A 228,779-nucleotide genomic window follows, 5' to 3' on the forward strand; every position below is an offset into this window, starting at 1 on the left:
CCTGATCAGCGAACTGCTGACCGGCATGCGGCTGCATGGCGTTCAATACCGGCGCATTCAGACCGGGCCGACCTTCGGGCTTGGCTTTCCCCGGAAGCCAGGCCATGCCTACTTCCATTACCTGGCAGTGGGCACGGCGATTCTTCGTGGCGCAGACGGCAGCCAACACCGTCTATCCGCCGGGGATGTCGTGCTTCTTCCCCGCGGAGACGAACACGCGTTGCTGTCGGGCGAGGACCATCCCGTCCAGTGCCTGGAAACGATCGACGCAGCCCCGTTGGGCGACGCGGTGAGCGGAATAGACACGTGCCCGAGCACACATGCCGTGCCCAGCGCCGTGCTCTTCCACGGCTGCATGGTGTTCGATCTGGGCGGCATGCAAGGGTTGAGCAAGGTGATGCCGGCGGCGATGTTGTGCGATGGCAACGCCACGCAGTTCCCGGGGCTGTTGCCGATGGTCGACGCGATGAAGCGCGAGGTGTGTTCCGGACGCATTGGCTATGCAGGAATCCTCGCCCGGCTTGCGGATGCAGTGGCCGCCATGATTGTCCGTGACTGGGTCGAGCGCGGTTGCGACGGCGCCTCCGGCCTGGTCATGGCCCTGCGCGACCCGCGTCTGTCACTGTCGTTGCTTGCCCTGCACAAAGACCCTGGGCGTGACTGGACGGTCGAAGCGCTGGCTGCGGAATCCAACATCTCACGGTCTGTCTTTGCGGAACGGTTCCAGACTGTCATGGGAACCGCGCCGCTGCGATATGTGACCGAGCTGCGTATGCACTTGGCCAGTCAATGGCTGAGCCACCAGAACCTCTCCATCGAGGTGGTGGCAGAGCGTCTTGGGTACGCGTCGCAGGCGGCTTTCAGCCGGGCTTACAAGCGTGTTATGGGGTACTCGCCTGGTGCGACTCGGCGGGGGCGTGGGTTGGCCTCTGTGTAGGAGCGCGGCTAGCCTTGGGTCTGCAAATTGGTCATTGGCGGAGACAGTGGGACTAAACAACCCCAACACTAACCCATTGCTCTTAATGAAGAACTCTAGCCAGAATGTGTCCTGGTGAGTGTCCTTCCAGTCTATTGCCAAAGTGCATTTACTCAAGCACAGCGATGTCGGCTGGCGTTGGTTAGGGCGTCAATTTAATCGGCCGCCGCTGCCTCCACACCTGAATTGACGTCAAAGCTCCATCCGCACCCAGAGCAGACAATCAAATTTTGCTCGTAAAGCTTGAACAAGGACTCGTTGTCCGACGTCCCCCCGGAAATTGCCCGCTCCACTTCGATGGCAACAGCCTCGTGGGTGGCGTCGTCGACGATGGTCAGGCACTTGATCACCCGGCCTTCCGCGGTGCGGTCGAACACGAAGTCCATCGACCACACCTCATTGGCAGCGGACGGCCGCAGGAGGGGCTGGCGCTCGCCTACCGGCACCTTCTTACGCTTTCTGCGACGCACCTGCAGGCCCGCTTCCTGATACAAGCGCTCCACTCGCTTGTAGTTCACGACCAGCCCTTTCTGTCGCAGTTTCAAATGGATCATGCCCACCCCGTAGCGTCTGTGCCGATGCGCCAGCGCGGCGATCTGCTCGCGCAGCTCAACGTTGTGGTCGGCCCGAGGCTCATAGCGCAGCGCGCTAGCGCTCATCCGCACCACCTTCAGCGCCCGCCGCTCGCTCAACCCCTTCTCGACCATGCTCCGCACCAGCAGCCTGCGCGCCGGTGCGGTCACCACTTTTTTCGCAACGCATCCTTGATGACGTCGTTCTCGAAGACCTGTTCTGCCAGTAGCTTCTTCAGGCGTGTGTTCTCCGCCTCCAGGTCCTTGAGCCGCTTGGCGTCGGGCACGCTCATGCCGCCGAACTTGCTGCGCCACAGGTAGTACGAGGCCTCGCTGAAGCCGTGCTGGCGGCAGAGGTCCTTAATGGGCATGCCGGCCTCAGCTTCGCGTAGGAAGCCGATGATCTGCTCTTCGGGATTTTCAACAGACGAAGGTCTGGTCAAAGCGCTTCTTCACGTCCAATCTCCTTGTCATTGAGGATTGGACTCCAAACCGCTTCGCTACTCAATCTCGGGGGGACGTCGCCGCTGGGACGAACTGCAAAACCGGTGAGAAAAACGCACACGGCAGCCAAACGCTGTTTGCCGAGTTCGGTCGATATTTGAAGAACTCAGGGTTTGGAAGAGGCGTCAGGTTCCATGCGTTTCCGCACACGCTGGTAACCAATCTGAGCGCTGGCGGAGCTTCTCATAGCGACATCGCCTTACTTACAGGTGACGCTCCACGACAAATCGACGTAGTGCCTGTTCTCGAAAAGTTCTACGAGCACCGCGAAGCGATCGCCCATCTGCGCGGGAAGGACAGCACACTCGCTCACTACCAGCCTCCGGTGCAACTGCCCGTGTATCAGCGCGGCCAGTTCGCCGAGTGCTGGCTGACTCAAGCCGGTTTCAAACATGAGCGTAGACGCTTGTCCGTTGAATCGACCTTATTGAGTCCGCTCCACCGAGCCAGGTTGACGTTGTGTGTAGATCTGCCGAGAAATCCGACAATGTTCTTAACCGTTCATACGGCTGCATGTGGTGACGGAAGAAGGCGCTGGGATGTGGTCCACTCTGCGGCACATCATATTCCTCCGAGCACGGAGGTCACATCCCAAACGTGCAAGCATCACGGAACGAGAAATGTGCTCCGTCATCCATACTGGAAATCACCCGCTTGATGGATTAAGTCACGACTCCATCACCTGCTCAACCACCAGTATCCAGGTTCCTGAGCAGGGATAAGCCACTCTGAAGTGGTCTGTATCCGTGCAACCCCGAACAGCCTTGGCGGAGGAGTGGAGCGCATGGATCTCGCGGTCTTTGAGGACCCCTGCTGTGGGGGTCGAAGTGTCGTGCTGGCGGATGACCACATCCTGGTGGCCCAAGGGATCGAGCGGCTGCTGATGAATTCGTTCGAGTCAATCGTGTTGGTGGCCGACGGCGAAAGACTGATCGAGACGGTCGAGCGCGACCCGCCCGACGTGGTGGTCGCGGACATTAGCATGCCTGGCATGAGCGGAATCGATGCAATGAAAGTGATGATGGAACAAGGCTGCAACGTTCCTTTCGTATTTTTGACAATGCACGATGAGCCATCACTGGCCGCCGATGCCATCCGCGCAGGCGCGCGCGGCTTCGTTCTTAAGAGCGCTGCCGGGGAGGAACTGATCTGTGCGATTACAGCGGTTCTGGATGGAAACACATATGTATCTTCAAGCATCGCCGCGCAGGCCATCGTTCATGGCGCAACCCCGCAATACACCCCGACCGACAAGCAACTGCGCGTGCTCGAATTTCTCGCACGGGGCCTGCGCGCCAAGCAGATCGCGCATGAACTGGGGCTCTCCGTCCGAACGGTTGAATCACACAAATACGCGATGATGCAGGAATTGGGTGTCCACGGGACTGTTGAACTCGTGCGTAAGGCTGAGGCGCTTGGGGTGATCTCTCCTCGAATCGACAGAAGAACCGCACGGTAGAAGCCCCGGTTCAGGTAGACGAGGAAAAGATCGAATCAGCCAGGCCCCGAGGTTCACCCGCACTGCCAGTAGAAATACTGAGCGCAACACAGTGAATACGCTCTTGCCAGTCCTGTGGCAGGGAGAACACAGTGGAGACAGGCCTTTTCATGCCCCTGCTCGCGGGACTGGAACCGCATGGCTATCGACCAGCGGAGCCAGCTAAGCCTGCGAGCGGCCATCACCCAGGGCCTCATTTTACCCCGCCCAATCGAGCCCATTTCCATGCGCCCAATGCCTTGTGGTTCGTCGCTCTTGCTGATGTCAGTCCTGCTTCTTCCAGCATGCCAGCGGCCTGAGAGCCAGCCCAATCGAGCGGAACCAGCCACGGCTCCAGATACACGATCGGCCTCGGCAAACGAACAAGACGACGCAGAGGCGCGCGCGATCGCGAAAGATGCCTACATCTATGCGTTTGCAATGCTCGAGAACTACAACACGCTCTACAAGCAAGTGGCCTCGCCTGATGCGCCCGAATACGTCGGCGGCTTCGGCAAGTTCAGGCACTACGCGCAGCTCTACACGCCGGACAACCACGATGTCGTGACCCCCAACAACGACACGCCCTATTCTTGGGCCTGGCTGGATCTGCGCGCTGAACCCTGGGTCGTTACCGTCCCCAAGGTGCCCGAGGGACGCTACTACGTTCAGCAGTGGGTAGACCTCTTCACCTACAACTTTGCCTACATCGGCTCGCGCGCCACCGGCAACGGCGCCGCCAGCTACCTGATCGCCGGTCCCGGCTGGAAGGGCGATACGCCCGCTGGCATCAAGCAGGTGTTTCCTTCGGAGACCTCACTGGTCTTGACGCTCACGCGCACCGCGTTGAACGGACCCGACGACATTGGCAACGTCAAGAAGATCCAGGAAGGGATGAAGCTGCAGCCCTTGAGCAGCTATCTGAAGACGCAGGCCCCTCCGGCGGCGCCGGAGATTCAGTTCCCCGCTTATGACGCCGATAAGGTCCATTCCCACGATTTCATCGGCTATCTGAATTTCCTGCTGCAGTTCACCCAACCGACGAATCCGAGCGAAGCCGGTCTGATGGAGCGTTTCGCGAAGATCGGGATCGGCCCAGGACGACCGTTTGACGCCACGTCCCTGAGCCAGGCGCGCCTGGCGGCGATCGATGCCGGCGTAGCGGATGCAAAGGCCGCAATGGCCGACAAGGCCAAGGCAACGCTATCGTCCAACGGACTGTTCGGATCCCGCGCGGTTCTGAAGGACGACTACCTCACCCGTTCCATTGCCGCCGAGAAGGGGCTGTATGGAAACTCCATCGAGGAAGCGTGGTACGGAGGGTATGTAGGCGACGGCAATACGCCTTCGATGATCCACTTCAGCAAGGATGCCCTCCCGCCTGCGAAGTTCTTCTGGTCGGTCACGCTGTATACCTTGCCGGACCGGTTCCTCTACGCCAATGAACTGAAGCGCTATTCGATTGGCGACCGGACCCCCGGGCTTAAGTATGACCCCGATGGCGGGCTGACCCTGTATATCGGCCACGTCTCGCCCGGGAAGGAAAAGGAGAGCAACTGGCTGCCCGCGCCGGCCGGTCCCTACAGCGCTGTGGGGCGGGTTTACGGCCCGAGCCAAGCCGCCATCGAAGGCAAGTGGAACCTGCCTCCTTTGCAGCCGGTTCAGACACACACGCCTTGATTCGCGCAGGACCTATGTCGGCGAACTAGACCACCCAGGAGATACCGCATGCACGATCATCGAATTCCGTCTGCTCCGGGGATCGGGTTGCTCCTTGTCCTCACTGGCTGCATGACGCTCAGTGCTTGTAACGAACGGGCATCGTCCGGCAAGGAGACGGACCCGGCCGCCAGCGCGAGCCAACCGACTCCGTCCGCGCAAGCGCCGGCAGACGCGTCAGCGTTGGACGAAGCCAGGACGACCGCCAGGGACGCGTATGTCTACGGTGTCCCGATGGTGGACACCTACAAGACCGTCTACGCGTTCAACGTCGATACCGCCAACCCGCAGTACAAGGGGCCGTTCAATTCCATCCTGAACATCGCCCGGGTGTTCACCCCGGACGACACCGCTTTCGTCACGCCCAATTCGGATACGCCCTATTCCTTCGCCATGCTGGATCTGCGGGCGGAGCCGGTCGTCATTACCGTGCCGAAGATGGAGAAAGACCGCTACTTCGTTTTCCAGTTGATGGATCTCTACACCTTCAATTTCGACTACATCGGCAGTCGCACTACCGGCAATGACGGCGGCAGCTTCCTGATTGCAGGGCCGGGCTGGAAGGGCGAGGCCCCCAATGGCGTCAGCAAGGTGATCCGGTCTGAGACCGACCTGGTCAGCGTGGTTGGACGGACGCAGCTTTTTAACGCCGCAGACTTGGAGAACGTGAAGAAGATCCAGGCCGGTTACAAGGTGCAGCCGTTGTCAGCGTTCGCGGGTACGCCGGCGCCGCCGCCCGCGCCAGCCATCGCATGGATCAAACCAACACCGCCCGCGCAGGACCGCACGTCGCTGGAGTTCTTCAACCAGCTGGCCTTCCTCCTGCAGTTCGCGCAGCCGCCGCATCCGAGCGAGTCTGCCCTGCGTGCACGCTTTGCCACGTTGGGCGTCGAGCCTGGCAAACCATTCGATGCCAACCGCCTGCCGCCGCCGATGCAGGCCGCGCTCAAGGAGGGCATGGCCGAGGGGCAGAAACAGATCGATGACAAGCGCGCGTCGCTGGGGGGAAAGACCGATGCCCTGTTCGGCAACCGGGACTTCCTGAAGAACGACTACGTCGCCCGTGCCACCGGCACCCAGGTAGGCATCGGCGCGAACTCCCGCGAAGAGGCGATGTATCCGATCCTGGACAAGGATTCCGATGGGCAGCCCTTGGACGGCAGCAAAGGTGCATACACACTGCGCTTTGCCAAGGACCAGCTGCCGCCCGTGGACGCCTTCTGGTCGGTCACGATGTATGGCTTGCCGCAGCAGTTGCTGGTCAAGAATCCACTCAACCGCTATCTCATCAACTCGCCGATGTTGCCGGGATTGAAGAAAGACGCAGATGGCGGACTGACGATTTACATCCAGGCCGAATCGCCAGGAAAAGAGAAGCAGGCCAATTGGCTGCCGGCACCCGACGGGCCGTTCGTGATGTTCATGCGCTACTACCGTCCCAAGCCGGCGTTGCTGGATGGCCGTTGGACCACCCCCGCCGTGGTCAAAACGTCTACGGGGGAAAAGCAGTAGCAGGACGGCCATCCCCTCGGTCCGATTGCTGCGTCTCTTAAGTTCGGGTCAAGAACGTCGTGGAACCAGGAGAACACTCGCTTCCCGCGGATGACTGCCCCATCGCCTCCAAGGATGGGGGCCCCGCTCATCTTTCCAGGAATCTTCGCGTCGAACTCGAAGCAAGGCCTTGGGGTGGACACTGAGCGAGTCTTCGCATTGTCGTGATGGACAGCGGTGGTTGTTGCTACGGAAACCAAAAGATCCTGAGCGAAGTGACTCAGCACGACAGTATCGCCGTCGTAGCGAACTGGAATATCCGCCATCAATGCTCCCGCTTCAGCAAGAGGGCCCCCAAGTAGGGGGCCTTTCTGTTGATCACGCGCTCAAGCCCGGCATCTCATAGGTAGCCGGTCAGTACCCGTGGTGATCGAGCTGGCCGCGCGATTACAGCCCTGCAACCGCTCATCCCTTCGTTACCGCGGGGGCGCCGGCGGAGGGCCAGGACGTGCGGCGGCGTCATCTCGGCAGTCGCATAAGCACGCGCTTTTACGCGAAAGGGGGCGATGCATCCGGTAAGGGTGAAGCAGATGGAGAGGAAAAGTGCGATCAAAGCCAGTTTTTTCATTGAGGCGCCATGCTGTGGGGGCTTACTCCGTGTAGGCCATCCTCAGGCGATCATGGCTGTAATTCCACAGCCGATCGATGTCCACGGCAAACACGACGGGGGCTTGGCAGCGCCGCTGCAAACTCCCGCCCTGCCCTGTTCGTCTTCGTCACCAGTTCCAACGCATGCCCACCTTGCTGTTCCAAGATGTCTCATCGCCGTTGAAGCTCCACGTGTAATCCACGTCGGCGAACAGATAGCCGGTATCGCTCACCTGCCACGTGCCTCCCAGACCAACTTCGCCCCAGCTGTCGCCGAGGTCGGCCGTAAAAGGCACATACCCCGTCGCGCTGGAGAACTCTGTCCTGGGCGAGCCGTTGAACTCATGCCACGCGTTCAGGCGAAGCCACGCATCGCTGGCGCGGGCGCGGCCGTTGCGGCCCTGGCTACTGCCGATGCGGTTGAGCCGGACGCCCAACCTGCCCACCGTTGAATCGCCATCGCTGTAACGCACGCGCGCGATGTCATCGACCAAGTCGTCGATCTCCACGCGCTGCCAGATCACTTGCGCTTGGGGTTCGATTCTCCAGCCCGTCAGTTCTTCCGCAGTGTCCCCCGATCCCAAGGCAAAGGGCCACCCACCCTCAAGCGAAAGAACCGTGCCATTGCCGTTGGTGAAGGTGTCGGGCAACCGTGTCGATCGCGCGCGCAGGTCATATGACGTGTATTGGGCCACGGCATCCAGGTAGCCGCCGCGGGCGTTGAACCCGGTCCAGTAGGCGCCGATCGTGCGGGCATCGAACTCGTCGCTGCCGGCGTGGAAGTCATGATCCAGCAGGTTGTGGCGGACGTCTCCCTTGCCCTTGCCGTAGGCCAAGTAGCCGCCTGCGTGCTGACGGTTGCCCTCCGAGTCGATGGAGCGGTAGAAGTCCAACCCAATTTGAAGCGCTTGGAATCGGTAATCGAAGCCCGGGCCACGGTTTCCGTAAATTCCTTGGTTACCGCCGTCCCGCTCGCCGTCGTGGGCCAGCAGTCTCACCCACGCGCCGTTCAAGCCGGTCCGGTCTTCGTCCAGATCGGTGCGCTGCCTCAGCAGGTGTTGGTCGCCGACGCGCTCATGCAGCGTGTCAACCAGGGCCCGGCCATACAGCGCGGACATGACCGGCAACGCTGCGGCAAGAGACACCTCCTGCCGATATGCAGGCGTCGGAGGCACCGGTGGAACAGGGGGTGTCGGCGGCGGAACGGGCGGAGGGGTCGGCGGTGCTGGGCATGGCGGGACCGGAGCACCGGGGGCGGCGCAGTCGATCGTCGACCGCAGGAACCAGCTGTTCTGGTTGTCGGCGGAGCCGACGCCACTGGCACCTCCGCGGTAAAGGAAATACTCATACGGCCCGGCCACGACGGGGGCCGAAAGTGCGAACGTATCAGCGGCTGTGGTCGAGTTGACCGCCTGCACTAACAAGATGCCGTCTGCGGCGGTGAGCGCCCCTGCCCCGCCAGTGTTCCGCACTTGGATGGCGCCCGGCCCCGTCCCTGTGCCATCGAGGATGACCAAGCGATCAGAGGGCGAGTCATCGGCCGCAAGCCAAGCATTCATCGCCAGCCTCCCATCGCCGGCATAGCTGTTCACGGTAAGCGTCTTGTAGCTGCTGGCCAGTGTGGGTGGGCCGACAGGGGGAGCGAAATCGATCACGCTGGGGTCGTTGACCAGGTTCGTCAGCACCGACGAGCCGGTTAGGAACCACGTGCTGTCGATGAGCGTGACTGAGGACGTGCTGCCTAGGGCCGTCTGAGCGGAGCCTGTCAGCGTGGAGCGGGCGATGGTCAGGGTGCCATCGGCCGCCGCGGGGCCGCTGGCAGTGGGGCCTACGTCCAACCATTGCCCACTGCCACCAACCTGGGTATCGCTCAGATCAACCGACGCCCCGGTTCCTTCGATGGTTACCGTGCCGCCTTGGGCATTGCTCAGGCGCCCGCCGGCGAACCGGACTGAGGCATCTGCTCCCGTGAGCAACAGGGCAGGCACGGCCGCGCCAGTAGCCGCAGAGTTCACCACCACGTTGGTCGCGTCCAAGGTTGCTGCGTCGCTGACCTGGATTACCGGGGCGCCCGCCCCACCACCGCTGGCAGTTCCTCCACCCGACAGCACTGCGCTCGTGCCGCTGCCGTTCGCCGAGAGAGCGGTGCCGGGGCCGGAGACGGCAATGGTGCCCGCATGGTTGAAGACAGCAGCATTGGTGAGGGAGATGCCGGTGCCCGTTGAGCCACTTGCCGAGACGGCCAATGACGAACCCGCGGCGCCAGCGAACGTGCTTGCGTCCAATTGGATGGCCGTCGCTGCCTCTTGTCCTACACCTACCCGCAGCGAACTGCCGGACTGAAGCTCGGAGGTGCTTGCGGCGAGGCCATTCAAGCCGAGATCACCTCCAGTGATGCCCGGAGTGCCCGGGCCAAACACGACGGCTCCAGAGTCGTTCCGAATGCCGACAGACCCTGCTCCGGTCGCGGTGATAGCGCTGGTTCCATCGATGGTCAGGCTGGTACCGTCATGCATCAGGGCACCGAAGCTGTTCGCACCTGCTGAAACCGTCGTGTTCGTAAGGCGCCCGACAGCGCCCGTGGCCATGAAGAGGCCCCAGCTTCCGGTGCCGACGTTGAACTGGCTGTCGGTGGCGGTGAGGCGGGCCGGTGCGAGTGCGCCATTGCCCCACCACCCAACGCTGTCATTGCCGAGCGTGATCGAGCTGCGGAGGACATTTGATCGGGAGCCTGCGATGGCGCCTGTATAGGACCCGGCGAAGTAGTTGTAGATACCGAGCGAGTAGTTGCCTGCGGTAATCGTGCTGTCGGTCAGGTTCAACTCGGCCTCGCCCCCGACCAACGCTCCACGGGTCCGGCCGGTGCCAGCGATTCCATCGCCCAACGTGACGGTCATGTTCGACGCGTTGATCTGGCCAAGCGCGCTTTGACCAGGCAACCCACCACCGGGGCCCGTGTTGGTGATCTGGAACGCGGTGGCCAAGGTGGTGGGCAAGTTGACCACCGTTCCGTTCGCATTGACCACACCGCCTCCGAACGCCGTCAGTGCTGCGAGCGTCATGGTCGGCGAGTAGGTGTTGGCGGGATTGAGGCCCACTACCGTCCCCGCCTCCAGGTTGAGCACGCCCCCCGTGGTCGCGATGGCGTTGGCCAGGGACTGGGGTGCCATGTAGATCGTGGTGTTGGTGAATGTGCCGGTTGCGACCGCATAAGCACCGTCCGGCCCACTGAACACGGTGATTGGGCTGAAGAAGCCGGCACCGCCGGTCGGTATCTCTGCCACAATGTTGTAACCGTTGAACGTAGCCGTGGTGCCATACCCCACCCGGACCACGTCCCAGGTCGTCCCGGGAATCGTCGCGTCAGGAAGCGCGTGGGTGGCGCCGTCGCACAGCGATACCACGCGAGGGCTGGTCTGGATGCCTTGGCACCCAGCCCCCTCCGACGGTGCGGTCAGCAGCGTCGTTCCGGACAGGGTTGGCAAGGGCTCCACCCCGTCGTCCGGCGGGGCCGCAAAAGTGGCATAGCTCATGAAGCAGGCGGACGCCAACGCGCTCAGCCGCGAGCCCCATCGAGAGCGCCACAATCTGGAGCATCCACAGGTTCCACACTGACCCGGCTGTGCGGCGGTGCAGACATCCCCCGTCCCCTTTGCCATACCCATCGGCTTAGATGACATGTCGAGCTCCACTTGGGAGCATCGAGTCTATTTTTGCGTTATGCCGTGCGCATCCGCACAACTGCCGGTTGCTCGTCAGTATGTTTACTGGCTTCCTAACAAGCGGGCCCATCCCGCTCAAAAATCAAGCGCAACCAGGACCGCCTTTGGCAGTTTTTCCGTGAATACGGCGCTCTGCTGAGGTAGCGCGCCTGCAGCCGGTCGGCCTTCAAGACGCACGAGTTCGACGCCGTCAGGACGCCCACGTAGCAGCTCCCAGGCGATGCTACGCCGCCTTCCAATCGCTTCGACCGTGCCGGCTTATAAACCCGCCCGCCACCCAGGCCGGGGGCGACGTCACGTTCTCAGCGCTCGTCAAATCAATGCGCAGGTCAGCATCCGCTTTGCTGAGCCTGGCCACGCGTTGATCCTTCAATAGTGCGAAGAGCCGAACATGGCCTGCGCCCCAGCACGACCGCACACACGGAAGCCGTCGACGGTTCTTTCGTTCGAAGCGCTTGTTTCATCAGCCGGCGGCCGAGCACGACTTGAAGTTCAACGGGGACACGCTGGGCGAAGGACCAGCGACCGGTCTCGGACCGACTCAAATGGCGTGGCTGCGTATGGGCGCGTTGCCTCTGCATACCTTCCGCCGGCCCATCAAAAAGCACCACAAATTCATCTTTAGAATCAGCGACTTATGCATGATTGGCGGAGAGAGTGGCCGATTGTGTCGTCTCACTGCGCCTCATGTTGGCTCTATAGCTAGGCGTATCAGTCCGTGCGACTCCACACCCATATCATGCCGTCTCACTCAATCGCGCCCGGAAGTATGGGACAAAGTATGGGACGGTTTTAATGGCGCGCCCGATCAACCGGCTCAGCGCCAGGGCGGTCCAAACCCTGACGAAGCAAGGCTATCACGCCGACGGCGGTGGCTTATACCTGTTGGTCAAGCCGACCGGATCGAAGTCATGGGTGCTGCGCTTCCGCCGCGGTGGCCGGCTACGAGAGATGGGCTTGGGCTCCACTCAGGTGGTCAGCCTGCAAGAAGCGCGTGGCGCGGCGCTGGAGCATCGCAAGTACCTCGCCGGCGGCGAGGATCCCATCGCCGCCCGCCGGGCAGCGAGGAGCGCAGGGGCCTCCTTCGGCCAGGCTGCGGAGGCTTACATCGACGCGCACCGCGCTGGCTGGAAGAACGACGCCCAGGCCGACCAGTGGGTCCAGTCGCTCAGGGATTACGGCCCACCCGAATCGCTGCCGATCGCACAGGTCGACACCACCCTAGTAATGGCATGCCTAAAGCCTATCTGGTCCACCAAGACTGAGACAGCTACGTGCGTGCGCGGCCGCATCGAGCGCGTGCTGGACTGGGCGAAGGTTCACGGGCTGCGCGATGGGGATAACCCAGCGCGCTGGCGCGGGCACCTGGAGAACCTCCTCCCCAAGCCAAGCAAGGTCAAGCCGAAGCGGCACCATGCGGCCATGCCGTTCGTCGATGTGCCTGCCTTCATGGCCAGGCTGCCGGAACGCGACGCGAAGTCGCGACGGGCGCTCCGCTTCACCATCCTCACGGCGGCCCGTACCGAGGAGGTTACCGGGTCCACGTGGGCCGAGTTCGATCTAGACGCGATGCTGTGGACCGTACCGGCGTCACGAATGAAAGGAGGTCGGGAGCATGTCGTGCCCCTGACGCCGGCGGCGGCAGGGATCCTTGCCGGCCTGCCCCGCTCCGCTCCGCCGTTCGCGCTGTCGGAGAATGCAATGCTTTACCTGCTCCAGAAGCCATCCCCTAAGGGCTTCGGCCTGCCCTTCACCGTGCACGGCTTTCGCTCAAGCTTCCGAGACTGGGCGGCGGAGCAGACGGACTTCCCTAGGGACGTCGCAGAGATGGCCTTGGCGCATGCCATAAGAGACAAGACAGAGGCTGCTTACCGTCGTGGCGCGTTGGTCGAGAAACGTCGCCTGCTCATGAGCGCGTGGCAGAACTTCTGCGAGGGCAGCCTCACCTCAGCCAAGTAAAAGCGGCCTAGCCGGGAATATGATCGCGATCACATTTTGCTTGCAAATATTATACACGTAGGCATAACATGCCGGTGCCTGCCAATTCCGGCAGGCTTGTCCACTCCCACAAAGTGAGAAGACATATGAAACGACGACTAATCATCTACGAGGTATTGACACACCATGGGTACAGAAAACGACGACAGTAATCAGAGCAGGAACGTTCAAACCCGCGAACTTCACTTCGTTGGGGGTGCCAGGAAAGAGCTGGAAGAGCTCTACTCATCGGTCCCGAGATCCAAAGCGAAGCAAATCGCCACGTGCATCTCATTCCTGACCGATGGACAAGCGCCAAGCTTAGACATTCGACACCTCCACGTGTCGAAAGGCTACAGCGCGATGGAGATCAGGCTTAAGGGAAGCCCGGCGCTTCGTGTGGTTTACACGATGAAGCAAGCAGGCAAAATGATCATTCTTTACGCTGGAAAGAAGACGGCAGAAGGTACAGATCGTGCCCTTATCAGCACGGTTGAAGCTCGACTGAAGATGATCTAACCGGGAGGCGGCGCTCTTAGAGCGCCGCCCTTTTTACTTCCAGCGAAATCGGCATCGCTTTGTTGGTCGGATCAAAGCTCGTTTCAATTTTGTAGCCGCTGCGGATAAGCATGCTCAAGAGTGAGTCGATCGAAAACTTTTCCAAGCGACCTCGAAATAGGTTGCTCACGCGCGGCTGACTGACCTGCAATTTTTCTGCGATGGCCGCCTGCGTGAGGTTCTCATCGCGACAAAGCGCGACTAGCGCCACGGCCAGCTTGGCCTTCAGTGCGTCAATGTTGAACTCAACCGGATCGTTGCTCAGCATCTGGAAGATGTTCTGACTGTTCATAGAGATAGCTCCGTCGCTTCGGGAGCGTTGTCTAGTTGGATAGACGAAGGATTATACAAATACTGACAACACTGTCAAGCAGTCGTTACAAAAATGGCCTTAGGATTCAGCGTTCAGTTTTTTTGGGCACGTACATCGGCCAGCCATCAAGCACATCGATCGGTCTAATTAACCCTGTGTCCATCCGACCGCTACCATGTCAACGTCGCGGAAGATCAACAGAAACAACGACTAAGCCGATCACCCGCGATCATTGGCGGCCTCAGGAAATCAACGCCTTACCAGTGGCCTGGGGTCAGTTTGGGGTCAGTCAATCAGGCGGCCCAGTCGTCGTCCAAAGGCTGCAGCCGGTTGGCGATGCCTTCGAACCGCGCTGCCTCGGCGCGTAGCCGGTCGGCGCCGCGCCGGCCAGTCGCCCTCGCCCGCCAGTCCCCGCCTCGCTCCAGGTCCAGAGCATCCGCCTGCTGCCAGAGGGATGCGGCCTTTGCGCGCGCCCAGCGCGCCTTACCGTCGGTCGCTTTCGTCATGATGGTGATGGTGAATGCGGGTGGTCTCAGAGGGCGATACGGAGGCAACGCCACCTGACCACGGTCGCGTCATGCGCGACTTCTTAGTAATTTTACTAACATGCCCGCCGTCTCCAACGGTGAGACACCTACCGGCCAGAGTTCGCCCCATGCAGTCCATCACCCCACCCCACACCCTCGCCACCTGCATCGGGCCCGTCTCGATCGATGGCCCGGCGCATTTCGTCCCCTTGGCCGGCGTGCGCGCTCGGCTTGGATTCCCCTCGCCCGCCGATGACTTCATGGACGAGTCGATCGACCTTCACCGGCTGCTGGTCCGCAATCCGTCCGCCACGTTCCTATACCGCGCCGATGGCTGGTCGATGCTGGCCGTGGGCATCAGCGACGGAGATATCTTGGTGGTTGACCGCTCTGTGACGCCGCAGGCCGGCGACCTGGTCATCGCGGTCTGGGATGGCAACCAGCCAACCTGCAAGGTGCTCAAGACCTTCGAACACCACCTCGAACTCCACTCGGCCAATCCCGAGTTCCCTCCCATCGTCCTTGACCAGGGCACGGAGGTGGAAGTCTTCGCGGTGGTGGGGGTGGTGCGCCAGATTCAGCGGAGGCGTGGCCATGTTCGGCCTCGTTGACGGCAACAACTTCTACGCCAGCTGCGAGCGCGTGTTCCAGCCCAAGCTGCGCGGCGTCCCCCTGGTGGTGCTGAGCAACAACGATGGCTGCGCCATCGCTCGATCGGCCGAGGCCAAGGCACTGGGCATCAAGATGGGTCAGCCGGCCCACGAACTGAAGCACCTGGTGCGTCGGCACGGGCTGCAGATGCGATCGGCGAACTTCGGCCTCTACGGCGACATGAGCGCTCGGGTCGTTTCCATCCTGCGGGAGGCAGCGCCGCGCGTGGAGGTCTACAGCATCGATGAGAGCTTCATCGACCTGACAGCCGTGCCAAACCGCGAGGCCTTCGCACAGGAGCTGCGCACCCGGGTGCACCGCTGGACCGGAATACCGAACTGCATCGGCATCGGGCCGACAAAGACACTGGCCAAGCTCGCCAACAAGGCGGCGAAGACCGGCACGGGCGTGGTGGATCTCGGCGACCGGGCGGCCCGTGATGCCCTGCTGCCGAAATTTCCAGTGGAAGACCTATGGGGCGTCGGCCGGCGCTTGGCGCCGAAGCTGGTGGCGATGGGCGTCCGCACCGCGGCCGACCTCCGGGATGCGCCAGCGGACGACATCCTCTCCAAGTTCGGGGTGACCTTGGCGCGTACGCAGCGCGAGCTCCAAGGCCACCCGTGCATGTCCCTAGAGGAAGTGGAGCCCGATCGGCAGCAGATCATGGTGAGTCGCTCGTTCGCTGACCGGGTGCACGACCACGAGGCCGTAGCCCAGGCGCTGGCCACCTTCGCCGTGCGGGCCTGCGAAAAGCTGCGCGCTCGAGGCCTAGTCACTTCCGGTCTGTGGATCTTCGCTCACTCCGACACCTTCCGCCCGGAGTTGCCTCAGCACGCCGCCAACAGGACGATAGCTCTGCCGGCGGCGACCAGCGACACCATGCTGGTGCTGGGCATGGTTCGTCGAATGCTCCGCGGGCTGCTGCAGGAAGGCATCGCGTACAAGAAGGCTGGTGTCGCCCTGCTCGATCTAGCGCGACCAGAAGACGTTCAGCAGGACCTGTTCGCGCCAGCGGTTGCCGGCGACCAGAGGCTCATGGATACCTTGGACCAGATCAACCGGAAATTCGGCCGGGGCGTAGCCGGGCTGGGCGCTTCGGGCTGGAAGGACAAGCCCGCATGGGGAATGCGGCAGCACATGCTTTCGCCAAACTACACAACAATCGTCAGTGATCTGCCTCGGGTACGGTGTTAGCTAGACGCACTGGACTTGGGCGATGGTTGCCTAGGGCGCCCAGCGTAACGGGTATGCTGCCGCATAACTCGATGGTGTCTCTAACATCGATCTCATTGACTAAGGGGAAGCACAATTGGAAATACCATCCCTACCCACCGACAACCTCTACAAATTCTCGGCGCTATGCGGTCTATTTATCATAGTGATCGGCTTAGGGTATCCCTCGAGCAAAGTATTTGAAATCCAGCTTTACCTCAATGAAGTTACGACAGAGGTGGCCATTTCGACCGCACGGGCGGATGCTTTCCAAAGGCTTAGCGATCGCCTTGGAGAGAACCCTGAGCGAACCCGGGAGCAAATCGAGCAATACGAATCAGCTCGAGACGCCGGGCTCGAGAGCTCCGCGGCCCTGATGAAGAAAACTGATCGAGTAGCTATCCTTGTGGAGCAGAACAACTTCTACTTTGCGGTCGGAGTGGGCTTCTCGATCGCCGGCCTGATATTGTCGTGCTGGGGGTTTACCAACTGGCTTAGACTACAGCGTGCGTCCGACGCCATGACACTGAAGCAACTGGAGTCGATTTTGTCGACGCCGTCAAATTCACCTCCCTCACAACAAAACACCGTTAGTACACCAACCGATTAGCGGCTTCATCAATGATGGCGCCGCTCAAGTCTATGCAGCGAGTCGGTGCTCATAGAACGGATGCCGCTTGTCGTCGAAGATCGCGTAGAGCGCGTCCAGGTCCGCCGGGTTGGGGTTGAGCCAAGCATCCACGTGCTCGGGCTTGATGTTGATGATCGTCCGGTCGTGACCCGCTGCAGGGACCTCGGGCTCCGTCGCAACTTCAAGGATTAGGCAATGGACCTTGCCCACGATATCCAAAAGAACACTACTGATGTCAGCGGCTGCAAAATCAAAGACATTCACACAGTAGATGCGGCGGCACCGAGAGCTTCGGGCCACCGCGCAGCACTGTTCTTTATCGCGCTTTCATCATCTTGCGGACATGGCTGACGACCTCTTCAACTTCAACGGCATAGACACGGCCAGGTGTAAAGCTTTGCACCTGTATCGCATCAGCAGGTATTTTCCCATTCATGGCGCTGTCGCACGCCTTCTTCCAGACCATGTAGGTAGTGGAACTCCGTGGAGCAACCTCGAATTTATACGGAACCTCTACCCTGGCGGCTTGCACAGATAGCTCGTCGTAGTTACGCATCGGAACATGCCGCTTGTCGTAGTGCCGCCCTTCTACACTGCAATCGTAGACCACGTCCGAGATGACATAATCAACACCGGCAGGAGTCTTTGCGCCGTAGATATGCATGCTTTGAATCACGAACTCGGTCTTGCGAGAGCGAGTCTTCTTGTCCACCAAGTTGATCAGTTCGGCGCCATCGGGGGCGACCTTTACGACGTACCAATCCTTCGGACTTATAGACAACCCGCTTTTTTGGGCGTACGCATCCCCGACAAAGCCGCAGACCAACAGCAACAAAGCAATCCTTTTCATACAAATTCCTAGCGTCGGCAATGTGATTTTTTAGTGTAACTGCACATCTAGGGGTTGACGTGTCAGGAAAATCCCTACGCGAATGCTAGGTCCCATACGCTACATAACAGGGCGACTGCTCGGATTGGTGTGGGGATCACCCGCCCCCAACTGCGGGAGTGCAGGCCGCGCGAAGGCCGGCGGCACCGCGAGGGGGTATGGTTCGGCCATGTGCGCCCTATTCGTCCAGACCCCCATCCGGAATGCTGACACCCTGGGCTTCCCCCAGCTGGTCGGCGACCTGCTGTCGATCTCGGAGAGCTACAACCTGGCGCCGACGCAGCGCGCCTCAGTGATCCTCGATCGCGGCACCGGCCTGCAGGTCACCCGGCTGTCGTGGGGCCTGCTCCCCTTCTGGGCCAAGGCCAAGAAGCTGCAGGGCTCCACGATCAACGCCCGCATCGAGACGGTGGCCACCAAGCCGGCCTTCCGGTCAGCGTTCAAGAAGCGCCGCTGCCTGATCCCCATGGCCGGTTACTACGAGTGGTCGGTCAACGCCGAGGACGGGAAGAAGGACCCGTGGTTCATCCACGCGGCCGGGCCGCTGCTGGCGGCCGGTCTGTGGGAAGACACGAGCCCGCTGCTCGACCCGGACAACCTGGGCACCTTCACCGTGATCACCAGCGACAGCAGTGGTGTGTCTGCCGATATCCACGACCGCATGCCGGTGTGGCTGACGGCCGGCCAGGCCGATGAGTGGCTGGCGGCCGAGCCCGACGACGCGATGGCGATGCTGCTGGCCAGCGAGCCACCGGCGATGGAGGCCTATCGCGTCAGCCGGGCGGTAAACACGCCTCGGAACAACCGCGAGGCGCTTCTGGATCCGGTGGCGGCTTAGGTCTAAAGGAAGAACTTCGACAGCATCAGGCCATAGTGCTTTAGCTCAATCAGCCCTGGATGGTTGAAGTAGTTCGCACTGCAGAGATGCTCTGGCGCAACTGGCAGGCCACCGCCCCCCTGATCGGTCAACCAGTTGATGGGAACGAAGGGGCAACCCGTCGCGTCAGCCACCAGCTGGAGCGTGCGATTGGTCTTCCGCCACAGCGCTATATCGCGCACGTCGGTAATGGCGTTGGTCTTCGGCACGCCCATCACCAGAACATCCATCCCGGCAGCCTGAGCCTGCTGGATGATGCTCGCCATGTTATCGAAGGTGCTGTCCGACCCGATCTCGTTCATACCGAAAGCCAACACCATCACGTCCGCACCGCTGGCGAGGGCGTCGGCCAACCGAGTGGCATTGCTACCGTTGTTTGCCGAGCCACTCGAGTTGGTGCCGCCGATGCCCTTGTTCACGTAGGTCAGGACCGGAAGGCCTCCCAGGTTGCTCTCGTGGCTGTCCACATAACCATAGGCAGCCTTGACCGCCTGGATGGCTACCCAGTTCCACGAGACGCGGGTGGCGAAGGCGACACCACTGTCGGCGCGGTTATACGTCGGGATTGCCGCGCGGTTGTCAGGAGGCAGCGTCTCGAAATACCAGAGCAGGTCGAGGTTTCCACAGCTGGTGATCGAGTCACCGTAGCCAAGCACCTTGACTGCCTGGCCTCGCTGCAGCTTGCGCCTGGTGCGGCCGATCATTCGCTTGCCCTTGGACAACATTCCATCGAAGACAACGCGCGTGTCTTTCCTCACGCCGTCCTGGTAGAGATGTACCGGAACGGGGGTGATAGTGCCGGCGCGGACGTAGAGGTAATAGAGCGGGATGAACCGATTACTTGCCACCGGCGCATAGTCATGCGCATCGAGATCACGCTCAGCCCCCTTTACGACCGAGCACGTCATGGTCACTGGATCCAGCTGCAGCAGGTCATAGCGCTCCCGCGCGTAGTTGTAACTCGCATCCACCACCTGATCAGCGACGTTCTTCATGCCATAGAGCTTGCCCCAGACGCTATCCACGCCGTAGTCGGTGCCCTGCACCAGCACAACCCCGTCCGACTGCCTGGTGACCACAACGCTGCTCAGACGGCGACGCCACAGCATGGCATTCGGGTTCTGCGTCGGGTATGAGCCGGCCCCGAACTGGCTGTACTTCAGCGGCAGCGAGGCCGTGCTGCCCGATGCGGCGACGGGGGGATCAAGCGCAAAAGAGCCACCAAAAACTACAGGGACACCATCAATCACTGCAGTACTGCCGGCAAGGTTCACGGTAAGCCCATTGATCACCATCAGCGGCTTTGCTGCATCCGCCATTCCCTCAGAGCTGCCGCCCGCCACAATCGATCCGAGCTGGGCCTTGATGTCGGCAATTTCCACGCCTTGCGCGGCTACGGCCGGAAACATCTGGCCAGTCACCAGCTCAGTCGCCTTGGTGACGTTGTTGGCCAGGCCGATACTGACCGTACGGTTCTGAGCCAGAAGAGTGAAGCCAGACGCGCCTGCGGCTGGGAGCATCCACGTAGTGTCAGCAGGCGCGCTGCTGTAATCCGTCCTTCCGGCACCGAGCGCAGCCTTGGTGCCATTGGCGAGAAGCCCCGCGAGTTCTACCAGCGGATAGCGTCCTGCCGGTATCTGAATGTTCCCAACGTCGAAATAGAATTTTCCCGCCATCGCCGCGCCGGTGATTGCCGACACGGGAAACGCGAATGTCCCCAGATGCATGTCTTGAATCCCAGGAGACCCGGGGAGGTTTGGCGATGCGCTTTCGCTGCTCTTGCGAGCAAACACACGCACCTGCACCAGGTCGCCTAGCGCCATGTTACTCAGATAGGCAGATACGGCATTAAAAGCCATGCCGGCCTGTCCGACGAAAGACCGTGCCCAGCCAGCGAAAGTCGGATTCTCCCAGTCATGACTATTGGGCTCAACCCACGAGACGTCGGTATACCCAACAGTCGTACCGGGAATGGATTCAGCCTGATGATCGGCGATCATTGCCAGAACCGCTGCGGTCGAACCCAGCGCAATCCAGTTGCCACTGGAGGCACTTTTTACATAACCGAAGTGATAGCCCGCTGGGGCAGCTACGGTGTAGTACCCAATGAATGCGGGTGCGTTACTGTCATCCAGCGCTTCGAATGTGACCAGCGTCGGAAGCTTCGTGCCGACCTGAAGCGGAGCAAATTTCGCGCGCACCATCACCGGACCAGTTCCTCCCAGCATCGTGCGAATGCCTTCGAGTGGCACGACCACCTCACGCTGAAGCGAGTCGATGCCACTACCGGGAAGCCCTGCACCTGTTCCGGACCGGCTGTATACGCGAACCCGCAACTTCGTTGCCGACGCAGCTGGGCTGATCCACGCCGCAACACTACTAATAACCGCAGTCGTCGAAACAAAGGCGCGACCGACTCCGGAAAAGTCCGTTGCAAGCCCCTGGTTTCCTGTCGGCAAATCGCCAAGAGCCCGGTAGTACACCCCTGAATCGATTGCTCCTACCCGTTCCAGTAGAGCGTTCACTGGGGCCTGGTTGGCTTTGTCCGCGAGCACATCGGATGCGATGAGCTGCCACGCAGACCCGCTCCAGCTGAACTGTCCTACACCAGGTACAAAGCCGCCCTGACCAGCGTAGGAGCCGGGCGTAGCCTGAAGCTCTGCCAATGTTGCCTTGTAAATTGAACTGGTTTGCTGGCCTGCCTTCAGGGCTTCAACGTCCGAGGGAAGACCAGACGCCTCGATCTGCACGCCTACGAAGTCACCCAGCACGGCAGCCGGCACTTGAGCGTTTCGCCCGTTTTCAATGACTGCCAACCTGGTGCTACTGCCGATCTGCTCGATAGACGGATACTGACTCAGCTCTTTCTCTGCCACGGTTTTACCCCTTTCCGATGAGTTGATAGCCGTCATGGCCAAGAAGCAGCGCTCCGTCGTCGCCGACCAGCAGCTGCAGATAGTTGGTGCTGTCGAATTCGAACGGCTCGTCCGTTTCGTAGGTCCGGAACTCCAAGGCCACGCCGGCGGCCGACGGCACCCACTGACCTACGTTCCCGAGGAAGTAGTCGTCCTCCGTCGCTTTGCGGCCGATGTGCACCCGGATTCGCGCATTGCCCAGGTCTTCGACGGCAATCCGATCCACGGCGAACAGCACACGCAGAGCGCCTTCGATCTGGGCCGCAGTCCGGCACCTTGCCCAGGCACCAGGACATCCAGTTGACGACCGCCATCTCGGTCTTCGAATACCGCGGCGGCAGGTTGATCACCAGGCGCTTGCACTCGCCCCGATAGACCCGGTCCAAGGCCGCGCACAGAGGGGCATGGTGCTTGGCCCGCATCCACTGGAAGCCCTTCTTCCGCAGGAACGTGTAGCGGCTATAGAAATAGAAGTCCTCCCGCGCCAGCTCGGCCGCAACCAGCTTTTGCTGAGCGGTCAGCTCGCCCACTTCACACCTCCTGCAGCAGCTTCTTCGCCTCCTCTCGGAACTGGCCGGGGGTCATGTCGGCGCTCTGGATCGGCCCACCGTTGGGGCCGCTGTGTTCGACTTGCTGGCGGTTCGTGTACGCCCCGCCTGTCTCCTTGGCCGCCTGTTCGATGAGCTGGGCGGCCAAGGCCATGTTCTTCATCCCTTCGGCCTTGTTGGCCATCCGGTTCAACGCGCGCAGCCGGACGGCTCGGTTGGCGATGGGAATGTCCGCCGTCTCGGCCTTGAAGCGCTCCCGGGTGGTGTTGAACAGCTCGACCCAGCGCTGCGCCAGCTTGCGCCCTGCGTGCTTGGTAGGGTCGTGCGATTCCACCGTCTGGCGGCTCACGGCCTGACCGAACTCAGTCTTGACCGCCTCCACCACCGTGCTGGGCGTGTCGAAGCACGCCAACTGCTGGACGATGAAGGTCTTCACCTGGGCGTCGAGCGCGGGCATCTGTATTCAGCCTTGTCGTGCCAGGTCGTGCCTACGCCGCCCTCAGCAGGCACGTGCCACACGACCGGGCGATATCTAGTCTGGCCACCTCAGGCGGCCTCTGTGCTGCGTCTACGAGCTTCTGGACCTGTTCCCCTGCCCCATACCTGCGAACCACCCCTACGAACTCTTCCACGTCATGGGCTCGCATCGTCAGGGCGGCGGATCCATCCCTACGGAACTTCGGGGCTCCGTACTGATCGGCCTCTTGGGCAACGTGGTAGAGCTCGTGCTCCACCAGAGCGCAGAACTCCGTGTCGGTGCAGCTGGAGCAGTAATCGGCGGCCAGAGTGATGACCACTTCAGGTACGCGCCCGAACCAGTCCACCATCTGGCGCTCCATGCGGGCCTTCTGCCACCCACCTGCCCGGAAGGCCACTATCTCGGCCTGGCCGACAACGGTCCTACCCTGCTTGGTGAAACAGGTGCCCGCCCAGAGGATGCCCACATCTGCACCCTGTAGGTGAAGGTGATCGGGGTTGTGCAGGTTCCCGTCCTCGGACAGCACCTCGGCTTCGATCCACTCCCAGACATCGGGAGCAGGCCGGAACCGCATGGACATGTCTTCGAGGTCGATTTCCAGAAGATCAGGGGGTGGGAGTGGGCGGCTCATGAGACGTTGGACGGAAATTCCGCAAGTGGACCTAAAAGTTTGGAGGTTGTCTGCTACCCCCACACCCACTGGAAAAAGAGACACATGGAAATCACGTTACCGGGCATTTCTATGCTCATTTCAGCACTCACCGGGGCGGCCGCCGTCTACCTGAAATACCGGCGCAAGAAGTGAGGGGGTGCGCCGGCTCAGGGCTTATCGCCCGGGGCCGGCTTCCCCTGCACTTGCTCGATCGCGCCGAACTGGGCCTCGTACTGGATAAGGCAGCGCTTCCGGCCGTTGCTGACCTCGAACACTGCCGATGGCCTGCCTTCTCGCTCCCAGGTGCAGCGCTTCCACAGCGCGGGGTCGATAGGCACATAGGTGGCTACCGGCAACTGCATCACGGTCGGTGCCGGAGGGTTCTGTTTGGGAGCCGCCGATTGGCATGCCGTCAGGAAGGCCGCCGCAGCGATCACGATATGTCGCATGTCAGTACCCCTTCAGGGCCGGGCAGGCCGAGTCGAGCAGTTCGAGCGCGGCCTTGCAGCTGTCAGGACGCTGCTGGTATCGCTCGCGCCAGGTGGTGGCATCCTTCTCGGCCGCCTCGATCTTGCCGGCCAAGCCGTTCAGTGCGGCGGCGCTCTCGGCCTTCAGGGCTTCCAGCTTCTGTGCCTCGGCCCGGAGCGTCTCCGCTACCTCGGCCAGCCGGGCATCGCGTTGCTCCACGTCAGACTGCAGGCGCGCGGTGTCGGCCTTCCAATCCGCACGCACCTTGACCACCTGAGCGCTCAGGTCCTGGATCCGCTGCTCCTTCTCATACGCCGAAAGGCCAGCGACCATGAAGCCGAACGCAAGTACCGCGCAGACCACCTTGATCTTGCTGCCAGGCTTGCGCAGCCATTCCACCGCATCGGCGACCGCGCCGATGATCAGGCCCCAAAGGGCTGTGGCCAACCGTAACAGTACGCTCATGGCTTCTCGCCTCCGATGTTGCCGGTGATGCGCTCGACCACCTTCAGGTAGCCCGGCAGCATTCGGCGGATGACCACGCCAGACAGCCCCGCCAGCGGTAACTGCGGTGCGCCGGTCAGGGAAGGAAACCAGGTCGCCGCTACGGCGATGAGCCATGCGGCCACGATGGCGTAGGAGATGACAGCCAATCCCAGGGCGAGCATTCGAGCTGCCGTCTGGAACCAGCGGTGGCCGCGAGTACGGCTGGCATCGGCAGCGACCCGATCGGCATCCTTTTCGGGCAGCAGCAGCACGCCGATAAGAGCACCGGCGATCGCCACCAATAGGACAGACTGAGGCACGCCCAGGATCATCCGCTCCGCCGCGCGGAGGGCGTCTGCGGTGGCGGGGGCCACCACTGCCGCGGTAAAGGTGCCGACGATTGTCTTAAGTGTGCTCACGGGCTCGCTCACTGGATCCCCTGCACGTAGACAATCTTCCCGGAACGCTTCACTGCGGTCAGCTGCTGCCGGCGATGCCGGGGCCCGTAGGACACATGGACCCAGCTGCCGAACTCCTCGATCACCTGATCAAAGGGAAGCCCGAGGGCGACGATCTTCCGGGCCAGATCAATCGATGACATACCCGGCACCCGGATATCCGCAGCCTGCCCCAGCCGGTGCTGGCTCGTGGCCGTGCCACCCACTGCGCGGTTCACCGCCTCCGATCGGAATGCGGAGTTCACCAGCACGGGCTGTCCCAGCGCATCACGGAGGGGCTGCAGAATTTCCCTTGCCAGGTACGAGAGGTTGAAGACCTCTGCCTCGTTCGGGACATTCGGCATGTTCCGGCTGGTGACCGTCAGCTCGGCCAGGCTGAAGTTGGCAGTGAGTTGCATGACGGCCTCGACAGTTGTGACGATGATAGGCGCCCGCCCCGCTGCCGGCTGGGCGCAAGGGTTGATCCGGTCGGGGAAGCGGGCATAGCTGGAGCGGGCCATGGGATTCGAACCCATGTAGTCAGCTTGGAAGGCTGATGCCTAAGCCACTCGGCCAGGCCCGCGCGTATTGACTGGGAGGCGTCCGTTGACGGTTCCCACAGAACTGTTGTAGTGCAATCTCCATCACGGAGATCACTTCCATGAATACTCAAGCACCACTCGCCCCTTACCCCCGCCAGCAGCACTTGATCATCGTTGGCCGCATTCTGTGCGGCCCTCGGTGGGAATCGGGGCTGGCAAACCTGCTTGGCCTATCGAAGGAAACAATAAGCGCTTGGGCAACGGGTGCCGAGCTTATGCCTGCCGAGGCGGTGTGGCCCCTCAACCAGCTTGCGCGTCGACACAATAGGCTGCTCGCTGCTCAATGCGACTTCATCGAGAAGATCGAGCGCGAGTGAGTTGCTTGTGGTGGGGTGCCGTGGAGTTGAACCACGCGAGTCGAAGACACCGGATTTACAGTCCGGCCCAGCGCCCATCTGGCAACGCACCCCGTGAATGAAACAGCCCCGCTCGATGGCGGGGCTGTCAAACAGGTACTGATTTGTTACATGTCGCCTGAGCTGACGTCATTTGCCAAGCTTCCCCTCCGCACCACAAAGCTATGCTCTAACCCAGAGCCTTTCCTAGGAGAAAAGCCAATGTACCCGTTCTCCAAGCCCCATTGGTCAAAAACAGCACGCCAGTTGGACTCAGGGTTAAGCCCGCTGCGCCTGCAAAAATCACCTATAGAGAAGGCCTTTGCGCCGTTGACGCAAAGCTGTATGCCGATAGGGCAATCACCCCAAGCGGCATCGGATATATCGATCAACCATGAAAAATTCTGCATTACGCGCCTCCAGCTTCTGAAGCCTTGAGGCTACGGAATATCCTGGCCAATTAATAGCCAACACAGCTGTACATCAGCTTGGCGCGCATTTATCTAAGATGGCGAAGTTGGCCATGGCCAAACCTCGCGATGATGAGGATTCTGCACGTCTGAATGTAGAGTCTGCAACTCTACATATTCGAGTCCTATGCCGCGCGGGCTTGCGGGCTTCCGTCGTGGTTGCTCATTGCGCGAGAGAACTGCCGTGAAGCCATCTCCCCGGACTGATTCATTTCTGCCAGCAGCCACTCGAAGACATCCTTCCACCGCTTCGGGTAGTCGGAACGATGGCAGCCAATTGCAGCGGCCCTGCGCATATCGGGTAAAGGCTCGATGCCGGTGCACCTGCATCCAGCACACCCCTTGTCTTCGATGACGCCAGCTCCTCGGCATTCTTCGCATCGATTGCCGCTGGCCAGCTCCAGCACCACGGCGTCGACCATGCGGGAGAGGTGCTGATAGGTGTTCTTCGGCCAGGCCTTCGCGCGTGCCCGTTCCACCGCGGCCTCCCGATCCCGAAGGATCCGTCGCTGGGCGTCGGACATGCTGCGTCGGCTGAGGCTGACCATCTCCTTCGAGAAGCTCAGATCATCCTCGGCCTCTGCCAGCGCCCGCGCGCGGCGGGTGAACTCTGGGCGCACGATGGCGAGCACGGCCTCGGCCAGCTTGCCGCGGTGCCGGATGGCACCATCAGGCAAATACACCGCCTCCATCACTTCCCGTCCAAGCCCGGCCGGCACCATACCCAGCGCAGCGGCGATATCGGACGTGGTCAGGCTGGGGGCGCCCCCACCCTGCCCTACGTCGAAGCGCACGGTCTGCGCGTTCAGTCGGGCCAGCATCTCGCGGCGGTCAACCGTGTGTGTTCTCTCCTGGGGTGGTGCTAGTGGTAGAAATGCCGCGCGCGCTCGCCAGTGCGGCGCGCCATCGGTAAGCGGTGGCTCTGTGCATCCCGAAGTCGTCCTGCAACTCTTTGACGCTGGGCAGGCGACTCCGGTACTTGTCAGCGATCCGGCAGGCGACGACGAGGCTCACGATCGCCGTCCCGCGCGGGCCGCCCACTTGCTCGGTGTAGGGATTTGCCGTCACAGGGCGATCCTCTCGATCTCGATAACGCACCCAGGTGCGTCGAGGGCATCCGCTCCCTCCCCCGGATAGCGCTTGGCAGCGAGGCATTCCACGACCCGGGCGTCATCCCGCCAGATCCCGGCGTCGGTCAGCGCGTCCTCCGTCGATCGGACCAGCTTGGAGAGGTCCGGCAGCTTGCAGGGGAAGACCCTGCGCCGCTTCGGGGCACTGAGCGGCTTGTGGAGGGTGAACGTCATGCGCACCACGAGCGGCTCATCAAGCATCTGCAGCCCTAGCTGGGCGCGCAGTTGCTGGGCCGCAAGCTTGACGTCCTGCCGCCATGGCCGGACCTTCTTCGACGACTCAGCCAGGATCGCCCGGCCGCTCTTGGCCAGCCCCTTGAATGACTTGCTGCCCTGCGGCGCCGGCGAGCCATAGACCACGATCCGGATAATCATGCGGCCACCTGGATCAGGCCCATCTGCCACAGCGCCAGCATGGTCCGCTCGTGCCCGCGCAGCCAGATCTCGGCCTTCTCCTCGCGGGTGAAGCGCCGCCCCTGGTCCAGCTCGCGGTGGCAGCTACGGCAAGCGCTGGCCACGAAACAGTCGTGCGCCTTGAGGCCTCCGCCCTTGCCGTGCCGGGTCTGGTTGCTGTGTGCGGGCTCGCCGAAGCCTCCCTCGCAGCAGCTCTCGATCTGCACGGTGCATTCGACCTGGTAGACCAGGTCCAGCAGGGCTCGCTCGCGATAGTTACTGTGCACCGGACCCGCCTTTTGACTGGGCGCGCGCGACCAAGATGGCGGCGATGAGGGCCGCCACGAAATCAAGTTTCTCAACGGACGAGCACCGGTCATAATTGTCCAACAGGCGTACCGCGCAAGTCGCGTCGATGTGGCGCAGCTCGCCTTCAATCTTCTTGGACTGAAAAGGAATATCAGACATGTCTGTTACCTACGTTGGCAATTGTCCGCACTGCTTGGCGGAAGAGATTGGGATGACGCTCGCCGGCGCCACGAACATCCCGATCCACCATCCGACTGCGATGTTCCAATGCAATCGATGCCATCAGGTCGTATGTGTCCAGATGCAAACAGGGAGAATGGGTATCGACTGGCTGTCCCATGCCTCCGGCGAAATACGGAGGGTCGCGCGAGAGAATTCTGCGGACGTTGTCCGCGTGTACCCAGAAACTCTCAGAACGACCGCGCCTGAGCATATTTCGCCAGTGGTGCTGCGAGCGTTCGAGCAGGGCGCGGATAATGCGAAACGCAGAAATATGGATGCCGCGGCAGCCATGTACCGCAAGGCGCTCGACGTGGCAACGCGAGAGCTCGACCCCACGCTGGCCGCGAAGAATTTGGCCTCTCGAATCGACGCGCTTCATAGTGCAGGCCGGCTCACTAGCGATCTGAAAGAGTGGGCGCATGTCATAAGATTGGACGGCAATTCCGGTGCTCACGATGAAGAAGAGATGTCTGAAGCCGAAATTGCGCAGATCGCCAGCTTCACTGAGCTTTTTTTGACCTATGCATTCACACTCCCGGCGCGAGTGAGGCTTCGGAAGGAGGCAGCCGAGGCGCAGAAGTAGAAAGAGCTGGTTCATGCAGCCTCCGCGAAATCGTGTGGGTTGTGACCAAGCCCGAGCAGCACCGTGTCAGACCAACGCACCGGCTTGGCGCGCATGCCCTGCTCCTCGGGGTGGTCGCCGATCTGCACCAGAACGGTGATGGCGTCGCAGGCCAGCGACTTGGTGAGCTTCAGGCTGGAGCCGCCGAGCATGATGTGACCCGGGGCGCCATGCCCCCGGTCGATCGCCGGCATCAGGCGCCACCCAAGCATCGTGCCGGCCACCATGTGGCGCCAGTCGTCCTTGGTCAGGCGCTGGCCGTGCCAAGACAGCCCGGCGGCCAGGTCGCCGCAGATGGCGTTGAGCATGCGCTGCTGCTTGGGGGTCATCATCCCCTCGCCGCGCTGTTGCCAGTCTTCGGGGCAGATGCCGCTCAAGGCTGCACCTCCGGGCGGGCGGCGCTGACAGCCTTCTCCAGCGCCTCAGCAGAGGCGATCAGAGTTTTGCGCTCCAGCGGTCGAGCCGAACGCGACGCTTTCTCACGCAAGCCAGTTGCAACCCGCAACATGGCGCGCTCCGGCACATAACCCTCGGGCGGCGTGAGGGCGGCGCGGGTGTTCCACGCCTGCACGGTGTCCGGCTCATACCCCGGGCAACTGGATATCCCTTCGCACTCGCATTCGGTGCAGTGCACCTTCTGCCATTCAACGATGGCATGGCTCCACGGCTCCTCATCCTGCCAATTTCTGATGGCTGCATCACCGCCACAGAAAGGACATGCCAGCAGCTCCCGCGCCCTCTTCTCGATCTCGCTCATGCGGCCACTCCCAATTTCATTTCGTAATCCCGCTGATCCCAGCCGGCCTCCCACTCCTTGCGCTGCAGCCGACCGGGCTCGCCCATCTCGAACAGCGGCACTGCGCTGCGCGGCTTGTGGGCCTCGCGCATGTAGCGGCCGGACTGACGCGCCCGGAGCAGCAGTTCTTTGTCGACCTCAGGCTGCATGGCGCACCTCCGGGGTCTCTTCGGCGGCAGCGGCCGGTTCGTCCGCCGCGATCGCCACGTTGAGCTCGCGCGCGATGTCGTCCATGTGCTTGGCGACCTGCTCGCGCGTCGCCGGCACGGCCTCGCGCACCTGGTGCTCGATCTCGGCCACCGGTGCCGCCGGCAGCTCGCCGCCGCGCATCACGAACTCCTTTGCCCGGTTGTAGGCCGCCAGCAGCAGCTTGTCGGCCTTCTCGGCGCTCGCCAGCCGGTAGCGGTGGCCGTTCAGGTACTGCCACACCAGCCGGGTGAATCCGTCCTGCTGGCCCGCATCGGCGCGCACGGCGTCGAACGGCGGGATGCCCAGGCACATCATCCGAAACTGAGGCAGTGTCGGCGGCCAGGGCTCTGCGGTCGCGATGCACGCTGCCAGCCCATCAGCGAGCTGCCGACCCGACAACCCGGAAAGACCCTTCGACCACGTCGCCGCCGCCGCGCCCGCCGGATTCGCCGTGTAGGCGCTGGTCCACTTGTGACCGTAGATCTGAGCCATGTGTCTCCACAGCTGATCCATGGCGTTCTGCGATTGCAGGCGTGGCGTCGATGACGTTTCCGCCCTGCTTTCGGGCTTGGATAAAATGCTCGACTTGGTCGGGAGGTGCGAGGCCACGTGTTCCATGATGGGTTCCGGTGTTCTGCGGGGGTTTCTTGGGGCCTTCGGCATGACGGGCCCTGGCGGTGGTGATCGCCCAGACGAAGGGCTTGGCAACCGGTGGTGCGCGGCTCAGGCCCTCGGTGACGGTGTCTGCGTAGGCCTCAGGCGTCACACCCTCCGCCAGCCCAGCAAGCAGGTCCGGGTGGCTCGGGTTGGTCGTTGGACATCCGGCCTGGCGCATCAGCAGGCATGCACGCCCCGCCAACGTAGCGACCTCAGAGATCTCTAGTGCTTGCTGAGATCTATCTGGAGTAGTTATCCCTGTCCCTGTCCCTGTCCCTGTCCCTGTCTTAGCCGTGACACGTCCGTGACCTGTCCCTGTGACAGGTGGTGTGACGGGTGGCGTGGCTGGACATGGATCTGACGGGTCACCATCCGGATCTTCGGATTGCGGCTTCCCGGGCATGGGAAGCCGCCCGCCGCCACGAGTTGGTGATGCTGGGCTTTGCAGACGAGATCGAAGAGCCGAAAGGCCTCAGCTTCCCGTCTCCCCGGAACTCGATCGACGAACGCCGCGCGGCACGACAGCGGCAGATCGATAGCGTGCGCGCCCTGGTCAACCCGTTCTCGCTGGCCGCTCCGGTCAGTCTGGAGCGTGCCGCATGAGCGCCCCTGTCGATGTGCTGGCGGTGCTGGATCGCGCCTTTGGTGCGGCGAATGAGCATTACGACGATCTGAAAAGCGCGACCGATGAGCCGGCACTCGGTCCGGCATACCAGCGCGCCTGCCGCTACATGGCAGAGCATCGGGAAGCCCGCGCCGCAGTCGCCGAGCTGATCGAGGCGGCTACCCGACTTCGCGACCGTGCCGAGTTTGAAGGATTCGGACGGGAGGCCAATGCCGAGATGAGTGCAGTGAGCACCGCCCTCGCCCGCGTCAAAGGCGGTGCCGCATGAGCGCCCAGGTCCTCGCCTTCCCCGTCCAGACCAACAGCCAGAGATACCTGCTGGAGAGCGTGCGAGCCGTTGCGGCCCGCTCCGGGCTGGACGTCAACGAGACAGCCCGCGAGTTCGTCGCGGCCGGCTGCTCCAAGGAAGCCCAGAACCGCATCTGGGAGCGCGCGCGCCGCAAGCGCATGGCACTGATCTACGGAGGTGACGCATGAAGTCGGATTTCAACCCGCGAGTGGAAGGCTTGAAGGATCTCGGGATCTACCTCGGCATGTTCCTCTGCTGCGCGGGGCTGGGCGCCATCGGCTGCCTCATCGCGCAGGACCTGGCAAGGGTGAGCATCCCATGAGCCGCCATCCGATTCGCCTGCTTGTGCCGGCCTTCATCTGCGCCGTGGTGTTCGGCTTCTGCGTCGCGCTCCTGGCCCGCGCCATATACACCCACGCCGACAGCTTCGTTCTGGTCGGCAGTGTGGGCGCCCTCTTCTTCGGCTGCCGCACCGTCACCGAGGCCCGCCAGGTCTGGCGGCAGTTCGTCGCCCAGCTCCAAAAGCGCCGGTCCATGCGCCTCGCAGCTCCCCTGAGGGGATCGATCACGGGGCCGTGAACGGTTATGCGCTCGCCGGCATGCACAGATCCGCAGGATTCTCCTTCCGCGACCTGTGGACCAGCACCGGCGGCGACTGGGACAGCAACCCGTGGGTGTGGGTCATCGAGTTCAAGCGCGTGGAGGGGGCCGGTGGCTGATCCCATCACCCAGTCCAAGCACACAGCGCGCGTGCTCATCGGCGAGGCCCGCGCCCGCCGGCTGGTGGGCCACGGCTTCTGGTGCATGTTCCGCATGGCCCAGTCCGCCCGCCGACGCGCCGCATCCCTTCCCCGCCCGGCACCCCCGGCACTCACCATCCAACCGGAGCTGTTCGCTTGAACATGACCCCATCATTTGGCCTGGGAGCCCTGGCGTTCTCGGCCACCATGGAAGTTCCGCGCATCGCCAAGCGCGAGAGGCCGCTGGCTCAGCACGACTACGCGGACTACGGCTGCGTCCGCTCGGTCATGGAATTCATGAAGTGGGCGCACGAACAGGACCGCTTCCCGACGGTCCCGGCTGTGCAGAACCGATTCAACGTCAGCAAGGCCACGGCGTACAGATGGACCAACGCCCTTGCTGAGACGTACGGCATCGACCCGCCGGTTCGATCCGGCCCAGGCATCTTCGAATGATTGCCGCCAATCAGGAGAGCTCCCTATGACTCAGCGACACATCAGCCACCCCGAGCCGCTGCCGGCCTGCGCCGCCGGTAAAAGCACCTTGCACATCAACGGAGCGGGCAAACGCCAGCGAGAGAATCACTCATGAGCGGGAAGAAGACTGCAGCCGATCTGGCCGCCGACCTCCAAGACATCGAGGTCGTCATGATCCGGACCTCACTCAGCCGGGCATCCATTTACCGGCGCATGGCGCAGGGCAATTTCCCCAAACAGCGGAAATTGGGAGCTCGCACAGTGTGGGCGAAATCGGATATCGACCGCTTCTGTGCCGAAGTGATCGGCGACGGAAGTATGGGAGACTGTATGGGACAGGATTTGGCAGCGTAGGATTTAGCTGCCATTTCAGTCACTTACAAAAGGTCTTGGCGGAGAGAGTGGGACTAAACGTTGCCACCCCTAAACCATTGATCTTGCTACAGAACTCGGATCGGACTGTGTCCTGGTGAGTGTCCTCGAAGTCTAGTCGCCGCAGGACTGCTCTGGCAAGCAAGGACTCGCCGAACGAGCGCCCTTTTGGTGCAGACACAGATGCTGCAGACGATCGGTTGCCGCAACGGCGACGCGTCCTAGCCCAACACCGAAGGCCAGCGCGGCGGAACGATACACGTCATTAAACAGCGCGGGCCAGGGTCCGATATAGTCCAATAAGGCCAACCCTCGCCGCAGAAAACCCGGAAAATGCGCGTGCTTTTTAGGGTTTTGCCAGTCGGGCTGGCACCATCCAGCACAATCTCCTGAGCTCTCAACAATTTTGAACTCGCCATTGCCGTGGCCATCGCAGCCTTCGGCTTAGCGTCACCGGTTGCCTTCGCTGCCGTTATCGGCCCGCTGGTAGAAGTGCCTGTGTTGATCCTCTTGGTCCACGTCTCCCTGCGGCTGGGCAAGCGCTTCTTCCCTCCGGACGTGCCTGCAACAGCGATTGAAGGAAAGAAGCATTGAGCAAACGCGGCGATCACCCTGGACAACAACGGCGTCGCACTCCAGGCCCGGCTTGCATCGGTCGGGCCGCAGTCCGCAGGCGCAACTGCGGCCCAACTGCTGCAAAGCTGCATCAGTGACCCGAAGACAAACTAGCGCCCGGCTTCCTATGCTTGCCTAAGCGATCAACCAGCGTCTCACTCGCATCGTTCAGACCATTGACCTCAACAACGGCCCCGTGCTCACGGAGCTTCATTACCACCCGATCCAGCGCATCTACTGCGGTCAGATCCCAGAAGTGCGCGCCCCTCAGGTCAATGATGACGTTGTTTGGGACATCCAGGTAGTTGAAGCTGCTCACGAACTGTCCGGCCGAAGCAAAGAACACCTGCCCCTTCACCACATAAATGCGCGAGTCCGCGTCCAGCTGTGTTTCGACTATGGCGAGCATCTTGCCGACCTTGCGGGTGAAGAACACAGCTGACAGCACAACGCCAGTCAACACGCCCTTTGCAAGGTCATGGGTGGCCACAGTGACAATCACCGTGCCGATCATGACCACTGATGAACTCTTCGGATGGATCGCCAGCTCCCGAACCGAGCGCCAGCTAAACGTGCCGATACTGACCATGATCATGACCGCCACCAACGCTGCCATCGGGATCTGACTCACCAGTTCAGAGCCATACACGACCAGCAGAAGAAGCACCACGCCAGCTACCAAGCAGGAAAGCCGGCCCCGCCCTCCCGACGTGATATTGATCACCGACTGACCAATCATGGCGCAGCCAGCCATGCCGCCGAAGAAGCCTGTTACGGTGTTCGCCAAACCCTGACCCGCACACTCACGGTTCTTCTGGCTGGGCGTCTCGGTCATGTCCTCAACGATCTGCGCTGTCATTAGCGACTCCAACAGACCCACCACTGCCAGCGTTGCCGACACCGGCAGCAGGATCTTGAGCGTCTCCAAGGTCATCGGGACGTCGGGAACCAAAAAGGTCGGCAAGCTATCAGGCAGCGAGCCCATGTCCCCCACGGTCCTTACGTCAAATCCGAAATACATAGACGCAGCAGTCAGCACGACGATAGCAATAAGCGGTGATGGGACCGCTTTGGTAACCAAGGGCAGCAAGTAGATGATTGCAAGACCTGTCGCGCAGATGGCATAGACCATCCACGGCATCCCGATCAACTCGGGCAGCTGCGCCATAAAAATCAGGATAGCCAAAGCATTGACGAAACCGGTGACCACCGAGCGCGAGACGAAACGCATCAAAGAGCCGAGCCGAAGCGCGCCAGCAACGATTTGGATCAACCCTGCCAGGATCGTTGCCGCGAACAAGTATTGGATGCCATGGTCCTTGACCAAAGTCACCATTAAGAGTGCCATAGCCCCGGTTGCAGCGGAGATCATGCCAGGACGGCCACCCGCAATGGCGGTGATCACAGCGATACAGAAAGAGGCGTAGAGACCCACCTTCGGGTCAACGCCCGCAATAATGGAGAACGCGATAGCTTCTGGTATTAGCGCGAGAGCGACGACGATGCCAGACAGAAGGTCGCCACGAACATTGCCGAGCCATTGCTGGCGCAGGGAATAGATAACAGACATGAATAACGATCTCCGCGCACAGCGTGCGCGCCAAGCGAAAAAACGAACACCCATTCCAGAATCGGGTTCTGGAGCGCTTTTTAATCGAGCGTCAGGGTGGTGTCATCGCAGGCAGATCATCGTGATACAGGTGCCACTATTCTACCCGAAGCTCCGGCGGAATTCGAGGCAATCAACTTGCCGCCGCCGAAGCCGCCTCTCGCCGCATGAGGTGGCCAGGAATCGCCTCATCACGAGTGACCTGGCCCACTATGTCTGGCGCAGATCAAGCCCGCTTTTCTTCACTCACGCGTGCTGAACGCTTTCGCTCGCCTTGACCAGCCCGCATCCGCGTCCCGGTCGATCATCGAGCCCATGCCTTGCGGCCGCTTTGGAACGGTCCGCTGCTGCCAGCAGTCATGCCAGCACCTTGAAAGAACGCGACGCCACTTCCCTTCGAAATGGAAGAGGCGCCAATGAGCCAACAAGCTTGGCAAAGCTTGCGGACGAACAACCGAGACCAATTTGATCGCGACCACTGGGTGCTTCCTATCCCCACCAATCTTGAGACGTAAGCTGGCTCGAAAACCTACGCCCTAGGCCTACCGAGACGGGGACGAAGATCAAGCTCTCCGTCGGAAAGGACTCCATTTGAAAGTGAATCTTCGCCAATACTCAGGCCTGGAGTGGGTGCACGGGAGCCTCTAATCCCAAATCTTTTCTCGAGGTGGTCACCCGCCTCCACCATCTGCGTTCTAGCCTGGTCAACGGCAGCCGCTTGCAACGCCGCTGCACGCTTGGAGATGTGCGCCTTGGCGCGGAAGTAGCGTTGCTTCGCGCGCGCGCCCTCACGTGAGTGCGGCGTAGCCTCATACTCAGAGAGCTTAGCGCGGGCTGCCAAATACGCCATTCGCGCACGCTGGGGCCTCACGACTGCATGCGCGTAGCTCATCACCGCTTGTGCGAGGCGTTCAGTGTCTTCGTACAAGAAGGAACTGGTCGCATACGCGTCGACTCGTCGACACATGAGCGTGGTGTAGGCCTTCTGGAACTGCGGTTCGATCTGGATCCCGCCCACGCTTCGAAGCATATCGAGTGAGTCTTGCGCTGCCTGACGCTGGCTCTCCAACCATTGTTCGACAAGCTCTGCTTCGGCGTTCAGAACCTCAGCGTCCTGCCCAGTCGCCCGCGCCAAGCGCATAACACGACTAATCCTCCGCGTAATCCCTACTGGCACGGCTGTTGGCATGATGCGTCCACCGACCGGGCCTGTTTTCCCCGCCGTATTTCCTTTGCCTGTCGTGACCTGCGGTAGCGCCGCCTGTTCGCGCGCATGATCCGCGAGCGCAGATTGGTGGGAGTGCCCTTCGGGAACGCCATGAGTCTCGGGAGCGGTTTGCAATCGTCGACTAATGATCCGCTCCACAAAGCTTCCTGCTGTAAGCGCGTGGTCCAGACCCAACTTCTTGGCCTGGCGCATCATAGCGGTCCGGGTCTTGCCCATATGCTTCGTTGGTGGGCGGCTGAGCTCATTGGCACGGACAAAATCTTGCTTTAATGCAGCTTCCCGGGCTTGAGCCCTCAGGGTCCGGTGGTCCACTCGATCCGTGCCGCCAGCGCGCTCCAAGTGCGCATTGATGACGCCTTCAATGGCTTTGCGAAGTTCCCGAATGGCCTTGGCACCGCCGCCCTGTCGCGAGTCAAACGCCATGCCAGCGCGCTCGCCTAAGCCTTTGCTGTCTACCTTGCGAGCAGACATTAGCAAATGCACGTGATGATTGCGCTTGTCACCCTCTTTGCTGGGGGCGTGGATCGCAACTAACACGGCGACCTGGTAGCGGTTCACCAGGAGCTGGCCGAGATCGAGCGCGAGCGCCTTACGCTGGGGATCAGACAGGCTGTGAGGTAAAGCAACCTCAACTTCTCGACAGACGCGGGCATTGGCGCGTGTCTCTGCCTCTTCGTTGGCAGTCCAGAACTGCTGTGCGTCGTAGCACCAGCTCGGTGCACCGATCGGTGCAAGCATTTGCTGGTGAGCAACGCCATGCCTGTGGGAGTAGCGGTGGTAAAGACCTGTTGCGGTATCGACAAGATCAAACCCGGCACGGTAAGCAGCGGCGGCGACGGATGACTCGCCCTTACCACGGGAGAAGGACTTGAGTGTTGCATGATAAATTGCCATTTATTGTGGGCTCCTTGTTGTTGGAGCGCTTAATTAAAGGCGCGACTTGCCCTCGTCTAGTCCTAGACGCCAACTACTTTTTCGTGCGCTATCTCACGCTTTGCTGAGCAATCAGCGTTGTCTGGGTGCCTGGCCATTTGACGCAGTCAAATGCGAGCGCGGCAGCGCTCGGCCAAACCCCAGGCAGGCCGCACGGTTTACGCGAAGCGGAAACCATAAGTGCGGTTTTGACTTTGATTTTTAAGGGTCTTCCACACCCTAAATTCCGTCCCAATTGATGCTTCCCAAACGAAACACCTTACGCTGAGCGTATCTTTTGGTGAACGAAATATGAATAGGGCGCACCAGTGGTTACCACTGACGCCGTTTGCTCTCGCGCTAGACTGAGATGCGGGTCACAGAGAGGGCCCCGTCATGCGGCGCTTCGTCCCAGTCCAAATTTGCAAGGAATGCTATGCCCATCACCGGGGTCAAGATCAAGGGTCTGAGCTGTTTCACCACAGAGTTCTGCGGCTTTGACGAGTTCAAGCTGATCAATGTCATCATCGGGCGCAACAACACTGGTAAGTCGCAGCTCTTGAAGATCGTGCAGAGCCTCTGCTCGCCAGATCGCACCAAGTCGCGCCTTCCTGCTTCGTATCGATTCACGGGCACCTTCGACGAGGGGACGCTCCAAGGAATTTTTGCAAATTCTCAGCGCTCTGGGGCCCTAGGCGTCCCCAACACCGGCAGCAACTGGACCTATCACGGACTGCGGTTCGTCGATACACCAGTGAGTTGGATCGAGAACGCCCACGGGCTCGTAAATGACCTGTCACATCGAGCGAAGGAGAAGCCTGATGCTTGGGGCAGAGTCCTCTCCCATCAGGTTAACGAAGCAACAGAGATGGAGCTTGCTAAGGCGGTGAGCCGACTTAGGGGCCCATTTCCCGACAAGATCTTTCGCCATATGCTGGCTGATCGCGACATACGGAATGAGCCTGCCGCCGCCAAGCTCGCTCTTCGCTCAGATGGACAAGGGGCGACCAACATCATCCGCGATCACTTGATCCGGGCGGACAACATCATGGCGACGCGGCGCCTCGTTCAAAGCGAATTGCGAGCAGCGCTCAACCATATCTTCGGCCCGGATGGGTCCTTTTCTGCAATTTCTGTGCAACAGCATGAGGACGGGGAATGGGAGATCTTCCTTGAAGAGGCAGAAAAGGGGCTGATCCCGCTGAGCAGCTCAGGCAGCGGCTTGAAGACAGTCATCCTCGTTCTGCTCAACCTCCTGGTGATCCCTACGCTTGAGAATAAAGCGGCAAGTGAGTATGTGTTTGCGTTCGAAGAGCTTGAGAACAACCTTCATCCTGCGCTTCTCCGACGCCTGCTGCGGTTCATCGACGGGTTCGCCGTCGAACACCAATGCCCTATCTTTCTGACAACCCACTCCAGCGCCACGCTCGATCAGTTCAGTCGCTCCGATCATGCTCAATTTGTGCGCGTATCGCATGACGGGACAGCTGCATCGACTCAAACGATCTCGGCGCACTTTGATCACTCTCAGGTGGTCGGTGACCTGGGCGCTCGCGCGTCTGACATTTTGCAGGCGAACGGCATCATCTGGGTCGAGGGACCGTCAGATGCCATCTATCTCAACCACTGGATCGAGACCTTCTCGAAGGGGAGTCTCTTAGAAGGCCGTGACTACGCCTGCGCCTTCTACGGCGGATCCCTCTTGGCTCGAACAAGTTTCCGTGACCCAACAACGCCTAATCCCGAAGAGCTCATCCAGCTCATACGGCTTAACCGCAATGCTGCGCTGGTGTGCGACAGCGATCGATCATCCAAGGGTGCCGCACTAAAGCCTCGCGTGCTCAAAGCGCAAGAGGAGATCGCAAAGCTGCCAGGCGGATACATGTGGGTCACGGCTGGCAAAGAGATTGAGACTTACCTGCCTGGCTCCGTGATTGGCAAAGCACTTGGCATGAAAGCTGATCCCGTTGATCCTGCGCAGTTCGAGCTCTTCTTTCCAAGCGCATCCAAGTCGAAGACGGGCGACTCTTACGTTGAAGCCAAGCTCAATCGGGCCAGTATCGACAAGGTTGAGCTTGCCCTCGCCTCTCGCGAGCACACCACATCAGCCATCATGGCCCCGCGCTTTGACTGGACCAAACGCATGCAAGAACTGGTGGTTACAATCCGAAAGTGGAACGATTAGTCCGGCTCGGTGAGGCGCTCCAAATGCTTGTTTAGGACCCATCCGAACCGCAACGCGCCCTCTTCGTCCACCGTTTGGACAAAACGCCACTTGCCGGCTGCGCGTAGGACCTGCACTTCCTCACGGCAAGGCAGCCAATGCGTCGCGGGTTCTGAAAGCACTGTCCGAAGTGGAGCGGAACGGACGACGACCTGGTAGGTGTGATCAGCCATCTCTAGATCCAACAGGGCTTGATTTAGCGCGACCATCTGACGCCCGCTTCCGTTCTGCTCATCAAGCTTGGCGTTCATCTCCTGACTTTGCGCGTCAATCTTGGTCATGTGCTCAGCGTGGTCTTGATTGCTTCCTATTTCCGTATAGAGGAAGCAAGCGATTGTCAGCGCATATCCGTAGAGGACCATTCGATCTGCATGCGGTAGACCGGATGAGCGCAACGCAGCCAAACACCCCACCAACCATGAAACTAGAGATGTTGCCGTTGCCTGCATTGCAGCAGGGGGCATTGCCATGTCTGGTAACGAGGATGACGTATCCTCCGACGCCTCCTGCAAAAGCTGCTCCATGCGCTCTTGCATCTCGACGCTGGACATCTCCGATAGCCAAGACTGAAACGCCGGCGATTGGCTCAGCTGCGCTGCTATGTGCAACTGCTCGCCGAACTGCTCAGCCAAGCGCCTGACAGGTCCAATGCTGGACTCGAGTCGGCGCATCGCCTCGACGGCAGCGTCGCGTTGGGGCGCATACCGGTCGCGCCAAGCAAGAATGTCATTTGCCGTTCGGCTTGCAGCCATCGCGAGTTCGCTGACAACCGGCTGCCATGGCATGAGGGACTGGCGCAATGCCATGGCTGATCGCCTGGCCATCTCTGCATATTCGTTCAACTGACCCATGCGGTCGGCCAAGTTCTGTCGTAGGCCTGAGGACATACGCAGGACGTCGCTGTTGGCCAGCTCTATCGCAAATTGGGTAGCGAGTGACTCGATATCTCGCATAGCGGCAATCGATGGATGCTGCTGGGCCGCGTGGAGAGCATGGATGGCTGAGTTGCGTTGCATCTGCTCAACAAGCCGCGCTGCCGAGCTTCGGTCAATCACGCGCGTGAGCCGCGCACCCGGCGTTTGGTCTGGCTGACGCACGTCTTCCTTGTCCGAAGTCATTGGCAGCTCGCAGATAGGTTGCCCTATCTTAAAAGCAGCCTACCCGCTCGGCCAGCTTCCGCTGCGGAGTTGGGTTCTACGCAGGCAAACCGCTACGGCTGATCCTGCGCTGTGGGATCAATCTGAGCGTGGCGAACCCGGATTTCTTCGGCTAGTGCCCGAAGCTCTTCGGGTTCGTAGTGCTGGACAGCTCTGATCAGCTCGGCGAGTTCCGGCGTCTCGGCAACCAAATACGCCACGGACACGCCCAAGGACTGGGCGATCTTCAAGGTCGTTTCCCAGTCAGTCGCATGGACGCCGCTCTCATAGCGGCTGATGTATGGCCCTGCCCGCTTGTCATCTAACCCCACGCTCTTCCCCAGGGCCCGCTGAGAGACGCCAGACGCTTTGCGGACCTCCTTCATGCGGGTCGCGATAAGGGTCTGGATCGATAGGGCGTGCGCGTTCATCTGGGAATGATGAACGTCAGTTACGCCCAACGCAAAGTTACGTTGAACGCATCATACGTTTGACGTAACATTTTTGGCAAGCCTGCTCGGGATCGGCACTCCTCCACCGCCTGATGCTCGCTCAAGCGCGCTCGTCCAATCGGCCCCTACGGCCTCCGGCCGAGTCCCGGGACCTGCCTAAACCTTTTTCCACCCTCCCTGCCCTCACCCATCCGCTTTCAGACCTCAAAGGAATGACCATGCCCAAGACCCTTCTGGCTTCACTTGCCACCGCCTTGCTGCTGACTGCGTGCTCTGCTGGACCGTCTGCAAACAAGGCAGAGGACGCGATGCTTGTCTTTGTGAAGGCCAACGGATCTGACGACGCTCGCTTGACCAAGTTTGCTATCGGCAAGTGTGAGAAAGGCGACGGTGGCTATAACTGCCCCGTCCAGGCCCGCGTCTTGGCCATGAATGGTCGCTTTGACGAAGAATTCAACGGCGTATTTACGTTCGCCGAGGTGGACGGCAACTACCGAGTCGTCGGCGTCGTCAGTCGCACCCTTTAATTGACCGCGACGCGCTTCGCACGGCAGCCCGCGCTTATCACCCCAGAGCCAATCAGGAGTTCCCATGACCGTCGGCACGTTCCTCCTCTTGCTCGTCCTCGGCGCTACCGCGCTTGTGCTTGTTGGCTTGGGCCGCAGTTTCAAACTGCGGAGCGAGCGCGGCAACTTTGAGCAGGACTACGAACGAAGCTACTTCTCCCGCTCGGGCGCCATCGCGCTGTCCCCTGAGCGAGCGAGGATCAAGCTTCATGACCGCAACCAGACCAAGATCTACTCTTTTGCTGACGTGCGAGCCTGGGAAAAACACTGGCACAACACTAAGCGCGAAGGCACGCTAGCGGTGAGTGTGCGCGACGTCGACCAGCCTGTCTGGACGATCAAGTTCGGCAACGAGGCGGAGATGAATCGCTGGTATGAGCTTCTGAACCAGGCAATCAACGCCAACTGAGCCGATCAAAGAAGAGGGCGGAATGATCCCGCCCTCCCCGCCCTCACTTGCCCAGGTGGCGCTTTACATCTTTGGTCATCACGCCCACTGCCGCCACAGCCTCTTTCAGCTTTGCCGGTGTGACGTTGAAGTGCTTGGACCAATCCCGGAGTTCCCAGGCCTCATTCACATTGATGCGAATGCCATCAGGTGGGCCGCGCTTGCTCAGATCGGCTGCCATTGCCAATCCCCTCCACGCCTCGAAATGTGAGGCGCCTCACATTCTCGCCACGCCCGGCCATTGTCCAGTCGGAACTATCCGCGCGTAGCGGTAGGCCTTTCCCTACCTCCAATCGGTCTTCTCCATACCCAATCTGGGCATAGGGAAGCGGACGCAGATGCAGACGCGCCTAGCATCGCGGCGTGACAGACATGGGGGCGAGCAGGCCAGGGCGCGCTCGCCTTCCCAAGGCCGAGCCCGATATCCGAGGTTCCGCCACCAATGGGCCGAGCAAGACAGCAGGTCAATAACACCTCGCCGTGCGGAACCAACTGCCGGCTTTGGCAGATGCGTCCGCTGGGGAGGCGGCAGTTCTCGTTGTCCAAGATGGGTTAAAAAGGTCGGTTTAGTGCAATGATTTATCGTCGACCTGAGTATCCGCTAGGTGATAAGCAGACTTTAGCCTAGCGCTGGTTGGGGGCGCCTGCACGAGCCTCCTCATCACGCGTTACAACTACCGATCTGAGCATTCATACGCCGACGAGAGATTTGACAACGCTCTGATTCGTGTTAGGAATCAGGCATGAATACACTCTCCTACAATCCCGACGTGTCAGACCATCCCGACTTCGACGAGCCAAACACAACAGAATCGCGCCGAAAACATGTGCGCTTCTGGCTCCGATGCCTAGCCGATCGCGGAGAGCAACCCGACGCCCGCATCCATGTCGCTTTGGATCGGTATGTCGACGGCCGCTATGATCTGCATGCGCTCAGCCAAGCAGTCATCAATCCTTACCTCCATTGACTGTTAGCTGACCGCTAATAACTAGGCGCTCTAACGCGAGACTGAGTCTGCGTCGCCTAGGAAGATCGCGGTGACAGCGTGCTTGGTGCGCGAGGCACCAAGCAGACCACTCGTTGCCGGGACTCTTGCACGACGTTGCCGACGCCCTAGGGCAGGCGCTGCGATGGTGCGTTGTTCGCTTTTTGCCATGCCGCTAGCACTGCGTCGTTGTTGTTCAAGAAAACCGAATCGTGAGAAGCAGACCAAGCCTGAGTTACGTCCTTTCTCTGGTGAACCAGCATTGCGCTCTCGAACTCTTTGACGAGCTTCGACAACAAATGCCCCGGGGATGTGGGTTGAACCTTCGATTGCCCCGCATTAAGCGCCGCTCGCGCTGCATCAGAGGCTTGTCGAAGGTGGTCGTTGATCGATTGGGCAATGGTTGCGCGAATCCATTCGACCTGTGGCTTGCCATTGATGACGCCATCGAGCTCACGCGTCTTCTGCGCGAGTCCCTGCGCATCTACCTTGCGTGTCGTTGCCAGGAGGTGGGCGTAGTAGTGGCGCGCATCTGCATTCTTAGGCGGCTCGTGCATGCTGACTTGAATGGCAAACTGGAAGCGCAGCACGAGCTTGCGCGCGACGTCCAGCGCAAGTTTCCAGCGCTGATCGTCATTGAGCTCGTGAGGCAGTGCCAATTCAAACTCGCGAGCCACCGTGCTGTCTTTGCGCTTCTCAGCAGCTTCGACTGCGTTCCACAACTGCTGAGGATCTTCTGTCCAGTCGGGCGCGCCGATGGGACTGATGCAGATAACGCGCTGGACGCCCGAACGACTTTGATAGTTGTGAACGATACCGGTCAGTGTATCGGTGAGACAGAGTGCGCCACGATAGGCGGCGGCGGCGACGGCTGAGTGATGCTTGGCACGACTGAACGTTTTGACGCGAGTGTGGTAAATGGCCATAGATGCTCCGTTGATTGAGCATCCAGCTATGAGGCAAATTGGCTATAGAGCAAGACCTATTCAAAGGAGTTCATCGCTCCTTTGCTGACGCCTAAAGGTCATGGGATTTGGCGCGCCGTTTCATCGTTTTCTTACGTTCAGCATGGCGGCCAGTCAGGGCCAAACGCCACGCACATTCCTCAGCGAACTCGACTCGGTTGAAGAGCATCAGCCTTGGCTTCGGCTGTCGCGCTTTCGGCTTGCAATAGAAAGGGCGCCGGCATAGGCCGGCACCCTGGATGACGCATCAACTGGTATGGCACGCGTTGGCGCAGTAATAGCACCCGTTGATGCGATTCTGCGGCCAACGGGCTTTCGCGTCGGCCACGGCCTGCTTGCAAGTCAAGTGGGAGCCCAGACTGATCTGATTAGCCGACAGCGGCATGAAGGTGCATCCCGTGGTGGTGTTATGCACCTCGTGATCGCCGTTGGCCTGGGCGTTTTTGTTGATGATGAAGTTCGGCAAAGCGCTTCTCCTGAAATTGACAGCAGCCAAGTGGTCGGTGGTGCCTGAGCACCACCGACCGTTACTTACTTTTCCTTGCGCACGCCCTTGAAGGGCGTCTTGTCTGCTTTGACGTCCATGAAGCGTCCGGTGCCCGTGTCGCGCTTGACGAAATTGCCGGCCGGGGTCTGGGTTTGCGACCGGTTACGCACCGCGCCATTGCGGTGACCGTCGCCTTTCGGTGGATTGGTAGCCATTGAAGTTCTCGGTAGTTGAGGAAGAAAAGCACAAGAGGCGACTGGTCTTGACCGTTGAAGGCGGGGCAGCATCGCTGCCCCGCACATCACCTGACTACACGTCAGGGACCCAGATCGGCCAAGCTTTCAAGCCCGCAGCAGAAGCGTGGAGCTTCTTGCCGTTCTTCAGGGTAATGACTGCCCGGAAGATGAGCTTGTAGCCAGGACGAGGGGTAGCGGTCGTTGTAGACACGGCCGGTGGTCCTCTTGGTTGAGGGCGCTCATCCGACAACTTCAAGACTGGTGTATTGACACTCTTTTGCAGAGCGCTATACTTTTACGGCTGTTTACGAGGCAGCCAATCTTAAAGGCCCCACCGGCTGAACGCCTTACAGGTGAGGTTTTTTGCTTCACGCAGTGACCTTCTGAACCACTGCATGTTGTGTTGGAAAAATTATCACCCCCTATATCTTGGGCTCTACCTTCCGGTCGGGCCCTTTTGCGTTGGACTCTAGCACAGCTCCTGGGTGGAATGTGAACTGAGTCACGTTTTTATAGCAATATTTTTTGTTCGGTGTAGCGAACTTTCGGCATGATCTTGCCCGCATCGTTCGCTCCTGTCAAATCTTTTGTTCGGTATAGTAGCACTTGGCGCTGTGCCGGCCTCCAAGGAACCATCGATGTCCACGATTTTTGGCAATAAAATCAAGAACCTAAGGCGCGAGAAAGGGTTGACACTTGACTCGCTCGCTGATGCTGCTGGCATGAGTAAGAGCTATTTATGGGAGTTGGAGAACCGAGAGTCCCCTCGCCCATCGGTTGAAAAGCTCGCCGCGTTAGCTAAGGCCCTGTCTATGGATGTGTCCTATTTCCTGGATGAGGAAGCAACAAGTCCTGAGGAGCGGCATCTCGACCAAGCGTTCTTTAGGAACTACGGCGAACTAGACTCAACCGCCAAAGAGCAGATGCGCAGGATCATGGAAACCTTCAAGAAGTCCTAACTTTGCCAAAGGATTGGCCGATGAACGCTGATGTGCTCACTCCCTCCAAGGCTGCCTACCGTCTGACGCATTTGCTCAACGCAATGTCGGCGGCGCACGGGGATCCACGATTTCCAGTTGATGTCGTGGCGCTGGCCAAGGGGGCGGCGGATATCTTCCGCTGGGATGACCCCATCACTAATGTCGAATCGGCCGATATAGAGACCTTTGAAGGCGCGCTTTTCGCAAATGACACGCGCAGCAAGTGGATGCTGCTTTACAACCAGACGCTGAAATCCGCAGGCCGCATCCGCTTCACGCAAGCTCACGAGCTTGGCCACTACTTGCTGCATCGACAAGATCGCATAGATTTTAAGTGCGCCACGCAAGACATGGTGAGTCTGACCGAGCAAGAGGCATCAATGGAAGCCCAGGCCAACGCCTTTGCAGCAACGCTTCTGATGCCCTTGGATGACTTCCGCCAAAGCACACAGGACGGCGCCGACTTTGACGTGCTCGCAGACTGCGCCGATCGGTATGGCGTATCGCTAACTGCTGCTGCATTGCGCTGGATCGACCACACCGACCATTGCGCCGTGCTCATTTCTCACACCGATGGCTTCATCAACTGGTCGATCTCGAGCCGATCGGCACGAGCAGGTGGCGCGTTCTTCCGTGCACGACAAAGCGCAATTGCCATCGGTGAGGACACCTTGGCCGCTAACGGTCAGATCGTGCACGAACGATTGGGTGTAGAGCTTCCCGCTCGCGCCTGGTTCAAGCATGCGGAAGACGGACTCAGTCTTAAAGAAATGAAGATCAGCGCTGACCAGTTCGACTACACCCTGACGCTTCTGGTGCTCCCCAGGCGCTCAAGGGTTTGGGCGCCCTGGCAAGACTAAGCACACTTGACAAGCCCTATTTTTGGCCTACCAAAGGATATTCAACGGAGGTCAAAAATGTTCTTTCCAAGCTTGCAAGACGCCAACGATGCCATCGAGCGGTTTGGCATGAGCCTGACACGCGACGGCGACGGAGTCGTTCTTGAAGGGGATAGCACCTGGCGAGCATGGCGCGCCGGAAGCGAATCAAGTCACTTTGATACGTTAGGTCATTTTTGGGCTGAGTGGTGCTGGTATGTCGCCTTCGCTCTTGAAAACGAGCGCAAACGTGCCTGCTTCATGTCTGCCCTATTGGCCGTCGATGTTGAAGGGCAAATCAATCTGCTCAACGCGCTTTCAGACTACGAACATGGCAGGGCTAGTCCATTGGATTACTTGTTCGCTAGTTCATCAGTGACAATGGAGACTATCCCCGACGATTGGCCTGATCGCCTAGCCCAGGCTATCGGGGGTGAGGGTGAGGGCGCGGTCCTTGGCGGAGGAAAGCTCTTCCGTGCTATCCGTCGCCATGCGCCTGACGCCATGAATATCTTCTTCCCAACCGCATAGTTCGCAGTCAACCTACTCGCGCAGGTTGCGAACCCAATGTTATCTTCGTTTATCCAAGGGAGGATGAAGATGGCGACGAGCGAACAGAGAGAATCGACCGAACAGGCGTTAGATCCAATGCACCTAGCGCTTGCTTGGACAATGGCGCGGACCAAAACCATCGCAGGTGTTCAGGACTACGATGAAGAAAGCTACACGTCCACCATCCTCGGTGGCGCGGCAATAGCGGCACCGCTGTTAGCCGTCTTTGGCGGCCACAGCCCAGCCGATCAAGTGACCTGCGGATTTGGGACATTTCGGAAGAGTGGCGGCGCCAAAACACCATTGAGTGAAACGGCTACAGGCTCAGACTTCTGCCTCGTTGTTGGTCACGACGAAGAGAACGCCAAGGTTGCGATCTTTCAAGCTAAAAAACTCGAATCCAACGTCAAATCTCGTGTTCTATCCATCAGGCGAGGTCCAGCAGAGTCAGCCAAACCGCACTTTCAGATGACCATGCTGCTTGCATTTGTGTGCAGAATACTGGCGCAATCGCAAGCGCCCAGCTTTAAGGAATTTGCATCTGACGCAACCTCAATCGCTGCCGCTTCACGGCTTGAGAAATTTCAATCGCATCAAGTTGAAGCGCTTGTGAAGCACATTGACTGGGTCCATTACGTGGTTTATCAAGATGGCGAAGCAACCACAGTTCCCTTCAACCAGCTGGATCAGGGCTGCATCGAGGCCGAGATTTCGAGAGCAGCCCAGACGTCCCACAAGTTGACGAAACCCCGCGCTCCTTTCATTGACACGATGACTGAAGGCTTGTCAGGCAAGGGGGCTGGCTGGTTGGTGCTTCCTCGCACTGTCATTAAGAAGTTCTTGCCAGAGCTTATCGAAATGGGCGCAATCGTCGTCGTGGATGACAAGGGCGGCACAGGGCTTACACCGGATTTCGATTGCATCAACCAAGCCTCTCTCGAACCTATCGGTGGTATCCAAGCAAACCCACAGGGCGCTGCCGCCGTCGTTGCCATGGTCAGCAGACCTAGCGGCGGGCTGAAAAGCGGAATGTGATCAAAGATGCGTAGCGCAGACGTTGGTCCCGCTTACAAGAATGACTCAGCCCCCGAACCTCAGAGAGTCGCTGAGCCGTGCCGACCACCTCCTGCACCTTACAGCTGAGCGCTTCTGACCAACATCGATAGCGGCAACCCCAAAGCATCTGCCAAGCGCATTAGGGTCGAGAGCTGGAAGTCCTTCTTGCCCTGCTCAACATGCCCAAGCTGCGTGCGATGCATCCCCAACGCCTCGGCGAGCTCAATTCGTGTCAGCCCTCGGCTCGTCCTTGCACGACGAATGGCATTGCCTAGGGCACGCTGCCCAGCAACGACCGGCCCGGAGCGGGACCCGGACTGCCCCGGCTTCCGGCCACCACGATTGGCCCTCAACAGTGCGAACGGCTCGATTGCTAGTTCGCAGGCAGCTGATCTCTAGCTGAGAGCACCGACTGCAGGCGCGCGACCTCTGCCTCGTCCACGGGCTTGGCTGCGTTGCCCCAGGAATTTCGGATGTAGTCCAGCGTCTCAGCGATCTGCCGGTCACTTATCTTCCACGCAAAAGAGGGCATACCGGCGCCTGTTGGTTTTTCTTCTGTCGCCGCTGCGCGCCCACCCACAAGCATGAAGCCCACCCCCTCGCCCCTCACTCCGTGACCGTGGCACGCCGAGCAGTTGGCCTCGCGTCGCTGGGGTTGCCGGAGCCGACCCTGGTGTCACTTTGCCCGAACCGCTACCCCTGGGAGGCAGCTCCCAAACCGGGTGACCACCGGGGCAGATGGCCTGCCGCCACCCTCCTGCCGGTGCTATACAAGCACGATGCCCACGGCACCCTGATCGAAGGTCACTAGGCCAGGTCCAATCCGCAGGCGGATCATGCCTACCCGTCGTTGTGGAACCCCTTGGGGTCACCATGGGTGCCCGTGACAGTCTTCCCATCGGCCGCTTTGTTCACGCGCGTCCCGCAGGCCTTGGTGATGACCGAAAAGGCACGCGGTGACATCGCGGATCCGCTTTCACAGCTTCCATCCGGATACATGACGTGAGCAACAATTGAGCTCAGTTGTTCTATCTTGCTTGACGCTCCTCAGGCCGCAGCAGCCTAAGGAGCGCGATTGCTCGGTGAGAGCAAACTCAGAGGGCGTGGACGCTCTGCACATCTGCCCAGGAGACTTCGAGGTGTTCCCCCTTCTCCTGAACACTGAAACCGCGCTGACGGAGCATTTCGGCAGCCGCCGCCATCTGGACAGCAGTGAACTTCGGCTTCAAGCCAAGGGTTGCGTCTGATTTGCCGATCGTTGCGCTTGCGCGAATGACGCCCACATACTCATCCCAAAGCTCCTCAGAGCTCCCCACTGCATTCTGCTGCAATGCACGTGCCTCATCGGCCGTAATGTCACTCATGACACCTCCTTGTTAGCCGGAGTCATTTCCGGCAACAGCATCATAGCGTCCAGATATGACAGCAGCACCTTCTATTTGGATACGCAAATCAGACAGACAAGACGCCGTCAACGCCAGTTATTCTTAATTTCCACTTTTTGGTCAGCGCGCACCGAATGGATCCATCCGACTGGCCTTAGAATGCCTAAAGGTCCTCTTTAGGTATTAATGGCATCGCGCCCAACCCGTCACGTTTATCTGGCATTCATATTAATCACCCGTTACTTTTGGCGTACATGGATAACTAAACACTATGGCAAGTTCTTTTATAACACTGCATAGATAAACTCTAGAGGCTATACGCCTCAATGGCCCTACGGCAATTCTTAGCAATAATATATATTAAAAACTGACCCCACTGGCAGGCCGATTTCTCAACGCCCGGACATCAACCAGCCACGAGAAAATAGTTCAAAATTGCAGGTTGACAGAAAGGTTTTACCTCTTATCAACAGTCTACCTTCATAAATACGGATCGTAGATGTCCTCTGATTTACCCAACTTCAACCTCGAAACTCTACTCAGCACCACCGACTCACTTCAAATCAGCAGCATCAAACTTGGCAAGCTCGAACTGAGAGACGTCGTCGTCAACAGCCGCCAGGCTGGCATCCAGCTTTACGAGATCTTGCAGCTTTCGATCCAGCAGCTAGAGAACTCTCGACGCCGTCGCAACAGCACGCGCTTTCCAGACACGCTTCCAATCGCGAGCCCTGCGCGGCGGCTCTCAGACGAAGTTGCAGACTACCTGGCTGACATGACGCGCCGCGCCCTGCAAGACACAACGACCAAAGCGGCTGCGCGCTCGTTGAAGATCTTACAGATGACGTGTGGCGACATCCCGGTCTCGATGATTGACCATCGCCATATCCACCAAATGTGGAACTTGCTGCGCTCATCGCCTCCGAACTTAACCAATGATCCTAAGCTTCGAAGCATGACAGTTGACGCGCTGATTGCTCTAGGCAGAAAAACGAACGCCCCTGCCCCCGCCGTGGCGACTTTAGAGCTTCATCGTCGAATGCTCACGACCTTTTTTCAAGCGCTGGTCAACACTAAAGCCATCCCTCACTCGCCTATGGCCGCGTTCCGCCCGGTCAAGGCAAGTCTTTTAGAAAGCAGCAAGAGTGCGGAGCGGCTGCTGAGCCCCGCAGACCTGCAGAAGATCTTCAATCCAGACACCTTCGGAGCTTGGGCATCCAAGTTCCCACATCGCTGGTGGGCGACGATGATTGGGTTGTATACGGGCGCGCGGGTCAATGAAGTCGCACAGCTTAAAGTTGCCGACATCATCCAAGACCAGGGCACCTGGTGCATTGCCATTCGGATGACCAAAGATGCCGATCTTGCCAAGAGCGACGGGCAGCAAACCCGGCAGCGCCTCAAAGGGAAGAGTGCGATCCGCATGATACCGGTGCACCCCACCCTTCTAAAAGCTGGACTCCTGGACTTCGTTGCCGACATCCGAGCGTGCGGGCACCCCAGACTCTTCCCGCAGCTTTCGGCAGGCGTGAACAAAGCAACGGGCAAGTCCAACGCAAGATACAGCCAGGCGCTCGTCATCCAGCTCAGCAACTATCTTAAGGACCTTGGCTTCCCCAAAGGCGTCGGCTTTCATGGCTTCCGCCACACGCTTGCGACGGAGTTAGAAGCCGCCGGCGTCAATGAAGAGGACATTGCTCTCATAACGGGCCACTCGATCTCCAAGAAAGTTCCAGTTCTACACAGCAACTACATTCATCGATCGCCGCAGCTGGTGCGCGAGCGTCAAATCGCGGCACTGGCAAAATACAACCCGCCCGTAGTGCTCCCGGTGTATCAACGCGGGCAGTTCAAAGAAAAGCTCGGGAAAGCGGCGAAGATGTATCCGTGACTGCGAAAAGAGTGCTCCGCTTCAATCCTGCCTCGGCCCCCAGCCGCAATCGCAAGCTGAATACTCGGACAGCACGACGATCCTGCTAAAGTCGCGGAATATTGGAACGCGACCCTATTGGCAGCTGGGTCTGCTTGTTCAAGGCCTCACGATCCTGCTGTGCAGTCGCCTCAGCCGCAAGCTCGTCCAATAGCGCGTGGTGCTCGGGACTGAACAGCCTCGCCCTGACTTCATCCAAGTTTGCATGGTGAAAGAGAACTCGGGCTGTCTCTCGCTGGGCGTGACCGACTGCTCCGACCAACGCAGCATTACACGCGCTTTGACCTACGGTCGGTGCCAGCAACTCCGCGATCTCTCGGTAGCCCTTGCTAGCTGCATCGTAGATCGCCTTCTCGCCGAAACGGCGCGGGCGTCCGAGCTGATCAATTGCACCCAAGATAAGCTCAACGACCTCAAATTGACCTTTACTTGCCGCAAGGTCAAAAGCAGCTGCATACGTGTGCGCGGCATCTGGCAGCTTAGCTTTAAGCATGAGTTTGACGACCTCTGTTGCCCCGTGCCCAGCCGCCGCCGGAAATATCTGAGTCGCACAAATGATCGATGATGACACCGGAAGCAGCAGTTTGACCACACGAAGATGGCCCCCGTGAGCAGCCTGAGCAAGAGCTCGACTGTCCTTGTCGTAAGGATCGCTGTGCGGAATTAGCAGCTTCACCACGTCAGCGTGCCCGCAGGCGCTTGCCTCGTATAGTGCAGCGGAGTGATCCGCTAGTGCGTCACTAACGGGTAACAATAGCTCCACGACATCTTTGCGCCCCGCCCGAGCTGCACACACCAGCGCCATCGAGTCTTTGGCACTCGGTTCAGTCAGTGGAACAAGCTTACGAACAACATTGAGTAGCCCCTCCTCGGCCGCCAACGCCAAGGCAAAAACTCTGTCCTTGGAGGACAACATGGGAACCAACGCTTCGATGACCGCCTCACGCTTGGCATTGATGGCGTCGTGAACCACTTCCCATGCCAAGCGCGCACTGTCGGCAGACTCACAAACAATCTTTGTGATGGCGACCACATCGGCCGTCTCGATATCACCAATCAGATCGCGGCTCACAGTCACGAAGTAATCCCAAAAAAAACCAGCTTAATGCAAGCCCTTCGCTCGTCAAGTAGCTGAAGTCCTACGGCAAGCGCGTGGCACCAATCCCTAGCCGTCTAGTTTCGTGAGCCATCGTGGAGACGAAAAGGACGTCACGGTTTGTTCAAGAAGATGCAGTGCTCTTGCAGTCCGGCCCCTTCTCCGGAAAAGAAAGCCACTTAGCTTAAGGGCCTGAGCCATGGCCTCTGGCGTCACAGTCAAGCAAACGAGGCGGGGCTCAGGAAAACGGCGATAAGACGTAAGACCACGGTCAATAATCGTGGTATCTCGATGGAAGCTTGCTCGAACCAGTCTTCGATAGATTACGTCCAAGCCTGACTTCGGACCTTCTAGATACTGCAAGAAAATTTCACCATCAAAGACCACGGTGCCCGTAACACCCCACCCTGCATTCGCCCGCTCCGCCTCTTTCCAAAGCTCGGGAAAGTTCTTGCTTTCTAGCCCCGGCGCGACAAGGCTCGTGAAGATCAAATACGAGTGCGGCATTGGTCGAGCTGCGTGTGGGGAGAAAAGGGCTTTCGGCACGGGGAAACTAAGCATCCGCACATGCACGAACTATACGTCATCCCCGCCAGAAGCGAGGCAGGAAGATGATCAACACCGTGAAGAGCTCGAGTCTCCCCAGCAGCATCGCGAACGACAGCACCCATTTGGCTGCGCTTGGCAGCGAAGCGAACGTCCCTGCTGGCCCAATGGTCTCCCCTAATCCCGGCCCTACGTTGGACAGCGCCGTGGCCGCGCCGCTGGCGCTGGTTAGGAAGTCCAACCCTAGCCCAAGCAGCACGACCGTAATGACGGCATAGCAGACCAAAAACACCGTTAGAAACGCCACCACTGAGCCGATCACCTCGTCGGAGAGCGGCTTGCCGTCGTAGGACCGAGGAAAGACCCCATTGGGATAAAGCAGGCGTAGGAAGTGGACGCGAAGCATCACTGCCATGACCTCGAAGCGAAAGATCTTGATGCCCCCGCTCGTGGAGCCTGTGCACCCGCCAACAAACGTCAACAGGAAAAACACCCCTACGACGGCCGCTCCCCACTGGCCATAGTCCGTTACGGCATAGCCTGTGGTGGTGACCACGGAAACCACACTGAAGGCCGCGAATCGATAAGCCTGCTCAAATCCATATTGGCCGGATGCAGCCAACCACGTTCCAATCCCACCCACCGACACTGCCAGAAGCCCCAGCAGAGATTTGACCTGGCGATCAAAGAAAGCCCTCCGGTCCCCAGCCAAGAACCGCACATACAAGACGAAGGGCAAGGTCCCTGACAGCATGAAGAGCGTGGCAAGCCACTGGATCCCGTTGTCTTGCCATCGACCGAACGATTGATCTGAGGTCGAATATCCGCCCGTCGCAATCGAGGTGAGCGCATGCACGATGGCATCAAAGGGGTTCATGCCTGCCAGCCAATAGGCCAGGCCGGCCACAACCGTCAGACCAATGTAGGCATACCCTATCGTCGAGGCGATCTGCCGAACCCGGGGCATGGCCTTTTGCGAGCGATCTGAGGACTCCGTGCGAAACAGCTGCATGCCGCCCACGCCGAGCGCGGGTAAGATGGCAATGGCAGTCGCGATAATGCCGATGCCACCCATCCATTGAAGCAGCCCTCGCCAAAGCAACAAGCCTGGGGGCGCGGTATCAAGACCCGTCATGACCGTGGCGCCGGTCGTTGTGATGCCGGAGATCGCTTCAAAAAATGCGTTGGCAAGATGTCCGCGAAGCTGCGGGTGTTCCGAGAAGAGAAACGGCAGCGCACTCACGGCGGACACGGCAGCCCAGCTCAGTGGCGTCAGGGCGAAGGCCTGCCTCAATGTCAGGCCCGACTTGCCCCACTTCCCGCGAGAGCGCCAATAGCCCCAGCTCAGCGCACTGCCACAGGCGGCTGAAACCAAAGAGGCCATCCCAAACGCCAACCAATCCCGGTTGTCGTAATAGAGATCCGCAACCATGGGCAGCAGCATGAAGGCAGCTGTTGCCAACAGGACTTGCCCAACGATCGCCGCAACCAGACGAAAGCCATTGTGCGGTATTGACGTCTGACCTGGTGCCCAACGCATCCCGCTACTGTTGGCTTTCAAAACGACCGCCCGCCCGCTCCGCCAAGAAGCTTCTCTGCAACATCGATCTCGCCATATGCCACGACCAGCACGACCCTGTCACCCGCATTTATCCGGGTCTCGGCTGTCATATCAAGTGGGTGGTCTTCTCGAATGACGGCACCAACTTTAATGCCTTCCGGCAGACCAAGCGCGCCGATGGTGTGCGTTAAAAGTGGCGAACTTCCGGCACCAATCGTGGCTTCAATAACTTCACCAAAGTCCTCGCGCAACGTCTGCAAACCGACAATGGCCCCTCGACGGACGTGCCGCAGCACGGTCGAGACCGTCACCGCGCTTGGACTGACGACTGCGTTGATGCCCATTCCGGGAAGAAGTGTGGCGTAGGTGCTCTTGTTGACCAGTGTCACGGCCTGGCGGCAGCCCAATTTTCGCGCCAAGAGCGAGCAGAAGATGTTGGACTCATCGTCGTTGGTTACGGCAACCAGAGTTTCCTTTTGATCGACCCGAGCCTCTTCAAGCACTGACCGATCCAGGGCATCGCCATGGAGCACAACAACATCGCCACCAAGTGTTTCCGCCGCGTAGCGTGCCCGATCCCGATCCCGTTCAATGACCGTCATCCGCGCCTTCGGAAGCAAGGCGCGGATGTTTCGAACCAGGTGCATGCCCACATTGCCGGCACCTGCGATCACAAGTTCGGCAACGGGGCGCTCGCGGTGCCCGAAAAGCGCCATCGTCGCCTTGCGCCGCTCTGATCGCGCGAGTATGTAAAGTTCGTCCGCCAGCTCAGCGCGATCCTGCGGCGTGGGAATGAACGTAATGCCCTTGCGGGTTATGGCAAGGACCCTGATGTGCTCAAACTTGCCGTTTGACTCAAGGTCACAGATGCGCTCACCCATCGCCGGACAATCTGGATCCGTCACACCGATTCCGATCACTTCCAACTGTCCGCGAGCCAAGGGGAGGATCGTAAAAGCACCTGGCGTGCGAAGCCGCCTCGTAATTCCCTCGGCAACCTCAGCCTCCGGGGAAATGATCACATCAATGGGCAGATGCTCAGCCGCAAACAGGCCGTTTGCATCGCGCGCGGTGTATCCCACATGGCGAAGACGGGCGATTCGGCGCTTTACTTTAAAAAGCGAGTAGGCGACTTGGCAGGCGACCATATTGACTTCATCCGAACGCGTCACAGCGATCAGCATGTCAGCATCCATCGCGCCAGCTTCCCGGAGCGTATCCGGGTAAGAGGCATGTCCGACGACCCCGCGAATGTCGTGGCTTTCATCCGCCCGCCTGATCAGCTCGGCATCGGTGTCAATGATCGTAATCGCCACACCTTCCGAGGCCAACTGGCGCGCAATCGTCATCCCCACCTGGCCCGCGCCACACACAATAATCTTCATGGATAGAGGGCTGACAGGACAGATGCCAATGTCGAAAACCCAAGCTCCGAACCGGTCTAAGGAGTTCGATTTTATAGGCCCCGGGCAGGGAGTGTCACCCTACGGAGTTGGGCGCAGCGGCCGCTGGATTGCAGCCTGCTCACCTCGTATTGACGCACACAGGCCTGGGCGGCTGGGATACTGTCAACACAGGTAACGAGCAAGCGTCCGATGATGACAAAGTGGCGGCTGGCCCTATTCAGGATTAGCAGGAGGATGTGGTTCCGATCCACGCTCTACGGCGTTCTAGGCGTGGCTACTGCCTTGGCCGGTGCGGGCGCTAAATTCGTGCTGCCGGAGGGGCTGGCAACGCAGATTGGTGCCGACTCAGTTGGCAACATCCTTGGCATCCTTGCCGCCTCAATGTTGACAGTGACCACCTTTGCCCTATCCACCATGGTCGCTGCCTACGGCTCGGCGTCGACCAATGCCACGCCGCGCGCGTCCCGGCTCCTGATTGAAGATACGCGAGCGCAAGGCACGCTGGCCACATTCATCGGTGCGTTCTTGTTCTCCATCGTCGGGCTCATTGCGCTGAGCACCGGCATCTACGGGGACAGCGGCAGACTTGTTCTCTTTGGCGCGACCATTGCGGTCATCATCGTCATCACCGTCACGCTTCTCCGCGCCATCGAGCAATTTTCCCGCTTTGGACGACTCGGCGAAACGGTCGATCTTGTCGAGCAAGCCACCTTGAAATCCATGAAGCAGCGTGCAGAAGAGCCCTTCCTTGGCGCTACGCCCTACTCCGGCGTCGCTCCGAGCAGCACGGTCGATGTCTTCGCTGCGGATGTAGGCCATGTTGAACACATTGATGTGCAGCGCCTCAACACGGTTGCAGAACAACACCAGCTCATCGTCTATGTGAACTGTCAGCCCGGCACCTTTGCAACCCCAAACCGCGCGCTGCTCAGTGTCTGGGGCACCCTCCACGATGAGCAGAGAACGCAGCTGCTTGCAGCTTTCACCATCGGCGGCTCCCGTCGGATAGAGAACGATCCGCGTTACGGTTTGGTCGTCCTTGCTGAGATTGGTGTGCGAGCGCTGTCGCCGGCCGTCAATGATCCAGGGACGTGCATTACGGTCATCGGCACCTGTGTTCGCCTGCTGCTCAAATGGGACGCCTTGTCATCCGGATCCGGGGCCAAGGACGTTCAATATCCGTTCGTGCACATGGCTCAGCTTGATGTGGATGACCTGTTTGAAGACGTGTTCGCGCCCATATCGACTGATGCAGCAGGGTCGCTTGAAGTCAACATCAGGCTCCAAAAAGCTTTCGCCGCACTGTCTGCTGGCTGCTCATCCACCACGCGCCAGGCGGCGCGGCGCTACGCCGATCTGTCTCTGGAGCGGGCCTTGCAGACCCTTAGCTTCTCTCAGGATCGCGACAAGCTTCGAACAATCGCCACCGTAGAACACAAAAGGGCGCAACAGGCTGTCGCCCCCCAGGCCGCAGCGGAACCGAACTGATGTCGATGGAGCTCAATCGGATCTATCTGCGTCATTCAATCCTGACCGCATCTGGAACTTGGGCCAAGATTTCTAGCAGGAATGAGGCGCTGAGATTGGGCTGGTCGCTTCGAATGGAAATAGGCAGATCAATTTTTTTCGCGACACTCACCAGCGACGGGATCTCTCTATCGAGATCCAACCACCACCCCTCAGGCAACCGTATTCCATTTCCGTCGCGATCGTAAAACCGCACTCGATTAGGCACATTGCTCTCCTTCAATTGGCCGCACGCGCGACGTATCACTACTTCCGACAGTCGCCCGTCACGCCCTCCCCTCGTTTTCACGGGCATCATGGTTTTATACCGCCCCAATGCGTCCCAGTTGCTGCCTAATCATGCCGCGCGCACCATGCGGAAGACATCCCTCGCTTGGGTGGCTCGCGCTAACGCGCTAGACTTGGACGCTTTCATTCGCAAAATGGAGGCCACGGGACACTATTGTGAAGGTATTTCCCCTGATTTTTCTGTGTGCTGCGGCAACGGCCACAGCCACAATCCATGCTCAAGAAGCGCCCGACACTCAGCTTGAACCGTTTGTCGATGTGGGTGGTGCCGTCCGGTTCAATTATGGCTGGCTGGACTACGGTCCCACAAGCCGCTTGCAACTTGAACTGCTTCGCGCAGACGTCAAAGCCGGCGCTGGCCCCCTTTTCTTCTCGGCTCAATATCGCTGGTATGACGGCTTCGATGCCGTCCACCATGCCTACGCCGGATGGAATTTCAACGACCAAACGCAGCTCAAAGCGGGCATCCAGCAGGTCCCCTTCGGACTTATGCCTACCGTTTCCCAGAGCTTTTGGTTTGGCTCAGGCTACTACCTTGGCATTGAAGACGATTACGATCCGGGCGTGACGGTTAGCCATCGGAGTGGCGACCATCACTGGATAGCCGGCTGGTTCTCGGGCGATGAATACGGAAGCGGCTCCCGCTACGACCGATACTCCTTTGACGTGGCCCAGACCGCTGATCTGCCCTACAAGGAGCGGGAGCGCGTTCATTTCAGATACGAACACACCAGCTCCTTGCATGACGGTGAGCTGCTGCTCGGGGCTTCTGCATTCAGCGGTCAGGTTCAGAACACCACCACCCGCCGTCACTATGGCCACCAGGGTGCAGCGCTGCATGCCCAGTGGAAACGCGATGGCTGGACGACCCAGCTGCAATGGGCTCGCTACCGTTACAGCGTGCCAGGCGACAGGATTGCGATGTCAGCGTTTCTTGCCCCTTTCGAGATTGCGTCGGAAGCCGATGTCCCCAGCGCAAACGTGGCCTACTCCTTCGGTGAGAAGCGTTGGCTCGATGACATCACCTGCTACAACAACCTCAGCATGACGCGCCCGGTGGGACGCAGCCAAGGTGTGAGGGAGTCATGGCAGAACGTCACCGGATGCAGCCTGCAAAAAGGGATCATGTTGACTTACGTGGACTGGATTGCTGGCAAGAACATGTGGTTTGCAGGCGGCGACGGCATCGGAATCGATGACGGCGGCCCTTCCCGCTGGCATAGCCGACTCAACCTCAACATCGGGTTCTACTTCTAAGCTCAAGCCGCATTCCAGCTTGAACGATCATCAACCGGAGGAATTTATGCAGAGCCCCGCTCCGCCACCCACTCCTGTTCGCCAGCGCATCTTGCCGCAGGTGTTCATTCCCACTGCGGCCATCGTGCTTTTACTGCTGGCGCTATCCATCTTCGTTCCAGAAAAAGCGACAACTTGGTTCACGGCGGCCAAGAACTGGACCGCCAACGACGCGGGCTGGTTCACCATCTTATCGGTCGCAGGCTTCCTGGTCTTTGTGGTCGGTGTCGCGATCAGTGGCTACGGGCGAATCAAGCTCGGCCCAGACCACAGTCGCCCCGATTACAGCTATGCCTCGTGGTTTGCCATGCTCTTTGCCGCAGGCATGGGCATTGGCCTGATGTTCTTCGGCGTGGCAGAGCCGATCATGCACTACGCTACCCCGCCGACAGGCACGGCCGAGTCTGCCGAGGCAGCTCGCCAAGCGATGCGTATCACCTTCTTCCATTGGGGTGTGCATGCCTGGGCCATCTACGCTGTTGTTGCGTTGGCATTGGCCTACTTTGCCTATCGCCACAACCTACCGTTGCGGGTGCGATCAGCGCTCTATCCACTCATTGGAGAACGCATCCACGGACCTATCGGCCATGCGGTCGATACGTTTGCAGCGCTTGGCACCATCTTTGGCCTGGCCACATCGCTTGGCCTGGGCGTAATGCAGATCAACTCCGGACTGAACTACTTATTTGGCCTGGAAGTGAGCACCCTCGTCCAGGTGTCGTTGATCGGCATCATCATCCTGGTGGCCACAGGGTCGGTCGTCGCGGGACTCGACAGTGGTGTCCGTCGCCTGTCTGAGATCAACATGATCATGGCCGTGGCACTTCTTGCATTTGTGCTTGTCTGCGGTCCCACGGTCCACCTGATGCAGGCATTTGTCCAGAACACTGGCATGTACGCCTCCCAGCTCTTCTCAATGACCTTCAACCTGTATGCCTATGAGCCCAGTGGCTGGCTTGGCGGCTGGACGTTGTTCTACTGGGGTTGGTGGATTGCGTGGTCGCCCTTCGTTGGGATGTTCATCGCCCGTATTTCGCGAGGCCGCACGGTGCGTGAATTCGTGGTTGGCGTCTTGCTGGTTCCGCTGGGCTTTACGTTCCTTTGGATGACCATCTACGGCAACTCGGCCTTGTTCATGGTTCGCTCCGAAGGTGTTCAAGAGCTCGTCAAGGCAGTGTCAGATGACAGCTCAATGGCGTTGTTTGAGTTCCTGCGCCACCTTCCCCTGACGATGATCACCTCCTCGCTTGCCGTTGTCCTCGTCGCACTGTTCTTTGTCACCTCCGCTGACTCCGGCGCCCTGGTCATAGACATGCTGACCTCCAAGGGCGAGGAAGAGTCTCCGGTTTGGCAGCGCATCTTCTGGGCACTACTGGTTGGTGGCATCGCTGTTGCCCTGCTCATTGCAGGTGGCCTTGAATCACTCCAAGCTGCGACTATTGCCAGCGCCCTCCCCTTTACGATCGTCATGATCTTGATGTGCTGGGGGCTTCTCAAAGCCATGCATCTGGACGCAACCAAGCGCTCGATTTCTCGTGATGCACGATTGCTTCCGGGCACCAGCGATGACTGGCGCGCCAGGCTTAAGCTGCTCGCGCATAACCCCGTCAAGATCGAGGTCGTCGGCTTCATCAAGGATCAGGTGCTGCCCGCGCTCCAAGAGGTCGCGGTGGAGCTGCGCAAGCAGGATCTTCCGGTTGAAGTCACCCAAGGGGAGGATGGGCGCGCCTGGCTTCGCGTAGGCCATGGCGAGGAAATGGACTTCTTCTACTCGGTGCGTCCCCAGCCTTACGAGCCGCCCACCTTCGCGTTGCAGGACCCGCGTCGCCCGGTGAGCGAGGGCACGCGCCACTATCGGGCTGAGGTCTACCTGCGCGAAGGCGGGCAAGACTACGACGTTATGGGCTGGCCAAAGGTGCAGTTGATCCACGATGTGCTGGACCAATACGAGCGCCACCGCCAGTTCCTGGATCACGTTCGCTGATCAATGCCCCGGCCAACCGGATTCGGTTGGCCGGGACTTGGGCCAAGATGCCTTAGATACAGATCGGCAACCTGTTCTAGCTTCGGGGTGCAAACCTCAAGACGACCGCTCCCAGCAGCGCGGAAAGCAGCGATCCAAGCAAGATGCCGACCTTGGCATCCTCAACGAACGTAGGGTCCAATGGGAACGCGAGCGAGCTGATGAAGAGGCTCATCGTGAAACCAATGCCGCAGAGCAAACTCACGCCGTAGATTTGTAGCCATGATGCGCCCGCTGGCTTTTCAGCAAGCCCGGTCTTGACCGCAAGGGCAACGCCTCCGAACACGCCCATTTGCTTGCCGACGAAGAGCCCAGCAGCGATTCCCAACGGCAGCGGGGCCAAAATGGCGCTCATCGAAATCCCAGACAGATCCACACCGGCATTGGCAAAGCCAAAGATCGGCACGACTACGAAGCCAACCCAAGGAGCGATGCCGTGCTCCAAGCGAACCAGTGGCGACTTAGCACTGGCGCCGTAGGGGATCAGAAATGCACCGACAACGCCTGCAATCGTGGCGTGGACACCTGAAAGAAGCGTGGCATACCACATGGCCAAGAGCAGAACCAAGTAGGGCCAGAGCCGCTCCACACCGTTTCTCTTTAGCGCATACATGGCAAGCCCCGCGCCGATTGCAGCCGCCAGAGCTCCGATGTCGAGGGACGAGGTGTAAAACAGGGCAATGATTGCCACTGCACCCATGTCGTCGATGATGGCCACCGACAGCAGCAAGAGCTTCAAGCTGGGAGGCGCGTGCCGCCCCAAAAGCGCCAGCACCCCCACCGCAAAGGCAATGTCTGTGGCCGCAGGAATGGCCCAGCCGTTGGAAAGGGAGGGCTCGTGCCGAGATGCGATCAGAAAGATCAGAGCAGGAAGTGCCATGCCGAGCAGCGCAGGCACAGCTGGTAATCTGCGCTGCTGCCAGGAGGACAACCGCCCACTGATAAGCTCGCGCTTGATCTCCAAGCCGACAAGAAGAAAGAAGATCGCCATCAACCCGTCGTTGATCCAAAGATGCGGCGTCATTGGCCCGAGTTTCTCACTGAGAACCGGGCCGGCATGAGCATGCAGAAATGCGAAATAGCTGCCCGCTGCTGGACTGTTGGCCAGCAAGATAGCGACCATCGACGCCATCATTAGTGCCACACCCGCAGATGCCTCGTTAGCGAGCATGCGGGCAAAGATGCTGCGCGGTCGGTCTATGGTTGTCATCGTGCTCCCTTAAAGCAAGGAGCGAACAAACCGGAGAGGCACGACCAGACTCGACGCACCTGAAAGGTTCGTCAGCTCATGGTTGATCGAGGTATGGAAGACGCCGCCCAGCCCAAGAATTTGAGAGCTGTGAGACATCGAAATGGTCGGAACTTCGGGGTATCAGCATGCGTAGACTCGGAAAACGACAGGTCGTTCTCCGTAATCGGGACCTAACCCCGGGCGCACGCAGCACACGCCGTAATTCAATTTTACGGATCAAACCCGAAGGGTCAAGCACCCGCCCCTCGGCCGGTTGTCACTGTTCAGACGACAGATGTCGCAATACTTAGGCGCGATAGCGTGCTTCAGCCCCGCCGCCTAGCAACGGCTCCGCACCGCCCCCTATCCCCGCGAGTGATCGCCAGGTCATTCAGAAGCGAGCTCGATCATCAGATTAAATAAGCATCAGGCTTGACGGAACCCAATGAGCGATTAAGTTAAACGCAAAGGAGATGATGATGACTGAAAAATTACGCAAGCCAGCAAGGATCAAACCACCTTTCCACAGCTTTAAAAAGGCAAATCAGGTTGTCTTGTGCATTATTTGTTTCACTATCCTTGTGATTTTGGTCCGCCTAGCTGCATGGGTCAACTAACCCAACGAAACATCACGCAATCCTAATGACCTGTTCGGCGCAAAGCAGTAAGGTTCCGGCAATGATCGCGACCGAACCCAAATACGTGCGCACGGATGATTTGATGAACGCTTGAGCGATGTTCTTTTGACTGATGATAGCGGACCCTTGAACTTGGAATTCCGGCGACCCCCATTTTCGATCAAGATCATCTTTCGCTTGGCTTAGCGTCTTGCCTCTTTCCAAGTCCGATAGCAGCCCCACCATGACTTCCACAAGCTCCTCCCTCGATGTGTAACGCGTTGGATTACGAGTCTCACTTTTTACGATCTCTTCTGCATGACGAATAAGCTTGCTCTTCAGTATGACGCCAGATGCGATACAGGCCGTTCCACCGATAACGAGCAGATTGCCGATCCTGAGGAAAACCCCCTCGAAGGGCGGCACTAACGCCAGAGCGAGAAAGAGAATGAAAAGTCCAGAGAAAATGCATGGCAGACGATCGTAGAATTTTTCCTTCCATGTCTTCGGCCCATCCATCTTAGCTACAACATCTCCATCGGATTGCGAGTTTTGTTCGACCCATGCCATTCGATGCCACCTTTTAGTTAGACCTGAAAAATGGTGAGCAAGCCGGGTAAACACACCGCGCCAGCCGACAAGCTCGACACCCAAACTATCTCTTGCTCTGCGATCAGTTTGGAAGATTGGTATCAAGTAGAAGGAAATGCGTTTTTCGGACTGGTAAGCAGCAGCAACTCAATCGCGCAAGCATGCTGCGCGCCTCAAAAAGGGGGCCTAGGCAACAACGCCCGCCCCCTTTCGCCGCGCGGACTCAGTCGTCAGCGAGCGAGCGTTCACTTCTTTAATGAAGCTCTCAAAGGAAAGGATATCCGCCAGGAGCTCGTCCGGGTCCGGCAACGCTATCCCTGCGATTTCCGCGCGGTCATGAGCGTAGTTTGAGCATTTAGTCATACCCTCATTTACTCGCGCGTAGTCTTCATCGGAGACCGTCACTCCCGCTAGCCGTTGGGTATCCACACTCTTGCGAAAGCGAATGACGACATTGCGAAGCAACACTTCTTCCACTGACCGCTCCCAGGCAAGCCTTAGTAGCGTGTAAGCCCTCACCGTTTGGATTTGGTAGTTCTCTTGGTCGTTCAGGCCGTAGGCCTTGGCTGCCAGGACTTGGATTGTCTTCACAAACCCCACCCGCTGACTGCTCGTCTTACCTTCAAATGGGAGATCCGCGCTGGTCACGCCGAACCCTTGCTGCTGTCTACTCACGCTTTGAGTTTGGACGCTGACGCCCAAGCGCTTGCCGTCATCTGCAAGGAGCTTTAGGAAGTAAAGGTCATGCGTGAAGACAATGACCTGCCTCTTCGCTGCTTCTTCAACCAAGCGTTTTGCCACAAGCTCGCGGCGCCGATGGTCAAGTGAGCAGACGGGATCATCGAAGACGATGCCGCTCGTTTGTGCATTCAGAGAGATTTCTGCCATGAACGACGCAATGGCAATGGCGCGCTGCTCGCCTTCACTCAGGATCTCTGAGGGCGTTCGTGACTGGGGGAGTTCTAGGCGAAGCCGATGAAGTGGCTTACCGCGTTCGGAGCGGCTTTGCGCACTGACCCGCAAGGCATGGACTCTGAGCGCTGCGAACTCACGATTAAGCGCGTCAGCAAGCTCCCTGGATACCACCTGCTCGGCCAGTTCAGATGCCTTTGTCGAAATGCCATTGGTGCGAAGAGCGGGCAGACATGCCTTCAGTTTTGTTATGTAGGCTAGCTTGGCCACCGCCGACAACACTGCATCCTTGACCAAGCCGAGCTGCACTCTCGCGTCAAGCTCCCCGAGCTCGGCTTGCATCGCCTTGCGCGCAGCCTCGTCTGAAGCTTCTTCCAACGCCTTAGCCGAAAGATCAAGCTGGGCCGATAGCTGAGACAGACGCTGGCTGAAAATGGCAGCCGCAGATAGCACTCCACTCCAATCGTTGCTCTCAGCCGCCTTCCGGATAGATTGCTGTCGCGCCAGTAGTGCCGCTTCGTGGATAGGCAAGCCATCAGCAAGCTCCTCATCTTCGGAACGAAGCGCCAGAAGGAGCGCTTCATCCAAGCCTAACGCGATCGCCTGCTTTGTCATCGGAACGTAGACAGCGCCCAAAGCTCCCTTTTTTGCAGCATGGAGCTTTTCCGCTTCTGCTTGAACAAACGCTTCAAAGCGATGCATCCGTGCCGCCCCCTCTTTCAAAGGCTGCTGGCAAAGAAGGCACGCATCTTCTGGGGTAAGATCACCAATAGCCTTGTCTGAGTCGACTTGCGCTGCAAAGCGTTTGGCGGCCTCATAGAGCTCGCGCCACGCCTCTCCGCCCGTTCCTGGCAATAGCTTCTCGCCGTCGCTATGAAGCTTCGCGGCAAGCTCGGCGGCAGCCTTGGCAGTCCGATATTCATCGGCTGCTTGTCGCACCACCGCCAGGGCCGCATCGCTAAGCCGAGCCTCCTGCTCTGCAACCTTGCTAGCAAGCGTCGCCCAGCGGCGCGCGCGAATGCGCAGCGCCTGGGCTTTTTCCCTGGGGTTGTTTTCCTTGAGGCTCGTTTCAAGATCGGCTCGTCGCGCGAGCTCCTCCGCACTAAGTGAGGCAAGTGCCTCAATCATCTCCGGCTTCGACTTGCCTGTGAGCGTTGCGATCTGCCTGCCAACCGCCGTCTCTCCACGCAGGTGAGCGAACGCGCCGAGATCAACTGCGCTAGTCAGGACCTGCTGGTCAACCTTCAACTTAAGCCGTTGACTCAAACGCGCGAGCGACCCAAAAACGTCCAACCCGTAAGGAACATAGGAGAAGTCATTTTCTTGTTCCAGATACGCTTTTGCGCAACGCGCATCGAAGACTGCAATCGAAGAGAGCTCAGCAGGCGGTGCCGCATCGAGCCGCCAAACCACCTCTTGGTCGACCCCGTTAACAGAGATCTCAAACGTGGCTTGAGCAACCCCGCCCTGGCTCACTGGAAGATTGGCATTGGGATGGATCGGCTCTGACTGGTCGCGTGCACGACAAGCACGCTTCAAAACACGGGAGTATCCCGACTTACCCGATCCATTGTCTCCGTAGATCACGGTGAGGCCAGTAGGCGCCACAGTGACCGACTGGTCTGATGCAATCGCGTTGACGTGGTGCAATTGCTTCATCGCGTGAAGCAGGACAGCACTCTCTGGATCAGCGGCCACGGGAACTTGATCCTGTGACAAGGGCTTAGCAGTTCGTCCCTGAGGGTCAGGAATTCCATTTGCTGAATAGAGCAGCGCAAGCAGATCGGCGTCGTCGTTCTGATCGAGATCCACTTTAGTCAAAAGACGAGCGACCGCGTCACTCTGCCAAGGCGGAAGCGTCGTCGTCCACTTGAAAACTTCTTCCAAAATACTCATACCACCCCCTGTAAATTCCATTTACCACGGCGTGCGGCTCAAGAGCATTACCTGCAATTTAGGCCAAGCACGGTCGTTGCCCCCTGCGGGCTTCTGATCACTTGGTCCGCACCCGCGCAGACGTCGCTTTGCCCTGGGCCGTTCGTCCCAATCGCAGTTCGTATTTCAGTGAAGACAGGCCAGGGGAGTGCTTTCCCATGCCGTTAAGCTTCTCTTTCGCAGTAAAGGCGCGGCTGTAAGTAGCATGATGCTCGTCATCGAGCTCATGCCCCACGATCTGAGCGCGCAGCTCGGATGCCACACCGAGCGTTTGCAGCTCTTGGATGAAGGTCTTTCGCAAGGAATGAAAACCGCGCTTCGCCTTTGGCCAATCCTTGCCAATCGTCGCCAGATGCCTACTAAATGCCTTTGTGATCCAGTTCCCCTGACCATTGAGCGCATCGCCTTTGGCTTGCGGGAACAAGCGCTTGTGTCCTGCCGCTTTGCGCGTTGCAACCCAATCCATGAAGCCCAGTGCCAGGAAATCCGGATGCAGAGGAACGGTCCGAAGACTGACCTCCGTTTTGACTTTTTGGTTCTCGCCCTCGTCAGAAATTCGAATGCAAGGGAGCTTTCCTTCCAACACGATGTCGGCGATCAGGAGCTGCCCCACTTCCGACGCTCGAGCGCCTGTGTAGAGGCCAAGGAGCGACGCCCATCGAGCGTTCTCAGAGAGCTTCTCGAAGTTGCTCGGCGAGAAGATCGTTTGGATCTGATCACGGTCGTAGGCTTTGAAGCCGAGCTTGCGCCGAGCGCGCTTCTCCCGCAGCGAATAGCTCACGTGACCTGTCGCGGGATTGTCGCCCTTGGGATAGTAACCGGACGCAATGGCCCAGTCGAAGAAGCCTGCTTTCCCGCCTACATAACTTTGCTTGTTCGTCAGTGTTGGCGTCGAAGCCCCGACGTCACGAAGATGTTGATACCAGCGCGCCAAGTCAGGACGCGTGACCGTGTGGAGCTTTGACTTAGGCCCGAGGAACGCAACGAGCGACTCTACTGCGGCTGTCTTAATCGTATAGGTCTTCGGCAGCGTGCGCGGCTTGATGCTCGCCAACCACGCGTCGCGCGCCTTTCCCAATGAGATCGTCTCGCTGACCTGAGGCCGGGTGCTTCGGACGGGATGCGGCTCGGGGTCGAGCATGCCGATGGCTGCCACCTCTGTCGCCGTTGCAAAGCTTTGGGCTTGGCGGAACAGACGGACATCGTCTTCGCTATCGATCTGCCAGCGTTCCGTGATGGTGCCGTCCGCAGCCTGCGTCCGATGAAGCGTCAGATCGCGCCGATCTGCACCGCCACTCAATCGCTCAACGAGCGCTTCCAGATCCTTTTTGCTAAACCGATCCACTCGTTGATCCCTCAACACGTCATAGGCGTGAGCATAGCCTGATGCCAAGACGATCGCGCGCAACCTGGCTGACGCCAAGTTCGACGTTCGAAGCGTTTGCTTGATGAGCTTACGGCCGATGACAACGTGCAAGTCGCTCGGCACACGCTGACGAAACGCGTAAGTGCCGGAGGCGGTACGGATGAGGTGGTGGGGAATGCGCATTTCGGGAGATGTGTCCCGATCTGTGTCCCGCTGGAAGACCCAAATACTCGAAATAAGTTAAATAAAATCAATAACTTAGATGAATATTGGCGGAGAGAGTGGGATTCGAACCCACGGAAGGAATGACCCTTCGCCGGTTTTCAAGACCGGTGCCTTAAACCGCTCGGCCATCTCTCCGTATCGGCAGCGCTTCCGCGCCCCGCGTGCCCCGGTCATTGCAACCCGGGCAACCGGTTCGGGATCGCCCCGTCCGGCATGGCTCCCCGGCTTGGGCCGGGGGTCGCATTCTCGCATTTCAGGTGGGATTTGCCCACCCGCCGGCTGTCGGGCTCAGCCCGCATCCACCGCCAAGGCACCCAGCGCACTCGCCTTGATCTTCTCCTTGGCCCGCTCGCACGCGCCACCGCAATCCAGGCGCGAGGCCTCCAGCTGCGGCGGCAGGTGTTCGGCCAGGAAGTCGATGAACACGCGTACCGCCGGCAGCAGGCCGCGGCGGGAGGCGAAGACGGCATGGCAGATACCCTGCGGCAGCGACCAGTCCGGCAGCACCACTTCCAGTTCGCCGTTGCGCACGGCGTCGGCGCAGACGGTTTCCGGCAGCATGGTGATGCCGAAGCCGTCCTTGACCATGCTCTGCAGCAGCGGGAAATCGAAACCAGCCACGCGCGGCTGCAGGTCCACGCGGCGTACCGCGCCTTCCGGGCCGTGCAGTTCCCAGCGCTGACGGGCTTCGTCTTCGCTGATGCTCAGGGTGACGTGGTTGGTCAGTTCGTCCGGGTCTTTCGGGCGGCCCGCGCGATCCAGGTATTTGGGGCTGGCCACCAGCAGTTCCTGCACTTGTCCGAAGCTGCGCATCACCAGGCTGCCATCGTCATCCAGACGCGAGCGCACGCGCAGGGCGACGTCGTAGCCTTCGTTGATGATGTCCACGCGGCGGTTGCTGATGTTCAGCTGCAGCCGCACCTTGGGGTACTGCGCCAGGAAGATCGGCAGCAGCTTGGGCAGCTGCATCTGCGCGAGCGAGACCGGCACGCTGGCGCGTACCAGGCCGCGCGGCTCGGCGCTGAGGCGATCCACCACCTCTCGCGCGGCCTGGGCCTCGGCGAGCATGGTCTGCGCGTGGCGATGCACGCTGGTACCGACATCGGTCACCGCGAAGCGGCGCGTGGAGCGCTGCAGCAGGCGGACGCCCAGATCGGTTTCCAGCTGGCTGATACGGCGGCTCAGGCGGGATTTGGGGATGCCGAGCGCGCGTTCTGCTGCGGCGAAGCCACCATGATCCACCACCATGGCGAAGTAGTAGAGGTCGTTGAGGTCTTGCATACCGAAGTTCCAGATATAGAACAATACGTGGTATTCAACCACCTTTATTCCAAACAGGCAACAACCTAACCTGATCTCCGTCGGCGGCGCCTTCCCCCGCCCCTCCCCAGATAACAGGTGATTGCCATGAAGCTTCTTCACATCGACGCCAGCGTGCTTGGCGACAACTCGGTTTCCCGCCAGCTCTCCGCCGCCGTGGTCCAGCAGTGGCGCGACCAGGTGCCGGGTCTGGAAGTGAGCTACCGCGACCTCGATGCCCAGCCGGTCCCGCACCTGCGCAGCTCGTCCCTGGCCCAGTCCGATCCGGCCGAAGTGGCTGACGCCGAGCAGGTGCTGGCGCAGTTCCTGGCCGCCGACGTGGTGGTCATCGGCTCCCCAATGTACAACTTCAGCGTCGCCTCCACCCTCAAGGCGTGGATCGACCGCCTGGCCGTGGCTGGGCGCACCTTCAAGTACACCGAGAATGGCCCGGTGGGCCTGGCCGGCGGCAAGCGCGTGATCGTGGCCAGCAGCCGCGGCGGCCTGCACACCGGCGCCCCGACCGACTTCCAGGACCCCTACCTGCGCCAGGTCTTCGCCTTCTTCGGCATCGACAACGTCGAGTTCGTGCGGGCCGAGGGCATCGCCTATTCGCCTCAGCACCGCACCGATGCGATTGCCCAGGCCCTGGCCGCGCTGCCGCAGCCGGAAGAACTCGCCGCAGCCTGAGCCGCGCAGGACCCACACCGTTCCCTCCCCCTCGTCGTGACGGTGTGGGTGTGGCAGAGATGGCCCCTCCAGGGGCCATCTTTTTTGGACGCGGCTCGGCCTTACTGCAGTTCGCAGTCGCGCGTCATCGGTGATCCCAGGATCATGCCGTTGCCCGTGCAGGCCGCGAGCACAGTGTCGCCTTTGCCGAGCGCGCCGGCCTCTTCCCTGGAGAGGCCGGAGATCATCACCTGGTCCACGCTTCCGGCCTTCAGCTGCACCTGCGGCTTATCCATCAGATCCGTCTGGATGCTGGCAACTTCGCCGGTGATCAGCAGCCGCTTGCCTTTGTAGAGGACGTCGGCGGCGACCTCATTGGCCTCGTAGTCCCGATGGAGCTGGCGCGCGCTGATTTCGACAGGCACGACAGGCACGACAGGCGCGATGGTGATGTCCTGCTGGCGGCCCTTGCCCGCATTGGCCTGGGCATCGAGGGCCGGCTGACCGATCGCGCTGACGGTGCCGGCGAACACCACGACGCCCACGAGGTAGACCAGCGGGGAGGCGACGAGGGACAGCAGGAGCTGGGCGATGCCTTTGCCGGCGCCGCCCTTGGCCATCGCCACGACAGCCAGGATGAAGGCCACCAGATTGAGCGGCCAGCCGAGGATGAGCCCGAGCCCCGGAAACGGGATCAGGAAGCACAGCCAGGCGATGCCCAGCATCAGCCATGCGGCGATGCCGGCGGGATTGGTGGATGGGAGGGGTGCAGCCGCTGTAGTCACCGTGCGTCCTGTGGAAGTAGATGTCAGTGCCCAGCCTGTCCGCTGTGTGCCGCAGGAAATGGGCATCGATCACACCACCACGTGCGGGCCGTATGGGTCGCCTACCGGATGCTCATCCGCGAAGCCCCGTGCCTGCCGTCTCTGCGGCCTTCCACGCCGAGTGCCGCCCACTCGGCTATCAACCTCTCCTACATTTCATCACGGCGTTTTCTGAGCTGCCTCTCTTCCTCATTGGAAGCCGCATCGCTGACGCAATCAACGCTGCCGCGTCGCGGCGATGGCCGCTAAGCTGGGGGCTCTTTACACATGGCTGATTCCGCATGGATTACCGCGTCATCCAGACCCACCGCAGCGAGTTCCCCCACCCGATCACCCTGCAGCCCGGCGATCCGCTGCAGGTCGGCGAGCGCTACCAGGGGCCCGAAGGCTGGGACAACTGGTATCTGTGCCAGACGCCGGGCCAGGCCGCCGGCTGGGTACCGGCGCAGGTGATCGGCCGCAACGCGCAGGGCGATGCGATGGCGGCCGAGGCTTACTGCGCGCGCGAACTGGACGTGGATGTGGGTCAACACGTGCGCGGTGAGCGCGAGCTCAACAGCTGGGTCTGGTGCGAGCTGGTTGGCGGCACCACGTCCGGCTGGGTGCCGCTGGGCGTGTTGGCGCCGATGACGGACGGGTAGAGCCACCCCATGGGTGGCAGCAGGTGATGCATGACCGGTACGGAAGCCACCCATGGGGTGGCTACCGAAGCACCAACAAAAAACCCGCCTTCCGGCGGGTTTTTTACACGCGTCACAGCACCGGATCAGCCGATGACATCCAGCCCGCCCATGTAGGGCTTGAGCACGTCCGGCACGGTGATGCTGCCGTCGGCGTTCTGGTAGTTCTCCATCACCGCGATCATCGCGCGGCCGACCGCCACGCCCGAACCGTTGAGCGTGTGCAGCAGTTCGGGCTTGCTGGTTTCCGGGTTGCGCCAGCGGGCCTGCATGCGGCGCGCCTGGAAATCACCACAGTTGGAGCACGAAGAGATTTCGCGGTAGGTGTCCTGCGAGGGCAGCCACACTTCCAGGTCGTAGGTCTTGATGGCGGCAAAGCCCATGTCGCCGGTGCACAGCAGCACCTTGCGGTAAGGCAGGCCCAGCTTTTCCAGCACGACTTCGGCACAGCGGGTCATGCGCTGGTGCTCTTCATCGCTCTGCGCCGGGGTACAGGCGGCGACCAGTTCCACCTTCTCGAACTGGTGCTGGCGGATCATGCCGCGCACGTCGCGGCCGCCGCTGCCGGCTTCGGCGCGGAAGCACAGCGAATGGGCGGTCATGCGCAGCGGCAGCTGCTCGGCGTCGATGATTTCATCGCGCACGATGTTGGTCAGCGGCACTTCCGAGGTCGGGATCAGATAGCGGGTGGACTCGCCCACGGCAGTCTTGAACAGGTCGTCCTCGAACTTCGGCAGCTGGCTGGTCCCACGCAGCGACTCGGCATTGACCAGGGTCGGGACGTTGGTCTCTTCATAGCCGTGCTCACCGGTATGCAGGTCGAGCATGAACTGCGCCAGGGCGCGGTGCAGGCGCGCGATCGGGCCACGCAGCACGGTGAAGCGCGAGCCGGACAACTTGGCCGCGGTCTCGCCATCCAGCCAGCGGTTGCGGGCGCCCAGCTCGACATGATCAAGCACCGGGAAATCGAACGCGCGCGGGGTACCCCAGCGCTTCTGCTCGACATTCTCCGATTCATCCTTGCCCGCCGGCACATCCTCGGCCGGCAGGTTCGGGATGCCCAGCGCGATCGCTTCGATCTTCTCGCGCAGCACATCCAGGGCCAGTTCCGAGGCTTTCAGTTCATCGGCGAACGCGGCCACCTCGGCCATGATCGCCGAGACGTCTTCGCCCTTGGCCTTGGCCTGGCCGATGGCCTTGGAACGGCTGTTGCGCAGGCTCTGCAGCTCCTGGGTACGCACCTGGATCCGCTTGCGATCGGCTTCCAGCGACTCCAGCCCGGAGACATCCAGCTCGAAACCGCGCGAGGAGCGCAGGCGTTCGGCAAGGTCGGCGGGCTGTTGGCGGAGCAGGGCTGGATCGAGCATGGCGGCAGAGGGGTCTACGGATTCGGAGGGGGATTATCGCCTGTTATGCGTTTTTCTGCCGCCGGTTCATCCCGGGCGTGGCAGAATCGCGGTGATCCATACGGTATGCCCCATGTCTGCTTCCCGCTCGACTTCTGGCAAGAACATCACTTTCCAGCTGCCCCGCCGCAGCCTCAAGATCGCCGCGATCGCCTTCGGTGCGGGCGTGCTGCTGTTCCTGGTGGTGTGGCTGAGCAGCCGCAAGGACGGCTTCTACAAGGCCGACCCCGCCGCGCAGACCCCTGCCCAGGTGGCCGAGGTCGAGCCCCTGCCCGAGCCGCTGGCCGCTGCGGCCGGCTCCAGCGACATGCCCGACGCCAAGGCGCCGCCGGCCAATGAAGAAAAGCCGCAGCTGGTGGAGACCGCCCCACCGCCGCCGCCGGCTGCGCCCGCTGCACCGGCCGCGCCTGCTGCGCCTGTGGCGATGGCACCGAGCGACCGCCCGCAGCCGATTGCCGACCAGTCGCCGCCGCCCAGCTACCCGCCCGCCGCACTGCGCCGGGGGGATCGCGGCACGGTCGTGGTCCGCGTGGATGTGGATGCCACCGGCTATCCCTCGGCCGTGACGTTGATCCAGCGCAGCGGTTCACGCGACCTTGATCGTGCCGCGTCCGATGCAGTGCGCCGCTGGCGCTTCCAGCCGGCGCAGAGCAATGGTGTGCCGGTGCCTGGCAGCCTGGAAGTACCGTTCGACTTCACTCCGCAGTGATTCATCACCGCATCACGCGGTGATTTTGCAACGGCTCAGCAAACTGAACCTTGATGGCAATGCAGTCGCCGCGTTGACGGTGCGCTGACACATCCGCAACCGGGTACGCGCAAGACTGCGGGTGTCACATCGACACCAGGAGTCAGCCATGAGTGTTACCCATGCCCCGGACATGCCCCGCTCGCCGCAGCATCAGCGCGACGTGATCGATGAGCCCCACAATCGCCGTACGTCACCCTGGTTGTGGGTGGCGTTGATCGTGGCGATGTTCGCCGCTGCGCTGGTGTGGCTGCGTTATGCCACCCCGGGCGATACCAACGACGCGCCGGTCGGCCAGCGCATGTTGCCCGCCACCGAGACCGCGCCGGTAGCGACGACGCCGGCCCCGGCGGCGCGCCAAGCGGCTCCGGCTACCGAGCAGCGCAAGGCGACCCCGGCCGTGCGCAATCGTGAGGCCCGCCCGCTGGCGAGCAATGCCAAGCCGGCCTACCCGCGTACGGCGCTGCGCAGCGGCGTGCAGGGCAGCGTGGTCGCGAGCCTCAACGTGGATACCCGCGGCCAGGTGACCGATGCCAACATCGTGCAGCGCAGCGGTACGCGTGATCGCGATCTGGACCGTGCGGTGCTGACCACCGTGCGCGACTGGAAGTTCGAGCCGGCCATGCATAACGGCCGCGCCGTCGCCAGCGTGGTTCGCGTGCCGGTGGATTTCCGTACTGAGCGTTAAGCAGCTGCGCTGAGGCGGGAACGAAAAGGGAGGCCAGTGGCCTCCCTTTTTTTTGTTCGTGAAGTACCGCGACGACGCCAGGTCAAGGCAGTGCCGGGCGCTGCTCGGCAACCACGCATACCGGGCATCTGGACGCAGCAGCGGCAGAACCCGGCATTATCTCAGCCGGCGCGAAGCCCGAAACCTGCGCCGGTCGCCAGACCATCGAAATCCGGGAACGAGGTCGCTACGTTGGCGATGTCATTGACCCGCACCTCGCCCGTGCTGAGCTGGCCGGCAATGGCGAAGGCCATCGCGATGCGGTGATCGCCATGGCTTTCGATGGTGCCGCTGCCCAGCGCCGCGCCGCCATGGATCGTCGCGCCGTCCTCGGTCTCGTCCACCTGCACGCCCAACGTGCGCAGGCCGGTCGCCATCGCGGCCAGGCGGTCCGATTCCTTGACCCGCAGCTCGGCCGCGCCACGCACCACGGTGTTGCCCTGCGCGGCGGCCGCGGCGACGAACAACGCCGGGAACTCATCGATCATGTCCGGCACCAGCGCTTCGGGAATCTCGGCGCCGTGCAGGGGCGCGTAACGCACCACCAGATCGGCCACCGCTTCCCCACCCTGCTCGGCATGGTTCTCTTCGGTGATGTCCGCGCCCATCAGGCGCAGCGCGGCCAGCAGACCGGTGCGGCGCGGGTTGAGGCCGACCGCGCGCAGGCGCAGTTCGGACCCCGGGATGACGCTGGCGGCCACGAGGAAGAACGCCGCCGAGGAGAAATCGGCCGGCACCACGATATCGGTCGGGCGCAGGCGCTGGCCACCGCGCAGGCGGGCCTTGCCGGGCGAGAACTCGATATCCACGCCGAACGCGCGCAGCATGCGCTCGCTGTAGTCGCGGGTCGGGTGCGGCTCGATGACCGAGGTTTCGCCCTCGGCATACAGCCCGGCCAGCAGCACGGCGGATTTGACCTGCGCACTGGCGACCGGCGAGGCGAACGCGATGCCGCGCAGCGTCTGCCCGCCCTGTACGCGCAGTGGCGGCGTGCCATCGGCCTCGGTCTCGATCTTCGCGCCCATCTCGCCCAGCGGGCCGGTCACGCGGCGCATCGGGCGGCGCGACAGCGATTCATCGCCGACCATCACCGAATCGAACGGCTGCGCGGCCAGCAGCCCGGCCAGCAGGCGCATGCCGGTGCCGGCGTTGCCGCAGTCCAACGGGGCGCTCGGCGCCTTCAGGCCATCCACGCCCACGCCATGCACGATGCGCTGCGACGGCGACGGGGTGTCGATGCGCACGCCCATCTGCGAAAAGATCGCGGCGGTGGCGCGGGTGTCTTCGCCTTCCAGGAAGCCATCGATGCGCGACACGCCATCGGCCAGCGCGGCAAACATCACCGAACGGTGCGAGACGGACTTGTCGCCGGGAATGGTCAGGCTGCCCTGCAGGGGCTGGCCCTTGTGGGCGATCCAGTACGGAGATGCGGTCATCGGAAATCCTATGGGGCGGGGCCGCCGCAGCGGCGATGCAACGGTGTGCGGAAGGGCCGCAGTGCCCATGCGGGCACCGGGCCGGGCGTAGCGCGCAGCGCGGCCACGCCGTTCGGATCAGGGCACGGCGACCGGATAGGAGCCGAGGATCTTGATCTGCGCCGAGTGGGCTTTCAGTTCGGCCAGGGCCGCCTGCATCGCCTCGTCGTCGACATGGCCGGCCAGATCGATGAAGAAGCCGTACTCCCACTTGGCGTTGTGCGAGGGGCGCGACTCGATCCGGTTCATGCTGATGCCATGCCGCGCGAACGGGCTGAGCACGTCGAACAGTGCACCGGGCTTGTCGTGGATGAACACCAGCACCGAGGTGCGGTCGTGGCCGGAGGTGGGGAAGATGTTGCGGCCGATGACCAGGAAGCGCGTGGTGTTGTCCGCATCGTTCTGGATCGGCTTGGTCACCACCTTCTTCAGGCCGTACACATGCCCGGCACTCTCGCCGCCGATCGCCGCGGCGTCATCGGCATTGCGGGCGCGGCGCGCGCCTTCGGCGTTGCTGGAGACCGGAATCTTCTCGGCCTTGGGCAGGTTGGCGCGCAGCCACGAGGAGGTCTGCATGAACGACTGCGGGTGGCCATACACGCGCTCGACATCCTCCAGCCGACCACTGCGCGACATCAGGTACTGCTGCACGCGCAGTTCCACTTCGCCACAGATCTTCAGGTTGGAGGTCAGGAACATGTCCAGCGTGATCTGGATGGTGCCCTGCCCCGAATTCTCCACTGGCACCACGCCGAAATCAGCGTTGCCCGCTTCCACTTCCTGGAAGACTTCTTCGATGCTGGCCAGCGGCAGCCCCAGCGACGAGCGCCCGAAATGCTTGAGCACCGCCTGCTGGCTGAAGGTGCCTTCCGGACCGAGGTAGCCGATCTTCAACGGCTCCTGCTGGGCCAGGCAGGCCGACATGATCTCGCGGTAGACGTGGACCAGCACTTCATCGCTGAGCGGGCCCTCGTTGCGGTCCACCACCATGCGCAGCACCTGCGCTTCGCGCTCGGGGCGGTAGTAATCCACGGCGGCAGCGAGCTTGCCCTTGGCCTTGCCGACCTGGTGGGCGAAGTTAGCGCGCTCGGCGATCAGCGCCTGGATGCTGCGGTCGATATGGTCGATCTTGGCGCGCACATCCGACAGCACGGGCGCGGCAACCGCCGGCGCGGCATCGCGCTTGGCGGCCTTGGCCTTCTTCGCGGGGGCAGCCGCCTTGGGCGGGGTCGGTGCCGGCTTGGCAGCCTTGGGCTTGGCGGGTTTGGTGGCCATCTGGGTTCCAATTGCAGTGGGGCGGCGAGCGCCCCGGGAAAAACGAATGCGTCAGCCGTTACGTTGCTGGAAATCGCGCATGAAGGCGGCCAGCGCCTGCGCGCCCTCCACCGGCATGGCGTTGTACAGCGAGGCGCGGATGCCGCCGACCGCCTTGTGGCCCTTCAGCGCCAGCAGGCCGGCCGCTTTGGATTCACTGACGAAACGCGCGTTGAGCGTGTCATCCGGCAGGAAGAACGGGATGTTCATGCGCGAGCGTGCGGCCGGTACGACTTCATTGCGGTAGAAGCCGCCGGACTGGTCGATCGCCCCGTAGATCAGGCCCGACTTGACCGCGTTGCGGCGGGCGAATTCTTCCACGCCGCCTTCGGCCAGCATCCACTGGAACACCAGCCCGGCCAGGTACCAGTTCCAGGTCGGCGGGGTGTTGAGCATGGAATCGCGCGCGACGTGCGAGCGGTAATCGAAGATGTCCGCGCGCGGCTGGCCGCTGCGCTCGAGCAGGTCGCGGCGCACGATCACCACCGAGACGCCGACCGGGCCGAGGTTCTTCTGCGCGCCGGCATAGATCAGGCCGTACTTGCTGACATCCAGCGGCTCGCTGGCGATCGAGGAGCTGAAATCGGCGAACAGCGGCACGTCACCCACGTCCGGGGTGTCACGGAACTCGACGCCGTGGATGGTTTCGTTGGCGGTGATGTGCACGTAGGCCGCGTCATCGGAGAGCTGCCAGCTGGCGCGCGCCGGGATGTCGTGGAAGCCATTGGCTTCGCTGCTCGCGGCGACGTTGACCGTGACGTAAGGGCTGACCTGCTTGATCGCGGTCTTGCCCCAGTGCCCGGTGAGCACGTAATCCACGGTCTGGCCGGGCTGGGCGAAGTTGAGTGCGAGCAGGGCCTGCTGGGTGGTCGCGCCACCGGCCAGGAACAGCACCGCGTAGTCGTCCGGGATGCCGATAAGGCGACGCAGATCGGCCTCGGCCTGGGCGGCGACGGCCATGAACTCCGGGCCGCGGTGGCTCATTTCGACAATGGAGGCGCCCGCGCCGTTCCACTCCAACATCTCTTCCTGCGCCTGGCGCAGGACCGATTCCGGCAACGTTGCAGGGCCGGCACTGAAATTGAACGCGCGCGTCATGTCACACCTATGGGGCAAGACCCCTAGTATGCCGCAGCGCACCAGCCTTTAGGCCTTGCAGGACAAGGCGAATTTGGTTGCAAACGAATCTAATGGCCCACGCCAGGTATGCCTGGTTGCCGGCCAGCGGCCGGCACTACCTCGCCCCGAACCAGAGCAGGCCGCTGATCGCTGCCGCGAGCAGCAGCGCACTGACCAGCAGCCACGGCCAGCGGCTCACCCGCTTGGGCACGGCCACCGGTTCCGGGCGCTGGCGCGCTTCGAAGCCGTCATCTTCTTCCTCGACCACGATGCGCTTGCGGCCGTCATGCGGCACCTCGAGCACGAAGCGGTGCTGGGCATCGAAGACCAGCTGGTCACCGGGCTGCAGCCAGCAGTGGCGAACGGTGACGCCATTGACCCGGGTTGACTCGCCGGCGCCCAGGTCGCGCAGCAGCAGGCGCTCGCCGTGCTGCTCAAGGCGGGCGTGCTGCTCGGCGAAGGCCGGGTCGTCGATGACGATGTCCGCCTCCGGCCCGCGCCCGATCACGCGCGGGCGATCCAGGGTGAAGCTGCGCCCGTGGTGCTGGCCGCCGACGCCACGCAACAGACGCTGGTCATCGCCACCGTCATCGCTGCGCGGCGGTGCGTGCGCAACGGCCTCGCAGTCGCCCTGCACCACCATCTCCACGCCATCGGCGTAGACGGCGTCGCCCGCGCGCAGCAGCGCCATCCGCCGCACCGGGCGGCCATTGACGTGGATGCCGCGGATGCCGCTGGCGACCTGCAGCCACAAGCCGCGGTCGTCCAGGCAGAACTGGGCCAGCAACAAGGTGCCGGGAGTGTCATCGCCAAGCCGGACAGTGCCCGAAGCATGACGCACGATGCGCTGCACCCCGGGCCGCAGCGGCTGGTCAGGGTGTTGGCGTTGAGTAAAGTGGACTAGCAGGTTCTGCACGCGGCGCAGCCTAGCAGGTTGAATGTCAGGGAAGAAGAAGTGTGACGCAGACCTTGGAGTTGTGCCTGAGGATGCGCACAATGCACGCCCGAATCCGCGCCGTTGTCCGCCAGGAGACTGTATGTCCACCATCGATATCCGTCACGCCCACTCCCTGCCCGCCGAAAACGCGCGCAAGGCCATCGAAGAAGTCGCCGCCAAACTGTCCGAGCGTTTCGGCCTGCAGTCCAGCTGGGTGGGCGACGTGCTGAACTTCAGCGGCTCCGGCGTGGATGGCGCGATCGCGCTGCAGCCCGGCCAGGTGCAGGTCACCGCCAAGCTCGGCTTCCTGCTCTCGGCCATGAAAAGCATGGTGGAAAGCGAGATCCAGCGCGTGCTGCAGGAAAAGCTCGGCTGAACCGACACCCGGCCCGACGCTGCACAGGCGCCGGCCATCACATCGCTTGAAGCCGGCGATGCATACGATCCAAGGGTGTCCACCCACAGGGATCGCCCCATGAATTCACCCAACGACTTCGACGATCGCATCCCCGGCGAGAAGCCCTCGCTGCAGGATCAGGCCGAGCGCTTCTCGCGCAAGCTGACCGATTCGGCCCAGCAGATCTGGCTGGCGGGGCTTGGCGCCTTCGGGCGCGCACAGGCCGAAGGCAGCCGGGTCTTCGACAACCTGGTCAAGGAAGGCGAGAACATCGAGGCCCGCAACCGTGAGCAGGCCGGCGATACGCCGCGCTGGCGCGACAATGTCGAGGAACACCTCGGCGAGGCCCGTGAAAAGGCCAGCGGCACCTGGGACAAGGTCGAGAAGGCCTTCGATGACCGGGTCCAGGGCGTGCTCAAGCGCCTGCACATCCCGACCGCCGAGGACGTGGCCGCCCTCAATGCCCGGATCGACGCCCTCACTACCCGGGTCAACCGCGCCGAGGCCCGCAATGCCTCCCCGTCGGCCGATCCGTCGCCGGGGACGCACCAGTCGCCGACCTCCGACGCCTGACTGAACTGATCCGACCTCGTTTGTTGCAAAGCAGCACGACTTTGTTGACAATCGAAATCGACCCGCCAATCGCTTCCACCGCCGTTTGTTCCCTCCCCTCACGGCTTTGGATTGGCGGGTTTTTTGTGGGCGCTCGATCGGCCGCACCACCACAAAGTGAGACGGCCGTCACCGACGTGATCGCCGGATGCCCATGCGTGCGACAACGACGCGCCGCTGACGTGCAAAGGCGCATATAAACTGTCTATCGCACTTCCCTGTTCATATCCCCCTGCATGCTCTCCTGGATTCTGGCCCTGCTGTTGGCCCTCATCGCCTGGTTCCTGGCCACGGCCTACTTCTGGCTGATCAAACGGAAGCGCAAGGAGACCCAGCTTGGCCTCAATGCCCTGGCCGGCATGCACTGGCGGGAATTTTCGCTGATCGTCCGGCGTGCGATGCACGAGCAGCGTGGCCTGCAGGACGTGCCCGATGAGGCCATGGACAGCCGCCAACCCCGCAGCGATTTCCTCATGCACGACGGTCCGCAGCGCTGGCTGCTCTCCTGCAAGCACGGGCGCGCTTACCGGATCGGCACGGCGGCGGTGAATGAGCTGGGCGCCGCCGCGCGCCTGGCCGGTGCCCGCGGCGGGATCCTGATCACCGAAGGCAAGGTCGAGCGCGATGGCCGCATCGCCGCTGAAAAGCAGAATGTCGAGGTTCTGGACGGCCCGCTGCTGTGGCCGCTGCTGCAGCCGTATCTGCCCGGCGACATGGAGTCCCGCGTACAGGCCGGTGCCCGTCGCGAGGCGATCCGCCGTATTTCGATCGCGGCGCTGGGCGCGGCGACACTGGGCTTGATGGTCGGGCTGGGCTCGCTGACCGCGGGACTGGAAAGACAATGGGCCGACGACGAATCCGCAACGACCGCGCCTGCCGCCATGACGCCCGCCACAGCGGTCCCGGCGCCGGCCGATACCGCCCCCACCGCCCCCACCGCCGCACCGGCACCACCCGCGGCAGCGCACGAGGGTCGTCCAGGACCGGCGACCGATGCTCCCGCGGCTGCGATGGACGCCAACCCCGACAACGCCACGCTGGACCGCTATCAGCACGAACTGTCACGCAACGTGGCCACCCGCCCCGGCGTGGCCAGCGGCATCTGGCTGACGCGGCAGACGCTGGCGATCAACCGCACCGGCGAGATTGATGCCATCTGGCCGCTGATCTGCGAGGAAGTGACCCGCTACCCGGCGCTGCGCACCGTGCGCATCCAACTCAACCCGCGCCCCGGCGTGGATGAGCCGGTCCGCTGGCGGCAATGCACCACGCTGTAACGGTCAGCGCGCGCCCGGCGAAAACCGGGCGACCAGGTCGTAGGCATCGCCCAGGAACATCTGCCGCACGCAGGTGATCGGCTGCTCGCCGCGCCAGGTGAGGCGGTCGATGACCAGGCATGCCGTGCCGGGTTTGACCTGCAGCAGCGTAGCGGCCGCGTCATCGGCGCCCCACGCGCTGATCCGGTGCTGGGCGCGCGTCCACGACACGTTCTGCAGCAGCCAGCTGCCTGGCGCCGTCGTCTCGAAATCCACCTCCAGCACCTCCGGCACGCCGACCGGACTGATCAGGCGATGCTCCAGTGCCAGCGGCCGGCCATCGGCCAGGTGCAGGCAGCGGATCGCCAGCAGCTTTTCGCTGCCGGCCAGGGCGGTTTCCTCCGCGACCTGCTCGCGTGGGCGACGGTAGGCGCGCTCCAGCAGCTGGTAGCCATACACATGCCCGCGCGCTTCCACCGCCATCGCGATGTCGGGGATCTCCAGCGCCACCTGTTCCAGGTGCGGCGGCTGCCGGGCGACGAACGAGCCCGCACGGCGGCGGCGCTCGATCATGCCGCTCTCGGCCAGCGCGGTCAGCACCTTGTTCACGGTCATCCGCGAGCAGCCGTACTGCTCCATCAGCTCGTGTTCGTAGGGGATGCGGAAGCCAGGCTCCCACTGTCCACTGAGGATGCGGCTTTCCAGATCGGCGCGGATGCGCTGATTGAGGGTTGCTGCTTTCTTGCCCGTCACTCTGGATTCCTGCATGGGAGGGTCGGATCAGACCCTCAACAACGGTCGAAGTGCCGCGGCGAACCGTGCGGCCACCGCCTCGCGTTGCGGGTGGCGACCGTCACGGACCAACTGGCGACCCTGGCGCCATACCGATCGCACGGCGCCATTACGTGCGGCGAACACCCAGCTGTCAAGCAAGGCATCGCCGTCGCGGGCGATCAGCGCCGGGTGATCGGGATCGAGCTCGACCAGGTCGGCAGGTGCGCCGACCAGCAGCCCGCTGGCCACGCCCAGCGCCTGCGCAGCACCGTTCAACGACTGTTCGTACAGCCAGCGGCCGGTGGACTGGCCATCGCCCGGGGCCAGCACGTTGCGCCCACGCAGGTGCAGGCGCTGGCCGTACTCGAGCAGGCGCAGTTCTTCGGCCGCGTCGATCAGGACGTTGGAGTCGGAACCGACACCGAACCGGCCACCGGCGCGCGCGAACGCCTGCATCGGGAACAGGCCGTCGCCCAGGTTCGCCTCGGTGATCGGGCACAGCCCGGCCACCGCGTGGCTGGCCACGATCTGCTGCAGCTCCGCCCCGGTGATGTGGGTGGCGTGCACCAGGCACCAGCGTGCGTCCACCGGCGCGTGTTCGTACAGCCATTGCACGGGGCGCATCCCGCTCCAGGCCACGCAGGCATCGACCTCGCGGGTCTGTTCGGCGATGTGGATGTGGACCGGGCCGGTGTTGAGTGGCAGCAACGCCGACAGTTCCTCGCCGGTCACCGCGCGCAGGCTGTGCGGGGCGAAACCGAGCACCGCATCGTCCTGGCCCTGCAGCGCGCGCGTGCAGCCCTTCAGCAGCTCGGCAAAACCATCCACATCGTGGATCAGCCGGCGCTGGGCCGGGTTCGGCGCGGCGCCACCGAAATCGGCATGTGCGTAGAACACCGGCAGCAGGGTCAGGCCGATCCCGCTGGACCGGGCGGCAGCGGCGATGCGCTCGGCCATTTCGGCACGGTTGGCGTAAGGCGCACCGTCCGGCCCGTGATGCAGATAGTGGAACTCGCCAACCCGGGTGAACCCGGATTCCAGCATCTCCACATAGGCCTGCTCGGCGATCGCCTGCATGGCCTCGGGCTGCAGATGCGCCAGGAAACGGTACATCAGCTCGCGCCAGCTCCAGAAGCTGTCCCCGCTGTTGCCACCGATCTCGGTCAGCCCGGCCATGCCGCGCTGGAAGGCGTGGCTGTGCAGGTTGCCCAGGCCCGGCAGGGCGATGGCCAACGCGGTATCACCCGCCTCGGCCGGCACCCCCGGGGTCACCTCGACCAGCATGCCGCCCTGGCTGGCGATGCGCACATCGCGCGCCCAGCCCTGTGGCAGCAGCGCGTGGGTGGCGTGGAAACGGAGGATCGGTGCGGGGTTGGCTGGCATCACTGGACATCCCGGAAGAGGCGCCTATATTGTATAGACATATACACCGATGTGGTTGCTGCCATGCACTGTGACACCCTCTGGTACCACGCCAACCTGATCACCGTCGATGGCCCGGGGCTGGGCGTGATCGAGGATGGCGTCATCGCCGCGACCGATGGGCGCATCGTGCATGTCGGCACGGCCGGCTCGGCCGATCATCTGCAGCCGGCCCAGCGCATCGACGGTGGCGGGCGCTGGATCAGCCCCGGCCTGATCGACTGCCACACCCACCTGGTCTATGCCGGCAACCGCGCCGGTGAGTTCGAGCAGCGCCTGCAGGGCGTGAGCTATGCCGACATCGCCCGTGCCGGCGGCGGCATCGTCTCCACCGTGCGCGCCACCCGCGCCGCCAGCGAAGCCGACCTGCTCGCCGCCAGCCTGCCCCGCCTGGACGCCATGCTGGCCGAAGGCATCACCACGCTGGAGATCAAATCCGGGTACGGGCTGACCCTGGCCGACGAGACCAAACAGCTGCAGGTCGCGCGCGAACTGGGCCGCCAGCGCGCGGTCGAGATCGTGCCGACCTTCCTCGGCGCGCATGCGATCCCGCCGGGCCGCGAGGCACAGGAGTACATCGACGAGGTCTGCAACGTCATGATTCCGGCCGTTGCCGCCGCTGGGCTGGCCGAAGCGGTGGACGTGTTCTGCGAGAACATCGCCTTCAGCGCTGCGCAGGCCGAACAGGTGTTCGTCGCCGCGCGGCAGCACGGGCTGGCGATCAAGATCCACGCCGAGCAGCTGAGCAACCAGCATGGTGCCGCCCTGGCGGCGCGTCACGGTGCGCTGTCGGCCGACCATATCGAACACCTTGATGCCGACGGGATCGCCGCGATGCGCCACGCCGGCACCGTGGCGGTACTGCTGCCGGGCGCGTTCTACTTCACCCGCGATACCACCCTGCCCCCGATCGCCGAACTGCGCGCGGCGGGCGTGCCGCTGGCACTGGCCACCGATTCCAACCCCGGCACCTCGCCGCTGACCAGCCCGCTGCTGGCGATGAACATGGCCGCCACCCTGTTCCGCATGACCGTGGCGGAGTGCATCGCCGGCTTCACCCGTGAAGCGGCGCGCGCCCTTGGCCGGCAGGACCGGATCGGCCGGCTCGCCGTCGGCCTGGACTGCAATCTGGCCGTGTGGGACATCGAGGCGCCTGCCGACCTCGTCTACCGCATGGGCTTCAACCCCCTGCACGCCCGCGTGATGCGCGGCCAACCCGTCTGAACCTAGTGATGTCTGGAGATTTCATGAGCACTACCCTGACCCTGCACCCCGGCGCCGTCACGCTGGCGCAATGGCGCGCGATCCATGACGGCGCGCGGGTGCGGCTGGACCCGGCTTCGGCCGCCGCCGTGCTGCGCAGTGCGCAGACCGTGGCCGACATCGTCGCCAAGGGCGCGCCGGTGTATGGCATCAACACCGGCTTCGGCAAGCTGGCCAGCGTGCGCATCGAGCGCGAGGATCTGGAAACCCTGCAGCGCAATATCGTGCTCTCGCACGCGGCCGGCGTGGGTGAGCCGATGCCGGCGCCGGTCGTGCGGCTGATGATGGCGCTGAAGCTGGCCAGCCTCGCCCAGGGCGCCTCGGGCATCCGCCCGCAGACGCTGGCCCTGCTGGAAGCGTTCCTGCAGCACGATTTCATTCCGGTGATTCCGTGCCAGGGCTCGGTTGGCGCGTCGGGCGACCTGGCCCCGCTTTCGCACCTGGCCAGCGTGATGATCGGTGTCGGCGAGGCCTTCGTCGATGGTCAGCGCCTGCCCGCTGCCGAGGCACTGGCCAACGTCGGCCTGGCCCCGCTGGTGCTGGGTGCGAAGGAAGGCCTGGCCCTGCTCAACGGCACCCAGTACTCCACGGCCTACGCACTGGCCGGCCTGTTCGCGATCGATACCGTGTTCCGTGCGGCGCTGGTCACTGGCGCGCTCTCGGTGGAAGCGGCCAAGGGCTCGGACACCCCGTTCGACCCGCGCATCCACAGCATCCGCGGCCAGCGCGGGCAGATCGCCACCGCCGCCGCGCTGCGCACCCTGATGCAGGGCTCGGCGATCCGCGAATCGCACCGCGACAACGACGTGCGCGTGCAGGACCCGTACTGCCTGCGCTGCCAGCCACAGGTGATGGGCGCGGCCTTCGACGTGATGCGCCAGGCCGCGACCACGCTGGCGATCGAAGCCAACGGCGTGTCCGACAATCCGCTGGTGTTCACCGATACCAACGAGGCGCTGAGCGGCGGCAACTTCCATGCCGAGCCGGTCGCCTTCGCGGCCGACATGCTGGCCATGGCGGTGTGCGAGATCGGCTCGATCAGCGAGCGCCGCACCGCGATGCTGGTCGACCCGGCGCTGTCCGGCCTGCCGGCCTTCCTCACCCCGAAGCCGGGCTTGAACTCCGGCTTCATGATTCCGCAGGTCACCGCCGCTGCGCTGGTCTCGGAAAACAAGCAGCGCGCCTATCCGGCCAGCGTCGACTCGATCCCGACCTCGGCCAACCAGGAAGACCACGTCTCGATGGCCGCCCACGGTGCGCGCCGCCTGATGGCGATGGCCGAGAACGCGGCCAACGTGATCGGCATCGAGCTGCTCGCCGCCGCGCAGGGCTGCGATTTCCACGCCCCGCTGCGCTCCAGTGATGCGCTGGAAGCGGTGCGCCAGCGCCTGCGCGCACAGGTGCCCACGCTGGAAGACGACCGCTATTTCCATCCGGACATGGTGGCCGCGACCGATCTGGTCCGCAGCGGCGTGCTGGCCGAAGGCCTGGGCGACATCCTCCCGCCGCTGGAGCCGCTGTCATGACCGCGCACCCGGACTGGCTGCAGATTCACCGTGGCGATGCACCGTTGATCGTCAGCTTCCCGCATACCGGCACCGAGCTGCCCGATGCACTGGCCGCGCAGTTCATCTCGCCGTGGCTGGCCCGCCGCGATGCCGACTGGTGGGTGCACGATCTGTATGCCTTCGCGCAGCAGATGGGCGCCACCACGCTCCGCTCGGCGGTGTCGCGCTCGGTCATCGATCTCAATCGCGACCCCAGCGGCACCTCGCTGTACCCGGGCCAGAACACCACCGGCCTGTGCCCGCTGACCACCTTCGACAACCAGCCGCTGTACCGCGATGGCGACGGACCGGACGAAGCCGAGATCGCACGGCGCCGCGCTACCTGGTTCATGCCCTACCACGACGCCCTCGCTGCGGAGATCGCGCGCCTGCGTGCGCAGCACGGCACCGTGGTGGTGTACGACGCGCACTCGATCCGCTCGCACATCCCGCACCTGTTCGATGGCCAGCTGCCGCAGTTCAACCTCGGCACCAATGGGGACACCACCTGCGACAACGCGCTCACCGATGTCGTCGACAACCTGTGTGCGATGAGCGGCATGAGCCATGTGCGCAACGGCCGCTTCAAGGGCGGCTACATCACCCGTCACTACAGCGACATCCCTGGCGGCGTGCACACGCTGCAGATGGAGCTGGCCTGCCGCGGCTACATGCACGAGCCCGAGGCCGTGGATGAGCACAGCTGGCCCACGCCGCTGGATCCCGATCACGCCGCCCCGCTGCGCGCCACGCTGCAGCAGGTGCTCGATGCCTGTCTCGACTTCGCTACGTCCCGGAGTGCTGCATGACCCGTCTCGATTCCACCCGCACCATCCTCGCCCCGACCGGCACCACGCTGACCTGCAAGAGCTGGCTGACCGAAGCCCCGCTGCGCATGCTGATGAACAACCTGCACCCGGACGTGGCCGAGCGTCCGCAGGAGCTGGTGGTCTATGGCGGCATCGGCCGCGCCGCGCGCGACTGGGAAAGCTACGACAAGATCATCGAGACGCTGCAGCGGCTGGAGGATGACCAGACCCTGCTGGTGCAGTCCGGCAAGCCGGTCGGTGTGTTCCGTACCCACGTGGACGCCCCGCGGGTGCTGATCGCCAACTCCAACCTGGTGCCGCGCTGGGCCAATTGGGACCACTTCAACGAGCTCGACAAGAAGGGCCTGGCCATGTACGGCCAGATGACGGCCGGCAGCTGGATCTACATCGGCGCGCAGGGCATCGTGCAGGGCACCTACGAAACCTTCGTGGAAATGGGCCGCCAGCACTACAACGGCAGCCTGGCCGGCAAATGGCTGTTCACCGGTGGGCTGGGCGGCATGGGCGGCGCGCAGCCGCTGGCTGCGGTGATGGCCGGCGCCTCGTGCCTGGCGGTGGAGTGCCGCAAGAGCAGCATCGAAATGCGCCTGCGTACCGGCTATCTGGACACCTGGACCGACAACCTCGACGAAGCGCTGCGCCTGATCGAGGAATCCTGCACCGCGAAGACGCCGCTCTCGGTGGGCCTGCTCGGCAACGTTGCCGACGTGCTGGACGAGCTGCTGATCCGCGGCGTGAAGCCGGACCTGCTGACCGACCAGACCTCGGCGCACGACCCGGTCAACGGCTACCTGCCGCAGGACTGGACCGTGGAAGAGTGGGATGAAAAACGCGTCTCCGCGCCGAAGGACGTCGAAGCCGCCGCGCGCGCCTCCATGGCCAACCACATCCGCGCCATGCTCGCCTTCCACGCACTCGGCGTGCCGACCGTGGATTACGGCAACAACCTGCGCCAGATGGCACTGGAAGAAGGCGTGGACGATGCGTTCGACTTCCCCGGCTTCGTGCCCGCCTACATCCGCCCGCTGTTCTGCCGCGGCATCGGCCCGTTCCGCTGGGCCGCGCTGAGTGGCGACCCGGAAGACATCGCCAAGACCGATGCCAAGGTGAAGGAGCTGATCCCGGATAACCCGCACCTGCACCGCTGGCTGGACATGGCCGCCGAAAAGATCAAGTTCCAGGGCCTGCCCGCGCGCATCTGCTGGGTCGGCCTGGGCGATCGTGATCGACTCGGCCTGGCGTTCAACGAGATGGTCGCCAATGGCGAGCTGAAGGCACCGGTGGTGATCGGCCGCGATCACCTGGATTCGGGCAGCGTCGCCTCGCCGAACCGCGAAACCGAAGCGATGGCCGACGGCTCCGATGCCGTCTCCGACTGGCCGCTGCTTAACGCCCTGCTCAACACCGCCAGTGGCGCGACCTGGGTGTCGCTGCACCACGGTGGCGGCGTCGGCATGGGCTTCTCGCAGCATGCGGGCATGGTCATCGTCTGCGATGGCACCGACGCGGCGGCCAAGCGCATCGCGCGCGTGCTGTGGAACGACCCGGCCACCGGCGTGATGCGGCATGCCGATGCAGGCTATGAGATCGCGGTGGAGTGCGCGAAGGAGAAGGGGCTGGATCTGCCTGGGATTCTGGGCTGATGCGGGGCGGCCCCGGCCCCACGGTCGGGGCCTTTCGTGACCGGGGGTGACTTCCGCCGCATTGACCGGGGTGCCAGCGCTTCCTACTGTGCGGGCTCACCCACGCGGATGCCCGCAATGCGTCGTTTCGCCTTTGTCGCGGTCCTGCTGTTCGCGGTATCGCCGCCGTCGGGCACCGCGCGCGCCGCGGAGTTCGACGCCCGGATCACCCGGCAACTCCACACAAACGCCGATCGCTACGGCATCGCCGGCCAGGCAGTGCTGATACGGCATAACGGCACGCTGCTTGCGCAGGCCGTCGCCGGAGAGGCCGACCTCACCACGCACCAACCAGTGACACCCGAGACGGTGTTCAACGCTTATTCGCTGGCCAAACTGCTTGTCAGCGCTCTGGTCATGCAACGGGTGGAGGCCGGCAGGGTCGAGCTGGATGCACCGGCCAGCCGCTATCTTCCCGATCTGACCGAGGCCTGGCAGGCGATCACCGTGCGGCAGTTCCTCAACCATGCGTCCGGCGTTCCCGAGTATTTCCAGTATCGGGAAGGTGAGGTGATCACCTCGCAGGGCAACCGCTTCCCGACCACGGCGGCGGAGGTGTTCAAGGCACTCGCCGGCGCACCACTGCAGTTCACGCCGGGCACTGCCAATCGGTATACGCAGACAAACTATCTGGTCCTCACCGCGCTGTTGGAAGCGCAGTACCAGCAGCCCTATGCACAGATCGTTCGGGACCGCGTGCTGCGACCGCTGTCGATGACGCATACCTCGCTCGGCCCGGCGACGAATGCGCGCCACGAGATCGCCATCGCCTACACCGGCAAACAGGGCGCGCTGCAGCGCGAAGACGACATCGCCTGGCCATCCTATGCCTACGGGCATGCCGCACTGCATGCCACCGTCGGTGATCTGGACCGCTTCCTGCTGGCCCTGGCCCGCGGTGAGCTGGTGGGTCGTGCCACGCTGCAGCAGCTGTGGCAGCCACAGGTGCTGGACAACGGACGGCGCAGCGGCTTCTCCACGGGTTGGGAATTCGAAGAAAGCGGCGAGTACCGCCTCGTCGGGCATGATGGTGGCACGCGGGTGCGTGCGCGGATCGCCTTCGCCGACGGCCTGGCCGGAGATACCTACAGCTTCATCTACCTCACCAACGGCAGTGCGAAGAATGTGTGGTCGCGCACGCTGGTGGACAGCACCATGGCGGTGGTGGCCCCGATGCAGTTCCCTCGCGAGGCCCTGTCGGAAAGGCTGATCACCTACGCACTGGAGCCGCAGACGGCCGCACGCACAACCGCGTTGAAACAGTGGCTCATCACTACCGGGCGCGGTGATCAGCCGATGCTGGAGCAGGACATCAACCGCGTGGGCTACGCGGTGGCCGAGAATCTGGGCCATGCCACCGCGCTGCCGCTGTTCGCCTTCAACGCGACGCTGTTCCCGCGCTCGGCCAATGCCTGGGACAGCTTGGCAGAAACGTATGCCGCCTTGGGCGACGCGAAGCAGGCCGAACGGCTGTACGCCAAGTCGAAAGCGCTGGCAGCGGCCCGGTAGTGCCGGCCGATGGCCGGCAACCACGCGGTCATGGGTCTCACGCAACGGATCGCGTAGATCCTGGCGAGCCGGCCAGCGGCCGGCACTACCGACACCCGGTCGTCGGTGAGCGCTTGGCTCCATACGCCCGACAAGGGTGACGAACACGCCACATCCTGTTAACTTGCGCGCCCCACATGAAGTTGACAGGGTGCCGCGGCGACGCGGGCCGTGTCCGCACTGATATCGCGCACGAATGACTGCCCTCTCGAATCGCTCCACCGCCCCTGCCCTGTCGCTGCTCGCCGCCGCCCTGCTGGCCAGCCTTGCCACCAACGGCACCGCCCACGCCGCGCCTGCTGGCCAGGCCGTCACGCTGGACGCGGTCAACGTTACCGCCGCCGATGCCACCGAGGCTGCGCGCCGCGCGCTCGACCGGGTGCCCGGGGCAGGCAACGTCGTCGATATGACGCAGATCGGCCAGGGCCGCGTCGCCGGCACTGCCGATGTACTGGCCTACCAGCCCGGCATCAGCGCGCAGAGCGCCGGCAATGAAGGCGTCAAGGTCTCCATCCGCGGTTCGGGCCTCAACCGGGCGCCCGGTGCGCATGCCTCCGGCCTGTCGGTCTCGCTGGATGGCCTGCCGCTCACCGGTCCGGGCGGCACGCCGTACGAGCTGCTGGAGCCGCTGTGGCTGAGCCGCGTGGAGGTGCTGCGCGGTGCCAACGGGTTCGAGCGCGGCGCGCTGGCGCTGGGCGGTGCGGTCAACTACATCACCCGCAGCGGCCGCGACACGCCCGGGCTGGAGCTGCACTACGAAGCGGGCGCACGCGGTTACCAGAAGCGCGGGATCAGCCTGGGCGGCGTGCGGGACGCGGTTGATTACTTCCTGGCCTACACCGATACCGAGTACGACGGCTATCAGCAGCACGCCGCCGGCAAGGGCAAGGGCGCCGTGGCCAACATCGGCTGGCAGCTCACGCCGGATCTGGAGACGCGCTTCTTCCTGCGCTATCGCGAGACCGATCACGAAACCCCGGGGCGCCTGACCCGCGCGCAGATCCGCAACGACCCACGTGCCGCCAACCCGGCCAACCTGGCCATCGATGCGCGCCGCCCGCAGCCGGGCAGCACCTGGATCGGCAACACCACCACCTACACCATCGATGCAGATTCGTCGCTGCAGGCCGGCCTCGTGTACCACAAGTACCCGATGGACTTGAACGAAAGCCTGTACCGCCAGCAGCTGGACTACGCCAACCTCAACGGCACGCTGGACTACCGCCGCGGGCATGCGCTGTTCGGGCATGACAGCGTGACCACGATCGGCCTGCGCGTGACCCATGATCTGGACGCGAACGTGCGCGAGACGCTGCGCTTTGCCAGCAACGGTTACGCCGCCGGCACGCACACCCGCGACTTCCAGCATTACGGAACCGACAGCGTGCTGCACCTCGGCAACGATCTGGCGCTGAGCGAGACGCTGCGCCTGCAGACCGGCCTGGCCTTCATCCACACCCGCCGCGATGTGCAGGTCACCTGGCCGGCCACGCCGGAACGGCTCTCCGAACGGCAATGGGATTACGCGCCGCGGCTCGGCTTCACCTGGCAGCAGACGCCGCAGACACAGTGGTTCGGCAACCTGAGCCGCTCGGTAGAACCTGCGCACCCGTGGTCGATGATCTGGGGCTCGAACCAGTATTTCGCCGCCGGCAATGGCGCCTCCACCGGCCGCCAGCGCGCGCCAGTGGAACTGGACAACCAGACCGCGACCACGCTGGAACTGGGTGCACGTGGCGACAGCGCGCTCGGCCGCTGGGAGCTGACCGGCTACTACGCCCGCCTCAACCACGAGCTGCTCACTGTGGAAGTGCAGCCGGTGCCGAACCTGTTCATCGCCGAATCCAACGCCAGCCCGACCGTACACCGTGGCATCGAAGCCGGCCTGGACAGTGCGCTGTGGCAGGGCGTCGGCGGGCGGCTGTCATTGCGCCAGGCCTACACCTTCAGCGACTTCCGCTACCGCGATGATGCACGCTTCGGTAGCAACCGCCTGCCCGGCCTGCCGCGCCACTACTACCAGGCCGAACTGCGTTACGACCACCCGGCCGGCTTCTATGCCGGGCTGAACACCGAGTATGCGTCGAAGATGTTCGTCGACTACGCCAACAGCATGGCCGCCGACAGCCACGTGATCTTCGGCACCCGCATCGGCTACGACGCCCCCGGTGGGCGCTGGCAGGCCTGGGCGGAGCTGCGCAACCTGGCCGATCGCCACTACGCGGCCACGGTCACGCCGGGCTACGACGATGCCGGCAAGGATGTCGCCCGTTCCACGCCCGGTGAGGGGCGCGGTGTGTATGCCGGGGTGCGCTGGCGATTCGATTGACGTTATGGCGCCACCTTTCGGCCAGCTGGCTGCCACCGGGTATCAGCGCGCCAGTGCCTTGGTGACGGCCGCATCAGCCAACGGCACCATCCGCGCATAGCCGGCCGGCGTGGGATGCACGCCATCGGTGGCCAGGTCCGGGTCCAGGCCGCCATCCTTGTTGGTCATGGCCGTGTGGTAATCCAGATAGACCAGCCCCTGCTGCTCCGCATAGGCGCGCAATGCCCGGTTGAGCGCGGTGACCTTGCCGGCGGGCTGCACGCCGGGTTGCCACGGGTAGTCGCTGACCGGCAGTACCGAAGCCAGCACCACGCGGATGTTGTGCGCCTGCGCCAGTTCCACCATCGCATGCAGGTTGTCTTCGATCATCGCCTGCGTCGCCGGCCCGGTGTTGCCGGCGATATCGTTGGTGCCGGCCAGGATCACCACCGCGGCCGGCTTCAGCGCGATGACATCCTGCTGGAAGCGCACCAGCATCTGCGCGGTGGTCTGCCCGGAGATGCCGCGGTTGACGTACGGCTTGCCCGGGAAGAAGCGCTCGCTGCCGGTTGGGCCCCAGCCTTCGGTGATCGAGTCGCCGTAGAACACCACGCGCTTGGCACCCGGGGCGACCGGCGGCAACGCCGCGTTCTCGTCGCGATAGCGCTGCAGTTGCGGCCAATCCAGCAGGCGCTGCTGCATCTCCGTGATCTGCGCGGGCGTCGCCTGGTCTGCAGGCACGAGGTACAGCGGATTGATCGCCGGGCGATCCTGCGCCTGTGCCAACGGTTGCATGGCACACAACGCGAGCGTCGCGACGAGGGTGGAACGGATCAAGGCTGGCACGGCATGGCGCTCCGCTGAGGGCAAGCGGACAGTCTCATCGATCGGCGACCAGGGATTCAAGCTGCGCTGCGACGCGATCGAAGGGTCCGATGTCACGCGTGGCCCGACTCATCGCCACGGCGCCCTCGATGCTGGCGATGATCATGGTGGCAATGCCCTTGGCCTGGTCGGGTGGACGGCCGCCGCGGTGCAACGCCTCGGTCAGCCGCGCCTCCCAGCGCGCGAACACCTCGGCGGCCGCCCGCTGCGCGTCATCGGGCGCATCATCGATCGGCTCTTCCACTGCCGCGGCGAGTACCGGGCATCCGACGTGGAAATCCGAGCGGATCAGGCGCTCGCGCCACGCCGCCAGGAACAAGGCCAGCCCGTCTGGCGCTGCTCCCTGCAGGCAGGTATCGAGCAGCGCATCGACCTTCGCGCCCGCCAGCGTGGTGGCCTGCGCCAACACCTGCTGCTTGCCCCCCGGAAAGTGATGGTAGGTGGAACCGAACGGCGCCTGCGCGCGTTTGGCTACTTCGCGCACGCTGGAGGCATTGAGGCCATAGGTGGCCAGCATCTCCGCTGCCGCAGCGACCACGCGTTGCGGGGCATCGGAAGGGCGTGCACTCATGGCCGGACTCCTTGCTAAGACGGGTGTCATAGATTAGCGTATTTGAATTATGACAACTGTTAGAGATGAGCGCCCCCGCCCATGAATCTCTGGTTTCGCCTGCTGATCCTGCTGCTGTCCTCGCCGTTCCGTTCCAGGCTGACCGCCCCGCTGGCGGTGTCGCGACTGAACTTCCGGGTGCTGCCCAACGACATCGACAGCAACCTGCACATGACCAACGGTCGCTACTGGACGATCTTCGATCTGGGCCGGCTGGACCTGGTGTTCCGGATGGGCCTGGGCCGGGTCGCGTGGCGCTCGAAGTGGGCCCCCATCGTCAGTGGAGGCAGCATCCAGTTCCGGCGCGAACTCAAGCCGTTCCAGCGCTTCGTGCTTGAGACCCGCTTGGCCGGCTGGGTCGGTACGCGCATCATCATGGAGCAGCGGGTGCTGGTTGGCGACGAGGAAAAAGTCGCCACCCGTGCCCTGCTGATCACCGGCATCTACGACCGTCGCCACCGCCGCTTCGTGTCGACCGACGAGATGATGGAGGCCATCGGTGCCCCCAGCGTGCCGTCGCCGGAACTGAGCAAGGCGGCCCAGGCGCTGCTCGCAGCCGAAGTGGCGATGAAAGAGGATTGAGGCCCGCCCCCATCACGCGATGACGGCAGCGCTCAGGCGTTGCGCCAGGAAACGATCTGCGCCTTGGTCATCATCGTCTGTTCGATCCGCCGCAGGCACGTCTCACCCGGGCTCACCAGGCACCATTGCTCGCTGTTGCGCAGCAGCGGCAGATCGGCGCGATGATCGGTATAGGCCATGCGCCACGGGGGCGGATAACCGCGTTCGGTCAGCATCGGAATCTTGTTCTCGCCAAGACAATGGTACTCGCTGATCCACCCGCCCAGGAACGGCCGCAATGTCGAGGCGACCAGCGGCACGTCCTGCAGACCTTCGCGCTCAAGCAGCGCACGTGCGAGCGGCTCCCAGCAGCCGGTGGCGATGACGACCTCGTCGCCCTGCGCCAGATGCTGACGCAGTCGTTCCACGCCCTGCGCCAGGAACACCGGCTCCGGTCCTGCGAACACCTCGTCGGCATGCGCGACCGCCAGCGCCACCAGCGCCTCACGGCTGCGTCCGAAGGTGGCCATCCAGACCGCAAAGCGCACCGGCCGCCGGCGCGTGCGCGGCAGTGCCCAGAGCGGAACCAGCACCGGCAGTGCCAGCAGCACCCCGGCGATCCGCCATGGCTGGCGCCGCAGCAGCGTTTTGAAGAAACGGCTGGCGGTCTCCCAGCGGGTCAGCGTCAGATCGAAATCGAAGACCACTACGGTACGTTCGGACATCCGTGTCACTCCGTTCAGAAGACGCCCTGCACGCGCAGGTTGCCATCATCGGTGGGCGTCAGTACCAGCCCATAAGCCTCGTTCCTGCGGCTGAATCCTGCCGAGCAGATCGCGTCCCAGCCCTGCCCGCAATCCACCTCCGGATGCGCGGCGAAGACGGGATCGCCGTCGTTGTCGGGCGCTTCGGCGACCCACCCTGCCTTGAGCAACAGCGCTTTGGCCTGCGCGTATGGCATGCCGACGGTGACGCCGATCGCGGTCCACGATGGTGGCAATTCGGACGTTTCCGCCGCGTGGACGTGGCCAGCAGACAACAGCAGCAACAACGCCAGGAACACGGATTTCATCGGCATTACATCGAAGGCGGGGCTGCACAGCATAGAACGCGCGAGCGCCCCCGTGCTGGCAGTGGGATGGCCGGTCTCATAAGTCACGCCTCATCGCCCACCAGGAACAAACCCCACCATCGCCACACCGAGGCAGACCAGGCCGCCTGCCAGCGGCAGATACGTTGCCCATACCGGCGCGCCCTGGCCGAGCGCGAACGCGACGAGCGACTCCCGCACGCTTCGGCCGGTCAGAAACGGCATGATGACCAGCGCAGAGAGGGGCAACAACGAGGCGAGCCCGAACGCCAGGAATGCCGGGCGGTGATCGTTGCTGGCGAATCCACCCAGCGGGTACAAGGCCAGACCCCCCAGCAGTCCCACGAAGAGCAGGATGTTGGCGGTCCATATCGTGGTCCGGTGACGGCGCCGCAGCGCGGCCCGGGACCAGCCACGGTAGTGCGTCTGCAACCCCCTCGCCCAGTACGCCACCAGCCACGTTGCGATCAGGCCGCCAGCGACACCGCTGACCGTCGGTCCCCAAGCGTGGATGTCCATGCTCACGTCCTTGTGCGTTTTTCGGCAGTGTAAGGCTGCGGCCGGCCTTGTATGTAAAAACGGCCGCCCATCACGGGCGGCCGTTACTCTGATGCCAGGCGTTACCGATGCCTCGGCTCAGCGTTTGGCCGGCGGCGCATTCTTCACATAGGTATCGAACCAGTTCAGCATTTCCGATACCAGCTGCTCGTTGGATTCGAGCGCGGTATACCAGTGCGGTTCGTGCGGCAGCATCACCAGGCGCGTGGTGCCGCCATTGCCGCGGATCGCCTGGAACAGCTTGCGCGACTGGAACGGCTCGGTGCCCGGGTTCGCATCGTCCTCGCCGTGGACCAGCAGCAGCGGCAGCTTGATCTTGTCGGCGTAGAAGAACGGTGAGGCCTTCAGGTACACGTCCTGCGCCTGCCACACCGAGCGGCGTTCGTTCTGGAAGCCGAACGGGGTGAAGGTCTTGTTGTACGAACCACTGGTGGCGACGCCTGCCTTGAACAGATCGGTATGCGCGATCAGGTTGGCGGTCATCAGGCCGCCATGGCTGTGGCCGGTGACGCCGATCCGGTTGCGGTCGACCACGCCCAGGTCCACCGCCTTGTCCACCGCGGCTTTGGCATCGGCCTCCAGCTGTTCCAGATACGTGTTGTAGGCGGTTTTGGGGTCGCCGACGATGGGGAACGAGGCGTTGTCGATGATCGCGTAGCCGGCCAGCAGCATCAGCCGGTACGGCGCCAGGCGGGTGAAAGTCTGCTGCGAACCGGACACCTGCCCCGCCTGTGCCGCGTTGGCGAAATCGGCCGGGTAGGCATACAGGATCGCCGGCACGCGCTGGCCTTCCTTGTAGCCCGGCGGGGTGTACAGGGTGAACGACAGATCCACGCCGTCAGCACGCTTGTAGGTGACCAGGCGCTTCTTGATCTGGCGCACTTCCGGCGTCGGATCCATCAGGTGGGTCAACGCGGCCGGCTTGGACACGACCTGCGCTTCGCCCGGCTTGGCGTCGGCGACGTCCTCGCCAAGCAGGCGCACGAATGCATTCGGCGCATCGGTCACCGACTGGTGCCACGTGAGCAGGTGGCCCGGGATGGCGCTGAAGCCGATGAACTGCTCGTAGGCATCGGCATCGCTGCGGAAAAGACGCTCCGTCTTCAGGCTGCGGAGGCTGAGCGCATCCAGGAAGGGCCGATCGCCCTGCGGCGAGGCGCCCTGCCCGCGCAGGAAGACCGAGTTGCCTTCCTGACGCACCACGTAGGCGCCGTTGGGCAGGCGCTGGTACACGAAATTGCCCGGGTCCTCGTACAGCTCATCGCTGGAGAGATCCCACAACAGCCGGCCTTCCTGCCTGGGGTTGTCGACGTTGACGATGCGGGTCTGGCGCCAGTGGCGGTTCTCGTCGTTCTCGTCGAGGAAGGCAACGTCCGGCTGCGCGGTCCAGGCCAGGCCTTCGAAACGCTGCGCGGTGCGGGCGATCTCGGTGGGCTTGGCGGTGAACGGGGCCTTGAGCATCAGCACGCGATCACGATGCGGAACCGTGACTTTCCAGTCGCCCTTGTCCAGGGCTTCGGCATAGACCAGCGTGGCCGGATCGGTGGCGCGCCAATCGAAATCGCGCGGGCCCTCCGGCACGCCGTGCACCGGCACGCGGTCGGCCAGCGGCAGGCTGGCGATCGGCGTGCTGCGGCCGCTGGCGATATCCAGCACGGCCACGTCATTGGCGAAACGCTGGTAGGTCACCGCATGCGAGAACGGTGCCTTGAGTGTTCTGGTCAGCACATGCACGCCATCCGGGGCGGCCCCGATGCTGTCGAGCAGCGCCGGGGCGCCGACGGTGCGCACGGTGTTGGAGGCGGTATTCACCACCGCCAGCTGCGACTGGCCGTAGTAGGCGAACAGCGCTTCATCGTAGGCACTGGTCAGCGTGTCGCGGGCTTCGTAGGTGCTGCTTTCGCCAGCCGTGCCCAGCGACTCCTGGATGTCCGGGCCGATCGCACCTTCGGCGCTCGGCGCCGGTCCCTGCTTGGCCGGCACCAGCTTGACCAGCAGCTGCTGGCTGCCGCCGAGCCACTGCACGGTGCTGCCGAAGATCGGGTTCAGCGCGACGTTGGGCACCTGGCGGACCTGGCCGGTCGCTGCATCACCGATCCACAGCTGCACGCTGTCATCGACCACGTTCTGGAACGCGAAGCGTTGGCCGTCGGCCGACCACTGCGCCATGCCGGCGCACCCGCCGGGCAAGGCGACCTTGGTGGAGCGGCCACTGGCGGTATCGACCACGGTGAAGTCGCCCACGCACGGTGGAATGCCATAACCACCCGGGGTGTCGTGGCGGCTGCGGTTCTTCGGCTCCAGGCGCACGCCGGCCAGCTTCAGATACGGCTGGGCGACGCGGGTGATCGACGGATAGGTCTGCGTGGTGGTCAGCAGCAGGCGCTGGCCGGTCGGGTCGACGCTGGGCGTCGGCGGCGGCGGTGCCTTGAGCACCTTGAGCAGGCTCTCCGGCGGCGTGGCGTAACCGGCAAAGGCCGGTGCAGCGAGCAGCAGCCCGAAGGTGGCAACGGCAACGGCCGCAGCCAGCGAAGTACGACGGATCAGCATCCTTATCCCCTTGCAGTGTCAACGAGTGCCCGCAACAGGGGCATGACCCGAATCTAGCACCGCCGGGACCGGTGTGAATGGGCCGGAAGGGCCAACCGCCCGACACTGCAAAGCGAGGCGTTCCACCGTGCCGGGTAGCGCCCCCTTACGCGTCACGCCCGGCCTCGGCCCGGCTAGAATGCCCCATGCGAACCGTGCACGCCCTCCGATATGTCACCCCGCTGCGCGAAGGCGGCTCCCTGCCCGCCGTGGTCGAGACCGACGACGACGGCATGGTGGTGCTTAAATTCCGTGGCGCCGGCCAAGGACCGAAGGCGCTGATCGCCGAACTGATCGCTGGCGAGATCGCCCGCACGCTCGGCCTGCCGATCCCGGAGATCGTGTTCGTGGAGCTCGACCGCGAGTTCGCCCGGACCGAACCGGACCCGGAAATCCAGGATCTGATCCGTGCCCGCGAGGGCCTGAACCTCGGCAGTGATTACCTGCCCGGGGCGATCAACTACGACCCGGCGGCCATGCAGCCCGATGCCGAGCTGGCCTCGAAGATCGTGTGGTTCGATGCCTTCACCAGCAACGTGGACCGCACCGCGCGCAATCCCAACCTGATGGTCTGGCATCGCAGGCTGTACCTGATCGACCATGGCGCAGCGATGTATTTCCATCACGACTGGGCCAGTGCCGGCGAGGCCTGCAGTAAGCCGTTCGTGCTGATCCGCGATCATGTACTGCTGCCCTTCGCCACGCAGATTGCCGAAGTGGATTCTGCGCTCGCGGTGATGCTGCCCGATGCCGAGATCGAGCGGATCGTCGGCCTGGTGCCGGACAGCTGGCTGGTGGACGAACCCGCCTTCGACAGCCCAGCGGCTTACCGCCAGGCGTATATCGATTATCTGCAACACCGCCTTCGCGTACGCGCGGCTTTTGTACAGGAGGCCGTCCGTGCCCACACTGCACACCTATGACTATGCGGTGATCCGCGTAGTGCCCCGCGTGGAGCGCGAGGAATTCATCAACGTCGGGGTGATCGTGTCCTGCCCGGGCGCAAAGCACCTGGAAGCGGCGATCGAGCTGGATGTGGAGCGGCTGCGTGCCTTCGCGCCGACGCTGGATATCGAGGGCCTGCAGCCGTGGCTGGATGCCATCGTGGCGATCTGCCGCGGTGACGCGAACGCCGGGCCGATCGCGCAGCTTCCTGCGCGTGCACGTTTCCATTTCCTCACCGCCAAGCGCAGCTCGGTGGTGCAGATGTCGAGCACGCACGTGGGCCGTACCGCAGAGCCGACAGGCGTGGTCGAGCATCTGATGCGGAAGATGGTGCGGGTCCCGGCGTAGCGCCGTCGGGGCGGCGGCACCGTCACCATTCAGACCGGCCAGCGGGACCACGAAAACGGATAGCCATGCAGACCGCTGGCCAGCCCCGCCCGCATCGGGAGGGACAGCCAATGCACGCGGTCGGGCATGATGGCCCAGGCGAAAGATTCCGTGCGTCTTTCCGCATCGGAAGCACGCAGCCAGCGCGCGACATCCTGCGCATTGCCGTGATGATGGAACAGCGGGAATTGATGGGTGGTGACAGTGGTGACGACGTAGCAGGCATTTGACAGCGGACATCGCGCAGATCGAACAGAGGAACTCGGCATCCGGCCAGCATGGCAGCGCGTGCCGTCCAGGCTCACCGGGAGAGAACGCGGCCCGTTGTCAGATTTCTGCGCGAAGCGCTGTAGTCGCGCAACGAGCGGCCGGGCGCTGCCCGGCCTTGCGTCAATGGAACGCTGGCCACATCCGACGCGGCGTCCCTCACCCCTTCGGCAACGCGTAGGCGATCACGTAATCGCCGGCCGGGGTTTCCATGAAGTGATGACCACCGGCCATGATGACCACGTACTGGCGCCCACCGAACTCGTAGATCATCGGGTTGGCCTGGCCGCCGGCCGGCAGCTTGGCATGCCAGAGTTCCTTGCCGGTTTTCAGGTCGATCGCGCGCAGCAGATCATCGGTCGCCGCGGCGATGAAGATCAGGCCGCTGGCCGTGACCACCGAACCACCGTTGTTGGGCGTACCGATCTCGATCGGCAGGCCGGAGCGGATGCCGAACGGCCCATTGCCGCGGGCGCTGCCGAACGGGCGGTCCCACAGGGTCTTGCCGGTACGCAGGTCGACCGCGCGGATGCCACCGTAGGGCGGCTGCTTGCACAGCAGCTTGGTGAACGGCAGGCGCCAGCCGGCGTTGACGTCGATGGCGTACGGCGTGCCCACCTGCGGATCGCCCGCGCCTTCGGCGCCGCCCTTGTCGGCGGTCACATCCTCGCGCGGCAGCCACCCCAGTTTGTCCGCCTTCTCGCGCGGCACCAGCCGGTTGTAGTTGGGCATGTCGTTGTAGTTGGCAACGATCACGCCACGGCGCGGATCCACGGCCACGCTGCCCCAGTCCGAGCCCCCGTTGTAGCCGGGATACTCGATGGAATGACGGTCCGCGGTCGGCGGCGTGTAGAAACCTTCGTAACTGGCCTTGCGGAACTGGATGCGGCAGACCAGCTGGTCGATCGGGGTCATGCCCCACATGTCGCGCTCGGTGAGGTCCGGCTTGCGCAGCGTGTGATACAGCGAGAACAGCTGGGTGGGCGAGCGCTGTTCCGGCTCGACGCCGCCCGTGGGCACCTTGCGCTCTTCGGCTGGGGTCAGCAGCTTGCCGGTGCGACGGTCGAGGATGTACATGTCGCCCTGCTTGGTCGGCAGGAGCAGGGCCGGGACTTTGCCGGCGGCAGTCGGATAATCGATCAGGGTCGCCTGCGAGCCCATGTCGTAATCCCAGACGTCCTTGCGCACCGCCTGGAAGTGCCAGGCCGGCTTGCCGGTGTTGACGTCGATCGCCACCAGCGAGGTGGCGTAACGGTTTTCGTTTTCGGTCCGCGAGCCACTCCAGTAATCGCCGGCCGAGTTGCCCATCGGCAGGTAGACCAGCCCAAGTTCGTCGTCGCCGGTCGCAGTGGTCCACATGTTGGGGGTGCCGCGGGTATAGGTCTCACCCGGCGGCGGTGCGCCGTTGCGCTCCGGGCGGACCATGTCCCACGCCCAGCGCAGTTTGCCGGTAACGGCATCGTAGGCCTGGATCACGCCGGACGGCGCGTCGCGGCGCTGACCGTCCAGCACCTGGTGGCCGGTCACGATCACGCCCTGCACGATCGCCGGCGGCGAGGTGATGGAGACATAGCCGGCCGGGCTGTCGCCCATGCCCACGGTGATGTCGACCTGGCCGTTGTTGCCGAAACCGGCGCACGGCTTGCCGGTGGCGGCATCGACCGCGATCAGGCGGCCATCCAGGGTGCCTTCGATGATGCGCGCCGCACAGGCGCCACGCGGCACCTGGGTCAGCACGGGCACGCCGCTGGGAACGGCCAGGTCCGCGGCCACATCGTTCAACGCGGTGTCCTGCGCGGTGGCGGGCACTTCGTAGTAGGAGACCCCGCGGCAGGCGGCGGTGTACGGGATCGACTTGTCCTTGATCTTCGGGTCGTAGCGCCAGCGCTCGGTGCCATCGGCGGCGTTGAGCGCGACCAGCTGATTGCGCGCGGTGCACAGGTAGAGGCTGTCGCCGATTTTCAGCGGCGTGGTTTCCGCACCCCAGCGCTTCTCCGGCAGGTCGCCAGTGCGGAACAGCCAGGCCTGCTCAAGCTTGGCCACGTTGTCCGGGGTGATCTGCTGCAGCGGCGAGAAACGCGTTGCCGCGTTGTTGCGACCATAGGCGGCCCAGTCGCCGTCCACCGGGCGGTCGGCCGGTTGCAGGGGCGCGTCGGCCGTGGGTGCCAGGCCGGTGCTGGTCATCGGCTCGGGGAAGGCGCCCTGTGCCTCGGTAACACCATGTGGCACGAAGGCCAGGGTGAAGGCCGCCACGAACACCAGCGCCAGCACGCCGGCGATGCCGCGCGAGACCTTGCGCGACACCGGGCGATCCAACGTCGGCAGCAGCAGCGACAGCACGAAGCCGATCGCCACGATCAGACCCAGGCGCGGCACCCAGCGCCAATAGTTGCTGCCCGACTCCCACCACGTCCACAGCAGCGTGCCGACGAACACCAGCGCGAACCACAGCGCGCCGCTGTAGCGGCCCCGCCACAGCTGCACGCCGGAGATCAGCAGGCCGACGCCGGCCAGGACGTAGTACCAGGAACCACCGAGGCTGGCGAGCCAGGCGCCGCCCGCGGTGAATACAACGCCCAGCAACAGAATGACAATTGCCAGCACAGCCACCAGCCAATGGCGGGGGCGGCGGGTCTGCGTCGTGGTGGACATCGGTTTCTCCTGAAGCGCGAAGATCGCCGACGTTGCCGCCGGCCCCGCGGCTCTTATCCCACCGGGGTCGTGAACGTTGCGCGTTCTTTGCTGCAGCCGCCAGCGTCGGCACAGCCGACGATGAAAGCGTGCAATCTCCCTGCCCCACAACGAAAAACGCCGGCATGTGCCGGCGTTTTCCGTGTCACTGCCGCAGGGGCTTACGCCTCCGGCGGTGCCACCACCGGGCTGGCCTCGACGGCCGCCGGTGCATCTTCTTCCACACCCTCATCCAGCGAGGCATCCATGCGTTCAACCGCCTGGAGCTTCTCTTCCTTGGACAGACGGATCAGGGTCACGCCCTGGGTGTTGCGGCCGACGCGCGAGATTTCCGAACCGCGGGTACGCACCAGGGTGCCACCATCGGAGATCAGCAGCACTTCGTCGCGCGGGCCCATCAGCACCGCACGCACCAGCTTGCCGTTGCGCTCGGTGGTCTGGATGCCGATCACACCCTGCGTGCCACGGCCCTTGCGCGGGTAATCCGGCAGCGGGGTGCGCTTGCCGTAGCCGTTCTCGGTCGCGGTCAGGATGTAGAGCGCGTTGTCATCGTCGGCGCCGTTCTCGATCACGGCATCGCCGCTGTCGATCACGGTCTCGTCGACCTGGCTCTCATCCTCGTTCTCGTCTTCGCTGCCGCCGGCACTCTCGGCCACGATCAGGCTGACCACTTCCTCACCCTTGGGCATCTTGATGCCGCGCACGCCGGTGGCGGTACGGCCCATCGAGCGGACCTTGTCCTCACCGAAGCGCACGGTCTTGCCGTTGGAGGCGAACAGCAGGATGTCGCGCTCGCCATCGGTCAGGCCGACGCCGACCAGCGCATCGCCCTCATCGAGGTTGATCGCGATCTTGCCGCGCGCCAGGCGGAAGGCGAACTCGCTGAGCGGGGTCTTCTTGACCGTGCCGTTGCGGGTGGCGAAGAACACGAACTGGCCTTCGGCGTACTCGCGCACCGGCAGCACGGCCTGGACCCGCTCACCGGCTTCCAGCGGAATCCAGTTGATGATCGGGCGGCCACGGGCGTTGGAGCCGGCCTCCGGCAACTGGTGGACCGGCAGCCAGAACACCTTGCCCGCACTGGTGAAGGTCAGCAGCGTGTCATGCGTGTTGACCAGCCACAGCTGTTCGATGAAATCCTCTTCCTTGGTCGAGGCGGCACTGCGGCCACGGCCACCGCGGCGCTGGGCCCGGTAGGCACTGACCGGCTGGCGCTTGGCATAGCCGGCGTGCGACAGGGTGACCACCACGTCTTCCGGGGCGATCAGGTCGAGGATGTCCAGGTCTTCTTCGCTGTGGCGGATCTCGGTGCGGCGCTCGTCGCCGAACTCCGTACGCACGTTGATCAGCTCTTCGCGGATGACCTGCAGCAGACGGTCCGGATCTTCCAGGATATGGATCAGCCCGGCGATCGTTTCCAGCAGCAGCTTGTACTCGTCGGTCAGGCGGTCCTGCTCCAGCCCGGTCAGGCGATGCAGGCGCATTTCCAGGATCTGGGTCGCCTGGATCTCGGTCAGCTGGTAGCCGCCCGCGAGCAGGCCCACACCCTTGGGCAGATCATCCGGACGCGAGGCTTCGGCACCGGCGGCGCCCAGCATCGAGCCGACCAGGCCCGGCTCCCACAGGCGGGCGAGCATGCGTTCGCGCGCCTCGGTGGGGTTCGGCGAGGTCTTGATCAGTTCGATCATCTCGTCGATGTTGGCCAGCGCGACGGTCAGGCCTTCCAGCACGTGCGCACGCGCACGCGCCTTGCGCAGTTCGAACACGGTGCGGCGGGTGACCACTTCGCGGCGGTGGCGCACGAACGCCTCGAGCATCTGCTTGAGGTTCATCAACTGCGGGCGGCCATCGACCAGCGCCACCATGTTGATGCCGAACACCGACTCCATCTGGGTCTGCTGGTAGAGGTTGTTCAACACAACTTCCGCCGACTCGCCGCGCTTGATCTCGATGAAGATGCGCATGCCGTCCTTGTCGGACTCATCGCGCAGTTCGCTGATGCCTTCGAGCTTCTTTTCCTTGACCAGCTCGGCGATCTTCTCGATCAACCGGGCCTTGTTCACCTGGTACGGGATCTCGGTGACGATGATCGATTCGCGGCCGTTGTCAGCCACTTCGACCTCGGCCTTGGCGCGGATGCGCACACGGCCACGACCGGTCCGGTACCCGGCGACGATGCCGGCGGTGCCGTTGATGATGCCCGCGGTCGGGAAGTCCGGGCCCGGGATGAACTCCATCAGGCCGTCGACGTCGATCTCGGGGTTGTCGATCAGCGCGATGCAGGCGTTGATCGATTCGGTCAGGTTGTGCGGCGGGATGTTGGTCGCCATGCCCACCGCGATACCGGCCGAACCGTTGACCAGCAGGTTCGGGAACCGGGTCGGCATGACCGTCGGCTCCAGTTCCTTTTCGTCGTAGTTGGGCTGGAAATCGACCGTTTCCTTGTCGATGTCGGCCATCAGCTCATGGGTGAGCCTGGACATGCGGGCTTCGGTGTATCGCATCGCCGCGGCGGAGTCGCCGTCGACCGAACCGAAGTTACCCTGGCCATCGACCAGCATGTAGCGCAGCGAGAACGGCTGTGCCAGACGCACCAGCGTGTCGTACACCGACTGATCGCCATGCGGGTGGTACTTACCGATGACGTCACCGACGATACGCGCCGACTTGAAGTAAGGCTTGTTGGCGTGCGCGTTGAGTTCACTCATCGCGAACAGCACGCGGCGATGCACCGGCTTGAGGCCATCGCGCGCATCCGGGAGTGCGCGCCCCACGATCACGCTCATCGCGTAATCGAGGTAACTCTTGCGCATCTCGTCTTCCAGGTTGACCTGGATGATTTCCTTGGCGGTTTCTGCCATTCGGGTTCCGTTGTCTGGTGGCGGTCCAGTCCGTCACGACCGCCCTTTCGGGGCGGTTGCGCCGGAATCTCGATTAACCGTTGGATTCTACCACAGCGGGCCATTTTCCGCCCGCTTTTACGGGGGTTTTACCGGCAAGAATCAGGAACTTACGGGGGCGTTGGCGGGCGCTTGGGCAGGCCACGACCGTCGGTCATGGCACGCGCCGCAGCCGGCCTCAGCCGAACGCGGACTGCATGTTGGCCACCGTCGGGTTCAGGATCACCCCACGCTCGGTCACGATGGCGTCGATCAGGCTGCCCGGGGTGACGTCGAAGACCGGGTTCCAGGCGGCGATGCCCTCGGCCACGGTACGGGTGCCGCCCACGCCGTAGAGCTCGCCAGGATCGCGCTGTTCGATCTCGATCTGCTCGCCGTCGGCAGTGTCCATGTCCACCGTGGAGGACGGCGCCACCACCATGAACTTCACGCCGTGGTGGCGGGCGGCGATGGCCAGCTGGTAGGTGCCGATCTTGTTGGCGGTGTCACCGTTGGCGCAGATGCGGTCCGCGCCCACGACCACCCACTGGACCGCACCGGTCTTCATCAGGTGCGAGGCGGCCGAATCGGCGATCAGGGTGGCATCGATGCCATCCTGCTGCAGCTCCCACACGGTCAGGCGCGCGCCCTGCAGCCACGGCCGGGTCTCGCCGGCGAACACGCGGGCGATGCGGTGCTGGGCCATGCCGGCGCGGATCACGCCCAGCGCGGTGCCGAAGCCGGCGGTGGCCAGCGAGCCGGTATTGCAGTGGGTGAGCACACCGCTGCCGGCCTCGATCAGGCCGGCGCCCAGCGCGCCCATGTGGCGGTTGGCGGCCAGATCCTCCTCGGCGATGGCCTGGGCTTCGGCGGCCAGCACCTGCTGCCAGTCGGCACCGGCCGGGGCCAGCGCGCGGCGCATGCGGGCCAGCGCCCAGGCCAGGTTCACGGCGGTCGGGCGCGAGGCGTTGAGGCGTTGCAGGGCCGGCTCCAGCTTCAACAGCGCTTGGGCGCCATCGTCGGCCTGGACCTCATTGGCCGCCAGTACCACGCCCCAGGCGGCGGCAATGCCGATCGCCGGTGCGCCGCGCACGGTCAGCGCATGGATGGCCTCGGCAACCGCGTCGCTGTCGCGGCACTCCACGTGCTCGACGATGAACGGCAGTTTGCGCTGATCGAGCAGCTGCAGGCTCTCGCCGGTCCACAGGATCGGGCGGATATGGTCGTAACGGGCGTAGTCGATGTCGGTGGATGCGTTCATCGGCCCATTGTAGCGGCGTGCCGATGCAGGCGGAATCGCGCGCTCAGTTGACCGCGAACTCGGCGCGGCAGCCCTTGTCGACCCAGACCCCACGGCTGTCCCAGCCCCAGCTGCTGCCCTGCTCGCAGGGGGTGCCGGAGAGCTGCTTGTTGAGCGTGACACCGTGGGTGATCCCGGCACCACAGAAGCGGCGCTGGCGCGACTTGGATTCGCAGACCAGGATGCGTGGCACGTTGAGGAACCCGCTGCCATCGGCGGCACCGACCTCGAACTCGCCCTGGCAACCGCGGGTCACCCAGATCTCATTGCGGCGATAGCCCCAGCTGTGGCCTTCGCGGCACGGCAGCGAGGTGAGCTGGCGCAGCAGACGCACCGGCGCGCCCTGCAGCACGACCGGGCAGCTCTGCGGGCGCCCGTTGGATTCGCAGCGCACCACCCGGCGCGTGCGGCGTTCACCGTCGGCACGCGGCGCGGCAGCCGCGGTACGCGCGCGGAACTCGGCGCGACAGCCCAGGGTCACCCAGACGCCGGAACGGTCGGTGCCCCATTCCGAGCCTCGCACGCAGCTGTTGTCGGAGAGCTGGCGGATCAGATCGACACCGCCTTCGGTGGGGACATCGCAATGCACCCACCCCATGTCGCGCGATTCGCAACGCACCACCTGGCCGGCATAGCCGCCGGCCTGCGCGAGCGCCGTTTCAGGCATCAGCGCAGTCCACAGCAACACCGGCCACAAGGGCATGCCCGCGCCTACCAACAGCTTCATCAACACGATCCCCGCCACGCCTGAACAATCACATGACCCACCTTCGGACATCCGGTGTGATCAGAGCATCATCATGCAGCCCGTGCAAGACGCGGATGCGTCAAAACGCCTCAGGCGTGGGCGAAATCGAAGGCCAGCACATCGGCGATGCGGCCGGTGCGGTTCATCGCCATCAGCAGCCGGTCCACGCCCACCGCCACCCCCGCGCAATCGGGCAGCGCCGGCAAGGCCGCCAAGAGGTGTTCATCCAGCGGGGGCAGCACGTCGCCGCGCGCGGTACGGATGGCATGGTCGCGCTCGAAACGCGCGCGCTGTTCAGCCGCGTCGTTCAGCTCGTGATAGCCGTTGGCCAGCTCCACGCTGCCCAGGTACAGCTCGAACCGTTCGGCCAGCGGGGGCGTGCCCGGCCGAATTTTCGCCAATGCCGCCTGGGTGGCAGGCCAGTCATGCACCACCGTCATGGTGTCGTCACGGAAGTACGGTTGGATGCAGTGGGTCATCAGCAGATCGAGCCAGTCATCCCGGGTCAATCCGTCCGCATCGATGCGGACCTCGGCCAGCGGTGCCTGCAGGTCTTCCAGGCTGGCCTGGAACGGGTCCAGCCCGACGTGCTGCTGGTAAAGACCGCGGTAATCGATGACCTCCAGCGTCGCCTCGCGCTGAACCAGCTGCAGCGCATCGCGCACGAGGGCGGCGGTCTCGTCGATCAGGCGACGGTGGTCCCAGCCGATCCGGTACCACTCCAGCATGGTGAACTCGGGATTGTGGCGGCCGCCGGCTTCGCCGTTGCGGAACACACGACCCAGTTCGTAGCAGTCCCCCACCCCTGCCGCGAGCAATCGCTTCAACGGGAACTCCGGCGAGGTGCGCAGCCAGCGTTGCGCGGTGCCCGCATCCACGTGCCCGCTGAAGCGGGTATGGAAGCTGTCGATGTTCGGCTCGGTATTGCCTGCTGCGGACAGGATCGGCGTTTCGACCTCGAGCACGTCGCGTGCGGCGAAGAAGCGGCGGATCAGCGCATTGAGCGCGGCACGCTGGCGCAGCGCGGCGATCACGCGCGCGCGTCCTTCAGCCGCTGGGCCAGCGGCAGGGTCAGCAGATCGCGGGTGTCATCGACGTAGCCGGTGGCCAGGTACAGGCGTCGCGCCAGTTCGTTGTGATGGTTCACTTCCAGGCGCATGCGCTCCACGCCACGTGCGTTGGCGCGCTGTTCGAGGATGGCCAGCGCCTGCTTGCCGCGGCCCCGCCCACGCGCGGCATGGCTCAGGTACAGCTCATCGAGCAACGCAAAGTGGCCGCCCTGCTCCAGGCTGAAGCCCATCGCCAGTGCTCCATAGCCCTCCACCGCGCCGGCCTCGTCCAGCCACAGCAGCACTTCACCGTTGCGCGGATCTTCCAGCAACGCGGCCAGCGCGTTCCGCACACGGGTGTCTTCGAAGTCGAGTTTGTCTTCGGCGTAGAAATCACGCATCAGCCCGATCAGCAACTCGGTGTCGGCGACGGTGGCCAGGCGGAAATCGAGGGGAACGGTCTGCATGCGGTTTCTCTTGTTCAGTGCTGCGCGAGGAAGGCGATCAGCTGGTCTTCGTCCCAGACCGGCACGCCCAGCTCCTGCGCCTTGGTCAGCTTGGAACCGGCCTCGGCACCGGCGACCACGAAGGAGGTTTTTTTCGACACACTGCCAGCCACCTTGGCGCCGAGCGCTTCCAGCCGGGCTTTGGCCTCGTCGCGGTTCATCTGCGTCAGCGTTCCGGTCAGCACGGTGGTCTGGCCGTCCAACGGGCCGGCGACCTGGTCGGCCTGCTCCGGCGCCAGTGTCAGCAGCTTCTGGCGGTATTCCTCGGCCTTGAGCAGCATCGGGCCGTGGCCTTCGCTGTCGAGCCAGTCGGCCAGCCCGAGGGCTACCTCGTTCGGCAGGCCGGCGGCCACGAACCGCACCGGCTCGGCGTCCAGCACCGAGGCCGCATCCGGCAACATGGCCACCAGCTTCTCCGCGCGCAGCCGGGTGATGCCCGGAATCTCCGCTTCGACCAACAGCTGCGCGAAATCCAGACCGTCCCGCAGCTTGGCGATCGGCGGGTGCACATCGCTGATGCGCACCTGGCCGACCTGCAGCAGCGCATCGATCGCCTCCTGGTTGCCAGCCTGTTCGAAGAAGTGGCCGAGCGAACGCGCCACTTCGCCGCCGATGTCGGGCACGCGCTTGAACAGCGGCCAAGGCAGATGACGGATCAGTTCGAGATCGCCGAACCAGGTCGCCAGGGCCTTGGCGGTGCTCTCGCCGACATGCTCGATGCCCAGCGCGAACAACAGCCGCTCCAGCGTGGTGGTGCGGCTGGCGTCGATCGCGGCGATCAGGTTGTCGGCCCACTTGGTCGCGATCTTCTTCGTGTTCCAGGCGAACGTGGCCGGCATCGCCAGCGCCTGCGCGCGCCATGCCTCGTCGCTGCCATCGAGCTTGAGGATGGCCCTCAGGTACTCGCCGCTGCCTTCCGGCGGCAGGTGCAGGCCGATCTGGCTGGCCAGCGCCTCGGGCGATTCGGCATCCAGCACCAGCTTGAGCTGCAGCAGTTGATCACGCTGCAGGCGGTACAGATCGGCCACGCCGCGCACGATACCGGCGTCGACCAGGGTCTCGATGTACTTGCCGCCCAGGCCGTCGATATCCATGGCACGACGCGAGGCGAAGTGTGCGATGGCTTCCTTGCGCTGCGCCGGGCAGCTCAGCTCACCCGAGCAGCGCCACGCGGCCTCGCCCTCTTCGCGGACGATCTCCGAGCCGCACACCGGGCACTGCGAAGGCATCTGCCACGGCGTGGTGCCGGCGGGGCGGCGGTCGGCGATCACGCTGACCACTTCCGGGATCACATCACCGGCGCGGCGCACGATCACCGTATCGCCCACGCGCACATCCAGGCGCGCGATCTGGTCGGCATTGTGCAGCGTCGCGTTGGACACGATCACGCCGGCCACGGCGACCGGCGCCAGACGCGCGACCGGGGTCGCGGCACCCGTGCGGCCGATCTGGATCTCGATCGCCTCCACCGTGGTGGTCTGTTCCTGCGCCGGGAATTTGTGCGCGATCGCCCAGCGCGGTGCGCGCGCGACGAAGCCCATCTGTTCCTGGCCGGCGCGATCGTCGAGCTTGTACACCACACCGTCGATATCGAAAGCCAGACCGTCGCGGCGTTCGCCGATGTCGCGGTAATAGGCGAGCAGCCCGTCGGCGCCCTCCACCACCTGGCACAGGTCACTCACCGGCAGCCCCCACGCGCGCAGCTGCGCCAGCGTGGCCGAATGCGTGGGCGGCAGCTCGCCGCCTTCAACCTGGCCGGTGCCGTAAGCGTAGAAGCTCAGCTTGCGCCTGGCGCTCATCTTCGGATCAAGCTGGCGCAGCGAACCGGCGGCGGCGTTGCGCGGATTGGCCAGCACTTTGCCGTCATGCAGGCGCGCATCGGCGTTGTAGGCCTCGAAGTCGGCACGGGCCATGTAGACCTCGCCGCGCACTTCCAGCACCGCTGGCCAGCCCTCACCCTTGAGCACCTGCGGGATCACACTGATCTGGCGGAGGTTCGCGCTGACATCCTCGCCGGTGGCGCCATCGCCACGGGTCGCCCCCTGCACGAAACGGCCCTCCTCGTAGCGCAGGCTGATCGCCAGGCCGTCAAGCTTCGGTTCGGCGGAAAAATACAGCGTGCTGCGACGCAGGCGCTCGCTGATGCGGCGCACGAAATCCTGGACTTCCTCATCACTGAAGGCATTGCCCAGCGACAGCATCGGCACCGCGTGGCGGACCTCGGCGAAACGGGAGGACGCCTTGCCACCGACCTGCCGGGTCGGCGAATCGGCCGCGGCCAGCTCCGGGTGTGCCTGCTCGATCGCCTCCAGCTCGCGCACCAGCAGGTCGTACTCGACGTCGGGGATCAGCTGCTCGTCGCGCTCGTGGTATGCCTTGCCGGCCTCCTCGATCTGGCGGCGCAGGACGTCGGCACGTGCGGCGGGGCTGGGGGTCATGCGGGAGGCGATCCTGGTGGGGCATTCAATTTTACCCCTCCCCCCGCTCCTGCGCGCAGTGAAGAACGCTTGCCGCCGATCCGCCGTGGCGCTAGCGTGCGCCGAACCCCTTGTTTTCGGTGCCCCGTGACCCCTGCCCTCGTCGCTTCCCGTCGCTCGTTCCTGCAGCTGGCCGGCGCCGGCCTGGCATTGTCCGGCCTGGGCGTGCTGCCTGCATCGGCCGCGCCGTCGCGTGCACTCCCCGCCAGCACAGGACCGGTGCTGCTGAACTTCAACGAATGCCCGTATGGGCCATCACCGGCTGCGCAGGCGGCGGCACGCGACATCATCGCCAGCAGCGGGCGGTATCTGTTTGCTCTGGCCGGCGAGCTGCGCGATCTGTTCGCCCAGCAGGAAGGCATCGGCAAGGATCACGTGCGGCTGTATCCGGGCTCCAGCGAGCCACTGAACCGCGCGGCCGTGCTGTGGACCTCGCCTGGTGCGGGGCTGGTGGTCGCCGATCCCACCTTCGAGGCGCTGGGCGATCTTGCCGAGGCGCGTGGGGCCACGGTGGCCAGGGTGCCGCTGCGCGCAGACGGGGCACACGACGTGCGTGCGATGGCGGCGGCTGCCGCGACGGTCAATGCCGGCCTGCTGTATCTGTGCAACCCCAACAATCCCACAGGTTCGATCACCCCGGCGGCCGACATTGCCTGGCTGCTGGCCAACAAGCCGGCCCAGACCCGCGTGCTGGTGGACGAGGCCTACCTGCAGTACAGCGAGCAGCGCTCGGTGATCGGCCAGGTGATGCAGCGCGACGATGTGATCGTGCTGCGCACCTTCTCCAAGCTCTACGGCATGGCCGGCCTGCGCCTGGGGGTGGCGGCCGCGCATCCGGACCGGCTGAAGGAACTGGCCAGCCTGGGCGACAACCCGCTGCCGGTCACCGCGATGGCGGCGGGACTGGCGAGCCTGCGTGATCCGGGATTGATCGCGCAGCGCAAGGCGGAGAATACCCAGGTACGGCAGGAGACCATCGGCTGGCTCGGTAAACGCGGCTTTAGCTGCGTGCCGTCGGAAGCAAACTGTTTCGTGGTCGATGTGCAGCGCGACGGCGCGGCGTTCTCTGCGGCGATGGCCGAACAGGGCGTGGTCATCGGGCGCAGCTGGCCGATCTGGCCGCAGCGGGTGCGCGTGACGGTGGGTACCGCAGCCGAAATGGCGCGGTTCCGTGCGGCCTTCGACGCGGTGGTCAGCCAGAACAGGTAGAGCCGACCGTTGGTCGGCTCTACGGCAATCACCAGCGCGGGGCCTTGGTCAGCGGCGGGGCCTGGTGCTGGCGGTCGTAGGCGCGCAGCTCATCACGGATGTGCGCGATGCGCTGGCGACCCAGGGCATTGCGGCTGTCATCGAGCACGACGCCATCAAGCAGCTCGCCCATGCGCTGCACGGTCGGCAGCATCTTTTCCCAGGCGTCCAGCGCGGTCAGCGGCGCCGGCAGGGTCAGGAAGAAGGCGATCGCCGGGGTTTCCATCTCGCGGATGTTGGCCATATCGAAACTGCCCGGCTTCATGATGCTGGCCATCGAGAAGATCGGGCCGCGCTCGGGGTGGCCTTCGACCAGGCGGTGGAAGACATTCATGTGGCCGAACACCAGGCCGGTCTTTTCCGCAGCAACGACGATGTCCTCGCCACGCAGCTGCTCGCCCGCGCGCGCAGCGACGAACAGCGAGACGATCTTGTCGAAATCCTGCGTCGCACGCTTGCCCAGGTCACTGGCCGGCGCGGCGTCCACGTCCGGCAGCCCCAGCTCGGGCTGGGTGACGCCGTCTTCGCCGACAACGGGGGCAGCGCCCTCGGCCGGGCTCTCGCCCTCGCCCAGCACGGGCTCACGGCGCTGGCCGCTGGTGCTCTCCGCGCCTTCGACGCGACGGCCCTGCGCTTTCTTTTTCGGACGGCCAAACAGGAAGATCGCAGCGATCAACAGCAGGCCGGCGGCCAGGATGCCGATGCGGAGCAGTGCCATGTCGGACATTCGGGGGGGTCTCCGGCTAAATCATTCAGGTACTTAAGGATGGCACGTCAAGCCGCGCCCGCCAATCGTGCGGCTTCCTCCAGGTCGACACTGACCAGTCGGCTGACGCCCGGTTCGCGCATGGTCACGCCGGAGAGCTGGTGGGCAGCTTCCATCGTGGCCTTGTTGTGGCTCACAAACAGGAACTGAACCTTCTCGCTCATTTCCTTGACCATGTTGGCCAGGCGACCGACGTTGGCTTCGTCCAACGGCGCGTCCACCTCGTCCAGCAGGCAGAACGGTGCCGGGTTGAGCTGGAAGATCGCAAACACCAGCGCCACCGCGGTCATCGCCTTCTCGCCACCGGACAGCAGCGAGATGCTCGACACCCGCTTGCCCGGCGGCCGCGCCATGATCGCAACACCGGTGTCGAGCAGGTCTTCACCTGTCAGCTCGAGGTAGGCGTGGCCACCACCGAACAGGCGCGGATACAGCTGCTGCACACCGGCGTTGACGCGGTCGAAGGTGTCCTTGAAGCGGCCGCGGGTCTCGCGGTCGATCTTGCGGATCGCATCCTCCAGGGTTTCCAGCGCGGTGGTGAGGTCGGTGTTCTGCGCATCCAGGTACTCCGAACGCTGCGACGCCTCGCCGTATTCCTGGATGGCGGCCAGGTTGACCGGCTCCAGCCGGCGCATGCGGCCATCGATCTGGTGCACGGCCTGCTCCCAGTCGGTGACCCGCGCATCCTCGGGCAGGCTGTTGATCACATCCTGCAGCACGAAGCCGGCCTTCTCCACCGAGGCCGACAGCTGGTCAGCACTGAGCACCAGTGCCTGCTGGTCGAGCTTGCGCTGGGAAATGCGCTCGCGCTGCGCCAGCGCCTGTTCGTCGCGCTGGTGGCGGGTCTGCTCGAACGTGCGCAGTTCGGCATCGATGCCATCGAGCAACGTACGGGCTTCGCCCAGCACGCGGTCGGCACGCACGCGCTCGCCCAAGGCGTTCTGATGTTCGGCTTCGAGCGCCTTGACCGGCGAATCACCTTCGTCCAGCTGCGAATGCAGTTCACCCAATCGCGTATCCAGCTGCCCACGCTGGGTACTCATGCGCTCCAGCGCCTGGCTCAGCGAGGCGATCTGCGCGCGCTGCGATTCCAGCGTCAAGGCGAGCGAATGCGCCGCCTCGCGCACGTTGCGGGCCTGGTCGCGGGCCTGGTCGCGGGCATCGGTAAGCTGGCGACGCTCGCCTTCCAGCGCGGCGCGGACCGATTCCAGGTCGCCCATGCTGGTGACCGCATCGTCCAGCCGCGAACGTGCTTCGCGCACCTGCTCGCGACCGGCATCCAGCGTCTCCAGCAATTGCACCAGCTCGCCTTCGATGCGGTCGATGCGGGTGCGTGCGGCCTCCACCTTGCCCTGCTGGCTCTGCAGCTGGCCACCGAGCTCGGAAACGCTGCGATGGGCCAGGTACAGCTGGCGCTGCGCGTCTTCGCGTTGCTGCTCACCGGCCAGCAACTGGTCACGGAAGCCGGCCAGCTGCTCTTCCAGGGCCGCTTCGCGGTCCTGCAGTGTTTCAATCTGCTCGCGCAGGGTAACAATCTCGCGTTCGCGCAGCAGCGCGCCCTGCTTGGCCGCGCCGGAGCGCGACACGCGCACCCAGCCCTCGCCCAGCCGCTCGCCACCGCGGGTGATGACCGAGTCGCCCTCGCCCAGTGTCGCCTGCAGCGAACGGGCGGACGCGAGATCCTCGGCGGCATGCAGGCGTGCCAGCAGCCGACGGATCGCAGTGGGGCCCTGCACTTTCGCGGCCAGCGAGGTCGGCGCGACATCCAGCGCGTCCTGCTCGGCCGAGACCAGCGCGATACGGCCTTCGCCGAGTTCGCCCAGCGCATCCACCAGCGATGCCGGGGAATCGACCAGCACGCCCTCGATCAGCTGGCCGAGCGCGCTTTCCACGGCGTTTTCCCAGCCGCTCTCCACGGTCAGGCGTTCGCCGACACGCGCGCCCGAATCCAGCCCGCGTGCCTTCAGCCAGGCCACCGCGGCGCCCTGCTCCTGGCCTAGTGCGGCCTGCTGCAGGGTCTCCAGTGACGACAACCGGCCGCGGGCGGCCTGGGCCTGCTTGCGGATCTCGGCCAGCTCGGTCTGCCCGGCGCGCTGGCGGTCCTGCAGCCCGGCCACGGCATGCTTGCGTTCTTCCACCTGCTCGTTGAGCGTGTCCAGCGAGGCCTTCTGGGTCTCGTGCTGGAGGTGCAGTTCTTCGAACACCTCGGCCAGGGCGTCCAGATCCAGCCCGGCGCGCTCGGCCTGCAGCGACTCGCGGCGGCGATCGGCTTCCAGCACCTGGCGGTCCAGATAATCCACGCGGGTGCGCTCGACTTCGCCGGCGCGCGAGGCTTCGGAGGTGCTGCGGGTATGGCTCTCCCAGCGCTGCTGCCAATCGGCCAGCCGGGCCTCGGCATCACGCAGGGCTTCCTGCTTGATCTCATTCTCTTCCTGCAACTGCTCCAGGCGCGGCTCGGCATCGTCCACTGCCTCGCGCAGCACCATCAGCTTGGCCTCATCGCCACTGATGTGCTGGCCCAGATCGGCCAGGGCCTGCTGCGCTTCATCGCGCGCCTTGTTCAGTCGCTGCGATATCTCGCGCTGATGCTGGATCTGCTGCTCCAGGCGGGCCAGCGTGCTGCCGACCTGGTAGACCTCGGCCTGCGCGGTGTTGAGCGCATCGGAGGCCTCTTCGCGGCGCAGGCGGCTGGTTTCGATGCGGGCTTCGGCATCGCGCTGCTCGGCGATCAGCTGCTGCAGGCGGGTCTCCTCGCGCGAAAGTGCTTCGCGCAGGCCGCCCAGGCGGCCATCCAGCCCACGGTATTCCAGCGCCTTCCACTCGGCGTCCTTGACCTTGCGCTCTTCCTGCAGCGCCTGGTACTGCTCGGCCTGGCGCGCCTGGCGCTTGAGGTGCTCGAGCTGTTTGCCGATCTCCTCGCGCAGGTCGTTGAGGCGGTCAAGGTTCTCGCGGGTATGCCGGATGCGGGTCTCGGTTTCCTTGCGGCGCTCCTTGTACTTGGAGATGCCGGCAGCTTCTTCCAGGTAGACCCGCAGATCTTCAGGCCGCGCCTCGATGATCTTGCTGATCATGCCCTGCTCGATGATCGAGTAGCTGCGCGGCCCCAGGCCGGTGCCGAGGAACAGGTCGGTGATGTCGCGGCGGCGGCACTTGGTGCCGTTGAGGTAGTAGTTGCTGCTGCCGTCACGGCTGACGGTGCGCTTGACCGAGATCTCGTTGAATGAGGCGTACTCGCCGGTGATGGTGTGGTCGGTGTTGTCGAAGATCAGCTCGACGGCGGCCTGCGAGACGGGCTTGCGGGCGGAGGAGCCGGAGAAGATGACGTCGGTCAGCGAGTCGCCACGCAGGCGGCTGGCGGAGCTTTCGCCCATCACCCAGCGCACGGCATCGATGATGTTCGATTTGCCACAGCCATTGGGGCCCACCACGCCGGTCATGTTGGTCGGCAGGTGCAGCGTGGTCGGATCGACGAAGGATTTGAATCCGGACAGCTTGATCGTGGACAGACGCATGGCGTGATTGGGTTCCGGGCGAAGGCCTGAAGCGACCCCCACCATGGTGGATTACGGAGCGGATTTACCCCTCAAGCCATTGATATTGCAGGACTTCAATGACCCCGGGGGCGACGCGATAGCCTGAGTATAACGGGGCCGGTGTTCAGCGCGCTGCGGGGGCGGCTCCAGCCCGCATTTCCAGCGTGGGGCAAGGCGGGACGGCACGGGCGGGGGTTCAGGGCGCGTCCCGGTCCGGGCTGCCCGGCGCCCTCCCGCCTGTATCGTCACGGCCAAGCCGTTGCGGTTGCCGTTGCCACAAACAAAAAACGGGCACCCTCGCGGGTACCCGTTTCAGTGACGCCCGCCTTTCGGCAGGAATCAGGCCTTTTCGGCTTCCACAACCACCTTGACGGTGGTTTCCACGTCGGCGTGCAGGTGGACAGTCACCTCGTACTCGCCCACGTTGCGGAAGGCGCCTTCGCCCAGGATCACTTCGCTCTTTTCCAGCGGCAGGCCGGCAGCGGTGAAGGCTTCGGCGATATCGCGCGGGCCGACCGAACCGTACAGCTTGCCTTCCGTCGAAGCGTTGGCAGCGATGGTCACGCTCTTGCCTTCCAGCTGCGCCTTGCGGGCTTCGGCATCAGCGTGGATCGACTGGGCCTTGGCTTCGTAATCAGCGCGCTTGGCTTCGAACTCGGCCACGTTGGTCGCGGTGGCCGGAACGGCCTTGCCGGTCGGGACGAGGAAGTTGCGGCCGTAGCCCGGCTTCACGTCGACCAGATCGCCCAGACCGCCGAGGTTGGTGACCTTCTGAAGAAGAATCAGCTTCATGGTGTAGCTCCAAATATGTATTCGTTAGCGAGGCCCAGGCCCCGCAGCGATGGCTGTCCGAATATCCGAACGGCAGATCCTTCACCCCGCCCGACGCTTCACAGCGCGGGCGGCGGGATCCGCGAAAGCGGCGACCAGCAGGCCGCCCGCCTTCATCAGACGTCGTGGTTGTCGGTGTACGGAATCAGGGCCAGGAAACGGGCGCGCTTGACGGCCGTTGCCAGCTGGCGCTGGTACTTCGACTTGGTACCGGTCACGCGGCTCGGCACGATCTTGCCGTTCTCGGTGAGGTACTGGCGCAGGGTGTTGAGATCCTTGTAATCGATCTCCTTCACACCTTCGGCCGTGAACTTGCAGAACTTGCGACGACGGAAGAACTTGGACATGTCAGTGCTCCTTAAGCGGCCGAAGCGGCGTCTTCGCCGGCATCGGTGTCAGCGGCGGCGGGGGTGGCTTCACCTTCTTCGTCATCACGACGACGACGCTCGCCACGCTCGGGCTTGTCACCCTTCTCGTCCTTGCTCTTCATGATCAGCGACTGCTCGGTGTCAGCTTCGTCACGCTTGATGACGAGGTTGCGCAGCACGGCGTCGTTGAAGCGGAAGCTTTCCACCAGCTCGCTCAGCACGGCCTGGTCGCACTCGATGTTGAGCATGACGTAGTGGGCCTTCACCAGGTTCTGGATCGGGTAAGCCAGCTGACGACGGCCCCAATCTTCCAGACGGTGGATGGTGCCGTTGCCGTTCTCGACCAGCGCCTTGTAGCGCTCGATCATGGCCGGGACCTGTTCGCTCTGGTCCGGATGGACCAGGAACACGACTTCGTAATGACGACTCATGTGTTTTTACCTTTCGGATGTGGCCCTTTGAGGGCCGGACAGCCCCCCGCAGGTGAACGCGGTGGGGCAAGGGTCCTGCCCGGAATCAGACAGGAAGCCGCGCATTGTGGCAGCAGAAGGGGTCACAAGGCAAGCCGGGCGGGCTGAACAGGCCCGGCGCACGGGCGATCAGGCCTTGTCGGCCTCGGTCGTGAAGCTCTCGCCGCAGCCGCATTCAGCGGTGGCGTTCGGGTTCCTGAACGTGAAGGTCTCGCTCAGCCCGTGCTTGCCGAAGTCGATTTCGGTGCCGTCCACCAGCTCGAGGCTGGTGGCATCCACATAGATGCGGACCCCATCCTGCTCGAAGACGGTGTCGCCCTCGCGCTCATCGCGGGCCAGATCGGTGATGTGGCCCCAGCCGGAACAACCGGTGCGGGTCACGCCGAAACGCAGGCCCAGCGCGCCGGGCGTCTGCTCGACGAACTTCTGCACACGGGCAAAGGCAACAGGGGTAAGGCTTACGGCCATGACAGGCAACTCCAGCGGATCGTGATCATTATAGGCGCCCCGGACCGCAAGAAATGCCTCGCAAGCCGAACACCGCACCCGTTAAACTCCGTGTTCAGAGATCGAGTCGATCAACAGAGGATTCAAGTCATGACGGTGGTCAGCGTTGAACATGCGCTTGCCGGGAAGATCCCGGAAGGCGGCGAGGCAACAGTACGCGGATGGGTCCGCACGGTGCGCGGCTCTGCGGCGCTTGCCTTCGTCAATGTCACCGATGGCTCCTGCTTCGCCCCCATCCAGGTGGTGGCCAATGACACCCTGGCCAATTTCGATGACATCAAGAGCCTGACCCCGGGCTGCTCGGTGATCGCCCGCGGCACCCTGGTCAAATCCCAGGGCAAGGGCCAGTCCTTCGAGATCCAGGCCAGCCACATCGAGATCGTCGGCCTGGTCGAAGACCCGCTGACCTACCCGATCCAGCCCAAGCCGATGAGCCCGGAGTTCCTGCGCGAAGTGGCGCACCTGCGCCCACGCACGAACCTGTTCGGTGCGGTTACCCGCATCCGCAACTGTCTGGCCCAGGCCGTGCACCGGTTCTTCCACCAGAACGGCTTCAACTGGATCAGCACCCCGATCGTGACCACGTCCGATGCCGAGGGCGCCGGCCAGATGTTCCGGGTCTCGACGCTGGACATGGCCAACCTGCCGCGCAACGAAAAGGGCGAGGTGGATTTCAGCCGCGATTTCTTCGGCAAGGAAACCTTCCTGACCGTGTCCGGCCAGCTGAACGTCGAGGCGTACTGCCTGGCGCTGAGCAAGGTCTACACGTTCGGCCCGACCTTCCGCGCCGAGAACTCCAACACCACCCGCCATCTGGCGGAGTTCTGGATGATCGAGCCGGAAATCGCCTTCGCCGATCTGGCCGAAGATGCGCGCCTGGCCGAGCAGTTCCTGAAGTACCTGTTCCGCGCGGTGCTCGATGAGCGTGGCGACGACCTGGCCTTCCTGGCCGAGCGCGTGGACAAGAACGCGATCACCAAGCTGGAAGGCTTCATCAACGCCCCGTTCGAGCAGATCGACTACACCGAAGCGGTGAAGCTGCTGCAGAACTCGGGCAAGAAGTTCGACTTCCCGGTCGAATGGGGCCTGGACCTGCAGACCGAGCACGAGCGCTGGCTGACCGAAGAACATATCGGCCGCCCGGTGGTGGTGACCAACTACCCCGAGCACATCAAGGCCTTCTACATGCGCCTGAACGACGACGGCAAGACCGTCGCGGCCATGGATGTGCTGGCCCCGGGCATCGGCGAGATCATCGGCGGCAGCCAGCGCGAAGAGCGCCTGGATGTGCTCGATGCACGCATGGCGCAGTTCGGCCTGGACCCGGCGCACTACGGCTGGTACCGCGACTTCCGCCGCTACGGTTCGGTGCCGCACGCCGGCTTCGGCCTCGGCTTCGAGCGCCTGGTGGTATACGTCTGCGGCCTGAGCAACATCCGCGACGCGATCCCCTACCCGCGCGCACCGGGCAGCGCCGAATTCTGATCGACCTACGGAGGCACTGAACCATGACCCTGTTCTTCGCGCTGTGTTTCGTCGGCGTGGCGATCGCCGGGTTCAGTGCCTTCGTGATCTTCTGGCCGCTGACCCTGGTCCACATCCGCGACCGCCACCCGGCGCTGGCCAATCGCTTCGGCGCGGGTGCCTTCCTGCGCCCGGACGCGCTGCGCTGGCTGCTCGGCCGCGACTATCGGCAGAGCAGCGACTGCTCGCTGACCGGCCTGGCCACGCCGGCCTGGCTCTCGCTGCTCACCCTTCTTGCCGGACTGGGCATGGCTGCCCTGCTCTGGCTGCTTTCGATGGTACTGACATGAACGACGACACCTCCCACCACGACGAGTGGTTCCTGGCCAGCCTGGGCAACACCCTGATCTGGGCGCGCCTGCGCGTGCGCCCGGCCGGTACCGCCGAGGTGCTGGACAGCGACGGCAACACGCTGAGCTACGACAGCGAAGACACGGCACGCTCGCAGCTGTTCGACGCCGAGTTCGTCGCCTACGACGGCCTGGATGAAGAGGACGCGCTGGTGCGCGGCTTCTCGCTGCATGAAGTGCAGCCGCCGCAGGCCGACAGCGACGATGCCCTGCACGGCCGCATGATCCAGAGCCTGGGCGCCCGCGCGTAACCGACGATGTTCATCCCGTCCGCCTTCGTCGAGACCGACCTGATCTGGCTGGACCGGCTGCTGGCGCGCGATGCGTTCGTCACCCTGGTGACCAACGGCGCCGACGGTTACCCGCAGGCCACGCGCCTGCCGGTGGTGTACACGCGTGATGCTGGCGGCATCCTGATCGAAGGGCACTGGGCCAAGCCCAACCCGCAGGCGGGCCATGCCGGCCCCGCGTTGATGCTGGTGCACGGCCCGCATGCGTATGTGTCGCCGGGCTGGTATCCGGACAAGGACGCGCAGGCACGCGTGCCGACCTGGAATTACGCCGCCGCCGAACTGCGTGGCGTACTGGAACCGGTCACCGATGATGAGGCACTGATCGCGATGCTGGACGGCCTCAGCGCGCACTATGAGGCCGGCGTCGGCGGCAACTGGGACCTGCTGCCGATCGAGCCGCGCCAACAGCGCATGCTTGGCGGCATCGTTGGCTTCCGTTTCCGCCCGGCGCAGGTGCAGATCAAACTCAAGCTCAGCCAGAACCATCCCGAGGCCAACCAGACCAGCGTGATCGACGCGCTGTCGACACTGGACGCCCCGGCATCACGCGAGCTGGCGCAGTGGATGCGCTGGCGCCGCGAGGGCGGCCCCGCCGCCGACTGACCCTCCCCACTCCTGCGACGACGCGGCCACCCTGGCCGCGCCTTGCCCCCACCCGACGTCAGGGACCCCGCACGATGAAAGACATCCACAAGCTGCTGCAGAACAACCGCGAATGGGCGGACCGGATCGAGAAAGAGGATCCGGAGTTCTTCCATCAACTGGCCAAGCAGCAGCACCCGGAATACCTGTGGATCGGCTGTTCCGATTCGCGCGTGCCCGCCAACCAGATCATCGGCATGGCGCCGGGCGAAGTGTTCGTGCATCGCAACGTGGCCAACGTGGTGGTGCATACCGATCTGAACTGCCTGAGCGTGATCCAGTACGCCGTGGATCAGCTGAAGGTGAAGCACATCCTGATCGTGGGCCATTACGGCTGCGGCGGCGTGCACGCCAGCTTGAACAACACACGCGTGGGCCTGGCCGACAACTGGCTGCGGCACGTGGGCGATGTGGCGCAGAAGCATGCGGCGATCATGGATGCGATCGAAGAGCCCGAACTGAAGCATGCGCGCCTGTGCGAGTTGAACGTGATCGAGCAGGTGGTCAACGCCTGCCGCTCGACGATCGTGCAGGACGCCTGGGCGCGTGGCCAGAAGCTGATGGTGCACGGCTGGGTGTACAGCCTGAAGGACGGCCGGGTGCGCGAGATGGGCATCGACGTGGGCGCACCGGAAGAGCTGCAGGGCGCATACGAAAAGGCCCTGTCCTACGTTCCGCGCCACGGTCGGCGCGACTGATTCTTCCTCTTTCGGACAGCGCCCATGCTTGCCTCCCCCATCAATCTGCTTGCCTGGATCGAAGAGCACCGGCATCTGCTGAAGCCGCCGGTCGGCAACAAGATGATCGAGAACGGCGACTTCATCGTGATGGTGGTCGGCGGCCCGAACAGCCGCACGGATTTCCATTACGACGAAGGCCCGGAGTGGTTCTATCAGCTCGAGGGCGAGATGACGCTGAAGGTGCAGGAGGATGGCGCGGTACGCGACATTCCGATCCGCGCGGGCGAGATTTTCCTGTTGCCGGGCGGCGTGCCGCATTCGCCGCGCCGCCCGCCGGGTGGTGTGGGTCTGGTGGTGGAGCGCAAGCGGTTGGCGCATGAGCGCGATGGATTGATGTGGTTCTGCGAGCAGTGCAATCACAAGTTGTACGAGGAGTTTTTCGCGCTGGAGAACATCGAGACGGATCTGCCGAAGGTGTTTGATCGCTATCACTCCTCGCTGGAGTTGCGCACGTGCGATGCGTGCGGGCATGTGGATCCGTTGCCTGAGAAGGTGGCTGTTGAGGGGTGATGGTTCGCTCGCTTTACGGCGTCAGCACTTGAGGGCTTGAGAGGCTGAGGGCTTTAGGGCTTTAGAGCCGGCGGTTGAGGTGCCTGCGAGTGGGCCGGCGGGGGTGGGTTTCCTGGACCCACCCACAGCGGCCCGCACACCGAAACGTCACTCCGGACGCTTTGGCTTTGGCTTTGGCTCCGCTTTGGCGTGTAGTCCGCCTTCCACCTTGAGCGCCAGCTGCCAGCCACCAGCGCACGCCAGATCAGCACAGCAAGCCTGATTCAGCCCACGCCCCCACCACCCGGATAAACTGTCGGCTCACTGACACCGCCGGTTGCACCATGTCCGAGATCCTCAGCCGCACCCATGCCGTTGCCCTGGACGCCGCCGATCCGCTGCGCAGCCTGCGCAACGAATTCGTCTTTCCCCAGCACAACCACCGCGACCAGACCTACTTCGTCGGCAACTCGCTGGGCCTGCAGCCGCGCGGGGCACGTGCCGCCGTCCAGGAAGTCATGGACAAATGGGCCTCGCTGGCCGTCGAAGGCCACTTCACCGGCGACACCCAGTGGCTGCACTACCACCGCCTGGTCAGCGAACAGCTTGCCCGCGTCGTGGGCGCCCTGCCCAGCGAAGTCGTGGCGATGAACACCCTCAGCGTCAACCTGCACCTGATGATGGTCAGCTTCTACCGGCCCACCGCCGAGCGCCCCGTCATCCTCATGGAGGCCGGCGCCTTCCCGACCGACCGGCATGCGGTGGAATCGCAGCTCCGCTTCCATGGCTTCAACCCGGAAACCGATCTGGTGGAAGTGCAGCCCGACGAGCCGAACGGCACCATTTCGCTGCAGGCGATCGAGCGCGCCATCACCGAACACGGCCCACGCCTGGCGCTGGTGCTGTGGCCCGGCGTGCAGTACCGCAGCGGCCAGGTCTTCGATCTGGAGGCCATTACCCGCATGGCGCGCCTGCAGGGCGCTCGGGTCGGCTTCGATCTGGCCCACTCGGTCGGCAACGTGCCGTTGCAGCTGCACGACATCGCACCGGATTTCGCCGTGTGGTGCCATTACAAGTACCTCAACGCGGGCCCGGGCGCCGTCGCCGGCTGCTTCGTGCACGAGCGCCACCACCGCGACGCCACCCTGCCGCGTTTCGCGGGCTGGTGGGGCCATGAAGAGGCCACGCGCTTCAAGATGGCCCCGCAGTTCGTGCCCGCCGTGGGCGCTGAAGGCTGGCAGCTCAGCAACCCGCCCGTGCTGGGCCTGGCCCCGCTGCGCGCTGCGCTGGAGGTGGTCGACAAGGCCGGCGGCATCGACGCGCTGCGGGTCAAATCGTTGCGCCTGACCGGCATGCTGGATGCGCTCGTTCGCGCGCGTCTGTCCGGGGTGCTCGAGGTGCTGACCCCGTCCGAACCGGAACGCCGCGGCTGCCAGCTCTCGCTGCGCGTGGCCGGTGGCCGCGAGCGCGGCCGCAGCCTGTTCGAGTACCTGCAGACCGTGGGCGTGCTCGGCGACTGGCGCGAGCCCGATGTGATCCGCATTTCGCCGACCCCGCTCTACAACCGCTACCTCGACCTGCACCACTTCGTCGAGGAAGTGGAAGCCTGGGCTGGCCTCTAAGCCGCCCTCCCCGCCCCCACGGACATTGACTTGATCGCTACCCCCTCCCGCTCGCTGAGCATCATCGGCGCAGGTCTGGCCGGTTCGCTGCTTGCCATCCTGCTGTCCCGCCAGGGCTGGCAGATCACCTTGTATGAGCGCCGCGGCGATCCGCGCGTAAGCGATTACGAGTCCGGTCGCTCGATCAACCTGGCGCTCGCCGAGCGTGGCCGCCATGCGCTGCGCCAGGCCGGTGTCGAAGACGCGGTCATGGCCAAGGCAGTGATGATGCGCGGGCGCATGATCCACCCGCGCGAGGGCGAACCGCAGCTGCAGCGCTACGGCCGCGATGACAGCGAAGTGATCTGGTCGATCCACCGCAAGGACCTCAACACCACGCTGCTGCAGCTGGCCGAGGATGCGGGCGCCACCGTGCATTTCCACCGCCGCCTGCACACCGTGGATTTCGATGCCGGCTACGCGCGCTTCATCGATGACCGCGACGACCAGCCGCACGATATCCGCTTCGATACCCTGATCGGTGCCGACGGTGCCGGTTCGGCTTTGCGCGCGGCGATGAACCGCAAGCAGCCGCTGGACGAGCGCATCGACTTCCTGGATCACTCCTACAAGGAACTGGAGATCCCGCCGACCGCTGACGGTGGTTTCCGGATCGAGGCCAATGCGCTGCACATCTGGCCGCGCGGGCACTACATGTGCATTGCGCTGCCCAACGACGAAGGCACGTTCACCGTCACGCTGTTCCTGCCCAACGAGGGCGACCCGAGCTTTGCCACCACCAACAGCGGGGCCGAGGCCGAGGCGCTGTTCGCGCGCGACTTCCCCGATGCACTGGCGCTGATCCCGAACCTGCGCCGCGATTGGGAGCAGCACCCGCCGGGCCTGCTCGGCACGCTGCACCTCAAGCATTGGCACATGAAGGGCCGCGCGGTGCTGATCGGCGATGCCGCGCACGCGATGGTCCCGTTCCACGGCCAGGGCATGAACTGCGCCTTCGAAGACTGCATCGCACTGGCCGCGCACCTGCTGGAGCAGGATTCGCTGGGCGAGGCCTTCGCCGCCTTCGAAACCGACCGCAAGCCGAACGCCGAGGCGATCCAGCAGATGGCGCTGGAAAACTACCTGGAGATGCGCGACCGCGTGGCCGATCCGCAGTTCCTGTTGCAGCGCGAACTGGAACAGGCGCTGCAGGCGCGGTGGCCGACCCGCTTCGTGCCGCATTACACGATGGTCACCTTCCTGCGCACCCCGTATGCCGTAGCGCTGGCCCGCACCGAGCTGCAGCGGCGCATGCTGGAGGACGCCACCGCCGGGCACGACAGCCTGGCACATATCGACTGGGCCGCCCTGGAGCGCCTGGTCCACGAACAACTGCCAGTCCTGGAGGGCGCGCACTGATGTCCGACAGCTTCCTGTTCTATGACCTGGAAACCTTCGGCCAGGACCCGCGCCGCACGCGCATCGCGCAGTTCGCCGGCATCCGCACCGATGCCGATCTGAACATCATCGACGAGCCGGTCAGCTTCTACGTCAAACCGGCCGACGACCTGTTGCCCTCGCCGGTCGCCACGCTGATCACCGGCATCACCCCGCAGCATGCCCTCAGCGCCGGCGTCACCGAGGCCGAGGCGTTCGCGCGCATCAACGACCTGATGTCGCGGCCTGGGACCTGCACGCTGGGCTACAACACCCTGCGCTTCGACGATGAGTTCGTCCGCCACGGTCTGTTCCGCAACTTCTACGACCCCTACGAGCGCGAATGGCGCAACGGCAACTCGCGCTGGGACCTGCTGGACATGATGCGGCTGCTGCACGCGCTGCGCCCGGACGGCATTGTCTGGCCGCAACGCGAGGATGGCGCGACCTCCTTCAAGCTGGAACATCTGGCCGTGGCCAACAACGTCCGCCAGGGCGATGCGCACGAAGCATTGTCCGATGTGTACGCGACGATCGGGCTGGCGAAGCTGTTCAAGCAGGCGCAGCCGCGGCTGTGGGACTACGCGCTGAAGCTGCGTGACAAGCGTTTCGTCGGCGGCCTGCTGGATGTGGACGCGATGCAGCCGGTGCTGCACATCTCGATGCGCTATCCGGCCCAGCGCATGTGCGCTGCGCCGGTGCTGCCACTGGCGCGCCATCCCTTCATCAACAACCGCATCATCGCGCTCGATCTGGAGGGTGATATCGAACCGTTGCTCGAGCTGCCGCCGGAAACCATCGCCGCGCGCCTGTACACCCGCGCGGCCGACATGGCGGAGGGCGAGCAGCGCGTGCCGCTCAAGGAAGTGCACCTCAACAAGGTGCCGGCGCTGGTCGCATGGAACCATCTGCGCCCGGCCGACCATGCACGCCTGGGGATCGACCCGGCCGCGATCGAGGCCAAGGCCGAGCGCCTGCGCCAGATCGGACCGGCGCTGGCCGAGAAGGTCCGCCAGGTGTATTCGGGCGAGCGTAGCCTGGCGCCCAGCGATGTCGATGCCTCGCTGTACGACGGCTTCCTGGCCGACGGCGACAAATCCCTGATGTCGCGGATCCGTACCAGCCCGCCGGCCGAGCTGGCCAGCTTCGCCGAGCGCCTGCGTGACCCGCGCATGCCCGAACTGCTGTTCCGGTACCGCGCCCGCAACCATCTGGACACCCTGGACACCACCGAGCGCTCACGCTGGAACGATTATCGTCGCCAGCGCCTGCTCGGCGACGCGTCGCTGGGCGAACAGACCCTGCCGCAGTTCACCGCGCAGCTGGATGCACTGGCCGCAGAGCATGCCGACGATGCCGGCAAGCTCGCCCTGCTGCAGCAGCTGCGCGACTGGGGCACCCACCTGCAGAGCAGCCTATGAGCACGTATTTCAGCCCGGCCACGTTCACGTTCCTGCGTGGCCTGGCCCGCAACAACGACAAGACCTGGTTCAACGAACACAAGCCAAAGTACGAAGAACATGTCCGCCAGCCGTTCCTGCGCCTGATCACCGATCTGCAGCCGGACCTGGCCGCGGTCAGCGAGCACTTCCGCGCCGACCCGCGCACCGTGGGTGGGTCGTTGTTCCGCATCTACCGCGATGCGCGCTTCTCCAACGATAAATCGCCCTACAAGAGCTGGCAGGGCGCGCGCCTGTTCCATGAGCGGCGCAAGCAGGTGCCGGCCCCGTCGTTCTACATCCACCTGCAGCCAGGCGAGAGCTTCGTCGGCGCGGGGCTGTGGCATCCCGAGCCGGCCACCCAGCGCAAGGTGCGCCACTTCATCGTCGACAATCCCGGCAGCTGGAAGGCGGCCGCGCATTCCCCGGTGCTGCGCAAAAAGTTCGATTTCGAGGAAAGCGAGAAGCTGGTCCGTGCCCCGCGGGGTTTCGAGCCGGATTTCGAGTTCATCGACGATCTCAAGCATCGCAACTGGGTGTTCTGGCGTTCGCTGGACGATGCCACGATGACCGGCCCGCGGCTGCGCCAGACCATCGCGGCCGACCTGGTCACGCTGGCGCCATTCGTGGACTACCTGTGCGCGGCGCTGGACCTGGAATTCTGAGCTTCACGTGCGCTGACGTCCGCTGCGGCAAGCTGGGCACCATGACGACAAGGCAGACCCGATGAAGAAACTGCTCTGGTTGCTGGTCACCGTGCTGCTGGTGCTGGCCGGCATTGTGTTCAGCGGGCCCTACGTGACCGTGCACGGCCTCAGCCGCGCGATCGAACAGCGTGATACCGCCAGGCTCGACCGTTACGTGGATTTCCCGATGCTGCGCGCCAACCTGCGCGCCCAGCTCAGCGACTACGTGGTCCGTCGCGCCGGTCCGGACATGCAGTCCAGCCTGTTCGGCGCGTTGCTGCTCTCGGCCGGCGACCGGCTCAGCGCGACCGCCGTGGATGCGCTGGTGACGCCGACCGGCATCGGCGCGCTGCTGGAGGGCCATACCCTGTGGAAGCGGGCCAGCAATGACCTGGACAGCCCGAGCAACGATGCCTACGCGGCGCCACGGCCGGCGCGCCCGCTGAAGGGGGCGACCCACCATTTCGACTCGCTGTCGCGCTTTACCGCCACCACCTACACGCCGCAGGGCGCACCGGTGGTGTTCATCCTGCAGCGTTCGGGCCTGCGCTGGCGGCTGGTGGACATCCGCCTGCCGCTGAATCCGGACACCACCGCGCCGTCGGTCCTGCCGATCCGGTAGGTACCCACCGTTGGTGGGTACATTGGCGCCACCGTTGGTGGGTACATCGGCACCACCGTTGGCGGATACCTGGGCCCCACGTGCATCCGGGCCGTGCATCAACCGCCGTTGGCGACCCCGTGCGGCACATGCCCGGCCGCCACGCTCTGGTGCTGCAGCGCGCTGTCGATGTTGTGCTGGGAATCATCGAAGAAGATGTCCGCGCCGAACGCTTCCAGGAACGGCCCCTTGTGGCGGCCGCCAAGGAACAGCGCTTCGTCCAGACGCACGCCCCACTCGCGCAGGGTGCGGATCACGCGCTCGTGCGCCGGCGCCGAGCGCGCCGTCACCAGGGCGGTGCGGATCGGGGCATCCTCGCCCGAGGGGAACACGGCCTGCAGCGTATGCAGGGCCGAGAGGAAATTGCGGAACGGGCCACCACTGAGCGGCTCGCGGGCGTTTTCCCGCTCGTGGCGACCGAACGCTTCCACGCCCTGCTCGCGCGAAATGCGCTCGCTTTCATCGCCGAAGATCACCGCATCGCCATCGAAGGCGATGCGCAGCTGGCCCAGCGGACGGCCCAGATCGACCTGCTCGGCCGCGGCAATCGTCTCGCCCGGCGGCTTGGGCAGGATGGTGGCCGCGGCGATCCCGTGCAGCAATGCGCGGCGCACCGATTCCGGGTTGGCCGACAGGAACAGATCGGTGCCGAACGGCTTCACGTACGGCCAGGTCGGCTCACCTGCGGTGAAGGTCGCGCGGATGATGCCCAGGTCGTAGTGCTGGATCGAATTGAAAATGCGCAGGCCGGTGTCGGCCGAGTTGCGCGAGAGCAGGATCACTTCCACCCGCGGCTGTTCCGGTGACTGGCCCTGGTTGAGCGCCAGCAGCTTGCGCACCACCGGGAAGGCCACGCCGGGGCGCAGCACATCGTCTTCGTGCTTGCGCTGGTACTCGGCATAGGCATCGACGCCTTCGGCCTCGAACAGCGCATGGCCCTCTTCCAGATCGAACAGGGCCCGCGAGGTCACGGCAACGGTCAGCAAACGGGGGGTGTTGTCGCCCATGGCAATCAGCAATCCAATGCGGCCGCAGCGGCCGGCCATCCATTCTCCCACAGAGCATGGCCGCCACGGCCAAGCGCCCTCAGAACATGAACTGCTCGCTCAGGATCCGGTCTTCCAGGTTGTGTTCCGGGTCGAACAGCATGGTGACGCGGCGCTCGCGCGATTCGCGGATGGTGACTTCCACCACATCGCGGGTTTCGTGCGAATCGGCGGTGACGCTGACCGGGCGCTTGTACGGGTCGAGCACGCGGAACCGCACTTCCGTGTCGGCCTTGAGGATCGCACCGCGCCAGCGGCGTGGGCGGTACGGAGCCAGCGGGGTCAGTGCGATGGTGTGCGAGCCCAGCGGCAGGATCGGGCCGTGCGCGGAATAGTTGTAGGCGGTGCTGCCGGCCGGGGTGGCCACCAGCACGCCGTCGCCGATCAGCTCGGCCACGCGTTCCTGGCCATTGAGGTCGATGCCGATGTGCGCGGCCTGGCGGGTCTGGCGCAGCAGCGAGACGTCGTTGTAGGCCAGCGAGCCGGTGGTGGTGCCGGACTCGGTCAACGCCAGCATCTCCAGCGGCCGCAGGTTGGCCGGCTCCGCGGCCGCCAGGCGCGCGGGCAGATCATCATCACGGAACTGGTTCATCAGGAAGCCCACCGTGCCCAGCTTCATGCCGAACACCGGCTTTTCCAGCGCACCATAGCGATGCAGCGTCTGCAGCAGGAAGCCATCCCCCCCCAACGGGCACAGCACCTCGGCCTGCTCGGGCGTGTAGTCGCCATAGCGGGCCCGCATCTGTGCCAGGGCGAGCTGCGCCGCTTCGGTGGAGCTGGCCATGAAGGCGATACGGGGGGTGTCGCTCATCGGTGAATCCGGGTGGGGTATGCCGGCAAGAGCATAACCGTTCGTGCCGGTCGCGGGCCGGCACGGACGGAAACGAAAACGGCCCCGCCGAAGCGGAGCCGTGTGTTTCTCATGCAATGCCGTTACCGGCCCCCGCCCATCCCTCTGGAGCAGAGCCCCCCTGAGTCAGGGGGGCGCGCCGAAGGCGCGGGGGTCTGGAAGCATCGTTTGCATGGGGCCCACGGTTTGCAAGGCAAACCGTGGGGCGTCAGCGCGAATGCGCCAACGCACCATGCTTACGCACCATGCGAAGCCAGCTGGCCCAGGCGCTGCACCGCGACCGAAACGGTCGGGTAATCCAGGGTCTTCTGCTCGGCCAGTTCGGCCAGCATCGCCAGGGTGAAGCGCAGGCTGCTGTCATCGCGGCCCATCCAGGCGGCGACCTTGGCTTCGGCGCTGCTGCCCTTCATCGACAGGACCTGGGCAGCCAGGTTGCGATGGTGGGCGGCCAGCTCGTCGCGCAGTACGCCACGGGCCACGGCGTGCCAGCGGCCATTGACCTCCAGCGCGTCGATCTGCTCGAACAGCCACGGCAGCTGCAGGGCATCGCCCAGGCGGAAGTGGACCTTGGAGACGTCCACCGGCTTGAGCTTGCGGGTGCGGGCCAGCTCGATGATGTCGAACGCCGGCTCCAGGAACTGCAGTTCCGAGAGCTGCTGCGACAACGCCGGCGGCAGACCCTTGTCCTTCCACTCCTGCACGCTCGCCTCGTAGGCCGGGCGCTGCGAATCCGGCAGCACGCCCGAGGCGTCGCGGATGTCGTTGAACGCGGCCTGGTAGCGGTTGACGGCTTCGGTGATGCCCGGCATGGCGCCCGGACGCGACAGCAGCCAACGCACGAACGAGCGCTGCAGCTTCCAGATCACTTCCAGCGCGTCGATCTGCACCGACTCCGGCAGCGTGCCGTCGAGGGCGTCGATCTGTGCCCACAGGGCGCGCGCGTCCAGCGTTTCACGGCTGATCGTGTAGGCCTTGGCGACCTCGGCCACGGTGCGGCCGGTGTCTTCCTGCATGCGCATCAGGAAGGTGGCGCCCATGCGGTTGATGGTCTGGTTGGTCACGGCCGTGGCGATGATTTCGCGCTTCAGGCGGTGACGCTCCATCGCGTCGGCGTACTTCTTCTGCAGGGGCGTGGGGAAGTAACGCTGCAGTTCCTTGGACAGGTACGGATCTTCCGGGATGTCCGACTCGAGCAGCTGCTGGAAGGCCACCAGCTTGGAGTAGGACAACAGCACCGACAGCTCCGGACGGGTCAGGCCCTGGCCACGCGCCTTGCGCGCGGACAGCTCCGCATCCGAGGGCAGGTACTCGATCTGGCGATCCAGCAGGCCCTGCTGTTCCAGCGTGCGGATGAAGTGCTGCTTGGAGCCCAGGCGCTTGACCGCCATGCGTTCCATCAGGCTCAGCGCCTGGTTCTGACGGTAGTTGTCCATCAGCACCAGCGCGGCCACTTCGTCGGTCATCGAGGCCAGCAGCTTGTTGCGCTGCTCGACGGTCAACTTCTTGGCCCGCACCACATCATTGAGCAGGATCTTGATGTTGACTTCGTGGTCGGAGGTGTCCACACCGGCCGAGTTGTCGATGAAGTCGGTGTTGAGCAGCACGCCGGCCTGGGCAGCTTCGATGCGGCCCAGCTGGGTCATGCCCAGGTTGCCACCCTCGCCCACCACCTTGCAGCGCAGCTCGCCGCCATTGACGCGCAGCGCGTTGTTGGCGCGGTCGCCAACATCGCTGTGCTGCTCGCTGGCCGCCTTGACGTAGGTACCGATGCCGCCGTTCCACAGCAGATCGACCGGCGCCTTCAGGATCGCGCTCATCAGATCGTTCGGGGCCATCGACTTGATGCCCTCGTCCAGGCCCAGCACGTCACGGACCTGCGGGCTGATCTCGATCGACTTCAGCGTACGCGGGTACACGCCGCCGCCCTTGCTGATCAGCTTGGCATCGTAATCGGCCCAGCTGGAACGCGGCACGGTGAACAGACGCTCGCGCTCGACGAAGGTCGTGGCCGCATCCGGGTTCGGGTCCAGGAAGATGTGGCGGTGATCGAACGCGGCGACCAGGCGGATGTGGCGCGACAGCAGCATGCCGTTGCCGAACACGTCGCCGGACATGTCGCCCACGCCGACCGCGGTGAAGTCCTGGCTCTGGCTGTCACGGCCCAGCGCACGGAAGTGGCGCTTGACCGACTCCCACGCACCGCGCGCGGTGATGCCCATGCCCTTGTGGTCGTAACCGACCGAGCCACCGGAGGCGAAGGCATCGCCCATCCAGAAGCCATGCGCCACGGCCAGGCCGTTGGCGATGTCGGAGAAGGTCGCAGTGCCCTTGTCGGCGGCCACCACCAGGTACGGGTCGTCCATGTCATGGCGCACGACATCCACCGGCGGCACGATCTTGTTGTTGACGATGTTGTCGGTGATGTCCAGCAGGCCCTGGATGAACAGCTTGTAGCAGGCCACGCCGTTGGCGAAGATCGCATCGCGGTCGCCGTTCACCGGCGGGGTCTTGGCGAAGAAGCCACCCTTCGCACCGACCGGCACGATCACGGTGTTCTTGACCATCTGCGCCTTGACCAGGCCCAGCACCTCGGTACGGAAGTCTTCGCGACGGTCCGACCAGCGCAGGCCACCACGGGCCACCGCGCCGAAGCGCAGGTGGGTACCTTCCACGCGCGGGCCGTACACGAAGATTTCGCGGTACGGGCGCGGCTTGGGCAGGTCCGGCACCAGCGCCGAATCGAACTTGAAGCTGATGACGTGGCCCGGGCGGCCCTCGGCATCGGTCTGGTAGTAGCTGGTGCGCAGGGTCGCATCGATCACGCCCATGAAGCTGCGCAGGATGCGGTCTTCATCCAGGCTGGAGACGCGGTCCATCAGCTTCAGCAGCGCATCGCGCGCGGCATCCATCTGCACGGTGCGGTCGCCCTTGCGTGCATCGACCACGGTCTTGAGCACTTTCAGGGTGGCTTCGTCACCACCGGCAAGCACGGTCAGGTGTGCGCGCAGCTGGGCCTGGCCCTCGCCGATCGCATCCTTGCTCTCGTTGCCGGTGGCCGGGTCGAAGCGGGCTTCGAACAGCTCCACCAGCAGGCGGGCCAGCAGCGGGTAACGGGTGAAGGTGCCTTCCACGTAGGCCTGCGAGAACGGCACGCCGGTCTGCAGCAGGTACTTGCAGTAGCCGCGCAGCATCGCCACCTGGCGCCAGTGCAGGCCGGCAGCGAGCACGAGGCGGTTGAAACCGTCGTTCTCGGCATCGCCATGCCACACGCGGGCGAAGGTCTCGCCGAAGGCTTCATCGACGCTCGGTGCATCGATCGCACCGGCCACCGATTCGACTTCGAAGTCCTGCACGTACACCGGCGCGTTGTCGACCGTCAGGCGGTACGGACGCTCGGCAATCACGCGCAGGCCCATGTTTTCCATCATCGGCAGCGCGTCGGACAGCGGGATGTCATCCAGCTGGCGATACAGCTTCAGGCGCAGGCCTTCACCGCCTTCGCGCTGCACGGCCTGCAGGCTCAGGCGCAGGTCGTCCGGGCCGGTCAGCGCATCCAGCTGGCTGACGTCGTTGGCCGCGATCTCGGTGCTGGAGTCTTCGATGTAACCGGCCGGCAGCGCCTTGCCGATACGCGCGGCGATGCGCAGGCCTTCGCTTTCACCATGACGGGCGACCAGCGCTTCGCGCAGATCGTCCTGCCAGTTGCGCAGCACCTGGGCAAGCTTCTGCTCCAGCTCGCTGGTGTCCACTTCCAGGGTCTGGCCAGCCTTCGGGCGCACGATCAGATGCACCTGGGCCAGCGGCGATTCGCCGAGCACCACGGAGCTGTCCACGTACTCACCCTGCAGGGCGTCCTTGAGCATGGCTTCGATGCGCAGGCGCACATCGGTGTTGAAGCGTTCGCGCGGCAGGTACACCAGCGCGGAGATGAAACGGCTGTACTTGTCACGGCGCAGGAACAGGCGGCTGCGCACGCGCTCCTGCAGGCCCAGCACGCCCATGGCGGTGCGGAACAGTTCGTCCTCGCTGGACTGGAACAGTTCTTCGCGCGGCAGGGTTTCCAGGATGTGGCGCAGGGCCTTGCCGCTGTGGCTGCTCGGCGCCAGGCCGGACTTGCTCATCACATATTCGTGGCGCTGGCGCACCAGCGGGATTTCCCACGGGCGGCGGTTGTAGGCGCTGGAGGTGAACAGGCCCAGGAAGCGCTGCTCGCCGATGATCTTGCCCTTGGCGTCGAACTCCAGCACGCCGATGTAATCCATGTAACCGGAGCGATGCACGCGCGAACGGGCATTGGTCTTGGTCAGGATCAGTGCGTCCTTCAGACCGGAGGTGGCATTGAGGCCCTGCGCGGCCAGGGTCTTGACCGGGCGCGCGGCGGACTTGTCCTGCCCGCGCATCAGGCCCAGGCCGGTGTCGTTCAATGGCGCCAGCACATCTTCCTTGCCCTGCTTCTCGACGCGGTACTCGCGGTAACCGAAGAAGGTGAAGTGATTATCGGCGGCCCAGCGCAGGAATTCCTGTGCTTCGGCGCGCGAGGCGGCATCGACCGGCAGCTGGCGGCTGCCGAGATCGTCGGCCAGGCTCTGCGCCTTGGCACGCATCGCGTCCCAATCGCGGACGATGGCACGCACCTCGTCCAGCGCCTTGATGATCGCCTTCTCGACGTCGGCCATGGCCTCGGCCGGCTGACGGTCGATTTCCAGCAGCATCACCGATTCGGCGGTGCCGTCGCTGACCGTGGTCAGCTTGCCGGCCTTGTCACGCGCGAAGCGGATCACCGGGTGACCCAGCACGTGCACGCCAACGCCGTGTTCGGCCAGCGACATCGTGACGGTGTCGACCAGGAACGGCATGTCGTCATTGACGATCTGCAGCACCGTATGCGGCGACTCCCACCCGTTGCCCTTCAGCGTCGGGTTGAACACGCGGACGTTGGCCTTGCCGGGCTTGCGCACACGCGCGAATTCCAGCGTGTCCGCTGCCAGTGCGGCCCACTCCTCGGCGCTGTGGTGCGGGAACTCGTCCGCCTCCATGCGCTTGTAGAAGTCGGCGGCAAAAGCCACTGCCTCGGCCTGCCCGGCCGACGGGTAGCGCTTGCGCAAGGCCGTGTACACCGGCTCCAGCGAGAAGCCCACTGGCGAAACAGTCTGCGTATCGGCTGGTTTGGATTTGTTTTTCACGGTCTTGGCTGCTGGTTTTTGCGGTTTCATGACGGAGCGGTGCGTGTTGCTCAGTTGGGAAAATGAAATTGTAGGCCTACCGCACAGAAATACCTTGCTGCAGGACGGAATAAGGTGATTCGGGTTGGGTCCCGTTTACATCGGCGATGTCAATTCGGCGACGTACGGATCAGCGCATCGGCGCTTCCTCCGTCGCAGCATCGGCCGCTTCGGTTGCAACTTGACGTTGGTCATCAAAACGCACCGAAAGACAAGGCTTCTACAATTCTGAACTGGACGGTATAGTCCACCGCGTGACTCCCCCACACCCCGCCGCCAGCACGATGGACGCGCGCGATCATCGCGTGTTCGATGCTGTGCGCGAGTTGCTGGCCAGCCAGGGAATGCAGCTGAGCATGGACGCGGTGGCCCAGCACGCCGGCTGCTCCAAGCAGACCCTCTACAGCCGCTATGGAAGCAAGCAGGAACTCCTGCGCCGGGTGATGCAGCGGCATGTCTGCCGCGCGACCGCCGGGCTGCGCTCACTGGACGGTGATGACCTGCGTGGCAGCCTGCTGCAGTTCGCCAACGATTACCTGGATCACTTCAATCAGCCCCACGTGGTCCAGGCCCGGAGGCTGATCGCGACAGAATCCAGCCAGTTCCCCCAGGAAGCCCGCACCCTTTACCAGGACGGCGCCGGGGCACTGGCGCTTCATGTTTCTGAATGGATGGCAACCCGGTCCGAGCAAGGCCAATTGAGGCATGACGACCCGCACTTCATGGCTGAACTGCTATTGAGCATGATCGCCGGCTTGGATTTCGAAAAACAGCGCTTCCACATCCCCCATCGCGCTGACGCCACCGTGCGGCGCCGCTGGGCAGAATTCTCCGTCGACAGCTTCCTGCGCGCGTTCGCTGCGCCCGAAGCCGCCACGGCTTCGCATTCAAACCAACACCGGAGCTTCTCCTGATGATCGCCCCACTCCGCACCCTTGCCCTGACGTGCGCAGTCGCCCTTGCGTTGACCGCCTGCAAGAAGGAAGAGCAGCAGGCCCCGCCGCCGCCGGAAGTGGGCGTGATCGAGGCCAAGCCCCAGACCCTGCCCCTGCAGCGTGAGCTGGTCGGCCGTCTGTCGCCGTACCGCAGTGCCGATGTCCGGGCCCGTGTGCCGGGCGTGCTGCTCAAGCGCGTCTACCAGGAAGGCTCGGATGTGAAGGAAGGCCAGGTGCTGTTCCTGATCGATCCGGCACCGCTGCGCGCCGCGCTCAACGCCGCGCAGGCCGAGCTGACCTCGGCCCAGGCCACCGCCGCGAACGCCAAGGCCGCGGCCAACCGCGCCCGCTCGCTGGCCCCGCAGGCCTATGTCTCCAAGTCCGATCTGGACGCGGCCGAAGCGACCGAGCGTACCGCCGCCGCGGCGGTGCAGCAGGCCCAGGCCTCGCTGGCCAGCGCGAAGATCAACCTCGGCTATGCCGAAGTGCGTTCGCCGATCAGCGGCCGCGCCGGCAAGCAGCAGGTCACCGAAGGCGCACTGGTCGGTCAGGGCGATGTCACCCTGCTGACCACCGTGGACCAGCTCGACCCGCTGTACGTGAACTTCTCCATGAGCGTGGATGAGCTGACCCAGATGCGCGCGGCCCAGGCCAAGGGCGCACTGGCCCTGAGCGGGGACGGCAAGTCCACCGTGCAGGTGAAGCTGGCCGACGGCACCGTCTACGACCAGCCGGGCACGCTGGACTTCTCCTCGACCACGGTCGACCCGGCCACCGGCGCGGTCTCGCTGCGCGCGGTGCTGCCCAACCCGCAGCAGATCCTGCTGCCGGGCGCCTTCGTCAGCTTCCAGGCGACCCTGGGTGAGCGCAACAACGCCTACCTGGTGCCGCTGCAGGCGCTGCAGCGCGACACCACCGGCGGCTACGTGCTGGTGGTCGGCAAGGATGGCAAGGTCATCCGCAAGAACGTGAAGAGCGAAGGCCAGCAGGGCAGCAACTGGCTGGTCAGCGGTGGCCTGGATGCCGGCGACCAGGTGATCGTGGCCGGCGTGCAGAAGGTCAAGGAAGGCGCCCCGGCCAAGGCCGCCCCGTGGAACCCGGCCGCCGGCAACGGCAATGGCCAGGCTCCGGCGGGTGCTGCTCCGGCGGGTGCCGCTCCGGCCGATGCCGCCCAGCCTGACGCCGCTGCCGCCCCGGCCGATGCCGCCGCCACGAAGTCCGACGCCGCTCCGGCTGCCGAACCGAACAAGCAATAACGGGAATCCTCCGTCATGCCTAAATTTTTCATTGAACACCCGGTATTCGCCTGGGTGGTCGCGATCCTGATCTCGCTTGCGGGCGTGATCTCGATCCTGGGTCTGGGCGTGGAGTCCTACCCGAGCATCGCACCGCCCCAGGTGACGGTGAGCGCCACCTACCCCGGCGCCAGCGCCGACACCGCCGAAAAGTCGGTCACCCAGGTGATCGAGCAGCAGCTGACCGGCATCGATCACCTGCTGTACTTCAGCTCCTCCTCGGCCTCCAACGGCCGCGTCACCATCACCTTGACCTTCGAAACCGGCACCGATGCCGACATCGCCCAGGTCCAGGTGCAGAACAAGGTGTCGCTGGCGACCCCTCGCCTGCCGACCGAGGTGACCCAGCAGGGCGTGGTGGTGGCCAAGGCCAACGCCGGCTTCCTGATGGTGGTGGCCCTGCAGTCCGACAGCGCCTCGATCGACCGCGATGCCTTGAACGACATCGTCGGTTCGCGCGTGCTCGACCAGATCTCGCGTATCCCGGGCGTGGGCAGCACCCAGCAGTTCGGCTCCGAGTACGCCATGAACATCTGGCTCAACCCGGAAAAGATGCAGGGTTACGGCCTGTCGGCCACCCAGGTGCTGGCCGCGATCAAGGACCAGAACGTACAGTTCGCAGCCGGTTCGCTGGGCTCGGATCCCTCGCCTGAAGGCCACTACTTCACCGCGACGGTCTCGGCCGAAGGCCGCTTCAGCTCGCCGGAAGAGTTCGAGAACATCATCCTGCGCGCCAACACCGATGGTTCGCGCGTGCTGCTCAAGGACATCGCCCGGATCGCCTTCGGTGCGAACAACTACGGCTTTGATACCCAGTACAACGGCAAGCCGACCGGTGCCTTCGCGATCCAGCTGCTGCCGGGCGCCAACGCACTGAACGTGGCCAACGCGGTCACCGCCAAGATGGACGAACTGGCCCCGAGCTTCCCGGCCGGTGTCAGCTGGTTCTCGCCGTACGACAGCACCACCTTCGTGAAGATCTCGATCGAGGAAGTGGTCAAGACCCTGATCGAAGCGGTCGCGCTGGTCTTCCTGGTGATGCTGATCTTCCTGCAGAACTTCCGCGCCACGCTGATCCCGACCCTGGTCATCCCGGTCGCGCTGCTGGGCACGTTCCTGGGCATGAGCATCATCGGCTTCACCATCAACCAGCTGACGCTGTTTGCGATGGTGCTGGCGATCGGCATCGTGGTCGATGACGCGATCGTGGTGATCGAGAACGTCGAACGCATCATGACCGAGGAGAAGCTGCCGCCCAAGGCCGCCACCCAGAAGGCCATGACCCAGATCACCGGTGCGGTGGTCGCCATTACCGTGGTGCTGGCGGCGGTGTTCATTCCGTCGGCCCTGCAGGGCGGCGCCGCCGGCGAGATCTACAAGCAGTTCGCGCTGACGATCGCCATCGCGATGGCCTTCTCGGCGTTCCTGGCGCTGGGCTTCACCCCGGCGCTGTGCGCGACGTTCCTCAAGCCGACGCACAACGACAACCCGAACATCGTCTACCGCACGTTCAACAAGTACTACGACAAGGTCAGCAACACCTACGTGGGCCACATCACCTCGGCGGTGAAGCATGCCCCGCGCTGGATGATCCTGTTCGTGGTGCTGACCGTGCTGTGCGGCTTCCTGTTCACGCGCATGCCGGGCAGCTTCCTGCCCGAAGAAGACCAGGGCTATGCGCTGGCGATCGTGCAGCTGCCGCCGGGCTCGACCAAGTCGCAGACCAACCACGCCTTCGCCCAGATGCGCGGCATCCTGGAAAAGCAGGATGGCTTCGAAGGCATGCTGCAGGTGGCCGGTTTCAGCTTCGTCGGTTCCGGTGAGAACGTGGGCATGGGCTTCATCCGCCTCAAGCCCTGGGCGGACCGCGACATCACCGTGCCCGAGTTCATCAACAACATGAACGGCGCGTTCTTCGGCATCAAGGAAGCGCAGATCTTCGTGGTCAACCTGCCGACCGTGCAGGGCCTGGGCCAGTTCGGCGGCTTCGACATGTGGCTGCAGGACCGTGGCGGCGTGGGCTATGAGCAGTTGACGCAGGCCCGCAACATCCTGCTCGGCAAGGCGGCGCAGGAAAGCGACCTGCTGACCGGCGTGCGCCCGAACGGCCTGGAAAACGCCCCGCAGTTGCAGTTGCACGTGGACCGCGTGCAGGCGCAGACCATGGGGCTGTCGGTGTCGGACGTGTACAGCACCATCCAGCTGATGCTGGCCCCGGTGTACGTCAACGACTTCTTCTATGAAGGCCGCATCAAGCGCGTGACCCTGCAGGCCGACGGTCCGTACCGCACCGGTGCGGAGTCGTTGAACAGCTTCTACACGCCCAGCACGCTGCAGACCAACGCCGACGGTACGCAGGCGATGATTCCGCTGAGCACCGTGGTGAAGTCCGAGTGGGTGTCCGCCCCGCCGTCGCTGAGCCGCTACAACGGTTACTCGGCGGTCAACATCGTCGGTTCGCAGGCGGAAGGCCGCAGCTCGGGCGAGGCGATGCAGGCGATGGAACGGATCGTCAACGACGACCTGCCGGCCGGCTTCGGCTACGACTGGTCGGGCATGTCCTACCAGGAAATCCTGGCCGGCAACGCCGCGACCCTGCTGCTGGTGCTGTCCATCGTGGTGGTGTTCCTCTGCCTGGCCGCGCTGTATGAAAGCTGGTCGATCCCGGTGGCGGTGCTGCTGGTGGTGCCACTGGGTGTCCTAGGCGCGCTGGCCTTCTCGCTCGCACGTGGCCTGCCGAACGATCTGTACTTCAAGATCGGCCTGATCACCGTGATCGGCCTGGCCGCGAAGAACGCGATCCTGATCGTGGAGTTCGCGGTGGAGCAGCGGGCTGCGGGCAAGAACCTGCGCGAGGCGACCATCGAAGCCTCCCGCCTGCGTTTCCGCCCGATCCTGATGACCTCCTTTGCCTTCATCATGGGCGTGGTGCCGATGGCGATCTCCACCGGTGCCGGCGCCAACGCACGTCACGCGATCGGTACCGGCGTGATCGGCGGCATGGTCTTCGCCACCTTCCTGGGTCTGCTGATGATCCCGGTGTTCTTCGTCGTGGTCCGCCGCATGCTGGGCGACAAGCTGGACGAACCGTCCAAGGAGTTCCTGGAACGCCAGGGCGAAGCCAACACGGCGCACCGTCCGGATCGTTGATGGACAGGGGCAGCCCCGGTTGCCCCACCGCAGGTGACCACCGTGGGTGGTCACGCTGAAACGAAAAAGCCCCGGCGCGAGCCGGGGCTTTTTTGTGTGTGATGCATGACGGGTCACACCATGTGTGGCTGACCGGAAGCGATCCCGGTAGTGCCGGCCGCTGGCCGGCTCCTCCGGATGCCCGGGAAGGGCCGCCTGGTTGCCGGCCAGCGGCCGGCACTACCTGGCGAGCAGCTGCCGGCGATCAATTCACGCGGATGGCGCCCCATACCGCGCAGACGACCACGATCGCCAGCGACGGCCACTGCATCGGCATGTAGAAGAAATGGTGACGGGCAGGCTCGCCGGGCGCACGCGCACCGTGATTGAGAAATGTCCCCAGCAGCACATTGATGAACGCCCCGATGGCGAAACCGAACAACAGCTGCCGCAGCGACGTATTGCCGTGGTCGACGCTCGGATCCGGCCACAGCCACATCAACAGCAGCAGGGCCGCGATGGGCGTGAACAGCGTCAGGAACCCTGCGCCTCGATAGATCACCATGGAATCTCCTGCAGAACGGAACCGCACATTCTGCACTACCGCTGGCCGACCAACGGTCGGCACCTACCCGGCTGGCGGCCGCGAGGCGAAGGCGGCCGCCAGCGGGCCACGACCATGGGTCGTGGCCGCGCTACATCAACGCAATCCCGTCTCGTTGCGCGCAATCACCAACCGCTGGATCTCCGAGGTGCCCTCGTAGATCTCGGTGATCTTGGCATCACGGAAGTAACGCTCCAGCGGCATTTCCTTGGAGTAGCCCATGCCGCCGTGGATCTGCACCGCCTGGTGGGTGATCCACATGGCCGCTTCGGAGGCGGTCAGCTTGGCGATCGCCGCTTCATTGCTGAAACGCTTGCCCTGGCCCTTCACCCATGCCGCACGCAGCGTCAGCAGCAGGGCTGCGTCCAGCTTGCATTTCATGTCGGCGATCTTGGCCTGGGTCATCTGGAAGGTGCCGATCGCCGCGCCGAAGGCCTTGCGGTCCTTCACGTATTCGATCGTCGCTTCATACGCGGCGCGCGCGATGCCGATCGCCTGCGAGGCGATGCCGATGCGGCCAGCGTCGAGCACGCCCATGGCGATCTTGAAGCCCTCGCCTTCCTTGCCCACGACATCCTCGGCGGCCGCCACGTAATCCTGGAACTCGATTTCGCAGGTGGCCGAGGCACGGATGCCCAGCTTCGGCTCGGTCTTGCCGCGGTGGAAGCCGGCCTTGTCGGTGTCGATCATGAACGCGGTGATGCCACGCGCGCCCTGGTCCGGATCGGTCATCGCAAACAGCACGATGTACTTGGCGACCGGGCCGGAGGTGATCCAGCTTTTCTTGCCGTTGATCACGTAAGTGCCATCGGCCTGCTTGACCGCCCGGCAGCGCATCGCCGTCGCATCCGACCCGGACTGCGGCTCGGTCAGCGCGAACGCGCCGATGGCCTCGCCCTCGGCGATGGCGCGCACGTACTTCTGCTTCTGCGCTTCACTGCCATGGGTCAGGATGCCGTTGCAGAACAGCGAATTGTTGACCGACATGATCGTCGAATGCGCAGCGTCTCCGGCGGCGACCTCCACCATCGCCAGGACGTAGGCGATCGGATCCATGCCCGCACCGCCGTATTCTTCAGGCACTTCGATGCCCATCAGACCGTTCTCGCCCAGCAGGCGGATGTTCTCCAGCGGGAACTCGCCGGTACGATCGTGGTGTTCGGCGCTGGGCGCGATTTTTTCCTGCGCGATACGGCGCGCAACGTCCTGCAGCATCAACTGCTCTTCGGTAAAGCTGAAATCCACAACACCCTCCCGGGTACAGAGTGAAAGGGGCCGCAGTGCGCGCGGCCCGGTCGGGCGATTGTACCGGGGGGCGGGGAGAGGACGCCTGACTTGACCGCACCGCCGCCAAAGGACGAAAATATCTCTATATCGCGATAGGTAGATATTTATGGATCTCGAGGACTGGTCCGTCCGGCTGAAAGTGTTCGCCGACGCCACCCGGGTGCGCCTGCTGGCGCTGCTGGAACAGGAAGAACTCACCGTGGCCGAGCTGTCGGCCATCACCACGCTGGCCCAGCCGCGGGTGTCCACCCATCTGGCCCGGCTCAAGGAAGCCGGCCTGGTCCGCGACCGTCGCTCGGGCGTCTCGGCGTATTACCGCTTCGATGACGCCGCGCTGGATCCGGCGCAGCGCGCATTGTGGCATGCCCTGAGCACCGGCAGCGACGATCCGCTGCTGCGCCAGGATGCTGAACGCGTCGCCGCGGTGATGGCCAGCCGCGCCGCCGACCAGAACTGGGCCGACAGCGTCGCCGGCGACATGGAACGCCATTACTCCCCCGGCCGCACCTGGGAGGCGCTGGCGCGCACCGCGCTGCCGCTGCTGGAAACCGGTGACGTGCTTGATATCGCCTCCGGTGACGGCGTATTGGCCGAACTGGTCGCCCCGCATGCCAAGCGCTATGTCTGCATCGACACCAGCGCGCGCGTGGTCGCCGCCGCCAGCGAGCGCCTGCGCCGGCTGACCAACGTGGAAGTGCGCGAAGGCGACATGCACGCCCTGCCCTTCCCCGACCAGAGCTTCGATCTGGTGGTGCTGATGCACGCACTGACCTACGCGGCCAAGCCGGCCCAGGCCGTCGCCGAGGGCGCGCGCGTGCTGCGCCCGGGCGGTCGCCTGCTGCTGTGCAGCCTGGCCCGTCACGAACACCGTGCGGCCGTGGACGCGTATGGCCACGTCAACCTTGGTTTCAGCGACAAGGAACTGCGCAAGTTCGTGGAGAAGGCCGGCCTGGTCGTCTCCAGCCTGGAAACCGTGACCCGCGAGAAGCGCCCGCCGCATTTCGAAGTCATTTCGCTGATTGCCAGCAAGCCCTGAGGTCTGCCCATGTCATCCCTGCCCTGGCTCCACCCCGACCGCGTGCATGCGCTGGAAACGGCGCTGGCCCAGCGCATCCTGATCATCGATGGCGCCATGGGCACGATGATCCAGCGGCACGGGCTGCAGGAGGACGACTACCGCGGCGAGCGTTTCGCCGGGGGGTACGACCATCACCACGGTCCCGGCTGCGACCATGCCGCACCCGGCGAGGCCCCACAGGGCCATGACCTCAAGGGCAACAACGACCTGCTGTTGTTGACCCGCCCGGAGGTCATCGGCGGCATCCACACCGCCTATCTGGAGGCCGGTGCCGATCTGGTCGAGACCAACACCTTCAACGCGACCTCGGTCAGCCAGGCCGACTACCACCTTGAGCACCTGGTCTACGAGCTCAACAAAGCCGGTGCCGCCGTGGCGCGTTCCTGCTGCGATGCGGTCGCGGCGACCACGCCGGGCAAGCCGCGCTTCGTGATCGGGGTGCTCGGCCCCACCAGCCGCACCGCGTCGATCAGCCCGGACGTGAACGATCCGGGTTTCCGCAATACCAGCTTCGATGCGCTGCGCGAGACCTACCGCGAGGCCATCGATGGGCTGATCGACGGCGGTGCCGACACCCTGATGGTGGAAACCATCTTCGATACGCTCAACGCCAAGGCCGCGCTGTTCGCCATCGAAGAAGTGTTCGACGCCCGCGGTGGTCGGCTGCCGGTGATGATCTCCGGCACCATCACCGATGCGTCCGGGCGCACGTTGTCCGGGCAGACGGCAGAGGCGTTCTACGCCTCGGTCGCGCACGGCCGGCCGCTGTCGATCGGGCTGAACTGCGCGCTCGGTGCCAGCGACATGCGGCCCCACCTGGAAACCCTGTCCACCGTGGCCGAGTGCCTGGTCAGTGCACACCCGAATGCGGGCCTGCCCAATGCCTTCGGCGAGTACGACGAAACCCCGGAAGAAATGGCGACCACGCTGCGCGAATTCGCCAGCGCCGGCCTGCTCAACCTGGTGGGCGGCTGCTGCGGCACTACCCCGGCGCACATCCGTGCCATCGCCGAGGCGGTAGCCGATCTGCCGCCGCGCCGCCTGCCCGCACCACCGCTGGAAGACGCGGCATGACCGCACCTGCTCCCCGTTCCCGTTGTCGTTGACCTTCCTCCGCCAGCCCGTGCCAGCCTGCCCATGACGTCTTCCCGCCACACCCGCCTGTCCGGTCTCGAGCCGCTGGTCATCACCCCGGACCTGCTGTTCGTCAACATCGGCGAGCGCACCAACGTCACCGGCAGTGCGCAGTTCCGCAAGCTGGTGAAGGAAGAGCGTTACGAGGAGGCGGTGGAAGTGGCGCGCCAGCAGGTCGCCAATGGCGCGCAGATCCTCGATGTGAACATGGACGAGGGCCTGATCGATTCCGAAAAGGCGATGACGCGCTATCTGAATCTGATCATGTCCGAGCCGGACATCGCGCGCATTCCGGTGATGGTCGATTCGTCCAAGTGGAGCGTGATCGAGGCCGGGCTGAAGTGCCTGCAGGGCAAGAGCGTGGTCAACTCGATCTCGCTCAAGGAAGGCGAAGCGCAGTTCATCGAGCAGGCGCGCAAGGTACTGCGCTACGGCGCGGCCGCGGTGGTGATGGCCTTCGATGAGGACGGCCAGGCCGATACCTGCGCGCGCAAGGTCGAGATCTGCACCCGCGCCTACCGGATCCTGACCGAACAGGTCGGCTTCCCGCCGCAGGACATCATCTTCGACCCGAACATCTTCGCCGTTGCCACCGGTATCGAGGAACACGACAACTACGCGGTCGACTTCATCGAAGCCACCCGCATCATCAAGCGCATCCTGCCGCAATGCCATGTCTCCGGCGGTGTCTCCAATGTGTCCTTCTCCTTCCGCGGCAATGAAACCGTACGCCAGGCGATCCACTCCGTGTTCCTGTTCCATGCCATTGGCGCGGGCATGGACATGGGCATCGTCAATGCCGGCGCGATGCCGATCTACGATGACCTGGACCCGGAACTGCGCGAGCGCGTGGAGGATGTGATCCTCAACCGCCGTCGCGACGGCACCGAGCGCTTGCTGGAGATCGCCGAGCGCTACAAGGGCAAGAAAGGCGAAGTGCGCGGCGAAGATCTGGCCTGGCGCGAGAAGCCGGTCAACGACCGCCTTGCGCATGCGCTCGTACACGGCATGGACGCCTGGGTCGAGCAGGACACCGAAGAAGCGCGTGCGCGCTCGACGCGGCCGCTGGATGTGATCGAGGGGCCGCTGATGGACGGCATGAACATCGTCGGTGACCTGTTCGGCGCCGGCAAGATGTTCCTGCCGCAGGTGGTCAAGTCCGCACGCGTGATGAAAAAGGCGGTGGCCTACCTGCTGCCCTACATCGAGGCCGAGAAGGCGCGCAGTGGCGACACCGCCAAGAGCAACGGCAAGATCATCATGGCCACGGTCAAGGGCGACGTGCACGACATCGGCAAGAACATCGTTGGCGTGGTCCTGGCCTGCAACAACTTCGATGTGGTCGATCTGGGCGTGATGGTGCCGGCGCAGAAGATCCTCGACGCCGCGCGTGCTGAAAACGCGGACATCATCGGCCTGTCCGGGCTGATCACCCCCTCGCTGGAAGAGATGAGCCACGTCGCCCGCGAGATGGGGCGGCAGGGCTTCACGATGCCGCTGATGATCGGCGGCGCCACCACCTCGCGTGCGCACACGGCGCTGAAGATCGACCCGCATTACAAGGCGCCCACGGTGTGGGTGAAGGATGCCTCGCGCGCGGTGGGCGTCGCGCAGTCGCTGATCTCGCGCGAGCTGCGCGATGCCTTCGTGGCCGCCAATGAGGCCGACTACGCCGACATCCGCCAGCGCCACCGCAACCGTGGCGATGCCAAGCGCCTGGTGCCCCTGGCCAAGGCACGCGCCCAGCGCTTCGTGGGCGACTGGGCGAACTACACGCCGCCGACGCCGCGCAGGCCGGGCCTGCATGTGCTCGACGATTACCCACTGGCCGACCTGGTCGAGGTGATCGACTGGACCCCGTTCTTCCAGGCCTGGGAACTGGCCGGCAAGTTCCCGGCGATCCTGACCGATGAGATCGTCGGCCCGCAGGCCACCGATCTGTACCAGGACGCCCGCGCGATGCTCACCCGCATCGTCGAGGGAAAGTGGCTGACCGCCAAGGCCGTGTTTGGCCTGTGGCCAGCCAACAGCGTCGGCGATGACGTGCACCTGCGCACGGACAACGGCCCGGCGGTGCTGCACTTCCTGCGCCAGCAGGTGGACAAGCCGGTCGAACGCCCGGATTTCTGCCTGGCCGATTTCATCGCCCCGGCCGACAGCGGCAAGCAGGATTGGATCGGCGCGTTCGCGGTCACCGCCGGCATCGGCATCGACCCGCACGTGGCCCGCTTCGAGGCCGATCACGACGATTACAACGCGATCCTGCTCAAGGCGCTGGCCGACCGCCTGGCCGAAGCGTTGGCCGAGCGCCTGCACCAGCACGTACGCATGGATTACTGGGGCTACCAGCCCGATGAGCAGCTGGACAATGAGTCGCTGATCGCCGAGAAGTACACCGGCATCCGCCCTGCCCCGGGCTATCCGGCCTGCCCGGAGCACAGCGAGAAGGCCACGCTGTTCCACTTGCTCGATGCCGAGCGCACTGCGGACATGCAGCTGACCGAGAGCTTTGCGATGCTGCCCACCGCGGCGGTATCGGGCTACTACTTCAGCCACCCGCAGAGCCAGTATTTCGTGGTCGGCCGGGTCTCGCGCGAGCAGGTGGTGGACTATGCCAAGCGCAAGGGCGTGGACCGCGTGCAGGCCGAACGCTGGCTGGCCTCCAACCTGGATTACGATCCGGAATGACCGCGTCACCCGACCCACGGTCGGGTGCTACCGGCATAATGCACGGGTAGGCACCCACTGTTGGCGGGTGCGCGCCCTCCGAGACCCTGCATGACCGCCCTCCCCCGCGACGCCGTCCCGGCCGTCCGCCTCTCGTCGTTCTACCTGTTCTACTACGCCGCCCTCGGCGCGTTCACGCCCTACTGGTCGCTGTTCCTGACCTCGCGCGGCATGAGCGTCACCGCGATCAGCGTGATGATGGGGCTGTGGTATGCCACCCGTATCGTCGCGCCGACCACGTGGACCTCCATTGCCGCCGCCTCGCCGCGCCCGATCTTCTGGCTGCGGCTGGGCTGTGTGCTCACGCTGCTGACGTTCTGCGCCTTCCTGCTGCCGTTGCCGCAGCCCTGGCTGTACCCGGCGATGATCGCGTTCTGCTTCTTCTACAACGCAGTGATGCCGCAGTTCGAATCGATCACGCTGACCCACCTGGGCAGCGACAGCCACCGCTACGGACTGATCCGGGTGTGGGGCTCGCTGGGTTTCATCGTGGTGGTGATGCTGTTTGGCTGGATCATCGAAGGTGACGGCGGCGCCGGCAATGCACACCTGCTGCCGTGGCTGATGCTGCCGCTGTTCGGCCTGCTTACGGCCTCGGGCTTCGCCAACCGCTATGCGCGCAACCTGCAGCGCAGCGACGGCGATGCCACTGGTTTCTGGCAGATCGTGCGCAAGCCGCAGGTACTGGCGTTCTTCCTGGCCGCCTTCATGGAGCAGCTGTCGTTCGGCCCGTACTACACGTTCTTCTCGGTCTACATGGACCACCACGGCTACGCGACGTCCACGCTGGGCGTGTTGTGGACGGTCGGGGTGGTGTTCGAAGTCGGCGTGTTCTTCACCATCGGCCGCTTCTTCCGCCGCTATGACGCCAGCTGGATGCTGCTGATCGCCCTGCTCAGCTCCACCGTGCGCTGGGCGATCACCGCACTGTTCCCGCAGAACCTGCCGGTGATGCTGGTCGCCCAGACCGCGCATGCACTGGGCTTTGCGGCCTTCTTCGCCGCTGCGATGCAGATGCTGGCCACCTACTTCCCCGGCCGCCTCAATGGGCACGGCCAGGGCGTGTTGTACGGCTTCTCCTCGGGTGTGGGCGGTGTGCTCGGTGCGTTGATCGCGGGCCAGCTGTGGCCGATCGATCAGGGCCGCACCGCATTTCTGGCGGCCAGCGGATTCGCGCTGGCCGGCGCCCTGCTGTGCTTCTTCGCGATCAGCCTGCCGCTGTTGCGGGCCGCCCGCCGGAAGCCCGGGGCCGTGTAGCGCCACGCCGTGCGTGGCCCTGCCGTCACGTTGGTGCCGGTACGCTCGGGATTCCCCAACCCCGGAGTCCCCATGCGACGTTCCCTTCGCCTGCCGACCCTGTTCACCGCCCTCGTGGCGGCCTGTGCCACCGCGAACGCAGCCCCCCCGATCATTCTCGACAACGCCCGCGTGTTCGATGGCGAACGCGACCTGGGCATCACCACGCTGACCCTGCGCGATGAGCGCATCGCGCACATCGGCCCACCACCGCCCGCACTGGCCAAGGGTGCCAAGCGCATCGACTACCAGGGCAAGGTGATCCTGCCCGGCCTGGTCAGCAACCACATCCACGTCGGCAATACCGACGGCCTGGAGCATGGCGACCGCTTCTACACCCGCGATCACGTGCTCCGCGACCTGCAGCAGTTCCAGCGCTACGGCATCACCACGGTGACCGCGCTGGGCATGAACGGCGCTGCGTTCACCACGATCCGCGCCGAAGTCCGTGACCAACCCACGCTCGGTGCGCAGCTATACGGCGCCGGTGGCGGCATCGGCGCGGCCGCAGGCGCCCCGCCGGCCAAAACGATGGGGCTCGAGCACGACCCCGTGGCACGCCCGACCACGCCCGATCAGGCCCGCGCCGCGGTCCGCGCGCAGCAGCAGGCCGGGGTGGACGTGATCAAGCTGTGGGTGGACGACCTCGGTGGCCGCTTCCCGATGATGGCGCCGCCGATCTACCGCGCGGCGATCGATGAGGCGCACCAGCACCAGCTCAAGGTGGCCGCCCACATCCACGACCAGGCGCCGGCAGCGGATCTGGTCGAGGCCGGCGTGGACATCATCGCGCACGGCATCCGCGATACGCCGGTCGCCCCGGCGCTGGTCAGCGCGATGCGCGACAAGGGCGTGTGGTACATCCCGACGGTCAACATCGACGAGGCGAATTATCTGTACGCAGAGAACCCGCAGTGGCTGCAGCAGCCGTTCGTGGCCAACGCCCTGCCGGCAGCCGTGCGTGAGCGCTGGCAGCAACCACAGTGGCAGAAGGCGCAGCTGGCGGGCGATGGCATCCCCAAGGCACGCGCAGCGGTGGCCATGAACCTGCGTAACCTGAGAACGCTGCACGAGGCCGGCGTGAACATCGGCTTCGGTACCGATGCCGGCGCGATGCCGCAGCGCGTGATCGGCGTCGCCGAGCATCGCGAGCTGGAGCTGATGACGCAGGCCGGTTTCACCCCGGCGCAGGCGTTGCAGGTAGCCACCGCCGACGCCGCACGCCTGCTTGGCCTGGACGATCGCGGTCGGATCGCGGTCGGTCGCCGTGCGGATCTGCTGGTTCTGGGGGCCAACCCGCTTCAGGACATCCGCAACAGCCGCCGGATCGATGCGGTCTGGCAGGCGGGCCAGCAGGTCGCCGGCCCGATCGAGGCCGAAGCAGGCACGGCTGCCCGCGACTGATCGCGGGCGATGGGATTCAGGGGGCGGCGGCCGGCGCCGTCGCCTCCAGGCGCTTCAGCTGGGCCTGGAAATCAGGCAGCAGCAGACGATTGCCATAGCCGCTGAGATGATCGCCATCGAAGAACAGCGGCTTGCCCTCGCGGGTCGGCAGGCACTGCTCGCCGGGGCACAGCAGCGGCATCGGATCCCAGATCGACGCCCCCGGCAGCGCATCCGCCACCTGCTGCAGGCCGGCCAGCACCGGCGCACGCAGCTGCTCGATCTCGCTGCGCGGCAAAGTCATGCCATTGACGCAGATCGGGTTGTGCCGGTTGAACACATCCGAGCAGCGGTACGGCGGCGCGGGCAGTACCGGCTTGGGCGCTTCCAGCACGATGTACACGCCGCGCTCGGCCAGCGGGGTGAGCTGAGCAATCCAGGACGCGACCTCGGCCCGGCGACCGGCATCGGCCGCCTCGCTCAGATGTTCGGCACGCACCTGCGCGATATCGAACACGGTGTACTGCTCGGACAGACGCGGCAGCCTCAGCCCGGCCAGCAACACCGCATCGCCCGGCTGCGCACGGGCCTGGATATCCTCCAGCACGTTGCGCACATACGCATCACACGCCGGATTGGGGCCCTGCCAGGCACGCAACCCGACCAGCGCGCAGCCACCGCTGCCGTACAGCCGGATCGTTGCGCCATCCAGCACGGCCAGGCGCTGCAACATCTCGTGGTAGGCCAGCGCATGCGAATCACCGGCCACGAACAGCTGGCGCGTGGAGGCGGCGCGTCCCGGGCACTGGCCGCGCTCGTACAGGCGTGCCTGCCCGCCCTGCACCGGCACGTTGCTGACCCGCACGCGGCAGTCCGGGATTTCCTTCTTGAGCCCCTTGGCATAGGGATACCAGTCCAGCGGAGCGCGGCTGACCACGCTGAGCGAGGTGTACTGCTGGGTCTTGACCAGTGCCGTCTGCAGCCCGGCGCCAAGCACCAGCACGGCCACCCCGACCGCGACCCAGCGTGCATTGCTGATGCGCCAGCGTCCGCCATGCCGCAGGGGCTGTTCCACCCAGCGCCAGGACAGCCAGGACAGCAGCGCCACGCACAGCAGCGCGGCCGCGCCGGTGGCCACGGTCTCAAGGCCCACCGTCCAGCGGAACAGCACGAAGACCGGCCAGTGCCACAGGTACAGCGAATAGGACAGGCGGCCGATCGTCACCATCGGCGTGGTCGCCAGCGCGCGGCCGATCCAGCCCCCTGGCGCGCGCTGCAGCAGACCAAGCAGGCCCAGCGTGCCCAGCACCGGCCAAAGCCCGTCGATCCAGGGCGAATGGCCCGGACGCGCGGACCACAGCCCATACCCCAGTGCGCCAACGCTGAGCAGCAACAGCGGCGAGCGCCAGCTGATGCCGCGCGGCGATGCCGTCAGCGGCGTGAACCGGCCGCTGAGCGACAACACCTGGAACAGCAGCACGCCAGCGCCCAGCTGCCAGAACCGCGTGGTGGTCAGATAGAACGCATCGATCTCATGGCCGCCCTGGCGCGCACGGAACACCGCATACCCCAGCGATGCCGCGACCGCCACGCCGAACAGCCCCAGCGATACCCAGCGCCCGCGTGGGCCTTTGGCCCAGGCCAGGAACAACAGCGGGAACAGCAGGTAGAACTGCTCTTCCACGCCCAACGACCAGGTGTGCGTGTACGGGTTGAATTCGGTGCGCGGTGAGAAGTAATCGTTGCCGGTACTGGCCAGCACCCAGTTGCTCAGCCCGACGAAGGCCATGCGCCCGGTCTTGTCGCTGGTTTCGCTGAGCCACGATTCGGGAATCAGCAGCGCACTGAGCATCGCGGTGAACAGCAGGCAGACCACCAGCGCCGGGGCGATGCGGCGCATGCGGCGCGCATAGAAACGGGCCAGCCCGGCCCAGCCGCCCACCGCCGGCAGGCGATCCACCGAGGCACTGACCACGAAGCCGGAGATGACGAAAAACACGTCCACGCCGGTGAAGCCGCCGGGCAACCAGCTGGCCTTGAGGTGGTAGAGGATGACCGCCAGCACTGCGATCGCACGCAGGCCATCGATGTGCGGGAAATACCCGGGACTGCGTTCCTGCATGGCCCTGCTCCTGACATGCAACGGGCGCCTGCCGGCGCCCAGTGCATTCAACAATGGTGGCGTCGGCTTACCAGACCAGGTCGTCCGGCACCTGGTACTGCGGATCGGCGTACGGATCTTCGCCAGCCGGTGCATCCGGATCGACCTTCAGCGCCACCGACGGTGCGAACACCGCTTCGGCCTCGGCCAGCACGGCGGCAGTGACCAGCACGTACCGGCCGTTCTGCTGCAGCACACCGAGCTCACCGGCATTGAGCGCCTTGAGCTGATCGGCGGTGACGTAGATACGCTTGATCTTGCCGCCGTACGGGAAGTGGCGCGCGATGTCGGCTGCTTCGGCGTTGAGGGACTTGCCTTCCAGCAGGACCTCCAGCTTGGCCTTGGCCTCGCGGCGGATACGCGCCTCTTCCTGCTTCAGGCGCTCGGCCTCGATGCGGTCGTCCTTTTCCTTCTGCGCACGGATCGCATACGCCTTGGCGAGATCGATATCCTCGCGCGAGCGCGGCTTGCCAGGCGCGCCCTGCGGCGGGCGGGCGCCGGCAGGACGGCCCTTGCCCGGTGGACGGCGATCACCGTCACGCGCGGGCCGCTGGCCCTCGCCGGGCTTGCCGGCCGGGCGTGCGCCCTGCGGCTTGCCGGCCGGTCGGCCATCGCGGCGCGCATCGGGCCGACGGTCCGGCTTGCGGTCGTTGGTTCGTTCGGGTTTGGGCGCGGCTTTGAAGCCAAGGCCCAGCAGCTGGTCGCGGAGAGTATCGCTCATGACGTCAGATCAGTAATGCGGAGGCGGCGGCTCTTCGGCCGAATCGGAATACAGCGCGGTGCGGACCTTGCCGAGGTCTTCAAGCAGGATGCGGGTCAGGTCGGCATTGCGATTGCCTTCCATGCGCGCATCGGCCAGGGCCTCGCTCAGTTCGGCCAGCGCCTGCTCCTGGAAGGAGACGCGCATTTCCAGCTCGATCAGGCGTGCTTCCAGTGCCTGTTCGCGCTCGGAGGGTGTGGACTCATGCATTCAACGAACGTCCCCGGCCAATGCCGTAGTAAGCCAGGCCCGCGGCTTCGATTTCCTGCGGGTCGTACAGATTGCGGCCGTCGAACACGACCGCATCGCTGAGCATCTCACGCAGGCGGATGAAATCCGGGCTGCGGAACTGCTTCCATTCGGTGACCACGACCAGCGCATCGGCGCCGTCGAGGGCGTCATAGGCATCATCGCAGAACACCAGGTCATCGCGCTCACCGAAGATGCGGCGCGCTTCGTCGGTCGCTTCCGGATCGTAAGCGCGCACCCGTGCACCGGCTTCCCACAGCTGCGCCAGCAGGCGGCGGCTGGAGGCTTCGCGCATGTCATCGGTGTTCGGCTTGAAGGCCAGGCCCCACACCGCGAAGGTCTTGCCGCGCACGCCTTCATCCTCGCCACGGTCGTAGTGGCGCTGGATCAGCGCGTACAGATGGCCCTTCTGATGTTCGTTGACGGCTTCCACCGCGTTCAACAGCTTGGGCTCATGGCCGTACTGCTGGGCGGTCCGGGCCAGGGCCTGCACATCCTTGGGGAAGCACGAGCCGCCGTAACCGGCGCCGGGATAGATGAAGTGCCAGCCGATGCGCGGATCCGAGCCGATGCCCTGTCGGACCTGCTCGATGTCGGCACCGACCTTCTCGGCGATGTTGGCGATTTCGTTCATGAACGAAATCTTGGTCGCCAGCATCGCATTGGCCGCGTACTTGGTGAGCTCGGCCGAGCGCACGTCCATCTCCACCACGCGGTCGTGGTTGCGGTTGAACGGCGCATACAGGCGGCGCATCAGCGCGACCGAGTCGGGATTGGACGCGCCCACCACGATGCGGTCCGGCCGCATGCAGTCGGCGACCGCGTCACCTTCCTTGAGGAATTCGGGATTGGAGACCACGTCGAACGCGATCTCCACGCCGCGCTCGGCCAGCGCCTGGGCGATGGCCTCACGGACGTTGTCGGCCGTGCCTACCGGCACGGTCGATTTGTTCACCACCACCACCGGCGCGGTAATGTGCCGGCCGATGGTGCGGGCCACGGCCAGCACGTACTGCAGGTCGGCACTGCCGTCCTCGTCCGGTGGCGTGCCCACGGCAATGAAGATCACCTGGCCATGCGCGATCGCGGTGGCGGCGTCGGAGGTGAAGACCAACCGCGACGCAGCGTGGTTGGCCTTGACCATCGGCTCCAGGCCGGGCTCATAGATCGGGATGATCCCGTTGTTGAGCCCGTCGACCTTGGCCTGGTCGATGTCGACACAGATCACCTGATGGCCAACCTCGGCCAGGCAGGTACCCGTGACAAGACCGACATAGCCGGTACCGAATATCGCAACGCGCATGGGCGGTGGGGCTCCAGATCCGTTACGGCAGAACGTTCAGCAGCTCGACGTCGAACGTCAGCGTCGCGTTCGGACCGATCGGACCACCCGGGGTGCCCTGCTCGCCATAGGCCAGCTCGCCCGGAATCCAGAAGCGGTACTTGGAGCCGGTCGGCATCAGCGACACGCCTTCGGACCAGCCCTTGATCACCTGGTCGAGGCCGAACTCGATCGGCTGGCCGCGCTGGTAGCTGCTGTCGAACACGGTGCCGTCGAGCAGCTTGCCTTCGTAGTTCACGCGCACCTTGCTGGTCGGCATCGGACGCTCGCCCGAACCCGGACGCAGCACCTGGTACTGCAGGCCCGAGGCGGTGGTCACCACGCCCGGCACGGTCTTGTTCTTGGCCAGGAAGTTGTTGCCTTCCACGCGGTTGGTACCGGCCTGGGCGGCGGACTTGGCGTCCATCTGGGCCTGCTTGCCCTTCATGAAGCCTTCCAGCGTGGCCTTGGCCTGCTCGGCGGTCATCTTCGGGGTGCCGTTGTTGAAGGTGGTGCTGACCGCATCGAACAGCGCGTCCAGGTCCAGATCGTCCTTCAGCGGCGCCAGCGACGGGCCCACGGCGAAGCTGCCCAGCATCAGGCCGACCTTCTCGCGGTCCACCTTCGGCGGCGCGGTGCCCGGGGCAACGCCCGGAACCGGCTGGCCGCTCTTGGCCATCACGGCCTGGCGCAGGGCGGCGTCGGTCTTCTGCGCCTCTTCCTGGCTGATCAGCGGCTGCTTGCCTTCAAAGGCATTCGTCACGCCGCGGCGCAGGGCGGCCAGGTCGATCTCGCTGGAGATCGGACCGAACGAATTGGCGACATCGATACCGATGGCGTAGCCAAGCTTTTCGCGTTGGGTATTCAAAGTGGAAGTCTCCTTGACAGCCGCGCGGGCGGCTGGTTGTTGCGACATCGCGGTACCGGTGGCACCCATCGCCAGAATCAGAACCGACGCCGCGGCGCCGCGCATTCCCATCTTCATTCGCTGCATTCCTGGAAGTGACTGGACGCCGACGTCGGCGCGAAAGCAACCATTGTCGCACGCGCGTCCGAGATGTCGATATCGTCAGTGCTTGTTGGCCGTGACAGACAGTTCACGTTCGATCGCCGCGACCAGTTTCGGGTCGTCCGGCGTCACCTTGCTCGGGAACTGCGCCACCACCCGGCCATCCCGGCTGATCAGATACTTGTGGAAGTTCCAGCCGGGCGACACGCCCGTGGCCGTGGCCAGGCTGCGATACAACGGCGTCGCCTCCGGCCCGGTGACGACCACCTTCTGGAACATCGGGAACTTGACGCCATAGGTCAGCGTGCAGAACTCCTGGATCTGGGCTTCGTCACCCGGCTCCTGGCCCTTGAAGTCATTGGACGGGAAGCCCAGCACCGAGAAACCACGCGCGGCGTACTTTCGCTGCAGCGCTTCCAGGCCTTCGTACTGCGGGGTGAATCCGCACTTGCTGGCGGTGTTGACCACCAGCAGCACCTTGCCGCCGTACTGCTTGGCCAGATTGACCTCGCCCTTGCCGGCCAGCGGGCGATAGCTCACATCCAGCAGATCGGCCGCCTGGGCCGAGGCGCCCACCAGCAGGCCGGCCGCCAGCAACAACACGGACCACCGCGCCCGGCGCGGAATGCGGCCGCAGCGGATGGGCGACAACAAAGACACGTGATGCATCGCGACACTCCAGAGTGGGGAAGAACGAAGGCCTGAATGCGCCCGGCGAGGGCGGCAAGGACGGCGGCGGGCACTATATCACCGGTGTTTTTGCCGCCGGACGCCGTTGGTCCGCCGGCAGGACGTCTCGCCGCAATGCGCCGTGGCCGGTCATGGCCCTGTCGATGCTGCCCGCCGCATTCAGCGCCGTTTTGCCGCGTCTGGCGGTGTGGACCGACAGGCCAAGCTCACCGATTCGATCACCTGAATACGGCACCCACTTGCCATACCATTGACATCAATGAATGTGCGCTGGCCCGCATCGGCAGCCCACGTGCAGACATACGTCTTTATATTCAATAACTTGGGAAACCATGGAGGCTGTCACACGCCCCCTGCCATCAGTTGGGTTGCTCGCCCTGTTGATCTTCGGCGTGCCGGTGTTATAGTTGCATACAACACCAGTCACCTAGACAGGGGAAGCCCATGAACCGCATGCGCCACCACCACGCCGCCAAAGCCGTCACCGCCGCCTCGGCGTTGCTGCTGCTGGGCTGGTTCGGCATCCCCTCCGGTGACGCTGGCAGCCCTGCCAGCGCCAATGTGTTTGAAGGCCCGCAGGACGCAGGCGTCATCGAGGCAGGGACCGCCGACGGCGCCCCCACGCCCCCCCGCCGGCTGCACAGCTCCCTGTCCATGCCTTACTTCTCATTCGCGCAGTCGCTGAACCCACGGAGCTGACCATGAGCGATATTCAATGGAGCGATGGTGCTCCGATCTACCGCCAGCTGAAAGAGCGCGTGATCGCCATGATGCTTGACGGCATCATCAAGCCGGGCGACGCCCTGCCTTCGGTCCGGCAGGTTGCCGCCGAGTACCAGCTCAATCCCATCACCGTTTCGCGCGCCTACCAGGAACTGGCTGATGAAGGCCTGGTCGAGAAGCGCCGCGGCCTGGGCATGTTCATGACCGAAGAAGCGGCCACGCAGCTGCGCAGCAGCGAGCGCGACCGGTTCCTCAATGAAGAATGGCCGCTGGTCCTGGAACGCATCCAGCGCCTGGGCCTGAACCTCGACGAATTGCTGCCCCAGGGGAAATCCTCATGAATGCCGTTGCAAGTGATGTCGTCATTTCCGCTCGAGGCCTGCGCAAGGCCTATAAACAGACCGTGGCACTGGACAACACCAGTTTCACGATCGCGCCCGGCCGCATCACCGGCCTGATCGGCCCCAACGGCGCCGGCAAGACCACCCTGCTCAAGGCGCTGCTGGGCCTGACTGCGGTGGAAGGTGAGCTGCGCGTGCTCGGGCTGGACCCGACCGTACAGCGCAACGCCCTGATGAACGATGTGTGCTTCATCGCCGACGTGGCGGTGCTGCCGCGCTGGATGAAGGTGCGCGAGGCCATCGATTTCGTCGCCGGCACCCACCCGCGTTTCGACCGGGCGCGCTGCGAACGCTTCCTGGCCTCCACCAAACTGCATCCCAAGCAGCGCGTGCGCGAACTGTCCAAGGGCATGATCGTGCAGCTGCACCTGGCGCTGGTGATGGCCATCGATGCCAAGGTCCTGGTGCTGGACGAACCGACCCTGGGCCTGGACATCCTGTACCGCAAGGAGTTCTACCAGCGCCTGCTGGAGGACTACTTCGACGAGCAGAAGACCATCATCGTCACCACCCACCAGGTGGAAGAGATCGAGCACATCCTCACCGATGTGATGTTCATCCGCGATGGCCGCATCGTGTTGACCACCGACATGGAAGACATCGGCGAACGCTATACCGAAGTACTGGTGTCCGCCGATGCCGTGGAGGCCGCACGCGCGCTCAAGCCGATCGACGAACGTGCCCTGCCCTTCGGCAAGACCGTGCTGCTGTTCGACGGGGTGCCACGCGCCCAGCTCACGCCCCTGGGCGAAATCCGCAGCCCGGGGCTGGCGGATCTGTTCGTGGCCATCATGAAGGGAACCTACGCATGAACACCGTCAACCATCCCATCAGCAAGGCCAGTGCGTTCAAGTGGCTGCTCAAGCGTGAGTACTGGGAAAACCGCGGCGGCTTCCTGTATGCGCCGGTGATCGCCGGCGGCATCTCACTGGTGATGAGCCTGCTCGGCATCGTGTTCGGCCTGGTCGCCATGCACCGTGCGGTCAAGAGCGGCGGCATCCACATCGACAACGAAAGCGTCAACATCAACGGCCTGGACCTGAGCCTGCTGACCAGCAAGCTCGATGCCAAGGACCTGCACGACCTGGCCAATGGCCTGGACCTGACCCTGATCCTGAGCTCGGGCTGGCCGCTGATCGTGCTCGCCTTCGTGGTGTTCTTCTACTGCCTGGGCGCCCTGTACGACGACCGCCGCGACCGCAGCATCCTGTTCTGGAAATCGCTGCCGCTGTCGGATACCGCCACGGTGCTGTCCAAGGCCGTGAGTGCGCTGCTGATCGCTCCGATCATCGCGGTGATCGCCTCGGCCCTGACCATGCTCGGCTTCCTGGTGATGATCTCGATCGTGGTGATCGCCCACGGCGGTGATCCGATGATGCTGATCTGGGGCCCTGCCAGCCCGCTGACCATCATCGCCGGCCACCTGTCCTGGATTCCGGTCTACCTGCTCTGGGCGCTGCCGACCGTTGGCTGGCTGCTGCTGTGCTCGGCCTGGGCCAAGACCAAGCCGTTCCTGTGGGCGGTGATGCTTCCGCTGTTCGCCGGCATCATCGTCAGCACCACCAAGGTGATGACCCTGTTCGACCTGACCGGCGGCTGGTTCTGGAAGCATATCGTCGGCCGCCTGCTGCTCAGCGCGGTCCCGGCCAGCGACCAGTTCTACCGCGGTGAGTCCATGTTCAGTGGCAACGGCAACATGGACAACCTGGTCAACGAACTGGGCCCAAGCCACCAGCTGGCCGCCCTGGCCATGCCGGAACTGTGGATCGGGGCTGCCGCCGGCGTGGTGTTCCTGTTCCTGGCCATCCGCCTGCGCCGCCGCGCTGGCGAAATCTGATCCCCCGCCCTTCTTCGAGGAGCCACCCATGATCCGCAAGCTCGCTGTTGCTTCCCTGTTGCTGCTGCCGCTGACCGCGCTCGCCAATGAACCGCAGTGCAAGTTCAACGAACCGCGCGACCTCAAGCTCGACCTGGCCGGTGCCAAGGCCGTGGTGTTCGAAGTGAACCAGCATGACCTGGTGCTGCAGGCCGGCCCCGGTGCGGCCCAGCTCGGCGGGCGCGCCTGCGCCTCCAACGCGGACTGGCTGCGCCAACTCACGGTCACCCAGCAGAAGGTCGGCGACAAGCTCGTCGTCCGCCTGCAGCGCGAAGGGCGCAGCCTCACCATGAGCGGCAGCAGCTATGCCTACCTGGACCTGCGCGGCACGGTGCCGGACACGCTCCTGGTCCAGATGAAGGTCGGCTCCGGCGATGCCAGCGTCAGCGGTGCGCATTCGCTCAGCGCCGATGTCGGCTCCGGGGATATCAAGCTGGAGAACATCAAAGGGCTGGTGACCGCGGCAGTCGGCTCGGGCGATGTCATCCTCGATGGGGCCGGTGCACTGAACCTGCTCTCGGTCGGCTCGGGTGATTTCAAGGCCCGCAACGTACGCGGCGACGCCAAGGTCGGTACCATCGGCTCGGGCGACTTCGAGCTGGATACCGTCGGCGGCAATGTCGAGATCGGCGTGGTCGGCTCCGGCGACACCGACGTGCGCCAGGCCAAGGGCAACGTGCGGATCGGCACCGTCGGCTCCGGCGATACCGAGCTGCGCGACATCGGCGGCAGCGTCACCGTGGAACGCCATGGCTCCGGCGATGTGACGGCCCGTGATGTCGGTGGCGACCTGCGCGTGGCCAACAGTGGCAGCGGCGATATCCGCCACAGCAATGTACGCGGCCGGGTTGAACTGCCGCGCGGCAAGTAAGCCTCTTTACCCTCAACGGATACGGACCATGACAACTCGACTGCTGCTGCCTGCCCTGCTGTTGTGCCTGCCCATCGCCGCCTGTACCGCCCCGGACAGCGGAAAAGGCAAAGCCCCCGCCGACCAGAGCGCCGCCGCCCCGGCCACCAGCGCGCTGGATACCGACAGCATCGGCAAGACCGTGCAGGAGGCCACCGACAAGGCCCGCCGGGAAATTGCCCAGGGCAACATCTCCATCTCCAATGGCAAATCTCCCAAGGCCGAGATCAGCCCCCAGGGCGACCTGCTGATCGATGGCAAGGCGGTGCCGGTGGATGCCCACCAGCGTGCGCTGCTGCAGGACTACCGCAAGCAGGTCGAGTCGCTGGCCAGTGCGGGCATGGAGATCGGCGTGGCCGGCGCCAATCTCGGCGTGAAGGCGGCCGGTGAGGCGATCAAGGGCATGTTCTCCGGTGACACCCAGGGCATCGAAGCGCGGGTGAACGAGGAGGCCAGGAAGATCGAAGGGCAGGCCCAGAAGCTGTGCGGCCTGCTGCCCGGGATGATGGCCAGGCAGCAGGCGCTGGCGGCCGCGCTGCCGGCCTTCCAGCCCTACGCGACCATGGACCAGAAAGACATCGACGACTGCGGCAGGTAAGCGGCCCCTGCCTGCGACGATGCGTCGCAGGCAGGCCCTTCCCGGCGCCAGGGGACTACAATCTGCGTTCCCGCCGCACGCGTTGTTGCCTGCTCATGAAGAAGCTGAGTCTGTTGCTGTTCGCCCTGTTCTGCCTCGTCGCCACCGGTTGCGACCAGGAGTACCGCAATCACCGCGCCGAGCGCAGCAAGCCGAAGATCACCGTCAGCGACGGCATGGTCACCGTGCGCCGCGCACCTGCGCCGAACATCATCATCCTGCCCAACGGGCACATGAAGATCGACGAGATCGAGATCCCGCTCAACGAAGAGCAGCAGGCGATGCTGCAGGGCATGTTCGGCCAGTTGCAGGTGCTGCGCCAGAACACCTTGACCGATGCTCCGCCGGACCCGGCCAAGCGCTCGGTGAAGATCCAGGTGCCCGATGGCATGCAGCCGATCCCGCCGGACCTGACCACGAAGATTCCCGAATTCAAGGATTACACCGAGACCTTCGGCAATCTGCAGGCCGACCGCCACTGACTGAGCCCCGCAGCGGCCGGCAGGCCCCTGGGCAATTGTCCCCCGTCCGCCGCCTGGCAGCGACGACCTCCTCCTTGATTTTGCCCTGGGGCCGACGGCCGCTACGGGGCTCACGCAGAAAAAAACGGGCCATTCGGCCCGTTTTTCGTTTCAGGTAGTACGCGCGCTCAACCGCCCCCGCCGCCGCCGGCGTGGATGCCGCCGGCGGTCAACGCGGCCGGATCGAGCAGCTTGCGCAGCTCGGCCTCGGACAGACCGCTGTCTTCCTTGGCCACCTCCAGCACCGGGCGCTGTTCCTTGTAGGCACGCTTGGCGATCGCGGCGGCTTTCTCATAGCCGATGATCGGGTTCAGCGCGGTCACCAGGATCGGATTGCGATCCAGTGCCTCGCGGACGCGATCCTCGCGCACCTTCAACCCGGCGATCGCGGTATCGGCCAGCAGGCGGGTGATGTTGGCCAGCAGATTGATGCCATCCAACAGGTTCGCGGCAATCAACGGCAGCGTCACGTTCAACTGGAAGTTGCCGGTCTGGCCGGCCACGGTGATCGCGGTGTGGTGGCCGATCACCTGGGCGCACACCATCACGGTGGCTTCGGGAATCACCGGGTTGACCTTGCCCGGCATGATCGAGCTACCCGGCTGCAGCGCCGGCAGTTCGATCTCGCCCAGACCGGCCAGCGGACCGGCATTCATCCAGCGCAGGTCGTTGGCGATCTTGATCAGTGCCACCGCCAACGCGTTGAGCTGACCGGACAGTTCAACCGCATCGTCCTGCGCGGCCAAGCCTTCGAACTTGTTCTCGGCGCTGTCGAACTTGATGCCGGTCTGCTGCTTGAGCTGCCTGGCCACCTGCGCGCCGAAACGCGGGTCGGCATTGATGCCGGTGCCGATGGCCGTGCCACCCAGTGGCAGCCGGCGCAGGCGCTTGAGGCTGTCTTCGATACGCTCCTGGGCAGAGGACAACTGCGCCGACCACGCACCGAATTCCTGTTCGAAGGTCAGCGGCATCGCATCCATCAGATGGGTGCGGCCGGTCTTGACCACCTTGCGCAGCGCGCGGCCACGCTTGTCGATGGTCTTGCGCAGGTGCACCAGCGAAGGCAGCAGCTGCTCATGCACGCCCAGCAGCGCCGAAACGCGCAGCGCGGTCGGGATCACGTCGTTGGAGCTCTGCCCCTGGTTGACGTGATCGTTGGGATGCACCGCGGTCTTGCCCGCCTTGCCGGCACGATTGGCCAGCGTAGCGATGACCTCGTTGGCATTCATGTTCGAGGAGGTGCCCGAACCGGTCTGGTACACGTCGATCGGGAAGTGCGCGTCATGGCGCCCGTCGGCGACTTCGGCAGCGGCCGCTTCGATGGCCTTGCCGATGTTGCGCGGCAGATGGCCCAGCTCGACGTTGACGTTGGCCGCAGCCCCCTTGACCAGGCCGAGCGCGCGGATGAAACCGCGCGGCATGCGCTGGCCCGACACCGGGAAATTATCGACGGCGCGCTGGGTCTGCGCGCCCCACAACGCATCGGCGGGCACCTGCAGCTCGCCCATGCTGTCGTGTTCAATCCTGAAACCCTTGCTCATTGCTTCAACTCCGCACATCTTTCGTGGATGAAAGGGAACCTGCGGCTGGCAACGGGCCTGATTCCCTGGCTGGCGGCTCTGATCACGATACTCCCAAGCACCGTTGAAACCCAACCACGCGGTGGATCGGCTAGACTCGGGATTCGTTTTCATTCAGACAGACTGCCGCCCCCATGGGTGACGATCCCGACAGTAGTACCGGGCGTGCGAGCGCGCACGCACCGATGACCGCCCTCGCCGCCCTGGCGACCGCGGGTGCCGTTCCGCTCCAGGCAGCAGCGCTGCGGGGCCCCGGATGATCGGCAACCTCCTGCTTCTGCTGCTGGCCCTGCTGCTGGTGGTGCTCAACGGCTTCTTCGTGGCCGCCGAGTTCGCCTTGGTGAAGCTGCGCCACACCCAGGCCGTCGGCCTGGCCGAGAACCATGGCTGGCGGGGACGGCTGCTGCTCAACGTGCACTCGCACCTGGATGCGTACCTGTCGGCCTGCCAGCTGGGCATCACGCTGTCCTCGCTGGGCCTGGGCTGGGTCGGTGAGCCGGCCTTCGCACACCTGCTGCAGCCGTTGTTCGACACCTTGGGGCTGACCCCGGAAGCCTCGCGCCTGACGTCCTTCATCATTGCCTTCAGCCTGATCTCGTTCCTGCACATCGTGTTGGGCGAACTGGCGCCGAAATCGATGGCGATCCGTCGCCCCGAGGCGATGTCGCTGTGGACGGCCGCGCCGCTGTACCTGTTCTATTGGGCCATGTACCCGGCCATCTGGCTGCTCAACAACAGCGCCAATGCGCTGCTGCGCCTGGCCGGCTGGGGCGATGTGGAGCACACCTCGCACCGCTATTCGCGCGAGGAGCTCAAGCTGATCGTGGGTCGCCAGCAACCGCTCGGCAGTGCGCCGGACCAGGACCTCACCTTGATGAGCCACGCGCTGGAGCTGCCCGAGCTGGTGGCCGGCGACCTGATGCGCTCCCGCGACCACATGCGCTCGTTCCGCGAAGGCATGCGCCTGGCCGACGTCATGGCCGAGTTCGCCGAAAGCCGCTACAGCCGCTACCCGTGGTTCGACCGCGATGGCGAGGAAGTGCTGGGCATCCTGCACATGAAGGACCTGCTGGTCGAGATCGCTCGAGGCAATCCCACCGACGACCTGCGCCCGCTGCTGCGCCCGGCCAACCTGATCGCGCTGGAAACCCCGGTACCGCTGGTGCTGGAGCGCTTCCGCACCGGCACCACCCACCTGGCGCTGTGCGTGGAAGAGCACGGCCGCATCCTGGGCTACTTCACCCTGGAAGACCTGCTGGAAGTGGTGGTCGGGGATATCGAGGACGAACACCCGCATATCGTCAAGGATGCCCCCACCCGTGGCGCCGACGGCACCCTGCTGGTGGCCGGCTCGACCTCGATCTTCCGGCTGGAGCGGCTGCTGGGACACGACCTGAGCGCGCCGGACCACCTCAATTCGGTCGGCGGGCTGATCGTGCACCAGCTCCAGCGGCTGCCCGAGGAAGGCGAGCAGCTGGAGATCGACGGGCACCAGTTCACGATTAAGCGCATGGCTGGGCACCGGATCCAGGCCGTGACGGTGCGCATGGCACAGGCCGAGGACGCCGGGGCAGCGTAGAATGGCGGCCCCCGCTGCCACCGATCTGCGCCCTGCCATGTCCGAATTCGCCCTGCTCGCCCTGTCCCCGCTCGATGGCCGCTACGCCGGCAAGGTCGACGCCCTGCGCCCGATCTTCTCCGAATACGGCCTGATCAAGGCCCGCGTGAAGGTGGAAGTGGAATGGCTGCTGGCACTGGCCAATGAGCCGGGCATCGTCGAACTGGCGCCGTTCTCGGCTGCCGCCACTGCACGCCTGCGCGCCCTGGCCGACGATTTCGCCCCGTCCCATGCCGCGCGGGTGAAGGAGATCGAGCGCACCACCAACCACGACGTCAAGGCCGTGGAGTACTTCATCAAGGAGCAGCTCACCGCCGATGCGGAGCTGGGCCCCGCGCTGGAGTTCGTGCATTTCGCCTGCACCAGTGAAGACATCAACAACCTCAGCTACGGGCTGATGCTCGAGCAGGCCCGCCGCGAAGTGCTGCTGCCCTCGCTGGACAACATCGCCGGCGTGCTGCGTGCCCTCGCCCATGCCCAGGCTGCCCAGCCAATGCTCTCGCGCACCCATGGCCAGACCGCCTCGCCGACCACCCTGGGCAAGGAAGTGGCCAACGTCGTGGCCCGCCTGGAGCGCCAGCGCCGCCAGATCGCCGCCGTCGAACTGACCGGCAAGATCAATGGCGCGGTGGGCAACTACAACGCGCACGTCATCGCCTACCCGGACGTGGACTGGCCGGCCTTCGCCCAGCGCTTCGTGGAAAGCCTCGGCCTGGTGTTCAACCCGTACACCACCCAGATCGAGCCGCACGACAACGTCGCCGAGATCGGCGATGCCGCGCGCCGCGCCAACATCATCCTGATCGACCTGGCCCGCGACGTCTGGGGCTACATTTCGCTGGGCTACTTCAAGCAGAAGCTCAAGGAAGGCGAAGTCGGCTCCTCGACCATGCCGCACAAAGTCAACCCGATCGACTTCGAAAACGCCGAAGGCAACTTCGGCATCGCCAACGCCCTGTTCGAGCATTTCAGCGCCAAGCTGCCGATCAGCCGCTGGCAGCGCGACCTGACCGACTCCACCGTGCTGCGCGCGGTCGGCACCGCCTTCGGCCATACCCAGGTCGCCCTGGACTCGCTGGCCAAGGGCCTGGGCAAGCTGACCGTCAATCCGGAACGCCTGGATGCCGACCTGGACGCCGCATGGGAGGTGCTGGCCGAAGCGGTGCAGACCGTCATGCGCCGCCATGGCCTGCCCAACCCCTACGAACAGCTCAAGGCGCTCACCCGCGGCCAGGGCATCACCACCGAATCGATGCAGGCCTTCGTTGAATCGCTGGACCTGCCCGGCGACGCCAAGCAGAGCCTGCGCGCCCTGACCCCGGGCGGCTACATCGGCCTGGCAGCGGATCTGGCCAAGGCGATCTGAAGGCATGGGCGCCGCCCTGCTGCGCCCCCGAACTACCGTCTACACGCTCCAAGGATCTCCCCCATGGCCGCACGCAAGATCAAAACCCCCGTCATCGACATCCAGGCCCGCCCCGGCCTGCCGCTGGGCATGCCCGCCGCTACCTTCCTGCGCGATTACTGGCAGAAGCGCCCGCTGCTCATCCGCGGCGCCTTCCCCGATTTCGAGACCCCGGTGCAGCCCGAAGACCTCGCCGGTCTGGCCTGTGAAGAAGGCGCGCTGTCGCGGCTGATCACCCACGACCGCGCCACCGATGGCTGGACCGTGCGTACCGGCCCGTTCCAGGAAGAAGAATTCCCCGGCATGCCGGACCACGACTGGACCCTGCTGGTCCAGGACGTGGACAAGTGGGACGCCGACGTGCGCGCCCTGATCAGCCACTTCGATTTCCTGCCGCGCTGGCGCATGGACGATGTGATGATCAGCTTCGCCGCCACCGGCGGCTCGGTCGGCGCCCATGTGGACCAGTACGACGTCTTCCTGCTGCAGGCTTATGGCCACCGCCGCTGGCAGATCGACGCCAGCGAATCCATCAAGGGCAAGCGCCCGCCGCTGGACTTCCGCGACGACGTCGAACTCAAGCTGCTGCGCCGCTTCAAGCCGACCCACGACTGGGTGCTGGCCCCGGGCGACATGCTCTACCTGCCGCCGAACGTGCCGCACAACGGCGTTGCCGAAGACCCCTGCCTGACGTTCTCCTTCGGCATGCGCGCCCCGGCCTCGGCCGAACTGATCAGCGACTACCTCGATACCCTGATCGAGGGCGCCGACGAGTCCATCCGTTACCAGGATCCGGACCTGAAGGTGCCGGAGGATCCGAACGAGATCGACGTGGTCTCGATGAACCGCGTGGTCGAAGCGCTCAATGCGATCCGCATGAACGACCCGGACAAGCTCGGCGACTGGTTCGGCCGCTTCATCACCACCTACCGCGCCGCCGGGGAGGTGATGGCGCACGGCGAACCGCTGCCGCGCGAGGAGATCGAAGCCGCGCTGGGCGCGGGCGTGGAATTGCAGCGCCACCCGTGGGCGCGCCTGGCCTGGCGCCGTGCCAAGCGTGGCGCCAGCCTGTACTGCAGCGGCCTGGACTTCGCCCTGCCGGTCAAGGATGCCCAGGTACTGGCCGGCACCGAACAGATCGGCGCGGCGCTGTACCAGAAGCTCTCGGCCAAGGGCCGTGATGCCGTGCAGGCGCTGGTCGCCGGCGGCTTCTACCAGCTGGTGGACGATGCCGGCCTGGAGGATGAAGACGACTACGTCGCCGAGTACGACATCGTCGACGGCACCGACGCGGTCGAGGTCATCGATGACGAGGCCATCCAGGCCGACGTGCACGAGGTCACCATCCATGACGACGGCATCGAAGTGATCGTCGATTTCGATGACAGCGACGAGACTGACGGCAAGGACGAGCCCCAGCGCGGCTGATCGCGCCCGCCATGAACGGCCCAGGCTTCCACGTTGATGTGGTCGACTACCCGGCGCAGCACGCCGCGCTGCACCGGGTCCGGTTCACCGTGTTCGTCGACGAGCAGCAGGTCCCCGCCGAACTGGAGATCGACGCGCTCGACCCCCTGAGCGTGCATGTCCTGGCCTGCGACACCGCCGGCACCCCGATCGGGGCCGGACGGCTCACCCCGGACGGCCGGATCGGCCGCATGGCGGTACTGGCGGCCTGGCGTGGCAAAGGCGTCGGCGAAGCCCTGCTGCTGGTCCTGGTCGACCAGGCCCGGGCCCGGGGCTGGCGCGAGGTCGGGCTGCATGCGCAGCTGCCGGCCCGCGTGTTCTATACCCGGCAGGGCTTTCTGCCGGAAGGCGAGATCTTCGAAGAGGCCGGCATCGCCCACCAGCACATGCGCCTGGCCCTGTCCGGTGCAGTCGCGATCGAGCGCACCGAAGAGGCCGTGGCGATCACCACCGCGTTGATCCACCGCGCCCGTCGCCAGCTGTGGATCCACAGCCGCCAGCTCGACCCCGGCCTGCTCGATGCACCGCCGGTGCTGGAAGCGTTGCGCCGCTACGCCACCGCCCGCCACGACAAACAGGCCTGGCTGATCGTCCACGACAGCGCCGCCATCCGTCGGGCCGGATCACCCGTGCTGAGCCTGCTCCAGCGGCTGCCGAGCGTCTTCCGGGTGCGCGAGGTGAGCGATCCGATCGACCGCGCGACGCCATCTGCCTGCCTGCTCAACGATACGGGCGACTACTACTTTCGTCTGAGCGGCCACCGCTTCGATGGCGAGGCCGGGCTGGCCCAACCGGCACGTTCACGACCGTTGCAGGAAGGTTTGCAGCGCGTATGGGAACGTTCGCGTGATTGCAGCGAACTGCGGGCACTCGGCCTGTAGCCCACCGCGCGGCCCCGAACCTGTCTGGGAATGACACCGCGGTTCCCGCACTGGACCGTACGGTGCCCCTTCCTGTCGCGTTGGGGGTACAATTTGGGGCGTTAGATACCGCCCGCGCAGGCTATTCACTTTTCCCTGCCGGATCATCGAAGCCTTACCCCACAAGCGAATCCGACTCTCCATCGTGGACAATCAACTGAAGCAGTTTGCGCAATCTTCGCAGCTCGCCGGCGGCAACGCCTCCTATATCGAGGATCTGTACGAGCAGTACCTCGTTTCTCCGGACAGTGTCGATCCCAAATGGAAGACCTACTTCGACGGCTTCCAGGGCCGCGAAGCCGGTGATATTCCGCATTCGGCCGTCATCGCCCACATTGCCGACGCCGCCAAAAACGCCATCAAGAGCGGCACCGCCGATGGTGCCGGCGACGAGCGCGAGCGCAATGTCGGCCGCCTGATCACCGCTTACCGGTCGCGTGGCCACCTCGGTGCCCGCCTGGATCCGCTGAGCCTGACCGCGCCGACCAATCCGCCGGACCTGGGCCTGCCGTTCCACAGCCTGTCGGAAAGCGACCTGGGCAGTGAGTTCAGCACCGGCGGCGTCGCCGGCCAGCCGCGCATGAAACTGCGTGACCTGCTGGAGCGCCTGAAGAAGACCTACACCGGCTCGATCGGTGCGGAATTCATGCACATCTCCGAGGTCGAGCAGCGCCAGTGGCTGTACCAGCGCCTGGAAATGGCCGGTGGCAACTACAACCTGGACGCAGACACCCAGCGCCGTACCCTGGAGCGCCTGACGGCTGCCGAGGGTCTGGAGCGCTACCTGCACACCAAGTACGTGGGCCAGAAGCGCTTCTCGCTGGAAGGCGGCGATTCGCTGATCCCGATGATGGACACCATCATCCGTGACGCCGGCAAGGATGGCGTCAAGGACGTGGTGATCGGCATGGCCCACCGCGGCCGCCTGAACGTGCTGGTCAACACCCTCGGCAAGAGCCCGCGCAAGCTGTTCGACGAGTTCGAAGGCAAGTTCGAGCACGACGACCACGCCTCCGCCGGCGATGTGAAGTACCACATGGGCTTCTCGGCCGACGTCGCCACCGCCGGCGGCGCGGTCCACCTGGCGCTGGCGTTCAACCCGTCGCACCTGGAAATCGCCGATCCGGTCGTGGCCGGCAGCGTCCGTTCGCGCCAGGAACGCCGTGGCGATACCGCCCGCAAGCAGGTGATGCCGATCCTGATCCACGGTGATGCGGCCTTCGCCGGTCAGGGCGTGGTGATGGAGCTGTTCCAGATGTCCCAGGCCCGCGGCTTCGCCGTTGGTGGCACGGTGCACATCGTGGTCAACAACCAGGTCGGCTTCACCACCTCCAATCCGGAAGATTCGCGCTCCACGCTGTACTGCACGGACGTGGCCAAGATGATCGCCGCGCCCGTGCTGCACGTGAACGGCGACGATCCCGAAGCGGTCGTGTTCGCCGCCAAGCTGGCCTTCGAGTTCCGCCAGAAGTTCAGCAAGGACGTGGTCATCGACCTGATGTGCTACCGCCGCTGGGGCCACAACGAAGCCGATGAACCGGCGATCACCCAGCCGCTGATGTACCAGGTCATCCGCAAGCACCAGACCACCCGCGAGCTGTACGCCGCGACGCTGGAAGCCGCCGGCGTGATCGAAGCCGGTGGCGGCAAGGCCCTGGTCGATGCGTACCGCAACAAGCTCGATGCCGGCGAAGTCACCACCGAGCTGGCCCAGGTCGAGAAGACGCCGGCCACCAGCAAGATGTACGTGGACTGGCCCAAGCTGCTCAACGGCAAGCTGTCCGACGCCGTCTCCACCGCCGTGGGCATGGAGAAGGTCAAGCAGCTGGCGCAGATGATCAACACCGTGCCCGAAGGCGTGGAACTGCACTCGCGCGTGGCCAAGGTCTATGACGACCGCCGCAAGATGGCCGCAGGCGAGATCCCGGGCGACTGGGGCTTCGCCGAGAACCTGGCCTACGCCACCATCCTCGACGAAGGCAACAACCTGCGCCTGGTCGGCCAGGACGTCGGCCGCGGTACGTTCACGCACCGCCACGCGATCCTGCACGACCAGAAGACCGACAACTACTACCTGCCGCTGCGCCAGCTGGTCGAGTCGCCGGAACAGGCCACCATCATCGATTCGCTGCTCAGCGAAGAAGCCGTGATGGCCTATGAGTACGGCTTCTCCACCACCGATCCGAACACCCTGTGCATCTGGGAAGGCCAGTTCGGCGACTTCGCCAACGGCGCCCAGGTCGTGATCGATCAGTTCATCGCCGCCGGCGAAGCCAAGTGGGGCCGCATCACCGGCCTGACCCTGCTGCTGCCGCACGGTTATGAAGGCCAGGGCCCGGAGCACAGCTCCGCCCGCCTGGAGCGTTTCCTGCAGCTGTGCGCGCTGGAGAACATGCTGGTGTGCGTGCCGTCGACCCCGGCGCAGGCGTACCACATGCTGCGTCGCCAGATGCGCATGACCACCCGCAAGCCGCTGATCGTGATGTCGCCCAAGTCGCTGCTGCGCCACAAGCTGGCCGTGTCGACCCTGGACGAACTGGCCAACGGCGAGTTCCAGCACCTGATCGGCGATGCCAACGCAGACGCCAGGAAGGTCAAGCGCGTGGTGCTGTGCTCGGGCAAGGTCTACTACGACCTGCTGGAAGACCAGACCAAGCGTGGCCAGGACGATGTCGCCATCATCCGCGTGGAGCAGCTGTATCCGTTCCCGCGCGTGGCACTGGCAGCAGAGCTGAAGAAGTACGGCAAGGCGGCCGATGTGGTGTGGTGTCAGGAAGAACCGCAGAACCAGGGTGCCTGGTACCAGATCCGTCACCACCTGCAGGCGTGCCTGGCCGATGGCCAGAGCATCCATTACGCAGGTCGCGCCCGTTCGGCATCGCCGGCCGCTGGACACATGGCTGACCACATCATCGAGCAGCAGAAGCTGATCGCCGATGCCCTGGTCAACCCGTTCAACGACTCGGTCGCTGAATAACTCTCCCCCTCATTCTAGAAAAGACAAACCAGGAAGCTCCCGCATGGCCACCGAAGTCAAAGCCCCGGTACTGCCCGAATCCGTCGCCGACGGCACCATCGCCACCTGGCACAAGAAGGTCGGCGATGCCGTCAAGCGCGATGAAAACCTGCTTGATCTGGAAACCGACAAGGTCGTCCTGGAAGTGCCGTCGCCGGTCGATGGCGTGCTGAAGGAGATCAAGTTCGAGGTGGGCGCCACCGTGACCTCCAGCCAGGTCGTGGCCATCATCGAAGAAGGTGCGACCGCTGCTGCTGCGCCGGCCGAAGAGAAGAAGGCCGACGCCCCGGCCGCTGCTCCGGCACCGGCCGCTGCCGCTCCGGCCGCTGCCGCAGCGCCGGCCCCGGCCACCAAGTCCGCTGCCGATTCGCTGCCCCCGGGTGCCCGCTTCACCGCCATCACCGAAGGCGTGAACCCGGCCGACGTGGACGGCACCGGCCGCCGCGGCGCGGTGACCAAGGAAGACATCGTCAACTTCGCCCGCAACGGCGGCGCCGGCAAGTCCGGTGGCGCACGTCCGGAAGAACGCGTGCCGATGACCCGCATCCGCAAGCGCATCGCCGAGCGCCTGATGCAGTCCAAGAACGGCACCGCGATGCTGACCACCTTCAACGAGGTCGACCTGTCCAAGGTCTCGGCCGCGCGCAAGGATCTGCAGGACGAGTTCGTCAAGGCGCACGGCATCAAGCTGGGCTTCATGAGCTTCTTCGTGAAGGCCGCCGCCAACGCACTGCAGCGCTTCCCGCTGGTCAATGCCTCGATCGATGGTGACGACATCATCTATCACGGCTACTCGGACATCTCGATCGCCGTGTCGACCGAGAAGGGTCTGGTGACCCCGGTGCTGCGCAACGTCGAGCGCATGTCCTTCGCCGATATCGAAAAGACCATCGCCGACTACGCCAAGAAGGCCCGTGACGGCAAGCTGAGCCTGGAAGAACTGCAGGGCGGCACCTTCACCGTGACCAACGGCGGCACCTTCGGTTCGCTGCTGTCGACCCCGATCATCAACCCGCCGCAGAGCGCCATCCTGGGCATGCACGCCATCAAGGAGCGTCCGATCGCGCAGAACGGCCAGGTCGTGATCGCGCCGATGATGTACCTGGCGCTGTCCTACGATCACCGCATCATCGACGGCAAGGACTCGGTCCAGTTCCTGGTGGACATCAAGAACCAGCTGGAAAACCCGGGCCGCATGCTGTTCGGCCTGTAAGACCTCCCACCCCTCCGCGCCCGCGCGGAGGGGTTCTGGTTTTACGGCACTGCACCGCACTGCCCTGCTCTCTCCCCCGGCGCCTGCGCGCCACCGGCTTCAAGCGAAGCTCGGGAATGCAACAAGGAACTATCAATGGCTGAACAATTCGACGTCGTCGTCATCGGTGCCGGTCCGGCCGGCTACCATGCCGCCATCCGCGCCGCGCAGCTGGGTCTGAAGACCGCCTGCATCGACGCTGCGCTGGGCAAGGACGGCAAGCCGGCCCTGGGTGGCACCTGCCTGCGCGTGGGCTGCATCCCGTCCAAGGCGCTGCTCGATTCCTCGCGCCAGTTCTGGAACATGGGCCACATCTTTGGCGACCACGGCATCAGCTTCAAGGATGCCAAGATGGACGTCGAGGCGATGGTTGGCCGCAAGGACAAGATCGTCAAGCAGTTCACCGGCGGCATCGCCATGCTGTTCAAGGCGAACAAGGTCACCGCGTACTACGGTTTCGGTGAGCTGCAGCCGGGCAACATCGTCAAGGTCAAGCAGCACGACGGTTCGGAAGTCGAGCTGAAGGGCACCAACGTCATCATCGCCGCCGGTTCGGACTCGATCGAACTGCCGTTCGCCAAGTTCGATGGCGAAACCATCGTCGACAACGTCGGCGGCCTGGATTTCACCGAAGTGCCGGCTCGCCTGGCCGTGATCGGTGCCGGCGTGATCGGCCTGGAACTGGGCAGCGTCTGGAAGCGCCTGGGTTCGGAAGTGACCATCCTGGAAGCGCTGCCGGACTTCCTGGCCGCTGCCGATGCCGAAGTGGCCAAGACCGCCTTGAAGGAATTCAAGAAGCAGGGCCTGGACATCCGCCTGGGCGCCAAGGTCTCCAAGGCCGAGGTGACCGGCAAGGGCAAGAAGAAGGAAGTCGCCCTGACCTACGCCGATGCTGAAGGCGAAAAGAGCCTGGTCGTGGACAAGCTGCTGGTGGCCGTCGGCCGTCGCGCCGCCACCAAGGGCCTGCTGGCCGAAGGCACCGGCGTCAAGATCAACGAGCGTGGCCAGATCGAAGTGGACGCACACTGCCACACCGGCGTCGATGGCGTCTGGGCGGTCGGTGACTGCGTGCGCGGCCCGATGCTGGCGCACAAGGGCTTCGAGGAAGGCATCGCCGTGGCCGAGCTGATCGCGGGCCTGCCGGGCCACGTCAACTTCGACACCATCCCGTGGGTGATCTACACCGAGCCGGAGCTGGCCTGGGTCGGCAAGACCGAGCAGCAGCTCAAGGACGAAGGCATCCCGTACAAGGCCGGCAGCTTCCCGTTCGCCGCCAACGGCCGTGCCGTGGCGATGATCGAGCCGTCGGGCTTCGTGAAGGTCCTGGCACACGCCGAGACCGACCGCATCCTGGGCATGCACCTGGTCGGCGCGAACGTCTCCGAGCTGGTGCACGAAGGCGTGCTGACCATGGAGTTCAGCGGTTCGGCCGACGACCTGGCGCGCATCTGCCACGCCCACCCGTCGCTGTCGGAAGTGGTGCATGACGCCGCCATGGCCGTGAGCAAGCGCGCGATCCACAAGGCCAACTGAGCCAGCGTTGGTGGCGTAACGAAAAACCCCGCTTCGGCGGGGTTTTTTGTGGGCGAGAGGTAGTGCCGGCCGCTGGCCGGCTCCTCGCCATGGGTAGTGCCGGCCGCTGGCCCGCTCCTCGTCAACCCGACAGCAAGAGCCGCCGGCCAGCGGCCGGCACTGCCCGATCCCGTTCCTGTTCAGGCCGTTGCGACGCGCCCGCCACCCAGCAGCCGCGCCGGAAGCATCAACAGCGCACGCAGGAAGGCAAACAGCGCCGAGAACGTGATGCCGACCAGGCGGAACGGCAGGCTGACCAGCCACACCAACGGCCACGCCACCAGGGCCAGGAGCGCCAGCGGCCAGCACAGCACGAACAGCAGGCACCACACGCCCAGCGCGAACAGGGTCTTCATCGTCGGTCTCCTTCGACTCGGGGCAACGTCGCCCACCGGGCCACGTTGCCCCGCGCCGGGGAACGCGACAAGCGCGCTGCGACGAACCACTCCCCAGCGCGGATGAAGCTGCCGCTGCGGCGATGAAACCGGCGTGCCGACCGTGGCCGGCGCGCCGCCCACTCACGGTACCGGCGGTGACTCCACCGCGCCGCCCTGCCCGCCCGAGGTCAGGCGCAGGCCGATGCTGCTGGCACGATCCGCGCCGCGCGCCTGTTCATGGCCAAGCAGCAACGACAGGCTCCAGCCACGCTGGATCGCCAGATCCACGCCGGCCTGCAGCGACAACACATCATCGTTGTAGCTGCGGAGTGCTACCTGGTAGTCCTGCGGCCGTGACCACGTCGCGTAGTTCAGCGAAGCCATCCCGCGGTCCTGCAGCGCGCGCCGGTACTCGATGCTCCAGAACGGACGCAACCGGCTCTCGGCCGATACCTTCGCACTGCCCTCCACCCCGATGGCCAGCGCGCGGTTTTCCACGGTCTGGCGGCCATAGGCGAGATCCAGCACGCCCAGGCCGTGCTCGCGGTAGGCATCCAGGGTGGTACGGCTGGCATCCCAGCGGGCGTACCCGGTCAGTCGGGTTGCCGCCAGCATCTGCTCGTAGCCCAGGCCTAGCGAACCGAACCACTGCGTGCCATCGCGCCGCGCCTGCGCCTGCGCATCGGCATCGGTGCTCCAGCGCTGCAGATCGAACTGCAGGTTGCCGGTGGCGATCATCGCGTCCACGTACAGGTGCGCGTTGCCACGCCACAGTCCGTACAGCGCCAGCGAGCGCTGGTCGGCGCGCAGGCGGGTGCGATCGTCGTCCTGGTCGCTGTCGCTGCGGCCCACGCTGCCGGCCACGCCGAGCAGCGTGCGTTCGCCGAGACGGCGGTCCACACCGACGCTCAGCCCGTCGCTGCGCAGGTCATAGCGGCCACCTGCGGTGGCCCCGCCGCGGCCGTAGCTCGCGGTACCCGCGGCCCAGGTTCCCCAGCCGGCCGGCAACCACGCCGCGCCGGTACCGAGTGCGCTGCCCAGCGGCAGCGATGCGGCGTTGGGGCCGCCACCGCCACTGGACACCGACAACGTGTTGCTGGCGGGGTTGCCGCCGTCGCGTACCTGGCGCAGGCGATCACGGATGTTGCCCTGCTGTGCGGCGGCAAAGCGCACGCTCGCATCCACCTGCGCCTGCAGCAGTCCGGTGACCCCCGGGTCGCGAGTCGGGTCAGGGCGCACATTGACCACCAGCCGCAGTTCCACGCGGGCGGCGGCGTAACCACCACTGGCGGCCTGCTGTGCGGTGATCACGGCGCTGCCTTCAGCGTGTACCTGGACTGTGCGGCCGTCGATGCTGGCCACCGCCGGCGCACTGCTGTGGAAGGTGAACGCACCGGGGCTGACACTGGTCGGCAGCGGCAGCTCGAAGCTGCCCTGCTCCAGCAGACGCGACATGTCTGCCGGCCAGGCCAGCTCCGGCACCGCGGCGGCGATGTCCACGTCCAGGCGCTGCTGTGCCGCGACCTGGTGGTTGGCGTCGCCGGCCTGGTCGGCGGTCAGGCTGCACCGCCCGGACGCCAGCATGACCACGCGCGGGCCGTCCACGCTGCACACCGCCGGGGTGGTGCTGGCGAAGATGATCGGCTGCCCCGAGGCGCCGCCCTGGGCGCTCAACAGGAAGCTGCCTCCCGCGCTGAACACCGGGGCGCCGGGATCGGCGACGAAGGCGCTGATGGCCTGCGCGGCCTGCGCGACCACAAAGCGGTAGCCGAGCGCGGCGGTAAAGCCATGCGCATCGCGGACCTCGACCTGCACCTCGAACGTGCCGGCCTGGATGGCGGTGCCCTCAAGCAGCCCATCAGCGGTCAACCGCACGCCCGGCGGCAGCGCGCCGGACAGCAGCCGGAACGCATACGGGGCGACGCCGCCACGCACTGGCAGGCGCGTGCTCACTGCCTGCCCCAGGGCGATCTCCGGCGGTGCAGTGTCGCCGGGGATGATCTGCGGCGCGTCCACCACCAGCACCATGCTGCGGCGGGCCTGGAACGGGCCGTCGCCGGTGCTGCTGTCGGTAACCTCCACATCGACCGCAAAGCGGCCGGCAACCACCGGCGTGCCGATCAGTTGCCCGCCCGGCGTCAGCGCCGTCCCGGCCGGCAATGCGCCCCCCACCAGCGCATAGCGGTAGGGCGCACTGCCTCCGCGGCTGAGCAGCTGCAGCGTGTAGGGGCTGCCGGCGGTGGCCGCGTCGGGCACGATGTCATCGATCGCTACACTCGGCGCGGCCACGGTGATCGTCACGGTCGCCGGTGCGGAGGTGCTGAAGGCATCGCTGGCGGTGTAGTCCACGCTGTCGGCGCCGGCATAACCGGCGTGCGGGGTGTAGCGCAGCGTGGTGCCCTGCACCTCCAGCGTGCCATGCTGCGGCGCGCGGACAACGTCGATGCGGGTGACGGCACCCTGCAGCGTCAACGGCAGCACGATGCCCGCTGCGCCGTAGGCGATGCCGATGCGGCTGTCCGCCGCGCCCAGGACCGGCAACGGAGTGACCGCCGCCGAAGGCGCCGAGGCCGCGCCTTGGCCGTGTTCGCTGCGTGCGACCACGATGAAACGATACGCGGTGCCGTTGGCCAGCCCGGTCACGGCAATCGGCGAGCCGCTGCCGGTAGCGCTGATGCCGCCCGGTTGCGCGCTCACGGTGTAGTCGAGGATCGCGCCGCTGCCGGCGCGGGCCGGCGCAATGAAATGCACCAGCACTTGGCCATCGGCGGCCACGCCACGCACATCGGCCGGCGCGCCCGGCAGCTCGACGCCGACCAGCACCGCCACCGTGCTGCCGACACCGTGCAATGCCGTCGCCGCGTCGGTGCCTTGTGCATTGCGCAGGCTGCCTGCAGCGGCCTGCAGCGCCTCCACGGCGATCCCATCCTCATCGAGGTCATCGGCCTGCACGGTGTAGCCAAAGCGCAGCACGGTGCCCTGCGCATCGGCCGCCTGCGCGAGCAGCACGGCCTCGCGCTGCTGTGCGCCGATACGCAACTGAAGTACCGGTGGCACGCCGACCTGCAGCGGCTGGTCGAAGCCGACCTGGAACGCCAGCGTCTGCCCCGCCAGATAGCGGCCCGCTGCAGGCGGAGTCACCCGCAGCACGCGCGGCGCATCGAGCACGGTGAGCGCGTCCGATGGCGCCGAGGCCGCGCCGCTTCCCACGCGGTTGATGGCGGTAACGGTAAAGCGCTGCGCGACGCCGGCAGGCAGGCCACCGATGCGCAGCGGGCTGCCCGCGCCGCGCACGCTCTGCCCGCCTGGCAGCGCCTGCACGAGGTAGCCGGTGATCGGGCTGCCACCGTCGAACGCGGGGGCCACGAAACGGATCTCGGCAGTCTGGCTGGACGCCAGCACGACCTGCACGATCGCTGGCGCACCCGGTGCAACCGCCCGCACTTCGAAGCGATGCGAGACGCGTACGGCGGCACGGGTGGCGGCATCGCCGGGCTGGTCGGCATCGATGCCGCAGGTGCCGGCCGCCAGCAGGGTCAGCGTGCCGTCGGGGCCCACGCTGCACACCGCCGGTGTGGTGGCCGTCCACTGCACCGGCAACTGGCTGCTGGCGGTGGCGGCCAGCCGCGGCGACGTGCCGAGGTCCTGCGGGCCCGGATCGGCGAACTGGATCTGCTGGTCGGCCATCGGGACCACCGGTGCCGACAGCGCCGAGGCCGCGCCCGTGCCGGCCGCGTTGCGCGCGGCGACGGTGAAGCGGTACGCCGTGCCGTTGCGCAGGTTGGTCAGCACCGCCGGCGATTGTGCCACCGGTACCTGCAGGCCACCGGGCTGCACGGTGACGATGTAATCCAACACCGTGCCGCCGCCGTTCTGCTGCGGCGGATCGAAGGTCACCGTCGCCGTACCGTCGTCCGCACGGACGGCGGTGATGGTCGGCGCATCAGGCGCCACGGCCCCCACAGTGATACCACCGGTGGAACCGACGCCGGCCAGGACCAGCACCGCATCGACGCCGTCGGCGTTGCGCAACCTGCCCCCGTTCAATCCGAGCGATTCGATCGCGATCCCGTCCAGATCCCGCTGCCCGGGCAGTATGGTGTAACGGAAATCAAGCGTGGTGCCGCCCGAGCCGGCGTCGTACTGCGCCGCCACGCGCTCGCTGCCGATCACCAGCATCAGCTGCGGCGTACCCGTCACCTGCACCGGCTGGTCGAAGACAAGCTGGAAGTCGAGCGACTGGCCGGCAACATAGCGACCCGCGGCCGGTACCTGCACCGCGCTGATCCGCGGCACGGTCGGCAGGGTGACCGGGTTGGAGGCCACCGACATCGTCCCGGGACCGCTGGCCGTGCGTGCGCGCACATGGAACGTGTAACGTCCCCCTGCCTGCAGGCGCTCCACCCGTATCGGGCTGGCGGCACCGGAAACCACCGATGCACCTGGCAGGGTGATCACTTCGTAGGCCGTGATCGCGCTGCCGCCATCACTGCCAGGCGGGTCGAAGAATACGTCCACGCTGGTGGCGCCCGCGCGTTCGGCGCGCAACATGGTGGGTGCCGACGCGGTGCCGGGCACCACCATGAAACTGCGCGCCACCGGCGTGGCTGCGGTGATGCCGGCCGTGCCGGGCTGCTCGGCGAGCACGGTACAGGTGCCGGTGCTGAGCAGGCGGACGCTGGCAGGCGCTTCGGCCTGGCACACCAACGGCGTCTGGCTGCTGTACTGCACCGGCAGCCCGCTGCTGGCGGTGGCGGTGAGCGACAACAGGGTGCCGACCGGCTGTGGGGCCGGCAACGGGAAGGTGATGGCCTGGCTGGCCTGGGGGGTGACCGTGTTGCTCGGGTCCGAGTCGACACTCACCTCGGTGCCGTTGTCGGCACGCACGCGGAACTGTACCGGCACGCCATTGGCCAGCCCGGTGACGGGGATCGGCGAGGCGCTGCCGGTGGCCTGCGCGCCGCCGCTGGAGATCACGACGTAGTGCGCGATCGGCGCCCCGCCGTTGCGGGCCGGCGCCTGGAAGCTGATGCTGGCTTCGCCGTCTGCGGCGGAGGCGACCACCCGGGTCGGCGCGTCCGGTACACCCGCCGCGACGCTGCCCGCGTAACCCGAACTGGCGCTGGCCCTGGTCGCATCGGTCACGGTGATGGTGGCACTGAAGCCACCGGCCTGTTCGGGCACCCCGTGCACGCGGCCATCGGGCTCCAGCACCAGGCCGGCAGGCAGTTGCCCTGCCGTGATCGTGAAGGCGTAGGGCGCGGTGCCGCCGCGAACCCCCAGGGTCTGGTCGACGTTGCGGCCCACGGTCATCACTGGCGGCGTGGTGGCGTCCAGCGTGAGCGGCGCGGCCGAGGCGTTCTCACAGCGTACGACCGCGTTCATGAGGTAGCCGCCGCGGGTACTCACGGAAAGGTACAGGCCGTTGGCCACCAGGTATCCGGCCGGCGTACTGCCCGTATGAGGGCCTGGCGTCCCGGTGAAACTGCGGTAGTCGTATGCCACCGAGGAAAAGTTCGCCGCACGCAGGATGACGCTGTCCGACTGGGCCAGGTTGATACGGGGGTCCAGCCCGCTGTCGAGGAAGGTGACGGAGACGATGTCACCCGGGAGGAATTTCGTGGGCTGCTGACTGGTCGTCATCGTGACGCCACCGCTCAACGCGTTGACCGCCGCACACCCCGGTGATTCGGCCATGGCCATGCCGCTGCCCAGCACCAGCTGCAGCACACCGGCGCCCATCCAGATGGCGGCCCGCGCCAGCCTGCCCTTCCCTGCCCCTGACAGCATCCGCACTTCCCCTTGCCCGTCCGTTCAGCGCGCGCCGCCGTGGTCCGGTCGGCAACGCCGTCGCTGTGGTGATCGTCGAGATGGGGAAACGCACACGGCCGCACACCGCGTGGCGGTGGCGACATGGCTGGATTCCCCTGGTACCGGGTGCGGTAACGGCCCGGCGCAGGGGATCTTTAGCGGTTTGTGGGCGCCATCACGGTGCAGGCCAATGCGCGATGCCCCGGCCGCTTACTCGAACGAACCCACCGAATCGTGCGACAGATTGTCGAAGCGGGTGTATTCACCGAAGAACTTGAGCTTGCACGAGCCGGTCGGGCCGCCTCGGTGCTTGCCGATGATGATCTCGGCCAGGCCCTTGTCCGGGGAGTTTTCCTTGTTGTAGTAATCGTCGCGGTAGATGAAGACGATCATGTCCGCATCCTGCTCGATAGCGCCGGATTCGCGAAGATCGGCCATCACCGGGCGCTTGTCGGTACGCGTTTCCAGCGAGCGGTTGAGCTGGGACAGGGCGATCACCGGCACGTTGAGCTCCTTGGCCAGGCCCTTCAACGAACGCGAGATTTCCGAGATTTCGGTCGCGCGGTTTTCGCTGTTGCCCGGCACGCTCATCAGCTGCAGGTAGTCGATCACGATCAGGCCCAGGTCGTGCTCGCGCTTGAGGCGGCGGCACTTGGAGCGCAGGATTTCCGGCGACACGCCCGGCGTATCGTCGATGAAGATCTTGGTTTCCTTCAGCATCCGGATCGCGCCGGTGACGCGGCTCCAGTCCTCGTCTTCCAGTTGGCCGGTACGCAGGCGCTGGGCGTTGATGCGGCCATTGGAGGAAATCAGGCGCATCGCCAGCTGCGAGGCCGACATTTCCATCGAGAACACCGCCACGCCTTTCTTGGATTTGATCGCGGCGTACTCGGCGATGTTCAGCGCGAAGGTGGTCTTGCCCATGGCCGGACGCGCGGCCAGGATGATCAGGTCGGTCGGCTGCAGGCCGGCGGTCATCGCGTCGAAGTCGGCATACCCGGTCGGCAGGCCGGTGATGTTGCCGCCGTTTTCGAAGCGGATGCGCAGCTCTTCGAAGGCATCCTTCAGCGCGCCGGGCATCGCCACGAAATCGGTGCGGCCGCGCGCGCCCTGCTCGGCGATCGCGAACACGGATTTTTCCGCGGCCGAGAGCAGCTCGCTGCTCTCGCGCCCTTCAGGCTGGAAGCCATCGTTGACGATGTCGGTGCCGACCTGGATCAGCTGGCGCAGCACCGCCTTGTCGCGCACGATCTCCGCATAGGCGGCGATGTTGGCGGCCGACGGCGTGGTGCTGGCCAGTTCGATCAAGTAGGCGCCATCGCCGACCAGCTCCATCTTGCCCTGCGATTCGAACCACTCGCCCAGGGTCACCGCATCGAACGGGCGGTCGCGCTCGGACAGCTCGCGGATCGCGCGGTAGATCATCTGGTGATCGCGGCGGTAGAAGTCGGTTTCGGTCAGCTGGTCGTTGACCCGGTCATAGCTTTCCGGGGCCAGCATCAGCCCGCCCAGCACCGCCTGCTCGGCCTCGATCGAATGCGGCGGCACGCGCAGGGCGTCGATGCGCATCTCATCGCGATCAAAGCGGTCACCGCGGTCTTTGCGGTCGGAACGGAAACCAGAACGGGCGGACATGGGGGGCGTACTTCCTGCAGTGTGAGGCGTGGGACATGGTAGGCACGCGGGGAGCCCCGCAGCCATGCACAAACCTGTGGATAAGCAGTGGATGAGCTGGGGATACCGGCGCCTGCCGGAACGATCGGCCGGGGCCGTCGCAGTGCATGCGACGGACGCCATTGCGACGCCCGTCCACGCCATTATCGCAGAAGCGCTACCCTCCCGCAGTGGATCAGTGCGTGCCGCCGTGGGTGCCGACCCAGGCGATGAACCTGTCCACGAAGCCCTGCAGGAAGTCCTTGGTGCCCTCGTTGCTGATCGTGCCCTGCTCGTCGATCAGCCCTTCCTTGAAGTGCAGGAAGGCCTCGGGCTGGCCCAGCACCGGCATGTCCAGGTAGGCCAGGATGTTGCGCAGGTGCTGCTGGGCCAGGGCGGTGCCGATCACGCCGATCGAGGCACCGATCACCGCCGCCGGCTTGCCGGCGAAGGCACTGTCGCCATACGGGCGAGAGGCGAGGTCGATGGCGTTCTTGAGCACGCCCGGCACCGAGCGGTTGTATTCGGGGGTGACGAACAGCACCGCATCGGCGTCACGGATCTGCTGTTTGAGGCGGACGCCCTGGCTGGGGTAGTCCTTGTCGAAATCCTGGTTGTACAGCGGCAGGTCGCCGATCTCCGCGTAGGAGAACGCCGCCTTGCCGGCGGCCAGCTTCTCCAGCGCGCGCGCCAACGCCTGATTGTGCGAGCCCTTGCGCAGACTACCGACGAGTACGGCGATCTTGTATTCGGCCATCACGTTTGCTCCGTTGGGGGGGAAAGGTCCAGCCTAGGCGGACCTACCTTCGGCAACGGTGAAGGCGACGTCAGCCACGCATGGCGCGGCGCTACGGCCGACACCACATACGGTAGCCACCCCATGGGTGGCTGCCTTCCGTGTCCGGACCCGCACGCGTAGCGCTATGCGCGCGTCACGTCCGCGCGTGCGTTGCGCCAATGCGCCTGCCAGGCCTGGAACATCAGCACGTTCCACAGGTGCGTGTGCCATTTGCGCTCGCCCTGCTTGAACTGCTGCCACAGCGGGGCGACTGCCTCGACATTGAACACGCCCTCCTCGGCCAGCCGCGCCGGATCCAGCAGTTCATCGGCCCAGCCGCGCAGGTCGCCCTTGAGCCACGCGCTGACCGGGGCACCAAAGCCACGTTTGGGGCGGTGCACCATGTCCTGCGGCACGTAGCGGCCCAGCACGCGCTTGAGCAGGTACTTGCTCACGCCATCGCGCTGCTTCATCGCCATCGGCAGCGACCAGGCAAACTCGGCCACGCGCCAGTCCAGCAGCGGTGCACGGGCTTCCAGGCTGACCGCCATGCTGGTGCGGTCCACTTTGCACAGCAGGTCATCGGGCAGGTAGGTGCTGAAATCAGCCAGCATCATCGCGTCGGCCGGCGAGCCAGCACCGTGCAGCGGATCGGCCAGGTCGTAGAAGCTGCCGGCCGCCTGCGCGCCACGTACCGCAGCGACCGGGTCGCGCCAGCGGGAAATCCGGTTGCGGTAGACATCGCCGATGCCGCGCGCGCCCGACTCGGCCAGCAGCGCGGCCAGCCCACCGGTGCGCGAGGCCTCGCCCTGCGTGTGTGAATGGCTGGCCATCCAGCGCCGCAGCGGCGCCGGCACCTTGCCCAGCAGCCGCCAGTTGCGCATCGCCCGCTGGTAGCGGGTGTAACCGAAGAACAGTTCATCGCCGCCGTCACCGGACAGCGCCACCGTCACGCCCTGCCGCGCCAGCCTGGCGACCAGCGCCGTGGGCACCTGCGAGGCATCGGCGAAGGGTTCATCGAACATCGCCGGCAGGCTGGGCACCACGGCCAACGCATCGGCGCCGCTGACATACAGCTCGGTGTGATCGCAGCCCAGGTGCTGGGCCAGCGATTTGGCCAGCGGCGCCTCGTCATGGTCCGAACCGGTAAAGCCGATGCTGAAACTGTGCACCGGCTGGCTCGATTGCGCCTGCATCAACGCCGCCACCACCGACGAATCGGTACCGCCGGAGAGGAACACGCCGACCGGCACATCGGCCACCATGCGCAGCGCCACCGCGTCGCGCAGCACCGCATCCAGGCGTTCTTCGGCCTCGGCATCGTTGCCCGTGAACGGGGCGGCCAGCGCCTGCTGCATGCGCTCGCGCGCATTCCAGAACGGCTGCTGCAGCTGATCCGGACGGTGCGCGGCAGCGCCGGCGGCGACCGCCTCGGCATCCAGCCGCAGCACGCGGCCGGGCATCAGCTTGAAGCAGCGCTCGTGGATGCAGTGCGGCGCGGGAATGTAATCCAGCCGCAGCAGCAGCGTCAGCGCATCGCGGTCGACCTCGTTGTCGAAGGCCGGGTGCTGCCACAGGGCCTTGAGCTCGGAGCCGAACACCAGCGTCTCACCGGCCCAGCCGTAGTACAGCGGCTTCTTGCCGACCCGGTCGCGGGCCAGCCACAGACAGCGCTCGGCGCGGTCCCACAGCGCGATGGCGAACATGCCGTTGCTGCGCTGCAGGGTTTCCTCGAAGCCCCACTGGGTGATCGCGGCGAGCAGCACTTCGGTATCCGAATGGCCGCGGAAGGCATGCCCCAGCGCTTCCAGCTCGGCGCGCAGCTCGGCGAAGTTGTAGACCTCGCCGTTGTAGGCCAGCACGTAGCGGCCATCGACCGAGGTCATCGGCTGATGGCCCAGCGGCGACAGGTCCAGGATGCTCAGCCGGCGGTGCGCCAGCGCGATGCCGGCCGAGGCATCGGCCCATACCCCGCTGTCATCCGGGCCACGGTGCACCAATGCGTCGCCCATGCGCCGCGCCTGTTCTTCCAGTGCTGCCTGCTCCCTTGCCGGAGCGGGCAGCAGCATGCCTGCCAATCCACACATGTATCAATGGTCCTGCGCCAGCGCGAGGGCGGCGTTCAATACCGCATTGTCGCTTGGAAGCACGCACAATGCTGCCCCCGCCAGTGGCGTGTAGGTATCGGCCCCGCACACCCGCTGGATCGGCAGGTGCCCCAGCCCGGCCTCGACCAGGGCGGTGATCACGCCCTCCCCCACCCCGGCGCTGTGCCGGCCCTCATCGACCACCAGCACGCGCTGGGCATCGGCGGCCTGGCCGCTGATGAACCCGGCGTTGAGCGGCACCAGCCAGCGCAGGTCGACCACCCGCACCTGCCAGCCCAGCTGCTGCTCGATCGCCCGCGCCGCACGCAGGCTCATCGGCACGCCGTTGCCATAGGTGAAGATGACCAGGTCACTGGCCTCCGGCGCGTAGACCCGGCCCTCGCCGAGCACCAGTGCCTGGTCCGGTGCCGGATACGGGAACAGCCATTGGCCATCGCCCGGCGCGTGCAGGTCCTTGCTCATGTACAGCGCGATCGGCTCGAGGAACACCGCGACCCGGCCATCGACCGTCGCCAGCGCGGCCAAGGTGCGCAGCATCATCGCCGCATCGTCGCCGCGCGAGGGACAGCCGACCACCAGGCCGGGGATGTCGCGCAGCGCGGCGATCGAGTTGTCGTTGTGGAAATGCCCGCCGAAGCCCTTCTGGTAGCCCAGCCCCGCGATCCGCACCAGCATCGGGTTGCGGTACTGGTCATTGGAGAAGAACTGCAGCGAGCACGCCTCGCCCCGCAGTTGGTCGGCCGCGTTGTGGAGATAGGCCAGGTACTGGATCTCGGGAATCGGCAGCATGCCCAGGTTGGCCAGGCCCTGCGCCATGCCCAGGATCATGGTTTCGTCCAGCAGGGTGTTGAACACCCGGCGCGGGCCGAACGCCTTGAGCAGGCCCTTGCTGACCGTATACACCCCGCCCTTCTGCGCGACGTCCTCACCGAACAGCAGCGTGGCCGGGTACTTGGCCATCAGATCGTGCAGGGCCTGGTTGATCTGGATCGCCAGGTGGCGCGGCGGTTGTGTTTCGGGCAGCTGCGCCGCACCGCCAAACGCAGCGACGCGCGCCTCATGGCCGGCCATTCGCGTGGCTTCGGCATGCACCGCCGCGGGCGAATACGGCGCCAATGGCGCGATGACCTCGGCCAGCGCCGACAACTTCGGGCGTCGATCCGCTTCGGCGGCGGCGGCGAAACAGCGCACGCGCACGCGCTCGTACAGATCGAGCACCTGCCCGGCCGTCATCCAGCCGGACGCCATCGCGATCGCCGCCGAGCGCAGCAGCGGATCGCTGGCCTCGGCCGCGCACAGCTCCGGCAACGGCCGCCACTCGATTTCGAAATCCGTACCGGCGTGGCCCATCAAACGCGTGGTGCGCAGGTGCAGGAAGGTCGGGCGCCGCGTCTGCCGGCAATGGGCCAGCGCGCGCTCCACCTGCGCATGCCCCTCGACCAGATCCAGACCGTCAGCGAAGAAGTAATCCAGGCCCGGGCGGTGCGCGAAGCTCTGCGCGATCCAGCCATCCGGGGTCTTCACCGAAATGCCGATGCCGTTGTCCTCGCAGACGAACAGGATCGGCGCTGGCAGCCGCTGGTAGGCCGCCCACGCCGCCGTGTTGAACGCGGTCTGCGCGGTGGCGTGGTTGGCCGAGGCATCGCCGAAGGAGCAGATCACCACGCTGTCGCCGGGAATCGGCAGCGTGTGACCGATGCGTCGCCCGCTTTCGATGGCCAGCGCCGTGCCCAGGGCCTTGGGCAGGTGCGAGGCGATGGTGGAGGTCTGCGGCAACACCCACAGTGGTTTGCTGCCCCACACCTTGTGGCGCCCACCGCTGGCCGGGTCGTCCCGGCTGGCCGCGAACGAGAGCGCCGCGTCCATCACCAGGTCCATGCCCGGCAGCTTGCGGAAGCGCTCGGCCATGAAACCGCCGGAGCGGTAATGCAGGAACGCCGGATCGGTATGCCGCGCCAACCGTGCCACCAGCGCATTGCCCTCATGGCCGGACGAACCGATCGTATAGAAGACCTTGTTCTGCACGCGCAGTACACGCGCCATGAGGTCCAGGTGGCGGCTGATCAGCTGTGATTCGAACAGTTCGGCAAAGCCCTGCGCATCCAGGGTGCTGCCGGGCAGGATCGGCGCGTCGGGTGCCGGCGTCGGCGCGGGATCGCCGCGCCACTGCTGCACGAAATCAATGAAGTTGGCGTCGCAGATTTCGGCCCGGTTGAGGCCCTTCATGCGCGCGGGAATCGGATCGGGAACCACGGCAAACATGCATCAGCCTCCGTGACGTGTTGCGTAGGCGGACAACCGGATGGGGCGGCCTGCCCACGATGCCGAGTCTGGCCTCACCCCATCGCATTTGCCAAGCGCGGGTGCAGCATCACCGCTGCGTGGCCCGACGCTGCTGCCACTGCTGCCGTGACTGGCCCCAGATCTCGATCGGCTTGCCGGCGTGCGGCGGCGGCAGCTCGCCCATGCGCAGCAGCGAGCTGCCGAGCTTGCGCGCGACCACCTTGGAGTTTTCGTTGGCCGCATCGATGGTGTGGATGATCTCTTCCCAGCCGAGCGTGTCGAACGCCCAGTCCATGCTGGCCACCGCCGCTTCGGGCGCATAGCCCTTGCCCCAGCTCTCGCGGCGGATGCTCCAGCCGACCTCGGTGCCCGGCCAGTCCAGCGGTTGCCACGGGCCCATGCGGCCAACCCACTCACCGCTGCTTTTTTCGATCACCGAGAACATCGAAAACCCATACAGGTGCCAGCTGCCCACCAGGCAGCTGAAACTGCGCCATGCCTGGGAGGGGGCCTGCACGCCACCCAGGTGCTGCATCACCTCCGGGTCCGAGCAGAAGCGCAGGAAATCATCGAAATCCTCGGCGCGTGGCGGGCGCAGGATCAGGCGCTCGGTCTCCAGCTGGAGGTCGAAAATGCTCATGGCGTCCTCGTCTGTTGCGTGTGTACCGCCATGATCGCAGACGCAGCCACCGGCATGCCGTGCACCGTTCCCCACAACGCAACACGCCGGCAGTTGCCGGCGTGTTGGTGGTGCGTTCGAACGGCTGCGCTTTACTGGTTGTTCGCGCCCAGCGCGGCGGTCTGGGTGACCAGCTGACCGTCGATCACCGGCAGGCGATCGCTGCTCGGCTTGTTGTCCATCTTCACGGTCTTTTCGGCGCCGTCGTAACGGTAGGTCACGTTGTAGCCGGTGACCGCATTGGTGGTGCCCATCGGGATGCGGTTGCCCGGCTTGCTGGCCATGCGCATCGTGCCGGTGGTGCCATCCTCATTGCGGTAGGTGACGTTGTAGCCGGTCACCCGGGTCGACTCGGAGGTCGCGGTCTCGGTGTGGCACTGGCGCTCGGTACGGTTGACCACGCGGCCACCCACATGGCGCTTGTCCACCTGGTTGCCGATCATGCCGCCGGCAACGGCACCGGCGGCCGTGGCTGCCTTGCGGCCATTGCCACCGCCGACCTGGTTGCCCAGCAGGCCGCCGATCACGGCACCGGCGACGGTACCGCCAACATTGCCGTCGCGTTCGGGCAGGCGTTCCTGGACCACCACGTCCTGGCAGACTTCATGCGGCGTCTGCGTGCTGGACGTCTCGCGCACCGGCTCGGTGCCGATCACGGTGGCGTAGGCCTTTTCCTTCCTGGTCAGCGGATCGACCTTGACGATGTCGGCGTACTCGAGCTTGCCGGCCTTGTCTTCGATGGCCAGTTGGTCGGTGCGCGCGCCGTCATCGGCCAGCGGCGTGGTGTCCAGGGTGGGCCGGGTCTGAGCAGCGGTCACCGCGTCGGGCGAGGCACTGCCGCCCTTCATGAAGGCAGCAGTGGCGATCCCGCCGACCAGCAGCGCACCTGCAGCGACCAAAGCAGTAGTAGTTGTACTTTTCATAACCGGCTCCTTGCGGACGATCCGCAACGTTCTTGAGTGAATTCCAGCACGGCCAGCCTGAACGGAATCTCGACGGATCGTGAACATCCTCCCGCCCATTCAGGTTCGGTGAGCCCCAGGCTCGTGATAGCGTTTACAGCATCTGCCCAGGAGTGCCCCATGTCCAATCCCATACTGTTGCCGGTGCTGGAATGGGCGCGTCGGCTGCGCTACCCCACCCTGTTCAAGATCACGGCCGCGCTGTTCGCGGTGACCCTGGTGATCCCCGACCCGCTGCCGTTCGTGGATGAAATCCTGTTCGGCCTGGGCACGCTGCTGCTGGCCAACTGGAAACGACGCGGCGACCCGACGCCACCGCCATTGCCGAGCAAGCGCCGCGCGTGAGGTTGATCGACAGTCATTGCCACCTGGATGCGGGGGAGTTCGATGCCGATCGCGCCGAGGTGATCGCACGCGCCCGCACGGCGGGTGTTTTCGCGCAAGTGGTGCCGGCCGTCACCGCCGCCAGCTGGCCCGGGCTGCGGGAGGCCTGCAGGCTGGCCGACGGATTGCACCCGGCATACGGACTGCACCCGATGTTCCTGGATCAGCACCGCCCCGAGCACCTGGACGAACTACGCGCGTGGCTCGAGCGCGAGCGCCCCTGCGCGGTTGGCGAGTGCGGGCTGGATTTCTTCGTCGAAGGGCTGGACCCGGACACCCAGCAGCATTACTTCCTCGGCCAATTGAGGCTGGCGCGCGAATTCGACCTGCCGGTGATCGTGCATGCGCGCCGCGCGGTGGATGCGGTGATCGCGGCGATCAAGCAGATCGGCGGGCTGCGCGGCGTGGTCCACAGTTTCTCCGGCAGCCCCGAGCAGGCGCGGCAACTGCACCAGCTCGGCTTCCTGATCGGGCTGGGCGGCCCGCTGACCTATGACCGCGCCCAGCGCCTGCACCGCCTGGTGGCCAACATGCCCCTGGAGCAGCTGCTGTTGGAGACCGACGCACCGGACCAGCCGGATGCAGGCATCCGCGGCGAGCGCAATGAGCCGGCGCGGTTGCCGGTGATCCTGGAGGCGGTGGCGCGGCTGCGCGGGGAGCCGGCCGCGGTGATTGCCGCGCAGACCACGGCCAATGCCGAGGCATTGTTCGGCCTGTGAGTGGACCGGTCCGCCCGGATCAAGCCTCGGCGGCCGCTGCACCCTTCTTCGGCTTCATCAACATCTCCAGCGCCTTGCCCACCGCCGCAAACGCGAACGCACCGGTGATGTGGGTGGCCGCGCCCAGGCCCGCGCCGCAGTCCAGCTTCAGCGCCGCGTCCGCGCCGAGGTGCGGGCGGATGCCGCAGACACTGCCATCGGCCTGCGGATACTTCACGTTTTCCAGCGAGTACACCGCCGGCACGCCGAAGTAGCGCGAGGCGTTCTTGGGGAAGTTGAAGTCGCTGCGCAGTTTCTTGCGGATCAGCGCCATCATCGCGTCGTGCTCGGTGCGCGACACGTCCCGGATCCGCACCAGGGTGGGATCGGTACGGCCGCCGGCAGCGCCCACGGTCAGGATCGGCAGCTTGCGGCGGCGGCACCAGGCAATGGTCTCGACCTTGACCCGGAAGCTGTCGCACGCATCGATCACCAGATCGAAATCGCGGTCCAGCAGCTCAACCATGTTGGACACGGTCAGGAACGAGGCGATCGCATCGACGCTGATGTCCGGGTTGATCGCGCGACAGCGCTCGGCCATCGCCTCGGCCTTGTTGCGGCCGTACTGGCCGGCCAGCGCGGGCAGCTGGCGGTTGGTGTTGGAGACACAGATGTCGTCGGCATCGATCAGGGTCAGATGCCCGACCGCCGTGCGCGCCAGCGCTTCCACCACCCACGAGCCAACCCCGCCCATGCCCACCACCGCCACCCGGCGGGTGGCGAGCAGATCCACGGTGCCTACCCCATACAACCGGTCGATGCCGGCAAATCGTTCGCGCAGTACGTCGTTCATGCGGACATTTTAATGCGCGCAGGCCAGCGCCGGTACGCGCCGTGGACAGGACGCGTCGTACCATCGCCGCAGCCACCTCTCAAGGAAGCCTTCACCATGAACGACCCCGTGACGCCGTCCCGCCGCCCCTCCGCCGCCTATCGCTACCTGTTCGTCGGCCTGCTCGGGCTGGTGATCGGCCTGATCGCCACGGTGATGATCTCGCGCGCCATCCAGGCCCGCCAGGATCCCTTCCCGGATGCGCTGATGCACGTGATGAACCGCCAGGTGGAGCTGCTGCAGGCGGCGCAGGCGCAGAACCGCTGCAGCCTGGCCGATACCGTGCCGCGGCTGCAGACCCTGCGCTCGCTGTCCAATGATCTGGACCTGGCCTTTCCCGGCCTGAAGGACAGCCAGGGCTTCCAGCAGCACGCCAGCGCCCTGCGCGCCACGCTCAACGAGGCATTGGCCGCGCCGCCGACCGACTGCCCGGGCATGGCCACGCTGGTGGAAAAGATCCAGACCGACTGCAAGGCCTGCCACCAGGATTTCCGCTGATTCATCTTCCAGCCACGCTGGCAGCCCGGGGTTGGCACGCTGTTCACGCAGCACAGGACACGATCTGCCCCATGCGCACCAGACGCATTCGACCACCCCTCTGGCCAGGAGATACACCATGAAGATTCAACTGATCGCCGCCGCTGCTGTTGCCACCGTCGCCCTGGCTGGCTGTGCCACCACCTCGCCGGGCTACGGCAGCAGTGGCTACAACAACGGTTACGGCAATTCCGGCGGCAACTACAACACCAATCGCTGCGCTGACTGCGGCATCGTGACCCGCATCAACCAGGTCGCTTCGGGCCGCAGCGCGCCGAGCGCGACCGGCGCGGTCCTGGGTGGCATCGTCGGCGCGGTCGCCGGCCATGAAATCTCCGACCACACCGGCGGCAGCCGAGGCAACAAGAACATCGCCGCCGCCGCAGGCGCGGTGGGTGGTGCACTGGCCGGCAACCAGATCCAGAAGAACGTGACCAGCGATACCTTCGACATCACGGTACGCATGGATGACGGTCGCACGGTCGTGGTCAACCAGCGCGATCTGGGCGGGATCCGCGAGAACACCTATGTCCGCGTGGTCAACGGCAAGGTGATCCTGCGCTGATCTGCCCCGCACACGGCGTGCAATGAAAAGGGCCCGCTTGCGCGGGCCCTTTTCATGTCTCAACCAGGCAGGACCCGGCGTGCGCTCAGAGCGGCTTGACCTTGTCGGCCTGCAGGCCCTTCTGGCCAGTCACCACTTCGAACTCGACCGCTTGACCTTCCTTCAGGCTCTTGAAGCCCTGGGATTCGATCGCGCGGAAGTGCACGAATACATCTTCGCCGCTCTCACGGCTGATGAACCCGAAACCCTTCGCGTCGTTGAACCACTTGACGGTGCCCTTCTCAGCCATCTCAGCTACTCCCTAACTGTCTTGTTGTTGGATACACCCGTACAGGCGGCTGACAGCAAGGGGGAAGCGAGGTGCAACGATGCAGCGGATCCGGAAGATCTACCATCATCAGGCCACGATCCACGGTGACCTTGCCAAGCTCAGCGCCTGCAACTTAACCCGAGCAAAACGAAAAAGCAACTAGCCAAAAGCTTGCGATGTCAACCCCATTTCAGGAACCATACTGGACAGCATGGACCCTTCATTCATCTTGTATCTGCTAGCCGTCCTGCTGGTGCTGGTCGGCATCGCCGGCATCATCCTCCCTGCCCTGCCTGGCATTCCCCTGGTGTTCGCCGGCCTGCTGCTGGCCGCATGGGCAGATGGCTTCGTGCATGTGGGCTGGCTGCCGCTGACGCTGCTCGGCCTGTTGACGCTGGTTTCCTTCGCCGTGGACATCCTGGCCACCGTGGTCGGCGCGCAACGCGTAGGTGCCAGCCGCAAGGCCCTGTGGGGTACGTTCCTGGGCAGCATCGCCGGCGTGTTCTTCATGCCGATCGGTCTGTTCGTCGGGCCGTTGGCCGGCGCCCTTCTGGGCGAGTACTGGCACACACGCGAGCTCGGGCGGTCCACGAAGGTGGGCCTGGCGACGTGGCTGGGCATCCTGCTCGGATTCGCCCTGAAGCTGGCGCTGGTGATCGCGATGCTGGGCCTGTTCGCCTTTGCCTGGATCTTCTGACTCCCCACGACACGCGGACGTTCACACCCCGAGCACACCACTGACCGGCATAAACCCGGTCAGATCGATGGCATCGCGTGCTGGCAGGAATGCCGGGCAGCGGCGACACTGTGCGATCAGACCCATTCATTTTTGTCACGCGGCCCTGCTCCCATGACCCTGCCCTATTCCCGCTCCGCCCTGTTCACTGCCCTGGCCCTGGCCGGCACCGCCCTGCCCGCTGCAGCACAGGAGGCGGCACCGAAGCCGGCGTCACCGGAGGCCTGCGCACTGGTGGACACCGACGCGGCGCGTCTGGCGTGCTACGACACGCTGTTTGGTCGTACGCCGGACGTGACCCTGGCCGCCGATGCGGCGGCCACCGCCGCAAAGCAGGAACGCCGCGAAGAGCGCCAGGCCGCACGCGGGGCCGATGCCGATGCGCCTGCGGCACAGCGGGTGAAGCAGCGTCTTGGCGAGGTGTTCAAGAACGACGGCCATCAGGACGCCTTGGCCAACGCTGGCAAGGGCTCGCTGCTGGACAGCCGCTGGGAACTGGCCCAGGACTCCAAGCTGGGCGCCTTCCAGCTGCGCGCCTACAAGCCGGTCTACCTGCTGCCCGCCTTCTGGACCAGCGACAAGAACCAGATGCCGCAGTCGCCCAATCCGGTCAATACGGTCACCACCTCGCAGCAGCTGGACAGCGCGGAACTGAAGTTCCAGCTCAGCTTCAAGACCAAGGTCGTGGAAAACCTGTTCGGCGACAACGGCGACATCTGGGCCGGCTACACGCAGAGCTCGCGCTGGCAGGCCTACAACGCCGACAACTCGCGTCCGTTCCGTGAGACCAATTACGAGCCGGAAGTGATGCTGATGTTCCGCAACGGCTACTCGATCGGCGGCTGGCGCGGGCGCATGAGCGGGATCAGTGTCAACCACATGTCCAACGGCCGCGCCGATCCCCTGTCGCGCAGCTGGAACCGGGTGATCGCCACCGTCGGCCTGGACCGCGAGAACTGGGCGCTGGTCCTGCGCCCGTGGTATCGCATCCCGGAAGACCGCAAGGACGACAACAACCCGGACATCTCCGATTACATGGGCCGCGGCGACGCCACCCTGACCTGGAACAAGAACGGTCACGAGGTCTCTCTGATGGCGCGGCACTCGCTGCGTGGCGGTGATCGCTCGCACGGTGCGCTGCAGCTTGATTACGGCTTCCCGATCAGCAACCTGCTGCGCGGTCACGTGCAGATCTTCGATGGCTACGGCGAGAGCATGATCGACTACAACCACAAGGCCACGTATGTGGGCCTGGGTGTGTCGCTGCTGGAGTGGTATTGATGGCGGTGACGATCTGGCACAACCCGCGCTGCAGCAATTCACGCGGGGCGCTGGAACTGCTGCGTGAGCACGGCATCGAGCCGGTGGTGATCGAATACCTGAAGACACCGCCGGACCGTACTACGTTGACCGCCCTGATCACGCGCATGGGCATCGCCCCGCGGGCGTTGCTGCGCAGCAAGGAGCCGGCCTATGGTTCGCTCGGGCTGGACGACGCCGCGTTTTCCGATGCCGCGCTGATCGACGCGATGGTCGCCCACCCGGAGCTGATCAACCGCCCGATCGTGGAGACTCCGCGCGGGGCACGTCTGTGCCGGCCACCGGAGACGGTGCTGGAGATCCTGCCGGCGTAAAACTGCGCCTCAGCTGCCTCCACAGCGGCTGGTACAGCGGTTGTTATCCTCGCCGCAGGTCAGTGCGGGCAGCCGGTTGCGGTAACAGCACTGCCGGCCAGCTTTGCAGACAGGCGGTCAGCGCTCCACCATCGTCCCGCCACAGTCAAGTGCACAGAGCTCCCAGCGCTCCCTGCATGGCGAGGTGTTGGCCGTGGGAGTGATGCAGCTCGTGCCGCCATTGGCGGTTTCGCAGCGGTGCCGGTCGCTCTCGCTGGTATACGCCGAACAGCGGCTCGCCAGCCGCTGCTGGCTGAAGGCACACGAATCGCCCTCCGAACGCGCCACCGCCTCTGCCTGCCAGGTGCACTGATCCCGCCGCGCATCGCAGGTCTGCATGCACTGCTGTCCCGTAGCGCTGATCGGGGGCTGGATCTCGTAGCCCGCGCACCCGGCCAGCCCCGCCATCACCAGTAACGGCAACAGCAACAGCAACAGCACGCTCCCTTTTACGCCCATCGCGATCATCCTTGAACGGCACACGCCCGACTTTAGCAGCACTTCTTTCCGACCTGCCATCGACCTCAGCGCCAGTCGGTGATGCCCTCGCGCCGGTAGACCTCGGCGAACGCCGGCCGGGCTTTCAGACGATCGGCGTAGGCCTTCAACGCCGGCCAGGTGTCACTCGGCGTGGGCATGTTGCGCGACCAGCGCATCAGCATCACCAGCATGAAATCGACGACGCTCAACGCGTCGCCCAGCACATACGGCCCGCGCGTGGACAGATGCTCGGCCAGGTGCTGCCACGCGCCTTCCAGCCGCTCGCGCGCCCGCTGGCGGGTCGCCTCCACATGCTCGGGGCCGGCCATTTCCTGCGGGTAGAACCACGCCCGGTACGCCGGCTGCACGGTGTTGGCACACCAGAACATCCAGCGGTAGGCCTCGGCGCGATCGGCAGTCCCCGGGGCCGGCAGCAGAGCCGCGTCCGGATGGCGGTCGGCCAGGTGCAGCGCGATCGCTGCCGCTTCGGTCAATACCTGCCCGTCCAGCACCAGCGTCGGCACCAGGCCTGCGGGATTCAACGCGAGATACGCGGCATCCTTGTGCTCGCGCTTGTCGAAATCCAACAGCACCAGATCGTGCTCGATCTGCAGTTCCAGCAACAGCCAATGGACGACCAGGGCGGCGGTACTCGGCGATCCATACAACGTGGTGCGCATGCGTGGGTGCCTCTCAGGGGAAGGCCCGCATTATGCGCGCGCCACGCGCAGGGGTGGACAACGAAAAACGGCGCCCTCGGGCGCCGTTTTCGTTTCAGCAGCGTATCAACCCGTGGCCGATACCTGCCGTATTGCCGCGACCGGAAGCCTCAGGCAACCACGACCGGAATCTTGCCGATGCGGGCCTGCCACTCGCGCGGGCCGGTCTGGTGCACGGACTCGCCGGTGGAATCCACCGCCACGGTCACCGGCATGTCCTGCACGGTGAACTCGTAGATTGCTTCCATGCCCAGATCCGCAAAGCCGACCACCTTGGCCGCCTTGATCGCCTTGGAGACCAGGTAGGCCGAGCCGCCAACCGCCATCAGGTAGGCCGACTTGTTGTCACGGATCGCCTCGATCGCCGCCGGGCCGCGCTCGGCCTTGCCGACCATGCCCAACAGACCGGTCTGCTCCAGCACCTGGCGGGTGAACTTGTCCATGCGGGTCGCCGTGGTCGGGCCGGCCGGGCCCACCACTTCGTCGCGCACCGGATCGACCGGGCCGACGTAGTAGATGAAGCGGCCCTTGAGGTCGACCGGCAGCGGCTCGCCCTTGTCCAGCATTTCCACCATGCGCTTGTGCGCGGCGTCGCGGCCGGTCAGCAGCTTGCCGTTGAGCAGCAGGGTCTGGCCCGGCTTCCAGCTGGCGACGTCTTCCGGAGTGATCGTGTCCAGATCGACACGGGTGCCCTTGGAGGCGTCGTAGGTGATCTGCGGCCAGTCTTCCAGCGAGGGCGGGTCGAGCATCACCGGGCCACTGCCATCCAGGGTGAAGTGCGCATGGCGGGTGGCCGCGCAGTTCGGGATCATCGCCACCGGCAGATTGGCGGCGTGGGTCGGGAAGTCCTTGACCTTGATGTCCAGCACGGTGGTCAGGCCGCCCAGGCCCTGCGCGCCGATGCCCAGCGCGTTGACCTTGTCGAACAGCTCCAGGCGCAGCTCTTCGGCGCGGTTGGAGGCGCCACGGGCCTTGAGCTCGTTGATGTCGATCGGCTCCATCAGCGATTCCTTGGCCAGCAGCATCGCCTTCTCGGCGGTGCCGCCGATGCCGATCCCGAGCATGCCCGGCGGGCACCAGCCGGCGCCCATGGTCGGCACGGTCTTGAGTACCCAGTCCACGATCGAGTCGGACGGGTTGAGCATGGCGAACTTGCTCTTGGCTTCCGAACCGCCGCCCTTGGCCGCGACGATCACCTCCACGGTGTCACCCGGGACGACCTTGACGTTGACCACGCCGGGGGTGTTGTCCTTGGTGTTGATGCGCTTGCCGGCCGGATCGGCCAGCACCGAGGCGCGCAGCTTGTTGTCCGGGTAGTCGTAGGCGCGGCGCACGCCTTCGTTGGCCATGTCCTCCACGCCCATGGTGGCGTCGTCCCAGCGCACGTTCATGCCGATTTCCAGGAACACGGTGACGATGCCGGTGTCCTGGCAGATCGGCCGGTGGCCTTCGGCGCACATGCGCGAATTGATCAGGATCTGGGCCATCGCCTCCTTCGCGGCCGGCGACTCTTCGCGCTCATAGGCAGCGTTGAGGCTCTTGATGTAATCGACCGGGTGGTAGTACGAGATGTACTGCAGCGCGTCGGCGATGGACTGGATGAGGTCTTCCTGCTTGATCGATGTCACGACTTGCTCGCTTGCTGGAGGCTGGCGGGGGTTGAACCGCCGATTTTAACAACTACCGCCCGGCGGCGTTGAGAATCGCTCGCGGTGGCGGGGTTTGGTGCAAAGTGGGCGCCCCGCCTTGTCACAGCGGCCTGCCCGGCCGCGTCCTCCTGGCATGACCCCGACCGATACCTTCCAGACCCACCGCCCCCGCCTGTTCGCCCTGGCCTACCGCCTGCTGGGCAGCCGCAGCGACGCCGAGGACATCGTCCAGGACGCCTGGCTGCGCTGGCAGGGCGCCGACACCGGCGTGATCCGCGACCCGGAGGGCTGGCTGGTCACGGCCACCACCCGGCTCGGCCTGGACCGGCTGCGCGCCCTGCGCAGCGCGCGCGTGGAGTACGTCGGGCCGTGGCTGCCCGAGCCGCTGGAGATCGCCCTGGACCCGGACCCGCTGCAGGACCCGGCCCAGCGCCATGCCCTCGCCGACGAGGTCTCGGTGGCTTTCCTGGCACTGCTGGAGCAGCTCAAGCCGGATGAGCGCGCCGCCTTCCTGCTCAAGGATGTGTTCGACTACGACTACCCGGACATCGCGCCCCTGCTGGAGCACTCCCCCGCCAACTGCCGGCAACTGGTGCACCGGGCGCGGCAGCGACTACAGACCGGCGCCCCACGCTTCACGGTCTCGCCCGCCCAGCACCGCGACCTGCTGGCGCGCTTCATGGCCGCCTCGCAGCAGGGTGATCTGGAAGCGATCCGCGCCCTGCTCGGCGCCGAGCGCATCGCGCAGCTGTACTGGGCGATCGCGCGCCGCAACGGCCAGCATCCGGCGCAGCTCGGCCAGGTCAATGGCGAGCCGGCGATCCTGCGTTTCGCGGGCGACCAGCTGCACTCGGTGACGATGATCACGGTCGATGCCGGACGGATCGTGCGCGTGCTCAGCGTGCTCAATCCGGAAAAACTCACCGGCCTTGTCACAGCGCGCGATGCTGGCGCGTCCTTCTGATGAAGACGGCCATTGCGGCCGTCATGGAGTCCCCGATGTCCACCTCACCGCGCGTTCCATACACCCGCCTCGCCGCCGAGGCCTTCAAGGGCCTGCTCACCACCAGCAAGGCCGTGCACGACAGTTCGATCGACCCCGTATTGATGGAACTGGTGTTCCTGCGTGTCTCGCAGATCAATGGCTGCGGCTACTGCATGGACATGCATGCCACCACCCTGCGCAAGGGCGGCATCGAACCGCGCAAGCTCGATACGCTGCCAGCCTGGCACGAGAGCTGCTTCTTCGATGCGCGCGAGCGCGCCGCGCTGGGCTGGGCCGAGGCGCTGACCCGCTTGAGCAGCGCCGCCCCGTCCGATGCCGCCTACGACGCCCTGGCACCGCATTTCGATGAGAAGGGCATCAGCGACCTGAGCATGGGCATCGCGGTGATCAACGCCTGGAACCGCCTCGGCGCCGGCCTGCTGCCGCCGCTGCCATAAGGAACGGGTAATGCCGGCCGCTGGCCGGCTCCGCATGATCGTCATGCTGCACGGGTAGTGCCGGCCGCTGGCCGGCTCCGCACGATGCTGGATGCCTCCTGGAGCCGGCCAGCGGCCGGCACTACCGGGTAGCGGTGTACCGGCTCCACCGTTCTGCGGGGCGTACGCGTCTGCAATCTGCGCAGGCACTGACTTCATGCATCAACCACGGTCACGGCGCGCACAATGTCGCCCATGCCCGCCTCCCCCGCTGCCGGTGCACCCGGCCAGAAGAATCCCAGCCTGCGTGAGCGCGTCAATGCGATGCGCAACCTGCCCCCGTTCCTGCGCCAGGTCTGGCAGACGAGCCCTGGGCTGACCCTGGCCAGCCTCGGCCTGCGCGTGATCCGCGCGTTGCTGCCGGTGGCGATGCTGTACGTCGGCAAGTTGATCATCGATGCCGCCGTGCAGCTCAGCCAGCATGATGCCGGCTTCCCGCCGTTCGGCGAGGCGCTGTCCACTGGCCTGCTCAATCCCCTGCTGGGCCTGCTCGCGCTCGAGTTCGGCCTGGCGATGGCCTCGGACCTGCTTGGCCGCATGGTCAGCTACGCCGATACCCTGCTGTCGGAGCTGTTCACCAACGTCACCAGCGTGCGCTTGATGGAACACGCCGCCGAGTTGGACCTGGAGGATTTCGAAGACCCCGACCTGCAGGACAAACTGGACCGGGCACGGCGCCAGACCATGGGCCGGATGAACCTGATGAGCCAGCTGTTCGGCCAGGTGCAGGACAGCATCACGGTGGCCAGCCTCGCGGTCGGCCTGATCGTGTACGCGCCGTGGTTGATCCTGCTGCTGGCGGTGGCACTGATCCCGGCCTTCATCGGCGAATCGCACTTCAACGCAGCCGGTTACAGCCTCAACTTCCAGTGGACGCCCGAGCGCCGCCAGCTGGAGTATCTGCGCCAGATCGGGGCCAGCGTGGAGACCGCCAAGGAGGTGAAGATCTTCAACCTCCATCGCTTCCTGATCGATCGCTACAAACTACTCGCCGAGAAGTTCTATCTCGCCAACCGTGCGCTGGCCCGCAAGCGTGCGATCTGGGGCACGCTGCTGGCAGCACTCGGTACGCTGGGCTATTACGCCGCCTACGCCTACATCGCCTGGCGCACCGTGCGCGGCGATTTCTCGATCGGCGACCTCACCTTCCTGGCCGGCAGCTTCCTGCGCCTGCGCCAGCTGCTGGAAGGCCTGCTGATCGGCTTTTCACAGGTTGCCGGCCAGGCGCTGTACCTGGACGATCTGTTCTCGTTCTTCCAGATCGAACCGGAAATCCACTCGCGCCCGGATGCCATCGCCATCCCGCAGCCGATCACCCAGGGCTTCGTGTTCGAGAACGTCGGTTTCCGCTATCCCGACGCCGAAAGCTGGGCGGTGCGGCATCTGGATTTCGACCTGCGTGCCGGTGAAGTACTGGCGCTGGTGGGTGAGAACGGTGCCGGCAAAACCACCCTGGTCAAGCTGCTGGCCCGCCTGTACGACCCCGACGAAGGCCGCATCCTGCTCGATGGCCGCGACCTGCGCGATTACGACCTGGATGACCTGCGCGCCAACATGGGCGTGATCTTCCAGGACTTCGTGCGCTACAACCTCAGCGCCGGCGAGAACATCGGCGTCGGCCTGGTCGAGGCGATGGGCGACGACGCCCGCATCCGCGATGCCGCCCGGCGCGGCATGGCCGATGAGGTGATCGCCGGCCTCCCCGGTGGCTACGACCAGCTGATCGGCCGCCGTTTCAAGATGGGCGTGGACCTGTCCGGTGGCCAGTGGCAGAAGATTGCGATCGCGCGGGCCTACATGCGCGATGCGCAGGTCATGATCCTGGATGAACCGACCGCGGCGCTGGATGCGCGCAGCGAGTTCGAGGTGTTCCAGCGCTTCAAGGAACTGTCCGACAACCGCACTGCGGTGCTGATCTCGCACCGCTTTTCCTCGGTGCGCATGGCCGACCGTATCCTGGTGCTGGCCGGCGGCCGGATCGAGGCCAGCGGCACCCATGCCGAGCTGATGACCCAGGGCGGCCGGTATGCCGAACTGTTCGAACTGCAGGCGGCCGGTTACCGCTGAAACCCAGGCACGACAGGCCTGTCCGGCCAGTCAATGAGAATTTATCTCATTTGAGATAAACTAGACCCGACGAAACCGACCAGAACCCCACCCCCATGTCTTCCGCTTTTGGCGCCGAAACGGTGCTTGAGGTCCGTCACTGGACCGACGCCTACTTCAGCTTCACCACGACCCGCGACAGCGGCTTCCGCTTCGAGAACGGCCAGTTCGTGATGATCGGCCTGGAAACCGAAGCGCGCCCATTGCTGCGCGCGTACTCCATCGCCAGTGCCAACTGGGAAGAAAACCTGGAGTTCTTCAGCATCAAGGTGCAGGACGGCCCGCTGACCTCGCGCCTGCAGCACATCAAGCCGGGCGACAAGGTGCTGGTCGGCAAGAAGCCTACCGGCACCCTGCTGATCAGCGACCTGCACCCGGGCAAGCACCTGTACCTGCTCGGCACCGGCACCGGCCTGGCGCCGTGGCTGTCGGTGATCAAGGACCCGGAAACCTACGAGCGCTTCGACAAGGTGATCCTCACCCACGGCGTGCGTTACGAAAAGGACCTGGCCTACCGCGAGCTGTTCGAGAAGGAACTGCGCGAGCACGAATTCCTGGGCGAGATGATCGGCGACAAGCTGCTCTACTATCCGGCCGTCACGCGCGAAGCCTTCCCCAACCAGGGCCGCCTGACCTCGCTGATGGAAAGCGGCGAGATGCAGAAGACCCTCGGCCTGCCGCCGCTGGATCCGGAAAACGACCGCGCCATGATCTGCGGCAGCCCGCAGATGCTGGCCGACCTGCGCACCGTGCTGGACAGCCGCGGCTTCCAGACCTCGCCGCGCATCGGCACCCCGGGCCACTACGTCTTCGAACGCGCCTTCGTCGAAAAGTAATCGCGGCGCTCGGCTCCGCCCGGCTGATCGACCAACCTGCGCGCCAGCCGGACAGAGCCCGGCTCTACGGGGCTGATTCGCCGACCGCGGCCCTGCCGCGTAGAGCCGACCCTTGGTCGGCTCTCGCGGCAACGATCGCATTCACGTTGGGCTATATTCCGCGTCAGCCCGGCAACGGCCGGGCCTGACCTGGAGCCGTACCGATGATCAGGAAGATCCGCCCCGCCCTCGCCTGCCTGCTGCTCGCCATGAGCCTGGCTGCCAGCGCCGCCGCGCCCGCAACGCCCTCACCGAAAGCCGGCGATATCCCGCCGCAGATCCTGGGCAAGGACCGCCAGGGCAATGTGGTGGACCTGGCCAGCCAGCGCGGCAAGGTCGTCATCGTCACGTTCTGGGCCTCGTGGTGCGGACCGTGCCGCAAGGAACTGCCGATCCTGGGCCAGCTGCAGAAGGTCATCGGGCATGACGCGCTGCAGGTCTACGCGGTGAACCTGAAGGAACCGCGCGCCGATTTCGCCGCCATCGCCCGCAGCCGCAAAGCCCCGCCACTGGACTACATCCACGACGCCAAGGGCGAGGTCAGCGACCAGTACGGCATCCAGACCATCCCGCACATGTTCATCATCGGCCACGACGGCAGCATCGCCGGCGTGCATCGCGGCTACTCCGAGCAGAGTCTGCCGAAAATCGTCGACGACATTCTCTCCCTCCTGCCCGAAGACGTGCGCAACCGGAAAGCAGGCGGCTGATTCCACCGCTGCGGTGTAGAGCCACGCCATGCGTGGCTGGAACGTTGGGCGAACCGGTGATGCGAGGAGCCGGCCAGCAGCCGGCACTACCGGGATCACGGAGCCGGGCAGAGCCCGGCGCTACGCCAGCGCCGCCTCAATGTCGCCGCGCAGCGACTCGGGCTTGTCGGTCGGTGCATAGCGCTGCAACACCCGCCCGTCGCGACCGACGAGGAACTTGCTGAAGTTCCACTTGATCCCCCGCGTGCCCAGCACCCCGGCCTTCTCGGCCTTGAGCCACTGCCACAGCGGATCAGCGCCGTCGCCGTTGACCTCCACCTTGTCCGACATCGGGAAACTGACCCCATAGGTCAGCGAACAGAACTCCCCGATCTGCGCCGCATCACCCGGCTCCTGGTGCCCGAACTGATCGCAGGGAAACCCGATCACCACCAGCCCGCGCGGCCCGAATTCCCGCCACAACGCCTCCAGCCCCTCGTACTGCGGCGTGAAGCCACACTTGCTGGCCACATTGACCAGCAGCAACACCTTGCCCCGATACTGCGCCAACGCCTGTGGCTGGCCCGACAGATCCACGAACGGGAAATCGAAGGCAGTGGTCATGGCAGAGGCTCCGGTGGAAAGGCCTCTCATCTTAGCTCGCCCAGCGTATTCGGCCTGGTGGGCTGAGGAGCCGGCCGGTGGCCCGAGGAGCCGGCCAGCGGCCGGCACTACGCCTCGGGACGGCAACGACCGGGCTGGCTCTTGCAGTGGCCGCACCCTTCGCAATGCCCTGGCCTGGCCAAAACATGCCTTTCGACACAAGCCGCTCCCCAACGGCCCGGGTTACCCTCAAAGACTTGCCTGACCGGAGAATTCCCCTTGACCACCCGTCTTGCCCTCGCCGTCGCCGTGACCCTCGGCCTGGCCCTGCCCGCCTATTCCGCCACCGCCGCCACCCCGGCCGCGACCACCGCCCAGCAGGCCAACCCGTTCTTCGCCGACAGCCCGCTGCCGCTGCACTTCCCGCAGTTCGACAAGATCAAGGACAGCGACTTCGCGCCCGCCTTCGACGCCGGCATGGCCCAGCAGCTGAAGGAAGTCGAGGCGATCGCCAACAACAAGGCCAAGCCGACCTTCGACAACACCCTCATCGCCCTGGAGAAGAGCGGTGAGACCCTGGACCGCGCCACCACCGTCTTCTTCAGCCTGGTCGGTGCCGACACCAACGACGCACGCAAGAAGCTGCAGGCCGACTACTCCGCCCGCTTCGCCGCGCACAGCGACGCCATCGCGCTGAACGGCAAGCTGTTTGCCCGCATCCAGAGCCTGTATGACACCCGCACCCAGCTCGGCCTCGACGCCGAAGGCGTGCGCCTGGTCGAGAAGTACTACGAGAGCTACGTCCGCGCCGGCGCCAAGCTGTCCGAAGCGGACAAGACCAAGCTCAAGGAAATGAACGCCGAGCTGGCCAACCTGGGCACCAAGTTCAGCCAGAACGTGCTGGCCGAAGTGAATGCCTCGGCGATCACCGTCGATGACGTCAAGGACCTGGACGGGCTCTCGCAGGAGCAGATCTCCGCCGCTGCCGAAGCCGCCAAGGCCCGTGGCCAGGACGGCAAGTACGTCATCACCCTGCTCAACACCACCGGCCAGCCGCCGCTGACCAACCTGGCCAACCGCGCCCTGCGCCAGAAGATCTACGAAGCCTCCATCACCCGCGGCAGCCGCGGCGGTGAGTACGACAACACCGCCCTGGTCTCGCGCATCATGCAGCTGCGTGCCGACAAGGCCAAGCTGATGGGCTTTGCGAACTTCGCCGCCTACAACCTGACCAACCAGACCGCCAAGACCCCCGAAGCGGTCAACGCCATGCTCGGCCAGCTCGCCCCGGCCGCCGTCGCCAACGCCAAGCGTGAAGCCGCCGACCTGCAGGCGATGATCGACAAGGAACAGAAGGCCGCCGGCAAGCCCACCTTCAAGCTGGAAGCATGGGACTGGGCGTTCTACAGCGAGAAGGTCCGCCAGGCCAAGTACAACTTCGACGAATCCCAGCTCAAGCCGTACTTCGAAATGAAGAACGTGCTCGAAAACGGCGTCTTCCACGCCGCCCAGCTGGAATTCGGCCTGACCTTCAAGCAGCGCACCGACCTGCCGGTCTACCACGACGACGTCACCGTCTATGACGTGTTCGATGCCGACGGCAGCCAGCTGGCGATCTTCATCTTCGACCCGTACGCACGCGCCTCCAAGCGCGGCGGTGCGTGGATGAACTCGTACGTCTCGCAGTCCGAGCTGACCGGCTTCAAGCCGGTGGTCGCCAACCACCTCAACATCCCCAAGCCGCCGGCCGGCAAGCCGACCCTGCTGACCTGGGATGAAGTGACCACCACCTTCCACGAATTCGGCCACGCCCTGCACGGCATGTTCTCGAACGTGAAGTACCCCTACTTCTCGGGCACCTCGGTGCCGCGCGACTTCGTCGAGTTCCCCTCGCAGGTCAACGAGATGTGGGCCGATGACCCGGTCATCCTGAAGAACTACGCCAAGCACTACCAGAACGGCACGGCCATGCCGCAGGCCCTGCTCGACAAGGTCGTCGCCGCCGCCAAGTTCAACCAGGGCTTTGCCACCACCGAATACCTCGGTGCGGCCATGCTCGACCAGCGCTGGCACCAGATCGGTCCGGACCAGGTCCCGGCCGCCAAGGACGTGATGAAGTTCGAAGCCGAGGCCCTGGCCAAGGACGGCATCTTCTACGCGCCGGTCCCGCCGCGCTACAAGACCCCGTACTTCAGCCACATCATGGGCGGCTATTCGGCCGGCTACTACGCCTACATCTGGTCTGAAGTGCTCGACGCCAACACCCAGAAGTGGTTCCGCGAAAACGGCGGCCTGAGCCGCAAGAACGGCGATCACTTCCGCCAGACCCTGCTTTCTAAGGGCGGCAGCGTGGATGCAATGGAACTGTTCCAGAACTTCGCCGGCCATGCCCCGCAGATCGAGCCGCTGCTCGAAAAGCGCGGCCTGACCTCGGGTGACGGCAAGAAGTAAGCGTCCGCCTCAACGACGTGCGCAACGAAAAACGCCCGGCACCGCCGGGCGTTTTTTTCGTGCCGCCAGCTCATCTCACCGTGGCGCTACGTAGCCTCCAGGCACGCCATTGGGCGACAACACCAGCTGCCACAACTGTGCGTGCCGGCAGCGGAAACTCGCCATCGAACCGGCCAGATAGAACCGCCACATCCGGCGGAACCGTTCGTCATACCACTGCGCATCCAGGCGCGGCCACGCCGCCTCGATGTTGGCCCGCCACGCCTGCAGGGTCCGGTCGTAATCGGTGCCGAAGTTGTGCCAGTCCTCCAGCACGAACACCCCTTCGAACGCGTCGGTCACCTGCGCCGCCGAGGGCAGCATCGAGTTCGGGAAGATGTACTTTGCGATCCACGGATCGGTGCGATGCCGCGACAGATTGCTGCCGATCGAATGCAGCAGGAACAATCCTTCCGGCCGCAGGCAGCGCCGCGCCATCTCGAAGTACCCGCGATAGTTCTTGTCGCCCACGTGCTCGAACATCCCCACCGACAGGATCGCGTCGAAGGACTCCTCCACGTCGTGGTAGTCCTGCAACCGTATCTCGACCGGCAACCCCGCGCACAACTGCCGCGCATAGTCCGCCTGCTCCTGCGAGATCGTCACGCCGACGCCGGAGACGCCATAGCGCTCGGCCGCGAACTTCAGCGCCTCGCCCCACCCGCAGCCGATATCCAGAATGCGCTGGCCGGGGCGCAGGCCCAGCTTGCGGCAGATCAGATCGAGCTTGGCCTCCTGCGCCGTGTCCAGGTCCGCAGCTTCGCGCCAGTAACCGCAGCTGTAGACCAGCCGCTGGCCGAGCATCGCCTCGTACAGATCATTGCCCAGGTCGTAATGGCGACGGCCGACCTCGAAACTGCCGGCGCCGGCCTGCAGATTGAACACCCGCGCCTTGATCGCATCGGCCAGATCGCGCCAGCCGTGCACGCGTTCGTCCAGATGCGCCTGCATCAGATGAAAGAGGAAGTCGTCCAGCGCGCGGGCATCCCACTGCCCGTCCATGTAACTCTCGCCCAGGCCCAGCGAGCCCTGGGCCATGACCCGTGCATAGAAGCGCGGGTCGTGCACCGTGATGTCCTGCGGCTGGTCACCGCCAACGGTGACCCCCGCTTCGTGCAGCAACCCCGTGACCCGTCGTTGCAGCCCAGCGTCCACATCGCCTCCGTCGATCAGCCCCGGGCGAACAACCCCGCGACATCCTGACCCACGTGCGGCACCAGCACGGCGGCCGGGACGTCCACGGTCTGCGTGCCGTCCGAGTACGGCCCTACCTGGTAGGGCGGGAACACGAAGCGTATCGCAGAGATGCGTCCGTCGGAACCGGTCAGCGGCTGGAACTGGCTGAAGTTGTCCGCGCTGGGCCCGGTGCCATCGGCGATCATCCGGCTGGCGTTGCGCAGGGACTCCTGCATCTGCGCCGGCTCCATCTCATCGCCGCTCAGGCGCGTGGCCACGCGTTCGCGCAGCTGGTCGGCCACGTAGTCGCTGATCGCCTTCCAGCCCTTGGCATCGGCCACCAGCTTGTCGGCGGTCAGCATCTGCTGCTGCTCCGGCAGCCATACGAAGCGCGCCACCAGCGGCTCACCGTGGGCGCCACCGGTGTAACGGCTGCCATCGGCGGTCACCACCACCAGCTGCGGCGTCTCCAGCACCTTCTCGAAGGTCAGCGAGAGCTCGTAGGGCATGGTCGGCTTGTCGTTGCCCAGCCCGTCCAGCGCCTGCTGCAGCTCGGCCCGGGCGCTGTCGGCATAGCTGCCCAGCGTCTTGGCCAGGCCCGGATACCGCGCGATGTCCGGCGGATAGGTAATCCCGACCACCGCCTGCGGCGAGGTCTCGATCACGTCGCGCAGCTCGACCGGCGCATCCGGCGTCGCCGCCGGTGCAGCCGGTTCGGCGGCGGTATCGGCCGCTGCCACCGGCGCCTGTGCGTCACCGTCGCGCTTGCAGCCTGCCACCACCACCAAGCCCATAGCAAAGGCCAACGCGCTGGTGCGCAGCGCGCAACGGTTTCCTGCGATGTTCATCCTGAAATCCCCTTGTTGTAACCCACCATCATGATCGGCCATCCCTGAAGCATGACCCGCTGCCCTCATCGGACCAGCAGGTCGTCGTACTCCTCGTGCCGCTGCAGGAACGCTTCGGCGTACGCGCAGGCAGGCACTACCTTGAATCTGTGTTCGCGCGCGTAGCGCAGCGCCACCTTGGTCAACTCACCGGCCACGCCGCGTCCGGCGATCGGCTCGGGCACCTCGGTGTGGGTGATGATCATCCGCTTGCGCTTGATCTGGTAATCCAGCAGCGCCAGATGCCCTTTGACCCGGGCCTGGAACCGGTGATGGGCCAGATCGTGCTCCACCTCGTAAGCCAGTCCGGGCGGCGTGACCGAAGCCATGAGCGGTGTCTCCTGCGGCGACTGCAGCGATAGTGCGCAGCCGGCCGCCATGATCGCGTGAAGCCTGAACAGGGGCAAGCAGCGACGTGGCGCGTCACATCCGGCCCTAAAGGCTGGAGCCGCCACGCCGATATCGGATCCGGACAGGGCGTAAGAGCTGGCATGGCTTTTGCGAAGACCTGCCTGCACGCACCCGCTCTTCCGGAGGTCCGCATGGACAACACCGCACCTGCCCCCGCCGCCCACGGCGATGCCGACAGCTCCCTGCTCGAGGGCCTGTTCCAGCTGGCCGTGAACGGCCAGACCCAGGGCTGGGAATTCGACCAGATCAACCATGAGGTCTACGCCCGGCTGCTCAGCACCTATGGCGTGGACGGCAAGAAGGCCGCCTGACGGGTGCCGGGCTCACGACCAACGGTCGTGAGCTCCCCCCGGCGCGACGATGCATCGACCCACCGTCGCCAGGTACCGAGACCGTTGGTCGGTACGCGCCGAATCAACCGCCGAGGCGGAAGGTCGGGTTGCTCAGCTCACGCAGGAAGTGGCTGAAGATGCTCGGCTGCATGGCCAGCATGAACAGCACGCCGAAGGCCGCACCGGCCAGGTGCGCGCTGTGGTTGATGCGGTCGCCGCCACGGCGGTCCATCCAGATGCTGTAGCCCACGTAGAACACCGCATAGATGATCGCCGGGGCCGGAATGAACAGCACCAGGATGATCGACCACGGCTTGATCAGGATGAAGGCGAACAGCACTGCCGAAACCGCGCCCGATGCCCCCAGGCTGAGGTAGTTCGGATTCTTCTGGTTCTTCAGGTAGCTGGGCAGGATCGAGACCAGCAACGCGCCCAGGTAGAACGCCGGATAGGTCAGGTAGCTGCCGCTCAACTGCAGCATCACCTGTTCGATGAAGCCGCCGAAGAAGAACAGCGTGATCATGTTGAACGCCAGGTGGGACAGATCGGCGTGGATGAACCCGTAGGTGATCAGGCGATCGTACTGACGGTTGCGGTCCACTGCCGGCGGCCACAGGATCAGGCGGTCGGCGAGCGCACGGTTCTTGAATGCCATCCACGACACGATGACGGTGATGGCGATCAGCAGCAGGTTGACTGGGGTCATGTCAGGCTCAGGCGGTGCGGTAGTTGTCGACCATACGATAGCGCTTGGCATACCAACCGAAGGCCAACGCCGCCAGGAACGCAAAGCCGGCGAAGAAGAACATCAGGAACGCCGCCTCGCTCAAGCCGGTACTGGCGATCTGGTGGGTCACCGTGTCGTTGCGCACCGCCGCGTTGGACAGCAGCACCCACAGGTTGCCGATGGTGGTGGTCAGGTTCCAGAAGCTCATCACCACGCCCTTCATGGCCTGCGGCGCCTGGCTGTAGGCGAACTCCAGGCCGGTGGCCGAGACCAGCACTTCACCGAAGGTCAGCAGCGCGTAGGGCAGCATCTGCCAGAAGATGGACATGACGTTGCCGCCATCCATCATCACCTGGATACCGCCGACCACGATCCAGGCCAGGCCGCTGAAGGCGATGCCGGCGGTCATCCGGCGCAGCGCGGTCGGCTCAAAGCCGAAACGGCGCAGCATCGGGTACAGCACCAGGTTGTTGAACGGGATCAGGATCATCACAAGCAGCGGGTTCAGCGCCTGCATCTGCGAGGCGGTGAACCAGCTTGGCATCGCCATCTGCTGGCCCTGCAGGACCCAGGTCGAGGCCTTCTGGTCGAACAGCGAGAAGAACGGCGTGGTCAGGGCGAAGATCACCAGCACGCGCAGCACCGAGCGCACGCCCTCCACCGCCTCGGCCGGGTGCACGGCGCGGGCGCGGTCCAGCTGGATCCAGGTGCCGCCACCGATGCCGGCCAACAGCAGGACCAGCGCGATGCACAGGCAGATCACGATGCCCAGGCTGCCGACCAGCCCCATCGAGGCCACCGCCAGCACCGCACCGAGGATGGCCAGGGTACGACCCGGACGGCCCTTGCCCGGCACCTGCGCCGACAGCGCGGTACGCACCACGTTGCCGAACGAATGCGGGTCCTTGGGCGGCAGCGGGACCAGCACGTAGCGCTTGCGGCCCATCCAGAACACGAAGGTGGCCACGAACATCAGGATGCCCGGGATGCCGAAGGCCCACGACGGACCCAGGTTCTTCAGCGCCAGCGGAATCAGCAGCGAGGCGAACAGCGAGCCGAAGTTGATGATCCAGTAGAAGGCGTCGAACACGACCTTGGCCAGATGTTTGTTGCTCTGGTCGAACTGGTCGCCCATGAACGAGGCCACCAGCGGCTTGATGCCGCCGGCACCCAGCGCGATCAGGCCCAGGCCGACGAAGAAGCCCTGGCGGCTGTCCTCGAAGATGGCCAGGCAGGCGTGGCCGGCGCAGTAGATCAGGCTGAACCACAGGATGGTGTGGTACTTGCCGAAGAATTTGTCGGCCAGCCAGCCACCGAGCAGCGGGAAGAAATACACGCCGATCATGAAGCTGTGCATGATGTCCTTGGCCTCGCCGGCCCGGCCATCGGCGGTGATCTCCTGCAACAGCAGCGAGGTGATCAGGAACTGCACCAGGATGTTGCGCATCCCATAGAAGCTGAAGCGTTCGCAGGCCTCATTGCCGATGATGTAGGGAATCTGGCGCGGCATCTTTCCTTTGCCGGCGCTGGCGGCTGCGATATTGCTCATCCTGTGGGGCTGTCCTGCGAACACGAAAGGACCAAGATTACCGGAAGCCCCTACCCCAGCGCACGCTGCACAGCTGCATGACAGGGGCCACCGGACATGGCAGGCGGGCCGGAATCCCATCTGCGCGATGGCACCCGTGTCACGGATCGTCGACGGCGAAAGCGTAAACTTATCGTTATGCGCACGCACATCACCGGTGGGACCCGAGGTTGGACAGGCTGGATCCTGCTGCTGTTGCTTGCCGCGCCCGCCGCCGGCGCGCACGCGCGCCAGGCCGAGGACGCCCTGCCCTCGCTGAAGATCGCCACGCTGGAACTGCCGACCCAGGACGATGCCCAATGGCAACAGCGGCGTGACCAGGTGCTGCAGCTGCTGGAGTCCATGCAGCCGGACGTGATCGCGGTGCAGCGGGTGCTGCAGACCCAGGGCCGCAACCCCGCCTGCTGGCTGGCCAGCCGGCTGCGCTACAGCTGCGATTTCGTCACTGCCGATCCGCCCAGCCAGCCGCTGCGCCACGGCAGCGCCATGCTGACCCGGCTGCCGGTGACCGATGACGCCGTCACCCTGCTGCACCCGCCGGGGCAGTTCAGCGCGGCCGGGATGCTGCGGGTCAAGCTGCGCGAGGAACTGATCAACATCTACGTGGCCCGGCTGCGCCCGGAACCGGACGACGCGCAGATCCGCCGGCACCAGACCACCGATCTGATGACCTGGATCGGCGCGACCGCCGACGGCCTGCCTTCGCTGATCGCCGGCGACTTCTCGGCCGAGATCACCGAGCTGGTGGGAAGTACCCCGGGCTTCCAGCCGGCCCGCAAGAACCCCGGCGAACGCGTGGATCCGCCGTCGCTGGCCGGCGCGGCACGGGGCCACGGCCTGGACGTGCTGTTCCAGGTGAAGCACTTCGGCGGCATCCGCCAGGACAGTATCAAGCTGCCGGCCAGCGAGGGCGACGCTGCGGCGATGCGGCTGGGCACCATGGCCACCCTGCGCCTGCAGACGCCGGAAAGCACCAGCGCGCCCTGACCGGCACCGTTCGCGGGGGCGCAACGAAAAACGGCCAGGCATCGCTGCCTGGCCGTTCGTCTGTCAGGTGACCGTGCCGATCAGGCAATGGCTTCCTGGTAACGACGCTCGACTTCATTCCAGTCGACGACGTTGAAGAACGCGCCGATGTATTCCGGGCGACGGTTCTGATACTTCAGGTAGTACGCGTGTTCCCACACGTCCAGGGCCAGGATCGGCGTGTTGCCGTCCATCAGCGGGCTGTCCTGGTTGGCGCTGCTTTCCACCACGACCTTCTTGTCCGGGGTGACGCTCAGCCAGGCCCAGCCGCTGCCGAAGCGGGTCAGCGCGGCCTTGGTGAAGGCCTCTTTGAACTTCTCGACACCGCCCAGCTGCGAATCGATCGCCTTGGCGACGTCACCGACCGGAGCGCCGCCGCCGTTGGGCGACATCACGGTCCAGAACAGGGTGTGGTTGGCATGGCCGCCGCCGTTGTTGCGCACGACGCCCTGCAGGTTTTCCGGCAGCGACTTGGTCTTCTTGACCAGCTCTTCCACCGGCAGGTCGGCGTATTCGGTGCCTTCCAACGCAGCGTTGACGTTGTTGATGTACGTCTGGTGATGCTTGGTGTGGTGGATTTCCATCGTCGCTGCGTCGATATGCGGCTCGAGCGCGTCGTAGGCGTAGGACAGCTTGGGGAGGGTATAGGCCATGTGGTTCTCCTGGTAGCTCACTCACCCGGCAAAGACCGGGCGTTGCGGAGTCGATGATGGGGATGGCCGACAAGCTTACCAAGGGCGATGTAAAGGAAACTTCGTCCTGCGTGGTCGATGGCGTGTCGGGCGCGTTACGCGACAGTGACGGTGTACACCGCTGTGGCGCAGGCCCCGCGGTGCAGCATGCCTGTTCGGCTGGGCCTCACCGTGCCGGGCGGTGATCGCAGTAGAGTAGTGGCCTCGCCCCTTTTCGCTGGCCCCTCATGCGCAAGCCGCTGTTGTTGTTGATCGCCATCGTGCTGCTGGTGGGAGGCCTGGCCGCCATCAAGCTGGCCCAGCGCCCGCCCGCGCCGCAGTTTGCGCCATCGCTGACCCAGCCCGACAGCGCGCCGGCCGCCCCTGCACCGACGGCATCGAGCCGGACGACGCGCGATCCCCTGCCCCCGTTCCTGCCGGCCGAAGCGCGCGACACCATCGCGCTGATCCAGCGTGGCGGCCCGTTCCCGCACCGCCAGGACGGCAGCATCTTCAGCAACCGCGAACAGCGGCTGCCGCAGCGGCCGCGCGGCTATTACCACGAATACACGGTAGACACGCCCGGCGCAGGCAATCGCGGCGCACGGCGCATTGTCACCGGCGGCACCCCCCCTACTGGCTGGTTCTATACCGATGATCACTATGAAACGTTCCGCAGTTTCGACGTTCCACCTGCCGGGAGCTGGCAATGACGCATGACGGATTCGAGTTGGGCCTGCACGACATCAACAACGCCGGTATCTATGCGATCGGCAACGATGATGTCGCCCCGTTGTCGGCGGCGATGCGCGATGCCGGCCTGCGTGTGATCCAGATCGACCTGGCCGGCTGCCAGGACAAGCGCACCTTGCTGATGCGGCTGGCCGCCCGCCTGGACTTCCCGACCGGCTTCGGCGGCAACTGGGATGCACTGACCGACAACCTGCGTGACCTGGCGTGGCTGCCGGCCAACGGCTATGCGCTGTTCTTCAACGACGCCGATGCGCTGCGCAGCGAGGCGGGCGCGGAGTTCGACACGCTGCTGGATGTGCTGGACGAAGCCAGCCGCTACTGGGGCGAGAGCAACGTGCCGTTCTGGGCGTTCGTCGCGCTGCAGGACGCGGACGTGGAACCGGACGCGGACCCCGCACCGTAACGCCCAGCATCCGGTAGAGCCACGCCATGCGTGGCTGCGAGGCGCCGTGACACCCGGCCGAAACCCAGCCACGCATGGCGTGACTCTACCCGCCGCCGAGGCCGCGCCTCATCGGCTGCCGTTGTCTTCCTGCAGTTCCTTCTTGAACGGAATGTCCGGCGGCGGACGCGCGATGGCTGGCTGGTCCTGCATGTTCGGATCGCTCAAGCCACAGCCCCCGCCGAACTGCAGCACGGAGATCACGCAGGAAATCGACGAGCTCGTGCCAGGGATCGGAATCTCCACCGCCTTGATGCCCTTGCGGACCCATTCGGCCAGCAACGATTCGTTGGGCGCCCAGTACTTGTCGAACGAGGTCGGGGTGTAGTCGTACGGCGGGCGCTTGAGCCAGGTGCCGGACTGCGCGATGCGCTCTTTGCTCCAGCCATCTTTCTCGCCGCCCGGTGCGCCGCGCTCGCTGTTGCCGTGACCCTCCTGGCCGGGCACGCGCACACTGCCATCGGCCTTGAACAGACTGCTGCCATTGCCCTGGGTCGCACTGACGGCACGGCCGTTGAGATCGGCGTCCTGCGGATGATTGGCCGCGCCCCAGTCATCGGACCGGTTGGGCGTGGTCCAGCTGCCGGGCGGTGCCTTGGACGGGCTCGCCGGGGCGCGGGTCGCGGTCGGCGACGTGGACGTGCTGGCGGCCGTGCTGGCATTGGCGGCCGCCGGCGCCGTCGCCGTACTGCTCGCCGCGGCCGGTGATGGCGGTGCCGGACGCGGTGCGGCGTTGGGCACCGCGCGTTCGCGCACGGCGACCTCAGGCGATCGGCCCGGTACGGCCACCTCGCGCGTGGGCAGCGTGGCCACGTTCACCGCCGGCGCGGTCACCGGCCGGATCTCGCGTTCGCGCACCTGCACCTCACGTTGCGGCATGGTCGCCTCCACCCGGGGCCCGGCAATGGCCACGGTGGGGGTCGGGGCTTCGACCACCGTGACCTGCCGCTCCTGCACGGTCAGCTCGGGCGTGCGCAATTGCGGTTCGGCCGTGCGCGGGGCCGGCACGATGGTCCGCGGCGTCGGCGCTTCCACCGTGACCACGGTGCGCTCACGCACCGCGATGTCCTGCGGCTCGCGCGTCATCACCCGCACTTCGGTGCGCGGCACGCTGGTCGGCGGCACCACGAAATCGGTCGTGGCCTGGGCCACCTCGGTCGCCTGGACGGGCTGCTCCACCGCCGGCGTCGCGGGCGCGGGTGGCGCCGGTTGTGGCTCGCTTGGCGGCGCCGGCGCCGCGGTCGGCTGCGGGGCCGATGCTGTGCGCGCATCCGCCTCGGCCTGCGCCATCGCCTGCGCATTGGCCATTGCCGCAGCGATCGCCGCGTCCGCCGTGGCCGGCTCGGCAGCGGCCGGTGACGCCCCTTGCTCCTGCTGCGGGGTGCCGCGGCCGACGAACTCCACCTGCACGCGCCCGCTCTCGCCGCCCTGTTCGGGCTCGCTTGGCGGGCGGATCAAGGCCACCCACAGCAACAACAGCGCGAACATCAGATGCAGCAGCGCGCTGATCAGCGCAGAGGTCCAGCGCATCCAGCGCTGATCGCGCGGGGCCGGGTCCCAGCCCTGCCAGAGCAGCCGGCGCATCGCCTGGATGAAACTCAGTTCGGGCAGGCGCCCACCAGCGGGCATCGGCTCACGCTGGGCCAGCTCGGCAAGTACTTCGCTGGCCCGGAACGGCCGCGGTAATGGCGACAACGCGCGCAGCCACAGGCCCCACCCATAGGGGAGGCCCGTGGTTTTTTCGAGAATGCGCTTGTCCGGCTGGCGAGCCAGCAGCCAATCGAGGATGTCGTCTGCCCGGCGCAGTGGCACGCAGCGCGATCAGGCAGCCGTGCCGCGGGGAATGTACGGCGCGTCGCCACTCTCGTGGTCGGTCGCGTCGCGCACCGCAGTGATGCCGGGCACACGTCCCATCAAGGTCTTTTCGATCCCCTGCTTGAGCGTGACGTCGGCCATGCCGCAGCCCTGGCAGCCACCGCCGAAGCGCAGCAGCACCACGCCCTCGGCCGAGACTTCCTGCACTGCGACCTTGCCGCCATGCGAGGCCAGCTGCGGATTGACTTCGTTCTCCACCACCCAGCGCACCCGCTCGACCAGGGAAGAACCTTCCGTCGGCGCCTCGCCCTTGATCTTCGGCGCCTTGATGGTCAGCTGCTGGCTGCCGGTGGCGTTGGTGACGAAATCGATCTCGGCGCCATCAAGCCAGGCCACGCTGGTAGCGGCCACGTAGAGGGTGAAGCCATCGCAGTCCACCGCCCACTCATCACCGAGCAGCTCGCCGGGATCGGCGAACTCCAGGCGGGCATCGGCGCGCGGGGTACCCGCATCGACGGCGGTAAGGCGCACACCCATGCCGGGCACGGCCTCACGCTCGATCAGCTTGCGGAAATAGGATTGGGCAGTGTCGGATATCTGGATCATCGGGCTATTCTAGCCAATCCCTTGTTATGCGCTCATTCGGTTTATACACCGGACCGCGCATTGTTCAGTCATCCAGATGTGGAGGAACCCATGGCCGACCTGATTCCGCTGGCGCAGGCCCATTGCGTGCCGCGCAAAGGCAGCGACCACAAGCTCGGCACCGCCCGGGTCACCGAGCTGCTGGCCCAGATTCCCGGATGGGAGCTGGCCGAGGCCGGCCAGGCGCTGACCCGCACCTTCCGCTTCGACAACTACCACGGCACCATGGCCTTCGTGAACGCCCTGGCCTGGGTTGCCCATCGCGAAGACCACCACCCGGACCTGGGCGTGCATTACGACCGCGCCGTGGTGCGATTCTCCACCCATGATGTGGGTGGCCTGAGCGAAAACGACTTCATCTGCGCGGCGAAAGCCTCGGCCCTGACGGAGTAAGCCCATGAAACTGCAGTACATCGTGCTGTCCAGCCTTGCCGTGGCGGCCTTGGCCGGCTGCAACAAGACGCCCGAACAACCGGCCGCCCCGGTCGCTGCGCCCACCGAGGTCGCCGCGGTCAAGACGCCACCGCCGGAGTACCCCATCGAACTGGCCTGCCAGGGGATCGGCGGCACCAGTACGTTCAAGGTTACTATCGCCGCCGACGGCCAGCCCAGCCAGGTCCAGCTCGCCAGTGGCAGCGGCAACGCCCAGCTCGACGAGCAGGCGCAGAAGGCGGTCCAGGCCTGGCAGTTCAAGGCGGGCACCCGTGCCGGGCAGACGGTCTCGACCACGATCCAGGTCCCGGTCAGCTTCAATCCGCCGCAGCCCAAGCCGGACGAGTGCTTCGCGATCGAAGAACGGCTGCGTCGCGGCGGCTGATCGCCGCAGGGTGTTGAGGTCAGCCGCCGCAAACCGCGCATCATGGATCGTCAAGGCGCCCGTCGGATCGACACGTCGCCACGCGCCCGGTGAACACCGCCCCCACGGAGCTCCGCATTTCAGCGGCCCAGTGGGGAGGTGGGTACCGCACGGCGCACTTTTCTCGTACAAGGACGCGTTGGCGGATGCCTGATATTTCCAGTGAAAACGTATGGATCGCCCTGGCGGTCACCCTGGCCGCCGGCCTGGCCACCGCGCTGGGCAGCCTGATGGTGCTGTTCTCGCGGCGCCCCAACCCGCGCCTGCTGGCGTTCGGGTTGGCGTTTGCCGGTGGCGCGATGGTCTTCGTCTCGCTGACGGAGATCCTCAACAAGGCCATCGATTCATTCACCCAGGCCTATGACGCCCGACTGGGCTTCGCCTACGGCACCGCGGCCTTCCTGGTCGGCGTGCTGCTGATCGTGGTGATCGACCACCTGATCCCGAACCCGCACGAGAGCCTGGACAAGCAGGACCCGCTGTTCCGCGACAACAACAAGGCCTACATCAAGCGGGTCGGCCTGTTGACCGCCGTGGCGATCACCGCGCACAACTTCCCCGAGGGGCTGGCGACGTTCTTCGCCACCCTGGAGAGCCCCTCGGTCGGCATGCCGCTGGCCTTCGCCATCGCCATCCACAACATCCCCGAGGGCATCGCGATCGCGGTGCCGGTGTATTTCGCCACCCAGAACAAGTTCTATGCGTTCGGCGCCAGCCTGCTCTCCGGGCTCGCCGAGCCGATCGGTGCGGCGATCGGCTATGTCGCCCTGTCCGGGGTGCTCAACCATGCCACCTTCGGCTGGGTGTTCGGGATCATCTCGGGCGTGATGGTGTTCCTGGCCCTGGACGAACTGCTGCCGGCGGCCAAGCGCTACGCCAAGGGCCACGAGACCGTGTACGGCCTGGTGGCCGGCATGGGCAGCCTGGCGATCAGCCTGGTGCTGTTCAAGTGGTGATGCCGGGGGCTCTATCCCGGCAACTCCGGGCCCTTTCAACCGGGTAACGTCGGCGCAGGGTCCCGCCGCCCGGTAGTGCCGGCCGCTGGCCGGCGTTTCCCGACGTCGGATGTCGATCGACACCGTAGCGGCCGGCACTACCCTTGTCGGTCGGCCTTATTTGAGCCGGTTCAACACCTCGACCAGCTCCTCGGCCAGCGGCGCATTGATCAGATAAGGGGTCTTGCCCGCATCCAGCGCGAACTCCAGCGAGGCCGCGTGCAGGAACAGGCGTTTCAGACCGATCTGCTCACGAAGCCGCTTGTTGACGTCCGGATCGCCGTATTTGTCGTCACCGGCCACCGGATGACCCAGATGCTGGGCATGCACGCGGATCTGGTGGGTCCGGCCGGTTTCGATCCGCACTTCGCAGTACGAATGGCCGCCCTTGCGCTCCAGCACCTTGAAGTGGCTGATCGACTCCTTGCCGATCGGATTGACCTGCACGTGGCGCTCGCCACCCTGGCGCAGGCCCACGTGCAGCGGGGCGTCCACGGTCATGGTGCCATCAGGCATGCGGCCGGCCAGCAGCGTCAGGTAGCGCTTGCGGATGCCGGCGCCGTGGTCTTCACGCAGCAGCGCCTGCAGCTCGCTCAGGGCCGAGCGCTTCTTGGCCACGATCAGCAGGCCGGAGGTATCCCGGTCCAGGCGATGGACCAGCTCCAGGGTCTTGCCCGGCCGCAGTGCGCGCAGGGTTTCGATGGCGCCGAAACTGATGCCGCTGCCGCCGTGACTGGCCACGCCCGACGGCTTGTTCAGCGCCAGCAGCCGATCGTCTTCGAACACGATTGCATCTTCCAGCCGCTTCATGAACGCGGCCGGCGGCCCCGCCTTGTCGCCCTCTTCGTTGAGACGGACGGGCGGCACCCGGACTTCGTCACCGCCCTCCAGCTTGCGCTCGGCCTTGGCGCGGCCGCCATTGACGCGGACCTGGCCACTTCGCACGAGCTTGTAGATCAGGCTGCGCGGTGCACCCTTGAGCTGGCCGAGCAGGAAGTTGTCCAGGCGTTGCCCGGCACGGTCGGCCGGAACAGTGATGATACGTACGCTGGTCATGGCTTCAGCGGCTTTGGGGGTGGGCTCGGTAACGGTCATTGGCCTTTTATTCTGTTACACTCGGCGGGCGAGATAAGGGATTGATTTCGTTGGAAGTTGCTCTGGGCCAGAAGCCCGACTTCCCGCGATTCCGGCACAGTGCGCAGCCACCGCCCCCGGGGCGGCCATGTTAGCGGCTCACCGGCGGTCCCGGCCATCGCCGGATGTCTGACACACATTCGCGCTGAACATGTCCCTGTGGCGCTCCAGCCTGGCTGAAAGCTGCCTCCGGCCCAGTTACACCCAAACCAAAACAAATGAAGCGCTCCCGCGGCCTGCCGTGGTGTCGTAGCGCTGGAAACCCAAACCGCCCTCCCCGCGCATGCGCGATGGGCGGTGAAGCGTGACCAGAAGCGAAACCCCATGGCGTTCCGCGCGGTAGCAGCGCGCGAGGAACGCAAGAATGAAGCGAATGCTGATCAATGCCACGCAGGCTGAAGAGCTGCGGGTAGCCATCGTGGATGGCCAGACGCTGTACGACATCGACATCGAACAGCCGTCCAAGGAACAGAAGAAGTCGAACATCTACAAAGGCCGCATCACGCGCCTTGAGCCTTCACTGGAAGCGGCCTTCGTCGAGTACGGCGGTGAGCGCCATGGCTTCCTGCCGCTGAAGGAAATCTCCCGCGATTACTTCCAGGCTGGCGTCGACCACAACAAGGCCGGCATCCGCGAGCTGCTGCGTGAAGGCCAGGAAGTCGTGGTCCAGGTGGACAAGGAAGAGCGCGGCAACAAGGGCGCTGCCCTGACCACGTTCATCTCGCTGGCTGGCCGCTACATGGTCCTGATGCCGAACTCGCCGAGCGCCGGTGGCGTCTCGCGTCGCATCGAGGGCGAAGACCGTGCCGCGCTGAAAGACGCGCTGGACAAGCTGAACATCCCCGACGACATGGGCGTGATCATCCGCACCGCCGGCGTCGGCCGCGATGCCGAAGAGCTGCAGTGGGATCTGGATTACCTGCTGCAGGTGTGGAAGTCGATCGCCGAAGCGGCGCTGACCAAGCCGGCCTCGTTCCTGATCTACCAGGAATCGCGCCTGATCGTGCGCGCCCTGCGTGACTACCTGCGCGCCGATGTCGGCGAGATCCTGGTGGACACCGAGGAGCTGTACGAGACCGCCCAGGAGTTCATGCAGCAGGTGATGCCGCAGACCCTGCGCAAGCTCAAGCATTACAAGGACGACATCCCGCTGTTCAACCGCTTCCAGATCGAATCGCAGATCGAAGGCGCGTATGAACGCAACGTCCGCCTGCCGTCCGGCGGCTCGATCGTGGTCGACCAGACCGAAGCGCTGACCGCCATCGACGTGAACTCCTCGCGCGCCACCAAGGGCAGCGACATCGAGGACACCGCCTTCCAGACCAACCTGGAAGCGGCTGAAGAAGTGGCCCGCCAGCTGCGCCTGCGCGACCTGGGCGGCCTGGTGGTCATCGATTTCATCGACATGGCCTCCAACAAGCACCAGCGCGAAGTCGAGAACCGCCTGCAGAACGCGCTCAAGTACGACCGTGCGCGCGTGCAGCTGGGCCGCATTTCGCGCTTCGGCCTGATGGAAATGAGCCGCCAGCGCCTGCGCCCGAGCCTGGGCGAATCCAGCCAGATCGTCTGCCCGCGTTGCGATGGCCATGGCCGCATGCGCAGCGTCGAGTCGCTGTCGCTGTCCATCATCCGCGTGGCTGAAGAGCATGCGATGAAGGAGAACACCGGGCAGGTGCTGGTCCAGGCCCCGGTCGAGATCGCCAACTACCTGCTCAACGAAAAGCGCAGCGCGCTGCGTGAGATCGAACAGCGCCATGACGCGCCGATCGTGATCGTGGCCGATGAGCAGCTGCACACCCCGCATTACGAAGTGACCCGCCTGCGCGAGAACGAGCTGGGCGAAGAGAGCGGCAAGCCGAGCTACCAGCGCGGCACCCCGCGCAAGCTGCCGGTGCATGCACTGACCAAGGCCCAGCTGAACATCCCGGTCGCCCCGGTGGTGACCCAGGTCAAGCACAGCCAGCCGGCCCCGGTGCGTGAAGCCCCGGAACCGGTGGCCGCACCGGCACCGGTCGCCGCCCCCGTGGCCGCCCCGGCCGCCACCGGTGTGGTGGGTTGGCTCAAGCGCATCTTCGGTGGCGAACCGGCCCCGGCCGCCGCACCGCAGCCGAGCAGCCGCCCTGGCCAGGACGGCAACCGCAACGGTCGCAACAAGGACCGCAACGGCAAGGACCGCAACGGCCGCCGCGATGAGCGTGGCGAGCGCGGCGGTAACGGCAATGCGCAGGCGCAGGGCCGTGGCAAGGACCGTGGTGAGCGTGGCGAGCGCGGCCCGAAGGGCGAGCGTCGTGACGAGCGCCGCCAGGACACCGCCGCACCGGCCAATGGCAACGCAGCACAGGTGCAGGCGCCCAGCCAGGGCAAGCCGCGCAACGAGCAGCAGCCGGCCAAGCCGCGCAATGAAGCGCGCAATGACCAGCAGCAGCCGAAGCTGAAGCAGAAGCAGGGCCAGAACGGCCAGGCCAAGCCCCAGCAGAATGACGGCGACAAGCCGGCCGTGAGCGAAAAGCCCGCGCGCCAGCCGCAGGCCGATGCACCCAAGCCGACCACCGCTGCCCCGGTCGCCGCCGATGCCGCGGTGATCGCCGCCGCTGCCGTGGTCGCCACCGATGCTGCTGCACCGGCTGCCCACGCGCAGGACGTGACCAAGGCCGTTGTGGCCGAGGACGCGCAGGCTGGAGTGAGCGAGGCCACCGAACAGGGTGACGCCCCGGCCAACGCCGAAGACGGTACCGGCGAAGGCGCTTCGCGTCGTCGTCGCGGTCGTCGCGGTGGCCGTCGTCGTCGTCGTGGCAACGGTGAGCAGGCTGCCGGCAGCGACGGCCTCAATGGTGACGAGAACGGTCTGGATGACGAGGGCGACGATCAGGATGGCGATCAGGACGGCGACACCGCCGCCCCGGCCGAGCGCCAGGTCGCCAACCATGGTCAGCCGCAGCCGGAGTTCGAGTTCGACGACGAATCCGGCAACGCGCCGGCCGCCGCCCCTGCCCCGGTCCAGGCCCCGCGCCCGGCTCCGGCAGCCGCTGTCGCCGCTGCCGCTCCGGTGGCGGTGGTCAGCAGCCCGGTCGTGACGGCGGGCCACACCGAGCCGACTCCGGCGCAGGTGGCAGCACCGGCCGCCGAAAAGGCACCGACCCCGGTCGTTGAAAAGGCCGCTGCCCCGGCAGCCGAACCGGTCGCCGAGAAGGCCCCGGCCTCCTACAACGACCCGGTGCCGTTCGTGGAAAGCCCGAAGCCGACCCCGGCCGCTGCGCAGCCGGCTGCACCGGTGGAAGCACCGCGTGTGGTTGAACCGGTGGCTGCTCCGGCGGCTCCGGCTCCGGTGGCTGCTCCGGCGGCTCCGGCTCCGGTGGCTGCTCCGGCAGCTCCGGCCCCGGTCGCTGCTCCGGTGGCTCCGGCCCCGGTGGTTGCTCCGGCGGCTCCGGCTCCGGTGGCTGCTCCGGCAGCTCCGGCTCCGGTCGCTGCTCCGTCGGCCCCGGTCGTCGAGACCGCCCCGGAAGAAGTGAAGGAGCCGAGCGCCGCGCCGGTGCAGACCAGCATGCTGGATGCCGTCGATGCGACCCAGGCCCCGGCACAGCCGGCAGCGCCGCAGGCCCGCACCGAATCGGCCCCGGCCGGCCCGGTCGTGCATAACGGCCAGCTGTTCGGTGCGACCGCCAGCGAAGCCCCGGCCACCACCAATGCCGCCGAACAGGCCGCCCAGGCCGAGGCCCGCGAGGACATCCCCACCGATGCCCCGCAGGCCGACGAAGGCGACAAGGCTGACCAGGAAAAGAAAGACACGCTCTGATCCTGGGTGAGTGACGCAACAAGCAGACAGCGGCCTTCGGGCCGCTGTCTGCGTTTGGGCGGTTGGATGGCGGAGCCAGCGGCGCGGGTCAGGCAATCATGATGGCGGCGTTGAGCGTACCCACGCATGGCGTGGATCTACACAGGCCATGGGATGCAGCAAGGGTAGATCCACGCCATGCGTGGATCCCGGATCGGTCGCATCAAGGGCAGATCCACGTCATCCGTGGAGGCAGCCGGTAGCGCGCTACACCATCACCGACGACGCGGCGCGCGCCTCAGGGCGTCGTCGCGCCGGCGTTGCCGGTACCCGGCGCGAACTGCAGCCGGGTCCACACGCCGTAGTGATCCGAGGCCCAGCGGCCATCGGCGTACGGCTGATCGAACAGGAGCTTCGCTTCGCGGGCAAGCAGGCGATCCTGCTGGAAGAAGATATGGTCGATGCGCGATGGCGCATCGTAGTAATGGCGGTTGAGCGTGCTGACCTGGGCCAGCTCGTTGTTGACGTGCACGCTGCCGTAGCTGTCGCCGTAGTGATTGCGCAGCTCGCTCAGGTCACCTGCATCCACCAGCGCGTTGAAGTCCCCGGCCACGACCACCGGCGCATCACCTGCGGTCTGCGCGATGAACGTCAGCAGATCGGCCACCTGCTCGCCGCGGATGCGGCTGCCCACCTCGTCCGAGCGCTCGTTCAAGTGCGTGGCATAGACATTGACCGGCCGACCGTCCACATCGATGCGCAGATGCGCCACGGTGCGGTAGTCGTTGATCGGTGCCAAGAGATGGTCGTTGCGCGTCAGCACCGGGCGCCGGGTCAGCAGTGCATTGCCATAGCGCTTGAAACGCCCCGGCGGATCGGTGGAAACGAACTGGTACTCATAGCCCAGCTTGCGCGCCAGCCACGCGGCCTGGTTGCGCACATGGGGCTTCTGGATCACCTCCTGCAACGCGATCGCATCGGGCTGCAGGGTCTGCAGCTCACGCAGGATCACCTGGCGGCGGGCCGGCCAGTTTTCGCGGTCGTGGTGCAGGTTGAAGGTGACCATGGTCATCTCCTGCGTGGCCCCTGCCCCGTTGGCCTGCGCCATCGCGACCACCGGCGCGAACGCCAGCACGGCGGCCAGCAGGCCGCGCCTCAACTTCGTCATCTGCCGCATTACGGTGCCTTGCGTTCCGCCCGGCGTACCGATGCCGGAATCTCGATCTCGACTTTGGCCGGCACCTGCATCACCCGCAGCTCGCCGCCCACCCATTGCGCTGGCTCACCGTTGATGGTGGTGGCGCCCGGCTCGCCGCTGTACGGCCATGGCAACACCACCCCACCGGCGGGCGGAATCAGGCCGGCCGACACGGTCAGGGTGAGCTGCTTGTCATTGCGGACCAGTGCGTAGTTGAGCTGGCCGTTCGGCGTGCGCAGGCCCTGCACGCCGACGCCCTTGCCTTCCAGCCAACGCGACGGCACCCCGGCGGCCAGCACCAGGCTGTCGTCGATGTCGCGGCTGTAGGCGAACATGTCCAGCGCGGAGCGCACGAAGTCCGAGGCCACCCAGGCGTGTGGCAGGTCGCCCAGGAAGAACGGCTTGCGCGGCGTGCGCGAGACCACTTCGGCCCACTGGTTCCAGGGCTGCGGCGCGCGGTCCTTGAAGAAGAACTCGGTCGCCTGCCAAGCGCGGTCACGCCAGCCCAGGCGCACGAACGCAGCCACGTTGCGCCACTCGTACGGGGTGTAGTCCTTCCACTCGCGCTTGCCATCACGACGCGCTTCGAACTCGCTCCAGTAGCGCTCGAAGGTGTTGTTCAAGTACGGCTGCGGCAGGCGCCCCTGCTCACCGGCCGGGGCCAGTGCGATGGTGGTCGAGGTCGCGTCGAAATCGCCCAGCTCGGCCGAACCGGGCAGGTAGTCGATGCTGTGCTGCGCGGTCGCTGCCAGCAACGAGGCCTGCAGGTCGTCACGGAACTGATCGCGCGACTCGCTGATCTGCATTGCCTCAGCCTTGCCCAGGGTGCTGGCGATGATCGCGGCATCCTTGTAGCCACGCAGCGCCCAGAAGTTGTCCCAGTAGGAATGCATCGGCTTGGCCGAATAGCCCTCGTGGCTGATCGAGACCGGCATCATTCCGTAGAAGGCCGGGTTGCGGGCGCGGTTTTCCTCGGTGCGCTCGCTCAGGCGCAGCTGCTCCATGTACTGGTAGGCGCCCTGCACGTGCGGCCACATCACTTCCAGGAAGGTGGTGTCGCCGGTGTAGCGCCAGTATTCGGCGATGTTGAAGATCAACTCGCCGTGGCTGTCGTTCTCCGGCACCGGATCGCTGCCGCGCGAGTCCACGCAGCACGGCACCTTGCCGTTGTCGAACTGGTACGGCGCGTACCAGTTCACGTACTGGCGCACCGCATCACTACGGCCCATGCGCAGCAGGCCCTCGGAAATCATCGCGCCGTCGCGGATCCAGCTGCGCGAGTACGAGCGCGTGCCCGGCTGGATGCTCGGCCCGATCCGCGAGATCAGCATGTGCGCCAGCGCGGTGCGCAGGGTATCGGCCAGCGGCTTGCCGGCGGCCGGCACCTGCAGCGTCACCTGGTCCAGCTTGGTCCGCCACATCGAGGCGACCTGCTGTTGCGCCTTGGCGGCATCAAAGGCCTTGGGCATCGTCCAGTTGCCGGTCTGCGGCAGCACGATGGCGACCTCCCGGCTCTGGCCGGGCTCCAGTTTCCAGCGGTACAGCAGCGCGCCGGAGGCCAGGCCGGTGCCGTCCTTCACTTCGGTGGTGCCCGGTAGCTTGCCGCTGGCCAGGTGGACCACGTCCAGCTTGCTGTCGAAGGCGGTGGCGAAGGCCGCATCCGGCGCCTGCGCCGGATACAGGCGCGGCTTGCCGTTGACGTCCACATGGGTCGGGTCGACCGACAGGTTGTCGATCCGGCTCACACCGCCAACGGTGTTGAGGAACTGGGTCGGCGGATTGACCTGCCACGGGCGCACCGCCAGGGCCAGGGTGTACTCGTGGGCGACCTTGTCCGGGTTGCGCAGGGTGTAACGCCCGACCAGCTGCGCATTGTCCGGCGTGCCCTGCACGAAGCCGGTGACCTGCAGGCCGGCCTTGTCGTGGGTCCAGCCGACATTGGCGATCGGCAGGTAATCATCCTGCAGCGACTGGCTCGTCTTGACGTCGGCCCAGCTCAGCAGCTTGTTGTCCACCAGCACGAACGGCTCCACGCTGAAGCTGGACTTGGCCACTTCCAGCGCACCGTCTTCGCCGATCAGGGCCTGTTCGCGACCGCCATCCAGGCCCAGCAGCGTCCAGTACGGCTGTTCACCGGTGAAGCCACGCGGCACCGAACCGCGCGGCAGGTCGGCGCCCACCGAGCGGACGAAATCATTCGGGGTATCGGCGAACTCGAGCGGCTTGAGCGTGATGTCACGGATGCCGTAGCGCCAGCTCGGGCCGCCCTTGAGGTCGAAGCGCAGATAGCGCGCCTCGGTATCCGGCAGCGCCAGCCAGTCGCGGCCACCGCCGCCGGCGGTCACCTCGCGGCGCGTGTCCCAGCTGCGCCCGTCGGCCGAGGAGCGCACTTCATACCGCGTGGCCTCCAGCCCGGGCAGCCACTCGATCACCGCCCCGCCGAACTCACGCACCTTGTGCAGGTCCAGGGTGATGGTCTGCTCGGCCACGCCGCCGCTGATCCAGACCGTGTCCGGCTTGCCATCGACGATGCGGTTCTGCAGCGCGGTGGCG

209 protein-coding genes, 3 tRNA genes and 3 pseudogenes (2 of these 215 only partly in view) are annotated in these 228,779 nt (G+C 64.8%); 106 read left to right on the forward strand and 109 right to left on the reverse strand.

The genetic code is table 11. From position 1 onward, the window contains the following. Positions 1-937: the 3' portion of an AraC family transcriptional regulator gene (locus tag NJD74_RS08515; protein ID WP_319623978.1), read on the forward strand. The gene continues 29 nt to the left of window position 1, outside the view; the window shows 937 of its 966 coding nt (coding positions 30-966); its start codon lies off the left edge, out of view; it ends in the stop codon at positions 935-937. A 311-nt stretch (positions 938-1,248) separates the two neighbouring features. Here the strand turns inward: NJD74_RS08515 and NJD74_RS08520 are convergent. Beyond that, positions 1,249-2,022, reverse strand: a pseudogene (locus tag NJD74_RS08520) (IS3 family transposase); the annotation flags it as partial. An 814-nt stretch (positions 2,023-2,836) separates the two neighbouring features. Between NJD74_RS08520 and NJD74_RS08525 the strand changes: the two are divergent. The 3 genes from NJD74_RS08525 (at position 2,837) to NJD74_RS08535 (ending at position 6,760) form a co-directional block, all read left to right on the forward strand. Further along, the gene (locus NJD74_RS08525) at positions 2,837-3,511 is read left to right on the forward strand and encodes a response regulator transcription factor (RefSeq protein ID WP_102789662.1); all 675 of its coding nucleotides are present in this window, start codon (positions 2,837-2,839) and stop codon (positions 3,509-3,511) included. A 177-nt stretch (positions 3,512-3,688) separates the two neighbouring features. After that, a complete protein-coding gene (locus NJD74_RS08530; RefSeq protein WP_319623979.1) occupies positions 3,689-5,209 on the forward strand; it encodes a DUF1254 domain-containing protein in 1,521 nt (506 codons plus the stop codon). 48 nt (positions 5,210-5,257) lie between these two features. Beyond that, on the forward strand, positions 5,258-6,760 hold the full coding sequence (locus NJD74_RS08535; RefSeq protein ID WP_083298682.1) for a DUF1254 domain-containing protein: 1,503 nt from the start codon (positions 5,258-5,260) through the stop codon (positions 6,758-6,760). A gap of 755 nt (positions 6,761-7,515) precedes the next feature. Here the strand turns inward: NJD74_RS08535 and NJD74_RS08540 are convergent. Both NJD74_RS08540 and NJD74_RS08545 read right to left on the reverse strand, forming a co-directional pair. Beyond that, positions 7,516-10,920, reverse strand: a complete 3,405-nt coding sequence (locus tag NJD74_RS08540; protein ID WP_319623980.1) for an autotransporter outer membrane beta-barrel domain-containing protein — start codon at positions 10,918-10,920, stop codon at positions 7,516-7,518. A 518-nt stretch (positions 10,921-11,438) separates the two neighbouring features. Next, a complete protein-coding gene (locus NJD74_RS08545) occupies positions 11,439-11,690 on the reverse strand; it encodes a DUF6538 domain-containing protein (RefSeq protein ID WP_319624164.1) in 252 nt (83 codons plus the stop codon). A gap of 214 nt (positions 11,691-11,904) precedes the next feature. Between NJD74_RS08545 and NJD74_RS08550 the strand changes: the two genes are divergently transcribed. Next, a complete protein-coding gene (locus tag NJD74_RS08550) occupies positions 11,905-13,068 on the forward strand; it encodes an integrase arm-type DNA-binding domain-containing protein (protein WP_319623981.1) in 1,164 nt (387 codons plus the stop codon). Positions 13,069-13,233: 165 nt separating this feature from the next. Next, entirely contained in the window at positions 13,234-13,605 is a 372-nt protein-coding gene (locus NJD74_RS08555; RefSeq protein ID WP_319623982.1) for a type II toxin-antitoxin system RelE/ParE family toxin, read from the forward strand. A 16-nt stretch (positions 13,606-13,621) separates the two neighbouring features. Here NJD74_RS08555 and NJD74_RS08560 read toward each other — a convergent pair whose 3' ends face one another. Further along, positions 13,622-13,936 carry an XRE family transcriptional regulator gene (locus NJD74_RS08560; RefSeq protein ID WP_319623983.1) on the reverse strand — a complete coding sequence of 105 codons (315 nt, stop codon included), beginning with the start codon at positions 13,934-13,936 and terminating at the stop codon, positions 13,622-13,624. A gap of 314 nt (positions 13,937-14,250) precedes the next feature. Further along, positions 14,251-14,463 (reverse strand): hypothetical protein, encoded by a 213-nt coding sequence (locus NJD74_RS08565; protein ID WP_319623984.1) that lies wholly within the window; start codon positions 14,461-14,463, stop codon positions 14,251-14,253. A gap of 149 nt (positions 14,464-14,612) precedes the next feature. On the opposite strand from NJD74_RS08565, the gene NJD74_RS08570 reads away from it, so the two are divergent. The 3 genes from NJD74_RS08570 (at position 14,613) to NJD74_RS08580 (ending at position 16,957) form a co-directional block, all read left to right on the forward strand. Continuing rightward, on the forward strand, positions 14,613-15,095 hold the full coding sequence (locus NJD74_RS08570) for a S24 family peptidase (RefSeq protein ID WP_319623985.1): 483 nt from the start codon (positions 14,613-14,615) through the stop codon (positions 15,093-15,095). After that, positions 15,079-16,329: a Y-family DNA polymerase gene (locus NJD74_RS08575; protein ID WP_319623986.1), complete on the forward strand. Its 1,251-nt coding sequence runs from the start codon at positions 15,079-15,081 to the stop codon at positions 16,327-16,329. Before NJD74_RS08570 ends, NJD74_RS08575 begins: the two co-directional genes overlap by 17 nt. A gap of 115 nt (positions 16,330-16,444) precedes the next feature. Further along, positions 16,445-16,957 carry a hypothetical protein gene (locus tag NJD74_RS08580; protein WP_319623987.1) on the forward strand — a complete coding sequence of 171 codons (513 nt, stop codon included), beginning with the start codon at positions 16,445-16,447 and terminating at the stop codon, positions 16,955-16,957. 30 nt (positions 16,958-16,987) lie between these two features. Here the strand turns inward: NJD74_RS08580 and NJD74_RS08585 are convergent, their stop codons facing one another. After that, positions 16,988-17,242, reverse strand: a complete 255-nt coding sequence (locus tag NJD74_RS08585; RefSeq protein WP_319624172.1) for a hypothetical protein — start codon at positions 17,240-17,242, stop codon at positions 16,988-16,990. A gap of 52 nt (positions 17,243-17,294) precedes the next feature. Then, positions 17,295-17,828: a hypothetical protein gene (locus NJD74_RS08590; RefSeq protein ID WP_319623988.1), complete on the reverse strand. Its 534-nt coding sequence runs from the start codon at positions 17,826-17,828 to the stop codon at positions 17,295-17,297. 208 nt (positions 17,829-18,036) lie between these two features. On the opposite strand from NJD74_RS08590, the gene NJD74_RS08595 reads away from it, so the two are divergent. Beyond that, positions 18,037-18,705, forward strand: coding sequence for an SOS response-associated peptidase (locus NJD74_RS08595; protein ID WP_319623989.1), 669 nt, complete (start codon positions 18,037-18,039; stop codon positions 18,703-18,705). A gap of 2 nt (positions 18,706-18,707) precedes the next feature. On the opposite strand, the gene NJD74_RS08600 is transcribed toward NJD74_RS08595, so the two are convergent. The 10 genes from NJD74_RS08600 to NJD74_RS08645 form a co-directional block, all read right to left on the reverse strand. After that, the gene (locus tag NJD74_RS08600; RefSeq protein ID WP_319623990.1) at positions 18,708-21,620 is read right to left on the reverse strand and encodes an SGNH/GDSL hydrolase family protein; all 2,913 of its coding nucleotides are present in this window, start codon (positions 21,618-21,620) and stop codon (positions 18,708-18,710) included. Between the two features lie 4 nt (positions 21,621-21,624). Beyond that, entirely contained in the window at positions 21,625-21,897 is a 273-nt protein-coding gene (locus NJD74_RS08605; RefSeq protein WP_319623991.1) for a hypothetical protein, read from the reverse strand. A 293-nt stretch (positions 21,898-22,190) separates the two neighbouring features. After that, a complete protein-coding gene (locus NJD74_RS08610) occupies positions 22,191-22,664 on the reverse strand; it encodes a DUF2280 domain-containing protein (RefSeq protein ID WP_046272767.1) in 474 nt (157 codons plus the stop codon). A gap of 31 nt (positions 22,665-22,695) precedes the next feature. Then, the gene (locus tag NJD74_RS08615) at positions 22,696-23,316 is read right to left on the reverse strand and encodes a putative metallopeptidase (RefSeq protein WP_319623992.1); all 621 of its coding nucleotides are present in this window, start codon (positions 23,314-23,316) and stop codon (positions 22,696-22,698) included. A gap of 188 nt (positions 23,317-23,504) precedes the next feature. Next, positions 23,505-23,786: a hypothetical protein gene (locus tag NJD74_RS08620; protein ID WP_319623993.1), complete on the reverse strand. Its 282-nt coding sequence runs from the start codon at positions 23,784-23,786 to the stop codon at positions 23,505-23,507. Between the two features lies 1 nt (position 23,787). Next, the gene (locus tag NJD74_RS08625) at positions 23,788-24,270 is read right to left on the reverse strand and encodes a hypothetical protein (RefSeq protein WP_319623994.1); all 483 of its coding nucleotides are present in this window, start codon (positions 24,268-24,270) and stop codon (positions 23,788-23,790) included. Continuing rightward, the gene (locus tag NJD74_RS08630) at positions 24,267-24,710 is read right to left on the reverse strand and encodes a hypothetical protein (protein WP_319623995.1); all 444 of its coding nucleotides are present in this window, start codon (positions 24,708-24,710) and stop codon (positions 24,267-24,269) included. The genes NJD74_RS08625 and NJD74_RS08630 overlap by 4 nt, the downstream gene beginning before the upstream one ends. An 8-nt stretch (positions 24,711-24,718) precedes the next feature. Then, complete coding sequence (locus NJD74_RS08635) at positions 24,719-25,249, reverse strand: D-Ala-D-Ala carboxypeptidase family metallohydrolase (protein WP_319623996.1); 531 nt, start codon at positions 25,247-25,249, stop codon at positions 24,719-24,721. Next, a tRNA-Gly gene (locus NJD74_RS08640) sits at positions 25,237-25,311 on the reverse strand. Before NJD74_RS08640 ends, NJD74_RS08635 begins: the two co-directional genes overlap by 13 nt. 344 nt (positions 25,312-25,655) lie before the next feature. Next, positions 25,656-25,740: transfer RNA gene (locus tag NJD74_RS08645), tRNA-Tyr, on the reverse strand. A gap of 57 nt (positions 25,741-25,797) precedes the next feature. On the opposite strand from NJD74_RS08645, the gene NJD74_RS08650 reads away from it, so the two are divergent. Continuing rightward, positions 25,798-26,103 (forward strand): hypothetical protein, encoded by a 306-nt coding sequence (locus NJD74_RS08650; RefSeq protein WP_319623997.1) that lies wholly within the window; start codon positions 25,798-25,800, stop codon positions 26,101-26,103. 157 nt (positions 26,104-26,260) lie between these two features. Here the strand turns inward: NJD74_RS08650 and NJD74_RS08655 are convergent, their stop codons facing one another. From NJD74_RS08655 to NJD74_RS08670, 4 genes are all read right to left on the reverse strand, one after another. Continuing rightward, complete coding sequence (locus tag NJD74_RS08655) at positions 26,261-26,956, reverse strand: hypothetical protein (protein WP_319623998.1); 696 nt, start codon at positions 26,954-26,956, stop codon at positions 26,261-26,263. Positions 26,957-27,199: 243 nt separating this feature from the next. Then, complete coding sequence (locus NJD74_RS08660; RefSeq protein ID WP_319623999.1) at positions 27,200-27,640, reverse strand: RusA family crossover junction endodeoxyribonuclease; 441 nt, start codon at positions 27,638-27,640, stop codon at positions 27,200-27,202. Beyond that, positions 27,637-27,945: a hypothetical protein gene (locus tag NJD74_RS08665; RefSeq protein ID WP_319624000.1), complete on the reverse strand. Its 309-nt coding sequence runs from the start codon at positions 27,943-27,945 to the stop codon at positions 27,637-27,639. Before NJD74_RS08665 ends, NJD74_RS08660 begins: the two co-directional genes overlap by 4 nt. Beyond that, positions 27,935-28,126, reverse strand: coding sequence for a hypothetical protein (locus NJD74_RS08670; RefSeq protein ID WP_319624001.1), 192 nt, complete (start codon positions 28,124-28,126; stop codon positions 27,935-27,937). Before NJD74_RS08670 ends, NJD74_RS08665 begins: the two co-directional genes overlap by 11 nt. On the opposite strand from NJD74_RS08670, the gene NJD74_RS08675 reads away from it, so the two are divergent. After that, the gene (locus NJD74_RS08675) at positions 28,125-28,772 is read left to right on the forward strand and encodes a DUF4145 domain-containing protein (RefSeq protein ID WP_319624002.1); all 648 of its coding nucleotides are present in this window, start codon (positions 28,125-28,127) and stop codon (positions 28,770-28,772) included. The genes NJD74_RS08670 and NJD74_RS08675 overlap by 2 nt on opposite strands. Positions 28,773-28,783: 11 nt before the next feature. Here NJD74_RS08675 and NJD74_RS08680 read toward each other — a convergent pair whose 3' ends face one another. Genes NJD74_RS08680 through NJD74_RS08695 form a run of 4 tightly spaced genes read right to left on the reverse strand, consistent with a single transcriptional unit; the run spans position 28,784 to position 30,414 of the window. Further along, the gene (locus NJD74_RS08680) at positions 28,784-29,188 is read right to left on the reverse strand and encodes a recombination protein NinB (protein WP_319624003.1); all 405 of its coding nucleotides are present in this window, start codon (positions 29,186-29,188) and stop codon (positions 28,784-28,786) included. Further along, positions 29,185-29,568, reverse strand: a complete 384-nt coding sequence (locus NJD74_RS08685; protein WP_319624004.1) for a Lar family restriction alleviation protein — start codon at positions 29,566-29,568, stop codon at positions 29,185-29,187. The genes NJD74_RS08680 and NJD74_RS08685 overlap by 4 nt, the downstream gene beginning before the upstream one ends. Then, complete coding sequence (locus tag NJD74_RS08690) at positions 29,565-29,756, reverse strand: hypothetical protein (protein ID WP_319624005.1); 192 nt, start codon at positions 29,754-29,756, stop codon at positions 29,565-29,567. Before NJD74_RS08690 ends, NJD74_RS08685 begins: the two co-directional genes overlap by 4 nt. Next, positions 29,746-30,414, reverse strand: a complete 669-nt coding sequence (locus NJD74_RS08695) for a hypothetical protein (protein WP_319624006.1) — start codon at positions 30,412-30,414, stop codon at positions 29,746-29,748. Before NJD74_RS08695 ends, NJD74_RS08690 begins: the two co-directional genes overlap by 11 nt. Positions 30,415-30,804: 390 nt before the next feature. On the opposite strand from NJD74_RS08695, the gene NJD74_RS08700 reads away from it, so the two are divergent. The 10 genes and pseudogenes from NJD74_RS08700 to NJD74_RS08745 form a co-directional block, all read left to right on the forward strand. Then, positions 30,805-31,056: a hypothetical protein gene (locus NJD74_RS08700; protein ID WP_319624007.1), complete on the forward strand. Its 252-nt coding sequence runs from the start codon at positions 30,805-30,807 to the stop codon at positions 31,054-31,056. After that, positions 31,053-31,346 carry a hypothetical protein gene (locus NJD74_RS08705; RefSeq protein ID WP_319624008.1) on the forward strand — a complete coding sequence of 98 codons (294 nt, stop codon included), beginning with the start codon at positions 31,053-31,055 and terminating at the stop codon, positions 31,344-31,346. The genes NJD74_RS08700 and NJD74_RS08705 overlap by 4 nt, the downstream gene beginning before the upstream one ends. Further along, positions 31,343-31,555, forward strand: a complete 213-nt coding sequence (locus tag NJD74_RS08710) for a hypothetical protein (RefSeq protein ID WP_019184960.1) — start codon at positions 31,343-31,345, stop codon at positions 31,553-31,555. Before NJD74_RS08705 ends, NJD74_RS08710 begins: the two co-directional genes overlap by 4 nt. After that, positions 31,552-31,689 (forward strand): hypothetical protein, encoded by a 138-nt coding sequence (locus NJD74_RS08715; protein WP_319624009.1) that lies wholly within the window; start codon positions 31,552-31,554, stop codon positions 31,687-31,689. The genes NJD74_RS08710 and NJD74_RS08715 overlap by 4 nt, the downstream gene beginning before the upstream one ends. Then, positions 31,686-31,946 (forward strand): hypothetical protein, encoded by a 261-nt coding sequence (locus NJD74_RS08720; RefSeq protein ID WP_319624010.1) that lies wholly within the window; start codon positions 31,686-31,688, stop codon positions 31,944-31,946. Before NJD74_RS08715 ends, NJD74_RS08720 begins: the two co-directional genes overlap by 4 nt. Next, entirely contained in the window at positions 31,943-32,086 is a 144-nt protein-coding gene (locus NJD74_RS08725; RefSeq protein WP_319624011.1) for a hypothetical protein, read from the forward strand. Before NJD74_RS08720 ends, NJD74_RS08725 begins: the two co-directional genes overlap by 4 nt. Then, positions 32,079-32,267, forward strand: coding sequence for a hypothetical protein (locus NJD74_RS08730; RefSeq protein WP_319624012.1), 189 nt, complete (start codon positions 32,079-32,081; stop codon positions 32,265-32,267). Before NJD74_RS08725 ends, NJD74_RS08730 begins: the two co-directional genes overlap by 8 nt. Next, positions 32,264-32,563 (forward strand): hypothetical protein, encoded by a 300-nt coding sequence (locus tag NJD74_RS08735; protein ID WP_319624013.1) that lies wholly within the window; start codon positions 32,264-32,266, stop codon positions 32,561-32,563. The genes NJD74_RS08730 and NJD74_RS08735 overlap by 4 nt, the downstream gene beginning before the upstream one ends. A 132-nt stretch (positions 32,564-32,695) precedes the next feature. After that, positions 32,696-32,938 carry an AlpA family phage regulatory protein gene (locus NJD74_RS08740; protein ID WP_319624014.1) on the forward strand — a complete coding sequence of 81 codons (243 nt, stop codon included), beginning with the start codon at positions 32,696-32,698 and terminating at the stop codon, positions 32,936-32,938. Between the two features lie 393 nt (positions 32,939-33,331). Then, a pseudogene (locus NJD74_RS08745) lies at positions 33,332-33,550 on the forward strand (hypothetical protein); the annotation flags it as partial. 112 nt (positions 33,551-33,662) lie between these two features. On the opposite strand, the gene NJD74_RS08750 reads toward NJD74_RS08745, so the two are convergent. Together NJD74_RS08750 and NJD74_RS08755 are read right to left on the reverse strand one after the other, a co-directional pair. Then, on the reverse strand, positions 33,663-35,141 hold the full coding sequence (locus tag NJD74_RS08750; protein ID WP_253128162.1) for a SulP family inorganic anion transporter: 1,479 nt from the start codon (positions 35,139-35,141) through the stop codon (positions 33,663-33,665). 568 nt (positions 35,142-35,709) lie between these two features. Then, complete coding sequence (locus NJD74_RS08755) at positions 35,710-37,302, reverse strand: MobA/MobL family protein (RefSeq protein WP_197579784.1); 1,593 nt, start codon at positions 37,300-37,302, stop codon at positions 35,710-35,712. 454 nt (positions 37,303-37,756) lie between these two features. On the opposite strand from NJD74_RS08755, the gene NJD74_RS08760 reads away from it, so the two are divergent. Then, positions 37,757-39,505, forward strand: a complete 1,749-nt coding sequence (locus tag NJD74_RS08760) for an ATP-binding protein (RefSeq protein ID WP_197579786.1) — start codon at positions 37,757-37,759, stop codon at positions 39,503-39,505. Here NJD74_RS08760 and NJD74_RS08765 read toward each other — a convergent pair. Together NJD74_RS08765 and NJD74_RS08770 are read right to left on the reverse strand one after the other, a co-directional pair. Then, positions 39,502-40,662: a hypothetical protein gene (locus NJD74_RS08765; protein WP_197622979.1), complete on the reverse strand. Its 1,161-nt coding sequence runs from the start codon at positions 40,660-40,662 to the stop codon at positions 39,502-39,504. The genes NJD74_RS08760 and NJD74_RS08765 overlap by 4 nt on opposite strands. 92 nt (positions 40,663-40,754) lie before the next feature. After that, the gene (locus tag NJD74_RS08770) at positions 40,755-41,111 is read right to left on the reverse strand and encodes a helix-turn-helix transcriptional regulator (protein WP_197579790.1); all 357 of its coding nucleotides are present in this window, start codon (positions 41,109-41,111) and stop codon (positions 40,755-40,757) included. A gap of 239 nt (positions 41,112-41,350) precedes the next feature. Between NJD74_RS08770 and NJD74_RS08775 the strand changes: the two genes are divergently transcribed. Next, the gene (locus NJD74_RS08775; RefSeq protein WP_197579792.1) at positions 41,351-41,659 is read left to right on the forward strand and encodes a hypothetical protein; all 309 of its coding nucleotides are present in this window, start codon (positions 41,351-41,353) and stop codon (positions 41,657-41,659) included. A 64-nt stretch (positions 41,660-41,723) separates the two neighbouring features. Further along, positions 41,724-42,107, forward strand: a complete 384-nt coding sequence (locus NJD74_RS08780; protein WP_197579794.1) for a hypothetical protein — start codon at positions 41,724-41,726, stop codon at positions 42,105-42,107. Between the two features lie 43 nt (positions 42,108-42,150). Here the strand turns inward: NJD74_RS08780 and NJD74_RS08785 are convergent, their stop codons facing one another. Beyond that, on the reverse strand, positions 42,151-42,327 hold the full coding sequence (locus NJD74_RS08785; RefSeq protein ID WP_197579796.1) for a DUF3606 domain-containing protein: 177 nt from the start codon (positions 42,325-42,327) through the stop codon (positions 42,151-42,153). Positions 42,328-42,889: 562 nt separating this feature from the next. On the opposite strand from NJD74_RS08785, the gene NJD74_RS08790 reads away from it, so the two are divergent. After that, positions 42,890-43,114, forward strand: coding sequence for a hypothetical protein (locus NJD74_RS08790; RefSeq protein ID WP_197579798.1), 225 nt, complete (start codon positions 42,890-42,892; stop codon positions 43,112-43,114). A gap of 146 nt (positions 43,115-43,260) precedes the next feature. Here NJD74_RS08790 and NJD74_RS08795 read toward each other — a convergent pair whose 3' ends face one another. The 3 genes from NJD74_RS08795 to NJD74_RS08805 all read right to left on the reverse strand — a co-directional run bounded on the left by NJD74_RS08795 (position 43,261) and on the right by NJD74_RS08805 (position 44,799). Continuing rightward, a complete protein-coding gene (locus NJD74_RS08795) occupies positions 43,261-44,058 on the reverse strand; it encodes a MobA/MobL family protein (protein WP_197579800.1) in 798 nt (265 codons plus the stop codon). A 286-nt stretch (positions 44,059-44,344) separates the two neighbouring features. Next, positions 44,345-44,563, reverse strand: a complete 219-nt coding sequence (locus NJD74_RS08800; protein ID WP_197579802.1) for a hypothetical protein — start codon at positions 44,561-44,563, stop codon at positions 44,345-44,347. Between the two features lie 65 nt (positions 44,564-44,628). Further along, positions 44,629-44,799: a hypothetical protein gene (locus tag NJD74_RS08805; RefSeq protein WP_019184226.1), complete on the reverse strand. Its 171-nt coding sequence runs from the start codon at positions 44,797-44,799 to the stop codon at positions 44,629-44,631. 659 nt (positions 44,800-45,458) lie between these two features. Between NJD74_RS08805 and NJD74_RS08810 the strand changes: the two genes are divergently transcribed. The 4 genes from NJD74_RS08810 to NJD74_RS08825 all read left to right on the forward strand — a co-directional run bounded on the left by NJD74_RS08810 (position 45,459) and on the right by NJD74_RS08825 (position 48,265). After that, the gene (locus tag NJD74_RS08810) at positions 45,459-45,779 is read left to right on the forward strand and encodes a helix-turn-helix transcriptional regulator (protein WP_197579804.1); all 321 of its coding nucleotides are present in this window, start codon (positions 45,459-45,461) and stop codon (positions 45,777-45,779) included. Between the two features lie 20 nt (positions 45,780-45,799). Next, positions 45,800-46,660 (forward strand): ImmA/IrrE family metallo-endopeptidase, encoded by an 861-nt coding sequence (locus NJD74_RS08815; protein WP_197579806.1) that lies wholly within the window; start codon positions 45,800-45,802, stop codon positions 46,658-46,660. Positions 46,661-46,717: 57 nt separating this feature from the next. Beyond that, positions 46,718-47,209 carry a hypothetical protein gene (locus NJD74_RS08820; protein WP_197579808.1) on the forward strand — a complete coding sequence of 164 codons (492 nt, stop codon included), beginning with the start codon at positions 46,718-46,720 and terminating at the stop codon, positions 47,207-47,209. 69 nt (positions 47,210-47,278) lie between these two features. After that, positions 47,279-48,265, forward strand: coding sequence for a hypothetical protein (locus NJD74_RS08825; protein WP_197579810.1), 987 nt, complete (start codon positions 47,279-47,281; stop codon positions 48,263-48,265). A gap of 1,115 nt (positions 48,266-49,380) precedes the next feature. Here NJD74_RS08825 and NJD74_RS08830 read toward each other — a convergent pair. Beyond that, on the reverse strand, positions 49,381-49,650 hold the full coding sequence (locus NJD74_RS08830; protein WP_197579814.1) for a hypothetical protein: 270 nt from the start codon (positions 49,648-49,650) through the stop codon (positions 49,381-49,383). 520 nt (positions 49,651-50,170) lie between these two features. On the opposite strand from NJD74_RS08830, the gene NJD74_RS08835 reads away from it, so the two are divergent. Further along, complete coding sequence (locus tag NJD74_RS08835; protein WP_197579816.1) at positions 50,171-51,562, forward strand: site-specific integrase; 1,392 nt, start codon at positions 50,171-50,173, stop codon at positions 51,560-51,562. A gap of 85 nt (positions 51,563-51,647) precedes the next feature. Here NJD74_RS08835 and NJD74_RS08840 read toward each other — a convergent pair whose 3' ends face one another. The 4 genes from NJD74_RS08840 to trkA all read right to left on the reverse strand — a co-directional run bounded on the left by NJD74_RS08840 (position 51,648) and on the right by trkA (position 56,189). Continuing rightward, entirely contained in the window at positions 51,648-52,673 is a 1,026-nt protein-coding gene (locus NJD74_RS08840) for an ankyrin repeat domain-containing protein (protein ID WP_319624015.1), read from the reverse strand. Between the two features lie 93 nt (positions 52,674-52,766). Further along, positions 52,767-53,258: a BLUF domain-containing protein gene (locus NJD74_RS08845; protein ID WP_309252302.1), complete on the reverse strand. Its 492-nt coding sequence runs from the start codon at positions 53,256-53,258 to the stop codon at positions 52,767-52,769. Between the two features lie 22 nt (positions 53,259-53,280). Further along, positions 53,281-54,687, reverse strand: coding sequence for a TrkH family potassium uptake protein (locus tag NJD74_RS08850; protein ID WP_197578521.1), 1,407 nt, complete (start codon positions 54,685-54,687; stop codon positions 53,281-53,283). A gap of 113 nt (positions 54,688-54,800) precedes the next feature. Beyond that, on the reverse strand, positions 54,801-56,189 hold the full coding sequence (trkA, locus tag NJD74_RS08855) for a Trk system potassium transporter TrkA (protein WP_197578522.1): 1,389 nt from the start codon (positions 56,187-56,189) through the stop codon (positions 54,801-54,803). Positions 56,190-56,444: 255 nt separating this feature from the next. Here trkA and NJD74_RS08860 point away from each other — a divergent pair, with 255 nt between their 5' ends. The 3 genes from NJD74_RS08860 (at position 56,445) to betT (ending at position 61,305) form a co-directional block, all read left to right on the forward strand. After that, positions 56,445-57,698, forward strand: coding sequence for a DUF2254 domain-containing protein (locus tag NJD74_RS08860; protein ID WP_253128166.1), 1,254 nt, complete (start codon positions 56,445-56,447; stop codon positions 57,696-57,698). Between the two features lie 483 nt (positions 57,699-58,181). Further along, positions 58,182-59,282 (forward strand): hypothetical protein, encoded by a 1,101-nt coding sequence (locus NJD74_RS08865; protein WP_197579822.1) that lies wholly within the window; start codon positions 58,182-58,184, stop codon positions 59,280-59,282. 19 nt (positions 59,283-59,301) lie between these two features. Next, positions 59,302-61,305 (forward strand): choline BCCT transporter BetT, encoded by a 2,004-nt coding sequence (gene betT, locus NJD74_RS08870; RefSeq protein WP_253128167.1) that lies wholly within the window; start codon positions 59,302-59,304, stop codon positions 61,303-61,305. A gap of 76 nt (positions 61,306-61,381) precedes the next feature. Here betT and nhaA read toward each other — a convergent pair whose 3' ends face one another. From nhaA to NJD74_RS08900, 6 genes are all read right to left on the reverse strand, one after another. After that, a complete protein-coding gene (gene nhaA / locus NJD74_RS08875; RefSeq protein WP_197579824.1) occupies positions 61,382-62,554 on the reverse strand; it encodes a Na+/H+ antiporter NhaA in 1,173 nt (390 codons plus the stop codon). Between the two features lie 650 nt (positions 62,555-63,204). Continuing rightward, positions 63,205-63,762 carry a hypothetical protein gene (locus NJD74_RS08880; RefSeq protein WP_197579826.1) on the reverse strand — a complete coding sequence of 186 codons (558 nt, stop codon included), beginning with the start codon at positions 63,760-63,762 and terminating at the stop codon, positions 63,205-63,207. Positions 63,763-63,969: 207 nt separating this feature from the next. After that, complete coding sequence (locus NJD74_RS08885) at positions 63,970-66,591, reverse strand: AAA family ATPase (RefSeq protein WP_197579827.1); 2,622 nt, start codon at positions 66,589-66,591, stop codon at positions 63,970-63,972. 97 nt (positions 66,592-66,688) lie between these two features. Next, on the reverse strand, positions 66,689-68,179 hold the full coding sequence (locus NJD74_RS08890; protein WP_197579828.1) for a site-specific integrase: 1,491 nt from the start codon (positions 68,177-68,179) through the stop codon (positions 66,689-66,691). Between the two features lie 87 nt (positions 68,180-68,266). Continuing rightward, positions 68,267-68,356, reverse strand: a tRNA-Ser gene (locus NJD74_RS08895). 153 nt (positions 68,357-68,509) lie between these two features. Further along, the gene (locus tag NJD74_RS08900) at positions 68,510-69,502 is read right to left on the reverse strand and encodes a LysR substrate-binding domain-containing protein (protein ID WP_019184298.1); all 993 of its coding nucleotides are present in this window, start codon (positions 69,500-69,502) and stop codon (positions 68,510-68,512) included. Positions 69,503-69,628: 126 nt separating this feature from the next. Between NJD74_RS08900 and NJD74_RS08905 the strand changes: the two genes are divergently transcribed. After that, positions 69,629-70,210 (forward strand): NAD(P)H-dependent oxidoreductase, encoded by a 582-nt coding sequence (locus NJD74_RS08905; protein WP_070425427.1) that lies wholly within the window; start codon positions 69,629-69,631, stop codon positions 70,208-70,210. A gap of 101 nt (positions 70,211-70,311) precedes the next feature. Here NJD74_RS08905 and NJD74_RS08910 read toward each other — a convergent pair whose 3' ends face one another. After that, the gene (locus NJD74_RS08910; protein ID WP_319624016.1) at positions 70,312-70,974 is read right to left on the reverse strand and encodes a hypothetical protein; all 663 of its coding nucleotides are present in this window, start codon (positions 70,972-70,974) and stop codon (positions 70,312-70,314) included. Positions 70,975-71,294: 320 nt separating this feature from the next. Between NJD74_RS08910 and NJD74_RS08915 the strand changes: the two genes are divergently transcribed. After that, positions 71,295-71,654: an SH3 domain-containing protein gene (locus NJD74_RS08915; RefSeq protein ID WP_070470452.1), complete on the forward strand. Its 360-nt coding sequence runs from the start codon at positions 71,295-71,297 to the stop codon at positions 71,652-71,654. Positions 71,655-71,779: 125 nt separating this feature from the next. Here NJD74_RS08915 and serS read toward each other — a convergent pair whose 3' ends face one another. After that, positions 71,780-73,060 carry a serine--tRNA ligase gene (gene serS, locus NJD74_RS08920; RefSeq protein ID WP_046273366.1) on the reverse strand — a complete coding sequence of 427 codons (1,281 nt, stop codon included), beginning with the start codon at positions 73,058-73,060 and terminating at the stop codon, positions 71,780-71,782. Between the two features lie 112 nt (positions 73,061-73,172). Between serS and NJD74_RS08925 the strand changes: the two genes are divergently transcribed. Both NJD74_RS08925 and NJD74_RS08930 read left to right on the forward strand, forming a co-directional pair. Continuing rightward, positions 73,173-73,808 carry an energy transducer TonB gene (locus tag NJD74_RS08925; protein ID WP_019184303.1) on the forward strand — a complete coding sequence of 212 codons (636 nt, stop codon included), beginning with the start codon at positions 73,173-73,175 and terminating at the stop codon, positions 73,806-73,808. 148 nt (positions 73,809-73,956) lie between these two features. Further along, positions 73,957-74,535: an energy transducer TonB gene (locus NJD74_RS08930; RefSeq protein WP_070470455.1), complete on the forward strand. Its 579-nt coding sequence runs from the start codon at positions 73,957-73,959 to the stop codon at positions 74,533-74,535. Between the two features lie 161 nt (positions 74,536-74,696). Here NJD74_RS08930 and aroA read toward each other — a convergent pair whose 3' ends face one another. From aroA to NJD74_RS08950, 4 genes are all read right to left on the reverse strand, one after another. Next, the gene (aroA, locus tag NJD74_RS08935) at positions 74,697-76,010 is read right to left on the reverse strand and encodes a 3-phosphoshikimate 1-carboxyvinyltransferase (RefSeq protein ID WP_319624017.1); all 1,314 of its coding nucleotides are present in this window, start codon (positions 76,008-76,010) and stop codon (positions 74,697-74,699) included. A gap of 117 nt (positions 76,011-76,127) precedes the next feature. After that, positions 76,128-77,324 (reverse strand): prephenate dehydratase, encoded by a 1,197-nt coding sequence (gene pheA / locus NJD74_RS08940; protein ID WP_319624018.1) that lies wholly within the window; start codon positions 77,322-77,324, stop codon positions 76,128-76,130. Positions 77,325-77,375: 51 nt separating this feature from the next. Then, positions 77,376-78,461 (reverse strand): 3-phosphoserine/phosphohydroxythreonine transaminase, encoded by a 1,086-nt coding sequence (gene serC, locus NJD74_RS08945; RefSeq protein ID WP_102787964.1) that lies wholly within the window; start codon positions 78,459-78,461, stop codon positions 77,376-77,378. 136 nt (positions 78,462-78,597) lie between these two features. Further along, positions 78,598-79,398 (reverse strand): FHA domain-containing protein, encoded by an 801-nt coding sequence (locus NJD74_RS08950; protein WP_070425432.1) that lies wholly within the window; start codon positions 79,396-79,398, stop codon positions 78,598-78,600. A 121-nt stretch (positions 79,399-79,519) separates the two neighbouring features. Here NJD74_RS08950 and NJD74_RS08955 point away from each other — a divergent pair, with 121 nt between their 5' ends. The 3 genes from NJD74_RS08955 (at position 79,520) to NJD74_RS08965 (ending at position 81,705) form a co-directional block, all read left to right on the forward strand. After that, the gene (locus tag NJD74_RS08955) at positions 79,520-79,795 is read left to right on the forward strand and encodes a polyhydroxyalkanoic acid system family protein (protein ID WP_019184309.1); all 276 of its coding nucleotides are present in this window, start codon (positions 79,520-79,522) and stop codon (positions 79,793-79,795) included. A gap of 99 nt (positions 79,796-79,894) precedes the next feature. Next, positions 79,895-80,389, forward strand: a complete 495-nt coding sequence (locus NJD74_RS08960; protein ID WP_070425433.1) for a phasin family protein — start codon at positions 79,895-79,897, stop codon at positions 80,387-80,389. Positions 80,390-80,664: 275 nt separating this feature from the next. Continuing rightward, on the forward strand, positions 80,665-81,705 hold the full coding sequence (locus tag NJD74_RS08965) for a restriction endonuclease (RefSeq protein WP_319624019.1): 1,041 nt from the start codon (positions 80,665-80,667) through the stop codon (positions 81,703-81,705). Positions 81,706-81,708: 3 nt separating this feature from the next. Here the strand turns inward: NJD74_RS08965 and hutC are convergent, their stop codons facing one another. Together hutC and NJD74_RS08975 are read right to left on the reverse strand one after the other, a co-directional pair. Beyond that, entirely contained in the window at positions 81,709-82,437 is a 729-nt protein-coding gene (gene hutC / locus NJD74_RS08970) for a histidine utilization repressor (RefSeq protein WP_319624020.1), read from the reverse strand. Positions 82,438-82,464: 27 nt separating this feature from the next. Next, positions 82,465-83,841 (reverse strand): formimidoylglutamate deiminase, encoded by a 1,377-nt coding sequence (locus NJD74_RS08975; RefSeq protein ID WP_319624021.1) that lies wholly within the window; start codon positions 83,839-83,841, stop codon positions 82,465-82,467. Positions 83,842-83,904: 63 nt separating this feature from the next. Here NJD74_RS08975 and hutI point away from each other — a divergent pair, with 63 nt between their 5' ends. From hutI to NJD74_RS09005, 6 genes are all read left to right on the forward strand, one after another. After that, a complete protein-coding gene (hutI, locus tag NJD74_RS08980; RefSeq protein WP_319624022.1) occupies positions 83,905-85,104 on the forward strand; it encodes an imidazolonepropionase in 1,200 nt (399 codons plus the stop codon). Between the two features lie 23 nt (positions 85,105-85,127). After that, a complete protein-coding gene (hutH, locus tag NJD74_RS08985) occupies positions 85,128-86,669 on the forward strand; it encodes a histidine ammonia-lyase (protein WP_102787968.1) in 1,542 nt (513 codons plus the stop codon). Then, the gene (gene hutG / locus NJD74_RS08990) at positions 86,666-87,499 is read left to right on the forward strand and encodes an N-formylglutamate deformylase (protein ID WP_102787969.1); all 834 of its coding nucleotides are present in this window, start codon (positions 86,666-86,668) and stop codon (positions 87,497-87,499) included. Before hutH ends, hutG begins: the two co-directional genes overlap by 4 nt. Further along, entirely contained in the window at positions 87,496-89,163 is a 1,668-nt protein-coding gene (hutU, locus tag NJD74_RS08995) for a urocanate hydratase (RefSeq protein ID WP_319624023.1), read from the forward strand. The genes hutG and hutU overlap by 4 nt, the downstream gene beginning before the upstream one ends. 117 nt (positions 89,164-89,280) lie before the next feature. After that, the gene (locus tag NJD74_RS09000) at positions 89,281-90,711 is read left to right on the forward strand and encodes a serine hydrolase domain-containing protein (RefSeq protein ID WP_319624024.1); all 1,431 of its coding nucleotides are present in this window, start codon (positions 89,281-89,283) and stop codon (positions 90,709-90,711) included. 235 nt (positions 90,712-90,946) lie between these two features. Then, entirely contained in the window at positions 90,947-93,079 is a 2,133-nt protein-coding gene (locus NJD74_RS09005) for a TonB-dependent receptor (protein WP_319624025.1), read from the forward strand. 42 nt (positions 93,080-93,121) lie between these two features. Here NJD74_RS09005 and NJD74_RS09010 read toward each other — a convergent pair whose 3' ends face one another. Together NJD74_RS09010 and NJD74_RS09015 are read right to left on the reverse strand one after the other, a co-directional pair. Further along, complete coding sequence (locus NJD74_RS09010; RefSeq protein WP_070470477.1) at positions 93,122-93,853, reverse strand: SGNH/GDSL hydrolase family protein; 732 nt, start codon at positions 93,851-93,853, stop codon at positions 93,122-93,124. Between the two features lie 85 nt (positions 93,854-93,938). Next, positions 93,939-94,514, reverse strand: coding sequence for a TetR/AcrR family transcriptional regulator (locus NJD74_RS09015; RefSeq protein WP_102787972.1), 576 nt, complete (start codon positions 94,512-94,514; stop codon positions 93,939-93,941). An 81-nt stretch (positions 94,515-94,595) separates the two neighbouring features. Here NJD74_RS09015 and NJD74_RS09020 point away from each other — a divergent pair, with 81 nt between their 5' ends. Next, the gene (locus NJD74_RS09020; protein ID WP_070470481.1) at positions 94,596-95,135 is read left to right on the forward strand and encodes a thioesterase family protein; all 540 of its coding nucleotides are present in this window, start codon (positions 94,596-94,598) and stop codon (positions 95,133-95,135) included. A gap of 32 nt (positions 95,136-95,167) precedes the next feature. On the opposite strand, the gene NJD74_RS09025 is transcribed toward NJD74_RS09020, so the two are convergent. The 4 genes from NJD74_RS09025 to NJD74_RS09040 form a co-directional block, all read right to left on the reverse strand. Continuing rightward, positions 95,168-95,839, reverse strand: coding sequence for an HAD family hydrolase (locus NJD74_RS09025; RefSeq protein ID WP_070470483.1), 672 nt, complete (start codon positions 95,837-95,839; stop codon positions 95,168-95,170). 14 nt (positions 95,840-95,853) lie between these two features. Further along, complete coding sequence (locus NJD74_RS09030; RefSeq protein WP_139146277.1) at positions 95,854-96,177, reverse strand: hypothetical protein; 324 nt, start codon at positions 96,175-96,177, stop codon at positions 95,854-95,856. Positions 96,178-96,276: 99 nt separating this feature from the next. Beyond that, positions 96,277-96,723, reverse strand: coding sequence for a hypothetical protein (locus NJD74_RS09035; protein WP_319624026.1), 447 nt, complete (start codon positions 96,721-96,723; stop codon positions 96,277-96,279). 117 nt (positions 96,724-96,840) lie between these two features. Continuing rightward, on the reverse strand, positions 96,841-99,312 hold the full coding sequence (locus NJD74_RS09040) for a prolyl oligopeptidase family serine peptidase (protein ID WP_319624027.1): 2,472 nt from the start codon (positions 99,310-99,312) through the stop codon (positions 96,841-96,843). 185 nt (positions 99,313-99,497) lie between these two features. On the opposite strand from NJD74_RS09040, the gene NJD74_RS09045 reads away from it, so the two are divergent. Continuing rightward, positions 99,498-100,274 carry a HipA family kinase gene (locus NJD74_RS09045; protein WP_319624028.1) on the forward strand — a complete coding sequence of 259 codons (777 nt, stop codon included), beginning with the start codon at positions 99,498-99,500 and terminating at the stop codon, positions 100,272-100,274. Further along, positions 100,252-100,644 carry a DUF3037 domain-containing protein gene (locus NJD74_RS09050; RefSeq protein ID WP_019184334.1) on the forward strand — a complete coding sequence of 131 codons (393 nt, stop codon included), beginning with the start codon at positions 100,252-100,254 and terminating at the stop codon, positions 100,642-100,644. The genes NJD74_RS09045 and NJD74_RS09050 overlap by 23 nt, the downstream gene beginning before the upstream one ends. A 29-nt stretch (positions 100,645-100,673) precedes the next feature. Here the strand turns inward: NJD74_RS09050 and NJD74_RS09055 are convergent, their stop codons facing one another. From NJD74_RS09055 to ligA, 8 genes are all read right to left on the reverse strand, one after another. Beyond that, on the reverse strand, positions 100,674-100,988 hold the full coding sequence (locus NJD74_RS09055; RefSeq protein WP_319624029.1) for a hypothetical protein: 315 nt from the start codon (positions 100,986-100,988) through the stop codon (positions 100,674-100,676). Between the two features lie 121 nt (positions 100,989-101,109). Then, entirely contained in the window at positions 101,110-103,602 is a 2,493-nt protein-coding gene (locus NJD74_RS09060) for a membrane-bound PQQ-dependent dehydrogenase, glucose/quinate/shikimate family (RefSeq protein WP_319624030.1), read from the reverse strand. Positions 103,603-103,802: 200 nt separating this feature from the next. Next, positions 103,803-106,502 carry a DNA gyrase subunit A gene (gene gyrA / locus NJD74_RS09065; protein ID WP_019184337.1) on the reverse strand — a complete coding sequence of 900 codons (2,700 nt, stop codon included), beginning with the start codon at positions 106,500-106,502 and terminating at the stop codon, positions 103,803-103,805. 217 nt (positions 106,503-106,719) lie between these two features. Beyond that, a complete protein-coding gene (gene mtnA / locus NJD74_RS09070) occupies positions 106,720-107,781 on the reverse strand; it encodes an S-methyl-5-thioribose-1-phosphate isomerase (protein WP_070470499.1) in 1,062 nt (353 codons plus the stop codon). 43 nt (positions 107,782-107,824) lie between these two features. Further along, complete coding sequence (locus NJD74_RS09075) at positions 107,825-108,547, reverse strand: DUF3011 domain-containing protein (protein ID WP_019184339.1); 723 nt, start codon at positions 108,545-108,547, stop codon at positions 107,825-107,827. 110 nt (positions 108,548-108,657) lie between these two features. Next, positions 108,658-109,602 carry an EF-P lysine aminoacylase EpmA gene (gene epmA / locus NJD74_RS09080; RefSeq protein WP_319624031.1) on the reverse strand — a complete coding sequence of 315 codons (945 nt, stop codon included), beginning with the start codon at positions 109,600-109,602 and terminating at the stop codon, positions 108,658-108,660. After that, positions 109,599-110,084, reverse strand: a complete 486-nt coding sequence (locus NJD74_RS09085) for a GNAT family N-acetyltransferase (RefSeq protein WP_319624032.1) — start codon at positions 110,082-110,084, stop codon at positions 109,599-109,601. The genes epmA and NJD74_RS09085 overlap by 4 nt, the downstream gene beginning before the upstream one ends. 14 nt (positions 110,085-110,098) lie before the next feature. Continuing rightward, positions 110,099-112,561, reverse strand: a complete 2,463-nt coding sequence (ligA, locus tag NJD74_RS09090; protein WP_319624033.1) for an NAD-dependent DNA ligase LigA — start codon at positions 112,559-112,561, stop codon at positions 110,099-110,101. A gap of 126 nt (positions 112,562-112,687) precedes the next feature. Here ligA and NJD74_RS09095 point away from each other — a divergent pair, with 126 nt between their 5' ends. Next, entirely contained in the window at positions 112,688-113,809 is a 1,122-nt protein-coding gene (locus NJD74_RS09095; RefSeq protein WP_319624034.1) for a pyridoxal phosphate-dependent aminotransferase, read from the forward strand. A gap of 28 nt (positions 113,810-113,837) precedes the next feature. Here the strand turns inward: NJD74_RS09095 and zipA are convergent, their stop codons facing one another. From zipA to NJD74_RS09125, 6 genes are all read right to left on the reverse strand, one after another. Beyond that, positions 113,838-114,575: a cell division protein ZipA gene (gene zipA, locus NJD74_RS09100; RefSeq protein ID WP_070470508.1), complete on the reverse strand. Its 738-nt coding sequence runs from the start codon at positions 114,573-114,575 to the stop codon at positions 113,838-113,840. Positions 114,576-114,622: 47 nt separating this feature from the next. Next, positions 114,623-118,126, reverse strand: a complete 3,504-nt coding sequence (gene smc, locus NJD74_RS09105; RefSeq protein WP_319624035.1) for a chromosome segregation protein SMC — start codon at positions 118,124-118,126, stop codon at positions 114,623-114,625. 360 nt (positions 118,127-118,486) lie between these two features. Next, positions 118,487-118,939, reverse strand: coding sequence for a 50S ribosomal protein L9 (gene rplI, locus NJD74_RS09110; protein ID WP_019184347.1), 453 nt, complete (start codon positions 118,937-118,939; stop codon positions 118,487-118,489). Between the two features lie 155 nt (positions 118,940-119,094). Next, positions 119,095-119,325, reverse strand: a complete 231-nt coding sequence (gene rpsR, locus NJD74_RS09115) for a 30S ribosomal protein S18 (RefSeq protein WP_002804494.1) — start codon at positions 119,323-119,325, stop codon at positions 119,095-119,097. A gap of 11 nt (positions 119,326-119,336) precedes the next feature. Beyond that, positions 119,337-119,777, reverse strand: coding sequence for a 30S ribosomal protein S6 (gene rpsF / locus NJD74_RS09120; RefSeq protein ID WP_070470512.1), 441 nt, complete (start codon positions 119,775-119,777; stop codon positions 119,337-119,339). A 168-nt stretch (positions 119,778-119,945) separates the two neighbouring features. Continuing rightward, entirely contained in the window at positions 119,946-120,284 is a 339-nt protein-coding gene (locus NJD74_RS09125; RefSeq protein ID WP_019184349.1) for an iron-sulfur cluster assembly accessory protein, read from the reverse strand. 129 nt (positions 120,285-120,413) lie between these two features. Between NJD74_RS09125 and asnS the strand changes: the two genes are divergently transcribed. The 11 genes from asnS (at position 120,414) to NJD74_RS09180 (ending at position 130,146) form a co-directional block, all read left to right on the forward strand. Further along, positions 120,414-121,808, forward strand: a complete 1,395-nt coding sequence (asnS, locus tag NJD74_RS09130) for an asparagine--tRNA ligase (protein WP_319624036.1) — start codon at positions 120,414-120,416, stop codon at positions 121,806-121,808. Positions 121,809-121,831: 23 nt separating this feature from the next. Further along, on the forward strand, positions 121,832-122,137 hold the full coding sequence (locus NJD74_RS09135; RefSeq protein WP_070470515.1) for a hypothetical protein: 306 nt from the start codon (positions 121,832-121,834) through the stop codon (positions 122,135-122,137). Further along, the gene (locus NJD74_RS09140; RefSeq protein WP_046273331.1) at positions 122,134-122,448 is read left to right on the forward strand and encodes a hypothetical protein; all 315 of its coding nucleotides are present in this window, start codon (positions 122,134-122,136) and stop codon (positions 122,446-122,448) included. Before NJD74_RS09135 ends, NJD74_RS09140 begins: the two co-directional genes overlap by 4 nt. A 6-nt stretch (positions 122,449-122,454) precedes the next feature. Then, a complete protein-coding gene (locus NJD74_RS09145; RefSeq protein WP_070470517.1) occupies positions 122,455-123,093 on the forward strand; it encodes an FMN-binding negative transcriptional regulator in 639 nt (212 codons plus the stop codon). A gap of 74 nt (positions 123,094-123,167) precedes the next feature. Continuing rightward, positions 123,168-123,830, forward strand: coding sequence for a carbonate dehydratase (gene can / locus NJD74_RS09150; protein WP_070470518.1), 663 nt, complete (start codon positions 123,168-123,170; stop codon positions 123,828-123,830). A gap of 24 nt (positions 123,831-123,854) precedes the next feature. Next, on the forward strand, positions 123,855-124,382 hold the full coding sequence (locus NJD74_RS09155) for a 3-hydroxyanthranilate 3,4-dioxygenase (RefSeq protein ID WP_046273329.1): 528 nt from the start codon (positions 123,855-123,857) through the stop codon (positions 124,380-124,382). Positions 124,383-124,705: 323 nt separating this feature from the next. Continuing rightward, complete coding sequence (gene kynU / locus NJD74_RS09160) at positions 124,706-125,983, forward strand: kynureninase (RefSeq protein WP_102787982.1); 1,278 nt, start codon at positions 124,706-124,708, stop codon at positions 125,981-125,983. A 30-nt stretch (positions 125,984-126,013) separates the two neighbouring features. After that, positions 126,014-127,381, forward strand: a complete 1,368-nt coding sequence (locus NJD74_RS09165; RefSeq protein WP_319624037.1) for an NAD(P)/FAD-dependent oxidoreductase — start codon at positions 126,014-126,016, stop codon at positions 127,379-127,381. Next, complete coding sequence (gene sbcB / locus NJD74_RS09170) at positions 127,381-128,820, forward strand: exodeoxyribonuclease I (RefSeq protein WP_319624038.1); 1,440 nt, start codon at positions 127,381-127,383, stop codon at positions 128,818-128,820. Before NJD74_RS09165 ends, sbcB begins: the two co-directional genes overlap by 1 nt. Next, the gene (locus tag NJD74_RS09175; protein WP_019184359.1) at positions 128,817-129,503 is read left to right on the forward strand and encodes a DUF2461 domain-containing protein; all 687 of its coding nucleotides are present in this window, start codon (positions 128,817-128,819) and stop codon (positions 129,501-129,503) included. Before sbcB ends, NJD74_RS09175 begins: the two co-directional genes overlap by 4 nt. 61 nt (positions 129,504-129,564) lie before the next feature. After that, complete coding sequence (locus NJD74_RS09180; protein ID WP_019184360.1) at positions 129,565-130,146, forward strand: DUF2939 domain-containing protein; 582 nt, start codon at positions 129,565-129,567, stop codon at positions 130,144-130,146. A 98-nt stretch (positions 130,147-130,244) separates the two neighbouring features. Here the strand turns inward: NJD74_RS09180 and NJD74_RS09185 are convergent, their stop codons facing one another. The 3 genes and pseudogenes from NJD74_RS09185 to NJD74_RS09195 form a co-directional block, all read right to left on the reverse strand. Further along, on the reverse strand, positions 130,245-131,192 hold the full coding sequence (locus NJD74_RS09185; protein ID WP_026069966.1) for a 5'-nucleotidase: 948 nt from the start codon (positions 131,190-131,192) through the stop codon (positions 130,245-130,247). A 79-nt stretch (positions 131,193-131,271) separates the two neighbouring features. Then, positions 131,272-132,042: an NAD kinase gene (locus NJD74_RS09190; RefSeq protein ID WP_070470529.1), complete on the reverse strand. Its 771-nt coding sequence runs from the start codon at positions 132,040-132,042 to the stop codon at positions 131,272-131,274. A gap of 275 nt (positions 132,043-132,317) precedes the next feature. After that, positions 132,318-137,210: pseudogene (locus tag NJD74_RS09195) on the reverse strand (NAD-glutamate dehydrogenase domain-containing protein); the annotation flags it as partial. A gap of 377 nt (positions 137,211-137,587) precedes the next feature. Here NJD74_RS09195 and NJD74_RS09200 point away from each other — a divergent pair. From NJD74_RS09200 to NJD74_RS09210, 3 genes are read left to right on the forward strand one after another with little or no spacing between them, the layout of a single operon-like run. Continuing rightward, positions 137,588-138,217, forward strand: a complete 630-nt coding sequence (locus NJD74_RS09200; protein WP_102787986.1) for a TetR/AcrR family transcriptional regulator — start codon at positions 137,588-137,590, stop codon at positions 138,215-138,217. Continuing rightward, positions 138,217-139,494 carry an efflux RND transporter periplasmic adaptor subunit gene (locus NJD74_RS09205; protein ID WP_019184365.1) on the forward strand — a complete coding sequence of 426 codons (1,278 nt, stop codon included), beginning with the start codon at positions 138,217-138,219 and terminating at the stop codon, positions 139,492-139,494. The genes NJD74_RS09200 and NJD74_RS09205 overlap by 1 nt, the downstream gene beginning before the upstream one ends. Positions 139,495-139,509: 15 nt before the next feature. Next, positions 139,510-142,683 carry a multidrug efflux RND transporter permease subunit gene (locus tag NJD74_RS09210; protein ID WP_046274306.1) on the forward strand — a complete coding sequence of 1,058 codons (3,174 nt, stop codon included), beginning with the start codon at positions 139,510-139,512 and terminating at the stop codon, positions 142,681-142,683. 244 nt (positions 142,684-142,927) lie between these two features. Here the strand turns inward: NJD74_RS09210 and NJD74_RS09215 are convergent, their stop codons facing one another. Together NJD74_RS09215 and NJD74_RS09220 are read right to left on the reverse strand one after the other, a co-directional pair. Beyond that, positions 142,928-143,227: a hypothetical protein gene (locus NJD74_RS09215; protein ID WP_319624040.1), complete on the reverse strand. Its 300-nt coding sequence runs from the start codon at positions 143,225-143,227 to the stop codon at positions 142,928-142,930. A gap of 135 nt (positions 143,228-143,362) precedes the next feature. Next, the gene (locus NJD74_RS09220; protein WP_070425471.1) at positions 143,363-144,511 is read right to left on the reverse strand and encodes an acyl-CoA dehydrogenase family protein; all 1,149 of its coding nucleotides are present in this window, start codon (positions 144,509-144,511) and stop codon (positions 143,363-143,365) included. Between the two features lie 148 nt (positions 144,512-144,659). Between NJD74_RS09220 and NJD74_RS09225 the strand changes: the two genes are divergently transcribed. The 5 genes from NJD74_RS09225 to NJD74_RS09245 all read left to right on the forward strand — a co-directional run bounded on the left by NJD74_RS09225 (position 144,660) and on the right by NJD74_RS09245 (position 152,192). Continuing rightward, positions 144,660-145,589: a metalloregulator ArsR/SmtB family transcription factor gene (locus NJD74_RS09225; RefSeq protein WP_319624041.1), complete on the forward strand. Its 930-nt coding sequence runs from the start codon at positions 144,660-144,662 to the stop codon at positions 145,587-145,589. 9 nt (positions 145,590-145,598) lie between these two features. After that, positions 145,599-146,705, forward strand: a complete 1,107-nt coding sequence (locus NJD74_RS09230) for a homocysteine S-methyltransferase family protein (RefSeq protein ID WP_319624042.1) — start codon at positions 145,599-145,601, stop codon at positions 146,703-146,705. Between the two features lie 6 nt (positions 146,706-146,711). Then, positions 146,712-149,453 (forward strand): methionine synthase, encoded by a 2,742-nt coding sequence (gene metH, locus NJD74_RS09235; RefSeq protein WP_319624165.1) that lies wholly within the window; start codon positions 146,712-146,714, stop codon positions 149,451-149,453. A 90-nt stretch (positions 149,454-149,543) separates the two neighbouring features. Further along, positions 149,544-150,749 carry an MFS transporter gene (locus NJD74_RS09240; RefSeq protein ID WP_019185952.1) on the forward strand — a complete coding sequence of 402 codons (1,206 nt, stop codon included), beginning with the start codon at positions 149,544-149,546 and terminating at the stop codon, positions 150,747-150,749. A gap of 72 nt (positions 150,750-150,821) precedes the next feature. Then, positions 150,822-152,192 carry an amidohydrolase family protein gene (locus NJD74_RS09245; RefSeq protein ID WP_070470541.1) on the forward strand — a complete coding sequence of 457 codons (1,371 nt, stop codon included), beginning with the start codon at positions 150,822-150,824 and terminating at the stop codon, positions 152,190-152,192. 16 nt (positions 152,193-152,208) lie between these two features. Here NJD74_RS09245 and NJD74_RS09250 read toward each other — a convergent pair whose 3' ends face one another. From NJD74_RS09250 to NJD74_RS09275, 6 genes are all read right to left on the reverse strand, one after another. Next, a complete protein-coding gene (locus tag NJD74_RS09250) occupies positions 152,209-154,293 on the reverse strand; it encodes an acyltransferase family protein (RefSeq protein WP_319624043.1) in 2,085 nt (694 codons plus the stop codon). A 67-nt stretch (positions 154,294-154,360) separates the two neighbouring features. Continuing rightward, positions 154,361-155,053, reverse strand: coding sequence for a DUF2058 family protein (locus NJD74_RS09255; RefSeq protein WP_019185949.1), 693 nt, complete (start codon positions 155,051-155,053; stop codon positions 154,361-154,363). A gap of 9 nt (positions 155,054-155,062) precedes the next feature. Next, positions 155,063-155,302, reverse strand: coding sequence for a SlyX family protein (locus NJD74_RS09260; RefSeq protein ID WP_019185948.1), 240 nt, complete (start codon positions 155,300-155,302; stop codon positions 155,063-155,065). Further along, the gene (locus NJD74_RS09265; RefSeq protein ID WP_070425477.1) at positions 155,295-156,644 is read right to left on the reverse strand and encodes a UDP-glucose/GDP-mannose dehydrogenase family protein; all 1,350 of its coding nucleotides are present in this window, start codon (positions 156,642-156,644) and stop codon (positions 155,295-155,297) included. The genes NJD74_RS09260 and NJD74_RS09265 overlap by 8 nt, the downstream gene beginning before the upstream one ends. A gap of 22 nt (positions 156,645-156,666) precedes the next feature. Continuing rightward, entirely contained in the window at positions 156,667-157,647 is a 981-nt protein-coding gene (locus tag NJD74_RS09270; RefSeq protein ID WP_319624044.1) for an FKBP-type peptidyl-prolyl cis-trans isomerase, read from the reverse strand. Between the two features lie 84 nt (positions 157,648-157,731). Continuing rightward, positions 157,732-158,340 carry a glutathione peroxidase gene (locus NJD74_RS09275; protein WP_070425478.1) on the reverse strand — a complete coding sequence of 203 codons (609 nt, stop codon included), beginning with the start codon at positions 158,338-158,340 and terminating at the stop codon, positions 157,732-157,734. A gap of 14 nt (positions 158,341-158,354) precedes the next feature. Here NJD74_RS09275 and NJD74_RS09280 point away from each other — a divergent pair, with 14 nt between their 5' ends. From NJD74_RS09280 to NJD74_RS09315, 8 genes are all read left to right on the forward strand, one after another. Continuing rightward, complete coding sequence (locus tag NJD74_RS09280; RefSeq protein WP_139146279.1) at positions 158,355-158,615, forward strand: hypothetical protein; 261 nt, start codon at positions 158,355-158,357, stop codon at positions 158,613-158,615. 190 nt (positions 158,616-158,805) lie between these two features. Further along, positions 158,806-159,060 (forward strand): hypothetical protein, encoded by a 255-nt coding sequence (locus tag NJD74_RS09285; RefSeq protein WP_026070209.1) that lies wholly within the window; start codon positions 158,806-158,808, stop codon positions 159,058-159,060. A 2-nt stretch (positions 159,061-159,062) separates the two neighbouring features. Further along, positions 159,063-159,425: a GntR family transcriptional regulator gene (locus tag NJD74_RS09290; RefSeq protein WP_019185943.1), complete on the forward strand. Its 363-nt coding sequence runs from the start codon at positions 159,063-159,065 to the stop codon at positions 159,423-159,425. Beyond that, positions 159,422-160,297 carry an ABC transporter ATP-binding protein gene (locus tag NJD74_RS09295; RefSeq protein ID WP_070425479.1) on the forward strand — a complete coding sequence of 292 codons (876 nt, stop codon included), beginning with the start codon at positions 159,422-159,424 and terminating at the stop codon, positions 160,295-160,297. The genes NJD74_RS09290 and NJD74_RS09295 overlap by 4 nt, the downstream gene beginning before the upstream one ends. Next, positions 160,294-161,322: a hypothetical protein gene (locus tag NJD74_RS09300; protein ID WP_019185941.1), complete on the forward strand. Its 1,029-nt coding sequence runs from the start codon at positions 160,294-160,296 to the stop codon at positions 161,320-161,322. The genes NJD74_RS09295 and NJD74_RS09300 overlap by 4 nt, the downstream gene beginning before the upstream one ends. Positions 161,323-161,350: 28 nt before the next feature. Then, positions 161,351-162,232, forward strand: a complete 882-nt coding sequence (locus NJD74_RS09305; RefSeq protein ID WP_070470545.1) for a DUF4097 family beta strand repeat-containing protein — start codon at positions 161,351-161,353, stop codon at positions 162,230-162,232. A 28-nt stretch (positions 162,233-162,260) separates the two neighbouring features. Then, positions 162,261-162,869 (forward strand): DUF2884 family protein, encoded by a 609-nt coding sequence (locus tag NJD74_RS09310; RefSeq protein ID WP_070470546.1) that lies wholly within the window; start codon positions 162,261-162,263, stop codon positions 162,867-162,869. Between the two features lie 95 nt (positions 162,870-162,964). Beyond that, positions 162,965-163,390 carry a hypothetical protein gene (locus tag NJD74_RS09315; protein WP_046273903.1) on the forward strand — a complete coding sequence of 142 codons (426 nt, stop codon included), beginning with the start codon at positions 162,965-162,967 and terminating at the stop codon, positions 163,388-163,390. A gap of 167 nt (positions 163,391-163,557) precedes the next feature. On the opposite strand, the gene NJD74_RS09320 is transcribed toward NJD74_RS09315, so the two are convergent. After that, positions 163,558-164,970: a class II fumarate hydratase gene (locus NJD74_RS09320; RefSeq protein WP_046273902.1), complete on the reverse strand. Its 1,413-nt coding sequence runs from the start codon at positions 164,968-164,970 to the stop codon at positions 163,558-163,560. Between the two features lie 295 nt (positions 164,971-165,265). Here NJD74_RS09320 and NJD74_RS09325 point away from each other — a divergent pair, with 295 nt between their 5' ends. The 7 genes from NJD74_RS09325 (at position 165,266) to lpdA (ending at position 176,220) form a co-directional block, all read left to right on the forward strand. Next, complete coding sequence (locus NJD74_RS09325) at positions 165,266-166,588, forward strand: hemolysin family protein (RefSeq protein ID WP_070470548.1); 1,323 nt, start codon at positions 165,266-165,268, stop codon at positions 166,586-166,588. 37 nt (positions 166,589-166,625) lie between these two features. Further along, positions 166,626-167,993, forward strand: a complete 1,368-nt coding sequence (purB, locus tag NJD74_RS09330) for an adenylosuccinate lyase (RefSeq protein WP_102788243.1) — start codon at positions 166,626-166,628, stop codon at positions 167,991-167,993. A gap of 63 nt (positions 167,994-168,056) precedes the next feature. Continuing rightward, entirely contained in the window at positions 168,057-169,460 is a 1,404-nt protein-coding gene (locus NJD74_RS09335; RefSeq protein WP_102787993.1) for a cupin domain-containing protein, read from the forward strand. Between the two features lie 11 nt (positions 169,461-169,471). After that, complete coding sequence (locus tag NJD74_RS09340; RefSeq protein ID WP_319624045.1) at positions 169,472-170,380, forward strand: GNAT family N-acetyltransferase; 909 nt, start codon at positions 169,472-169,474, stop codon at positions 170,378-170,380. Between the two features lie 184 nt (positions 170,381-170,564). Further along, positions 170,565-173,396 carry a 2-oxoglutarate dehydrogenase E1 component gene (locus tag NJD74_RS09345; RefSeq protein WP_070425484.1) on the forward strand — a complete coding sequence of 944 codons (2,832 nt, stop codon included), beginning with the start codon at positions 170,565-170,567 and terminating at the stop codon, positions 173,394-173,396. A gap of 43 nt (positions 173,397-173,439) precedes the next feature. Continuing rightward, positions 173,440-174,648 (forward strand): dihydrolipoyllysine-residue succinyltransferase, encoded by a 1,209-nt coding sequence (gene sucB / locus NJD74_RS09350; RefSeq protein WP_070425485.1) that lies wholly within the window; start codon positions 173,440-173,442, stop codon positions 174,646-174,648. Between the two features lie 135 nt (positions 174,649-174,783). Continuing rightward, entirely contained in the window at positions 174,784-176,220 is a 1,437-nt protein-coding gene (gene lpdA, locus NJD74_RS09355) for a dihydrolipoyl dehydrogenase (RefSeq protein WP_019185930.1), read from the forward strand. A 179-nt stretch (positions 176,221-176,399) separates the two neighbouring features. Here the strand turns inward: lpdA and NJD74_RS09360 are convergent, their stop codons facing one another. The 8 genes from NJD74_RS09360 to NJD74_RS09395 form a co-directional block, all read right to left on the reverse strand. After that, complete coding sequence (locus tag NJD74_RS09360; protein ID WP_102787997.1) at positions 176,400-176,615, reverse strand: hypothetical protein; 216 nt, start codon at positions 176,613-176,615, stop codon at positions 176,400-176,402. Between the two features lie 162 nt (positions 176,616-176,777). Then, the gene (locus NJD74_RS09365; RefSeq protein WP_319624046.1) at positions 176,778-182,426 is read right to left on the reverse strand and encodes an autotransporter domain-containing protein; all 5,649 of its coding nucleotides are present in this window, start codon (positions 182,424-182,426) and stop codon (positions 176,778-176,780) included. A 231-nt stretch (positions 182,427-182,657) separates the two neighbouring features. Next, positions 182,658-184,082 (reverse strand): replicative DNA helicase, encoded by a 1,425-nt coding sequence (locus NJD74_RS09370; protein ID WP_019185928.1) that lies wholly within the window; start codon positions 184,080-184,082, stop codon positions 182,658-182,660. A gap of 214 nt (positions 184,083-184,296) precedes the next feature. After that, positions 184,297-184,857 carry an NADPH-dependent FMN reductase gene (locus NJD74_RS09375; RefSeq protein ID WP_319624047.1) on the reverse strand — a complete coding sequence of 187 codons (561 nt, stop codon included), beginning with the start codon at positions 184,855-184,857 and terminating at the stop codon, positions 184,297-184,299. Between the two features lie 164 nt (positions 184,858-185,021). After that, on the reverse strand, positions 185,022-186,965 hold the full coding sequence (asnB, locus tag NJD74_RS09380; RefSeq protein WP_070470303.1) for an asparagine synthase (glutamine-hydrolyzing): 1,944 nt from the start codon (positions 186,963-186,965) through the stop codon (positions 185,022-185,024). A gap of 3 nt (positions 186,966-186,968) precedes the next feature. Then, a complete protein-coding gene (locus NJD74_RS09385; RefSeq protein ID WP_319624048.1) occupies positions 186,969-189,248 on the reverse strand; it encodes a thiamine pyrophosphate-dependent enzyme in 2,280 nt (759 codons plus the stop codon). Between the two features lie 109 nt (positions 189,249-189,357). Beyond that, a complete protein-coding gene (locus NJD74_RS09390) occupies positions 189,358-189,909 on the reverse strand; it encodes a GNAT family N-acetyltransferase (RefSeq protein WP_046274182.1) in 552 nt (183 codons plus the stop codon). 131 nt (positions 189,910-190,040) lie between these two features. Next, on the reverse strand, positions 190,041-190,871 hold the full coding sequence (locus tag NJD74_RS09395) for a glycine zipper 2TM domain-containing protein (protein WP_019185923.1): 831 nt from the start codon (positions 190,869-190,871) through the stop codon (positions 190,041-190,043). Between the two features lie 159 nt (positions 190,872-191,030). Here NJD74_RS09395 and NJD74_RS09400 point away from each other — a divergent pair, with 159 nt between their 5' ends. Then, positions 191,031-191,255, forward strand: a complete 225-nt coding sequence (locus NJD74_RS09400) for a DUF6116 family protein (protein ID WP_070470309.1) — start codon at positions 191,031-191,033, stop codon at positions 191,253-191,255. Further along, positions 191,252-192,013, forward strand: a complete 762-nt coding sequence (locus NJD74_RS09405) for a TatD family hydrolase (protein WP_102788001.1) — start codon at positions 191,252-191,254, stop codon at positions 192,011-192,013. The genes NJD74_RS09400 and NJD74_RS09405 overlap by 4 nt, the downstream gene beginning before the upstream one ends. 19 nt (positions 192,014-192,032) lie before the next feature. Here the strand turns inward: NJD74_RS09405 and NJD74_RS09410 are convergent, their stop codons facing one another. After that, positions 192,033-192,845: a tRNA threonylcarbamoyladenosine dehydratase gene (locus NJD74_RS09410; RefSeq protein WP_319624049.1), complete on the reverse strand. Its 813-nt coding sequence runs from the start codon at positions 192,843-192,845 to the stop codon at positions 192,033-192,035. 96 nt (positions 192,846-192,941) lie between these two features. On the opposite strand from NJD74_RS09410, the gene NJD74_RS09415 reads away from it, so the two are divergent. Beyond that, on the forward strand, positions 192,942-193,382 hold the full coding sequence (locus NJD74_RS09415; RefSeq protein ID WP_070470315.1) for a cytochrome c: 441 nt from the start codon (positions 192,942-192,944) through the stop codon (positions 193,380-193,382). 118 nt (positions 193,383-193,500) lie between these two features. Next, positions 193,501-193,986, forward strand: a complete 486-nt coding sequence (locus tag NJD74_RS09420; RefSeq protein WP_019185918.1) for a glycine zipper 2TM domain-containing protein — start codon at positions 193,501-193,503, stop codon at positions 193,984-193,986. An 85-nt stretch (positions 193,987-194,071) separates the two neighbouring features. Here NJD74_RS09420 and NJD74_RS09425 read toward each other — a convergent pair whose 3' ends face one another. Continuing rightward, on the reverse strand, positions 194,072-194,275 hold the full coding sequence (locus tag NJD74_RS09425) for a cold-shock protein (RefSeq protein ID WP_019185917.1): 204 nt from the start codon (positions 194,273-194,275) through the stop codon (positions 194,072-194,074). Positions 194,276-194,507: 232 nt separating this feature from the next. On the opposite strand from NJD74_RS09425, the gene NJD74_RS09430 reads away from it, so the two are divergent. The 3 genes from NJD74_RS09430 to arsC all read left to right on the forward strand — a co-directional run bounded on the left by NJD74_RS09430 (position 194,508) and on the right by arsC (position 196,666). After that, positions 194,508-194,993 (forward strand): DUF456 domain-containing protein, encoded by a 486-nt coding sequence (locus tag NJD74_RS09430; protein WP_102788002.1) that lies wholly within the window; start codon positions 194,508-194,510, stop codon positions 194,991-194,993. A 153-nt stretch (positions 194,994-195,146) separates the two neighbouring features. After that, a complete protein-coding gene (locus tag NJD74_RS09435; RefSeq protein ID WP_070470322.1) occupies positions 195,147-196,313 on the forward strand; it encodes a phospholipase A in 1,167 nt (388 codons plus the stop codon). After that, the gene (arsC, locus tag NJD74_RS09440; protein WP_070470325.1) at positions 196,313-196,666 is read left to right on the forward strand and encodes an arsenate reductase (glutaredoxin); all 354 of its coding nucleotides are present in this window, start codon (positions 196,313-196,315) and stop codon (positions 196,664-196,666) included. Before NJD74_RS09435 ends, arsC begins: the two co-directional genes overlap by 1 nt. Before the next feature lie 117 nt (positions 196,667-196,783). Here arsC and NJD74_RS09445 read toward each other — a convergent pair whose 3' ends face one another. The 3 genes from NJD74_RS09445 to NJD74_RS09455 all read right to left on the reverse strand — a co-directional run bounded on the left by NJD74_RS09445 (position 196,784) and on the right by NJD74_RS09455 (position 199,532). Next, positions 196,784-197,173 (reverse strand): hypothetical protein, encoded by a 390-nt coding sequence (locus NJD74_RS09445; RefSeq protein WP_146027574.1) that lies wholly within the window; start codon positions 197,171-197,173, stop codon positions 196,784-196,786. A gap of 56 nt (positions 197,174-197,229) precedes the next feature. Then, a complete protein-coding gene (locus NJD74_RS09450; protein WP_070470331.1) occupies positions 197,230-197,865 on the reverse strand; it encodes a glutathione S-transferase family protein in 636 nt (211 codons plus the stop codon). Positions 197,866-198,014: 149 nt separating this feature from the next. Further along, positions 198,015-199,532: a fumarate hydratase gene (locus NJD74_RS09455; RefSeq protein WP_319624050.1), complete on the reverse strand. Its 1,518-nt coding sequence runs from the start codon at positions 199,530-199,532 to the stop codon at positions 198,015-198,017. Positions 199,533-199,686: 154 nt separating this feature from the next. Between NJD74_RS09455 and NJD74_RS09460 the strand changes: the two genes are divergently transcribed. The 5 genes from NJD74_RS09460 (at position 199,687) to NJD74_RS09480 (ending at position 204,726) form a co-directional block, all read left to right on the forward strand. Next, positions 199,687-200,517, forward strand: coding sequence for a sigma-70 family RNA polymerase sigma factor (locus NJD74_RS09460; RefSeq protein WP_319624051.1), 831 nt, complete (start codon positions 199,687-199,689; stop codon positions 200,515-200,517). A 35-nt stretch (positions 200,518-200,552) separates the two neighbouring features. Then, positions 200,553-200,996: a carboxymuconolactone decarboxylase family protein gene (locus NJD74_RS09465; protein ID WP_319624052.1), complete on the forward strand. Its 444-nt coding sequence runs from the start codon at positions 200,553-200,555 to the stop codon at positions 200,994-200,996. 234 nt (positions 200,997-201,230) lie between these two features. Beyond that, positions 201,231-203,102: an ABC transporter ATP-binding protein gene (locus tag NJD74_RS09470; protein WP_070425501.1), complete on the forward strand. Its 1,872-nt coding sequence runs from the start codon at positions 201,231-201,233 to the stop codon at positions 203,100-203,102. A 95-nt stretch (positions 203,103-203,197) separates the two neighbouring features. After that, on the forward strand, positions 203,198-203,977 hold the full coding sequence (locus NJD74_RS09475) for a ferredoxin--NADP reductase (protein WP_046274192.1): 780 nt from the start codon (positions 203,198-203,200) through the stop codon (positions 203,975-203,977). A 203-nt stretch (positions 203,978-204,180) separates the two neighbouring features. Beyond that, complete coding sequence (locus NJD74_RS09480) at positions 204,181-204,726, forward strand: TlpA disulfide reductase family protein (protein WP_319624053.1); 546 nt, start codon at positions 204,181-204,183, stop codon at positions 204,724-204,726. 120 nt (positions 204,727-204,846) lie between these two features. Here NJD74_RS09480 and NJD74_RS09485 read toward each other — a convergent pair whose 3' ends face one another. Continuing rightward, entirely contained in the window at positions 204,847-205,329 is a 483-nt protein-coding gene (locus tag NJD74_RS09485; RefSeq protein ID WP_070470340.1) for a glutathione peroxidase, read from the reverse strand. Positions 205,330-205,587: 258 nt separating this feature from the next. On the opposite strand from NJD74_RS09485, the gene NJD74_RS09490 reads away from it, so the two are divergent. Further along, the gene (locus NJD74_RS09490) at positions 205,588-207,759 is read left to right on the forward strand and encodes a M3 family metallopeptidase (RefSeq protein WP_102788010.1); all 2,172 of its coding nucleotides are present in this window, start codon (positions 205,588-205,590) and stop codon (positions 207,757-207,759) included. Between the two features lie 75 nt (positions 207,760-207,834). Here the strand turns inward: NJD74_RS09490 and cfa are convergent, their stop codons facing one another. The 3 genes from cfa to NJD74_RS09505 all read right to left on the reverse strand — a co-directional run bounded on the left by cfa (position 207,835) and on the right by NJD74_RS09505 (position 210,190). Continuing rightward, positions 207,835-208,953, reverse strand: coding sequence for a cyclopropane fatty acyl phospholipid synthase (gene cfa, locus NJD74_RS09495; RefSeq protein ID WP_102788011.1), 1,119 nt, complete (start codon positions 208,951-208,953; stop codon positions 207,835-207,837). A gap of 14 nt (positions 208,954-208,967) precedes the next feature. Continuing rightward, a complete protein-coding gene (locus NJD74_RS09500) occupies positions 208,968-209,822 on the reverse strand; it encodes a DUF3298 domain-containing protein (RefSeq protein WP_319624054.1) in 855 nt (284 codons plus the stop codon). A gap of 65 nt (positions 209,823-209,887) precedes the next feature. After that, positions 209,888-210,190, reverse strand: coding sequence for a GNAT family N-acetyltransferase (locus NJD74_RS09505; RefSeq protein WP_019182900.1), 303 nt, complete (start codon positions 210,188-210,190; stop codon positions 209,888-209,890). A gap of 213 nt (positions 210,191-210,403) precedes the next feature. On the opposite strand from NJD74_RS09505, the gene NJD74_RS09510 reads away from it, so the two are divergent. Beyond that, a complete protein-coding gene (locus tag NJD74_RS09510; RefSeq protein ID WP_019182899.1) occupies positions 210,404-210,583 on the forward strand; it encodes a hypothetical protein in 180 nt (59 codons plus the stop codon). 103 nt (positions 210,584-210,686) lie between these two features. Here the strand turns inward: NJD74_RS09510 and NJD74_RS09515 are convergent, their stop codons facing one another. Beyond that, the gene (locus tag NJD74_RS09515; RefSeq protein WP_019182898.1) at positions 210,687-211,310 is read right to left on the reverse strand and encodes a rhomboid family intramembrane serine protease; all 624 of its coding nucleotides are present in this window, start codon (positions 211,308-211,310) and stop codon (positions 210,687-210,689) included. Positions 211,311-211,317: 7 nt separating this feature from the next. Continuing rightward, on the reverse strand, positions 211,318-212,880 hold the full coding sequence (locus NJD74_RS09520; protein WP_070470348.1) for an oligopeptide:H+ symporter: 1,563 nt from the start codon (positions 212,878-212,880) through the stop codon (positions 211,318-211,320). Between the two features lie 177 nt (positions 212,881-213,057). Between NJD74_RS09520 and NJD74_RS09525 the strand changes: the two genes are divergently transcribed. After that, on the forward strand, positions 213,058-213,906 hold the full coding sequence (locus NJD74_RS09525; RefSeq protein WP_019182896.1) for an endonuclease/exonuclease/phosphatase family protein: 849 nt from the start codon (positions 213,058-213,060) through the stop codon (positions 213,904-213,906). 80 nt (positions 213,907-213,986) lie between these two features. Here NJD74_RS09525 and NJD74_RS09530 read toward each other — a convergent pair whose 3' ends face one another. Further along, entirely contained in the window at positions 213,987-214,598 is a 612-nt protein-coding gene (locus NJD74_RS09530) for a superoxide dismutase (protein WP_019182895.1), read from the reverse strand. A 266-nt stretch (positions 214,599-214,864) separates the two neighbouring features. Here NJD74_RS09530 and NJD74_RS09535 point away from each other — a divergent pair, with 266 nt between their 5' ends. Continuing rightward, positions 214,865-215,329 (forward strand): ribonuclease domain-containing protein, encoded by a 465-nt coding sequence (locus tag NJD74_RS09535; protein WP_070470349.1) that lies wholly within the window; start codon positions 214,865-214,867, stop codon positions 215,327-215,329. Then, positions 215,326-215,772, forward strand: coding sequence for a barstar family protein (locus tag NJD74_RS09540; protein WP_019182893.1), 447 nt, complete (start codon positions 215,326-215,328; stop codon positions 215,770-215,772). Before NJD74_RS09535 ends, NJD74_RS09540 begins: the two co-directional genes overlap by 4 nt. A 108-nt stretch (positions 215,773-215,880) precedes the next feature. Here the strand turns inward: NJD74_RS09540 and NJD74_RS09545 are convergent, their stop codons facing one another. After that, the gene (locus tag NJD74_RS09545; RefSeq protein ID WP_319624055.1) at positions 215,881-217,623 is read right to left on the reverse strand and encodes a hypothetical protein; all 1,743 of its coding nucleotides are present in this window, start codon (positions 217,621-217,623) and stop codon (positions 215,881-215,883) included. A gap of 9 nt (positions 217,624-217,632) precedes the next feature. Then, entirely contained in the window at positions 217,633-218,232 is a 600-nt protein-coding gene (locus tag NJD74_RS09550) for an NfuA family Fe-S biogenesis protein (protein ID WP_019182890.1), read from the reverse strand. Positions 218,233-218,322: 90 nt separating this feature from the next. Here NJD74_RS09550 and NJD74_RS09555 point away from each other — a divergent pair, with 90 nt between their 5' ends. The 3 genes from NJD74_RS09555 to zupT all read left to right on the forward strand — a co-directional run bounded on the left by NJD74_RS09555 (position 218,323) and on the right by zupT (position 220,083). Continuing rightward, positions 218,323-218,664 (forward strand): 4a-hydroxytetrahydrobiopterin dehydratase, encoded by a 342-nt coding sequence (locus tag NJD74_RS09555; RefSeq protein WP_019182889.1) that lies wholly within the window; start codon positions 218,323-218,325, stop codon positions 218,662-218,664. A 4-nt stretch (positions 218,665-218,668) separates the two neighbouring features. Continuing rightward, positions 218,669-219,088: an energy transducer TonB gene (locus tag NJD74_RS09560; protein ID WP_019182888.1), complete on the forward strand. Its 420-nt coding sequence runs from the start codon at positions 218,669-218,671 to the stop codon at positions 219,086-219,088. Between the two features lie 185 nt (positions 219,089-219,273). After that, entirely contained in the window at positions 219,274-220,083 is an 810-nt protein-coding gene (zupT, locus tag NJD74_RS09565) for a zinc transporter ZupT (protein ID WP_019182887.1), read from the forward strand. 156 nt (positions 220,084-220,239) lie between these two features. On the opposite strand, the gene NJD74_RS09570 is transcribed toward zupT, so the two are convergent. After that, complete coding sequence (locus NJD74_RS09570) at positions 220,240-221,178, reverse strand: RluA family pseudouridine synthase (RefSeq protein ID WP_019182886.1); 939 nt, start codon at positions 221,176-221,178, stop codon at positions 220,240-220,242. A gap of 442 nt (positions 221,179-221,620) precedes the next feature. On the opposite strand from NJD74_RS09570, the gene NJD74_RS09575 reads away from it, so the two are divergent. Continuing rightward, on the forward strand, positions 221,621-225,049 hold the full coding sequence (locus NJD74_RS09575; protein WP_319624056.1) for an Rne/Rng family ribonuclease: 3,429 nt from the start codon (positions 221,621-221,623) through the stop codon (positions 225,047-225,049). Between the two features lie 277 nt (positions 225,050-225,326). Here NJD74_RS09575 and NJD74_RS09580 read toward each other — a convergent pair whose 3' ends face one another. Both NJD74_RS09580 and NJD74_RS09585 read right to left on the reverse strand, forming a co-directional pair. After that, positions 225,327-226,136, reverse strand: coding sequence for an endonuclease/exonuclease/phosphatase family protein (locus tag NJD74_RS09580; RefSeq protein ID WP_254427773.1), 810 nt, complete (start codon positions 226,134-226,136; stop codon positions 225,327-225,329). A 68-nt stretch (positions 226,137-226,204) separates the two neighbouring features. Then, positions 226,205-228,779: the 3' portion of a discoidin domain-containing protein gene (locus NJD74_RS09585; protein ID WP_319624166.1), read on the reverse strand. Its footprint extends 563 nt past the window's final position; the window shows 2,575 of its 3,138 coding nt (coding positions 564-3,138); the start codon falls outside the window, past its right edge — the gene reads right to left on this strand; the stop codon is at positions 226,205-226,207.

Source organism: Stenotrophomonas sp. RG-453 (assembly GCF_033843685.1).
Classification (GTDB): Bacteria; Pseudomonadota; Gammaproteobacteria; order Xanthomonadales; family Xanthomonadaceae; genus Stenotrophomonas; species Stenotrophomonas bentonitica_A.

Coding starts and splice junctions, on each gene's coding strand:
- NJD74_RS09315 (WP_046273903.1), top strand. CDS start 162,965: ATGAAGAAGCTGAGTCTGTTGCTGTTCGCCCTGTTCTGCCTCGTCGCC.
- NJD74_RS09470 (WP_070425501.1), top strand. CDS start 201,231: ATGCCCGCCTCCCCCGCTGCCGGTGCACCCGGCCAGAAGAATCCCAGC.
- NJD74_RS08890 (WP_197579828.1), bottom strand. CDS start 68,179: ATGCGCATTCCCCACCACCTCATCCGTACCGCCTCCGGCACTTACGCG.
- NJD74_RS08815 (WP_197579806.1), top strand. CDS start 45,800: ATGAACGCTGATGTGCTCACTCCCTCCAAGGCTGCCTACCGTCTGACG.
- NJD74_RS09225 (WP_319624041.1), top strand. CDS start 144,660: ATGGATCTCGAGGACTGGTCCGTCCGGCTGAAAGTGTTCGCCGACGCC.
- zupT (WP_019182887.1), top strand. CDS start 219,274: ATGCCTGATATTTCCAGTGAAAACGTATGGATCGCCCTGGCGGTCACC.
- NJD74_RS09060 (WP_319624030.1), bottom strand. CDS start 103,602: ATGTCCACCACGACGCAGACCCGCCGCCCCCGCCATTGGCTGGTGGCT.
- NJD74_RS09010 (WP_070470477.1), bottom strand. CDS start 93,853: ATGCAACCGTTGGCACAGGCGCAGGATCGCCCGGCGATCAATCCGCTG.
- NJD74_RS09525 (WP_019182896.1), top strand. CDS start 213,058: ATGCGCACGCACATCACCGGTGGGACCCGAGGTTGGACAGGCTGGATC.
- NJD74_RS09580 (WP_254427773.1), bottom strand. CDS start 226,136: ATGGCGCAGGCCAACGGGGCAGGGGCCACGCAGGAGATGACCATGGTC.
- asnB (WP_070470303.1), bottom strand. CDS start 186,965: ATGTGTGGATTGGCAGGCATGCTGCTGCCCGCTCCGGCAAGGGAGCAG.
- NJD74_RS09300 (WP_019185941.1), top strand. CDS start 160,294: ATGAACACCGTCAACCATCCCATCAGCAAGGCCAGTGCGTTCAAGTGG.
- aroA (WP_319624017.1), bottom strand. CDS start 76,010: ATGACCGCATCTCCGTACTGGATCGCCCACAAGGGCCAGCCCCTGCAG.
- NJD74_RS08805 (WP_019184226.1), bottom strand. CDS start 44,799: ATGGCTACCAATCCACCGAAAGGCGACGGTCACCGCAATGGCGCGGTG.
- NJD74_RS09450 (WP_070470331.1), bottom strand. CDS start 197,865: ATGCGCACCACGTTGTATGGATCGCCGAGTACCGCCGCCCTGGTCGTC.
- NJD74_RS09140 (WP_046273331.1), top strand. CDS start 122,134: ATGAACGACGACACCTCCCACCACGACGAGTGGTTCCTGGCCAGCCTG.
- NJD74_RS08570 (WP_319623985.1), top strand. CDS start 14,613: ATGCAGTCCATCACCCCACCCCACACCCTCGCCACCTGCATCGGGCCC.
- NJD74_RS09515 (WP_019182898.1), bottom strand. CDS start 211,310: ATGACCCCAGTCAACCTGCTGCTGATCGCCATCACCGTCATCGTGTCG.
- NJD74_RS09020 (WP_070470481.1), top strand. CDS start 94,596: ATGAATCTCTGGTTTCGCCTGCTGATCCTGCTGCTGTCCTCGCCGTTC.
- NJD74_RS08810 (WP_197579804.1), top strand. CDS start 45,459: ATGTCCACGATTTTTGGCAATAAAATCAAGAACCTAAGGCGCGAGAAA.
- NJD74_RS09530 (WP_019182895.1), bottom strand. CDS start 214,598: ATGGCCTATACCCTCCCCAAGCTGTCCTACGCCTACGACGCGCTCGAG.
- NJD74_RS09265 (WP_070425477.1), bottom strand. CDS start 156,644: ATGCGCGTTGCGATATTCGGTACCGGCTATGTCGGTCTTGTCACGGGT.
- NJD74_RS08740 (WP_319624014.1), top strand. CDS start 32,696: ATGAGCGGGAAGAAGACTGCAGCCGATCTGGCCGCCGACCTCCAAGAC.
- NJD74_RS09125 (WP_019184349.1), bottom strand. CDS start 120,284: ATGGCCGTAAGCCTTACCCCTGTTGCCTTTGCCCGTGTGCAGAAGTTC.
- NJD74_RS09045 (WP_319624028.1), top strand. CDS start 99,498: ATGCGAACCGTGCACGCCCTCCGATATGTCACCCCGCTGCGCGAAGGC.
- NJD74_RS09205 (WP_019184365.1), top strand. CDS start 138,217: ATGATCGCCCCACTCCGCACCCTTGCCCTGACGTGCGCAGTCGCCCTT.
- NJD74_RS08835 (WP_197579816.1), top strand. CDS start 50,171: ATGTCCTCTGATTTACCCAACTTCAACCTCGAAACTCTACTCAGCACC.
- NJD74_RS08700 (WP_319624007.1), top strand. CDS start 30,805: ATGGATCTGACGGGTCACCATCCGGATCTTCGGATTGCGGCTTCCCGG.
- NJD74_RS08915 (WP_070470452.1), top strand. CDS start 71,295: ATGGATTACCGCGTCATCCAGACCCACCGCAGCGAGTTCCCCCACCCG.
- NJD74_RS09540 (WP_019182893.1), top strand. CDS start 215,326: ATGACGCATGACGGATTCGAGTTGGGCCTGCACGACATCAACAACGCC.
- NJD74_RS08795 (WP_197579800.1), bottom strand. CDS start 44,058: ATGGCCATTTACCACACTCGCGTCAAAACGTTCAGTCGTGCCAAGCAT.
- NJD74_RS08850 (WP_197578521.1), bottom strand. CDS start 54,687: ATGCTGCTGCCCATGGTTGCGGATCTCTATTACGACAACCGGGATTGG.
- rpsR (WP_002804494.1), bottom strand. CDS start 119,325: ATGTCCAAGTTCTTCCGTCGTCGCAAGTTCTGCAAGTTCACGGCCGAA.
- NJD74_RS09390 (WP_046274182.1), bottom strand. CDS start 189,909: ATGAGCATTTTCGACCTCCAGCTGGAGACCGAGCGCCTGATCCTGCGC.
- NJD74_RS08635 (WP_319623996.1), bottom strand. CDS start 25,249: ATGGCCCGCTCCAGCTATGCCCGCTTCCCCGACCGGATCAACCCTTGC.
- NJD74_RS09375 (WP_319624047.1), bottom strand. CDS start 184,857: ATGGCCGAATACAAGATCGCCGTACTCGTCGGTAGTCTGCGCAAGGGC.
- NJD74_RS09410 (WP_319624049.1), bottom strand. CDS start 192,845: ATGAACGACGTACTGCGCGAACGATTTGCCGGCATCGACCGGTTGTAT.
- NJD74_RS09025 (WP_070470483.1), bottom strand. CDS start 95,839: ATGTCCGAACGTACCGTAGTGGTCTTCGATTTCGATCTGACGCTGACC.
- hutI (WP_319624022.1), top strand. CDS start 83,905: ATGCACTGTGACACCCTCTGGTACCACGCCAACCTGATCACCGTCGAT.
- NJD74_RS08955 (WP_019184309.1), top strand. CDS start 79,520: ATGTCCACCATCGATATCCGTCACGCCCACTCCCTGCCCGCCGAAAAC.
- can (WP_070470518.1), top strand. CDS start 123,168: ATGAAAGACATCCACAAGCTGCTGCAGAACAACCGCGAATGGGCGGAC.
- NJD74_RS09475 (WP_046274192.1), top strand. CDS start 203,198: ATGTCTTCCGCTTTTGGCGCCGAAACGGTGCTTGAGGTCCGTCACTGG.
- NJD74_RS08825 (WP_197579810.1), top strand. CDS start 47,279: ATGGCGACGAGCGAACAGAGAGAATCGACCGAACAGGCGTTAGATCCA.
- rplI (WP_019184347.1), bottom strand. CDS start 118,939: ATGAAGCTGATTCTTCTTCAGAAGGTCACCAACCTCGGCGGTCTGGGC.
- NJD74_RS09485 (WP_070470340.1), bottom strand. CDS start 205,329: ATGACCACTGCCTTCGATTTCCCGTTCGTGGATCTGTCGGGCCAGCCA.
- NJD74_RS08530 (WP_319623979.1), top strand. CDS start 3,689: ATGGCTATCGACCAGCGGAGCCAGCTAAGCCTGCGAGCGGCCATCACC.
- NJD74_RS09575 (WP_319624056.1), top strand. CDS start 221,621: ATGAAGCGAATGCTGATCAATGCCACGCAGGCTGAAGAGCTGCGGGTA.
- NJD74_RS09570 (WP_019182886.1), bottom strand. CDS start 221,178: ATGACCAGCGTACGTATCATCACTGTTCCGGCCGACCGTGCCGGGCAA.
- NJD74_RS08750 (WP_253128162.1), bottom strand. CDS start 35,141: ATGTCTGTTATCTATTCCCTGCGCCAGCAATGGCTCGGCAATGTTCGT.
- hutG (WP_102787969.1), top strand. CDS start 86,666: ATGACCGCGCACCCGGACTGGCTGCAGATTCACCGTGGCGATGCACCG.
- NJD74_RS09535 (WP_070470349.1), top strand. CDS start 214,865: ATGCGCAAGCCGCTGTTGTTGTTGATCGCCATCGTGCTGCTGGTGGGA.
- NJD74_RS08775 (WP_197579792.1), top strand. CDS start 41,351: ATGCCCAAGACCCTTCTGGCTTCACTTGCCACCGCCTTGCTGCTGACT.
- NJD74_RS08790 (WP_197579798.1), top strand. CDS start 42,890: ATGAATACACTCTCCTACAATCCCGACGTGTCAGACCATCCCGACTTC.
- arsC (WP_070470325.1), top strand. CDS start 196,313: ATGGCGGTGACGATCTGGCACAACCCGCGCTGCAGCAATTCACGCGGG.
- NJD74_RS08785 (WP_197579796.1), bottom strand. CDS start 42,327: ATGGCAGCCGATCTGAGCAAGCGCGGCCCACCTGATGGCATTCGCATC.
- NJD74_RS09000 (WP_319624024.1), top strand. CDS start 89,281: ATGCGTCGTTTCGCCTTTGTCGCGGTCCTGCTGTTCGCGGTATCGCCG.
- NJD74_RS08565 (WP_319623984.1), bottom strand. CDS start 14,463: ATGACGAAAGCGACCGACGGTAAGGCGCGCTGGGCGCGCGCAAAGGCC.
- lpdA (WP_019185930.1), top strand. CDS start 174,784: ATGGCTGAACAATTCGACGTCGTCGTCATCGGTGCCGGTCCGGCCGGC.
- NJD74_RS09075 (WP_019184339.1), bottom strand. CDS start 108,547: ATGAAGCTGTTGGTAGGCGCGGGCATGCCCTTGTGGCCGGTGTTGCTG.
- sbcB (WP_319624038.1), top strand. CDS start 127,381: ATGTCCGACAGCTTCCTGTTCTATGACCTGGAAACCTTCGGCCAGGAC.
- NJD74_RS09190 (WP_070470529.1), bottom strand. CDS start 132,042: ATGAGCGACACCCCCCGTATCGCCTTCATGGCCAGCTCCACCGAAGCG.
- NJD74_RS09305 (WP_070470545.1), top strand. CDS start 161,351: ATGATCCGCAAGCTCGCTGTTGCTTCCCTGTTGCTGCTGCCGCTGACC.
- NJD74_RS09275 (WP_070425478.1), bottom strand. CDS start 158,340: ATGCATCACGTGTCTTTGTTGTCGCCCATCCGCTGCGGCCGCATTCCG.
- NJD74_RS09015 (WP_102787972.1), bottom strand. CDS start 94,514: ATGAGTGCACGCCCTTCCGATGCCCCGCAACGCGTGGTCGCTGCGGCA.
- NJD74_RS09480 (WP_319624053.1), top strand. CDS start 204,181: ATGATCAGGAAGATCCGCCCCGCCCTCGCCTGCCTGCTGCTCGCCATG.
- NJD74_RS09510 (WP_019182899.1), top strand. CDS start 210,404: ATGGACAACACCGCACCTGCCCCCGCCGCCCACGGCGATGCCGACAGC.
- NJD74_RS08960 (WP_070425433.1), top strand. CDS start 79,895: ATGAATTCACCCAACGACTTCGACGATCGCATCCCCGGCGAGAAGCCC.
- trkA (WP_197578522.1), bottom strand. CDS start 56,189: ATGAAGATTATTGTGTGTGGCGCGGGCCAGGTGGGGATGACGATTGCG.
- NJD74_RS08660 (WP_319623999.1), bottom strand. CDS start 27,640: ATGATTATCCGGATCGTGGTCTATGGCTCGCCGGCGCCGCAGGGCAGC.
- NJD74_RS09505 (WP_019182900.1), bottom strand. CDS start 210,190: ATGGCTTCGGTCACGCCGCCCGGACTGGCTTACGAGGTGGAGCACGAT.
- smc (WP_319624035.1), bottom strand. CDS start 118,126: ATGCGTCTGTCCACGATCAAGCTGTCCGGATTCAAATCCTTCGTCGAT.
- zipA (WP_070470508.1), bottom strand. CDS start 114,575: ATGTCCGACATGGCACTGCTCCGCATCGGCATCCTGGCCGCCGGCCTG.
- NJD74_RS09180 (WP_019184360.1), top strand. CDS start 129,565: ATGAAGAAACTGCTCTGGTTGCTGGTCACCGTGCTGCTGGTGCTGGCC.
- NJD74_RS08780 (WP_197579794.1), top strand. CDS start 41,724: ATGACCGTCGGCACGTTCCTCCTCTTGCTCGTCCTCGGCGCTACCGCG.
- NJD74_RS08925 (WP_019184303.1), top strand. CDS start 73,173: ATGTCTGCTTCCCGCTCGACTTCTGGCAAGAACATCACTTTCCAGCTG.
- NJD74_RS08845 (WP_309252302.1), bottom strand. CDS start 53,258: ATGCTTAGTTTCCCCGTGCCGAAAGCCCTTTTCTCCCCACACGCAGCT.
- NJD74_RS08690 (WP_319624005.1), bottom strand. CDS start 29,756: ATGCAGCCTGAGGTCGACAAAGAACTGCTGCTCCGGGCGCGTCAGTCC.
- NJD74_RS09270 (WP_319624044.1), bottom strand. CDS start 157,647: ATGAAGATGGGAATGCGCGGCGCCGCGGCGTCGGTTCTGATTCTGGCG.
- NJD74_RS08540 (WP_319623980.1), bottom strand. CDS start 10,920: ATGAGCTATGCCACTTTTGCGGCCCCGCCGGACGACGGGGTGGAGCCC.
- NJD74_RS09385 (WP_319624048.1), bottom strand. CDS start 189,248: ATGTTTGCCGTGGTTCCCGATCCGATTCCCGCGCGCATGAAGGGCCTC.
- NJD74_RS08710 (WP_019184960.1), top strand. CDS start 31,343: ATGAGCGCCCAGGTCCTCGCCTTCCCCGTCCAGACCAACAGCCAGAGA.
- NJD74_RS08965 (WP_319624019.1), top strand. CDS start 80,665: ATGCTCTCCTGGATTCTGGCCCTGCTGTTGGCCCTCATCGCCTGGTTC.
- NJD74_RS08625 (WP_319623994.1), bottom strand. CDS start 24,270: ATGAGCGTACTGTTACGGTTGGCCACAGCCCTTTGGGGCCTGATCATC.
- NJD74_RS09085 (WP_319624032.1), bottom strand. CDS start 110,084: ATGCAGACCGTTCCCCTCGATTTCCGCCTGGCCACCGTCGCCGACACC.
- NJD74_RS08720 (WP_319624010.1), top strand. CDS start 31,686: ATGAGCCGCCATCCGATTCGCCTGCTTGTGCCGGCCTTCATCTGCGCC.
- NJD74_RS08885 (WP_197579827.1), bottom strand. CDS start 66,591: ATGAGTATTTTGGAAGAAGTTTTCAAGTGGACGACGACGCTTCCGCCT.
- NJD74_RS08595 (WP_319623989.1), top strand. CDS start 18,037: ATGTGCGCCCTATTCGTCCAGACCCCCATCCGGAATGCTGACACCCTG.
- NJD74_RS09560 (WP_019182888.1), top strand. CDS start 218,669: ATGAAACTGCAGTACATCGTGCTGTCCAGCCTTGCCGTGGCGGCCTTG.
- NJD74_RS09250 (WP_319624043.1), bottom strand. CDS start 154,293: ATGCAGGAACGCAGTCCCGGGTATTTCCCGCACATCGATGGCCTGCGT.
- NJD74_RS09415 (WP_070470315.1), top strand. CDS start 192,942: ATGAACGACCCCGTGACGCCGTCCCGCCGCCCCTCCGCCGCCTATCGC.
- NJD74_RS08675 (WP_319624002.1), top strand. CDS start 28,125: ATGTCTGTTACCTACGTTGGCAATTGTCCGCACTGCTTGGCGGAAGAG.
- NJD74_RS09420 (WP_019185918.1), top strand. CDS start 193,501: ATGAAGATTCAACTGATCGCCGCCGCTGCTGTTGCCACCGTCGCCCTG.
- NJD74_RS08545 (WP_319624164.1), bottom strand. CDS start 11,690: ATGCAGAGGCAACGCGCCCATACGCAGCCACGCCATTTGAGTCGGTCC.
- NJD74_RS09185 (WP_026069966.1), bottom strand. CDS start 131,192: ATGGGCGACAACACCCCCCGTTTGCTGACCGTTGCCGTGACCTCGCGG.
- NJD74_RS08560 (WP_319623983.1), bottom strand. CDS start 13,936: ATGAACAGTCAGAACATCTTCCAGATGCTGAGCAACGATCCGGTTGAG.
- NJD74_RS09425 (WP_019185917.1), bottom strand. CDS start 194,275: ATGGCTGAGAAGGGCACCGTCAAGTGGTTCAACGACGCGAAGGGTTTC.
- rpsF (WP_070470512.1), bottom strand. CDS start 119,777: ATGAGTCGTCATTACGAAGTCGTGTTCCTGGTCCATCCGGACCAGAGC.
- NJD74_RS08590 (WP_319623988.1), bottom strand. CDS start 17,828: ATGAAAAGGATTGCTTTGTTGCTGTTGGTCTGCGGCTTTGTCGGGGAT.
- NJD74_RS09325 (WP_070470548.1), top strand. CDS start 165,266: ATGATCGGCAACCTCCTGCTTCTGCTGCTGGCCCTGCTGCTGGTGGTG.
- NJD74_RS08685 (WP_319624004.1), bottom strand. CDS start 29,568: ATGAGCGAGATCGAGAAGAGGGCGCGGGAGCTGCTGGCATGTCCTTTC.
- NJD74_RS09260 (WP_019185948.1), bottom strand. CDS start 155,302: ATGCATGAGTCCACACCCTCCGAGCGCGAACAGGCACTGGAAGCACGC.
- hutU (WP_319624023.1), top strand. CDS start 87,496: ATGACCCGTCTCGATTCCACCCGCACCATCCTCGCCCCGACCGGCACC.
- NJD74_RS08975 (WP_319624021.1), bottom strand. CDS start 83,841: ATGCCAGCCAACCCCGCACCGATCCTCCGTTTCCACGCCACCCACGCG.
- NJD74_RS08550 (WP_319623981.1), top strand. CDS start 11,905: ATGGCGCGCCCGATCAACCGGCTCAGCGCCAGGGCGGTCCAAACCCTG.
- NJD74_RS09155 (WP_046273329.1), top strand. CDS start 123,855: ATGCTTGCCTCCCCCATCAATCTGCTTGCCTGGATCGAAGAGCACCGG.
- purB (WP_102788243.1), top strand. CDS start 166,626: ATGTCCGAATTCGCCCTGCTCGCCCTGTCCCCGCTCGATGGCCGCTAC.
- NJD74_RS09035 (WP_319624026.1), bottom strand. CDS start 96,723: ATGGACATCCACGCTTGGGGACCGACGGTCAGCGGTGTCGCTGGCGGC.
- NJD74_RS08705 (WP_319624008.1), top strand. CDS start 31,053: ATGAGCGCCCCTGTCGATGTGCTGGCGGTGCTGGATCGCGCCTTTGGT.
- NJD74_RS09285 (WP_026070209.1), top strand. CDS start 158,806: ATGAACCGCATGCGCCACCACCACGCCGCCAAAGCCGTCACCGCCGCC.
- NJD74_RS09465 (WP_319624052.1), top strand. CDS start 200,553: ATGTCCACCTCACCGCGCGTTCCATACACCCGCCTCGCCGCCGAGGCC.
- NJD74_RS08575 (WP_319623986.1), top strand. CDS start 15,079: ATGTTCGGCCTCGTTGACGGCAACAACTTCTACGCCAGCTGCGAGCGC.
- NJD74_RS09245 (WP_070470541.1), top strand. CDS start 150,822: ATGCGACGTTCCCTTCGCCTGCCGACCCTGTTCACCGCCCTCGTGGCG.
- NJD74_RS08670 (WP_319624001.1), bottom strand. CDS start 28,126: ATGTCTGATATTCCTTTTCAGTCCAAGAAGATTGAAGGCGAGCTGCGC.
- NJD74_RS09550 (WP_019182890.1), bottom strand. CDS start 218,232: ATGATCCAGATATCCGACACTGCCCAATCCTATTTCCGCAAGCTGATC.
- NJD74_RS08655 (WP_319623998.1), bottom strand. CDS start 26,956: ATGCTGGCCCGACTGAACGCGCAGACCGTGCGCTTCGACGTAGGGCAG.
- nhaA (WP_197579824.1), bottom strand. CDS start 62,554: ATGACAACCATAGACCGACCGCGCAGCATCTTTGCCCGCATGCTCGCT.
- NJD74_RS09445 (WP_146027574.1), bottom strand. CDS start 197,173: ATGATCGCGATGGGCGTAAAAGGGAGCGTGCTGTTGCTGTTGCTGTTG.
- pheA (WP_319624018.1), bottom strand. CDS start 77,324: ATGGCCACCAAACCCGCCAAGCCCAAGGCTGCCAAGCCGGCACCGACC.
- NJD74_RS08695 (WP_319624006.1), bottom strand. CDS start 30,414: ATGGAACACGTGGCCTCGCACCTCCCGACCAAGTCGAGCATTTTATCC.
- NJD74_RS09200 (WP_102787986.1), top strand. CDS start 137,588: ATGGACGCGCGCGATCATCGCGTGTTCGATGCTGTGCGCGAGTTGCTG.
- NJD74_RS08820 (WP_197579808.1), top strand. CDS start 46,718: ATGTTCTTTCCAAGCTTGCAAGACGCCAACGATGCCATCGAGCGGTTT.
- NJD74_RS09370 (WP_019185928.1), bottom strand. CDS start 184,082: ATGTCCGCCCGTTCTGGTTTCCGTTCCGACCGCAAAGACCGCGGTGAC.
- ligA (WP_319624033.1), bottom strand. CDS start 112,561: ATGACCCCCAGCCCCGCCGCACGTGCCGACGTCCTGCGCCGCCAGATC.
- NJD74_RS09135 (WP_070470515.1), top strand. CDS start 121,832: ATGACCCTGTTCTTCGCGCTGTGTTTCGTCGGCGTGGCGATCGCCGGG.
- NJD74_RS08830 (WP_197579814.1), bottom strand. CDS start 49,650: ATGAGTGACATTACGGCCGATGAGGCACGTGCATTGCAGCAGAATGCA.
- NJD74_RS08525 (WP_102789662.1), top strand. CDS start 2,837: ATGGATCTCGCGGTCTTTGAGGACCCCTGCTGTGGGGGTCGAAGTGTC.
- NJD74_RS09215 (WP_319624040.1), bottom strand. CDS start 143,227: ATGGTGATCTATCGAGGCGCAGGGTTCCTGACGCTGTTCACGCCCATC.
- NJD74_RS09230 (WP_319624042.1), top strand. CDS start 145,599: ATGTCATCCCTGCCCTGGCTCCACCCCGACCGCGTGCATGCGCTGGAA.
- NJD74_RS08905 (WP_070425427.1), top strand. CDS start 69,629: ATGAAGCTTCTTCACATCGACGCCAGCGTGCTTGGCGACAACTCGGTT.
- NJD74_RS08755 (WP_197579784.1), bottom strand. CDS start 37,302: ATGGCAATTTATCATGCAACACTCAAGTCCTTCTCCCGTGGTAAGGGC.
- NJD74_RS09290 (WP_019185943.1), top strand. CDS start 159,063: ATGAGCGATATTCAATGGAGCGATGGTGCTCCGATCTACCGCCAGCTG.
- asnS (WP_319624036.1), top strand. CDS start 120,414: ATGACGGTGGTCAGCGTTGAACATGCGCTTGCCGGGAAGATCCCGGAA.
- NJD74_RS09555 (WP_019182889.1), top strand. CDS start 218,323: ATGGCCGACCTGATTCCGCTGGCGCAGGCCCATTGCGTGCCGCGCAAA.
- NJD74_RS08765 (WP_197622979.1), bottom strand. CDS start 40,662: ATGACTTCGGACAAGGAAGACGTGCGTCAGCCAGACCAAACGCCGGGT.
- NJD74_RS08615 (WP_319623992.1), bottom strand. CDS start 23,316: ATGAGCCGCCCACTCCCACCCCCTGATCTTCTGGAAATCGACCTCGAA.
- NJD74_RS09395 (WP_019185923.1), bottom strand. CDS start 190,871: ATGAAAAGTACAACTACTACTGCTTTGGTCGCTGCAGGTGCGCTGCTG.
- NJD74_RS08650 (WP_319623997.1), top strand. CDS start 25,798: ATGTCGCCTGAGCTGACGTCATTTGCCAAGCTTCCCCTCCGCACCACA.
- NJD74_RS09400 (WP_070470309.1), top strand. CDS start 191,031: ATGTCCAATCCCATACTGTTGCCGGTGCTGGAATGGGCGCGTCGGCTG.
- serS (WP_046273366.1), bottom strand. CDS start 73,060: ATGCTCGATCCAGCCCTGCTCCGCCAACAGCCCGCCGACCTTGCCGAA.
- NJD74_RS09295 (WP_070425479.1), top strand. CDS start 159,422: ATGAATGCCGTTGCAAGTGATGTCGTCATTTCCGCTCGAGGCCTGCGC.
- NJD74_RS09360 (WP_102787997.1), bottom strand. CDS start 176,615: ATGAAGACCCTGTTCGCGCTGGGCGTGTGGTGCCTGCTGTTCGTGCTG.
- NJD74_RS09335 (WP_102787993.1), top strand. CDS start 168,057: ATGGCCGCACGCAAGATCAAAACCCCCGTCATCGACATCCAGGCCCGC.
- NJD74_RS09310 (WP_070470546.1), top strand. CDS start 162,261: ATGACAACTCGACTGCTGCTGCCTGCCCTGCTGTTGTGCCTGCCCATC.
- NJD74_RS08555 (WP_319623982.1), top strand. CDS start 13,234: ATGGGTACAGAAAACGACGACAGTAATCAGAGCAGGAACGTTCAAACC.
- NJD74_RS09430 (WP_102788002.1), top strand. CDS start 194,508: ATGGACCCTTCATTCATCTTGTATCTGCTAGCCGTCCTGCTGGTGCTG.
- NJD74_RS09460 (WP_319624051.1), top strand. CDS start 199,687: ATGACCCCGACCGATACCTTCCAGACCCACCGCCCCCGCCTGTTCGCC.
- kynU (WP_102787982.1), top strand. CDS start 124,706: ATGTCCGAGATCCTCAGCCGCACCCATGCCGTTGCCCTGGACGCCGCC.
- hutH (WP_102787968.1), top strand. CDS start 85,128: ATGAGCACTACCCTGACCCTGCACCCCGGCGCCGTCACGCTGGCGCAA.
- NJD74_RS08760 (WP_197579786.1), top strand. CDS start 37,757: ATGCCCATCACCGGGGTCAAGATCAAGGGTCTGAGCTGTTTCACCACA.
- NJD74_RS08770 (WP_197579790.1), bottom strand. CDS start 41,111: ATGAACGCGCACGCCCTATCGATCCAGACCCTTATCGCGACCCGCATG.
- NJD74_RS09255 (WP_019185949.1), bottom strand. CDS start 155,053: ATGAGCGATACTCTCCGCGACCAGCTGCTGGGCCTTGGCTTCAAAGCC.
- NJD74_RS09145 (WP_070470517.1), top strand. CDS start 122,455: ATGTTCATCCCGTCCGCCTTCGTCGAGACCGACCTGATCTGGCTGGAC.
- mtnA (WP_070470499.1), bottom strand. CDS start 107,781: ATGAACGCATCCACCGACATCGACTACGCCCGTTACGACCATATCCGC.
- gyrA (WP_019184337.1), bottom strand. CDS start 106,502: ATGGCAGAAACCGCCAAGGAAATCATCCAGGTCAACCTGGAAGACGAG.
- NJD74_RS08610 (WP_046272767.1), bottom strand. CDS start 22,664: ATGCCCGCGCTCGACGCCCAGGTGAAGACCTTCATCGTCCAGCAGTTG.
- NJD74_RS08715 (WP_319624009.1), top strand. CDS start 31,552: ATGAAGTCGGATTTCAACCCGCGAGTGGAAGGCTTGAAGGATCTCGGG.
- NJD74_RS09500 (WP_319624054.1), bottom strand. CDS start 209,822: ATGAACATCGCAGGAAACCGTTGCGCGCTGCGCACCAGCGCGTTGGCC.
- NJD74_RS09320 (WP_046273902.1), bottom strand. CDS start 164,970: ATGAGCAAGGGTTTCAGGATTGAACACGACAGCATGGGCGAGCTGCAG.
- NJD74_RS09520 (WP_070470348.1), bottom strand. CDS start 212,880: ATGAGCAATATCGCAGCCGCCAGCGCCGGCAAAGGAAAGATGCCGCGC.
- NJD74_RS09340 (WP_319624045.1), top strand. CDS start 169,472: ATGAACGGCCCAGGCTTCCACGTTGATGTGGTCGACTACCCGGCGCAG.
- serC (WP_102787964.1), bottom strand. CDS start 78,461: ATGACGCGCGCGTTCAATTTCAGTGCCGGCCCTGCAACGTTGCCGGAA.
- NJD74_RS08930 (WP_070470455.1), top strand. CDS start 73,957: ATGAGTGTTACCCATGCCCCGGACATGCCCCGCTCGCCGCAGCATCAG.
- NJD74_RS09240 (WP_019185952.1), top strand. CDS start 149,544: ATGACCGCCCTCCCCCGCGACGCCGTCCCGGCCGTCCGCCTCTCGTCG.
- NJD74_RS08900 (WP_019184298.1), bottom strand. CDS start 69,502: ATGCAAGACCTCAACGACCTCTACTACTTCGCCATGGTGGTGGATCAT.
- NJD74_RS08860 (WP_253128166.1), top strand. CDS start 56,445: ATGTGGTTCCGATCCACGCTCTACGGCGTTCTAGGCGTGGCTACTGCC.
- NJD74_RS09210 (WP_046274306.1), top strand. CDS start 139,510: ATGCCTAAATTTTTCATTGAACACCCGGTATTCGCCTGGGTGGTCGCG.
- NJD74_RS09365 (WP_319624046.1), bottom strand. CDS start 182,426: ATGCTGTCAGGGGCAGGGAAGGGCAGGCTGGCGCGGGCCGCCATCTGG.
- NJD74_RS09175 (WP_019184359.1), top strand. CDS start 128,817: ATGAGCACGTATTTCAGCCCGGCCACGTTCACGTTCCTGCGTGGCCTG.
- NJD74_RS08620 (WP_319623993.1), bottom strand. CDS start 23,786: ATGCGACATATCGTGATCGCTGCGGCGGCCTTCCTGACGGCATGCCAA.
- NJD74_RS08535 (WP_083298682.1), top strand. CDS start 5,258: ATGCACGATCATCGAATTCCGTCTGCTCCGGGGATCGGGTTGCTCCTT.
- NJD74_RS08880 (WP_197579826.1), bottom strand. CDS start 63,762: ATGGCATGGGTCGAACAAAACTCGCAATCCGATGGAGATGTTGTAGCT.
- NJD74_RS09435 (WP_070470322.1), top strand. CDS start 195,147: ATGACCCTGCCCTATTCCCGCTCCGCCCTGTTCACTGCCCTGGCCCTG.
- NJD74_RS09005 (WP_319624025.1), top strand. CDS start 90,947: ATGACTGCCCTCTCGAATCGCTCCACCGCCCCTGCCCTGTCGCTGCTC.
- sucB (WP_070425485.1), top strand. CDS start 173,440: ATGGCCACCGAAGTCAAAGCCCCGGTACTGCCCGAATCCGTCGCCGAC.
- NJD74_RS09040 (WP_319624027.1), bottom strand. CDS start 99,312: ATGCTGATCCGTCGTACTTCGCTGGCTGCGGCCGTTGCCGTTGCCACC.